General features: G+C 64.7%; 222 protein-coding genes, 2 tRNA genes and 1 pseudogene (2 of these 225 only partly in view). 81 read left to right on the forward strand and 144 right to left on the reverse strand.

Annotated elements, in window-relative coordinates; translation table 11 throughout:
* Positions 1–198: the 5' portion of an ATP-binding protein gene (locus DY467_RS00270; RefSeq protein WP_164633583.1), read on the reverse strand. Its footprint begins 792 nt before the window's first position; 198 of the gene's 990 nt are visible here — the first part of the coding sequence; the start codon lies at positions 196–198; the stop codon falls past the left edge of the window.
* A gap of 189 nt (positions 199–387) precedes the next feature.
* On the opposite strand from DY467_RS00270, the gene yajC reads away from it, so the two are divergent.
* From yajC to DY467_RS00295, 5 genes are all read left to right on the forward strand, one after another.
* Positions 388–825, forward strand: a complete 438-nt coding sequence (gene yajC / locus DY467_RS00275; protein WP_107344740.1) for a preprotein translocase subunit YajC — start codon at positions 388–390, stop codon at positions 823–825.
* A 44-nt stretch (positions 826–869) separates the two neighbouring features.
* Positions 870–2471 (forward strand): protein translocase subunit SecD, encoded by a 1602-nt coding sequence (gene secD, locus DY467_RS00280; RefSeq protein ID WP_107344739.1) that lies wholly within the window; start codon positions 870–872, stop codon positions 2469–2471.
* Between the two features lie 25 nt (positions 2472–2496).
* A complete protein-coding gene (gene secF / locus DY467_RS00285; protein WP_164633584.1) occupies positions 2497–3612 on the forward strand; it encodes a protein translocase subunit SecF in 1116 nt (371 codons plus the stop codon).
* 194 nt (positions 3613–3806) lie between these two features.
* Positions 3807–4154 (forward strand): Mth938-like domain-containing protein, encoded by a 348-nt coding sequence (locus tag DY467_RS00290; RefSeq protein WP_205501902.1) that lies wholly within the window; start codon positions 3807–3809, stop codon positions 4152–4154.
* Positions 4151–5020, forward strand: a complete 870-nt coding sequence (locus tag DY467_RS00295; RefSeq protein ID WP_164633586.1) for a phytoene/squalene synthase family protein — start codon at positions 4151–4153, stop codon at positions 5018–5020. The genes DY467_RS00290 and DY467_RS00295 overlap by 4 nt, the downstream gene beginning before the upstream one ends.
* A 166-nt stretch (positions 5021–5186) precedes the next feature.
* On the opposite strand, the gene trmFO is transcribed toward DY467_RS00295, so the two are convergent.
* The 3 genes from trmFO to DY467_RS00310 all read right to left on the reverse strand — a co-directional run bounded on the left by trmFO (position 5187) and on the right by DY467_RS00310 (position 8308).
* Positions 5187–6623: a methylenetetrahydrofolate--tRNA-(uracil(54)-C(5))-methyltransferase (FADH(2)-oxidizing) TrmFO gene (gene trmFO, locus DY467_RS00300; RefSeq protein WP_164633587.1), complete on the reverse strand. Its 1437-nt coding sequence runs from the start codon at positions 6621–6623 to the stop codon at positions 5187–5189.
* Between the two features lie 137 nt (positions 6624–6760).
* On the reverse strand, positions 6761–6913 hold the full coding sequence (locus DY467_RS00305) for a DUF1127 domain-containing protein (RefSeq protein WP_012496279.1): 153 nt from the start codon (positions 6911–6913) through the stop codon (positions 6761–6763).
* A 498-nt stretch (positions 6914–7411) separates the two neighbouring features.
* The gene (locus DY467_RS00310) at positions 7412–8308 is read right to left on the reverse strand and encodes a DUF2189 domain-containing protein (RefSeq protein WP_164633588.1); all 897 of its coding nucleotides are present in this window, start codon (positions 8306–8308) and stop codon (positions 7412–7414) included.
* A gap of 355 nt (positions 8309–8663) precedes the next feature.
* On the opposite strand from DY467_RS00310, the gene DY467_RS00315 reads away from it, so the two are divergent.
* On the forward strand, positions 8664–9074 hold the full coding sequence (locus DY467_RS00315) for a DUF3597 domain-containing protein (protein ID WP_164633589.1): 411 nt from the start codon (positions 8664–8666) through the stop codon (positions 9072–9074).
* Between the two features lie 68 nt (positions 9075–9142).
* Here the strand turns inward: DY467_RS00315 and DY467_RS00320 are convergent, their stop codons facing one another.
* From DY467_RS00320 to DY467_RS00355, 8 genes are all read right to left on the reverse strand, one after another.
* Entirely contained in the window at positions 9143–9550 is a 408-nt protein-coding gene (locus tag DY467_RS00320) for a PaaI family thioesterase (protein ID WP_164633590.1), read from the reverse strand.
* A gap of 133 nt (positions 9551–9683) precedes the next feature.
* Positions 9684–9974, reverse strand: coding sequence for a GNAT family N-acetyltransferase (locus DY467_RS00325; protein ID WP_164574137.1), 291 nt, complete (start codon positions 9972–9974; stop codon positions 9684–9686).
* Between the two features lie 266 nt (positions 9975–10240).
* Positions 10241–10795: a DUF3828 domain-containing protein gene (locus DY467_RS00330; RefSeq protein ID WP_164633591.1), complete on the reverse strand. Its 555-nt coding sequence runs from the start codon at positions 10793–10795 to the stop codon at positions 10241–10243.
* Positions 10796–10832: 37 nt separating this feature from the next.
* Positions 10833–11609, reverse strand: coding sequence for an ion transporter (locus tag DY467_RS00335; RefSeq protein WP_164633592.1), 777 nt, complete (start codon positions 11607–11609; stop codon positions 10833–10835).
* Between the two features lie 97 nt (positions 11610–11706).
* Positions 11707–12078 (reverse strand): hypothetical protein, encoded by a 372-nt coding sequence (locus tag DY467_RS00340; protein WP_164633593.1) that lies wholly within the window; start codon positions 12076–12078, stop codon positions 11707–11709.
* Positions 12079–12213: 135 nt separating this feature from the next.
* Positions 12214–14169, reverse strand: a complete 1956-nt coding sequence (locus tag DY467_RS00345; RefSeq protein ID WP_164633594.1) for an acyltransferase family protein — start codon at positions 14167–14169, stop codon at positions 12214–12216.
* Between the two features lie 373 nt (positions 14170–14542).
* Positions 14543–17560 (reverse strand): excinuclease ABC subunit UvrA, encoded by a 3018-nt coding sequence (gene uvrA, locus DY467_RS00350; RefSeq protein ID WP_164633595.1) that lies wholly within the window; start codon positions 17558–17560, stop codon positions 14543–14545.
* A 310-nt stretch (positions 17561–17870) separates the two neighbouring features.
* On the reverse strand, positions 17871–18611 hold the full coding sequence (locus DY467_RS00355) for an outer membrane protein (protein WP_164633596.1): 741 nt from the start codon (positions 18609–18611) through the stop codon (positions 17871–17873).
* A gap of 528 nt (positions 18612–19139) precedes the next feature.
* Between DY467_RS00355 and DY467_RS00360 the strand changes: the two genes are divergently transcribed.
* Positions 19140–19646, forward strand: a complete 507-nt coding sequence (locus DY467_RS00360) for a single-stranded DNA-binding protein (protein WP_107344726.1) — start codon at positions 19140–19142, stop codon at positions 19644–19646.
* 118 nt (positions 19647–19764) lie between these two features.
* Here DY467_RS00360 and DY467_RS00365 read toward each other — a convergent pair whose 3' ends face one another.
* The 3 genes from DY467_RS00365 to mazG form a co-directional block, all read right to left on the reverse strand.
* Positions 19765–20127: a hypothetical protein gene (locus DY467_RS00365; RefSeq protein ID WP_164633597.1), complete on the reverse strand. Its 363-nt coding sequence runs from the start codon at positions 20125–20127 to the stop codon at positions 19765–19767.
* Positions 20124–21419 (reverse strand): hemolysin family protein, encoded by a 1296-nt coding sequence (locus DY467_RS00370; protein ID WP_164633598.1) that lies wholly within the window; start codon positions 21417–21419, stop codon positions 20124–20126. Before DY467_RS00370 ends, DY467_RS00365 begins: the two co-directional genes overlap by 4 nt.
* A gap of 78 nt (positions 21420–21497) precedes the next feature.
* Positions 21498–22322, reverse strand: coding sequence for a nucleoside triphosphate pyrophosphohydrolase (mazG, locus tag DY467_RS00375; protein ID WP_164633599.1), 825 nt, complete (start codon positions 22320–22322; stop codon positions 21498–21500).
* Positions 22323–22438: 116 nt separating this feature from the next.
* On the opposite strand from mazG, the gene queC reads away from it, so the two are divergent.
* Positions 22439–23152, forward strand: a complete 714-nt coding sequence (gene queC / locus DY467_RS00380; RefSeq protein WP_107357511.1) for a 7-cyano-7-deazaguanine synthase QueC — start codon at positions 22439–22441, stop codon at positions 23150–23152.
* Positions 23153–23230: 78 nt separating this feature from the next.
* The gene (locus tag DY467_RS00385; protein WP_205501904.1) at positions 23231–24526 is read left to right on the forward strand and encodes a serine hydrolase domain-containing protein; all 1296 of its coding nucleotides are present in this window, start codon (positions 23231–23233) and stop codon (positions 24524–24526) included.
* Here DY467_RS00385 and DY467_RS00390 read toward each other — a convergent pair.
* The 4 genes from DY467_RS00390 to nthA form a co-directional block, all read right to left on the reverse strand.
* Positions 24499–25632: a GNAT family N-acetyltransferase gene (locus DY467_RS00390; protein WP_164633600.1), complete on the reverse strand. Its 1134-nt coding sequence runs from the start codon at positions 25630–25632 to the stop codon at positions 24499–24501. The two genes, DY467_RS00385 and DY467_RS00390, sit on opposite strands and share 28 nt — an antisense overlap.
* A gap of 123 nt (positions 25633–25755) precedes the next feature.
* A complete protein-coding gene (locus tag DY467_RS00395; protein WP_164633601.1) occupies positions 25756–26178 on the reverse strand; it encodes a nitrile hydratase accessory protein in 423 nt (140 codons plus the stop codon).
* Positions 26178–26834, reverse strand: coding sequence for a nitrile hydratase subunit beta (nthB, locus tag DY467_RS00400; protein WP_164633602.1), 657 nt, complete (start codon positions 26832–26834; stop codon positions 26178–26180). The genes DY467_RS00395 and nthB overlap by 1 nt, the downstream gene beginning before the upstream one ends.
* Positions 26831–27466, reverse strand: coding sequence for a nitrile hydratase subunit alpha (gene nthA, locus DY467_RS00405; protein WP_164633604.1), 636 nt, complete (start codon positions 27464–27466; stop codon positions 26831–26833). Before nthA ends, nthB begins: the two co-directional genes overlap by 4 nt.
* 63 nt (positions 27467–27529) lie before the next feature.
* Between nthA and DY467_RS00410 the strand changes: the two genes are divergently transcribed.
* Positions 27530–28267 carry a PA4824 family protein gene (locus tag DY467_RS00410; RefSeq protein WP_164633605.1) on the forward strand — a complete coding sequence of 246 codons (738 nt, stop codon included), beginning with the start codon at positions 27530–27532 and terminating at the stop codon, positions 28265–28267.
* Between the two features lie 72 nt (positions 28268–28339).
* Positions 28340–28663, forward strand: a complete 324-nt coding sequence (locus DY467_RS00415; RefSeq protein WP_164633606.1) for a YdhR family protein — start codon at positions 28340–28342, stop codon at positions 28661–28663.
* A gap of 6 nt (positions 28664–28669) precedes the next feature.
* On the opposite strand, the gene DY467_RS00420 is transcribed toward DY467_RS00415, so the two are convergent.
* Positions 28670–30736 carry an ATP-dependent helicase gene (locus DY467_RS00420; protein ID WP_164633608.1) on the reverse strand — a complete coding sequence of 689 codons (2067 nt, stop codon included), beginning with the start codon at positions 30734–30736 and terminating at the stop codon, positions 28670–28672.
* A gap of 245 nt (positions 30737–30981) precedes the next feature.
* Here DY467_RS00420 and DY467_RS00425 point away from each other — a divergent pair, with 245 nt between their 5' ends.
* Positions 30982–31479 (forward strand): collagen-like protein, encoded by a 498-nt coding sequence (locus DY467_RS00425; protein ID WP_164633609.1) that lies wholly within the window; start codon positions 30982–30984, stop codon positions 31477–31479.
* Positions 31480–31572: 93 nt separating this feature from the next.
* Positions 31573–32529 carry a DUF3471 domain-containing protein gene (locus tag DY467_RS00430; protein WP_349627592.1) on the forward strand — a complete coding sequence of 319 codons (957 nt, stop codon included), beginning with the start codon at positions 31573–31575 and terminating at the stop codon, positions 32527–32529.
* A 48-nt stretch (positions 32530–32577) separates the two neighbouring features.
* Here the strand turns inward: DY467_RS00430 and pdxY are convergent, their stop codons facing one another.
* On the reverse strand, positions 32578–33444 hold the full coding sequence (pdxY, locus tag DY467_RS00435; RefSeq protein ID WP_164633610.1) for a pyridoxal kinase: 867 nt from the start codon (positions 33442–33444) through the stop codon (positions 32578–32580).
* A complete protein-coding gene (locus DY467_RS00440) occupies positions 33441–34673 on the reverse strand; it encodes a benzoate/H(+) symporter BenE family transporter (RefSeq protein ID WP_164633612.1) in 1233 nt (410 codons plus the stop codon). Before DY467_RS00440 ends, pdxY begins: the two co-directional genes overlap by 4 nt.
* A 106-nt stretch (positions 34674–34779) precedes the next feature.
* Here DY467_RS00440 and pdxR point away from each other — a divergent pair, with 106 nt between their 5' ends.
* Both pdxR and DY467_RS00450 read left to right on the forward strand, forming a co-directional pair.
* Positions 34780–36270 carry a MocR-like pyridoxine biosynthesis transcription factor PdxR gene (pdxR, locus tag DY467_RS00445; protein WP_164633614.1) on the forward strand — a complete coding sequence of 497 codons (1491 nt, stop codon included), beginning with the start codon at positions 34780–34782 and terminating at the stop codon, positions 36268–36270.
* A 162-nt stretch (positions 36271–36432) separates the two neighbouring features.
* Entirely contained in the window at positions 36433–37215 is a 783-nt protein-coding gene (locus DY467_RS00450) for a YggS family pyridoxal phosphate-dependent enzyme (protein ID WP_164633615.1), read from the forward strand.
* A 16-nt stretch (positions 37216–37231) separates the two neighbouring features.
* Here the strand turns inward: DY467_RS00450 and mnhG are convergent, their stop codons facing one another.
* The 6 genes from mnhG to DY467_RS00480 are packed head-to-tail and all read right to left on the reverse strand — an operon-like array spanning position 37232 to position 43259.
* Complete coding sequence (mnhG, locus tag DY467_RS00455) at positions 37232–37609, reverse strand: monovalent cation/H(+) antiporter subunit G (protein ID WP_107344712.1); 378 nt, start codon at positions 37607–37609, stop codon at positions 37232–37234.
* Positions 37606–37887 carry a K+/H+ antiporter subunit F gene (locus DY467_RS00460; RefSeq protein WP_107344711.1) on the reverse strand — a complete coding sequence of 94 codons (282 nt, stop codon included), beginning with the start codon at positions 37885–37887 and terminating at the stop codon, positions 37606–37608. Before DY467_RS00460 ends, mnhG begins: the two co-directional genes overlap by 4 nt.
* Complete coding sequence (locus DY467_RS00465) at positions 37884–38372, reverse strand: Na+/H+ antiporter subunit E (protein ID WP_164633616.1); 489 nt, start codon at positions 38370–38372, stop codon at positions 37884–37886. Before DY467_RS00465 ends, DY467_RS00460 begins: the two co-directional genes overlap by 4 nt.
* Positions 38369–40003, reverse strand: coding sequence for a monovalent cation/H+ antiporter subunit D (locus DY467_RS00470; protein ID WP_164633617.1), 1635 nt, complete (start codon positions 40001–40003; stop codon positions 38369–38371). The genes DY467_RS00465 and DY467_RS00470 overlap by 4 nt, the downstream gene beginning before the upstream one ends.
* Entirely contained in the window at positions 40000–40341 is a 342-nt protein-coding gene (locus DY467_RS00475; RefSeq protein ID WP_107355764.1) for a Na+/H+ antiporter subunit C, read from the reverse strand. Before DY467_RS00475 ends, DY467_RS00470 begins: the two co-directional genes overlap by 4 nt.
* Positions 40332–43259: a monovalent cation/H+ antiporter subunit A gene (locus DY467_RS00480; RefSeq protein WP_164633618.1), complete on the reverse strand. Its 2928-nt coding sequence runs from the start codon at positions 43257–43259 to the stop codon at positions 40332–40334. Before DY467_RS00480 ends, DY467_RS00475 begins: the two co-directional genes overlap by 10 nt.
* A gap of 445 nt (positions 43260–43704) precedes the next feature.
* Between DY467_RS00480 and DY467_RS00485 the strand changes: the two genes are divergently transcribed.
* From DY467_RS00485 to DY467_RS00500, 4 genes are all read left to right on the forward strand, one after another.
* Complete coding sequence (locus DY467_RS00485) at positions 43705–44451, forward strand: SAM-dependent methyltransferase (RefSeq protein ID WP_164573544.1); 747 nt, start codon at positions 43705–43707, stop codon at positions 44449–44451.
* An 856-nt stretch (positions 44452–45307) separates the two neighbouring features.
* Positions 45308–46327 (forward strand): TRAP transporter substrate-binding protein, encoded by a 1020-nt coding sequence (locus tag DY467_RS00490; RefSeq protein WP_107344705.1) that lies wholly within the window; start codon positions 45308–45310, stop codon positions 46325–46327.
* A 12-nt stretch (positions 46328–46339) separates the two neighbouring features.
* The gene (locus DY467_RS00495) at positions 46340–48223 is read left to right on the forward strand and encodes a TRAP transporter large permease (protein WP_164633619.1); all 1884 of its coding nucleotides are present in this window, start codon (positions 46340–46342) and stop codon (positions 48221–48223) included.
* Positions 48224–48277: 54 nt separating this feature from the next.
* Positions 48278–49927 (forward strand): acyl-CoA synthetase, encoded by a 1650-nt coding sequence (locus tag DY467_RS00500; protein ID WP_164571313.1) that lies wholly within the window; start codon positions 48278–48280, stop codon positions 49925–49927.
* 177 nt (positions 49928–50104) lie between these two features.
* Here DY467_RS00500 and DY467_RS00505 read toward each other — a convergent pair whose 3' ends face one another.
* The 6 genes from DY467_RS00505 to DY467_RS00530 form a co-directional block, all read right to left on the reverse strand.
* The gene (locus DY467_RS00505) at positions 50105–50908 is read right to left on the reverse strand and encodes an MBL fold metallo-hydrolase (protein ID WP_164633621.1); all 804 of its coding nucleotides are present in this window, start codon (positions 50906–50908) and stop codon (positions 50105–50107) included.
* Between the two features lie 25 nt (positions 50909–50933).
* On the reverse strand, positions 50934–51722 hold the full coding sequence (locus DY467_RS00510) for a TatD family hydrolase (RefSeq protein WP_164571315.1): 789 nt from the start codon (positions 51720–51722) through the stop codon (positions 50934–50936).
* A 4-nt stretch (positions 51723–51726) separates the two neighbouring features.
* Positions 51727–53271: a methionine--tRNA ligase gene (gene metG, locus DY467_RS00515; RefSeq protein ID WP_164633622.1), complete on the reverse strand. Its 1545-nt coding sequence runs from the start codon at positions 53269–53271 to the stop codon at positions 51727–51729.
* Between the two features lie 80 nt (positions 53272–53351).
* Positions 53352–54407 (reverse strand): DNA polymerase III subunit delta', encoded by a 1056-nt coding sequence (locus tag DY467_RS00520; RefSeq protein WP_164633624.1) that lies wholly within the window; start codon positions 54405–54407, stop codon positions 53352–53354.
* The gene (gene tmk, locus DY467_RS00525; protein ID WP_164633625.1) at positions 54404–55096 is read right to left on the reverse strand and encodes a dTMP kinase; all 693 of its coding nucleotides are present in this window, start codon (positions 55094–55096) and stop codon (positions 54404–54406) included. The genes DY467_RS00520 and tmk overlap by 4 nt, the downstream gene beginning before the upstream one ends.
* A gap of 2 nt (positions 55097–55098) precedes the next feature.
* A complete protein-coding gene (locus DY467_RS00530) occupies positions 55099–56340 on the reverse strand; it encodes a D-alanyl-D-alanine carboxypeptidase family protein (RefSeq protein WP_164633626.1) in 1242 nt (413 codons plus the stop codon).
* 143 nt (positions 56341–56483) lie between these two features.
* Between DY467_RS00530 and DY467_RS00535 the strand changes: the two genes are divergently transcribed.
* Complete coding sequence (locus tag DY467_RS00535; protein ID WP_164633628.1) at positions 56484–57431, forward strand: alpha/beta fold hydrolase; 948 nt, start codon at positions 56484–56486, stop codon at positions 57429–57431.
* A gap of 28 nt (positions 57432–57459) precedes the next feature.
* On the opposite strand, the gene DY467_RS00540 is transcribed toward DY467_RS00535, so the two are convergent.
* Positions 57460–58407 carry a septal ring lytic transglycosylase RlpA family protein gene (locus tag DY467_RS00540; RefSeq protein ID WP_107344695.1) on the reverse strand — a complete coding sequence of 316 codons (948 nt, stop codon included), beginning with the start codon at positions 58405–58407 and terminating at the stop codon, positions 57460–57462.
* A gap of 255 nt (positions 58408–58662) precedes the next feature.
* Between DY467_RS00540 and DY467_RS00545 the strand changes: the two genes are divergently transcribed.
* Positions 58663–59814 carry an AI-2E family transporter gene (locus DY467_RS00545; protein ID WP_107344694.1) on the forward strand — a complete coding sequence of 384 codons (1152 nt, stop codon included), beginning with the start codon at positions 58663–58665 and terminating at the stop codon, positions 59812–59814.
* Here DY467_RS00545 and DY467_RS00550 read toward each other — a convergent pair.
* The 5 genes from DY467_RS00550 to DY467_RS00570 all read right to left on the reverse strand — a co-directional run bounded on the left by DY467_RS00550 (position 59798) and on the right by DY467_RS00570 (position 63225).
* The gene (locus DY467_RS00550; protein WP_107344693.1) at positions 59798–60100 is read right to left on the reverse strand and encodes an antibiotic biosynthesis monooxygenase family protein; all 303 of its coding nucleotides are present in this window, start codon (positions 60098–60100) and stop codon (positions 59798–59800) included. The genes DY467_RS00545 and DY467_RS00550 overlap by 17 nt on opposite strands.
* Before the next feature lie 78 nt (positions 60101–60178).
* Positions 60179–61414: a GGDEF domain-containing protein gene (locus DY467_RS00555; protein WP_164633851.1), complete on the reverse strand. Its 1236-nt coding sequence runs from the start codon at positions 61412–61414 to the stop codon at positions 60179–60181.
* A gap of 278 nt (positions 61415–61692) precedes the next feature.
* Complete coding sequence (gene rpsI / locus DY467_RS00560; protein ID WP_107344691.1) at positions 61693–62175, reverse strand: 30S ribosomal protein S9; 483 nt, start codon at positions 62173–62175, stop codon at positions 61693–61695.
* A 1-nt stretch (position 62176) separates the two neighbouring features.
* Positions 62177–62641 (reverse strand): 50S ribosomal protein L13, encoded by a 465-nt coding sequence (rplM, locus tag DY467_RS00565; RefSeq protein WP_011158318.1) that lies wholly within the window; start codon positions 62639–62641, stop codon positions 62177–62179.
* Positions 62642–62796: 155 nt separating this feature from the next.
* Complete coding sequence (locus tag DY467_RS00570) at positions 62797–63225, reverse strand: PaaI family thioesterase (protein WP_107344690.1); 429 nt, start codon at positions 63223–63225, stop codon at positions 62797–62799.
* A 90-nt stretch (positions 63226–63315) separates the two neighbouring features.
* Here DY467_RS00570 and DY467_RS00575 point away from each other — a divergent pair, with 90 nt between their 5' ends.
* The 4 genes from DY467_RS00575 to DY467_RS00590 all read left to right on the forward strand — a co-directional run bounded on the left by DY467_RS00575 (position 63316) and on the right by DY467_RS00590 (position 66829).
* Positions 63316–64143 (forward strand): enoyl-CoA hydratase, encoded by an 828-nt coding sequence (locus DY467_RS00575; protein ID WP_164571321.1) that lies wholly within the window; start codon positions 63316–63318, stop codon positions 64141–64143.
* A gap of 112 nt (positions 64144–64255) precedes the next feature.
* Positions 64256–64840 (forward strand): CoA-binding protein, encoded by a 585-nt coding sequence (locus DY467_RS00580; RefSeq protein WP_164633629.1) that lies wholly within the window; start codon positions 64256–64258, stop codon positions 64838–64840.
* Between the two features lie 93 nt (positions 64841–64933).
* Positions 64934–66214, forward strand: a complete 1281-nt coding sequence (locus DY467_RS00585; protein WP_107344687.1) for an O-acetylhomoserine aminocarboxypropyltransferase — start codon at positions 64934–64936, stop codon at positions 66212–66214.
* A gap of 39 nt (positions 66215–66253) precedes the next feature.
* Entirely contained in the window at positions 66254–66829 is a 576-nt protein-coding gene (locus DY467_RS00590; protein ID WP_164633631.1) for a TMEM175 family protein, read from the forward strand.
* A 331-nt stretch (positions 66830–67160) separates the two neighbouring features.
* Here DY467_RS00590 and DY467_RS00595 read toward each other — a convergent pair whose 3' ends face one another.
* On the reverse strand, positions 67161–68240 hold the full coding sequence (locus DY467_RS00595; protein WP_164633633.1) for a zinc-binding dehydrogenase: 1080 nt from the start codon (positions 68238–68240) through the stop codon (positions 67161–67163).
* Positions 68237–69046 (reverse strand): meso-2,3-butanediol dehydrogenase, encoded by an 810-nt coding sequence (gene budC / locus DY467_RS00600; RefSeq protein WP_164633634.1) that lies wholly within the window; start codon positions 69044–69046, stop codon positions 68237–68239. Before budC ends, DY467_RS00595 begins: the two co-directional genes overlap by 4 nt.
* 83 nt (positions 69047–69129) lie before the next feature.
* Between budC and DY467_RS00605 the strand changes: the two genes are divergently transcribed.
* Both DY467_RS00605 and DY467_RS00610 read left to right on the forward strand, forming a co-directional pair.
* The gene (locus tag DY467_RS00605) at positions 69130–70869 is read left to right on the forward strand and encodes a thiamine pyrophosphate-binding protein (protein WP_164633635.1); all 1740 of its coding nucleotides are present in this window, start codon (positions 69130–69132) and stop codon (positions 70867–70869) included.
* 1 nt (position 70870) lies between these two features.
* Positions 70871–71548 carry a TetR/AcrR family transcriptional regulator gene (locus tag DY467_RS00610; protein WP_164633636.1) on the forward strand — a complete coding sequence of 226 codons (678 nt, stop codon included), beginning with the start codon at positions 70871–70873 and terminating at the stop codon, positions 71546–71548.
* Between the two features lie 13 nt (positions 71549–71561).
* On the opposite strand, the gene DY467_RS00615 is transcribed toward DY467_RS00610, so the two are convergent.
* Positions 71562–72668, reverse strand: a complete 1107-nt coding sequence (locus tag DY467_RS00615; RefSeq protein ID WP_164633637.1) for a COX15/CtaA family protein — start codon at positions 72666–72668, stop codon at positions 71562–71564.
* Between the two features lie 96 nt (positions 72669–72764).
* On the opposite strand from DY467_RS00615, the gene DY467_RS00620 reads away from it, so the two are divergent.
* The gene (locus DY467_RS00620) at positions 72765–72977 is read left to right on the forward strand and encodes a DUF2842 domain-containing protein (protein WP_011158308.1); all 213 of its coding nucleotides are present in this window, start codon (positions 72765–72767) and stop codon (positions 72975–72977) included.
* Positions 72978–73060: 83 nt separating this feature from the next.
* Here DY467_RS00620 and DY467_RS00625 read toward each other — a convergent pair whose 3' ends face one another.
* Entirely contained in the window at positions 73061–73993 is a 933-nt protein-coding gene (locus DY467_RS00625; RefSeq protein ID WP_164633638.1) for a DUF6662 family protein, read from the reverse strand.
* A gap of 356 nt (positions 73994–74349) precedes the next feature.
* Between DY467_RS00625 and DY467_RS00630 the strand changes: the two genes are divergently transcribed.
* The 3 genes from DY467_RS00630 (at position 74350) to DY467_RS00640 (ending at position 77345) form a co-directional block, all read left to right on the forward strand.
* Positions 74350–74832 (forward strand): Dps family protein, encoded by a 483-nt coding sequence (locus tag DY467_RS00630; RefSeq protein ID WP_164633639.1) that lies wholly within the window; start codon positions 74350–74352, stop codon positions 74830–74832.
* Between the two features lie 280 nt (positions 74833–75112).
* Positions 75113–76114: a cytochrome-c peroxidase gene (locus DY467_RS00635; protein ID WP_164633640.1), complete on the forward strand. Its 1002-nt coding sequence runs from the start codon at positions 75113–75115 to the stop codon at positions 76112–76114.
* Positions 76115–76199: 85 nt separating this feature from the next.
* Positions 76200–77345 carry a NapC/NirT family cytochrome c gene (locus tag DY467_RS00640; RefSeq protein WP_164633641.1) on the forward strand — a complete coding sequence of 382 codons (1146 nt, stop codon included), beginning with the start codon at positions 76200–76202 and terminating at the stop codon, positions 77343–77345.
* Positions 77346–77354: 9 nt separating this feature from the next.
* Here DY467_RS00640 and DY467_RS00645 read toward each other — a convergent pair whose 3' ends face one another.
* Positions 77355–78398 carry a polysaccharide deacetylase family protein gene (locus tag DY467_RS00645; RefSeq protein WP_164633642.1) on the reverse strand — a complete coding sequence of 348 codons (1044 nt, stop codon included), beginning with the start codon at positions 78396–78398 and terminating at the stop codon, positions 77355–77357.
* A 130-nt stretch (positions 78399–78528) separates the two neighbouring features.
* Between DY467_RS00645 and DY467_RS00650 the strand changes: the two genes are divergently transcribed.
* Positions 78529–79722, forward strand: coding sequence for a GNAT family N-acetyltransferase (locus tag DY467_RS00650; RefSeq protein ID WP_164633643.1), 1194 nt, complete (start codon positions 78529–78531; stop codon positions 79720–79722).
* Positions 79723–79802: 80 nt separating this feature from the next.
* Here the strand turns inward: DY467_RS00650 and DY467_RS00655 are convergent, their stop codons facing one another.
* A complete protein-coding gene (locus DY467_RS00655) occupies positions 79803–82163 on the reverse strand; it encodes a GumC family protein (protein WP_164633644.1) in 2361 nt (786 codons plus the stop codon).
* Between the two features lie 269 nt (positions 82164–82432).
* Here DY467_RS00655 and DY467_RS00660 point away from each other — a divergent pair, with 269 nt between their 5' ends.
* Positions 82433–83575, forward strand: a complete 1143-nt coding sequence (locus DY467_RS00660) for a glycosyltransferase family 4 protein (RefSeq protein WP_164633645.1) — start codon at positions 82433–82435, stop codon at positions 83573–83575.
* Positions 83576–83684: 109 nt separating this feature from the next.
* Positions 83685–85241 (forward strand): undecaprenyl-phosphate glucose phosphotransferase, encoded by a 1557-nt coding sequence (locus DY467_RS00665; RefSeq protein ID WP_164633646.1) that lies wholly within the window; start codon positions 83685–83687, stop codon positions 85239–85241.
* Between the two features lie 160 nt (positions 85242–85401).
* On the opposite strand, the gene DY467_RS00670 is transcribed toward DY467_RS00665, so the two are convergent.
* Positions 85402–86187 (reverse strand): DUF169 domain-containing protein, encoded by a 786-nt coding sequence (locus tag DY467_RS00670; protein WP_164633647.1) that lies wholly within the window; start codon positions 86185–86187, stop codon positions 85402–85404.
* A gap of 39 nt (positions 86188–86226) precedes the next feature.
* Complete coding sequence (locus DY467_RS00675) at positions 86227–87195, reverse strand: SDR family NAD(P)-dependent oxidoreductase (RefSeq protein ID WP_164633648.1); 969 nt, start codon at positions 87193–87195, stop codon at positions 86227–86229.
* 223 nt (positions 87196–87418) lie between these two features.
* Between DY467_RS00675 and DY467_RS00680 the strand changes: the two genes are divergently transcribed.
* A complete protein-coding gene (locus tag DY467_RS00680) occupies positions 87419–87736 on the forward strand; it encodes a hypothetical protein (RefSeq protein ID WP_164633649.1) in 318 nt (105 codons plus the stop codon).
* Between the two features lie 115 nt (positions 87737–87851).
* Here DY467_RS00680 and DY467_RS00685 read toward each other — a convergent pair whose 3' ends face one another.
* The 10 genes from DY467_RS00685 to DY467_RS00730 all read right to left on the reverse strand — a co-directional run bounded on the left by DY467_RS00685 (position 87852) and on the right by DY467_RS00730 (position 96476).
* Complete coding sequence (locus DY467_RS00685) at positions 87852–88289, reverse strand: hypothetical protein (RefSeq protein WP_164633650.1); 438 nt, start codon at positions 88287–88289, stop codon at positions 87852–87854.
* A gap of 160 nt (positions 88290–88449) precedes the next feature.
* Complete coding sequence (locus DY467_RS00690) at positions 88450–90744, reverse strand: TonB-dependent receptor (protein WP_164633651.1); 2295 nt, start codon at positions 90742–90744, stop codon at positions 88450–88452.
* 317 nt (positions 90745–91061) lie between these two features.
* Positions 91062–91289: a hypothetical protein gene (locus DY467_RS00695; protein WP_164633652.1), complete on the reverse strand. Its 228-nt coding sequence runs from the start codon at positions 91287–91289 to the stop codon at positions 91062–91064.
* A gap of 148 nt (positions 91290–91437) precedes the next feature.
* Positions 91438–91515: transfer RNA gene (locus DY467_RS00700), tRNA-Pro, on the reverse strand.
* 333 nt (positions 91516–91848) lie between these two features.
* Positions 91849–92574 carry a MerR family transcriptional regulator gene (locus DY467_RS00705; protein ID WP_164633653.1) on the reverse strand — a complete coding sequence of 242 codons (726 nt, stop codon included), beginning with the start codon at positions 92572–92574 and terminating at the stop codon, positions 91849–91851.
* Between the two features lie 14 nt (positions 92575–92588).
* Positions 92589–92945, reverse strand: coding sequence for an integration host factor subunit alpha (locus tag DY467_RS00710; protein WP_164633654.1), 357 nt, complete (start codon positions 92943–92945; stop codon positions 92589–92591).
* A 134-nt stretch (positions 92946–93079) separates the two neighbouring features.
* Positions 93080–94057, reverse strand: a complete 978-nt coding sequence (locus DY467_RS00715) for a beta-ketoacyl-ACP synthase III (RefSeq protein ID WP_107344666.1) — start codon at positions 94055–94057, stop codon at positions 93080–93082.
* Positions 94054–95115, reverse strand: a complete 1062-nt coding sequence (plsX, locus tag DY467_RS00720; RefSeq protein ID WP_164633655.1) for a phosphate acyltransferase PlsX — start codon at positions 95113–95115, stop codon at positions 94054–94056. The genes DY467_RS00715 and plsX overlap by 4 nt, the downstream gene beginning before the upstream one ends.
* 240 nt (positions 95116–95355) lie before the next feature.
* The gene (locus tag DY467_RS00725) at positions 95356–95922 is read right to left on the reverse strand and encodes a YceD family protein (RefSeq protein ID WP_164633656.1); all 567 of its coding nucleotides are present in this window, start codon (positions 95920–95922) and stop codon (positions 95356–95358) included.
* Positions 95923–95939: 17 nt separating this feature from the next.
* Positions 95940–96476: a ubiquinol-cytochrome C chaperone family protein gene (locus DY467_RS00730; protein WP_107355803.1), complete on the reverse strand. Its 537-nt coding sequence runs from the start codon at positions 96474–96476 to the stop codon at positions 95940–95942.
* 108 nt (positions 96477–96584) lie between these two features.
* On the opposite strand from DY467_RS00730, the gene DY467_RS00735 reads away from it, so the two are divergent.
* Positions 96585–97070, forward strand: coding sequence for an outer membrane protein assembly factor BamE (locus DY467_RS00735; RefSeq protein ID WP_107344662.1), 486 nt, complete (start codon positions 96585–96587; stop codon positions 97068–97070).
* Between the two features lie 83 nt (positions 97071–97153).
* Here DY467_RS00735 and DY467_RS00740 read toward each other — a convergent pair whose 3' ends face one another.
* The 13 genes from DY467_RS00740 to glyA all read right to left on the reverse strand — a co-directional run bounded on the left by DY467_RS00740 (position 97154) and on the right by glyA (position 109381).
* Entirely contained in the window at positions 97154–98017 is an 864-nt protein-coding gene (locus DY467_RS00740) for an alpha/beta fold hydrolase (RefSeq protein ID WP_164633657.1), read from the reverse strand.
* Positions 98018–98052: 35 nt separating this feature from the next.
* Complete coding sequence (locus DY467_RS26130; RefSeq protein ID WP_165858132.1) at positions 98053–98211, reverse strand: hypothetical protein; 159 nt, start codon at positions 98209–98211, stop codon at positions 98053–98055.
* 123 nt (positions 98212–98334) lie between these two features.
* Positions 98335–98847: an REP-associated tyrosine transposase gene (locus DY467_RS00745; RefSeq protein ID WP_164633658.1), complete on the reverse strand. Its 513-nt coding sequence runs from the start codon at positions 98845–98847 to the stop codon at positions 98335–98337.
* A 226-nt stretch (positions 98848–99073) separates the two neighbouring features.
* Positions 99074–99316 carry a DUF2171 domain-containing protein gene (locus DY467_RS00750; RefSeq protein WP_199852141.1) on the reverse strand — a complete coding sequence of 81 codons (243 nt, stop codon included), beginning with the start codon at positions 99314–99316 and terminating at the stop codon, positions 99074–99076.
* Between the two features lie 905 nt (positions 99317–100221).
* The gene (locus DY467_RS00755; RefSeq protein ID WP_107344660.1) at positions 100222–102342 is read right to left on the reverse strand and encodes a sodium-translocating pyrophosphatase; all 2121 of its coding nucleotides are present in this window, start codon (positions 102340–102342) and stop codon (positions 100222–100224) included.
* Positions 102343–102572: 230 nt separating this feature from the next.
* On the reverse strand, positions 102573–103544 hold the full coding sequence (gene thiL, locus DY467_RS00760; protein WP_164633659.1) for a thiamine-phosphate kinase: 972 nt from the start codon (positions 103542–103544) through the stop codon (positions 102573–102575).
* A gap of 118 nt (positions 103545–103662) precedes the next feature.
* Positions 103663–104403 (reverse strand): hypothetical protein, encoded by a 741-nt coding sequence (locus DY467_RS00765; protein ID WP_164633660.1) that lies wholly within the window; start codon positions 104401–104403, stop codon positions 103663–103665.
* Between the two features lie 92 nt (positions 104404–104495).
* Complete coding sequence (nusB, locus tag DY467_RS00770; RefSeq protein ID WP_107346599.1) at positions 104496–105002, reverse strand: transcription antitermination factor NusB; 507 nt, start codon at positions 105000–105002, stop codon at positions 104496–104498.
* A gap of 5 nt (positions 105003–105007) precedes the next feature.
* Positions 105008–105499: a 6,7-dimethyl-8-ribityllumazine synthase gene (ribH, locus tag DY467_RS00775; RefSeq protein WP_011158279.1), complete on the reverse strand. Its 492-nt coding sequence runs from the start codon at positions 105497–105499 to the stop codon at positions 105008–105010.
* Between the two features lie 213 nt (positions 105500–105712).
* On the reverse strand, positions 105713–106321 hold the full coding sequence (locus DY467_RS00780; RefSeq protein WP_107344657.1) for a riboflavin synthase: 609 nt from the start codon (positions 106319–106321) through the stop codon (positions 105713–105715).
* A 10-nt stretch (positions 106322–106331) separates the two neighbouring features.
* Positions 106332–107501, reverse strand: a complete 1170-nt coding sequence (ribD, locus tag DY467_RS00785) for a bifunctional diaminohydroxyphosphoribosylaminopyrimidine deaminase/5-amino-6-(5-phosphoribosylamino)uracil reductase RibD (protein WP_164633661.1) — start codon at positions 107499–107501, stop codon at positions 106332–106334.
* Positions 107498–107980: a transcriptional regulator NrdR gene (gene nrdR, locus DY467_RS00790; protein ID WP_107344655.1), complete on the reverse strand. Its 483-nt coding sequence runs from the start codon at positions 107978–107980 to the stop codon at positions 107498–107500. Before nrdR ends, ribD begins: the two co-directional genes overlap by 4 nt.
* Positions 107981–108082: 102 nt before the next feature.
* A complete protein-coding gene (glyA, locus tag DY467_RS00795) occupies positions 108083–109381 on the reverse strand; it encodes a serine hydroxymethyltransferase (protein ID WP_107344654.1) in 1299 nt (432 codons plus the stop codon).
* A 347-nt stretch (positions 109382–109728) separates the two neighbouring features.
* Here glyA and DY467_RS00800 point away from each other — a divergent pair, with 347 nt between their 5' ends.
* From DY467_RS00800 to DY467_RS00815, 4 genes are all read left to right on the forward strand, one after another.
* Positions 109729–110016 (forward strand): hypothetical protein, encoded by a 288-nt coding sequence (locus DY467_RS00800; RefSeq protein ID WP_164633662.1) that lies wholly within the window; start codon positions 109729–109731, stop codon positions 110014–110016.
* Complete coding sequence (locus DY467_RS00805) at positions 110013–110294, forward strand: type II toxin-antitoxin system RelE/ParE family toxin (RefSeq protein ID WP_164633663.1); 282 nt, start codon at positions 110013–110015, stop codon at positions 110292–110294. Before DY467_RS00800 ends, DY467_RS00805 begins: the two co-directional genes overlap by 4 nt.
* Before the next feature lie 266 nt (positions 110295–110560).
* Entirely contained in the window at positions 110561–111124 is a 564-nt protein-coding gene (locus tag DY467_RS00810; protein WP_164633664.1) for a hypothetical protein, read from the forward strand.
* A 154-nt stretch (positions 111125–111278) separates the two neighbouring features.
* Positions 111279–111644 carry a cupin domain-containing protein gene (locus DY467_RS00815; RefSeq protein ID WP_164633665.1) on the forward strand — a complete coding sequence of 122 codons (366 nt, stop codon included), beginning with the start codon at positions 111279–111281 and terminating at the stop codon, positions 111642–111644.
* Between the two features lie 109 nt (positions 111645–111753).
* Here DY467_RS00815 and DY467_RS00820 read toward each other — a convergent pair whose 3' ends face one another.
* The 3 genes from DY467_RS00820 to DY467_RS00830 all read right to left on the reverse strand — a co-directional run bounded on the left by DY467_RS00820 (position 111754) and on the right by DY467_RS00830 (position 113920).
* Positions 111754–112311: a class I SAM-dependent methyltransferase gene (locus DY467_RS00820; protein WP_164633666.1), complete on the reverse strand. Its 558-nt coding sequence runs from the start codon at positions 112309–112311 to the stop codon at positions 111754–111756.
* A 164-nt stretch (positions 112312–112475) separates the two neighbouring features.
* Positions 112476–113528: a GAF domain-containing protein gene (locus DY467_RS00825; RefSeq protein WP_164633667.1), complete on the reverse strand. Its 1053-nt coding sequence runs from the start codon at positions 113526–113528 to the stop codon at positions 112476–112478.
* Between the two features lie 185 nt (positions 113529–113713).
* Positions 113714–113920, reverse strand: a complete 207-nt coding sequence (locus tag DY467_RS00830) for a hypothetical protein (RefSeq protein ID WP_164633668.1) — start codon at positions 113918–113920, stop codon at positions 113714–113716.
* 273 nt (positions 113921–114193) lie between these two features.
* On the opposite strand from DY467_RS00830, the gene yghU reads away from it, so the two are divergent.
* On the forward strand, positions 114194–115066 hold the full coding sequence (yghU, locus tag DY467_RS00835) for a glutathione-dependent disulfide-bond oxidoreductase (protein ID WP_164633669.1): 873 nt from the start codon (positions 114194–114196) through the stop codon (positions 115064–115066).
* A gap of 194 nt (positions 115067–115260) precedes the next feature.
* Here the strand turns inward: yghU and DY467_RS00840 are convergent, their stop codons facing one another.
* The 7 genes from DY467_RS00840 to DY467_RS00870 form a co-directional block, all read right to left on the reverse strand.
* The gene (locus DY467_RS00840) at positions 115261–115662 is read right to left on the reverse strand and encodes a group III truncated hemoglobin (RefSeq protein ID WP_164633670.1); all 402 of its coding nucleotides are present in this window, start codon (positions 115660–115662) and stop codon (positions 115261–115263) included.
* A 58-nt stretch (positions 115663–115720) separates the two neighbouring features.
* A complete protein-coding gene (locus DY467_RS00845) occupies positions 115721–116287 on the reverse strand; it encodes a DUF4142 domain-containing protein (RefSeq protein WP_164633671.1) in 567 nt (188 codons plus the stop codon).
* 14 nt (positions 116288–116301) lie between these two features.
* On the reverse strand, positions 116302–116517 hold the full coding sequence (locus DY467_RS00850) for a hypothetical protein (protein ID WP_107344645.1): 216 nt from the start codon (positions 116515–116517) through the stop codon (positions 116302–116304).
* A gap of 15 nt (positions 116518–116532) precedes the next feature.
* Positions 116533–116760 carry a hypothetical protein gene (locus DY467_RS00855; protein ID WP_107344644.1) on the reverse strand — a complete coding sequence of 76 codons (228 nt, stop codon included), beginning with the start codon at positions 116758–116760 and terminating at the stop codon, positions 116533–116535.
* A 214-nt stretch (positions 116761–116974) separates the two neighbouring features.
* Positions 116975–117493, reverse strand: a complete 519-nt coding sequence (gene ldtR, locus DY467_RS00860; protein WP_013502490.1) for a transcriptional regulator LdtR — start codon at positions 117491–117493, stop codon at positions 116975–116977.
* A 353-nt stretch (positions 117494–117846) separates the two neighbouring features.
* Complete coding sequence (locus DY467_RS00865) at positions 117847–119412, reverse strand: AMP-binding protein (protein WP_164633672.1); 1566 nt, start codon at positions 119410–119412, stop codon at positions 117847–117849.
* 73 nt (positions 119413–119485) lie between these two features.
* On the reverse strand, positions 119486–119950 hold the full coding sequence (locus tag DY467_RS00870) for a DUF6163 family protein (protein ID WP_107344642.1): 465 nt from the start codon (positions 119948–119950) through the stop codon (positions 119486–119488).
* Positions 119951–120143: 193 nt separating this feature from the next.
* On the opposite strand from DY467_RS00870, the gene hemB reads away from it, so the two are divergent.
* The 3 genes from hemB to DY467_RS00885 all read left to right on the forward strand — a co-directional run bounded on the left by hemB (position 120144) and on the right by DY467_RS00885 (position 122729).
* Entirely contained in the window at positions 120144–121196 is a 1053-nt protein-coding gene (gene hemB, locus DY467_RS00875) for a porphobilinogen synthase (protein ID WP_107344641.1), read from the forward strand.
* Between the two features lie 160 nt (positions 121197–121356).
* A complete protein-coding gene (locus DY467_RS00880; RefSeq protein WP_164633673.1) occupies positions 121357–121884 on the forward strand; it encodes an RDD family protein in 528 nt (175 codons plus the stop codon).
* 68 nt (positions 121885–121952) lie between these two features.
* Positions 121953–122729 carry an arginyltransferase gene (locus DY467_RS00885; protein ID WP_107355818.1) on the forward strand — a complete coding sequence of 259 codons (777 nt, stop codon included), beginning with the start codon at positions 121953–121955 and terminating at the stop codon, positions 122727–122729.
* A gap of 89 nt (positions 122730–122818) precedes the next feature.
* Here DY467_RS00885 and DY467_RS00890 read toward each other — a convergent pair whose 3' ends face one another.
* From DY467_RS00890 to DY467_RS00900, 3 genes are read right to left on the reverse strand one after another with little or no spacing between them, the layout of a single operon-like run.
* Complete coding sequence (locus DY467_RS00890; protein ID WP_164633674.1) at positions 122819–123721, reverse strand: efflux RND transporter periplasmic adaptor subunit; 903 nt, start codon at positions 123719–123721, stop codon at positions 122819–122821.
* Entirely contained in the window at positions 123718–123933 is a 216-nt protein-coding gene (locus tag DY467_RS00895; RefSeq protein ID WP_164633675.1) for a DUF1656 domain-containing protein, read from the reverse strand. Before DY467_RS00895 ends, DY467_RS00890 begins: the two co-directional genes overlap by 4 nt.
* Entirely contained in the window at positions 123923–126049 is a 2127-nt protein-coding gene (locus DY467_RS00900; protein ID WP_246701420.1) for an FUSC family protein, read from the reverse strand. The genes DY467_RS00895 and DY467_RS00900 overlap by 11 nt, the downstream gene beginning before the upstream one ends.
* A gap of 77 nt (positions 126050–126126) precedes the next feature.
* On the opposite strand from DY467_RS00900, the gene DY467_RS00905 reads away from it, so the two are divergent.
* Entirely contained in the window at positions 126127–126948 is an 822-nt protein-coding gene (locus DY467_RS00905; RefSeq protein ID WP_164633676.1) for an AraC family transcriptional regulator, read from the forward strand.
* A 60-nt stretch (positions 126949–127008) separates the two neighbouring features.
* On the opposite strand, the gene DY467_RS00910 is transcribed toward DY467_RS00905, so the two are convergent.
* Positions 127009–128382 carry an Nramp family divalent metal transporter gene (locus DY467_RS00910; protein WP_164633677.1) on the reverse strand — a complete coding sequence of 458 codons (1374 nt, stop codon included), beginning with the start codon at positions 128380–128382 and terminating at the stop codon, positions 127009–127011.
* A 277-nt stretch (positions 128383–128659) separates the two neighbouring features.
* Between DY467_RS00910 and DY467_RS00915 the strand changes: the two genes are divergently transcribed.
* Complete coding sequence (locus tag DY467_RS00915) at positions 128660–128833, forward strand: hypothetical protein (protein WP_234803384.1); 174 nt, start codon at positions 128660–128662, stop codon at positions 128831–128833.
* Positions 128834–128846: 13 nt separating this feature from the next.
* Here the strand turns inward: DY467_RS00915 and DY467_RS00920 are convergent, their stop codons facing one another.
* From DY467_RS00920 to DY467_RS00930, 3 genes are all read right to left on the reverse strand, one after another.
* A complete protein-coding gene (locus DY467_RS00920) occupies positions 128847–130277 on the reverse strand; it encodes a sodium:proton antiporter (RefSeq protein ID WP_164633678.1) in 1431 nt (476 codons plus the stop codon).
* A gap of 85 nt (positions 130278–130362) precedes the next feature.
* A complete protein-coding gene (gene parC / locus DY467_RS00925) occupies positions 130363–132624 on the reverse strand; it encodes a DNA topoisomerase IV subunit A (protein WP_164571529.1) in 2262 nt (753 codons plus the stop codon).
* Between the two features lie 9 nt (positions 132625–132633).
* Complete coding sequence (locus DY467_RS00930; RefSeq protein WP_164633679.1) at positions 132634–133146, reverse strand: winged helix-turn-helix transcriptional regulator; 513 nt, start codon at positions 133144–133146, stop codon at positions 132634–132636.
* Between the two features lie 80 nt (positions 133147–133226).
* Between DY467_RS00930 and DY467_RS00935 the strand changes: the two genes are divergently transcribed.
* Positions 133227–134096: an SDR family oxidoreductase gene (locus DY467_RS00935; RefSeq protein WP_164633680.1), complete on the forward strand. Its 870-nt coding sequence runs from the start codon at positions 133227–133229 to the stop codon at positions 134094–134096.
* A gap of 39 nt (positions 134097–134135) precedes the next feature.
* Here DY467_RS00935 and recO read toward each other — a convergent pair whose 3' ends face one another.
* The 9 genes from recO to rpoZ all read right to left on the reverse strand — a co-directional run bounded on the left by recO (position 134136) and on the right by rpoZ (position 142351).
* A complete protein-coding gene (recO, locus tag DY467_RS00940) occupies positions 134136–134888 on the reverse strand; it encodes a DNA repair protein RecO (protein WP_164633681.1) in 753 nt (250 codons plus the stop codon).
* A 42-nt stretch (positions 134889–134930) separates the two neighbouring features.
* A complete protein-coding gene (locus DY467_RS00945) occupies positions 134931–135332 on the reverse strand; it encodes a hypothetical protein (protein ID WP_164633682.1) in 402 nt (133 codons plus the stop codon).
* The gene (gene era, locus DY467_RS00950; RefSeq protein ID WP_413776069.1) at positions 135329–136252 is read right to left on the reverse strand and encodes a GTPase Era; all 924 of its coding nucleotides are present in this window, start codon (positions 136250–136252) and stop codon (positions 135329–135331) included. The genes DY467_RS00945 and era overlap by 4 nt, the downstream gene beginning before the upstream one ends.
* Complete coding sequence (gene rnc, locus DY467_RS00955) at positions 136245–137063, reverse strand: ribonuclease III (RefSeq protein ID WP_164633683.1); 819 nt, start codon at positions 137061–137063, stop codon at positions 136245–136247. Before rnc ends, era begins: the two co-directional genes overlap by 8 nt.
* Positions 137060–137818 (reverse strand): signal peptidase I, encoded by a 759-nt coding sequence (lepB, locus tag DY467_RS00960; protein ID WP_107355831.1) that lies wholly within the window; start codon positions 137816–137818, stop codon positions 137060–137062. Before lepB ends, rnc begins: the two co-directional genes overlap by 4 nt.
* Positions 137819–138058: 240 nt before the next feature.
* The gene (acpS, locus tag DY467_RS00965) at positions 138059–138499 is read right to left on the reverse strand and encodes a holo-ACP synthase (RefSeq protein WP_164633684.1); all 441 of its coding nucleotides are present in this window, start codon (positions 138497–138499) and stop codon (positions 138059–138061) included.
* On the reverse strand, positions 138496–139260 hold the full coding sequence (locus DY467_RS00970) for a pyridoxine 5'-phosphate synthase (protein ID WP_164633685.1): 765 nt from the start codon (positions 139258–139260) through the stop codon (positions 138496–138498). Before DY467_RS00970 ends, acpS begins: the two co-directional genes overlap by 4 nt.
* A 149-nt stretch (positions 139261–139409) precedes the next feature.
* Complete coding sequence (locus DY467_RS00975; RefSeq protein ID WP_107344622.1) at positions 139410–141692, reverse strand: RelA/SpoT family protein; 2283 nt, start codon at positions 141690–141692, stop codon at positions 139410–139412.
* A gap of 266 nt (positions 141693–141958) precedes the next feature.
* Positions 141959–142351 carry a DNA-directed RNA polymerase subunit omega gene (rpoZ, locus tag DY467_RS00980; RefSeq protein ID WP_011158242.1) on the reverse strand — a complete coding sequence of 131 codons (393 nt, stop codon included), beginning with the start codon at positions 142349–142351 and terminating at the stop codon, positions 141959–141961.
* A 346-nt stretch (positions 142352–142697) separates the two neighbouring features.
* Here rpoZ and DY467_RS00985 point away from each other — a divergent pair, with 346 nt between their 5' ends.
* Both DY467_RS00985 and DY467_RS00990 read left to right on the forward strand, forming a co-directional pair.
* The gene (locus DY467_RS00985) at positions 142698–143348 is read left to right on the forward strand and encodes a LabA-like NYN domain-containing protein (RefSeq protein WP_011158241.1); all 651 of its coding nucleotides are present in this window, start codon (positions 142698–142700) and stop codon (positions 143346–143348) included.
* 5 nt (positions 143349–143353) lie between these two features.
* Positions 143354–144028 (forward strand): uracil-DNA glycosylase, encoded by a 675-nt coding sequence (locus DY467_RS00990; RefSeq protein WP_164633686.1) that lies wholly within the window; start codon positions 143354–143356, stop codon positions 144026–144028.
* 128 nt (positions 144029–144156) lie between these two features.
* Here DY467_RS00990 and DY467_RS00995 read toward each other — a convergent pair whose 3' ends face one another.
* The 6 genes from DY467_RS00995 to DY467_RS01020 all read right to left on the reverse strand — a co-directional run bounded on the left by DY467_RS00995 (position 144157) and on the right by DY467_RS01020 (position 147911).
* Positions 144157–144735, reverse strand: coding sequence for a peroxiredoxin (locus tag DY467_RS00995; RefSeq protein ID WP_164633687.1), 579 nt, complete (start codon positions 144733–144735; stop codon positions 144157–144159).
* 22 nt (positions 144736–144757) lie between these two features.
* Positions 144758–145231 (reverse strand): SsrA-binding protein SmpB, encoded by a 474-nt coding sequence (smpB, locus tag DY467_RS01000; RefSeq protein WP_107355732.1) that lies wholly within the window; start codon positions 145229–145231, stop codon positions 144758–144760.
* 34 nt (positions 145232–145265) lie between these two features.
* Positions 145266–145745, reverse strand: a complete 480-nt coding sequence (gene mscL / locus DY467_RS01005; RefSeq protein ID WP_164633688.1) for a large conductance mechanosensitive channel protein MscL — start codon at positions 145743–145745, stop codon at positions 145266–145268.
* A gap of 10 nt (positions 145746–145755) precedes the next feature.
* Positions 145756–146646, reverse strand: coding sequence for a 4-hydroxy-tetrahydrodipicolinate synthase (gene dapA / locus DY467_RS01010; RefSeq protein WP_164633689.1), 891 nt, complete (start codon positions 146644–146646; stop codon positions 145756–145758).
* A gap of 131 nt (positions 146647–146777) precedes the next feature.
* On the reverse strand, positions 146778–147185 hold the full coding sequence (locus DY467_RS01015) for a (R)-mandelonitrile lyase (protein ID WP_164633690.1): 408 nt from the start codon (positions 147183–147185) through the stop codon (positions 146778–146780).
* Between the two features lie 12 nt (positions 147186–147197).
* The gene (locus tag DY467_RS01020; protein WP_107344616.1) at positions 147198–147911 is read right to left on the reverse strand and encodes a ribonuclease activity regulator RraA; all 714 of its coding nucleotides are present in this window, start codon (positions 147909–147911) and stop codon (positions 147198–147200) included.
* A gap of 220 nt (positions 147912–148131) precedes the next feature.
* Between DY467_RS01020 and pxpB the strand changes: the two genes are divergently transcribed.
* Genes pxpB through DY467_RS01035 form a run of 3 tightly spaced genes read left to right on the forward strand, consistent with a single transcriptional unit; the run spans position 148132 to position 150659 of the window.
* Positions 148132–148860: a 5-oxoprolinase subunit PxpB gene (pxpB, locus tag DY467_RS01025; RefSeq protein ID WP_164633691.1), complete on the forward strand. Its 729-nt coding sequence runs from the start codon at positions 148132–148134 to the stop codon at positions 148858–148860.
* Complete coding sequence (locus DY467_RS01030; protein WP_164633692.1) at positions 148857–149867, forward strand: 5-oxoprolinase subunit C family protein; 1011 nt, start codon at positions 148857–148859, stop codon at positions 149865–149867. Before pxpB ends, DY467_RS01030 begins: the two co-directional genes overlap by 4 nt.
* A gap of 27 nt (positions 149868–149894) precedes the next feature.
* A complete protein-coding gene (locus DY467_RS01035; protein ID WP_164633693.1) occupies positions 149895–150659 on the forward strand; it encodes a LamB/YcsF family protein in 765 nt (254 codons plus the stop codon).
* Positions 150660–150666: 7 nt separating this feature from the next.
* Here DY467_RS01035 and DY467_RS01040 read toward each other — a convergent pair whose 3' ends face one another.
* The 4 genes from DY467_RS01040 to DY467_RS01055 are packed head-to-tail and all read right to left on the reverse strand — an operon-like array spanning position 150667 to position 154182.
* On the reverse strand, positions 150667–151518 hold the full coding sequence (locus DY467_RS01040; protein WP_164633853.1) for an alpha/beta hydrolase: 852 nt from the start codon (positions 151516–151518) through the stop codon (positions 150667–150669).
* A gap of 1 nt (position 151519) precedes the next feature.
* Positions 151520–152338 (reverse strand): ABC transporter ATP-binding protein, encoded by an 819-nt coding sequence (locus DY467_RS01045; protein WP_164633694.1) that lies wholly within the window; start codon positions 152336–152338, stop codon positions 151520–151522.
* Positions 152331–153218 (reverse strand): ABC transporter permease, encoded by an 888-nt coding sequence (locus tag DY467_RS01050; RefSeq protein ID WP_164633695.1) that lies wholly within the window; start codon positions 153216–153218, stop codon positions 152331–152333. The genes DY467_RS01045 and DY467_RS01050 overlap by 8 nt, the downstream gene beginning before the upstream one ends.
* A 7-nt stretch (positions 153219–153225) precedes the next feature.
* Positions 153226–154182 (reverse strand): ABC transporter substrate-binding protein, encoded by a 957-nt coding sequence (locus tag DY467_RS01055; protein ID WP_011158227.1) that lies wholly within the window; start codon positions 154180–154182, stop codon positions 153226–153228.
* Positions 154183–154283: 101 nt separating this feature from the next.
* On the opposite strand from DY467_RS01055, the gene DY467_RS01060 reads away from it, so the two are divergent.
* A complete protein-coding gene (locus DY467_RS01060) occupies positions 154284–155198 on the forward strand; it encodes a LysR substrate-binding domain-containing protein (RefSeq protein WP_164633696.1) in 915 nt (304 codons plus the stop codon).
* A 19-nt stretch (positions 155199–155217) separates the two neighbouring features.
* Here the strand turns inward: DY467_RS01060 and DY467_RS01065 are convergent, their stop codons facing one another.
* Positions 155218–155370 carry a hypothetical protein gene (locus DY467_RS01065; protein ID WP_164633697.1) on the reverse strand — a complete coding sequence of 51 codons (153 nt, stop codon included), beginning with the start codon at positions 155368–155370 and terminating at the stop codon, positions 155218–155220.
* Between the two features lie 230 nt (positions 155371–155600).
* On the opposite strand from DY467_RS01065, the gene rimO reads away from it, so the two are divergent.
* The gene (rimO, locus tag DY467_RS01070; RefSeq protein ID WP_164633698.1) at positions 155601–156926 is read left to right on the forward strand and encodes a 30S ribosomal protein S12 methylthiotransferase RimO; all 1326 of its coding nucleotides are present in this window, start codon (positions 155601–155603) and stop codon (positions 156924–156926) included.
* A gap of 167 nt (positions 156927–157093) precedes the next feature.
* Here the strand turns inward: rimO and DY467_RS01075 are convergent, their stop codons facing one another.
* The 3 genes from DY467_RS01075 to pcsA form a co-directional block, all read right to left on the reverse strand.
* Positions 157094–158068, reverse strand: coding sequence for a quinone oxidoreductase family protein (locus DY467_RS01075; RefSeq protein ID WP_164633699.1), 975 nt, complete (start codon positions 158066–158068; stop codon positions 157094–157096).
* Positions 158069–158143: 75 nt separating this feature from the next.
* Entirely contained in the window at positions 158144–158866 is a 723-nt protein-coding gene (locus DY467_RS01080) for a TerC family protein (protein ID WP_164572467.1), read from the reverse strand.
* The gene (pcsA, locus tag DY467_RS01085; RefSeq protein ID WP_164633700.1) at positions 158863–159597 is read right to left on the reverse strand and encodes a phosphatidylcholine synthase; all 735 of its coding nucleotides are present in this window, start codon (positions 159595–159597) and stop codon (positions 158863–158865) included. Before pcsA ends, DY467_RS01080 begins: the two co-directional genes overlap by 4 nt.
* A 133-nt stretch (positions 159598–159730) precedes the next feature.
* Between pcsA and DY467_RS01090 the strand changes: the two genes are divergently transcribed.
* Positions 159731–160927, forward strand: a complete 1197-nt coding sequence (locus DY467_RS01090; protein WP_164633701.1) for a UbiH/UbiF family hydroxylase — start codon at positions 159731–159733, stop codon at positions 160925–160927.
* Between the two features lie 6 nt (positions 160928–160933).
* Here DY467_RS01090 and DY467_RS01095 read toward each other — a convergent pair.
* Positions 160934–161889, reverse strand: a pseudogene (locus DY467_RS01095) (AEC family transporter).
* A gap of 123 nt (positions 161890–162012) precedes the next feature.
* On the opposite strand from DY467_RS01095, the gene hspQ reads away from it, so the two are divergent.
* Entirely contained in the window at positions 162013–162345 is a 333-nt protein-coding gene (hspQ, locus tag DY467_RS01100; RefSeq protein ID WP_011158219.1) for a heat shock protein HspQ, read from the forward strand.
* A 135-nt stretch (positions 162346–162480) separates the two neighbouring features.
* On the forward strand, positions 162481–163050 hold the full coding sequence (locus tag DY467_RS01105) for a hypothetical protein (protein ID WP_164633702.1): 570 nt from the start codon (positions 162481–162483) through the stop codon (positions 163048–163050).
* Positions 163051–163133: 83 nt separating this feature from the next.
* Here the strand turns inward: DY467_RS01105 and DY467_RS01110 are convergent, their stop codons facing one another.
* Positions 163134–163886, reverse strand: a complete 753-nt coding sequence (locus DY467_RS01110; RefSeq protein WP_164633703.1) for an invasion associated locus B family protein — start codon at positions 163884–163886, stop codon at positions 163134–163136.
* A gap of 219 nt (positions 163887–164105) precedes the next feature.
* On the opposite strand from DY467_RS01110, the gene DY467_RS01115 reads away from it, so the two are divergent.
* From DY467_RS01115 to DY467_RS01125, 3 genes are read left to right on the forward strand one after another with little or no spacing between them, the layout of a single operon-like run.
* The gene (locus DY467_RS01115) at positions 164106–165986 is read left to right on the forward strand and encodes an extracellular solute-binding protein (protein WP_164633704.1); all 1881 of its coding nucleotides are present in this window, start codon (positions 164106–164108) and stop codon (positions 165984–165986) included.
* Between the two features lie 4 nt (positions 165987–165990).
* Complete coding sequence (locus DY467_RS01120) at positions 165991–167526, forward strand: AMP-binding protein (protein WP_164633705.1); 1536 nt, start codon at positions 165991–165993, stop codon at positions 167524–167526.
* Positions 167527–167574: 48 nt separating this feature from the next.
* Positions 167575–168807, forward strand: a complete 1233-nt coding sequence (locus tag DY467_RS01125; protein ID WP_164633706.1) for a GGDEF domain-containing protein — start codon at positions 167575–167577, stop codon at positions 168805–168807.
* 117 nt (positions 168808–168924) lie between these two features.
* Here DY467_RS01125 and mfd read toward each other — a convergent pair whose 3' ends face one another.
* On the reverse strand, positions 168925–172443 hold the full coding sequence (mfd, locus tag DY467_RS01130; protein ID WP_164633707.1) for a transcription-repair coupling factor: 3519 nt from the start codon (positions 172441–172443) through the stop codon (positions 168925–168927).
* Positions 172440–172730, reverse strand: a complete 291-nt coding sequence (locus DY467_RS01135) for an FAD assembly factor SdhE (RefSeq protein ID WP_013502545.1) — start codon at positions 172728–172730, stop codon at positions 172440–172442. Before DY467_RS01135 ends, mfd begins: the two co-directional genes overlap by 4 nt.
* A gap of 153 nt (positions 172731–172883) precedes the next feature.
* On the opposite strand from DY467_RS01135, the gene recG reads away from it, so the two are divergent.
* The gene (recG, locus tag DY467_RS01140; RefSeq protein WP_164633708.1) at positions 172884–174986 is read left to right on the forward strand and encodes an ATP-dependent DNA helicase RecG; all 2103 of its coding nucleotides are present in this window, start codon (positions 172884–172886) and stop codon (positions 174984–174986) included.
* Positions 174987–175084: 98 nt separating this feature from the next.
* Here the strand turns inward: recG and DY467_RS01145 are convergent, their stop codons facing one another.
* Complete coding sequence (locus DY467_RS01145; RefSeq protein WP_164633709.1) at positions 175085–175603, reverse strand: phenolic acid decarboxylase; 519 nt, start codon at positions 175601–175603, stop codon at positions 175085–175087.
* A gap of 106 nt (positions 175604–175709) precedes the next feature.
* On the opposite strand from DY467_RS01145, the gene DY467_RS01150 reads away from it, so the two are divergent.
* The gene (locus DY467_RS01150; RefSeq protein ID WP_164633710.1) at positions 175710–176588 is read left to right on the forward strand and encodes a LysR family transcriptional regulator; all 879 of its coding nucleotides are present in this window, start codon (positions 175710–175712) and stop codon (positions 176586–176588) included.
* Positions 176589–176678: 90 nt separating this feature from the next.
* On the opposite strand, the gene DY467_RS01155 is transcribed toward DY467_RS01150, so the two are convergent.
* The 3 genes from DY467_RS01155 to glmU form a co-directional block, all read right to left on the reverse strand.
* Positions 176679–177473, reverse strand: a complete 795-nt coding sequence (locus tag DY467_RS01155; protein WP_164633711.1) for a DUF502 domain-containing protein — start codon at positions 177471–177473, stop codon at positions 176679–176681.
* Between the two features lie 274 nt (positions 177474–177747).
* Positions 177748–179574, reverse strand: a complete 1827-nt coding sequence (gene glmS, locus DY467_RS01160; protein WP_164633712.1) for a glutamine--fructose-6-phosphate transaminase (isomerizing) — start codon at positions 179572–179574, stop codon at positions 177748–177750.
* Between the two features lie 126 nt (positions 179575–179700).
* Positions 179701–181059, reverse strand: coding sequence for a bifunctional UDP-N-acetylglucosamine diphosphorylase/glucosamine-1-phosphate N-acetyltransferase GlmU (gene glmU, locus DY467_RS01165; RefSeq protein ID WP_164633713.1), 1359 nt, complete (start codon positions 181057–181059; stop codon positions 179701–179703).
* A gap of 160 nt (positions 181060–181219) precedes the next feature.
* Between glmU and DY467_RS01170 the strand changes: the two genes are divergently transcribed.
* Together DY467_RS01170 and DY467_RS01175 are read left to right on the forward strand one after the other, a co-directional pair.
* Positions 181220–182611 (forward strand): SPOR domain-containing protein, encoded by a 1392-nt coding sequence (locus DY467_RS01170; protein WP_164633714.1) that lies wholly within the window; start codon positions 181220–181222, stop codon positions 182609–182611.
* 73 nt (positions 182612–182684) lie between these two features.
* Positions 182685–183065: a hypothetical protein gene (locus tag DY467_RS01175; protein ID WP_164633715.1), complete on the forward strand. Its 381-nt coding sequence runs from the start codon at positions 182685–182687 to the stop codon at positions 183063–183065.
* Here the strand turns inward: DY467_RS01175 and DY467_RS01180 are convergent.
* Positions 183025–184635 (reverse strand): glycoside hydrolase family 17 protein, encoded by a 1611-nt coding sequence (locus tag DY467_RS01180; RefSeq protein WP_164633716.1) that lies wholly within the window; start codon positions 184633–184635, stop codon positions 183025–183027. The genes DY467_RS01175 and DY467_RS01180 overlap by 41 nt on opposite strands.
* Before the next feature lie 287 nt (positions 184636–184922).
* On the opposite strand from DY467_RS01180, the gene DY467_RS01185 reads away from it, so the two are divergent.
* From DY467_RS01185 to DY467_RS01220, 8 genes are all read left to right on the forward strand, one after another.
* Positions 184923–185507: a beta-1-3, beta-1-6-glucan biosynthesis protein gene (locus DY467_RS01185; RefSeq protein ID WP_107346595.1), complete on the forward strand. Its 585-nt coding sequence runs from the start codon at positions 184923–184925 to the stop codon at positions 185505–185507.
* A gap of 187 nt (positions 185508–185694) precedes the next feature.
* A complete protein-coding gene (locus DY467_RS01190) occupies positions 185695–188529 on the forward strand; it encodes a glycosyltransferase (protein WP_164633717.1) in 2835 nt (944 codons plus the stop codon).
* Between the two features lie 153 nt (positions 188530–188682).
* Positions 188683–188758 (forward strand) — tRNA-Lys (locus DY467_RS01195).
* 125 nt (positions 188759–188883) lie between these two features.
* Positions 188884–189705, forward strand: a complete 822-nt coding sequence (locus DY467_RS01200) for a TIGR04255 family protein (protein WP_164633718.1) — start codon at positions 188884–188886, stop codon at positions 189703–189705.
* A 2-nt stretch (positions 189706–189707) separates the two neighbouring features.
* A complete protein-coding gene (locus DY467_RS01205) occupies positions 189708–190250 on the forward strand; it encodes a hypothetical protein (protein ID WP_164633719.1) in 543 nt (180 codons plus the stop codon).
* 131 nt (positions 190251–190381) lie between these two features.
* Positions 190382–190849 carry a hypothetical protein gene (locus tag DY467_RS01210; RefSeq protein WP_164633720.1) on the forward strand — a complete coding sequence of 156 codons (468 nt, stop codon included), beginning with the start codon at positions 190382–190384 and terminating at the stop codon, positions 190847–190849.
* A 510-nt stretch (positions 190850–191359) separates the two neighbouring features.
* Complete coding sequence (gene pufB, locus DY467_RS01215; RefSeq protein ID WP_011158204.1) at positions 191360–191503, forward strand: light-harvesting antenna LH1, beta subunit; 144 nt, start codon at positions 191360–191362, stop codon at positions 191501–191503.
* Between the two features lie 25 nt (positions 191504–191528).
* Positions 191529–191708: a light-harvesting protein gene (locus tag DY467_RS01220; protein WP_011158203.1), complete on the forward strand. Its 180-nt coding sequence runs from the start codon at positions 191529–191531 to the stop codon at positions 191706–191708.
* Between the two features lie 113 nt (positions 191709–191821).
* Here DY467_RS01220 and DY467_RS01225 read toward each other — a convergent pair whose 3' ends face one another.
* Entirely contained in the window at positions 191822–192025 is a 204-nt protein-coding gene (locus DY467_RS01225) for a hypothetical protein (protein ID WP_011158202.1), read from the reverse strand.
* A 90-nt stretch (positions 192026–192115) separates the two neighbouring features.
* Positions 192116–192517 (reverse strand): RidA family protein, encoded by a 402-nt coding sequence (locus tag DY467_RS01230; RefSeq protein ID WP_164633721.1) that lies wholly within the window; start codon positions 192515–192517, stop codon positions 192116–192118.
* Between the two features lie 188 nt (positions 192518–192705).
* Between DY467_RS01230 and DY467_RS01235 the strand changes: the two genes are divergently transcribed.
* Complete coding sequence (locus DY467_RS01235; RefSeq protein ID WP_164633722.1) at positions 192706–193596, forward strand: DMT family transporter; 891 nt, start codon at positions 192706–192708, stop codon at positions 193594–193596.
* Here the strand turns inward: DY467_RS01235 and DY467_RS01240 are convergent.
* Positions 193593–193838 (reverse strand): BrnA antitoxin family protein, encoded by a 246-nt coding sequence (locus tag DY467_RS01240; protein ID WP_107355705.1) that lies wholly within the window; start codon positions 193836–193838, stop codon positions 193593–193595. The two genes, DY467_RS01235 and DY467_RS01240, sit on opposite strands and share 4 nt — an antisense overlap.
* A gap of 424 nt (positions 193839–194262) precedes the next feature.
* Here DY467_RS01240 and DY467_RS01245 point away from each other — a divergent pair, with 424 nt between their 5' ends.
* The 4 genes from DY467_RS01245 (at position 194263) to DY467_RS01260 (ending at position 198257) form a co-directional block, all read left to right on the forward strand.
* Positions 194263–194478 (forward strand): hypothetical protein, encoded by a 216-nt coding sequence (locus DY467_RS01245; RefSeq protein WP_013502561.1) that lies wholly within the window; start codon positions 194263–194265, stop codon positions 194476–194478.
* Positions 194479–195153: 675 nt separating this feature from the next.
* Positions 195154–196647 (forward strand): diguanylate cyclase domain-containing protein, encoded by a 1494-nt coding sequence (locus tag DY467_RS01250; protein ID WP_164633723.1) that lies wholly within the window; start codon positions 195154–195156, stop codon positions 196645–196647.
* A 70-nt stretch (positions 196648–196717) separates the two neighbouring features.
* Positions 196718–197200, forward strand: coding sequence for a bacteriohemerythrin (locus tag DY467_RS01255; protein ID WP_164633724.1), 483 nt, complete (start codon positions 196718–196720; stop codon positions 197198–197200).
* Positions 197157–198257 (forward strand): HD-GYP domain-containing protein, encoded by a 1101-nt coding sequence (locus DY467_RS01260; protein WP_205501908.1) that lies wholly within the window; start codon positions 197157–197159, stop codon positions 198255–198257. Before DY467_RS01255 ends, DY467_RS01260 begins: the two co-directional genes overlap by 44 nt.
* A 182-nt stretch (positions 198258–198439) precedes the next feature.
* Here the strand turns inward: DY467_RS01260 and DY467_RS01265 are convergent, their stop codons facing one another.
* The 7 genes from DY467_RS01265 to coaD all read right to left on the reverse strand — a co-directional run bounded on the left by DY467_RS01265 (position 198440) and on the right by coaD (position 204328).
* Complete coding sequence (locus DY467_RS01265; protein WP_164633725.1) at positions 198440–199486, reverse strand: helix-turn-helix domain-containing protein; 1047 nt, start codon at positions 199484–199486, stop codon at positions 198440–198442.
* A 474-nt stretch (positions 199487–199960) separates the two neighbouring features.
* Positions 199961–201091, reverse strand: a complete 1131-nt coding sequence (tgt, locus tag DY467_RS01270) for a tRNA guanosine(34) transglycosylase Tgt (protein WP_164633726.1) — start codon at positions 201089–201091, stop codon at positions 199961–199963.
* Complete coding sequence (queA, locus tag DY467_RS01275) at positions 201088–202170, reverse strand: tRNA preQ1(34) S-adenosylmethionine ribosyltransferase-isomerase QueA (protein WP_164633727.1); 1083 nt, start codon at positions 202168–202170, stop codon at positions 201088–201090. Before queA ends, tgt begins: the two co-directional genes overlap by 4 nt.
* A gap of 172 nt (positions 202171–202342) precedes the next feature.
* Positions 202343–202810 (reverse strand): peptidylprolyl isomerase, encoded by a 468-nt coding sequence (locus DY467_RS01280; protein ID WP_107344579.1) that lies wholly within the window; start codon positions 202808–202810, stop codon positions 202343–202345.
* Entirely contained in the window at positions 202786–203229 is a 444-nt protein-coding gene (locus tag DY467_RS01285; RefSeq protein ID WP_164571444.1) for a UCP034077 family protein, read from the reverse strand. The genes DY467_RS01280 and DY467_RS01285 overlap by 25 nt, the downstream gene beginning before the upstream one ends.
* Before the next feature lie 9 nt (positions 203230–203238).
* Positions 203239–203802, reverse strand: a complete 564-nt coding sequence (locus DY467_RS01290; protein ID WP_107344577.1) for a peptidylprolyl isomerase — start codon at positions 203800–203802, stop codon at positions 203239–203241.
* Positions 203803–203818: 16 nt separating this feature from the next.
* Positions 203819–204328 carry a pantetheine-phosphate adenylyltransferase gene (coaD, locus tag DY467_RS01295; RefSeq protein WP_107344576.1) on the reverse strand — a complete coding sequence of 170 codons (510 nt, stop codon included), beginning with the start codon at positions 204326–204328 and terminating at the stop codon, positions 203819–203821.
* A 339-nt stretch (positions 204329–204667) separates the two neighbouring features.
* Between coaD and DY467_RS01300 the strand changes: the two genes are divergently transcribed.
* Entirely contained in the window at positions 204668–204925 is a 258-nt protein-coding gene (locus tag DY467_RS01300) for a hypothetical protein (protein ID WP_107344575.1), read from the forward strand.
* A 184-nt stretch (positions 204926–205109) separates the two neighbouring features.
* Here the strand turns inward: DY467_RS01300 and gyrA are convergent, their stop codons facing one another.
* From gyrA to dusB, 9 genes are all read right to left on the reverse strand, one after another.
* The gene (gene gyrA, locus DY467_RS01305; RefSeq protein ID WP_164633728.1) at positions 205110–207851 is read right to left on the reverse strand and encodes a DNA gyrase subunit A; all 2742 of its coding nucleotides are present in this window, start codon (positions 207849–207851) and stop codon (positions 205110–205112) included.
* Between the two features lie 202 nt (positions 207852–208053).
* Positions 208054–209424, reverse strand: a complete 1371-nt coding sequence (gene hflX / locus DY467_RS01310; RefSeq protein ID WP_164633729.1) for a GTPase HflX — start codon at positions 209422–209424, stop codon at positions 208054–208056.
* Between the two features lie 11 nt (positions 209425–209435).
* Positions 209436–209684, reverse strand: a complete 249-nt coding sequence (gene hfq, locus DY467_RS01315; RefSeq protein WP_011158147.1) for an RNA chaperone Hfq — start codon at positions 209682–209684, stop codon at positions 209436–209438.
* 180 nt (positions 209685–209864) lie between these two features.
* Positions 209865–210722, reverse strand: a complete 858-nt coding sequence (locus DY467_RS01320; protein WP_164633730.1) for a D-amino-acid transaminase — start codon at positions 210720–210722, stop codon at positions 209865–209867.
* Positions 210723–210761: 39 nt separating this feature from the next.
* Positions 210762–212129, reverse strand: a complete 1368-nt coding sequence (gene ntrX, locus DY467_RS01325) for a nitrogen assimilation response regulator NtrX (RefSeq protein WP_107344571.1) — start codon at positions 212127–212129, stop codon at positions 210762–210764.
* A 16-nt stretch (positions 212130–212145) separates the two neighbouring features.
* Positions 212146–214437: a sensor histidine kinase NtrY-like gene (locus DY467_RS01330; RefSeq protein WP_107344570.1), complete on the reverse strand. Its 2292-nt coding sequence runs from the start codon at positions 214435–214437 to the stop codon at positions 212146–212148.
* A 159-nt stretch (positions 214438–214596) separates the two neighbouring features.
* Positions 214597–216039, reverse strand: coding sequence for a nitrogen regulation protein NR(I) (gene ntrC, locus DY467_RS01335; RefSeq protein WP_107344569.1), 1443 nt, complete (start codon positions 216037–216039; stop codon positions 214597–214599).
* 9 nt (positions 216040–216048) lie between these two features.
* Positions 216049–217221 (reverse strand): two-component system sensor histidine kinase NtrB, encoded by a 1173-nt coding sequence (locus DY467_RS01340; RefSeq protein ID WP_011158142.1) that lies wholly within the window; start codon positions 217219–217221, stop codon positions 216049–216051.
* Positions 217218–218219, reverse strand: a complete 1002-nt coding sequence (gene dusB, locus DY467_RS01345) for a tRNA dihydrouridine synthase DusB (protein WP_164633731.1) — start codon at positions 218217–218219, stop codon at positions 217218–217220. The genes DY467_RS01340 and dusB overlap by 4 nt, the downstream gene beginning before the upstream one ends.
* Positions 218220–218492: 273 nt before the next feature.
* On the opposite strand from dusB, the gene DY467_RS01350 reads away from it, so the two are divergent.
* Both DY467_RS01350 and DY467_RS01355 read left to right on the forward strand, forming a co-directional pair.
* Positions 218493–219689: a bifunctional 2-C-methyl-D-erythritol 4-phosphate cytidylyltransferase/2-C-methyl-D-erythritol 2,4-cyclodiphosphate synthase gene (locus tag DY467_RS01350; protein WP_164633732.1), complete on the forward strand. Its 1197-nt coding sequence runs from the start codon at positions 218493–218495 to the stop codon at positions 219687–219689.
* A 2-nt stretch (positions 219690–219691) separates the two neighbouring features.
* Positions 219692–220312, forward strand: a complete 621-nt coding sequence (locus DY467_RS01355) for a CinA family protein (RefSeq protein WP_107344566.1) — start codon at positions 219692–219694, stop codon at positions 220310–220312.
* Positions 220313–220529: 217 nt separating this feature from the next.
* On the opposite strand, the gene DY467_RS01360 is transcribed toward DY467_RS01355, so the two are convergent.
* Together DY467_RS01360 and lipA are read right to left on the reverse strand one after the other, a co-directional pair.
* On the reverse strand, positions 220530–221003 hold the full coding sequence (locus DY467_RS01360; RefSeq protein ID WP_012496037.1) for a type II toxin-antitoxin system RatA family toxin: 474 nt from the start codon (positions 221001–221003) through the stop codon (positions 220530–220532).
* A gap of 26 nt (positions 221004–221029) precedes the next feature.
* Complete coding sequence (gene lipA, locus DY467_RS01365; protein ID WP_164633733.1) at positions 221030–221989, reverse strand: lipoyl synthase; 960 nt, start codon at positions 221987–221989, stop codon at positions 221030–221032.
* Between the two features lie 157 nt (positions 221990–222146).
* Here lipA and DY467_RS01370 point away from each other — a divergent pair, with 157 nt between their 5' ends.
* Positions 222147–222773 (forward strand): DNA-3-methyladenine glycosylase, encoded by a 627-nt coding sequence (locus DY467_RS01370; protein WP_164633734.1) that lies wholly within the window; start codon positions 222147–222149, stop codon positions 222771–222773.
* A 150-nt stretch (positions 222774–222923) separates the two neighbouring features.
* Here DY467_RS01370 and DY467_RS01375 read toward each other — a convergent pair whose 3' ends face one another.
* From DY467_RS01375 to DY467_RS01385, 3 genes are all read right to left on the reverse strand, one after another.
* Complete coding sequence (locus DY467_RS01375) at positions 222924–223484, reverse strand: hypothetical protein (protein ID WP_164633735.1); 561 nt, start codon at positions 223482–223484, stop codon at positions 222924–222926.
* Between the two features lie 102 nt (positions 223485–223586).
* Positions 223587–223973: a VOC family protein gene (locus DY467_RS01380; protein WP_164633736.1), complete on the reverse strand. Its 387-nt coding sequence runs from the start codon at positions 223971–223973 to the stop codon at positions 223587–223589.
* 3 nt (positions 223974–223976) lie between these two features.
* Positions 223977–225609, reverse strand: the 3' portion of a protein-coding gene (locus DY467_RS01385) for a valine--tRNA ligase (protein WP_164633737.1). The gene runs 1241 nt beyond the window's last position; 1633 of the gene's 2874 nt are visible here — the last part of the coding sequence; its start codon lies off the right edge, out of view; its stop codon occupies positions 223977–223979.

The raw sequence follows: 225609 nt of genomic DNA on the forward strand, positions 1-225609 counted from the left end.
CGGGGCGGCGGAAGTGCCCGCCAGGTGGGCGGAAATGCCCTCCAGGGCCTTGGCGATCCGCTCCAGCAATGCGCCGTCCAGGGGCGCGCCGGGGGATGTCCCCGACGGGCGGCGCTTTGTCGCCGCTGCACGGGCGGGCTTGCGGGTGGCGGACTTCGGGGCGGCTTTGGCGGGGCGGGATTTTGTCTTTTTGGCCATGCTTGCACTTCCTGATGTCGCAGCCATATCGGGCCATGTCACCCCCGGCAACCCACGGAAATGGGAGCGCTATGAGGCGGGTGGCAGCGTTGCAATTGGGACCGCGGCGGTTATAGTCCGCGCGAATTTGCGCCCCCCGGCCGACGCTTCCGCGCCGGGCCGGCTCGCTTGCTTTCACGGGGAATCCGAATGTTCGTTACGCCCGCTTACGCCCAGGCTGCTGCCGCCGGCGGCGACGCCAACAGCATGATCATGTCGCTGCTGCCGTTCGCGCTGATCTTTGTCATCATGTATTTCCTGATCCTGCGCCCGCAGCAGAAGAAGGTCAAAGAGCACGCCGAGATGGTGAAGAACATTCGCCGCGGCGACACCATCATCACCTCGGGTGGTCTGGTCGGCAAGGTCACCAAGGTGATCGACGATGATACCGTCGAGTTCGAACTCGCGGATGGGATTCGCGCACGCCAGATGCGCCAGATGATCACCGGCGTCCGCAGCAAGGGCGAACCGGTCAAGGATGCTCCCGAAGCCAACGGCAAGGCTAAGGGCAAGAAGGACAAGGACGCTCCGGCCAAGACCGAGGGCGACAAGACCGAGCCGGCGAAGGACGACACGGCGTCGAGCTGATGCTTGGACGCGCCGCCTATTTCGGTTTCTGACGGGACAACTCGATGCTTTATATCTCACGGTGGAAGGCGCTGGCGATCATCCTGACGGCGCTGGCAGTGTGCCTTTGCGCCGTTCCCAATTTCTTCCCCGAGAGCACCGTCAAGAGCTGGCCGAAATGGGCGCAGCGACATCTGGTGCTCGGCCTCGACCTGCAGGGTGGCTCGCACATCCTGCTCGAGGTCGACGCCAATTCGGTGAAGAAGGACAAGCTCGATTCGGTTCGCGACGACGCCCGCCGGGTGCTGCGCGAAGCCCGGATCGCCTACACCGGTCTTGCGACCAAGGGGGACTCGGTCGAGGTCCGGATCAGCAAGGACACGGACGTTCCGGCCGCGCTCGCCAAGCTGCGCGAGCTGTCGCAGCCGCTCGGCGGTCTGCTCGGCTCCAATGGCCAGCGCAGCCTCGAAGTCTCCGACGCCGGCGGCGGCCTGATCCGCCTGACGGTGCCGCAGGCCGCGATCGCCGACCGTGTCCGTCAGTCGGTCGACCAGTCGATTCAGATCGTCGAACGCCGCGTCAACGAACTCGGTACCGTCGAGCCATTGATCCAGCGCCAGGGCGCCGACCGCATTCTGGTGCAGGTGCCCGGTCTACAGGATCCGACCCGGCTGAAGGAGCTGCTCGGCAAGACCGCCAAGCTCGACTTCCGTATGGTCGACAGCTCGGTCTCGGGCGACCAGGCAATGGGTGGCAACGTCCCGCCGGATTCGGAGCTGCTGATGAGCGCGTCGTCGCCGAAGCAGCCTTACGTGATCAAGAAGCAGGTGCTGGTGTCGGGCGCCGATCTCACCGACGCGCAGCCCGGCTTCGACCAGCGCACCGGCGAGCCGATCGTCTCGTTCCGCTTCAACACCAACGGCGCCCGCAAATTCGCCCGCGCCACCACCGAGAACGTCGGCCTGCCGTTTGCCATCGTGCTCGATAACGAGGTGATTTCTGCTCCGGTGATCCGCGAGCCGATCACCGGCGGCTCCGGTCAGATCTCCGGCAGCTTCACGGTGCAGGGTGCCAACGACCTGGCGATCCTGCTGCGCGCCGGCGCGCTGCCGGCACCGCTGACCATCATCGAAGAACGCACCGTCGGTCCGGGCCTTGGCCAGGACTCGATCGAGAAGGGCGAACGCGCCGCCTATGTCGGCTCGATCCTCGTCATCGTGTTTATGCTACTCACCTACCGGCTGTTCGGCGTGTTCGCCAACCTCGCGGTGGCGGTCAACGTCGCGATGATCTTCGGCATTCTGTCGTTGCTCAACGCCACCCTGACGCTGCCCGGCATCGCCGGCATCGTGCTCACGGTCGGCATCGCGGTCGACAGTAACGTGCTGATCTACGAGCGCATCCGCGAGGAGATTCGCGCAGGCCGAAACGCGATCTCGGCGATCGACGCCGGCTTCAAACGCGCGCTGGCGACGATTCTCGACTCCAACATCACCACCTTCATCGCCGCCGCCGTGCTGTTCTATATCGGCACCGGTCCGGTGCGCGGTTTCGCGGTGACGCTTGGTATCGGCATCATCACCACGGTGTTCACCGCCTTCACTTTGACCCGACTGATCGTCGCGACCTGGGTGCGCTGGAAGCGGCCGCACCACGTGCCGATCTGACGCATCGAATCCGAGAGAGCCACACGTGACACACTGGATTTTGGTCGGGCTGGGCGTTCTGATTGCGGTGCTGACGGTCGTCAGCATCTTCGGCTGGCTGCCGTCGCTGCGCATCGTTCCCGACAACACCCACTTCGACTTCACCCGCTTCCGCCGCATCAGCTTCCCGATCTCGGCGGTGCTGTCGATCGCCGCGATCACGCTGTTCTTCACCCACGGGCTGAATTTCGGCATCGACTTCCGCGGCGGCACGCTGCTCGAAGTCCGCGCCCATTCCGGTGCGGCCGATATCGCGGGCATGCGCGACACGCTGAGCAAGCTCAACCTCGGCGACGTGCAGCTGCAGCAGTTCGGCGGTCCGGCCGAAGTGTTGATCCGTATCGCCGAGCAGCCCGGCGGCGACCAGGCCCAGCAGGCGGCGGTGCAGAAGGTGCGCGCCGCGCTCGGCGACTCGGTCGACTATCGCCGCGTCGAAGTGGTCGGCCCGCGTGTCTCGAGCGAGCTGCTCGCGTTCGGCATGCTCGGCCTGATGGTCGCGATCCTGGGAATCCTGGTCTATCTCTGGTTCCGGTTCGAATGGCAGTTCGCGCTCGGCGCGATGATCGCCAACGTGCACGATATCGTGCTGACGATCGGCTTCATGTCGATCAGTCAGGTCGACTTCGACCTGACCTCGATCGCGGCGCTGCTGACGATTCTCGGCTACTCGCTGAACGACACCGTCGTGATCTACGACCGTATCCGCGAGATGCTGCGGCGCTACAAGAAGATGCCGATGCCGCAACTGCTCAACGAGTCGATCAACTCGACGCTGTCGCGCTCGATCATCACCCACGTCACCGTGACGCTGGCTCTGCTCGCGCTGCTGTTGTTCGGCGGCCATGCGATCCACTCGTTCACGGCGGTGATGATGTTCGGCGTGGTGCTGGTCGGCACCTACACCTCGATCTTCATCGCGGCACCGATCCTGATCTATCTCGGCGTCGGCACCCATCGGCTCGACGAGCCGGCTGAAAAGCCGGCGAAGCCCGAGCCGGTCGCGCCGCCCGCGGCCGAAGAGGTTCCGGCGCGGTTTGTCGATCCGGAGCCGACCGCACCGGCCGCCAACCCGGCCAAGGCCGGTAAGCCGAAGAAGCGGTAAGTCAGGCGGGCAGGGCTGCTGGTAAGAGGCAGCCCCGGCCGGCTTGTTTGAACCGTTGCCGTGCCACCGCATTGACGCGCTGTCGCCGCTCGCTGCCGAGCGGCGCAAACCTGTAGGGTGCCGCCATGACGCCAACGCTCGACGTAGGACGCTAGCTCGTGGCGCAGCGCTCCGAGTCTCCGCACTTTCCCCGCATGGCTGCGGTCGACGCCTACGGCAAAGGCGGGTTCTATTTCGCCGACATGTCGCATCAGGGATCGCTGCTGTTTCTGCCCGATGCGGTGTGGGGCTGGGACGTGACCAAGCCGGAACAGATCGACCGCTACAGTCTGCAGCGGGTGTTCGACAACGCCAACGCGATCGACACGCTGATCGTCGGTACCGGCGCCGATGTCTGGATCGCGCCGCGGCAGCTGCGTGAGGCGCTGCGCAGCGTCAACGTCGTGCTCGACACCATGCAGACCGGTCCAGCGATCCGCACCTACAACATCATGATCGGCGAGCGGCGGCGGGTCGCCGCTGCGCTGATCGCGGTGCCATGAGTGAGACGGCCGACACCGGCGCTGCGGCGTTCTGCGCCAATTTGGTGCGCGAGGCCGATTTCGACCGCTATGCGGCGACGCTGTTCGTCCCATCCGAGAAACGCCGGTCGCTGCTGGCGCTCGCTGCCTTTAACGCCGAGATCGTGCGGGTTCGCAGTCAGGTCAGCCAGCCGCTGCCCGGCGAGGTCCGGCTGCAGTGGTGGACCGATCTGCTTGCCGGGTCGGCACATGGCGGCGCCGAAGGCAATCCGGTCGCGGCCGAGCTGACCCGGGCGATCGCCGAGCACAGGCTGCCGATCGAACCGCTGACGCGGCTGATCGAGGCGCACATCTTCGACCTGTATAACGACCCGATGCCGGACTGGACGGTGCTCGAGCCGCATCTGGCGGAGACCGACGGGGCGCTTCTTGCGCTCGGCGCCCGCGTTCTTGGCCACGCCGCCGCGCAAGTAGAAGCGATCGATCACATTGCACGGCACGCCGGCGTCGTGGTCGGAGTCGCGCGCATCGTGGCGCGGCTGCCTTATGATTCCGCGCGTCGCCAACTCTATCTGCCGAACGATGTGCTGCAGCGGCACGGCTGCGACTTGGAGCAGGTGTTCGGCGGCCAATCGGCCCCCGCGCTGAAAGCCGCGCTCGCCGATGTCTTTGCGGACGCCCGCAAGCATCTCGATCAGGCGATGCAGGAGCTGACCGAGCTGCCGGCTTCGGTGCGCCCCGCCTTCCTGCCGCTGGCGCTTGCGCGCGGAGATCTCGACCGGCTGGCGTCCCCGGAACGCGATCCGTTCACACCGTTCGAGCGTTCGCGCCTGGCGACGTTATGGACGCTATGGCGAGCGAGCCGGAGCAAGCTGTTTCGTATGTAACGGACCGCTCTCCGACCAAGTACAAGCTACAGACCTCTCCCCGTCATTGCGAGGAGCGAAGCGACGAAGCAATCCAGCGCTGTGCATGAAGCTCTGGATTGCTTCGCTCCGCTCGCAATGACGGAGAAGACTGGTGCGCCTTCAGACAGCGACGCGCGACGAACGACTACGCCGCCTTCGGCAACTTCAGATGCGCGGTGATCCAGCTGTCGATGTCGGCGAGGGCGCGGGCGCTGAGGGCCTGCTTCTTGGCGACCGACTTCTCCGGACCTCGCAGGCGCTTGCCATCCGGGCCTTTGGTCGGCGGGTTGGCGAGCGGCGGGAATAGGCCGAAGTTGATGTTCATCGGCTGAAACGAGCGCGGGCCGGCATCGATGGTCTCGATGTGGCCGCCGGTGATGTGGCCGAGCAGGGCGCCGAGCGCCGTGGTCGGCGGCGGCGGAGCAAGCGGCGCTCCGAGCACGTCGGCCGCTGCGGCCAGGCCGGCGAACAACCCGACGCTGGCGGATTCGACGTAGCCCTCGCAGCCGGTCATCTGACCGGCGAACCGCAGCCGGGGCGCCGCGCGCAGCCGGAGGCTTTCGTCGAGCAATTTCGGCGAGTTCAGAAACGTGTTGCGGTGAAGGCCGCCAAGCCTTGCGAACTCAGCATTTTCAAGCCCCGGGATGGTACGGAAAACACGCAGTTGCGCGCCGTGCTTCAACTTGGTTTGGAAGCCGACCATGTTGTACAGCGTGCCCAGCTTGTTGTCCTGGCGGAGCTGCACGATGGCGTAAGGCTTGACCGTCGGGTTGTGCGGGTTGGTCAGGCCGACCGGCTTCATCGGGCCGTGGCGCAGCGTCTCGCGGCCGCGCTCGGCCATCACCTCGATCGGCAGGCAGCCGTCGAAATATGGCGTGTCCTTTTCCCAATCCTTGAAGTCGACCTTCTCACCCTCGATCAATGCGTCGACGAAGGCGTCGTACTGCTCGCGGGTCATCGGGCAATTCAGATAGTCGGCGCCGGTGCCGCCGGGGCCGACCTTGTCGTAGCGGGACTGGAACCACGCCACCGACATATCGATCGAGTCGCGGTGCACGATCGGCGCGATCGCATCGAAGAACGCCAGCGCACTCTCGTCGGTGAGGCTGCGGATGGCGTCGGCGAGCGGCGCCGAGGTCAGCGGGCCGGTCGCGACCACAACGCTGGCCCATTCCTGCGGCGGCAGACCATCGATCTCTTCGCGGCAGATCTCGATCAGCGGATGCTCCGCCAGCGCCTTGGTGACCGCGGCCGAAAAGCCATCGCGGTCGACCGCCAGCGCGCCGCCGGCCGGAACCTGGTTTGCGTCGGCCGCCTGCATGATCAACGAGCCGAGCTTGCGCATCTCGGCATGCAGCAGCCCGACCGCGTTGTTGGCGGCATCGTCGGAGCGGAACGAATTCGAGCACACCAGCTCGGCAAGGCCATCGGTCTTGTGCGCCTCAGTGGTACGGACGGGCCGCATCTCATGCAGCACCACACGCACCCCTGCGCGGGCGATTTGCCAAGCGGCTTCCGAGCCGGCGAGGCCGGCGCCGATGACGTGAACGACGGGTGAGGCGGAGGGGATGCTGCTGGTCATCGGCTACAGCTAGCTTGTTTCGGTCGCGGGTCAAATCCCGTTTGCGACGCTGCGAAACTGCTCGACTCTTCTCCACAAACGACAACGCCCGCCAGGAGGCGGGCGTTGGCCGTAGAAGGCAGAAACAGGCGGTCGGGTCAGCCGTTGTAGTGACCCGAAGCGACGCGCGGGATGTCCGAACGGTCAAGTCCGATGTCGGCCAGTTCGCGATCGCTGAGCTGGGACAGCTCAGCGACGTTGCGCTGGTAGTCCCGGAACGCGCGGATCGCGCGGATGAGCGAAAGCAGCATGGGATGGTCTCCTTGTCCACGATTCAGTTCTTCGGAAGAACCGAAGCGTCGAAAGGAATATAGGCGACGAGTCGGGAATCCAGCAGCGTAAATGCTGCACCGCAGCTAATCCGTGGATGCATACCGCCGGGAAGGAATGATTAACCCTTCTGCGCTGGCCCGGCCTCCGAGATCTGCTTGCAGCTTGGGGCGAGGACCTGCCGATCTCGCGCCTCGGGGGCTTTCGAGCTGAAATATAGTGCATTTTCAGCGCAATCTTACTCTGATCTCCGCCGCTTAGGATGTCTCACCGGAAATCTAGTGCCGGTCAGCTCCGCCGTCCGGGTTAAGACCTTCGGACAATCTGGTCCGTTCCCATGCACTATACGCATAAATACGGAGGTCGTGAATGAGTATTCATGGCGAATCGAGCAATTTGATCTGCCGCAATGCACAAAACGGCCGCCGACCTCTGAGAACGATCGGCGGCCGAGGTGGGGAGCTTGCCGACGAGTCGGCTCAGGTCCCGTTGCGCTTCCATTGCAGCAGGTTGGCCGGGAAATCAGCGGCCGACCGCTTGAGCGGGCTGGGCGGCGGCAATCGCGGCGGATTGGGGTTCGGTTCGACCGCCTTGCGGTACAGATGCCAGGTGGCATGGCCGAGCAGCGGGATCACCACCGCGAGCCCGAGGAAAGCAGGCACCGAGCCCGCCACCAGCAGCAGCGCGACGATGATGCCCCAGGCGGCGATCGGCAGCGGGTTGACCGCGACCACCCGGAGGGAAGTGGCCATGGCATCGCCGATCCCCGCATGCCGGTCCAGCATCATCGGGAACGCCACCACGCTGAGGCACAGCGCCGCCAGCGCGAACAGGAATCCGACGGCGCAGCCGACCAGGATCAGGCTCCAGCCCTCCGGCGTGGTCAGCACCCGCCGGGCGAAGTCGGGGATCGCAGCCGCCGGGGCATAGCCGAACAGCGCGACGTAGATTGCCTGCGCCGCCGCCAGCCACACCAGAAACAGTGCCAGCAGGATCGCGCCGAAGCCGAGCATTGCGCCGAGCGATGGTGACCGCAGCACCGCCAGGGCATCCGATGCGAAGGCCGGTTCACCAAGTTCGCGGCGCCGGCTCAGCTCATACAGACCGAGCGCGGCGAACGGGCCGAGCAGCGCGAAGCCGGCAGCGAGCGGAAACAGCAGCGGCAGCACCGCGTAGCCTTGCACCAGCCGCGCCAGCACCAGGCCCAGCACCGGATAGATCAGTACCAGCATCACGGCGTGGCTCGGCACCGCCTTGAAGTCCTCCCAGCCTTGCCGGAGCGCGGCGCCGAGATCGGCAAAGCCGATGCGGTGGACTGCGGGGGCGGCCTCGTCCGCAGCGATGGCGGACGGAGCAGAAGAATAGGTCGTAGCCATGCGTAGCGTCCTCCCATGTTCGACAGTGGTGATCACCGGCCGTTACGCCAAAACGGCGGGCCGGGCGCTTCTTGCGCGGAGACGAACGATCAGAAGGAGCCAGACGCGAGAGCAACGAATGAACTGGTCCTGTGACCCGAGCTTGCCGCGACCTGTGAAGGTATCCTAACGCCGCTTATCAGCAGTCGTTGCTCAAGCTTTGGTGAGCTCTCGATGCTGCAGTGCGAGGAAATTTAGTCACTACACGTTCGCTCAATTCTGTTGGTACGCTCTGCAGTGATCCGCGCGCGGAACCCAGATGGTGTCAGCGCTGTTGATGTCGACGATGCGTGGCATCGCAACAGGGGGAGACAGCATGAGCATTTTCGGCAAGATCATGAGCGCGATTTTCGGCGACAGCGCCGCTGCGGCGCCAGGTGGCGCAGCCGCGCCAGCGCCGGCACCGGCGACGACCGCTGGCGCAGGCACCGCGCCGGCGCCGACTGCACCGCAGCCGACGGCCGCACCGTCGGTCGACGTTGCGCCGATCCTCGACAAGGCGGTCAAAGCCAAAGGCGAGAAGCTGGAATGGCGCACGTCGATCGTCGATCTGATGAAGGCGCTCGATATCGACTCCAGCCTGTCGGCCCGCAAGGAGCTCGCCAAGGAGCTCGGCTATAGCGGCGACATGAATGACTCGGCGTCGATGAACATCTGGCTGCACAAGCAGGTGATGAGCAAGCTGGTCGCCAACGGCGGCAAGCTGCCGCCCGAGATAAAGCACTGATCCACACGGCATCTTGGATGGTCGGCCGTGCCGCTCGCTTGCGGCACGACATGGCCGCGCCGGATGCGCTACGCCTCGAAGATCCTGAACACCGCGCTGGTGGTCACCAGCAGCTTGTCGCCGGCGAGTGCTTCGGCGTCGATGAAGGCGAGGCTGCGCGACAGCTTCTTCATGGTGGTGCGGCCGGTGATCCAGCCGCCCGGCTCGATCGTGGCGATGAAGCGGCTGTCGAGCGACACCGTTGCGCAGCGCCGCTGCCCCGCCAGCACCACCGAGAATCCCAGAATGGTATCGAGGAAGCCGAGCAGCGCGCCGCCGTGCAGCACGCCGTTGGGATTGCCGTGGCGATCGTCGCTGAGGAAGCCAAACTCCGGCTGGCTGTCGCCGCTCTGCCGCCAGTAATACGGGCCGTTGGTGCCGATATAGCCGTCCTGAACGGCGAACGGTTGAAAGCCCGGCGGCGGTGACACGGTCATTGGCGGCTCCTGCGCGGAGCGCGGCCGCAGGAGATCACAGGATTGGACCGGCGGACCGCGCGCGGTGGAACCGATGCCACAGCGCGCGGCGGCGGGCAATCGCCGGACCGTCGCAAACGGTCCGGCCAAGTCCTCACGCGGTGAGGTCGGCGTATTCCGGGTGAGCGTCGAGATAGTCTGCGACGAAGCCGCAGCCGGCGCTGACCTTGGCACCTTCTGCACGGATCAGATCGAGCGCGCCGCGCACCAGATTGGAGGCGATGCCGCGGCCGCGCAGTGGCGGCGGAGTCTCGGTGTGGGTGATGACGACGCGGCCGCCGGTGCGGCGATAATTCGCGAATGCAATCTCGCCATGGGCGTCGAGTTCGAAGCGGTTCAGCGCCTTGTTGTCGCGCACGTTGGCCGCGGCTGTGGTCCCGCTCATAGCGTCTCCTCGTGTTCAATGTCCGGCGCGCGGCAGGAGCCGTGTGCCGTTGGCTGTCAAGGTGATGCCGGCCCCGTTGAAATCAAGGGGACGGCGAGGTGGCGAGCGCGGCGTCGTTGCGACGCAGGCCACGATGGATGGTGCGCAGGGTAAGGCCACACCGCGCTGCGCCGCGCAACCCGGACAATCCCGGAGGCGGCGGTGAAGCGCGTGCGCCACCGCACCACAATTGTCATGGCGCCGAGCGGCAACGCCGGCAGCTTCGATTAGTTCTTCAACGATGCCTCGAGCATCTGTCGCACCGACCACGCCTGACCGTCGACGCTGCCGCGGATGTCGTCGATCCGCCATGACGTGCCGTCGCGCACCAGCTCGTAACGGATCACGCCGTCGGCGGCGACCTTGCGCGACTGACTGCCGATCAGCGCCACGGCCAGCGTCGCGCGGGCCTCATCCTGGCTCTCGGCCTTGATGACGAACGATTTGATGTCCGGGTCCTGCGAATTGCTCACCGGATCGAAATCGATCGGCCCCATCTCGCCTTGCGGCACCTTGGCCTCGGCCTTGGTCCACATCGCGGCCAGAGACTTCGACAGATACTTGCCGCGCTCCTTGGCGTTGTTGACGAAGGCGCCGCCGGCATTGTCCTTGGCGGCCGCCTTGTAGAGCCGCGTCAGCAGGGCCGCGGGATCGGCCGTGGCCGGTTTGGCTGCAGATGCGGCGGGCGGCTGCGCCAGGGCCTGCGCAAGCGCGGCAGCGGGCAGGGCCATAGCGGCGGCGAGGCAGGCGAGTGCAGCGAAGGCGGAGCGGCGGGTGAGCATGGCGGATCCTGTCGGCAGCGAGGATCGCGGCACCGGCTCAGTCGCGGCCCTCATCCGGAATATTCAGCACGGTGCCGCACGCCTTGCAATGCACCGCATCGGCATCGTGGCGCTGCAGCCCGCACACCGGGCAGGGGAAGCGCACCTTGTTCGGGCTGATCAGCGCCCGCGCAAGATTGAAGAACAGCGTGACGCCGAAGATCATGATCACCACGCTGATCATCCGCCCCAGGGTGCCGGGCAGGGTGATGTCGCCGAACCCGGTCGTCGTCAGCGCGGTGACGGTGAAGTACATCGCGTCCGCGTAGTTGGCGATCTGCGGATTGCTGAAACGTTGGGTCTCGAACACTATCGCCGTCATCACGAAGATGAACACCGCCAGCCGCGCCACTGCGATCACGACCTCCTCGTGGTGGCGGAAGAAGGCGCTGTCGCTGCGCAGCCGGGTTAGCATCTGATAGTCCTGGAACGCGCGCAGCGTGCGCAGGATCCGCAGGAAGCCGGCCCCCTCGCCGGGCAACGGCGCCAGGAACGAGCCGATCGCCACCAGATCGGTCCAGGTCGCGAGCCGGCCGAATTCCCGCATCGGCCTGCGGCTGGCATAGAGCCGCGCCAGGAAATCGACCAGGATCAGCACGCCGAACCCGGTATCGAGCGCCTCGACGATCGGATTGGGCGGCAGAAATGACGTGCCGACAATGAACAGGATGGTGACGACATCGAACGCCAGCAGGCCGTAGCGGAACGCCACCCCACGCGGCGTCGCGCCGTCGTACAGCCGCCGAACGGCGAGTCGGACATCGTGCAGCGTCATGGCCGATTATTGGCCTGGGAGGGGCAGCGGAGGCAATGGGGCGCGGAGGTGGCGACGGCCAGTTACATTGCGTGCAGGATGAGGACGACGGACAGCTCTACTTCCCGCAATTCCAGACCGGCCCGATCGGCGTCTGTGTCCAGCACGGCCCGAAGCTGCCGCCGTTGTAACGGCCGCGATAGAAGCCGGCGCGGCCGAGATAGCGCCACTCGCCGCTCCATGGGCCGTTCCAGCGATAATAGTCCGGTATCGGGTCGATGTACCATGGCCGCTTTGGCCGCAGCATCGCCCGCTGCGCCGGCGACAGCTTCTGCATGAACAGCGGCACCGAATTGCTCGGCGGCTGCACGTAGCCGGGCAGGCCGCTGCTCTGCGCGCGCTTGGCGTGCTTCTTGTGCGAAGCCGCCGAGGCGGCGGCGGGGAGCAGTGCGAGGGCGGCGGCGAGTGCGAGGGAGGTGAGGCGGAACATGGGGGGAGTTTAAACGCGCTGGGGCGGAAGGGCGATTGAAATTCCGGTCGGAGTGTGGCCCGCATGAGCCAGGCGATACGCGGACTGCCACCAAAGCCCCGGTGCCGTTTCGCCCACCCGGGGCTAGCTTGCTCGTTAGTGACGGTCGACAACGAGCTCATCAATGAACGTCGCCCGGCGTCGCACATAGCTATTTGTCAGGTGACTTCCGTCGGGAAGGTAAACGAAGCGATTTCCATCAATGATCTGGCATGATGAACTGCAAATCCAGTCGGCGGGGTCGATCGCGTCGATTTCAAGTCTTTTCGCGAGGGAACTGAGCTGGTTGTTGAGAGAACGAATGTCCGATATCGCATCCTGGCGCGGGATAGGTTGTGTTGCAGCATCGAATGCCGCGCGGAGTTGGTCGCTGGTCGTGAACGGGTTTCGGTCGAGCTTCGGTGTGAATCGGCGATCGAGTGGAATCTGGAGGATAAGCGTCAGGTGGGCAAGTCGCGACCGAAGCTCGGAAAGATAGCTCTCAAGCGCAGCGAGACCGCGGTCGACGTCAGCCGCCGTGGAGATCGGTTTTCCGTCCAGAACGATATTGTCACGTTGTGGAGCGAGGTAGCAATGCCAGCACGCGCCAACGACAAGACTGGTTTGGGGGGTCAACCAATGCTCCAAGATATCGAACATCGACGGACATTCCAGCTTCCCGGAATTGGTCAGTCCGCGGACCGGGGGGCAGCCGGGAATCGCAATGAATAAGACCTCAATCTCGCGCAGATCCAGTGTGGAGATTCGGGGCCAATACTGAATAAGATTACTGTCACCAAGGAATACGACCCGCCGCCCGGTGGGCGAGCCTGTGCGATAGACGTGCTGCTCTGGATTGTGCCATCCGGTTGGAGGCCACACGAACTCAGTTTCCAACGTGCCAAACTGCGCTGGGAGTGCTGTAGTCAGCCGGCTGACCAATAATCCGCGATACGCTGAAAGCGCCATGATCGCCGTGACTACCATCGTGGCCAGCAGAATCAGCGGCGAGAGTTTGTAACGGCGAACATTGAGTTCGACACACTGATAGATCAGCCACGCCGCTGCGAAGCTAGTGAACAGCGCAAAGAGGATCCATTCTGTCGGAGGCCGTCCAGGAGAGACGAGTGCGATGAATGACAGAATGGGCCAGTGAACTAGATACAACGGATAGCTGATCAAACCGACGCCGACCGCCAGCGGGTTCGAAAGTAGTCTGACCACATAGCGAGACCCCGGCGCAAACGCGATAACTATCGCGGCACCCGTGGTCGGAATCAAAGCACGCCAGCCAGGGAAAACGTCGCGGCGATCTGTCAATATCATTCCAGCGACGATCAGCATGAGCCCACCGGCAATGGCTGCTTCACATCCCAGACGTCCAATGCAATGGTTGACCGGCGCGTCACTGAACTCGCCCCATTTTGACGAATGGCTGAGATAGGCGAGCACGCCCCCTATACTCAGCTCCCATACACGCGTGACGGGCAAATAGAAGGCGGCGGTTGGATGCGTTGGCGACAACGAGATGCTGAGAGCCAGCGATCCAGCGAACGACAGAACTAGAAGAGGGACTAAGAGACGCCTGAAGCGCCAAACCAGCATCAACAGCAGCGGCCAGACGATGTAGAATTGCTCTTCAACACCCAGAGACCATAGATGCAGCAACGGTTTCTTTTCCGCCGCGGCATCGAAATAGCCTGCCTCGGAGAGATTAAGGAAATTAGAAATGAAGCTGGCACCTGCCAGAACGTGCTTGCCGACCTGCTCAAACTCATCTGGTAGAAGCATGAACCAGCCAGCAAATAAGCATAGCAGTAATATGATGAGCAGAGCCGGGAAGATACGGCGAATTCGTCGCGTGTAGAAATAACCTATGGTAAAATGTCCGGCCGAGAGTTCGCGGAATATGATCCGAGAGATTAAAAATCCGGAGATTACGAAGAATACGTCAACGCCGGTGAATCCGCCCGGTAACAATGCTGGGAAAGCATGAAATATTAGAACTCCCAGAACGGCGATTGCGCGAAGCCCATCAATGTCGGGGCGATACTCCCGGGGCAGGTAAGGCATTGATTCAAACGAATCCGCAAACGTCTACGACGGGATGCTATATCACCTCATTGTCAAATATTCGGCCGCAGCATGCAAGCTCCCCGTGAGTAGTTTGTCTTCTGTCGGCGAAGCAATCGCCTTTGTTCAGGCTCGCGTCCTAAAGCTGCGCACCGACGCATCGTTGTCAGGCCTCACGGCCCGACTCCTCTCGATTTCAGTTCAATAATACGCCCCTTATCGCTCTATCAGCTTGCAGAGACTGCCTGGCACTAGCATCTGAGAATCCAAAGACGTTGCTGAATCCGATTCCGTCGTCGCAGCCCTCGTTGCCGAGGTTGATCGGCCATTCGACGGTCTTGCCTTGGTCAGGGTGTTGTTTATTGCGCCAACCTCACTCCGCCGCCTCGTCCGTCTTCCTCTTCCGCGCCGCCGTCGGCCCCTTCTTCTCCAGCACCGGCTTCAAGAACTTCCCCGTGTAGCTCCTCGGCGCTTTGACGATGTCTTCCGGCGGGCCCCAGGCGACGATTTCGCCGCCGCCGTCGCCGCCTTCGGGGCCGAGGTCGATGACCCAGTCGGCGGTCTTGATGACTTCGAGATTGTGCTCGATCACCACTACAGTGTTGCCCTGGGCGACAAGCTCGTGCAGCACCTCTAACAACTTGGCCACATCGTGGAAGTGCAGGCCTGTCGTCGGCTCGTCGAGAATGTAGAGCGTGCGCCCCGTCGCGCGCTTGCTGAGCTCCTTGGCGAGTTTGACGCGCTGGGCTTCACCGCCGGAGAGCGTCGTCGCCTGCTGGCCGACATGGATGTAGTCGAGGCCGACGCGCTGCAGCGTCTTGAAGGTCTCGCGGACGCGCGGCACCGCCTTGAAGAACTCGGCGGCTTCCTCGACCGTCATGTCGAGCACGTCGGCGATCGACTTGCCCTTGAAGAGCACGTCGAGCGTTTCGCGATTGTAGCGCTTGCCCTTGCAGACGTCGCAAGTGACGTAGACGTCGGGCAGGAAGTGCATCTCGATCTTGATGACGCCATCGCCCTGGCAGGCCTCGCAGCGGCCGCCCTTGACGTTGAATGAGAACCGGCCGGGCTCATAGCCGCGCGCCTTGGATTCCGGCAGGCCGGCGAACCACTCGCGGATCGGCGTGAACGCGCCGGTGTAGGTCGCGGGGTTTGAGCGCGGGGTGCGGCCGATCGGCGACTGATCGATGTCGATGATCTTGTCGATGTGCTCGAGACCCTCGATGCGGTCGTGCGGCGCCGGCGGCTCGGAGGCGTTGTTCAGCTTGCGCGCGATCGCGCGATACAGCGTGTCGATCAGTAGCGTCGACTTGCCGCCGCCGGAGACGCCGGTGACGCAGGTGAACAGGCCGAGCGGAATCTCGGCGGTGACGTTCTTCAGATTGTTGCCGCGAGCATTGACCAGCTTGATGGTGCGGCGATGGTTCGGTGGCCGCCGCTCCGGCACCGGCACGTCGAGTTCTCCGGTGAGGTACTTGCCGGTCAGCGACTTCGGATTGCGCATGATCTCGGCGGGCGTGCCCTGCGCGACGATGTGGCCGCCATGGACGCCGGCGCCGGGACCGATGTCGAGCACGTAGTCGGCGAGGCGGATGGCATCCTCGTCGTGCTCGACGACGATCACGGTATTGCCGAGGTCGCGCAGCCGCTTGAGGGTGTCGAGCAGCCGGGCGTTGTCACGCTGGTGCAGGCCGATCGACGGCTCGTCGAGCACGTAGAGCACGCCGGTGAGGCCGCTGCCGATTTGCGAGGCGAGGCGGATGCGCTGGCTTTCGCCGCCCGACAGCGTGCCGGACGAGCGCGACAGCGTCAGATAATTGAGGCCGACGTCGAGCAGGAAGCTGAGGCGGTCGCGGATCTCTTTGAGGATGCGGACGGCTATCTCGCTCTGCTGCTTGTTGAGCACGTCCGGCACCTTGGCGAACCAGTCGCCGGCCGCCTTCACCGACAGCTCGGAGACTTCGCCGATGTGCTTGCCGCCGATCTTGACGCACAGCGCCTCGGGTTTGAGGCGATGGCCGTGGCAGGCGTCGCACGGCACATCGGAGAAATACTTGCCGAGCTCCTCGCGCGCCCACTCGCTCTCGGTCTCGCGGAAGCGGCGCTCGATATTGGTGACGACGCCCTCGAACGGCTTCTTGGTGTCGTAGGAGCGGACGCCGTCTTCGTAGGAGAACTTGATCTCGTCGTCGCCGGAGCCGTGCAGCAGCACGTTCTGGACCTTCTTGGACAGGTCCTTCCACTTGGTGTCGAGCGTGAACTTGTAGTGCTTGCCGAGCGCGGTCAGCGTCTGCAGGTAGTACGGCGAGGACGACTTTGCCCACGGCGCTATCGCGCCCTTGCGCAAGCTGAGCTCCTTGTCGGGCACCACGAGGTCGGCGTCGATGTGCTGTTCGATGCCGAGGCCGCCGCATTCGGGGCAGGCGCCGTACGGGTTGTTGAACGAGAACAGCCTGGGCTCGATCTCCGGAATGGTGAAGCCGGACACCGGGCAGGCGAACTTCTCCGAGAACAGGATGCGCTCGGCACCGCTCTTGTCGTGGATTTTCGCGACCTTCTTGTCGGCCTTTTTCTTTTTGCCTTCGACGTCGTCATTGCCGGGCTCAGCCGCCGGCGGCGCGGCGGGCGCGTCCGCAAACTCGATCACCGCCAGCCCCTCGGCGAGCTTCAGCGCGGTCTCGAAACTCTCGGCGAGGCGCTGGCCGATGTCGGGGCGGACGACGATGCGGTCGACCACGACGTCTATGTCGTGCGGGAATTTCTTGTCGAGCGTCGGCGCCTCGGCGAGCTCGTGGAACGCGCCGTCGATCTTGACGCGCTGGAAGCCCTTCTTCAGCCAGTCGGCCAGCTCCTTGCGGTACTCGCCCTTGCGGCCGCGAACCACCGGCGCCAGCAGATACAGCCGCGTTCCTTCCGGCAGCGCCAGCACGCGGTCGACCATCTGCGACACGGTCTGGCTTTCGATCGGCAGGCCGGTCGCGGGCGAGTAGGGCACGCCGACGCGCGCCCACAGCAGGCGCATGTAGTCGTAGATCTCGGTGACTGTGCCGACAGTCGAGCGCGGGTTCTTCGAGGTGGTCTTCTGTTCGATCGAGATCGCCGGCGACAGGCCGTCGATCTGGTCGACGTCCGGCTTCTGCATCATCTCAAGGAATTGCCGCGCATAGGCCGACAGCGACTCGACGTAGCGGCGCTGGCCCTCGGCGTAGATGGTGTCGAACGCCAGCGACGACTTGCCGGAGCCCGACAGACCGGTGAACACCACCAGCTTGTCGCGCGGGATGGTGACGTCGACGTTCTTGAGATTGTGCTCGCGGGCGCCGCGAATGGTGATGGCGGTCCGGCTCGAGGCCGCGGGGGTCTGACGCTTGGCCTTGATCACTTCGTCCATGCGGGTGTCCAGACGCGCGACAACGCGCCGGTTGGGGCGCGCGCCGGAGCGTCCGGGGCTGGCGCCGGTTAGGGCTGAGCCTGGAACATAGGAAGAACGCGACGCGATTGCCAGAGGTTGCGGGCGTCCATCAACCGGATTGTTGACGATAAGGGCGTGGGCCGCTGGTTCCGCTGGGGCCGAGCCAGGACGATCGCTTCTCCGCGGTCTGCCGCGGCCGACGGCGAGGCCGCTGCATTTGTCCGAACGCAAAAAGGCCGGCGCGAGGCCGGCCTTCCGCAAGCGCGATTGAAATCAGCCGCCGCGAAGCTCAGTAGCGCGCCACGATCGGGCCGCCCCAGCGATAGTTGATGCGGGCGGTGACGACGTCGACGTCCTGCTTGATGTGGTCAACATTGGTGGTTGGCGCGAAGGTGATGTCGCGGCCACCCATGAACAGGTGATCGTATTCGACGGCGAACGACCAGTTCGGGGTGAAGCCGTATTCGAGGCCGCCGCCGACCGCTGCGCCCCAGCGCGTCTCACTGGCATCGTCGATGGTCGTGCCCGCCAAGGTCCGATAAGTCGTGTACTTGTCGCTCGTGACCGCCGCGCCGCCCTTCACGTAAAGCAGAGCATTACTCCAGGCGTAGCCAACGCGGGCGGTGAACAGGCCGAACGCATCGACTTTGCTTTGATCAGTCGTGTTTGTGAATCGAAGGCTTGAGTTTGAGCCCTTGAAATCGGCCCAGTTGCCCTGAGCTTCAACACCGAACACCCAAGTGCCGACCTGCCAATTATAGCCGATCTGACCACCAACGGTGCCGCCGGAAGCGTCGTGACACCCTTCGCCGAACGCCGGGAACGGCGTAGCCGTGGTGCCTTGATAATCCCAGCACTTCCTGCTGGTGCCCCAACCGCCGTTGGCGCCGACGTAGAAGCCCGACCAGTCGTAAGCCGCCGCAATGATCGGCGGTGCCTTGGTGTAAGGACGAGCCGCGAGATCGGCAGCCATCGCCGGCGCAGCGCCCAACGCAATCAAACCGATAGTCCCCAACAGAAATTTCTTCATCGCAATCCCCCCGGTTCGTCTGTGCTTCACCGGCTCTCGGTCCGCGGTGTCCCCGCCGCAGAGCGAGAAGCGCGAGCGCCCCTCGAAATTCCACGTGACGACCATACACGCAATGCGAGCAACGCGCCGTCGCGGAAATGCAACACTCGCGAGTGAAATGTGATTCCTAAAACCATGGATAGATCGCCGAAAACGTTGCGCTCAACGGCGGGTTACCGCTGAGACTTCATCTCCCGGCTTCCGCCAAAGGCCGAGTGAAAGGCGGACGCTCCAGCGCTGTTGAACTTTGCACTTCACTTTGGAACAAAAATAGAACAAGCTGGCCGAGATCGTGCCGGTGGATAAATCCCGTCCGACGGGCGTTTTCGCTGGTGGACGTATGGGCGTAGCGGCGGCGACAGCGTAATCGCTGAGGCTGGGACGGCTCGCGCCAGCTTTGGCGCGACCGCAGCGGCGGAGCAGGACGGCGGGCGGTCGGCGGCCGGTTGCGGAGCCGCGCAGTCAGTATGGTTTTGAGAGGAGACGTCGATGGCGGGTAGCGTGAACAAGGTGATCCTGGTCGGGAATCTCGGTGCCGATCCGGAGATCAAGCGGACCCAGGACGGGCGTCCGATTGCCAACCTGCGGATTGCCACTTCCGAGTCCTGGCGCGATCGCGCCACTGGCGAGCGCAAGGAAAAGACCGAGTGGCACCGCGTCGTGATTTTCAACGAAGGGTTGTGTAAAGTCGCCGAGCAGTACCTGAGAAAAGGCGCGAAGGTTTACATCGAAGGCCAGCTGCAAACACGCAAATGGACCGACCAGAGCGGCGCTGAGCGCTACAGCACTGAGGTTGTGCTGCAGAATTTCAACTCGAACCTGACCATGCTCGACGGCCGCAGCGGCGGCGGTGGAGGTGGCGGCGGCTATGGCGACGACAATTCCGGCGGTGATTTCGGCTCCAGTGGCCCGTCGGGTGGTGGCGGCGGACGCCGGCCGATGCCGGTCAGCAGCGGCGGCGGCCGCAGCGACATGGACGACGACATTCCGTTCTGAGCCGATAATGCTCTGCCATTCCGTTCCGGCCGCGCCCGGCGGGGATGGGATACAAGCCGACGGCCGCCGCGCCCCGATCGCGGCGGCCGTCGTCGTTTGTGGACCGAGAGAGACCCGCTCAGCCTGTCAGCAACGCCCAGCCGAGCTGGAATTGGCTGAGGGCGAACAGCGTGCCGAACAGCCGCTGGTTATAGCGGGCGAGCCAGCGCGGCAGGCAGATATCGAAATTGTCGGCGCGGTCGTCGGTGTAGCGCGCCGCCAGCGTCGTCAGCGGACAGCGCATCCGGTTCAACACCAGCACCACCACTTCACCCCACACAAAGACGCTGAGCCACAGCGCGGCCACGAGCTGCCCAACCCAGACCGTCACCGGGATCGCCAAGATCGAGGAGGCAAAGAACGCCCAGATCGCGGTGTGCAGCAGCCGCACGGCGGCGAGGGCGCGGGCATCGCCTCGTCCGCGTGCGACCGGTGGCGTCATAGCGAGGCTTCGTCGTCGGGCAGGCGGCTTGCCAGGATCTTGTCGATCCGGCGGTGATCGAGGTCGAGGATTTCGAACCGCCACCCTTGGAAGTCGAACTTGTCGCCGACGGCCGGCAGCGCGCCGAGATGCGACAGCACGAGACCGGCAACGGTGTGATAATCGCGCGGCGTCGGCACCAGAATGCCGAGCAAATCGCCGAACTCGTCGACCGGCATCCAGCCGGCGATCAGATATGAGCCGTCCTCGCGGCGCACCGCCGCCGGCTCCGGCGGACCGTCTTCCGAGCTGAACGCACCGACGATCGATTCCAGGATATCCGCGGTGCTGACCACGCCCTCGAAGCCGCCGAATTCATCGTACACCAGCCCCATATGCACCGAGGCGTTGCGCAGCATCAGCAGGGCGTCGCGGGCGTCGGCCGAGGCGGGGATCACCGGCGCGTCGCGGACCAGCGTGCGGAAATCCGGCGTGTCGCCGCGCAGATAGATCTCCAGCACATCCTTGGCCTGGATGATGCCGATCGGGTCGTCGCGATCTCCGTCGGTCGCGGGCAGCCGCGAATGCGGGCTCTCGACAAAGGCGGCGCGGATGACCTCCGGTGGATCGGACACGTCGATCATGTCGACCTCCGGCCGTGGCGTCATCACCGCGCCGACCGGGCGGTCGCCGAGCCGCATCACACCGGCGATCATCTGCCGCTCGCCCGGTTCGAGAACGCCGGCGGTCTCGGCCTCCAGCACCAGGCTATGGATCTCCTCTTCGGAGATCTTGTCCTCGGGCTCGCCGCTCTGGCCGAGCAGCGCCAGCATGGCCTTGCCGGAGACGTCGAGCACAACCACCACCGGCAGCGAAATCTTGGCGAGCAGCGCCATGGCTGGCGCGACCTTCACCGCGACGGCTTCGGGGTCGCGCAGCGCAAGCTGCTTCGGCACCAGCTCGCCGACGATCAGCGTCGCGTAGGTGATCAGCGTCACCACCAGGCCGACGCCGATGATATCGGCGAACGGCACGCCGGTTGCCGCCAGCCAGTCGCTCAGGCGCTGGCCCAGCGTCGCGCCGGAGAACGCGCCGGACGCTACGCCGACTAAGGTGATGCCGATCTGGACGGTCGAAAGAAACCGGCCCGGATCTTCGCTCAGCTTGAGCGCCTGCCGGGCTCCGCGAACGCCGCGCTGCGCCAGGATTGAAAGCCGCGCCGGGCGAGAGGAAACGATCGCCAGTTCGGACATCGACAGCAGACCGTTGACGACGATCAGGACGACAACGATTGCCAATTCCACCGAGAGCATGATGCTCGCGCGACCCCCTGCATTGTTTTCGTGCAAGCATAGATAGGAAGTCGCGGCCGGAATCGGAACCGGGCGGCGTTATTTCGTCGCTTCGGTCGCCTTGGCCTCGTTCCACAGCGCGTCCATCTCGGCGAGCGTGGCGTCGTCGGGCGAGCGGCCCTGGGCCGCCAGCGCCTGCTCGATATAGGCGAAACGGCGCTCGAATTTGGCGTTGGCGCCGCGCAGCGCGATTTCCGGATCAGCCTTGGCGTGGCGGGCGAGGTTGACCAGCGCGAACAACAGATCGCCGGTCTCTTCGGTAATGTGCGCCTGATCGCCGCGGTCCAGCGCCGCCTCGATCTCGTCGGTCTCCTCGCGGATCTTCGCCAGCACCGCGCGCGGATCGTTCCAGTCGAACCCGACCTTGGCGGCCTTGCGCTGCAGATCCATCGCCCGCGACAGCGCCGGCTGGCCGGATTTGACGCCGGCCAACACCGAGCTCGACGGCTGCTCAGTGAGGCCGCGGCGGGCGGCGCGCTCGGCCTTTTCCTCCGCCTTGATCCGGTCCCAGACACCCTCGACATGAGACGGCGTCAGATTGCCCTCGGCATCGGCAAACACATGCGGATGGCGGCGGATCATCTTGCGGGTGATGGCCTCGACCACGTCGCCGAACGCAAAGGCGCCGCGCTCTTCGGCGATCCGTGAGTGGAACACCACCTGCAACAGCAGGTCACCGAGTTCTTCGCGGAGATCGTCGAGATCGTGGCGGGCGATCGCTTCGGCGACCTCGAACGCTTCCTCGATGGTGTAGGGCGCGATCGTCGCGAAATCCTGCTCGAGATCCCACGGACAGCCGGTCACCGGGGTCCGGAGCGCGGCCATGATCTCGATCAGGCGGGCGATATCGCGGGAAGGGGTCATGGCGCTGGTCCGGGGCAGAAGGAGGTTTTGTCTCCTATGCCGCAACCGGCGCCGCCATCCCAGCGAAAATCGCGCAGGATTTGGCGCGCCCGCCGCACGGTGCTACAGCGATCCGCATGACCGACCATTCATCCGACAAGACCGCGCTGGTGCTGTTCTCCGGCGGGCAGGACTCCGCGACCTGTCTGGCCTGGGCGCTGGCGCGCTTCGCCCGCGTCGAGACCATCGGCTTCGATTACGGCCAGCGGCATCTGATCGAACTGGAGTGCCGCGCGCGGCTGCTCGACGGCTTCCGCGCCATCAGCAACGACTGGGCCGCCAAGCTCGGCGACAATCACACCCTGACGATCCCGACGTTAGCGCAGATCTCCGACACCGCGCTGACCCGCGACGTCGCGATCGCGATGGGCGCCGATGGCCTGCCGAACACATTCGTGCCCGGTCGCAATCTGATCTTCCTGAATTTCGCCGCAGCGCTGGCGTATCGGCGCGGCATCACCGACATCGTCGGCGGGATGTGCGAGACTGATTACTCCGGCTATCCGGACTGCCGCAACGATACCATCCAGGCGTTGCAGACGGCGCTATCGCTTGGCATGGCGCGCGACATCACGCTGCATACACCGCTGATGTGGCGCGACAAGGCCGCCACGTGGCAGCTCGCGCAAGAGCTCGGCGGCGATGCGCTGGTCGATCTGATCCGCGAAGACTCGCACACCTGCTATCTCGGCGAGCGTGGGGCGCGTCACGATTGGGGCTATGGCTGCGGCGAATGTCCGGCATGCCGGCTGCGCGCCAAGGGCTGGATCGAGTACGCCTCCGGCATCTGATCCGTACTCTTTCGTATCATCGAGCCGCAACGGTGCGCGTGCTAATGCTGGCGTCTCGACGCTACGGACAGGCTCGCCATGCCGCGCTCCTTCGTTTCGATCCGCCGCCGCCAGATTCTCCAAGCGATCGGCGCGGCGCTGACCATGCCTGCTGGGACGGTGCGGCTCGCAGCCGCGCCCGGTAGCGCCGCGGCAGCTCCCAAGCCTGAGAAGCTGGCGCGGCTCAGCGCCTTCTTCGATCAGGAAGTTTCGTCCGGAAAGCTGCCGGGGGCCGTGGTGCTGATCCAGCAGCACGGCAAACCGGTGTATCTGCAGTGCTTCGGCTGGCGTACCGCCGCGCGGCGTCACCGGATGACGCCGGATACGATCTTTGCGCTGCATTCGATGACCAAGCCGATCACCAGTGTCGCGGCGATGATGCTGATCGATGAAGGGCGCCTCGGACTGCAGGATCCGCTTTCGAAGTACGTTCCATCGTTCGCGCACGTGCAGGTCGGGATCGAGACCGTCGAAGACGGCAAGCCGGCGCTGAAGCTGGTCGATCCGGATCGGCCGGTGACGATCGAAGATCTGCTGCGTCACACCTCGGGAATGACGTACGAATATATCGGCGGCGAACTGATTGTGGCGGCGTATCAGCGGGCGAACCTGTTCGCCGGCCGGTTCGACAACGCCGAGTTCGCGGAGCGGATGGCCCGGCTGCCGCTGGCGCGCCAGCCCGGCACGCTGTGGCGCTACGGCCATTCGACCGATGTGCTCGGCCGCGTCATCGAGATCGCGTCGGGCGAGCCGCTGTACGATTTCCTCAAGCATCGGCTGTTCGATCCGCTCGGCATGACCAGCACCATCTTTGTGCTGCGAACCGAGGCGGAGCAGGAGCGGATGGCCGCGGTGTTTCCCACCGATACCGTGCTGGCCGATGCCGAGCGGCAGCGCCGCGCGCATCCGGAATGGCAGTCTGGTGGCGGCGGATTGCTGTCGACGGTCACGGACTACGCGCGGTTCGCCCAAATGCTGCTGGAAGGCGGCGAGCTCGGCGGCCGCCGCTATCTGAGCCCTGCGGCGTTCAAGATGATGACCACCGATCAGATCGGTCCCGGCTCCGGCGTCGAACGCGACTACTTCTATTTTCCCGGCGACGGCTTTGGCTACGGCTACGGTCTGGCCGTGCGGGTTGAGCCGGGTGAGACCAATCCGCCTGCGCCAGGATCGATCGGCGAGCTGAAATGGGACAGCGGCAGTGGCACCTATTTCGGCATCGATCCGTCGCTCGACATGGTCTACATCCTGATGCAGCAGACCGAGACTGAACGCGGCCGGGTAGTGCCGATGTTCAAGAAGCTGGTTTACGACGCCTTCGCCGTCAGCGACTGAACCAGCGAGCGGCCACCCGTATAGGTCGACCACGCCGACAGCGCCATTCGGCCTTTCAGCGTCAGCGCCTTCTCCAGTACCAGCAGCGGCTGCGGTTCGCAGCCGAGCTGCTTCTTGTAGTCGTAGCCTCCGGCGCCGAGATCGAACTGCTCGATGCCGTTGTCGATCAGCCAACGGATGATCTCGCTCGCGAGCACAATGCCGGGCGATCCACGGCTCCATTCTGCGCCGGCGTTCGCGAGCCGCACCGTCGTGCAGCTCTGCCGATGCAGCAGGCTGTAGGCGACCGCGACGACGGAGTCGCCGGACTCCATCACCGACAGCATCGCCTGTCCGCGCGAAAACACCTCGCGATAGAACCGCGCATAAGCCGGCCGGTCGAGTACGTAGCGCTTGCCGAGCGCGGCGATGCGCGCGCGTTGAAACTGATCGAGCTTGCCGAACAGCTTTGCGGTGTCGTCGCCGGGTGAGGTGATCATCCGAACCCGCACGCCGCCAAGCGCGTCGAGAGTGCGATGATGCTGGCGTAGCGCCTTGCGGAATTTACGCGGACGCGACTCGAGATAGTCGTCCCATGAGCGCGGCAGCGTGGTGACGTTGCGCACTGTCGAAGAGGGCGTGGATGCGAGTAGCGCCAGAGGATTGACCTTGCCGCCCGCGGTCAGCGGCAGGTTGCACAGTCGCACCACGTCGACGTCGGGCATCGCCGCCAACGCGGCTGCGAAAGCCGCGGCAGCCGCTTCCGGCGTCGAGGGGGCGGCGGGGCCGAGCAGCGGCACGTTGTAGTCCGACACCGAGAGGTCGGCGAATTCGACCAGCGCCACGCCGCACACCCGGCGGATCACCAGCGGCAGCAGCATCGCTATCTCGTCGCGGAAGCTGTCGCGGACGGTGATCAGCAGCGGCTCGGCGGACGCGGAAGGCCCGAGCAGTCTCAACCAAGCGTTCAGCCAGTCGGGAGACTGAAACGGGGTGATCGCCGCGGAAGGGCCGAGCGCCGCGGCGCGCTGCAGGAACAGTTCGGAGTTGCAGGTGGCTTCGGCGAGATAGCGGCCGGCGGCATTTGCCGCCCATCGCATCGGTCGATCAAAATCGATCTGCGCCATCACCCAACTCGCTGCCGCCGCAGCCTCGCCATCCGCGATCTGTCGGCAGGCTGCAGATTAGCTCCGATCGGTTCGGTTCTCGTTGACGTCAGTGACGCACAGACCAAACTTGTCGCATCAGCGTTAACGGGGCGGTGACTCAGCCGCCGAAAACGCTTCTGACTGTGGAAAATCGCCGGGCTGCAGCTCGATCGGATGGCCGTGCGGGGTGCGATCGGCGGCGCGGTCCCAGGCGTCGCGGTATTGATGCTGGGTCGCGAGGCTGGCGACGCCCTTGGCTGCGACCATCTGTTCCAGCGTCGCGAGCCAATGGCGGTAGTAGGTGTCGCCGCAGTCGGGATCGCCTTCAGCTTGGGCTCGGCGGATCTCGGCGGACAACGCCGCCGCCCATTCCGGCCAGGTGAACAGGCCGCGGCTGTGCAGCGTCACCGCCATCGCAAAGGCGTGGGCTTCCCAGGGCTCCCGGAACACTGGGCCGTCATCGTCGCGGGGCAGACCCGGCACGCTGCGCGCCGCGATCGCCGCAGCCTCGGAATAGCCGCTCATCACGCCGGCTCCAGATACGAATCCCAGGCATCGACCGAGACCCGTGATGTCGGGTCGGCATCGTCGCCCCACAACTCCCGTGCTTCGAATGCCACCGTGTACAGCCATTGCGGCTGCTCGCCGCCGCCATGCGCGTGGCTGTCGGGAAATACATGCGCGCCGTGCACCAGTTCGATCGTGCCGACCCGGCCGCGGACGTAGCGCGGCAGCCGGATATGGGTTCGTGGATGCAGTTCCTTGGCGCGGACCCGATCGCCGACGCCGAACCGGGCAGGGACCGCGGCGTCACGTTCGGTCGGCGCACCGCGCGTCAGCATCGGGGCGACGTCCGGGGCCAACAGCACTGGGACATTCTTGGCCGGATGCAGCGAGCGGCCCGCATCGATTTCATCTGCGGTGACGAGGCCGCGTTCGGCCATCAGTGTTTCGAGGCCCGCGAGCCAGAGCTGATAGTAGCTCTTCGACAGATAATCGATCGGTGCGCGGTTCTCGCGGGCGAACCGAGACATGTCGATGTTCCAGCCGCCGGGACGTCCCATCGCCAGCGTCAGCGCGAAGGCACGGCGCTCCCACGCGGCATGAAACAGCGGCTCATCGCTCTCGGGCATCACCGGCCCGAACCCGTCCATGCCGCCCATGTCGTGCGCGCCGTTCATTGCGTGATCTCCGCAGGCGTGCGAGCAAGGCCTGTGCCGATCATGCTGTCGCGGGTGACGAGGTCGGCGAGCTGATCTTCGCCGAGATCGTCGCTGCCGACCGGACGCATGGGAATGACCAGGTAACGGATTTCCGCAGTGGAATCCCACACCCGGATCGACGTGTCCTGCGGCAGTTTCACGCCGAATTCGGCCAGTACCGCGCGGGGTTCTTTGACCACACGCGAACGATACGGCGCCGATTTGTACCAGACCGGCGGCAGGCCGAGCACCGGCCACGGGTAGCAGGAGCACAGCGTGCACACGACCATGTTGTGGGTGGCCGGCGTGTTCTCGACCGCGACGATGTGTTCGCCTTGGCGGCCTGTGTAGCCGAGCTCGGCAATCGCTGCGGTGGCGTCGTGCAGCAGCCGCTCGCGATACGCCGGGTCGCTCCAGGCCTTGGCGACCACGCGGGCGCCGTTGCGCGGGCCGACCTTGGTCTCGTAAGTTTCGATCAGCTCATCGAGTGCCGCGGGATCGACATAGCCCTTTTCGGTCAGGATGGTTTCGAGCGCGCGCACCCGCAGCTCGGTCTCCGACAATTCGGAATGGTCGTGATCGTGGTGATGATGATGCTCATGGTCGGCCATGAAGTTGAGGATAGGCGGAAGTCGCGGAAGCTGTCGAGCCGGCCGTCTGCTAAGGCTGGTTCCATGCTTCCGCTGACCCGCGCCCTGACCGTTCTGCTGCTCGCCGTGATCGGGCTTGCCCTGCTGCTGTCGGGCGAAGCCTGGGCGGCGAACGGCGCCTATGCGGTCGATGCCACCGACATTTCTGAACTCGGTTCGTGCAAGCTGGAAAGCTGGTGGTCGCGAGCCACCAACGCCGACTTTTCGGCAGTGGCGAACCCGTCCTGCGTGGTGGACCTCGGTCGTCCTTTCGAGCTGACGCTGCAGGCGAGCCGAGCGCGCGCCGACGGCGACTGGAGCACGACACTGTCCCCGAAGCTCAAGACCGTCCTGGTGCCGACCGCGATCGGCCGGTTCGGTCTCGCGATCGAGGCGGGCGGCTCCTACGATGCAGCCAGCGGCAACAACACGGTCGCGTTCGTGACGCTGCCGGCGACCTACCGGCTGTCCGAGACGATGCGGGTCAACCTCAACGCCGGCTGGCTGTGGGATCGGACGATCGACCAGCACTATCTCAGCTACGGCGTCGGCTTCGACTGGAAGTTCACCGACACGCTGCAACTGACGCTGGAGGGGTTCGGCCTCTCAGGCGCGCCCGACGACAGCGCCGGCAAGATCCGGCCCCGCGCGCAGGCGGGCGTGCGCTGGCGGCCCAATGAGATTTTCTCGATGGACCTGATCGTCGGCCACAACATCACCGGAGAAAATGCCCGCTGGATTACGCTTGGCACCACGGTGCGATTTCCAGAAGCGTTCAAATAGCCGGCCCGCGGCAGGCAGAGACAGCGTGGCGCCGATTGCGCTAAGATGCCGGAAAAATCCGAGGAGGTTCCGATGATCACCACCGTCGTGCAGTTTCACATGGCGACGCCGATCAGCCTGGAGGAGGCAAAGAAGCGGTTCGAGAGCAGCGCGCCGAAATACCAGAAGCTGCCGGGCCTGATCCGCAAATATTACATTCGCTCCGAGGACGGCGCGACCGCCGGAGGCATCTACCTGTGGGAGAGCCGCGAGGCTGCAGAAGCCGTCTATAGCGGCGAATGGCGCGCCCGCGTCGCCGCCTTGTACGGCGCCGAGCCGGTGATGAGCTGGTTCGACAGCCCGGTGATCGTCGACAACGCCGACGGCGGTACCATCACCACCAGCGCGGCGGCGTAATCGCGCTCAGGTCCACATCCGCCGCATTCGCGAATTGATATCGATACGTGGGCCGCGCTGCGATGCCGCTGCTGCGGCTTCAGGCGTGACGCGCGGCCAGCTGGTGCGTTCGAACAGTGGCAGCAGCCGCTCGGGGATGAACCGGGTGCGTGACGCATAAACGTGGCGATCGCCTTGGGCGTTCTGGCCGTGGGTGAAGAAACGCTGCGGCACCACGAGGTGCAAATCGTCCTTCGCCCGGGTCATCGCCACATAGAGCAGGCGGCGCTCTTCCTCGATTTCGGCCGAGGTGCCGGTGCCGAGGTCAGACGGCATGCAGCCATCCACGACGTTGAGCACGAACACCTGCTTCCATTCCTGGCCCTTGGCGGAATGGATTGTCGACAAGATCAGATAGTCGTCGTCGAGCGTCGGCACACCGGCCTGATCGGAGGTTGCGTCCGGCGGATCGAGCGTCAGCTCGGTGAGGAAGCGCTCGCGCGACGGATAGCCCGAGGCGATCTGCGCCAGTTGCACCAGATCGGCCCTGCGGGTTTCAGCATCCTCGTGAAGGCGATCGAGATGCGGCGCGTACCAGATCAGCGCCCGCTCGATCTCGGCCGGCCAACCCGCATCGCCGCTGCGCAGCTCCTGGACCGCCTCGACGAAGCCGCGCCAGTCGGCGCCGGCGCGCGGCGGCGCGGGCAGGGCGGTCAGCGTGCCGAGCGGATCGGCCGCGGCCGTCATTGCATCCAGCGCCTTCTGCGCCGACGCCGGGCCGACGCCCTGCATCAGCAGCATCACCCGGAAGCCGGCGACACGGTCGCGCGGGTTCTGCACGAAGCGCAGCAGCGCCAGCATGTCCTTGACGTGCGCGGCATCGAGAAACTTCAGCCCGCCGAATTTGACGAACGGGATGTTGCGCCGGGTCAGCTCGAGCTCCAGCGGCGCGGAATGCGACGAGGTGCGGAATAGCACCGCCTGCTGCTTCAGCGTCGCGCCGCCTTCGCGGGCGTCGAGCACGCGCTCGACGATGTAACGCGCCTGATCGGCTTCGTCGCGGACGCCGACCAGCAGCGGCCGTGAACCTTCGGCCCGATCGGTCCATAGGTTCTTGGTGAAACGCTCGCGCGCCAGATCGATCACGCCATTGGCGGCCGACAGGATTGCCTGGGTCGAGCGATAGTTGCGGTCGAGCGTGACCACGCGAGCAGGCGGATTGAAGGCCTTCGGGAAGTCGAGGATGTTGCGCACCGTGGCGGCGCGGAACGAGTAGATCGCCTGGGCATCGTCGCCGACCACGGTGAGGCCGGCGCCATTTGGTTTGAGTGCGAGCAGCACCCGAGCCTGCAGCGCGTTCGTGTCCTGATACTCGTCGACCAGCACGTGATCGAACCGGCCGCCGATCTCTGCGGCGAAGGCCGGCTCCTCCATCACCTGCGCCCAGTACAGCAACAAGTCGTCGTAATCGAGCACGTTGTGGCGCTGTTTGGCTTCGACATAAGCCGCGAACAGTTGCTTCAGCTCGGCGGCCCAGCCGGCGCACCATGGATAGTTGGCGCCGAGCACGACATCGAGCGGCTGGCCGGCGTTGACGCAGCGCGAGTAGATCGACAGGCACGTCGCCTTGGCCGGAAACCGGCTGTCGGTCTTTGAGAAGCCGAGGTCGTGGCGGACCAGGTTCATCAGGTCGGCGGAGTCTTCGCGGTCGTGGATGGTGAAGCCCGGATCGAGCCCGATCCGCTCGGCATAGTCGCGCAGCAGCCGGGCGCCGATGCCGTGGAAGGTGCCGGCCCAATGCAGCCCGCCGTTCAACGCCGAGGCGCGGTCGCCGAGCACCTTGCGGGCGATCCGTTCGACCCGGCGGGTCATCTCGGCGGCGGCGCGGCGCGAGAACGTCATCAGCAGGATGCGATACGGATCGGCGCCGCCGACAACGAGATGCGCGACCCGGTGAGCCAGCGTGTTGGTCTTGCCGCTGCCGGCGCCCGCGATCACCAGAAGTGGCGGGCAGGCGGCTGCCCCCGCGCCGTGCTCGACGGCGGAGCGCTGCTCGGGATTGAGGCCGTCGAGGATCGGAGCGGGCAAGGACACGAATCAGCGCCTGTCGGGTGAAGGATGGACGGTCCCAGATTCCTGCTTTGTTCGCAATCCCGGTATGGCGTAGGTGTCACACACCGGTGTCCACGGTGAACTGTGCGGTCCGTAGCAAAAATGTCGCGCTGCCCCGGCTATGCTCGGCCATCCATTCGGCTATCCTCGGTTGTGGCGACCGCGGGCGGCCGCCTTGGCGATGGACACGACGCGCAAGCGTCACTGCAACAGGTGGGGAGAAGTTGATGGCAAGACGATCCATTCTGGTCGGAGCCGCGATCCTGGCGATGACCTCCGGCGCGGCCTCGGCGCTGGAGATCGACACGCTGGCGATCGAGAGCGGCAAGCTGGTGATCACCGGCAAGACCACCAAGGCCGGCCAGGAGGTCGAGGTCGTCGGTACCGGCGACAAGGCCAAGAGCTCGTCGTCGCGCCGTTTCAAATTCTCGCTGTCGGACGCCCCCGAGACCTGCAAGCTCGACCTGAAGTCGGGCACCGAAACCCTGACCGGCCTGCTGGTCGCCAATTGCGGACCGCGCGGTCCGAAGGGCGAAGCGGGCGCCGCCGGCGCTCCAGGTCCGGCCGGCCCCGCTGGTCCTGCAGGCCCGGCGGGTCCCGCCGGGCCGAAGGGAGATGCTGGTCCTGCCGGTCCCGCGGGACCTGCAGGACCAGCTGGTCCCTCAGGCGCCGTTGGCCCTGCCGGCCCGAAGGGTGAAGCCGGCGAAGCGGCGCCGAAGAACTGATCGAGCTTGCATGCGATCCGGCTGCGCGGCATCGCTCCGCGCGGCCGCACTGTGCGGCACGCCAGCGTTTGACATCGAGTCCGGCGCGCGCCAGTGTCTCTGCGGGTGGATACGACCCGCCGCTTGCGCCCCGTCAGGGGCATGGTGAACGTATCAGAGCGACCCGTGCCCCCTTTGCCGAGGCGAACGGAGTCAGTAACGCAAGCATCTGACCTGATCAGTTCGCCCTGCAGAGGGTTTATGATGCGCGATTTCCGCGACGCAAAGGCCATGGCGCAGACACTGCGCGAGGCCATCAAGCCGAAAGCCGAACTCACCCGAAGTGAGAGTCTGGAGCTGATTGCCAAGGTTCTGGGCTGCCAGAACTGGAATGTGCTGTCGGCGGCCGTCCAGTCCGCCGGGCAGCCGACGCGAAGCCCGGAGCGCGAGGAAGTTCGGCTCGATCCGGCGATCCTGGATCGCTACGTCGGTTTCTACGAGCTCGCCAATCAGGGCGTCATGACGATCAGCCGAGAGGGCCGCCGGCTGGTGTCGCGGCTGACCGGGCAGCCAGGCGTGCCGCTGTTCGCCGAGAGCCGCACACAGTTCTTTGCCAAGGTCGTCGACGCGCAGATCAGCTTCGTGACTGACTCTTCAGGCGTGGCACAATCGCTGGTGCTGCATCAGAACGGTCTCGATATCCCGATGCCGCGCATCGACGCCGAAGAGGCTCGGCGGATCGAACAGCAGCTCGCCCAGAAACTGACGAGTAACCGCCCGAGCCCCGGCACGGAAGCTGCGCTGCGCCGACTGATCGACGGAATCTACACCGGTCAGCCCAACTACGATGAGATGACCGAGGCGCTGGCCAACGCCACCAGACAGCAACTGGCAAAGTTGCACGAGGAGATCGGCGAGGCCGGCGCGGTTCGGACCGTCGAGTTCGTCGGCGTCGGCAATGGCGGTGTTGATGTCTATCTGGTGCAGCACGAGCGGCGGCCGCTGTACTGGCGGATCGGCTTCGATGGCCGCGGCGCGATTTCGACCGCATGGGTCGCGCCGGGGCTCTAGTGCTCGAAGCGGCGGCACTCCAAGTGCTCGATGAGGGATCTTCCGGAGTTATTGAAGAGGTTCGCCGCAGGCGGGGTTCAGTGCATCGATGACGCTGGCAAGCTGCATCTCGCGTTCACCAGCGGCGATGGTGCGTTTCAGCACGTCGAGCACGATGGCGGCGGCGCGGCGGGCGGCATCGACCAGGCTGAGATTGCGGGCGAGGCCCGCAATCAGAAGGCCGGTGTAGAGGTCGCCTGTGCCCGCCGCCGCCAGCTCCAGGCGCGGCGACGGCAGTCGCGTGGAGTTTATGCCTTCGAACACGATGTTCTCCAGCGCGCCGTCGGGCGTATCCACCAGCCTGCAACTGGTCACGACGACACGGGCTCCCCGCCAGGCCTGCATCTTATCGACCGTGACCTTGAGCTCTGACCATGTCGCCAGCGGGTGGCCGGCGATCAGTCCGGCCTCGAACTGGTTGGGCGTCAGCAGATCGGCGAGCGGGACGAGTTCGTTGCAGATGCAAGCGGCAACGTCATCGGGCACGAACACCCCGACATGGGAATCTCCCATCACCGGATCGCAGATGTAGGTGATGGCGGGATTGAGTTGTCGGGCGCGTTTGACGAAGGCCGCCACCACCTCGCCGTTGGCGCGCGAGCCGAGGTAGCCGGACACGATGTAGCGGCTGGTTTCGATCAGCCCGCGTTCTTCGATCCCGCGCAGCAGTTCGCTGACCAGCTCGGCGTCCAGCACCCGGCCGCGCGTGCTTCCGAGGCCCGGATGATTGGAGAGCAGCGTCGTCGGCACCGCCGCCACGTTCAATCCATGCGCTTGCATCGGTAGGACAGCGGCGCTGTTGCCGACGTGGCCGTGCGCAACCTGGCTCTGGATCGAGATGATGGACGTCGTCATCGGCGTCGTTCCGTGGTTCATTTCACCGCCGCCTCGGTGGCGGAGCGATCGGCTGTCGCGCGATAAGGCATGCGGCCGTTGAGCACAACATAGGCGAGTCCGCCGATCAGCAAGCCCCAGAATGCGCCGCCGATGCCGAGCAGCTTGAGGTTCGCGGCCGAGGCCAGGAACGTGATCAATGCCGCCTCGCGTGAGGTCGGGTCTGCCATCGCCCCGGCAAGGCTGCCGCCGATGGTGCCGAGCAGAGCCAGACCGGCGAGGGTGGTGATGAAGGTGGCGGGAAACGCCATGAACACCGCAGCAAGCGTCACGCCGAATACGCCGACTAGCACATAGAAACAGCCCGCCGCGATGCCGGCAATCCATCTCTTGGACGGGTCTTCGTGGGCCTCCCGGCCGGTGGCGATCGCAGCCGTGATCGCCGCGATATTGAAGGCGTGCGAACCGAACGGCGCCATGATCAGCGAGCCGAGACCGGTGACGGTGACGATCGGATTGGCGCTGGTCTTGAACCCGTCGTTCCGCAGCACCAGCATCCCCGGCATGTATTGACCGGTGAGCGTGATCAGGAACAGCGGCAATGCGACCGACAGCAGCGCATTCAGCGAAAACTCCGGCATGCTGAACACCGGCGCCGCAAAGACGAGTTTGAGCCCGGACAGATCGACGCGACCTTGCGTCAGCAAGAACGTAAGGCCGAGCAGCAGAATGCCGACCACGGCGTAGCGCGCGGAGAAGCGCTTGAACGCGACGTAAGCGGCAATCAGCAAGCCGACCAGCCACGGATCGACGCTGGCGCCGCCGAAAGCTCCAATCCCGAACTGCAGCAGAATGCCGGCAAGCAGGCCCGAGGCGATCCCGGGCGGAATCAGACGGATCACCTTTTCGAAATAGCCGGACAGGCCGAGCACGACGAACGCCGCCGCTGAGATCATGTAGGCGCCGATCGCCTCGGCATAAGGCGTCGTCGCCAGCGCGGTCACCAGAAATGCCGCCGCCGGCGTCGACCACGCGGTGATGATTGGCTCACGATAGTGCAGGCTCAGCAACAATCCGGTTAGTCCAACGCCGATCGAAATCGACCAGACCCAGGATGCCGTCAGCTCGGGGCTGAGGCCAGCTATCTTGGCAGCCTGAAACACCAGGATGAACGTGCCACCGTAGTTGACGATCACCGAGATCATGCCGGCGATAACCGGGTGGGTGAGGTCGCCGAGGCGGATCGGAGAAGGCGGGGGGCGGGATGGCATGCGGTCGACAATCCTCTGCTGGAAGCGAGGCGAGCTGGATGGATTGACATCTAGCCATCAGGTGGCCTGATGTGCCCGGCCATTCTCCGTCACAAGGGCAGACCAATTGTTCAAGCACTCCCAGCTCGAATCCGTCAAAGCGTGGGTCGCGCATCCGGCTCATGCCGCGATGCCGCTGCACGCGCGAGTGCAGCGAGCCATCCGCCAGCTGATCGTCGATGGGGCGCTGGGCGCAGGCAAGCCGTTGCCGGCATCGCGCGCGCTTGCTCATTCGCTCGGAGTGTCGCGCGATACGATCGAAATCGCCTATGGCCAGCTTCACGCCGAGGGCTTCATCGAGCGGCGGGTGGGCAGCGGTAGCTTCGTTGCGGAGATGACGGAATTCACGCCGGGCCGCCGTCTCGCGCAGCGGGACGCGCTACTCGGCAACCAAGCGCCGAAGCTCAGCAAGCGCGGAGCCGCGATGTTCGGCAGCGGCGGCATTCGTGAGCAGCTGTTGCCGAGGCCGTTCGTCCATGGCGTGCCGGAAACGCGGACATTTCCACTTCAGCTCTGGGAGCGGCTAGAGCGCCAGGTCCGCAAAGAGCTGGGGGCGCAGACCCTGCTTCATTGCGATCCGCAGGGCAGCGAGCCGCTGCGCCGCGCCATCGCCGACTATGTCAACCTCGAACGCGGTGCTCGCGCCTCGGCGGATCGCGTCCTGGTGCTCACCAGTTCGCAGCAGGCGCTGTCGCTGTGCGCGAATATGCTGCTCGATCCCGGCGACCGGATCTTCATCGAAGATCCGGCCTATTACGGCGCGCGCAAAGCATTCGATGCCGCAGGCGTGGAGTGCGTTCCGATTCCGGTCGACCGTCAGGGTCTCAGCGTCGACCAGATCACGGCCCAGCCGCGCCGGGCCAAGGCGGTGTTCCTTACGCCGTCCCACCAGTTTCCGACCGGCGCGACGCTGGCGCTGGACCGCCGCATCGCACTGATCGAATGGGCGGCGCGGCACCAGGCGTGGATCATCGAAGACGACTACGACAGCGAATTCCATTACGCCGGCAAGCCGACGGCGTGCGTGCAAGGTCTCGATCCTCACGACCGGACCATTTACATCGGCACCTTCACCAAATCGCTGTTTCCGGGCCTGCGGATTGGATACGTCGTGTTGCCGCCGCAGCTCGTCAAGCCGATGACGGTTGCGCGCACGCTGCTGGATGGTCACAGTGCCACGATGGCGCAGCTGACGCTCGCGCGGTTCATGGAGGGCGGCCATTTCGGCGCGCATGTCCGCACCATGCGCGGTGTCTATGCGACGCGCCTGGACGTCCTCGTCCGCCTCGTCCGCAAACATCTGTCCGGCCTTGTCGAGCCGCGCGTTCCGGTCGGCGGCCTGCAACTCCCCTGCGTGCTGACGTCTGACTTGACGGAGCGAACTGCGGTCGCAGCCGCACACAGCGTCGGGATTGAGGTGCTCGGGCTGTCGGGGCTGCATCATGCCCGCGACGGCGAGGCCGGCTTCCTGATGGGCTTTGCTGCGTACACGCCGCTGGAAATCGAAGGCGCCGTGAAGAAGCTCGCCAAAGCGCTTCGGGCGGCGATCAAACCCTAACTGCGCGGCGCGTGGCTCTGCCAGGAATTGGTCGGCTGTCGCCACCGGAAATGGCGGGAAGAACCAGACCGCGCCCGTGCTAAATATTGATCACCGGTGTAACCGCGGACCAACATTGGAAGACTGCCGGCCAGCCTCATCGATCGGAGGCGGATGGATACGATGCCTACCAACCTCGAGCTTTCACCGGACGAGATCGCACGCTTCGGCGCGGATCCCGCCGCTGTCTTTGCCGCCAATCTGACGGTGGTCCGCGAGCGCATCGCGGCCGCTTGCGATCGCTGTGGACGCAGCCTCGCGGATGTTCGTCTTTTGCCCGTCACCAAGACGGTGCCGGCGAATGTGCTTCGCCTGGCCTATGCGGCCGGAATCTCAGAGTTTGGTGAAAACAAGCTGCAGGAGGCCCGTGACAAGCGCGCTGTGCTTGCGGATCTGCCGATCCGCTGGTCGATCATCGGCCACCTTCAGACTAACAAGGTGAAGTATCTCGTCCGGTTCGCTTCCGAATTCCACGCGCTCGATAGTCTGCGGCTGGCCGACGAACTCAATCGTCGCCTTGATGCGGAGGGGCGGGATCTCGACGTGTTCGTGCAGGTGAACACCTCCGGCGAGGCAAGCAAATACGGCCTTGCACCCGGTGAGCTCGGCCTGTTTGTCGAGCGTCTGTCCGACTATCCGCGGCTCAAGCCACGCGGCCTGATGACGCTGGCGGTCTTCAGCGCCGACGTAGAACGTGTCCGCGGCTGCTTCCGGCTGCTGCGCGATCTGCGGGATCGCATCGTGAAGATCCATCCCGACCTGACGCAACTGTCGATGGGGATGTCCGGCGATTTCGAGGTCGCGATCGAGGAGGGGGCGACCGTGGTGCGGGTCGGGCAGGCGATCTTTGGCGCGCGGCCGACTACCGACAGGTTCTATTGGCCGCAGGCAAACTTCGATCGGTAGTTCGGCAGACCGAACCTCAGCGCGGTTCTTCTTTGCGCGGCTTGCGCTTGGCGCGTTGCCGGACGTCGTCGATGCGTCCTTCGGCGGTGTCGCGGAACAGGGCGGCGCGGACCAGCAGCATCAGCGTCACCGGCGTGGTGATGGTGACGAAGCCCAGGATCAGCACCTCGTGCAGCAGCGGCCGCATCTGCAGCAGGGAGAAGCACAGCATCGACGCGGCGACGATGAAAGCGGTACCGAGCGTGGTGCCAAGGGTCGGCGCGTGGGCGCGCTGGTAGAAGCCGCGCAGCCGCAGCAGTCCGATCGATCCGATCAGCGTGATGCCGGCGCCGAACAGCAGCAGCAGCGCTACGATCCATGCCGCCCAGGCTGGAAGATCCGCCGCGTGGGTCATTCGATCACCTCGCCGCGCATCAGGAATTTCGACAGGGCCACGGTGCCGACGAAGCCGAGCAGGGCGATGATCAGCGCCGCTTCGAAATACACGTCGGTGCCGGTGCGGATGCCGACGGTCAGCATCAGCAGCATGGCGTTGACGTATAGCGTGTCCAGCCCAAGCACGCGGTCCTGCGCGCGGGGGCCAACCAGCATCCGATAGGCAGCGCAGGCCATGGCGAGGGCGAGCATCACCTGCGCAATCACGACCGACCAGGTCAGCACCAGACTGCTCATTCGAAGATCTCCAACAGCAGACGCTCGTAGCGTCCCTTAATGCGCTCGACCCACTCGCTCTCGTCGACCAGATCCAGCACGTGAAGCTGCAGCACGCCGGTCTCCCGGGTGAAGTTCACCCACAGCGTGCCGGGCGTCGAGGTGATGATGCAAGCCAGCACCGCGAGCCCCTGACGGCTGCGAAGATCGAGCGGGATATCGACGAAGCCGGAGGTGATGTTGTCGCGCTGGCCGCCGAGGATGATGCTGGCGACCGCGATATTGGACCGCACCACGTCGATCAGGACCAAACCGGTCAGCCGGATGATCGCGCCTGGATTGCGGACACGGTCGGAGTCAGATTGCAGCAGGCTGAGCAGCCAGCCGCCGATCAACGCGAACAGGCTGCCGAGCAGGATCGGTCCGAGCGCGATGCTCTGGCTCAGCCACAGCCACATCGCCAGCAGGCACAGCGAAATCAGCGGGAAGGGCAGCACCCTGTTCATGAGCCGCCTCCGGTCTTCACCCGCGTCGCAACCGGCGCCAGCACACTGTCGGTATAGGCGGCCGGCGCATGCAGCGAATTGGCCGCGCCCTGCATGTAGGTCATCGCTGCCTGCGGCTGCACGGTCATCGCCGCACAGCCGAGGAGCAGGAGTGCGATCGGGACGATCTCCGCAAGCCGCACCCGCGGATCGGCCCGCTCGCTGGGCGTCCACAGCGTGCGGATGCCGGCGCGGGTCATCGCGATCAGCATGGTGAGACCGGACGCCATCAGCAGAGCCAGCAGCGTCCAGTGCAGCGGCGAGATGCTGCTGCCGGTGTCTTCGCCGAGCAGCGCTGTCAGCATCGCGAATTTGGCGATGAAGCCCGACACAGGCGGCAGGCCGGCGATCACTGCGGCGCAACCCACGAAGCACCAGCCGAGGATCGCCATCGAGGCGGGGATCACCATCCCGACTTCCTCAGCGTCCGGATCGTCAGGCATGTCTTCGCCGTAGGCTTCGCGCGTCACCGCCAGCATGTCGGCACCGGGATCGCGGCCGCGTTCCAAAAGCTCGATCAGCATGAAGAACGCGGCGATCGCGAGTGTCGAACTCACCAGATAGAACAGCGCCGAGGCTGTGACCGCAGGCTTGCCGGATGCGGCCGCGACCGCCAGCACGGTGCCGGACGACACCAGCACCGCGTAGCCGGCGAGCCGCGAGATTTCCTGCGATGCCAGCGCGCCGATCAATCCGAACAGAATGGTAGCGATACCGGCGGCGATCAGCCACTCGCTGCCGAACAGCGCCGAAGCGCCGCTGCCGGCGCCGAAGAACAGCAGCGACAGTCGCAGCAGGATGTAGATGCCGACCTTGCTCATGATCGCGAAGATCGCCGCGACCGGCGCCGCTGCGGCCGCATAGGTGGTCGGCAGCCAGAAGCACAGCGGCCACATCCCGGCCTTCACCATGAAGGCGACGCCGAGCACGGCGGCGCCGGCTTCGAGCAGCGCCCGATCCTCCGCCGGCACCTGCGGAATCCGGATCGCCAGATCGGCCATGTTGAGCGTGCCGGTGACCGCGTAGATCAGGCTGACACCGATCAGGAACAGCACAGAAGCCGTTAGGTTGATGGCGATGTATTGCAGGCCGGCCCGCACCCGCGCTTGTCCGGAGCCGTGCAGCACCAGGCCGTAGGACGCGGCCAGCAGCAGCTCGAAGAACACGAACAGGTTGAACAGATCGCCGGTCAGGAAGGCGCCGTTCAGCCCCATCAGCAGGAACTGCATCAGCGAATGGAAATGTGCGCCGACCCGATGCCACCGCGCTGTCGCGAAGATCGTCGACGCGAAGGCGAGCACGCTGGTGAGCGCCAGCATCAGCGCTGACAGCCGGTCCGCCACCAGCACGATCGCGAACGGCGCCGGCCAGTCGCCGAGACGGTACACCGCGATCGGCGCCGCGCCGGTCGCGGTCGGAAGATCCGCGGCGCGCATCAAGAGCAGCGCGATGATGCCCATGATCACGATCGAGGCGAGATTGGCGAACGCCTTGATCTGCTGATAGCGCTCGTCGATCAGCAGCATCGCCGCGCCGACGAACAGCGGCAGTAGGATCGGCAGGATGATCAGATGGTCGGTCCAGCTTGTCATTCGTGGTCCCGGCCGTCGACGTGGTCATTTCCGGTCAGGCCGCGCGACGCCAGCAGCACCACCAGGAACAGCGCCGTGGTGGCGAAGCTGATGACGATGGCGGTGAGCACCAGCGCCTGCGGCAGCGGATCGGCGAACGCCTGAGGATCCGCGATCTGTCCCTTCTCCAGCACGGCGGCGGCGCCGACCTTGAGGCGTCCCATGCTGAAGATGAACAAATTCACCGCGTAGGACAGCAGCGCCAGGCCGATGATCACCTGGAAGGTGCGCGGCCGCAGCAGCAGCCAGACCCCGCAGCCGGTCAGCACGGCGATGGCCAATGAGACGATCAGTTCCATCGGCTGGCCTCGGGCGTTGCGGCGCGGCCGCCGGAAGGACGGCGATGGCCGCGGATCGATTGGTGGGCCAAGGCGAGCAGCATCAGCGCGGTCGCGCCGACCACCAGCGAGAATACGCCGAGGTCGAACAGCGCCGCGCTGGCGAGCGGCACCTTGCCGATCAACGGGATCTCGGCGTAGGCAAAGGCGGATGTGAGGAACGGACGTGCCAGCGGCAGCGCCGCGGCGCCGGTGAACAGCGCCAGCAGCAGACCGATGGCGATCCAACGCAGCGGATGGATGCGTAGCCGCGCTTCAATCCAGCGGGCGCCGCCCGCCATGTATTGCAGGATCAGAGCGGCCGCCATCGCGATGCCGGCAACGAAGCCTCCGCCGGGCTGATCATGACCGCGCAGCAATAGATACATCGCAGTGATGAAAATGAACGGAAACAACAGCTGCATGATCATCGCCGGCACTGCGAGATAATCGGCGATGGTGTCGCCCTTGCGGCGATCGGCGTCGGCGTCGTCGTGCTCGTCCTGCAGCCGTTGCTGCTCGGGGATGTCGATGCTGTCGGCGGCGGGGCGGAAGCGGCGGAGCAGGGCGAACACCGTCAGCGCCACCACCGCCAGCACGGTGATTTCGCCGAGCGTATCGAAGCCGCGGAAGTCGACCAGGATGACGTTGACGACGTTGGTGCCGCCGCCGTCCGCGTAGGCATGGCGCATGAAGAACTGCGCGATGCTATCCGGCGCGGCGCGGGTCATCACCGCATAGGCCAGCAGCGCGACGCCGATGCCGGCGGCCGCTGCAATCGCGAGGTCGCGGATCCGCTGCACACGCTTGAGCACGCTGCGGTTGGCGGTGATCTCGCCGGTCTCGAGCTGCTTCGGCAGCCAGCGCAGCCCGAGGAGCAACAACACCGTGGTGACGATCTCGACGCCGATCTGGGTCAGCGCCAGGTCCGGCGCAGAGAACCACACGAAGGTGAGGCAGGTGGTCAGTCCCGATCCCCCGATCAGGATCAGCGCCGCCAGCCGGTGGAATTTGGCCACGGCCGTGCCGCCGAGTGCACAGGCAATGCCGACCGTCCACACCACGGCGAGCGCCGGATCGAGATCGTTGAACGCGACCGGCGCGATGCCGAGACCGCGCATCAGCACTGGTCCTGCAGCTGCAATCAACGCGACGCAAACCAGCAGAAGCAATTGCGGCTGCAGCCGGCGGGTGCCGAACACCCGTTCAATTGCACGGGCCCAGCGCCACGACACCGTCACCAGCACGAGGTCGAACACCCGCTGGGTCTTGAAGCGGCCGGCGAACAGCGAGCTCGTCAGCCCCTGCTGCAAGGGCTCGCGCAACATCACGTACAACAGAACGCCGCCGATCAGCGCGATCACGCTCATCAGCAGCGGCCAGTTGAAGCCGTGCCAGACCGCGAGGCTGTAATACGGCGTCGCCGCGCCGAGGACCGCATGCACCGCGAGCTGCAGGAACGGTCCGATCGTCAGCGACGGCACGATGCCGACCACCAGACAAGTCAGCACCAGCAGTTCGACCGGAAACCGCATCCAGCGCGGCGGCTCGTGCGGCGTGCGGGGCAGGTCGACCGGCGGCGGGCCGAAGAACACTTCGCGGATGAAGCGCAGCGAATACGCCACCGTGAACATGCTGGCGAGAGTGACGATATAGGGCAGGGCGTCGTCGAGCAGCGAACCGTCATGGGTCTCGATCGTTTCGGCGAAGAACATCTCCTTGGACAGGAAGCCGTTCAGCAGCGGTACGCCGGCCATCGCCGAAGCGGCGACAATCGCCAGCGCGCCGGTCTTCGGCATGAACTTCCAGAGACCGCTGAGCCGGCGCAGATCGCGTGTGCCGGTCTCGTGGTCGATGATGCCCGCCGCCATGAACAGCGACGCCTTGAAGGTTGCGTGGTTGAAGACGTGGAAGATCGCGGCCACCAGCGCCAGCGGACGGTCGAGGCCGATCAGCAGCGTGATCAGGCCGAGATGGCTGATGGTCGAGTAGGCGAGCAAGCCCTTCAGGTCGCGCTGGAACACTGCGAGGTAGGCGCCGACGATGAAGGTGGCGAGGCCGGTGGTGCCAACGATCCACAGCCATTCATTGGTGCCGCCGAGCACCGGCCACAGCCGCACCAGCAGGAACACGCCGGCTTTCACCATGGTGGCGGAGTGCAGATAGGCGGAGACCGGCGTCGGCGCCGTCATCGCCCGCGGCAGCCAGAAGTGGAACGGAAACTGTGCGCTCTTGGTCAGCGCGCCGAGCAGGATCAGGATCAGCGTCGGCACGTACAGCGCGTGGGCTCGGACTTCGGTGCCGGCTGCCAGCACGGCGTCGAGGTCGTAGCTGCCGACAATATGGCCGAGCACCACGACGCCGGCGAACAGGCACAGCCCGCCGGTGCCGGTGATGGTCAGCGCGACGCGGGCGCCTTCACGCGCCGCGGCGTTGTGGTGCCAGTAGCCGATCAGCAGAAACGAGAACAGGCTGGTGAGCTCCCAGAAGAACACCAGCTGGATCAGATTGCCGGACAGCACGATGCCCAGCATCGCGCCCATGAAGCCCTGCAGGAAGGAGAAGAACCGCGGCACCGGGTCCGACGGCGACATGTAGTAGCGCGCGTACAGCACGACGAGGGCGCCGATCGCTGTGATCAGGCAGGCGAACGCCCAGGCGAAGCCGTCCAGCCGCAGCGTGAAGTTCAGGCCGAACTGCGGCAGCCAGTCGAGCTGATAGCGGATCGGCGCAGCATCGGCACCGGGATACAGCGGCACCAACAGGAACAGACAGCCAAGCGCGACGGCCGCCGCGAGCCACGCCTCGGCATTACGCGCGTTGGCAGGCAGCAGCGCCGCAAGCAGGCTGCCGGCGAACGGGAGAAGGATCACCGCGAGAAGAAAGACGTTCTGCGGCATTCCTCGGTCCTTCCAATCCTGTTCGTCGCTCCGCAGCCCTTTCGGCAACGTTCTTGGTCACGATTCATTTTATGGGGTTCGAAGGCGCCCGGAGCAAGACCAATGAGCCAGATTGGCTGGCCGCGATGACCATTCAGGCCCGCCGCTGGCGGTCCGAAACGTCGCACCAAGCCTGCGTGGACTGATACCGCGGTGCGCCCGTCCTGACGGGGCCCGTGCTCTTGAGGATTCGTAGTTTGGTGACGGCGCGGACATTCGTCGGTCCGACGTCGGTGCGACGTTTTACCCCACGTTTCGCCGGTCCAGCGGCAGGCTCGCGACGGTCGGCGCAAAGACGTCCGCAGGCGATCGCTGCACAGTGAGACCGCACCGCGAGTCGGTGTGGATTGTCGGCAGCGGCGAGGGCGCCGCAGGCGACGAACGAGTGAATGAAGGAGCTTCTCGAGTGGACATTCCGCGGATCTTTACCGTCAGCGAAAGCGCGCATCGCATCCACAATCCGTTCACGGCCGAGAAGCTCGCGGCGCTCGGCGCTTCGCTGCGGATGGAGCCGGGGACCCGCGTGCTCGATCTCGGCAGCGGGTCGGGCGAGATGCTGTGCACCTGGGCCCGCGATCACGGGATCAGCGGCACCGGGATCGACATGAGTCCATTGTTCACCGCGCAAGCCCAGCTCCGCGCCCGCGAACTCGGCGTCGCCGATCGGGTTACGTTTGTTCATGGCGATGCCGCCGGCTATGTCGCCGATGCGAAAGTCGGCGTGGCGGCCTGCGTCGGTGCCACCTGGGTCGGCGGAGGCGTCGGGGGCACGATCGAGCTGCTCGCGAAGAGCCTACAGGACGGCGGCCTCATCCTGATCGGCGAGCCCTACTGGCTGCGATTGCCGCCGACCGAGGAGGTCGCCCAGGGTTGCCGTGCCCAGGCGAGCTCGGACTTCCTGCTGCTTCCGGATCTGATCGCGTCGTTCGACGCGCTGAATTACGACGTCGTCGAAATGATGCTGGCCAGTCAGGACAGCTGGGACCGGTACGAGGCCGCCAAGTGGCTCACCATGCGCCGATGGCTCGATGCCAATCCCGACGACGAGTTCGCGCCCGAAGTTCGTGCCGAGCTGACCACGTCGCCGGAACGCTACACGCGGTACGGCCGCGACTACCTGGGCTGGGGCGTGTTTGCGCTTATGGCTCGGTGAGCCAGCCTCGATCGGCTTCCAGCCCAAAGCGGTTGCACTGCCGTGAGCCAAGCCCGGGGAAATCCGGCGAGGGGCCTCCAAGCGGTCCGCGCGTCTGGGCTACCGGCCGCCGATCGACGGAGCAGCTTCCGTCGTCGCTCTGGTCCGGCATGGTCCGGCGTGGACCTGATGGCTGGGCCGCCGCAGCTGCCGGACGTCGTTCGCGACAACCGGATCCGGCCGGCGACGCCGCATGCTGCAGGTTCGGACGTCGAGACTGGCGGAGCTTGAAGGCGCGATTTGATCGGGCAGCAGCAACACATTGCAGCGTCCGGCTGGTCGTATTCCCCAATCCGTAATTCGCATAAGGTATATTATGGAATATATCGATACATGAGATTTGCCAGATGCTTGTCTGGCATACACAAAGTTCTGCGTGCGCAACGCTTCTTGGCTCTGGGTTTCCGTTTAGTCGACGCCTCGAAGCCGCGAACATCTAGACCTTGGTCTCCGAATGATCGCTGCAGCATCGACGCCGCGGCCAAGTTACAGCGCGCGGTCATGCGTGCGGCTCGGTCATGACGCGGCCTTGGCAGGCTCAGCCGCGCCTCCGGAAGCCTGCGCGACGGTCGTCCCAAGCCGTCTGCCGGTCGTGCATCGCTCGGACCTGGTGCTTCTTGCAGGCTCCGGTGCCGACCGGTCCGTCTCGGTCCCAGCGCGCCAGGCCGTCCGGCCACAACCTTGGTCCGGTCGATGGCCCGGCCATCCACCGGCGGCTCAAAATCGCTTGACCGGACCAGCCGAAATGATGACCAAGGGCGCGTCGACATTTCGGGTGCGTTCTCACAAAAAGACCACGCGGGCAGGAGGAAGCGAGATGAGTTTTTCACGCAGGAGCTTGTTGAAGGCGTCGGCGGCGGCAGCCGCGATCGGTGGCATCGGTGCGCCTTGGGTGGCACGGGCCGCTGAGGCCGAATTCAAGTACAAATACGCCAACAACCTGCCCGACACCCATCCGCTCAATGTTCGCGCCCGCGAGATGTCGGCAGCGATCAAGGCCGAGACCGACGGCAAGGTCCAGATCGACGTTTTCCCGAACAATCAGCTCGGCTCCGACACCGACATGCTGAGCCAGATTCGCGCCGGCGGCGTCGAGTTCTTCACGCTGTCGGGCCTGATCCTGTCGACCCTGGTGCCGGCGGCATCGATCAACGGCATCGGCTTCGCGTTCCCGGACTATGAGACCGTCTGGAAGGCCATGGATGGCGAGCTCGGCGGCTACGTCCGCGGCGAGATCCAAAAGGCCGGACTGATGGTGATGGACAAGATCTGGGACAACGGCTTCCGCCAGACCACGTCCTCGACCAAGCCGATCAACGGCCCGGACGACTTCAAGGGCTTCAAGATTCGCGTGCCGGTGTCGCCGCTGTGGACCTCGATGTTCAAGGCGTTCGATGCAGCCCCCGCCTCGATCAATTTCAGCGAAGTCTATTCGGCGCTGCAGACCAAGGTGGTCGAAGGCCAGGAAAACCCGCTGGCGCTGATCTCGACCGCCAAGCTGTACGAAGTGCAGAAGTACTGCTCGCTGACCAACCACATGTGGGACGGCTTCTGGTTCCTGGCCAACCGTCGCGCCTGGGAGAAGCTGCCGCCGGACGTGCGCACGATCGTTGCCAAGCACATCAATGCCGCCGCGGTGAAAGAACGCGAAGACACCGCCAAGCTCAATGCCACGGTCAAGGAAGAGCTGACCGCCAAGGGCCTGCTGTTCAATCAGCCGCCGGTGATGCCGTTCCGCGACAAGCTGCGCAGCGCCGGCTTCTACGCCGAGTGGAAAGGCAAATACGGCGATCAGGCGTGGTCGCTGCTCGAGAAGTCCGTCGGCAAGCTGGCGTAACGGCTGGCCGATATGGCGAGCGCCGACGCTTCCCAGCTCACCGCCGGTGAACGGCTCCACGCGCCGCAGCGTAAGACGCTGATCGGCGCGCTGGAGGCTGGGCTCGGCCTGTTGGTCGAGATTCCGGCGGCGATCCTGGTCGTCGTCGAGGTCGTCGTGCTGTTCGCCGGCGTGGTATCTCGCTACGTCTTCCACAGTCCGCTGATCTGGTCCGACGAGATGGCGTCGATCCTGTTTCTGTGGCTGGCGATGTTCGGCGCGGCGGTCGCATTCCGTCGCGGCGAACACATGCGGATGACAGCGATGGTGGCGGGGGCCTCCCCGCGCCTGCGCGCTTGGCTCGATCTGGTCGGCATCTGCGCGGCACTGGCGTTCCTGCTGCTGATCGCCGCGCCGGCCTACGAATACGCCTACGAAGAAAGCTACATCACCACGCCGGCGCTATCGCTCGCCAACAGCTGGCGCGCCGCGGCGCTGCCGGTCGGCATCGCGCTGATGGCGCTGTTCGCAGCTCTGCGGCTGATCCGGTTCGGTGATCTCAAGCTGGTGTTCGGCGCGGCGCTGACCGTCGCGCTGCTGATCGGTGCGTTCTGGCTGGCGCAGCCGCTGTTCAAGCCGCTCGGCAACCTCAATCTGGTGATCTTCTTCGTCGGCGTGGTGGCCACTTGCGTGTTCGCCGGCGTGCCGATCGCGTTCGGTTTCGGCCTGGCGATCTACGGCTACCTGGCGCTGACCACCACGACGCCGCTGCTGATCCTGGTCGGGCGGATGGACGAGGGCATGAGCCACCTCATCCTGCTGTCGGTGCCGCTGTTCGTCTTCCTTGGCCTGCTGATCGAGATGACCGGCATGGCGCGGGCGATGGTGGCGTTTCTCGCCAGCCTGCTCGGCCACGTCCGCGGCGGCCTGCATTACGTGCTGGTCGGCGCGATGTATCTGGTGTCCGGCATCTCCGGCTCCAAGGCCGCCGACATGGCCGCGGTGGCGCCGGTGCTGTTTCCCGAGATGAAGGAGCGCGGCGCGAAGCCGGGCGATCTGGTCGCCCTGCTCTCCGCCACCGGCGCCCAGACCGAGACCATTCCGCCGAGCCTGGTGCTGATCACCATCGGCTCGGTCACCGGCGTTTCGATCTCCGCGCTGTTCACCGGCGGCCTGCTGCCCGGCGTTGTGCTGGCGATCATGCTGTGCGGCCTGGTGTGGTGGCGCTATCGCGGCGAAGACCTCAGCCATGTCAAACGCGCGCGCGGCAGCGAGATCGGTAAGGCCTTCATCGTCGCCCTACCCGCGCTGGCGCTGCCGTTCGTGATCCGCGCCGCCGTGGTCGAAGGCGTCGCTACCGCCACCGAAGTTTCGACCATCGGCATCGTCTATGCCGTGGTGGTCGGCATCCTGGTGTACCGCAAGTTCGATTGGCGCCGGCTGCGGCCGATGCTGGTCGAGACCGCGGCGCTGTCGGGGGCCATTCTGCTGATCATCGGCACCGCCACCGGCATGGCCTGGGGCCTTACGCAGTCCGGCTTCTCGCGGGCGCTCGCTGCGGCGATGACCGGCCTGCCCGGTGGCTCCGCCACGTTCCTGGCGGTGTCGATCGTTGCCTTCGTCATCCTGGGCAGCGTGCTGGAAGGCATCCCGGCGATCGTGCTGTTCGGGCCGCTGCTGTTTCCGATCGCCCGCGCCGTCGGCATCCACGAGGTGCACTACGCCATGGTGGTGATCCTGGCGATGGGCATCGGATTGTTCGCGCCGCCGTTCGGCGTCGGCTATTATGCCGCCTGTGCGATCGGCCGCGTCGATCCCGCCGAAGGCATGCGCCCGATCTGGGGATATATGCTGGCGCTGCTGATCGGCTTGATCGTGGTCGCGGCGATCCCGTGGATCTCGATTGGATTCTTGTAGAGGCGCTGCGGGGAGAACGCAGCGGCGCCGTCGTGAAGTGAGAGGCAGGTCGTCATGAGCACCCCGCAAGGTCATTACAGCATCGGTCTGGACAAGACCCCGGCCAACTTCGTGCCGCTGTCACCGCTGAGCTTCCTGGAGCGCACCGCCAACGTCTATCCGGAGCTGACCTCCGTGGTGTACGAAGGCCGGCACTACACCTGGAAAGAAACCCGCGCGCGCTGCCGCCGCTTCGCCTCCTGGCTGACCCGGAGCGGCATCGGCCGGGGCGACACCGTGGCGGTGATGCTGCCCAACGTGCCGGCGATGGTCGAAGTGCACTTCGCGGTGCCGATGGCTGGCGCGGTGCTGAACGCGCTGAACATCCGGCTCGATGCCGCGGCGATCGCGTTCCAACTCGATCACGGCGGCGCCAAGATCATCCTGGTCGATCCGGAGTTTTCCAGCGTCGTCGCCGAAGCGCTGAAGCTGATGACCAAGCCGAAGCCGCTGGTGATCGACGTCGACGACAAGATGTTTCCCGGCAGCCACCGTATCGGCGAACTCGAATACGAATATGCCGTCGCGTCCGGCGATCCGACCTTTGTCGGCCATCGGCCCGAGGATGAGTGGGACGCGATCTCGCTCGGCTACACCTCCGGCACCACCGGCAATCCGAAGGGCGTCGTCACGCATCATCGCGGCGCGTATCTCAACGCCGTCAGCAACATTCTCGCCGGCAATCTCGGCCAGCATCCGGTGTATCTGTGGACGCTGCCGATGTTCCACTGCAACGGCTGGTGCTTCCCGTGGACGATCGCAGCCGCGGCCGGTATCAACGTCTGCCTGCGCAAGGTCGATCCGGCCAAGATCTTTGAGCTGATCCCGAAGCACGGCGTCACCCACATGTGCGGCGCGCCGATCGTCTACAACGCCCTGATCAATGCACCGGAGGCGCCGAAGGGGCCTGCGACGAAGCCGGTCATCGGCCTAATCGCCGGCGCGGCGCCGCCGATGGCGGTGTTGGCGGGCGCCGAGACCATCGGCATCAAGCTGACGCATGTATACGGCCTCACTGAAGTATACGGCCCCGCCTCGGTCTGCGCCGAACAACCCGGCTGGGACGATCTGCCGGTCGCCGAGCGCGCCAAGCTGAAGCGCCGGCAGGGGGTGCCCTACCCGATGCAGGAAGCCGTCACCGTGCTCGATCCGGAGACGATGCAGGAGGTGCCGCGCGACGGCGAGACCATCGGCGAGGTGATGTTCCGCGGCAACATCGTGATGAAGGGCTATCTGAAAAACGAGAAGGCCACCAAGGAAGCGCTCGCCGGCGGCTGGTTCCACACCGGCGATCTCGGCGTGCTCGACGCCGACGGCTACGTCATCATCAAGGACCGCTCCAAGGACATCATCATCTCGGGCGGCGAGAACGTGTCGTCGGTCGAGGTCGAGGACGTCCTCTACAAGCACCCGGCGATCCTGTTCGCCGCCGTCGTAGCCAAACCCGATCCAAAATGGGGCGAAGTCCCCTGCGCCTTCGTCGAACTGAAGGACGGCGCCACCGCCACCGAAGCAGAGATCATCGCCTATTGCCGCGAACACCTCCCCGGCTTCAAGACGCCGAAGAGCATCGTGTTCTCGTCGATCCCCAAGACCTCGACCGGCAAGATCCAAAAATTCATGCTGCGCGATCAGGTGAAGTCGGCGAAGGCGATTTTGGAGTAGTTACTTCGCCCCAGTGTCATTGCGGGGGCGACCGCCAAGGACGCCCCACTCTCGTTCTTCATTCCGGGGCGCGCGCAGCGCGAACCCGGAATCCCGAGGTGTTGAGTAAGGCCGTGCATGTTTCAGATTCCGGGTTCGCTCGCTGTCGCGAGCGCCCCGGAATGACCGGTTGAGAGGTCAGCCGTCTATCTCCAACCGCATCCCGTCGAACCCGGGCACCACGCCCTCCGGCAGTTCTTTCCGCAGGGTCTCGTAGTCGATATCGGCGTGCATATTGGTGATCACGGCGCGCTTCGGTTTGAAGCGGGCGATCCATTTCAGCGCGGTTTCGATGTTGAAGTGGCTGGCGTGGTGCTTGTAACGCAGGCCGTCGATGATCCAGAGGTCGAGGCCTTCAAGGGCGCCGAAGCTCTGTTCGGGGATGTCGTGGACGTCGGGCGTGTAGGCCGCGCCGGCGATGCGATAGCCGAGCGCTGGGATATCGCCATGCTTCAGCAGAAACGCAGTCAGCGTCAGGTCGCCGCCGGCGCCTGCGATCGTCTTGCTGTCGCCGGCCTCGATCTCCCGCGACTCCAGGATCGCCGGATATGAGCTGCCCGGCGCCTGCTTGAAGCAGTAGGCGAAACGGTACAGCACGTGCTCTCCGGTCGATTGGTTGAGGTACACCGGGATGCGGCGCTTCATCGCCATCACCACGGAGCGCAGATCGTCGATGCCGTGGGTCTGGTCGGCGTGCTCATGGGTGAGGAACACCGCGTCGAGATGATCGACGTCGGCGCTGATCAGTTGCTCGCGCAGGTCTGGCGAGGTGTCGATCAGCACGCGGGTGATGCCCCCGTCCGGCGTGATGCGCTCCGCCAGCAGCGAGCAGCGCAGCCGCCGGTTCTTCGGGTTGGACGGGTCCGCGGCGCCCCAGCCGAGCGCGGGGCGCGGCACGCCGGCGGAGGAGCCCGAGCCGAGGATGGTGAGCGTCAGCGTCATGCGGCGACCCCGATTGTCAAAGGCGTCATGCGGCGGCGGGCGCCGGCACCTTGCCGAACAGGCGGAAGAAGTTCTCGGTCGTCTGGCGGGCGATCTCGTCGAGCGACACGCCGCGGACCTCGGCCAGCACCTTGGCGGTCTCGACCACATAGGCCGGTTCGTTACGCTTGCCGCGATATTTGCCCGGCGCCAGATACGGCGAGTCGGTCTCGACCATGACACGGTCGGCCGGCAGTTCGGCGGCGAGATCCCTCAGCGTCTGCGACTTCTTGAAGGTGAGAATGCCGGTGAAGGAGATCATCAGTCCGAGGTCGATGGCCTTCATCGCGAGATCGCGACCGCCGGTGTAGCAATGCAGCACCGCGCGAAAAGCTCCCTTCCCCATTTCGTCTTCGAGGATCTTGCCGCAATCCTCGTCCGCCTCGCGGGTGTGGATCACCAGCGGCAGTCCGGTCTCGCGCGCCGCCGCGATATGGGCGCGGAAGCCGCGCTCCTGCGCAGGCCGCGAGCCCATTTCGTAGAAGTAATCGAGCCCGGCCTCGCCGAACGCCACCACCTTCGGGTGCTGTGCCAGCTTCACCAGCTCATCGGCGGTGATGCCGTCTTCCTCGTCGGCATGATGCGGATGGGTACCGACCGAGCAGTACACGTTGGGAAATCGCTCGGCGATCGCCACCAGGTCGGGCAGCTTCTTGACGCGCGTCGAGATCGTCACCATCCGCCCCACTCCGCTCGCCTCGGCGCGGGCGACGATGCCGGCAAGATCGTCGGCAAAGTCGGGGAAGTCGAGATGGCAGTGGCTGTCGACCAGCATGGCGTCAGCTTGCCGCCGGCTCGACGTAGCGCGGGAAGATCGGCGCAGGGGCCGGCAGCGGCGTGCCCGGCACGATCCGGGTCGGCAGCGCCGCGAAGTTACGCGAACCTTCCGCAACGCCGAGGATGTCGAGCAGTTTCGCCGCCGAGGTCGGGATCGCCGGCTGCGCCAGGATCGCGATCTGCCGCAACACTTCGGCGGTGACGTACAGCACCGTCTTCTGCCGCGCCGGGTCGGTCTTGGCGAGCGCCCACGGCGCTTCACCGGCGAAGTAACGGTTGGCTTCCGCCACCACCGCCCACACCGCGTTCAGCGCTTGATGGATCTGCTGTGTCGCCATCGCGGTCCGCGCTTGCGCAATCATGGCGTCGGCCATCGCCAGGATGGCGCTGTCGGTCTCGCTGAACGCGCCATGCTCGGGCACTTTGCCGTCGCACTGCTTGGCGATCATGGTGAGCGAACGCTGCGCCAGATTGCCGAGATCGTTGGCTAGATCGGCGTTGATGCGGTTGACGATCGCCTCGTGATTGTAGCTGCCGTCAGAACCGAACGGCACCTCGCGCAGGAAGAAGTAGCGCACCTGATCGACGCCGTACTGGTCGGCCAGATTGAACGGGTCGACGATGTTGCCGACCGACTTCGACATCTTCTCGCCCTTGTTGAACAGGAAGCCGTGGGCGTAGACGCGCTTCTGGATCGGGATGCCCGCCGACATCAGGAACGCCGGCCAGTACACCGCATGGAAGCGGATGATGTCCTTGCCGATGACGTGAACGTCGGCCGGCCAGTAATGCCAGTTCTTGTCGGATTCATCCGGGAAGCCGACGCCGGTGATGTAGTTGGTCAGCGCGTCGACCCAGACATACATCACGTGCTCGGGATCGCCCGGCACCTTGACGCCCCAGTCGAAAGTGGTGCGCGACACCGACAGATCCTTCAGTCCGCCCTTGACGAAGCTGACCACCTCGTTGCGGCGCGCGTCGGGGCCGATGAAATCCGGCTGCTCCTCGTAGAGCTTCAGCAGTCTGTCCTGATAGGACGACAGTTTGAAGAAGTAGCTCTTCTCCTCGACCCACTCGACCGGCGTGCCTTGCGGGCCGCGGCGAACGCCGTCCTCGCCGACAACGGTTTCATCTTCGGCGTAATAGGCTTCGTCCCGGACCGAGTACCAGCCGGAATAGCTGTCGAGATAGATGTCGCCGCTGGCCTGCATCCGCTTCCAGATTTCCTGGACGGACGCGTGATGCTGCTCTTCGGAGGTGCGGATGAAACGGTCGTAGGAGATGCCGAAGCGATCATCCATGTCGCGGAAGCGGCCGGCATTGCGGGCGGCAAGCTCAGCCGGCGTCATCCCCTCGCGCTGCGCGGTCTGGATCATCTTCAGGCCGTGCTCGTCGGTGCCGGTCAGGAAGAACACGTCCTTGCCGTCGAGCCGCTGGAACCGGGCCAGCGCGTCGGTCGCGATCGCCTCATAGGCGTGGCCGATATGCGGCGCGCCGTTCGGATAGGAGATCGCCGTGGTGATGTAGAATGAATTTCGCTGCGCCATCTGCGCGGACGCCTTTCAAATCTGGATCGGTTGAGCGCGGCGGCGCTGACCATGCCGGGCGATCGATCGCCGGATCGGCGTCAGCGCACCGCCTCCGCGAGAAGCCCGAACACCGAAAATACCAGCGGTTTCCGCTCGAGATTGTAGGCTTCGGTGTCGCGTGCGGCGCGGCCGATCTTTTCCCATACCTCCGCCAGCCGTGCAAGGCGCGGCAGTTCCGCGTTCGGATCGGGCGTGCGCAGCCGCGCCGCGACCCAGCGGTCGACACCATCGACGAAGGCCTGCAGAGTCGCGCGATCGGTCCCGCCGATCGCATCGCCGAGCGCGTGCAACGCGCGGGGATCGACATTCGGCAGGCTGTCGAGCAGCGCGGTCGTGGTCTGCTGCAGCGACAACGCGCCGCCGCCCATCAGCATCAGCGCCCGCGCGACGCTGCCTTCGGAGGCCGCGGCCGCTTCGCCGAGCTGCGGATCATCGCGCTCGAGACCGGCCGCATCCGCCGCTGCGGCGATCACGTCAGCGGTCGCGAGCGGGCGCAGCATCAGCTTGCGGCATCGCGACTGGATGGTCGGCAGCACGCGCGCCGGCGCATTCGACAGCAGCAGGAACAGCGAGCGCTGCGGCGGCTCCTCGATCACCTTGAGCAGCGCGTTCGCCGAATTGGCATTCAGGTCGTCGACGGTGTCGACGATGCACACCCGCCAGCCGTCGATCGCCGCGGTGGCGCCAAAGAACGAGATCGTCTCGCGCGACTCATCGACGGTGATGACGTTGCGCAGCACGCCTTTGTCGTTGACCGAACGCTCCAGCGTCAGCAGCCCGCCATGGGCCTCGGCCGCGATATGGCGCGCCACCGGATGATCGGGGTCGATCGCCAGCGAGGCTGCGCTCTGCACCGCATCCGATTGCGGCTCGCGATGCGTCAGTACGAACCGCGCCATCCGGTACGCCAGCGTCGCCTTGCCGATCCCCTGCGCGCCACCGATCAACCAGGCATGCGCAATCCGGCCGCCGCGATAGGCGTCGAGCAGCGCCTGCTCTGCGGCGGCGTGACCGTACAGCTCCGTGGTCTCGCGCGGATGCCGGACTGCGTTCTCCGGCGCCGCTGCCTTCGAGGCGGCCTTGCGGGCGCTCATGCCGATTTCGCCCCGCTGCCGGCTGGCTCCAGCAGACGCAGCCGTACCGCCTGCCAAATCCGGTCGGCGACCTCCTCCGGCTCGGCGTTGGCATCGATCAGCACGCAGCGTTCCGGCTCCTGCGCGGCGATCTGGCGAAATACCTCGCGCAGGCCACGGTGGAAATCGATCGCCTCGGATTCGAACCGGTCCGGCGTCTCGCTGCCGCGGCGCACCGCGGCGCGCGCCAGCCCGATCTCGACCGGAATATCGAGGATCACGGTGAGGTCAGGCTTCATGTCGCCAATCGTCACCTGCTGCAGCGCGTTGAGCAGATCCAGGCTGACGGCGCCGAGCTTGCCCTGATACGCCCGGGTTGAATCGTAGAAGCGGTCGCACAGCACCCATTCGCCGCGCGCCAGCGCCGGCTCGATCAGGGTGCGGACATGGTCGTCGCGGGCAGCGGCGAACAGCAGCGCCTCGGCATCGGCGCCGCCGATCAGCTTGCCGATCCCGGCCAGCAGCGCGCTGCGGATCGCCTCCGCGCCGGGCGAACCGCCGGGTTCGCGGGTCACCAGCGCGCGCAGCCGCGCCTTCTCCAGCCGCTTCGCCAGCAGTCTGATTTGGGTCGACTTGCCGGCCCCCTCTCCACCTTCAAAGGTGATGAAGCGCCCGCGCAATGAACGATTTGTCGGCTTCTTTTGAACCATGGTCAGAGCTTTGCCATGCCGGCCCGCACCAGGCCGATCGCCAGCTCGCTGGCGCCGTCGAGCGCGCGCCGCATGGTCGAGCCGACCGGATCGGCCTCGGCCGCCTTCAGCGGCACCTCGACTGCCAGATTGGGGCCTCGCCACACCCGGACCATTCCGACCCGCTGCCCGGACTCGACCGGAGCCGGCACCGGCCCCTGATACACGATCCGGGCGATCAGTTTGTCGCTGCCGTTCTTGCGCACCATCACGCGGACCGGCTCGGCCGGCGTCAGCGGGACGTAGCGCTTCTCGCCGCCGAACACCCGCGCGTACCCGATCGTCGCGTCATTGGCGAACAGCGACCGCGACTCGAAATTGCGGAAGCCCCATTCCAGCAGCTTCTTCGCTTCGCTGGCACGGTCGTCGGCATCCTCGAGACCGTTCACCACCACGATCAGCCGCATCCCGTTCTGCACCGCCGAGCCGACCATGCCGTAGCCGCCCTCCTTGGTGTAGCCGGTCTTGAAGCCGTCGGCGCCAGGCATCGCATTCAGCAGCGGATTGCGATTGGTCTGGCGGATCTTGTTCCAGGTAAACTCCTTCTCACCGAACAGCGGGTAGTATTCGGGATAGGTCAGGATGATGTGGCGGGCGAGCTTCGCCAGTTCGCGCACGCTCATCTTGTTGTCGGGGTTCGGCAGCCCGGTGGAGTTGGCGAAGGTCGATTGCGTCAGCCCGATTTCGCGCGCCCGCTTGGTCATCTGCTCGACGAACGCCGCTTCGCTGCCGGCGATGCCCTCGGCCAGCACCATGCAAGAGTCGTTGCCGCTCTGGATGATCGCGCCGTGCAGCAGATTGTCGACCGAGATGATGCTGTGGATCTCGGCGAACATCGTCGAGCCGCCGGCCGGCGCGCCGCCATTGCGCCACGCATTCTCGCTCACCCGGTATTCCTGGGTGAGTTGAAGTTCGCCGGTCTTGAGCAGATGAAACACGGTTTCGACCGTCATCAGCTTCATCATGCTGGACGGCGCGCGCAATTCGTCGGCGTTCTTCTCGAACAGCACGCTGCCACTTTCGGCATCCACCAGGATGGCGCTCGGCGCCTGAGCCTCGAAACCGGAATCGTCCTTCTTGGCGCCCTGCACGCTCTGATTGGCGGCGGTCACCGGCCCTGCCCCAACCGCCACGGCGATCAGGCCCGCCAACAGGCCGCGCCAAAGGGACGAGCGCGGAGAAAGCAGCGAAGTCAGGACGGCCATCGACGGGATTTCCAGGGCAGCGTTACGACCGCCGGCCGTGCAACCGGCGCGGCCGTTTTCGATTGTGGTGACGGACGATCAATCCTACCGTGAGCGCAAGCTCGCTTCCACACAAACTCAATAACAATCAGGGCGGATACACCATGGCTTCCACACGCACTGTCACCGTCAATGGCATCGAGCTGTTCCTGCGTGAACAGGGTGAAGGTCCGCTGGTGGTCCTATGCCACGGCTGGCCGGAGCTGTCGTATTCGTGGCGGCACCAGATCGGCGCGCTCGCGGACGCGGGCTATCACGTGGTGGCGCCGGACATGCGCGGCTTCGGCCGTTCCTCGGCCCCCCAAGCGGTCGAGGCCTACAGCATCTTCGATCTGGTGGGCGACATGGTGGCGTTGGTGGCCGAGCTCGGCGAAACTCGCGCCGCGATCATCGGCCATGATTGGGGCGCACCGGTCGCCTGGCACGCGGCGCAGTTTAGGCCAGATCTGTTTGCGGCGGTCGCGGGCCTCAGCGTGCCGCCGCCGTGGCGCGGTAAAGGCCGGCCGCTGGACCTATTGCGCGCCTCCGGCATCACCAACTTCTATTGGCAGTATTTCCAGAAACCCGGCGTTGCCGAGGCCGAGTTCGAGCGCGATGTCGCCGGAACGATGCGCGGCATGCTGTGCGGCGGCTTCGCCGATCCGGCCCGCTCGCTGTTCGTGCCCGAAGGCCGCGGTTTCATCGGCCGGTCTGCCGCCACGTTGCCGCTGCCAAGCTGGCTGACCGAGGCCGAACTCGCCTTCTTCACCGAGCAATACAAAGAGAGCGGCTTCCGCGGGGGCCTCAACTGGTACCGCAATATCGATCGCAACTGGGAGCTGACCGCGCCCTGGCAAGGCGCTCAGATTCGCCAGCCCGCCGCGTTCATTGCCGGCAGCAACGACCCGGTGATTTCCGACAAGATGAGCGGGAAGCATCTCGCCGCGATCGAGCGGGTGCTGCCGAATCTGAAACACAAGCTGATCATCGACGGCGCCGGACACTGGATACAGCAGGAAAAGCCCGCCGAAGTGAATGCGGCGCTGATCGCGTTTCTGAAGGAGAATTACTGAGACGATTGGAGCGGCTGGATCGAGCCGCTCAGTACAGGCCGCGGGCCGACAGCAGGTTGCCGATCTCGTCGTTGCGGCGGACCGGCGCGCTGGCCGGTTCGGCATCGGCTTCTTCGGAGCCGACGTTGTAGGAGACAGCACGTGGGTTCGGCGCCAGCGCCTGCCGGTTCGAGCGGCTGCTGCGCGAGGCCGAGACTTCGGTGGTGGCGCCGACCGAGGCGACGTCCATCGAGGTGTTGCCGAGCGAGTATGGGCGCCCTTCCGGCAGCGGAATGTCGCCGCGGATCCGGCCGCCTCCGCTGCTGGCGCTCGCGCTGCCGAAGTCCGGCACGAACGGCTTGGCCGACGCGATGCGGACGCCGGTGGGCGCCGGGGCCGGTTCGCCCTGACGCAGCGTCGCGATCAACTGCCGATCGTCGGAGCCTTCGAGCGGCGCCCGGCCGACATATTCGACCCGCACCTTCGCGGTGCCTCTGTGTTTGAATTCAAGCAGTTCGGCGGCTTTGTTCGAAACATCGATGAGCCGATTGCCGTGATACGGGCCGCGATCGTTTATGCGCACGATCAGCGACCGGCCGTTGGCCATATTGGTCACCCGGGCGTAGCTCGGGATCGGCAGGGTCGGATGCGCCGCCGACAGCGACGCCATGTCGAACACTTCGCCGTTGGCCGTCAGCCGGCCATGGAAGTCATCGCCGTACCAGGAGGCCAAGCCTTCGGCGCGGTAATGCGGATTCTCTTCAGGAACGTAGGTGCGGCCGGCAACGACGTAAGGCTTGCCGACCCGATAGGTGCCGCCGCCCTTCGGCACGGGCTCGCCAAAGGCGACCACGCGCGGGCTCGACGACACGCCGTATTTCGGATCAAGCCGGCTGAATTGGCCGTTCTGGGCACAATTGGCAAGGACAAGGCAGGCACCCGCAGCGACCACGACACGCGCGGCACGGCCTTTGGAATCTCGCTCGCGAATCCCCATGAGTCCCCGAATACCATTCCCGCAGCCCGCGCCCAACTCGGCGCTTCCCCAGCCACGACCGATGCACGCCCATTCCGGCATCGGTTGGGACCATATCGCACAGCGAACACGGCGAAAATGGGACCGGTCAAACTTGATCGATTGATGGTTAAGGCTTTTTCGGTCCACCAGCTGCCTACTCATCGCTCTTCATCGCACGCTTGCCCCCGCACGCCGATTCGCGGAACACTGCGCCGCAGAGTGAAAGGACCGCCTGTGACCGCCCCCCTTCTCGATCGCACTCCGTCCCGTACAGATCTCGCCTGGGCGATCGCCCTCGGGGGCATTGCAACCGTGTCGTTCGCGGCGCTGCTCTATGCTTCGTGGCAGTTCGCCGGCACGCTATTCCTGATTTTTGCGGGCGTGCTGTTCGGCGTCTTCCTCAATGCGCTGACCGAGCTTACGGGCAAGCTGGTCGGCGGGCCACATGGCCTACGTCTGGCACTGATTTGCCTGGTGCTGACCAGCCTCACGATCGGCGTGGCGTTTCTCGGCGGCAACACCATCAGTCAGCAGGCCAAGGCGCTGTCCGGCACGATCAAGACTCAGATCGTCAACGTGAAGGCGTTCCTCGAGCGCAATGGCGTCGACACCGGCTTCCTCGAGCTCAACACCACGCCAAGCGCAGCGCACCCCGAAACCACGACGCCCGTTCAGCCACGCAACCTGCCGAGCGCCGGCGAGATCGCTTCCGGCGGCGGCGCGATCGTCAGCCAGACCCTGAAGCTGATCCTCGGCACCATCGGTGCCGTCGGCAACTTCTTCATCGTGATGTTTCTTGGGCTGGCCTTCGCTGCGCAGCCGTCGGTGTATCGCAACGGATTGGTGCGGATGGTGCCGCGGCGCTATCGGGCGCAAGCCGACGTCATCGTCACCGACACCGGCGAGATGTTGAAGCGCTGGCTGCTGGCGCAGCTGATCACCATGATGGCGGTATTCGCCGTGACCGCGACCGGTCTATCGCTGATCGGCATTCCTGGAGCGTTCATTCTCGGCATCCAGGCCGGCCTGCTCGCCTTCATCCCGACCGTGGGCGCGATTCTAGGCGGGCTGATCATCGTGCTCGCCGCGATCGGCTCCGGCTGGATCGCCGTAGTCAGCGCCTTCGTGCTGTTCCTCGGCGTCCACGCGCTCGAAAGCTACATCCTGACGCCGTTGATCCAGCGTCAGGCGATCGACATCCCGCCGGCCACGCTGTTCGCAATGCAGATCCTGCTCGGCATCGTGTTCGGGCTGTGGGGGCTGGCGCTGGCGTTGCCGCTGATGGCGATCGGCCGGGTCGTGCTCGACCATCTGCGCGGCGAGGAACCGGCCGAGCTGATCGCTCCGGCCGGCGCCGCACCTCTGGCGATTACCCCTGAGACGTAAGCACCGTCTCGGTGTGCTCGACATCCGGCGGCGCGGCGAAGAAGCCGCCGACGAGGCCGCGCCACTCGGTGAAGTTCTCCGAGCCGCGGAAGTCGACGGTGTGGTTCTCCAGCGTCTGCCACTTCACCATCAGGCGGTAGCGCTGCGGCTTCTCGATCGACTTGTGCAGCTCGAAGCCGCAGAATCCTTTGGAGCGGCCGAACGCCTCGCGCGCCTTGGCGACCGCGGCTTCGAAGTCGGCCTCGCTGCCGGGTTTAACGTCGATCTGTGCGATTTCGGTGATCATGCGCGTGCGCCTCGTCCGTGATGGGACGAGCGTCTTAACGCACCGGGCGGCGCAATTGAAGCGGTCGGAAGCGGCGGCTTAGGCCACCGCCTGCCCGACCTCGCCGCCTCGTGCGACAACCTGATGCTCGCGTGCCTGTGCTGCCTTGCGCCGGCTCTCCTCGAGCGACACCGGCTGCTCCACGGTCGCGACCACGCGGTTCCGGCCGCCGCGCTTGGCTTGATAGAGCGCGGTGTCGGCCGCAGCGAGCAGCACCTCGAGCTCGACACCCGCCGGCCCGCCGGCGACGCCGATCGAGACCGTGGTCGCCACCGGCGCTTCGTCGACCTCGATTCCGCAATTCTGGAACGCTTCGCGGACGCGGTCGGCGGCGGTCACCGCCTCGTCGATCGGGCACGGCAGCAGCGCGGCGAACTCCTCGCCGCCGATCCGACCCGACAGGTCCGAAATCCGTAGCGAATTGGTAACGATGGCAGCAAACAGCTTCAGCACTTCGTCGCCGGCCGGATGACCGAACCGGTCGTTGATCGACTTGAAGTGGTCGATGTCGAAGATCAGCGCCGACACCGGCCGGCCGGCTATCGCTTCGCGTTCGATCATCCGGGCGCACGCTTCGGAGAAACCGCGGCGGTTGAGCATGCCGGTCAGCGGGTCCAGCGACGCGGCGGTCTTGTGCAAGCTGACCGAGCGCTCGGACACCAGCATAAAGATCACGAACACGGTGCCGATCGCGTACAGCACCAGTTCAACAGCAAACAGCACCACCCAGACGTTGCCGGCGAAGCCGGAATGCGGCGATGGCCACAGATCGGCCAGCACGATCGGCAGCATCAGCACGGCGCCGTGCAACAGCGGCACCACCATCGTCGGCCAGCGCCGATGCATCGCTTTGCGACGCTCGGCAGCGAGCTGGCTGGCGGTCAGGCCGGCATAGGCGGCGACGATCGCGGCGCCGATCGTCATCCGCAGCGCGTCCTGCTCGGGCGGCAGGCTGGTGACGGCGGCAAGCCAGGCAATCGCGCCGAGGAACAGCCCCGGCCAGTTCGGCTTCAGACCATGGAACACTCGGGCCGCATTCCACATCATGCCGCAGGCGATAAAGCCGAGGCTGGCCATCGCCAGCGTGATCACCTCGCCGAACACCGGCGTGAGGATGGTCCACAGCGCCACCGTGATGGCTCCGAGCAGGTAGGCGTTTCCCCACCAGTTCAGGGCCGGGATTTTCTCCTGGCGGCCGAAATAGTGCAGCATCACACCGAGCAGCGCGCAGATCAGAGTCGCAACAAGGAACAGTGTCGAGATATCGAGCGACATGGTGGGGTACTCGGTGGTGGCTTCCGGTGATGGCATTTCAACACCGCGGGCGCGGCGCTGATCCCCTCATGCAGGCGATTTGACTCCGGGTGAATTGAAATCGCGTTTGTTCGACAGGTCCGATTTGTCCGATAACTCGCTGGAAATTGCCGACAATTTGCGTGCAAAGCCACGGTCGCCGGTAAGCTTGGCCCCTGCCGCTTGCACCATTCCAAACGGCAATAAAAAAGGGCGCCCCGCAGGGCGCCCTTTGGATCGACCGGTGAGACCGGGAAAGATCAGCGCTTCGAGAACTGGAAGGAGCGGCGGGCTTTGGCCTTGCCGTACTTCTTACGCTCGACGACGCGGCTGTCGCGGGTCAGGAAGCCGCCCTTCTTCAGCACGCTGCGCAGCTCCGGCTCGAAATTGGTGAGCGCCTTGGAGATGCCGTGACGAACCGCACCGGCCTGGCCGGACAGACCGCCGCCGGCGACGGTGCAGATCACGTCGTACTGGCCGGCACGGGCCGCGGCGACCAGCGGCTGCTGGATCATCATGCGCAGCACCGGACGGGCGAAGTAGGTTTCGACCTCACGGCTGTTGACGGTGATCTTGCCGGCGCCCGGCTTGATCCAGACGCGGGCAACCGCGTCTTTGCGCTTGCCGGTGGCGTAGGCGCGACCGAACTTGTCGACCTTCTTGGTGTAGGTCGGCGCGTCCGCGGCAGCGACGGTGGTCTTCAGCGCGGCGAGCTGGTCGAGAGACTGCATGGTCTCGGACATCTTATGCGGCCCTCATGTTCTTGCGGTTCATCGCACCGATGTCGAGCTTCTCGGGCTGCTGAGCTTCGTGCGGGTGTTCGGCGCCGGGATAGACGCGCAGGTTGCCCATCTGGACACGGCCGAGCGGACCGCGCGGGATCATGCGCTCGATCGCCTTCTCAACCACGCGCTCCGGGAAACGACCTTCGAGGATCGCCTTCGCAGAGCGCTCCTTGATGCCGCCGATGAAGCCGGTGTGATGGTAGTAAACCTTGTTGTCGCGCTTGCGACCGGTCAGCACCACCTTCGAGGCGTTGATGATGATGACATTGTCGCCGCAGTCGACGTGCGGGGTGTAGGTCGGGAGGTGCTTGCCGCGCAGGCGCATCGCGACCAGCGTGGCGAGCCGGCCGACCACGAGACCGGTGGCGTCAATAATGACCCACTTCTTCGTGACTTCGGCGGGCTTGGCCGAAAACGTCTTCATGAGAATAATCCATGACAGGGGGAATTCGGTGCACGAAGCACCGGACTGCGGGCGCTTGTAGAGAAGCACCGCTTTCGCGTCAATCCCTCTCAGCCTGAATTTCCCGTGTCGCACCAGAGGGTTACAAATATGGTGCAATAATACCGTCTAAAACATCAAGCGACTGGAATGGAATAGGTCGACGTCACATGGGCGATCGGATCCGGCGAGGTGCCGGACAGCAGCGTCACCTCCCCGACCGCCAGCCGCCGGCCGAGCTTCAACAGCTTGGCGACCGCGACGACATCCTGGCCGGGCTGGCCCTTCCGCAGGAAGTTGATGTTGAGATTGGTCGTGACGGCGAGCGCGACCGGGCCGATCGCCGACAGCAGCACGACGTACATGGCGAAGTCCGCCAACGCCATCAGGGTCGGCCCCGAGACGGTTCCGCCTGGGCGCAGCATCCGGTCGCTGTAGCGCTGCCGTAATAGAGATGTGCGACCATCGGCGGTCTCGATCGAAATGTCACCGTGGCTGAACGCCTGCGGGAACTCGCGCTGCAGAAATTCTTCGAGTTCGGCTACGCCCATCCTCGCATGTGTCATGTCGTTCCCGCCCCTGCTCTCGCTTCGTTCGGCTTGTTACAATAAGGTGACGCTCGTTCCCAGCGCTTCATTTTGTTCCCGGACGTCGCCATGACCGTGTTGCCCGCTTTCGCTGCGACCCAGCCTTCACCGATTCTGTTGCGTGAGACCGTCGACGGCGGTGTTGCAGTGCTGACGTTGAACCGCCCTGCGGCGCGCAACAGCCTGTCGCTGGAGATGATCGACGATCTGCACGCGGCGCTGGATCTGATCGGCCGCGATGACGGCGTGCGTGTCGTGGTGATCGCCGCCAATGGACCCGCGTTCTGCGCCGGCCACGACCTCAAGGAGCTGACCGCGCATCGCAACGACGCCGATCGCGGGCGCGCCAGCTTCACCCGGATCATGACTGCCTGCAGCGCGATGATGCAGGCGATCGTCAAGCTGCCCAAGCCGGTGATCGCGGCGGTGCAGGGCGTCGCCACCGCGGCGGGCTGTCAGCTGGTTGCGAGCTGCGATCTCGCGATTGCGTCCGAGCAGGCGACCTTCGCGACGCCCGGCGTCGATATCGGACTGTTCTGCTCCACCCCGATGGTGGCGCTGTCCCGCAACGTGCCGCGCAAAAACGCGATGCACATGCTGCTGACCGGCGAACCGGTCGGCGCGGAAGAAGCGCGCCAGATCGGCCTGATCAATCGCGTGGTGCCGCACGGCACCGAGCGCGCGGCCGCGGTCGCGCTGGCCGAGCAGATCGCCGGCAAGTCGGCCCACACCATCAAGATCGGCAAGGAAGCGTTCTACCGCCAGGCCGAGCTCAACTTGGCCGACGCCTATCACTACGCATCCCAGGTGATGGCCGAGAACATGATGGCCGCCGATGCCGAAGAAGGCATTTGCGCCTTCCTGGAAAAGCGCCAGCCGGAATGGAAGGATCGTTGATCCGCCCTTCGACCATGCCCCGTCATTGCGAGCGAAGCGAAGCAATCCAGGGCCAAGCACCGGAAGCTGGATTGCTTCGTCGCTTCGCTCCTCGCAATGACGGACTTGTAAGATGAACCACGACAGCTACTCCGACAACTACATCCGCGCGATCCTGAATGGTGTGAAGACGATTGCGATGGTCGGGGCATCGCCGCTCAACGTGCGGCCGAGCTACTTCGTGTTCAAATATCTCACCGAGCGCGGCTACGACGTCATTCCGATCAATCCCGGACAGGTCGGCAAGAGCCTGCTCGGCAAGCCGTTCGTGGCGTCGCTGAAGGAGATCGACCGGCCGATCGACATGGTCGACGTGTTTCGCGGCTCCGCCCATGTGATGCCGGTCGTCGACGAGGTGCTGTCGCTGTCGCCGCTGCCGAAAGTGATCTGGATGCAGATCGGGGTGCGCAACGACGAAGCCGCCGCAAAGGCCGAGGCTGCCGGCCTCAAGGTGGTGATGGACCGCTGCCCGAAGATCGAATACGGCCGGCTGTCGTCAGAGATTTCCTGGATGGGGGTGAATTCGCGCACCCTCAGCGCCAAGCGCGCGCCGATTCCGGTCAAGGGAATGCGGCTGTCGCTCGATCGTCAGAGCGTCGCCGGTGCCAATACCGCCGCGTCCGACCGCGCCGTGAAAAGCCGCAACGAGGCGGGCTGAACGCCGCAGCGCGGCTGCCCCGCCCGCGCTTGACCTGATCCGGGGTTCCGATCAGATAGCTCAACCATCAGCCAGAGTACGGAGGGATCGACCATGACCGAACGCAACCCGGGATTCGCGACGCTCGCGGTCCATGCCGGCGCCCAGCCCGATCCCACCACCGGTGCGCGCGCGACGCCGATCTATCAGACCACGTCTTACGTGTTCAACGATGCCGACCACGCCGCCTCGTTGTTCGGCCTGCAGGCGTTCGGCAACATCTACACCCGCATCACCAACCCGACGACCTCGGTGCTCGAAGAGCGCGTTGCCGCGCTGGAAGGCGGCACCGCCGCGCTCGCCACGGCGTCCGGCCACGCCGCGCAGCTGGTCGCGCTGCAGCAGTTGATGCAGCCCGGCGACGAATTTATCGCCGCGCGGAAACTCTATGGCGGGTCGATCAATCAGTTCACCCACGCCTTCAAGAGCTTCGGCTGGAACGTGGTGTGGGCCGACACCGACGATGTCGCCAGCTTCCAGCGCGCAGTGTCGCCGAAGACCAAGGCGATCTTCATCGAGTCGATCGCCAATCCGGGCGGCAGCATCACCGACATCGAGGCGATTGCGGAAGTCGCGCGCAATGCCGGCGTGCCGCTGATCGTCGACAATACGCTCGCGACGCCCTATTTGATCCGCCCGATCGACCATGGCGCGGACATCGTGGTGCATTCGCTCACCAAGTTCCTCGGCGGCCATGGCAACTCGCTCGGCGGCATCATCGTCGATGCCGGCACCTTCGATTGGTCGAAGGACGGCAAGTATCCGATGCTGAGCGAGCCGCGCCCCGAATATCACGGCCTGAAGATCCAGGAGACGTTCGGCAACTTCTCGTTCGCCATCGCCTGCCGCGTGCTCGGCCTGCGCGATCTCGGCCCGGCGCTGTCGCCGTTCAACGCCTTCATGCTGCTGACCGGTATCGAGACGCTGCCGCTGCGGATGCAGAAGCACTGCGAAAACGCCAAGGCGATCGCTGAATTTCTCTCGACCCATAAGGCGGTCGATGAAGTCAACTACTCCGGCCTCGCCTCCAGCAAATACGCCGCCCTCGCCCGCAAATACGCGCCGAAGGGCGCCGGCGCGGTCTTCACCTTCAGCCTCAAGGGCGGCTATCAGGCCGGCGTCGATCTCGTCGCCAATCTGAAGCTGTTCTCGCATCTGGCCAATGTCGGCGACACCCGGTCGCTGATCATCCACCCGGCGTCGACCACCCACAGCCAGCTCGACGACGCCCAGAAGACCGCGGCCGGTGCCGCGCCCAACATGGTGCGGGTGTCGATCGGCATCGAGGACAAGGATGACCTGATCGCCGATCTCGACCAGGCGCTCGGCGGCTAACCGGGAAAACACTCGAGCAGCGTCGTCGAGGAGCCGGCGATGAGTAGCGGCCATTTCGAACTGCGGCGGCTGGAAGCGCTCAGCAACACCGTGTTCGGCGTCGCGATGACGCTGCTCGCCTACCAGGCGCCGCGCGAGAAATTCGCCGGCGGCGATCCGCAGTGGCACGAGATCTGGCACGTCTACGGCGCCTTCGTCTCGACGCTGCTGCTCAGCTTCATCGTCGCCGGGATGTTCTGGTACAGCCACCAGCAGCGGCTGGCCTACACCACACACGCCGGCCGCAGCGAGGTGATCGGCAATCTGTTCTTCCTGTTGTCGATCATCCTGCTTCCAGTGACCTGCGGCCTTTACGGCAACAACTACGACTCGCCCAACGTCACCACGCTGTACGGCTTCAACCTGTGGCTGATCGCGCTGTTCAACACCGCGCTCTGGGCCATGGCGGTCGCGCCGCGCGGCGACTGGTGGAAGCTGGCGACGCCGGCATTTTCGTTTGTGCTGTTCAGCTTCGCGACATTGGTCTGTCTGGTCGAACCGCACTGGCCGAAATTCATCTGGCCACTGGCGTTCCTGTCGCCCGCAATCAGCGCGTGGAGCGAGAAGCGGCGATAGCGGCTCTGCATGACGCGTTCGTTGGGGCGACCGAAGTCGCCGCAGCCGCGGTAACTTGGCGGCCCGAGGATCGTGACGCAGATCCATTTGAGGAACGGACTGACCAAGGATCCTCAGAGCCTCACTTGAAATGCGGGCAATGAATTCAAGCACTTTCGTTTCAACCCGTCATGCCCGGCCTTGTGCCGGGCATCCACGTCTTGCAGCGAAAACAGCAAGCAAGGCGTGGATGGCCGGGACGAGCCCGGCCATGACGAAACTGATCGTCGATTGAACGGCTTAGGAAAGCTGTTGAATTTGCTGCCCGCATTTCCGGTCAGGCTCTCAGGGACTAAGCCTGGCCGGGATCGACCAGGAGCTTGATGCAGGCGTCGGCCTTCGACAGCGTCGAAAAGGCCGCAGCCACGCCCCCGCGTCCGACTGTCCCCGAGATCAGGGGAGAGACGTCGCAGTGTCCCTCCGCGATCGCGTGCAGCGTGTCGGCGAACTCCGCGGGGCTGTAGCCGAACACAAACCGCAACGACAGCTGTTTGTTGATCGCCAGCGACGGCTCGATCGTATCGCTTTCCATGCAGACGCCGACCACAATGATGGTCGCCGTCGGCGGGGATTTCTCGATCAGCTGCTGCAGCATGCCCGGCACGCCCACGCATTCGAACACGACGGCATCGCGGATCGAACGCCCCTGCAGGGTCGCGGCGCTGAAGCTCGCCAAAGTGGCGGGAACGTCGAGAGCCTCCCAGCGATCGTGTGGCGAATGCTCGCCTGGATCGATCACCACGTCGGCACCGAGCGCCACGGCGGCGGCGCGGCGATGCGGTGAGAAGTCGCTGGCGATGACCGGACCGATCCCCCGCGCCTTGAGCGCGGCAATCACCGACAGACCGACCGGTCCGCAGCCGATCACCAAGGCCACACTGCGTGGTGTCAACGGCGCGCTGGCAACGGCATGTGCGCCGACCGCCATCGGCTCGGTGAGGGCAGCGCGCACGTCGTCAAGCCCATTCGGCACCTCGAGCAGCAGCGCCTCTTGCAGCACCATTCGTTCGGCAAAGCCGCCGGGAAAGCGGTTCGAGTAGCCGACGAGTTCGTTACCCGCGGGGCCGAATGCGGCCGGCACTGAAACCACCTTGGTGCCTGGAGGCAGGGTTTTGTTGCAGCCAGGACCGTGATCGATCACTTCGGCGCAGAACTCATGGCCGAACACAACGTCCTGGGATGGATCGAGGCTGGGTCGTCCGCCGGCGCGGCGGGTGAGCGCGATCATGTGGTCGAGATGATGAAGCGCGTGAAGATCCGATCCGCAAATCCCGCAAACCAGCGTCTTCACCAACACCTGGCCCTCGCCCGGTGTGACTTCGGCGATGTCTGTGTCGACCAGCTGGCCGGCACGCCTGACGACAGCCTTCATTGCACACCTCCCGCCAGAGCGTTCATGACGCGCGGCAGATTGGGTTGCCCAGTGTGCGCGGTCAGTCCGCCATCGACCGGCATGGCAACGCCGGTGACGTATGACGCGGCATCGGAGGCGAGGAAGGCGATAACTTGCGCGATCTCCGCTGGGCTCGCGAACCGCCCGATCGGCACCCGATCTTCCCAGTCGGCGCGCAGACCCGGGATACCCTGAACGCCTGCGAGGATCGGCGTATCGACCGGACCAGGGCACACCGCATTGACCCGTATTCCATCACGCGCATGATCGATTGCTGCGGTGCGGGTGAAATTGATCACGCCGGCCTTCGCAGCGTTGTAGGCCGCGAATCCGAAGTCGCCGGCGAGGCCCGAAGCCGAGGCGGTGTTGACGATCGCCCCTGCCCGCTGCGCCACCATCACCGGCAGCGCCGCTTTGCAGCCGAAGAACACGCCATCGAGATTGATCGCGAGCACCCTCTTCCAATCTTCGATCGGCAGTGCAGCAATCGACGACAGGCTGCCAATCCCAGCGTTGTTGACCAGCACATCGATCCGCCTGAAGGCCGCTACCGCACCGTCGATCAGTGCAGTCACCGATGCGAAATCGGACACGTCGGTGGTGATGAACCGTGTGCGCTCGGCGCCGAGTTCAGCCACCAAGGCATTACCCGCCGCCGCATCGAGGTCGCCGATCACCACGCTCGCGCCTTCGGCATGAAGGAGCCGCGCGGTCGCAGCGCCGATGCCGGATGCTCCACCTGTGATCACCGCGGCTTTGCCGCCAAAGCGCGTGCGCTCATTCATCCTCTTGTCCTCCCTGTTTGATGCTTATAATTATAGTGCACTATAATAACAGCGCGGCAGACGCTGCAACAGGGAGGAATGAGATGGCAGAACAGGATCGCTTGGTCGGCGGACAATTACTGGCAAAGACGCTGAAGGCCGCTGGGGTCAGCCAGGCGTTTGCGCTGCACGGCGGGCATCTCGAAGCGTTGCTCAAGGGATGCATCGAGGAAGACATCGCCCTGATCGATTTCCGTCACGAGTCGTCGGCTGGCCACGCTGCCGATGCGTATGCGCGTGCGACCGGCAAGCTCGGGGTCTGCATCGTTACCGCCGGGCCCGGCTTCACCAACGCGCTGTCGGCGATGACCAATGCGCAGCTCGATGGTTCACCGGTGCTGTTCATCGTCGGCGCGCCGCCGCTCCGCGAGATCGAAACCAATCCGCTTCAGGGCGGGATCGATCAGGTCGCGATCGCGCGGCCGGCTGTAAAATGGGCGTTCTCGATCCCCAGCACGGAGCGGATCGCCGATCTCACCGCAATGGCGATCCGCAAGGCGATGACGCTGCCGCGCGGCGCCGTTCTGCTCGAAGTACCGATCGACGTGTTGCACATGAGCGTCGCTGCCGGGCGTGCCACTCCTCCGGCCGGCGTCGGCGTCAATCCGCGCCCCGCGCCCGCGCCGGCTGAGGTCGCGCGATGGGTTGAACTGCTGCGGGCGGCCAAGCGTCCCGTGCTGATCGCGGGCAATGGCGCAGCTAATCGCGAAACCGCGGAGGCGCTGCGGGCATTGTGTACGAGAGTCCCGTTGCCGGTCTTTACCAAGTCACTGGCGTCCGGCATCCTGCCGCCGGGCCACCCCTGCAATGGCGGTGCCGCCGGCAACCTCGCCTTGCTCCCGATGCTGGGGATCGAACGGCCGGATCTGGTGATCCTGCTGGGCGGCAAGCTCGGCCTGCTGCTCGGGGGACGTTCGGGCGTGCTGGTGCCGCACGGCGCAACCCTGGTTCAGATCCACGGCGATGCGGCCGAGATGGGCCGGATCCGCGAACTCGATCTGGCCATCCTGGCGGACTGCACCGAGGCAACGCGCGCGCTCGACGCTGCCGTGAAGGACGCCCAGTTCAAGGAAATGGAGGCTTGGCGGGCACAGGCCGTTTCGGCAACCGGGCTGTTCGCGACGATGTTTCCCGAACAGGAAACGACACGAGGCATCCATCCGTATCACGCGGCCCGCGCCGTGGCTGACGCGGCAGGGCCGGAGGCGGCCTATGTGTTCGACGGCGGGGAAGCGGCGTCATGGGGCGCAGCCGCAGCGGTCGTCGACCGCCCGGGAGCGCTGCTCAGTCACGGCTATCTCGGCTGCCTGGGGATCGGACCGGGGTTCGCGATCGGCGCCCAGCTCGCCGCTCCGGAGCGGCGTGTGATCCATCTGACCGGCGACGGCGCGCTCGGCTTCCACCTGCAGGAACTCGACACCATGGTCCGGCACCGTTTGCCGATCGTCACCATGGTTCTCAACAACGAAGTCTGGGGAATGTCGATCCACGGGCAGCAAATCATGTTCGGCAGCAACTATCATGTGATCTCGAAGCTGGGCGGGACGCACTTTGCCAACATCGCCCAGGCTTTCGGCTGTCATGCCGAGCGGGTGACCCGGTTTGCCGACATCGCGCCGGCTCTGGAGCGCGCCTTCGCCAGTGGCGGCCCGGCGTTTATCGAGGTGATGACGGATGCTGACGTGGTGCATCCTGTGACGGTGGCGATGCTCGGTCAGGTTCAGGAAGGCAGCAACGACGTGTTGATCCCCTATTACGAGAACATCCCCGCAGATACGGCCTGAGATGACGCTATCGACGAGCACTCTGGAATCCCGGCGGCGCGGGCTGGTCACAGCCGCGCACGCCTTGATCCGCGAATCCGGCGGGGCCGGGTTTTCGATGATCCAGCTCGCCAAGCGTGCGGGAGTGAGCCCGGCGACGCCCTACAATCTGGTCGGGACAAAGGCCGACTTGTTGCGGCTGGTGGTGCGCGACGAGTTCGCCGCGTTCGAAACCCGCCTCGCCACCCGGCCCCCGGGATCGCCGCTCGCCCAACTCGAAGCGGCGATCGATCTGGTGGTGAAGCACTATTGTGCAGAGCCAGCGTTCTATCGCGGTCTTTACGCCGCGATGCAGGGCGAGCACGCCGCCGAGCTCCGCGGGATGATGCTCGCCGAAGGGCAGCAATTGTGGTGCGCGATGGTGCGCGCCGCCGTGGACGCCGGCGAAATCGAGCGCGTCGTCGATGATGAAGCTTTCACCGAGGTGCTGCTGCGCGCGATGGCCTCAACCACGGAAGCCTGGCTGGCCGTGAATTGGAGCCGGAAGCGCTTCGCCCAGGAGATGCATTTGGCGACGCGCCTGCTGCTGCTGGGCGTCGTCACCAAGACGGCCCGCAGCCGGATTGCTGCTGAATTCGCATCGTCGCGTCGGACCAGCGCGCGAAAGCCTGCACGAACGAGCCGGACCGCCAAGCCGTAGTCGGTCGCCGCGACTATGCCGATAGGACTGGCTTGGATGGAAGCCGCTCAGCAGCACCGCGATCAAGCGCTGTTTGATGGTCGCTCGTCGCCGTCAGCCGTTCAGCCTGCAGCACGGCCAGCGTCAGCACCACCAGCGCCATCGCCTGATGTGCGAGGGCGAGGTCGATCGGCGCGGCGTACAGCACAGTGAAGATGCCAAGCGCGGCCTGTGCGGTCAGCGCCAGGAACAGCAGCACCGCGCCCCGTGCTGCGGACCCTGCCCGCGTGCGCAGCGCGTCGATCATGTGCAACGCCGCGAGCGTCCACAGCGCATAGGCCAGCATGCGATGATCGAACTGCACGGTGAGATGATTGTCGAACAGGTTCTTCCACCACGGGCTTTCGAACCACAGCCGCGCCGCGTCCGGGATCAGCGCACCGTCGATCGTCGGCCAGGTGTTGTACACCCGCCCGGCGCGCAGGCCCGCGACCAGCGCGCCGGCGTAGAGCTGCACGAAGGTCAGCCCGAGCAGCAGCAGTGCGGTCGCCTTCAGCCGCGTCGGGGCGGCCGCGCGCACCCGGTCCGACAGCCGGCGCAACGTCCAGACGATTGCGGCATAGATGATCAGTGCCAACGACAGATGCGTGGCGAGCCGCACCTGCGACACTTCGGTCCGCTGCGACAGGCCGGACGCCACCATCCACCAGCCGACCGCACCCTGCAGCGCGCCGAGCGCGAAGATGATCCACAGCGCCCGCTTCCACTGGGGGCCGATCGCGCCGCGCCACAGGAACCAGAGGAACGGCAGCAAATAGACGATGCCGATGAGCCGGCCGAGCAGCCGGTGGCTCCATTCCCACCAGAAGATCGTCTTGAACTGATCGAGCGTCATGCCGGCGTTCAGTTCGCGATATTGCGGGATCTGCTTGTAGCCGTCGAACGCGGCGTGCCACTGCGCATCGGTGAGCGGCGGCAGCGTGCCGGTGACCGGCTTCCATTCGACGATCGACAGCCCGGATTCCGTCAGCCGCGTCGCCCCGCCGACCAGGACCATGACGGCGATCAGGGCGGCCACCAGGGTCAGCCAAATCCGTACGGCGCGAACTCGGGACGATGGCGGCGCCGCGGCGATGGTCATAAAGCATCCCTTGAACGGATTTTTCCGCACTCTATAGTCCGGCCGTTCTTACGCGCAAGGCGTTGCGAGAACGCATCAACGGCGTGTGAGCGAGGCATGAATATTCGAACCCGCAAATTGATTGGAACCGTCGGCCTGCTGCTGCTGGCGATCGTATGGTCGCTGACCGCGATGGCGTTCGCGCAGGCGCCGGTGATCGCAGAATCGAAATGGCTGCAAGCGGTGTACTACGTGGTCGCCGGCCTCGGCTGGGTGCTGCCGGCGATGCCGCTGGTCACTTGGATGTCGCGTCCCGACCCGACCGAATAAGCGACCCGCTGCAATTCAAAACAGAAACGCCGCCACCAGTGCCACGGTGGCGGCGTTGTTGTTTCAAAGATGAGAAGCTCGGATCAGAACAGGTAGTTGAACCGCAGCATCGCCTGGTGGCGCTCGAAATCGTCGAGATCGAGGTGGCGCGGATCGTTGCAGGCCTGGCCGGCGACCTGCGTGCTCCAGGTGCCCGACAGGCCGATCTTCTCGGTCAGATGCGCCGAGAATGTCGGGCCGACATACACCGCATCGCCGGAGAACCGGTCGAGCCCGAGGCCTTCATAGGCCCGCACGTAGCGCGCCTCGACGCCGACGATCAGCGTCGGATTGAGCTTGTAGGATAGCGCACCCTGCACGGCGAATTCGGAATCGTGCGACCAGGAATTGGCGAGATCGCGCGAGGCGCCGCCGGAGTACCAGAGGTTGAACGCCGCGAACAGCGTGCCGCGGATCAGCTCCTTGTCCATCAGCGCGGCGAATTCGGTGCCGTAGATCTGCGCGTCGAAACCGGTGAGTTCGTCGACCCGGTTCCAACCCGGCGCGGCGTGCAGCGTCAGCCCGAACGGCATCTCGTCGCGATCGAGCACCTTGTAGCGGAACTCCATCGACGCGCCGGCGATCGCGTTGCGCCGGTTGTCGATCATGTCGGGCACGCCGCTGATCTGGGTCGAAGCGAAGCTGACGCCGGGAGCGACGCGGAAATTGTCGGTCAGCGTGAACTTGAACTGCGACAGCACGCCGACGCCGGTGTAGGAGCCGAACCGCCGGCCGAACCGGCCGACGTTCTCGATCTCGAGTTCGATCTCGCCCTTCTTCCCGATGTCCGAACCCATGCTGAAGCCGAAGATGTGCTCCGTATCGACATCGTCATAGTCGGCCTTGGCGGCGCCACCCTGCTCCAACGCCGATACCGCACCCCTTGCGGATGGAGCGGCCGTATAGGACAGCCAGCCCGGCAGTTCCTCCGCAGCCGCCGCCGGCGTCGCCAGCGCCGCCACAATCAACGTCGCCATCGCTGCTGCCAGCGGCCTGTCAAATTCGCAAATTCGGCCGCAACGGCCGCGCCACTCGGCAATACGCGCAATCATTAGTCGCCCCCGATGAATTCCATCGGTCAACTAATTGCAATTGCGAATGCCTCTCGGTCAAAGCCTTTTGTTTACAGGCCCTGTAAATGCGAGGCGTCTGAAAATTGATCGATGACAATGATTAGTAGTTGCGTACCGCGGCAAGATGGCAACGTTCCGCGACGGACGCCGCAGCCGGCTAACGATCAGCACCTTGAGCGACGTCGGCGATGCAATGTTGCCGAAGCGGTACTCATCTACGACCGCCGGCATCCGTGCCGGCACGCTGCAAAGGACCGGACATGACGAAGCCTGCCAAGATCAACATCGGTATCCCGGAAGACAAGCGCGAGAAGATCGCCGACGGCCTGTCCCGGCTGCTCGCCGACTCCTACACGCTGTATCTGATGACGCACAATTTCCATTGGAACGTCACCGGGCCGATGTTCAACACCCTGCATGCGATGTTCATGACGCAATACACCGAGCAGTGGACCGCGCTCGACCAGATCGCGGAGCGGATCCGCGCCCTCGGCTTCCCGGCGCCCGGCACCTACAAGGAGTTCGTCAAGCTCGCCTCGATCGCCGACGTCGAAGGCCAGCCCAAGGCGATGGAGATGGTGCGGCATCTGGTGACCGCGCAGGAAGCCACCGCGCGCACCGCGCGAGAGCTGTTCCCTCTGGTCGAAGATGCCAATGACCAGCCGACGGCCGACCTTTTGACTCAGCGTCTCGACGTCCACGAAAAGACCGCCTGGATGCTGCGCAGCCTGTTGGAAGACTGATCAGCCACTAAGGCGACTTGGGCGGTTCGCAGCGACGCTGCGGGCCGCCTTTGCTTGTGAGAACCGCTATCGACTTTCGTCTCAACGCGCGACGGCCGAACTCAAAAAGCCTTGTGTTGCAGTGGCTTTGCGTCGTCTGTGAAGGTTATCCTGCAGTCTTGCGATTGACCCGCATCAAAGATCGTTGCTGCGAATAAGAATTACTCTAGAGGCCCTTCCGCATCGTCGCGGAGCGACCGTCGGTCCCCCCTGCGATGCCATCCTGCCCCTGGGGGTTCTCATGAAAACCGCACAAGTGTTGCTCTTGGCGACGGCGCTCTCCGTCTCGTTGTCGCTCCCGGCCCGTGCCGCCACCGACGAGCCGATCTCTCCGATCAAGCCGGCCGTGGTGAAAGATCCGAACCTGGTCGAGCTCGGCAAGAAGCTGTTCTTCGATCCGCGGCTGTCGAAGTCGGGCTTCATCTCCTGCAACTCGTGCCACAACCTGTCGATGGGCGGCTCGGACAATCTGAAGACGTCGATCGGCCACAACTGGCAGAAGGGTCCGATCAACGCGCCGACCGTGCTCAACGCCAGCCTCAATGTCGCGCAATTCTGGGACGGCCGCGCGCTGACCTTAAAGGATCAAGCTGGCGGGCCGATCGCCAACCCGGGTGAGATGGCGTTCACCCACGCGCTCGCGGTCGACCTGCTGAAGTCGATCCCCGGCTACGTCACCGAGTTCAAATCGGTGTTCGGCCAGAACAGCACAGTCGACATCGACGAGGTAACACGGGCCATCGCCGCGTTCGAAGAGACGCTGGTGACGCCGAACTCCCGGTTCGACAAATGGCTGCAGGGCGACAAGAAGGCGCTGACGCCGACCGAGCGCGCCGGCTACGAGCTGTTCAAGGATTCCGGCTGCACTGGCTGCCACAATGGCGCAGCGGTCGGCGGCAACACCTTCCAGAAGATGGGCGTCGTCGAGCCGTACAAGACCGACAACCCGGCCGAGGGCCGCTTCGCTGTCACCAAGGAGGAAGCCGATCGCTTCAACTTCAAAGTGCCGACGCTGCGCAACGTCGAACTGACCTATCCCTACTTCCACGACGGCGCGGCGCAGAAGCTGTCCGACGCGGTCGAGACCATGGGACGAATCCAGCTCGGCAAAACCTTCACGCCGGACGAGAACGCCAAGATCGTCGCCTTCCTCAAGACGCTGACCGGCGACCAGCCCAACTTCAAGCTGCCGATCCTGCCGCCGTCGAGCGACAAGACCACTCCTCCGAAGCCGTTCGACTGATCTCGGCCAACCAGGCGCATTGCGGACGGCGGAGCTGACACGCCGTCCGCACGCCACCGATAGTCTGGCACGACGGGACTAACTCATGACGTCGATCTGGGGCCGACTGGCACGGCCCGGCCCGCTGGCGCTCGCCCTTGTGCTGGCCGCCATTGGCGGCGCGGTCGCCTGGGGCGGTTTCAACACCGCGATGCACGCCACCAACAGCCTGGCGTTTTGTACGTCGTGCCACGCGATGCGCGACAATGTGTATCAAGAATATAAGACCACCGCGCACTACACCAACCGTACCGGCGTTCGCGCCGTCTGTGCCGACTGTCACGTTCCGCGCGACTGGAGTCACATGCTGATCCGCAAGGTGACGGCCACCAAGGAGCTGTATCACTGGGCGATCGGCAGCATCGACACCCGCGAGAAGTTCGAGGCGAAGCGCCACGAACTCGCGCGTCACGAATGGCAGCGGATGCGCGCCAACGGCAGCCGCGAATGCCGCAACTGCCACGCCTTCGAAGCGATGGACTTCCACAAGCAGACAGCGAAGGCGGCAACCGCGATGCAGGAGGCCAGCAGGGCCGGCAAGACCTGCATCGATTGCCACAAGGGCATCGCCCACAAGATGCCGGACGTCACAGCCGGTCACCGCAAGACGTTTGCGGCGCTGCTGGCCGACGCCGGCGTGCTCGCTGCGGCACCAGGCGCGACGCTGTATGCGATCGGATCCGTGCCCCTGCTGCTCGGCGATTCCAACGAAAGCGCCGGCGAACTCGCGGCCAGCACCGCGGTCACAGTTCGCGCCGTCGATCAAGGGCGACTGAAGCTTGAGTTGACCGGCTGGCAGCGCGAGGGCTCTCCCGAACTTCTGTATCAGCGCTTCGGCAAACGCATCCTTGCCGCGACGCTGACCGAGGCAGCACGCGCGCGGCTTGAGAGCCTGGAGACCGCGACGGATGAAGACACAGGTGATCAATGGACGCAGGTGCGGCTCTTGGTCGGCGCGGCGCCGGGCCGGTTCGTCAGTTCGCGCGCTCCGCTATGGACTCTGGCGGCGCGGATCGAGGACGATAATTGCACCCTGTGTCATGCGTTGAAGCCGCCGGGCAGTGCCAAGGCGGACGCCTGGATCGGCCATCTCAACGCCATGAAGCGGCTGACCGCCCTCGACGGGGAGGAAGTCGCCCTGCTCCGCGCTTACTTGCAGAACCATGCCAAGGACGTCGCGCCAGCGCCGTGAACTCGCGCGCTAGCTGCTCCGCCCGATGCCTCGTGCCGCATCCGGCATCAGGCCGGACAGGATCACGCGCAGATCTCGCAGCGAGCTCTCCCGGCCATCCCAGGCGATCCGCGGCAGGGCCAGCGGATCGATCGGGCCTGCCCCGATCACGCCGGGGATCGACGTCATCGCCGCGGCGACCCCCGCCTCCTTGGCCATCGCGACATGCTGCGGACCGAAGCTGCTGCGCTCACCGAACGGATATGCGAAGTGCGAGGCGTCGCGGCCGAGCGCCGCCTGCAGCACCGCGCGGCCCATTGCGATTTCCTTTTGTGCCGCCGTGTCCGGCAGATTGGCCAGCACCGGATAGTTCACCGTTGCGCTGCCGATCGTCACCTTCGGATCGATGGCAAGGCGGCCAATCTCGTCCCAGTCCATCACAGCTTCGCGCGTGACTGCCGCGAGATCGACCGCATAGCGCTTGCACAGATCCTGGATCGCCGCGGTGAGTGCCGCGGGCGGCATGGTGCGCAGCCAGCTGGCGAGGAAATGGAACACCTGCGCCTTGTCGGCAACCGTCGCCGTGTCGAACCGGCGTTCGTTGTGGTCGATCAGCAGCGCGATCCGCTCGGTGCGCGCGATCACCTGCTCCAGCGCCAGCCACCAGGCTTCGCCGATCCCATCCGGAAACGCCGTCGGCAGATACACCGCGAACGGCACAGCGTGCCGCGCCAGGATCGGATAAGCGAAGGTGGTGATATCGCGGGAGCCACCGTCGAACGTCAGGCAGACGAACCGACCCGACGTGCCGCCTTGAGCGATCCGGGCGCAAACTTCGGCGGGCGAGATGACCGGACAATTCCAGCGCCTCAGCGCCCGCAACAGGCGGTCGAGAAACTGCGGTGTAATTTCGCGAGCGCGCAGCGGCTGAAACCGGTCGCGGCGCGCCGGACGCACCCGATCGAATCGTAGGATCACTCCGCAGCCGCCGCCCCTCCATTCCGAAAAGCGCGCAGCGCCGCTCGCATAAGCAAGCTGCAGCCGCGCCGCTGTCCACCAGCCGTTCGTCGACAAGGTTCAGTCCTTTGCGGCGCCGGGACCGGCAGCGGTTTCGCAGGTCATCATTACGCTTTGTTGAGATTTGTTTGTAAAGGTCCGCAGCGTTGCGCTAGTCACGCCTAGTTTATTCTCATTGGATCGCCGGATGACGATGATGGCCGAGCTGATCGAGGCCCGGACCGCCGATCGCATGGCGGCCGCGCAGAGCCGGATCGCCGACGTCGAGATCATCCCCGACATCGACTCCGCCGAGCCAATCTGGCGCGCGCTCGAGCAGACCGGTCAGCATTGTTCGCCCTATCAGCGGTTCGATTTCCTCAGTGCCTGGCAGCGCCATGTCGGTCACGCCGAGGGCCGACAGCCGTTCATCGTGATTGCGCGCGACGTCGAGCGCCGGCCGCTGCTGCTTCTGCCGCTGGGTCTCGAACGCAAATTCGGCGTCCGCGTGGCGGGATTCCTCGGCGGTAAACACTCGACCTTCAACATGCCGTTATGGCGGCGTGATTTCGCGGCGAGCGCGGGCGAAGCCGACATCGCCGAGCTGATCAGGCGGATGCGGGATATCGGCGGAGCCGATCTGCTTGCATTCGAACAGCAGCCGGCGCGCTGGAACGATCTCGCCAATCCGTTGGCCCGCCTTCCCCACCAGCCGTCAGTCAACGATTGCCCGGTGCTGGTGCTGCCGCCCGGCGCGGCCCCGAGCGACTTGATCAGCAACTCGATGCGGCGCCGGCTCAAGGGCAAGGAGCGCAAGCTGCAGGAACTGCCTGGCTATCGCTATGCCCAGGCGCGCACGCAAGCCGATGTCGACCGCCTGCTCGAGGCGTTCTTCCGGATCAAGCCGGTGCGAATGGCGGCGCAGAATCTGCCGAACGTGTTCGCCGAACCCGGCGTCGCCGATTTCATCCGCCAAGCCTGCTCCACGGAGCTGAGCGGCGGCGGCCGCGCGATCGAAATCCACGCGCTGGAATGCGACGATGAGATGATCGCGATGTATGCGGGCGTCGCCGACGGCAGCCGCTACTCGATGATGTTCAACACCTACACGCTGTCGGACGCGGCGCGCTACAGCCCCGGCCTGATCCTGATGCGCCATATCATCGATCACTACGCCGCGTGCGGCTATCGCTGGATCGACCTCGGCATCGGCTCAGATGACTACAAGAAGATGTTCTGCAAGGACCTTGAGCCGATCTTTGACAGCTTCATCCCGCTGACACCGCGCGGACAGGTCGCCGCGGCGGCGATGTCGGCGATCGGCCGCGGCAAGCGCGCGGTCAAGCACAGTCCGGCGATGATGCAGTTGGTGCAACGCGTGCGCAGCGTGTTGCCGCGCTGAGATCAGCGTTCCTTCAGATTGCCCAAAGGAAAACGCCCGGGACTAAGCCCGGGCGTTTCTCGCTGATCTGTTTGATGGCTTTAAGCCGCTGCGGATCGCTGTCCCGGCTCGATCGGATCAATTGGCTCGGCGGCGCGCAGCATCGTCACCTCAGAGAAGCCGACCGCGACGAGCTGCTCGGCCATTTTGGCGCGCGCCTCGCTGGTCATCGTGGGCGCCGGCACGACGGCGGCCTGCGCTTGCGACGTCAGCAGCTCTGCCGGCAGATCCGACGCGGTGCCGGCATCGAGCAGCACGTGGTCATACACCCGCATCAGTGCATCGATCGCCAGCGACAGCCGCGGCGAATGCAGCAGCATCCGGTCGAAGCCGGGCTTGCCGGCGCTGACCAATTGCAGCGACGAGGAGCGGTCGCGGGTGATGATCTGGCCGAACGCCGCCTCACCCAGCATCAATTCGGCAAGACCGGGGGCAGCCGGATCAATCGACGCGACCTTCAGCATCGCGGAGGATTCCGACAGGTCGATCAGCACAACCTTGGCGTCCTGGGCGAGCCGGCGGGCCAGCACCAGCGCCGTCGTGGTGACCGAGTCGGTGTCGCCAGTGCCAAGCACGGTGAGTTTCCTCCCGCCCTCACCGGCCGTGCGCAAACGTTGCACCAGTGCTTCGATTTCCCCGACCGGCGCAGCGGCAGCGGTAGGCGCAGCAACCGGAGCAGCTTCGATTGGAGCCGTCGCCACGATCGGCGCGGTCGCAGCCGGCGCAGCAAAGGTCGGCGGTGCTGCGGGTGCGGGGCGCACGACGGGAGCCGCTGCCGCAACCGGCACCAAATCCGGCTCGACAACCGCCGGCGCAGCAACCTCACGAGCCCGCGGCTGGGTCATCCGCAGCAGTTCGCCGGTCGCGATGCTGCCGGAAGTCAACAGCAGCGTCGCCAGCGTGGCGATCAGCACGATCGGCAGCTTCTTCGGATAGTCGGGCGTGTTGGAGACGATCGCACGCGAGATGATGCGGCCATCCGACGGCGATTGGTCGATCGTCTCGCGCGTCGTCGCCTCGCGATACTTCGCCAGATAGGATTCCAGCAGATCGCGCTGTGCCTTGGCTTCGCGTTCCAGCGCGCGGAGCTGCACGTCCTGGCCGTTGGTCGCCGAGGCCTGCTTCTTCAGCTGATCGAGACTGGCCGACAGATTCTCCACCCGGCTGCTGGCGATCCGTGCATCGTTCTCGAACGAACGCGACAGCTTCACCGCTTCGTCGCGGAGCTGCTGGTCGAGATCGGACAGCTGCGCCTTCAGTTCTTTGATCCGCGGATGACCGCCGAGCAACGTCGAGCTCTGTTCGGCGAGCTGCGCGCGAAGCGTGACCCGCTGCTCCGACAGCCGGCGGATCAGTTCGGAGTTCAGCACTTCGGAAGCTTCGATCGGGCCGCCACTCTTCAGCATCTCCTTGATCAGCCGGGACTTGGCTTCGGCATCGGACTTCAGCGCACGGGCGTTGGCAAGCTGGGCGTTGATGTCGCCGAGTTGCTGGTTCGACAGCGTGGTGTTGTTGGTGCCGATGAACAGGCTCGACTTGGAGCGGAAGTCCTCGACCTTGTCTTCGGCCTCCGACACCTTCTTGCGTAGTGACTCGATCTCGCCGGACAGCCACTGCCCTGCCGCCTTGGCCTGCGCCTGACGCGCGTTCTGCTGCAGCACCAGATAGCCGTCCGCGATCGAATTGGCGACGCGCGCGGCAAGCTCGGGATCTTCGGACTGGAATTCGACCACCATCACCCGCGACTTGTCGACCGCATACGCGGTCAGCCGCTCATAGTAAGCGTTCAGCACTCGTTCTTCCGGCGTCATCGCGAACGGATCGCGGCCGATGCCGATCAGCGCCAGCAACGATTTGATCGGATTGATGCCTTTCAGCACCGGATCGAATTCCGGCCGCTCGGCGAGCTTGTTCTTCTTGATGATCTCGAGCGCGAGCTGGCGCGACAGCAGCAATTGAACCTGGCTGGTCACCGCTTCGGGGTCCGGGCCGCTGCGCTGATCGTCGCGATCGCCGCTCGGACGCAGGAAGGTGTTCTCGCGGCCGTCGATCAGGATTCGCGCCTCGGATTTGTAGCGCGGCGTGATCAGGTTCACGATCGCCAGCGAGACGACCAGCGCAAGCAGCGTCGGCGCGATGATCAGATGCTTTTTGCGGGCGAGCGCCTGCCCGATCAGCCGCACGTCGATGTCGCCGTCCGGCGGCAGCGGTGACGGCTTTTCGATCTGAACGGTACGAGTTGGGGGGCGCTTGAAGATCGCCTGACGAATCGCAGGCTTCTGCGCGGGAGCCGCGGCGGTTTCGGTTGCAGCTGCTGAAGTTGCGGCGGTCGAAGATTCGCGCAATGGGGCTGATGCCTTCGCCGTCTCGTCGGTGTTCCGGCGCCAGAACGCGATCCGCATTGTCTACTCCTACGTGACGCGACCAACCGTCAGTTCGGTTCCGACTACAAACCATTAAGGTTGCTGCGCGGTTAATCTCGACGTAGACGAGTAACTAATTCATGCTGCCCGCGCTTACGCAAACACGTTTTGTTAACCACGAAAGTCGATTAATCGGAATCGACTTTTCCGGATCAATCCATGCCCCGCGCCGCCATTCTAACTGGCTTCTGTCCCGCTGCGCGCTGTTACGGCGGATGGCGCGGCGTGCTGTGCGCACCGGCGATCCGATGACCGCTGCCACTCAGGATCAGCCGCTCCGGATCGTCCATGCGGTGCGCGCTCCGGTCGGCGGTATCATCCGCCATATCCTTGATCTCGCCAACGGCCAGGCTGATCGCGGCCATCACGTCGCCCTGATCACCGACAGCCTCACCGGCGGCGACCGCGCTGTCGCCGCGCTCGACGAGATCGCGCCGAAGATGAAGCTCGGCGTCTATCGGCTACCGATCCGCCGCGAGCCAAGCATCACCGATCTGTTCGTCTGGGGCCGCTTCGTTCGCCTGATCGCGACGCTGCGACCGGACGTGTTGCACGGCCATGGCGCCAAGGCCGGCATCTTCATGCGCGTGGTACCACGGCCGGCCGGCTCGATCCGGGTCTACACCCCGCATGGCGGCTCGCTGCACTATCCGACGACCACGTTCAAAGGGCAGCTCTACAGCCGGCTCGAGCGGCTCTCGATGAACCGCACCGAACTATTCCTGTTCGAGAGCGAGTTCGCGCGCTCAACCTATGAGCGCATGATCGGCAAGCCCGAGGGGCTGGTCCGCTGCGTATTCAACGGCGTCACCGCCGGCGAATTCGATCCGGTTTCGCTGGCGGCCGATGCCACCGACGTCTGCTACGTCGGTGAATTCCGCCACATCAAGGGTGCCGATCTGCTGGTCGACGCGATTGCGCGGCTGCGGGCCGAGGGCCGCTCCGTAACGCTGACGCTTGGCGGCGACGGTGAAGAAACCGCGGCGTTGAAGGCGCAGGTGGCGCGGCTCGATCTCGGCGCCGCGGTGCGTTTCATCGGCCACGTGAAAGCTCGTCATGGTTTCGCGCAGGGCCGTCTGCTGGTGGTGCCGTCGCGCGGCGATTCCATGCCCTATGTGGTGATCGAAGCGGCCGCTGCCGGCGTCCCGATGATCGCCGCCAATGTCGGCGGCATCCCGGAGATCTTTGGTCCGGACCATCGCGACGCGTTGTTCGCCCCGAGCGATCCGGCCGCGATGGCGAAGGCAATCGCGACCGCGCTCGACGACCTGAACGCGGCCCGAGACCGGGCCAGGCAGCTCCGCGAGCGGATCTTTCTGCACTTCTCGCAAAAGGCGATGGTCGAAGGCGTGCTCGCCGGCTACCGCGAAGCCTTGGCACAGCAGCGCTGAGCGTCGGCGGTCGCGCTAACCGTTTCTTGCGACTTTTCCGTTAAGGCCCGGACCGGGGGAGTTCGCCGGACGACAAAGTCGTGCCGACGCAAGAGACGGACATGAACAGATGGAGCCGATCAGCGCACGCTCGATGATCAGCGCTGCAGCGACGGAAGCCGTGGTCGCCAACGGCGACGGTGCGCCGCGCGTGGAACGCCGCAAGCGTTTGTCGCCGGCCGCCCTCGCCGTTGCCAATCAGAAGGTTCCGCCGGCGTTTTCGCCGATCGTGATCGCCGGCTCCGTCCGCCTGGCTGATTTCCTTGTGATCGCCGCCGTCGGCATCGCGCTGTACTTCGCGCTGGTGGTCCGCCGCGATGGCTTTGCTTGGGAGTACATCGCGGCGATCCTCGGCACCACGGCGACCGCAATCGTCGCATTCCAGGCAGCCGACCTCTACGAGGTGCAGCTGTTCCGCGGCACCTTGAGACAAATGACCAGGATCATCTCGACGTGGTCGATCGTATTCCTGCTGTTCATCGGCGCATCGTTCTTCGCCAAGCTTGGCGGCGAAGTGTCGCGGCTGTGGCTGGGTTCGTTCTTTTTCGCTGGGCTCGCGTTGCTGATCATCGAGCGACTGTCAGTGCGCGCGCTGGTGCGGCACTGGGCGTCGCAAGGCCGGCTCGACCGCCGCACCGTGATCGTCGGCGCCGACGCTAATGGCGCCAAGCTGATCGAAGCGCTGAAGGCCGAGCACGCCGACGCCTCCGACATCCGCATCCTCGGTGTGTTCGACGATCGCAACGACGCCCGTTCGCAGTCCACCTGCGCCGGCGTGCCGAAGCTCGGCAAGGTTGACGACATTCCGGAATTCGCCCGCCGCACCCGCGTCGACCTCGTGCTGTTCGCGCTGCCAATCTCGGCCGAGACCCGCATCCTCGACATGCTGAAGAAGCTGTGGGTGTTGCCGGTCGACATCCGGCTGTCGGCGCACACCAACAAGCTGCGGTTCCGGCCGCGCGCTTATTCCTATGTCGGCAAGGTGCCGACGCTCGACGTGTTCGAAGCCCCGATCACCGATTGGGATCAGGTGATGAAGCAGGTGTTCGACCGCGTGGTCGGCGGCTTGATCCTGCTGCTCGCGGCGCCGGTGATGGCGTTGGTGGCGCTGGCGATCAAGCTCGACAGTCCGGGTCCGGTGCTGTTCCGCCAGAAGCGGTTCGGCTTCAACAACGAGCGGATCGACGTGCTCAAGTTCCGGTCGATGTATCACCACCAGGCCGACCCGACCGCCTCCAAGGTCGTCACCCGCAACGATCCGCGTGTCACCCGCGTCGGCCGCTTCATCCGCCGCACCAGCCTCGACGAGCTGCCGCAGCTGATCAATGTGGTGTTCAAGGGCAACCTGTCGCTGGTCGGCCCTCGCCCGCATGCGGTGCAAGGGAAGCTGCAGAGCCGGCTGTTCGACGAAGCCGTCGACGGCTACTTCGCCCGCCACCGTGTCAAGCCGGGCATCACCGGCTGGGCTCAGATCAACGGTTGGCGCGGCGAGATCGACAACGAAGAGAAGATCCAGAAGCGCGTCGAGTTCGACCTGTATTACATCGAAAACTGGTCGGTGCTGTTCGATCTCTACATCCTGCTGAGAACGCCGTGGGCGCTGCTCAAGGGCGAGAACGCGTACTGAGGCGCTCGTTTCACGTGCGCTCCCCACACCGTCATTCCGGGGCGCCGCGTAGCGGCGAACCCGGAATCCCAAGATTGTTGAAACGTCGTGCCTCACCACGTCGAGATTCCAGGTTCGCGAGCTTCCGCTCGCGCTCCGGAATGACGAGAATGAGAGCTTGCTACTTATTCCCGTATGACACACCCATCCCGGCCCGGACATCGGCCTGGATGCCGTATGGTGCGATCGGGTAACGCAGGCCGTTCTTGGCGAGCTGCTTCATGCCGTCGATCGCCTTGGCAAGATGCGCTGGGCTCAGCGCCATCAGCATCTCTTCGTCCGGCACACCGCCATAGCGGCGCTCGGCGAAACACGGCAGCGAAAGGCTCGGCTCGCCGGTCTTCAGCGCCCTGCCCCAGGAATCGGCGCAGGCGGTTTCGCCGACCACGCTCCATTCGAACTTCTTGTAGCCGGCATACTGCAGCCCGTTGATCAGGATGATCATCTGACCGGGCGTTGCATAGACGAGGCAGATGTCCGGCGGATCGAGCCGGCCGCTCGATAGCGGCGAAACTGCCATCGCCTGGTGATGGCCGAACGGCACCACGTCAAGCGCGTGCTGACGGGCGCTGGCGTCCTCCTGCGTTGCATGCCAGACGCCGACGTACGACCGTCCGGTGAGCCATTGCTCGTCCTGCGGCGCTAGGCCGATCACCGCGCGGCACTGTTCGCCGACCAGATCGGCGGCGGTGATACCGACGGTCCAGCCGAGCCGCGACGCCATCGATACGATCTGGTCGGTGGTGTGGATCGCGTTCGGCCGGCGGATCTTCGGCACCGCCTCCATCTCGGCGACGGTCCGGAACAGCTTCATTCCGATCACCGTGGTCTTCAGCCGCAAGAGCGCGTTGAGATCGGCGACCAGGCCGGCGAGATCGATGCGCTCCGGCGCGGCGGCGGCATCCATGGCGGGCTCCCTTCGGTTTGTTATTGGTCTTGGTCGCGGTCAGCCGAGCCGCCAGCCGACTTCGGCCGCGAAGCTCTGGTAGAACTCGACCTCGTAGGCGCGCTCCGGCATGGCGCGAACGCGAGCGTCGAGCGCATGAGCATCGTCGCCGACCAGGATGCGCCAATCACCGCGGCGCACGCCGTCGAGGATACTGCGCGCCGCCGCGGCGGCGCTGGTCGGCGCGTCTTCTTGGAAGCTCCGCGCCCGCTCCTTGGCGATCGCGCGAAGGTCGTCGTCGGAGGTCTGCGACAGATCAATCCCGGCCGCCGACAAGCGCTGGCGCATGCCGGCGACTTCTTCGGCGCTGAGTTCGTCGGAGCTGTCGCCAAGCTGGATCCGCCTGGAGTTGGTCATGATCGACGTGCCGATGTGGCCCGGCATCACCACCGAACAGCGGACATGCGGCGCATTCAGCCGGAGATCGCCGATCAGCGCTTCGGAGAATCCCTTCACGGCGAATTTCGCGGCGCTGTAGGCAGTGTGCGGCACCGTGGGTCCAAGCGAGGCCCAGAAGCCGTTGACACTCGAGGTGTTGACGATGTGGCCGTGGTCGGCCGCGATCAGCATCGGCAGGAAAATGCGCGTGCCGAGATACACGCCGCCCCAGCAGATGTTGAAGGTACGCTCCCATTGTTCGCGGGAATTGGCGATCATGCTGCCGCCACCGCCGATGCCGGCGTTGTTGAACAACAGATGGATGCAGCCGGTGGCATGCTGCGCGGTGACCTCGTCGCGAAACCGCTGCATCTGCGCTTCGTCGGAGACGTCGACGACGTGGGTGGTGATCCGCACGCCTTGCGGCAGGCCGTCGGCCTCGCACAGCCGCCGCGTTTCATCCATCGCAGTTTGCGCAACGTCGCAGATCGCGACGTGGCAGCCTTCGGCGACGAGTTGGCGGGCGAGCTCGCGCCCCATCCCCGCGCCGCCGCCGGTGATCACGGCAATCCTGCCAGCGAAATCCCTCATGGTCGCGTCGTCCCTTCCCGATTTTTGATGCGCGCCGGTTCGAGCCGGAGCTGCAGGGGCGAGCTTAGCTGCAGGCCATCGCTTGCGCGAGTCCGTCGCGGTGCATTGCAGCCGGCCTGCATTCGTCGTCAGGCGCGTCCCGGACAGCGCCGCGCTTTTGCGATTCGGTGAATTGCCCTAGTCTTGCAGACAGATTCAGTCGATCCTTATGGAGTCCCCGATCATGCTGGCAGCCACCCTTCAGACCGCGGCGTTTCTGTTCCTGCTGCTGGTCGCGCTTCTGGTGTTTTCGGTGTTCGTCGCCTTCACGGCGCCGGCGCTGACCAAGTCGCCGAAGCCCGGCTTCACCACGGTGCTGATATATTTCGCCGCCGAACTTGCCGCGTTGATCGTGGCGATCTGGATCGTGGTCGAGGTGTCGTCGTTCGAACTGTTGCCGGTCTTGATCGCGCTGGCGATCGCCGCGGTGGTGTTCGCCCCGCAGCTCGTCGCCAAGATCCCGCTGCCGGAGCCGGTCGCCGGATTTCTCGGGCGCAAGTAATCCCGCTGCGGAGCCTACCCGCGCCGCGCGGCGGGTCAGGCCAAGCAGAGCTCGCCACGATGCTGGAAAACCGCCCTCCGGGGCGGTTTTCGTTTGTGGGGGATAAAAGCTAGCTTTAGTGGGCGTGCGCGCGGCGTATCCGGGCGATCGCGCCGGCGGTGATCTGCATCGTCACGCCGGCGAGCCAGCCGGTCAAAATCAGCCAGCTCCAGACCGAATGCAGGTTGAGCCGCAGCACCACGGCGCTGACGGACGCAAACGCCGCGAGCGTCGCCAGAAACGTCCCGAATGCGCTGAGAAACTCCGCGGCGTCGATCTTGCCGCTGGCGCGACTGTCCTCGTCGGCGCCGTGGAACGGCAGCGGCGGAATGTCGATGCCGAGATAGAACCCGATCGCGCCGAGTGCGATCATGCCCAGCAGGAAGCCGATCGTGGTCAAGGCCGCGAAGCTGGTGCCGACATGAGCGCCGACGAAGGTGCCGCACGCCGCGCCGGCCAGCGCCAGCCCGGTTCGTTCGAGAAAATGGGCGGCCTTCCGTACACGCAGTCGCATCGTCGAATCCTCGCTTGTCGCGATGCAACGACGTTATGACATTTCAATGAACCGCGGAAGGATGTGGGTTGCCGGTAACCTGAGGCCGTCGCGGTCAGATCGTCGCGGCAAGCCGCCGCCGTCCCGCGCAGCCAAAGTATCGCGGGACGGCCCTGGTCGATCAGAAGTTGAACGTCGTCGACAACAAGTAGGTCCGTGGCGCGCCGAGCCCGATCGCGGTACCGCTATAAGACGACGCGTAGTAGGCCACGTTTTCCACGTTCTCGATCGCTGCCCGCACCACGATTGGCTTGCCATTCCACGGCGACAGGAAGGTGTACCGGGCTCCGAGATCGAACCGCGTCCACGCTGGCAGCACCTGGGTGTTGGCGGCGTTGGCGTAGGTCCAGCCTGTGTGGATCACACGGCCCGTCAACGTCAGGCCGTCGACGCCCGGCACGTCGACCTCGGCGCCGAGATTGACGTTGACCCGCGCAACGCCCGGCGCACGATTGCCGTCGTTGAGACCTCTGTCGGTCTTTTCCAGCACGCCGTCCATGAACGTGGCGCCGCCGAGCAGCCGCAGGCCCGGCGCCATTTCACCGAACACGTTGAGCTCGGCGCCACGGTTTCGCTGCTCCCCGTTGGCCGACAGCGTCAACACGCCGTTCGCACTCGACGCGATCGCGCTCGGCTGCTTGATCTCGAACAGGCTGCCGGTGACGCTGATCTTGCCGAAGTCGACCTTCACGCCGGTCTCGACCTGTTTGGTCTGGAACGGCGGAAACACTTGGCCGACATTGTCATAGCCGATCCCCACGGTCGTGCCCGGCTGCAGCCCTTCGATGTAGTTGGCATACAGCGTCACGTTCGACAGCGGCCGGATCAGCAGCGCATAGGCCGGGCTCCAGGCTGCGCCGTCCTGCCCGGTGGTGACGCCGGTGAGCAGATCGGTCGAGCCGTTGCTGACGTGCTGACGGCGGACGCCGACCACGGCCTGAACGCCGCCGTTCAGGATCGACATCGTATCGGCCGCCCCGACGCTCCACTGCTTCAGGCTGACCGAGTTGCTGCTCGGGATCGAGAACAACGGTTCGGGGATCGCCTTGTAGTTGTAGATGTTCGATCCGACGAGACTGTTTGCGCCCAGATAGGAGCTGTCGCTGGGACGATCGAATACCCCGTAGTTCACCACGAATTTGTGGTTGATCGGCCCGGTGTCGGCCTCGCCGCGTACCCCGACTTCACCGGTCTTGGCCGTGAACGTCTGCTCGCCGGCGAACGGGCGCGAGCCATAGTCGCCCGCCTGGTTGATGATGGTCGGCGACAGGAATTTGAAATCGATCTTGGCCTGATGATAGCCGGCCGCACCGTACACCGTCAGCCCGGGCGTAACGTCGACTTCGGCCTTCACCGTGGCGAAGGTGTCCTTCGGCTTCCAGTAGGCCCAGTCCGGAATCGCGTTGGAGTTGGCCGCGGGCGCGGGCGGCAGCGGCACAACGCTCGACTGGAAACTGAAGAACCGGATCGGCGGATTCAGGTTGTGGGCCTGATAACCGACATCGGCCGAGACCCGGACGTTCTCGCCGCGATAATCCAGGCCCAGCACGGCGTTACCGAATTCGCTGCTCTGCCGATCGAATGGCGTCTTGCCGTCGCTGTAGCTGCCGTTGAAGCGGACGCCCCACTCCTTGTGCTCGCCATAGCGCCGCGCGACATCGGCCTGCAGGCCGAATTGCGAGCGCGACGCGTAGGTCGCGGTGAGCTGGGTGATGTCGTAATCTGGCGCCTTCTTGGTGACCAGATTGATGCTGCCGCCGACCGCGCCGAGCGGCGAGATGCCGGTGAGCAGCGCGGTCGGGCCCTTCAGGATTTCGACCCGTTCAATGAAATTGGCGCCGACGCTCCAGAACGGCGCCATGCCGTACATGCCGTTGAGCGCCAGATCGCCGACGTCGTAGTAGAATCCGCGGATGAAATAGCCGTCCTGTCCGCCGCCGGCGGACGTCACCGCGCGCACCGAGGGGTCGTTGGCGACGACGTCGCGGATCGTGCGCGCCTGCTGATCCTGCATCAGCTTGGCAGTGTAGTTGGTTTGGCTGAATGGCGTGTCGAGCAGGCTGCGATTGCCGAGGAAACCGACCTGCCCGCCACTCGCGACCTGGCCCCCCGCGTAGCTGGCCGGTAGTGCGCCGAGCGTGCCGGTCGACGGCGTCACGTAAGGCACCGGCGCGACCGGTGCAGGTGGCCGCGCCTCCCGGCGAGCGGCAACGCGTCGCGTGGTGCCGGCGCGCGTACTGGCGACCGGACGCGCGGTGCGCGCCCGCTCGGCGCGCGGCGCATCGACGGTGACGGCCGGCAGATTGGATTGCGCTTGCGCGCCCTGCGGAATTGGAATCGTCAGCGCGACCGCACCGACGGTGCAGAGCAGAAGAGTTCGCCCTGTCGCTTTTGTTGTTGTTTGAAACATGCCCATGCCCCGATGTTGCTGGGAGGCCCAGCGCCATCGCTGCTGTAATCGAGCATGTCCGTCCGAACACGAGGTTGCAGCATAGAATACCTCAAACCGGCCGCGCGACGCGGACGAATGAGCACAATCGACAAGTGATTAGTTGATGGAAGGTTCTTCAACGCCTGTCAGCGATTAGCTGATGCACAGCGCTTGCGAGTGTGCGTATCGAAGCAAGCCCGAGATGCGACAAATTGTCATGTCAGATTGTCTTTTGATCGATTCTGAGAACCGTTACTTCGGAGCGAGTAGTAATTCCGACGTCGCCCGGCGATTGCGCCAACCTAGCTATTCGCAGTCCCTTTATCCGGCGCCGGATGACTTGGCAGATCATCGTGGGAGTGGTGATGGACGGCGGCTGTGACGTCGGTAAGACCGTCGCCAGCCGTCCCATCGATCATGGTCTGCCCGAACTCGATCGTGCGCATACCGGCGCCGTCATCGTCTCCGTCCCGCTCCAGCAGCCGCCAAGGGATGAAGGCGTTCTTCACCGATTGCCAGAACGACGACATGTCGTGCGCCCTCTAAAGCTCGTCTCGACAAGGAGTGTCGGACCTGGCGGCCGCGACCCGCCTAAATTCTATGGATGGATCTGAGGCAGAATAACGCGCGCCCGAACGCGCGCCGCACTCGATGAAAAAAATACCGAAGGCCGATGAATGGTCGGAGCGAAAGGATTTGAACCTTCGACCCCTAGTCTCCCAGACTAGTGCGCTAACCGGGCTGCGCCACGCTCCGATGCCGTTTCGGCCCTGATGCTGTAGCGGCGATCGCGCGTTCGCGCAAGCTGCGGAGGATCAATTCGGGGGCGTGTTTGGCGAAGAATGCGGGGTTGGACCTGTTCATCTGATCCGCCCCGACCTGAGGTGCAGCCCGCCGTTTCCGCTCCCAGGTCACCACACTCGATTGCCCGAGCGTGTTCCTGGGGATCAGTAAGCCGACTGCGCTGAAATCTTCGCAGGCCAACTCAATCGGAGATGGCCGGACAAGCCCGGTCAAGGCAGAAACTGAAAGCTCTGTTGAACCTTAGGCCTGATTCTTGAGATTACTGCTCAAGACCGTCGCCCGTCCTCAGCCGTCCTTGATCGCGGCGTCGAGCAGTTCGCGGCAGGCGATCAGATCGGTCAGTGCGGCGCGAAGCGGTGCGAGATCGACCGGTGGCGGAGCCGGCGGCGCCTTGGCGGCGGGGAACTCCAGCGGCGGCAGATCGAACCGCGGTGCGCGGCCGGGAGCTGCCATGACGGGAGCCGGCTCGACGGCGAAATCGTCGTCGTGGTCATCGTCCTCATGATCATCGAACCGCGGCGCATGGCGCGACTCGGCCTCAAGGGTACGTCGCGGCGAAGCTGCCGGTGCTGCGCGCCGATCCGGCTCGGCCATCGTGGCGTGCAGGTCGAGCCCTTCGTCCTCGCCATCGTAGTCGTCGTCATCGGCGTCGATGCCGCCGGGGACGGGCTCGAACTCTTCTTCCTCGGCCACGGTCCGGGTGATCGCCGCCTCGACCGCGCCGAAGCTGGCGTGGACCTCGGCGTCGGCCAGCCGCTGCACCGATTTGATGCCGTGCTCTTTCAGGATCCGCTGCACACCGCGGATGGTGTAGCCCTCGCCGTACAGCAGACGGCGGATGCCCTTGAGCAGATCGACGTCGTCGGGCCGGTAGTAGCGCCGCCCGCCCGACCGCTTCATCGGCTTGATCTGGGTGAACCGTGTTTCCCAGAACCGCAGCACGTGCTGCGGAATGTCGAGCTCGGCTGCGACCTCGCTGATGGTGCGGAATGCGTCGGGTGCCTTGTCCAAAGGCCAGCTCCCCGTCAGCTGCCGGATGCGCTTGCGGCTGCGTTTTCTTCAGACTCGTCGTCGGCTGCCGGCACGGCACCATTGGCGTTGATGCGCTGCTTCAGGATCGCCGATGGCTTGAACACCATCACCCGGCGCGGCGAGATCGGCACTTCGGTGCCGGTCTTCGGGTTGCGCCCGATGCGTTGCCCCTTCTGCCGGACCAGGAACGACCCGAACGACGACAGCTTCACCGTCTCGCCCCGCTCGAGGCAGTCGGTGATCTCTTTCAACACCAGTTCGACGAATGCCGACGACTCGGTGCGTGACAGGCCGACCTTCTGGTAGACCGCCTCGCATAGATCGACACGTGTGACTGTTCGTCCGGCCATCGCCTGCCCCACCTCACGGCGAAAGAAAAAATCCGCGCTGAAATTAAGAGGTTAACTACCGGCGGTCAACTCCACCGCGTCTCAAAGTTAGCACCGAACGCCATGGAAATGCTGCTAAAATTTTACGCGCACAACTACCAGCGGAGCAGCGCGGCGCCCCAGGTGAAGCCGCCGCCCATCGCCTCGAGCAGAACGAGGTGGCCCTTCTGGATGCGGCCATCGGCGACCGCAGTGCACAACGCCAGCGGAATCGAGGCCGCCGAGGTATTGCCGTGGCGGTCGACCGTCATCACCACCTTCTCGGGCGCGATGTGCAGCTTCTGCGCCGAGGCGTCGATGATCCGCTTGTTGGCCTGATGCGGCACAAACCAGTCGACATTGTCGGCGCTGGTGCCGGAGGCGTTGAAGGCGTCGACGATCACCCCGGTGATCATGCCGACCGCGTGCTTGAATACCTCGCGCCCTTCCATCCGCAGATGGCCGACGGTCTGGGTGCTCGACGGGCCGCCGTCGACGTACAATTTGTGTTTGTGACGGCCGTCCGAACGCAGATGTGTGGTCAGCACGCCGCGGTCGGCCGAGGTGCCCCAGCCTTCCTGCGCTTCGAGCACGATCGCGCCGGCACCGTCGCCGAACAGCACGCAGGTGCCGCGATCATTCCAGTCGAGGATGCGGGAGAAGGTCTCGGCGCCGATCACCAGCGCCCGCTTGGCCGAGCCGGCGCGCAGGTAATTGTCCGCAGTGGCGACCGCGAACACGAAGCCGGAGCACACCGCCTGCAGGTCGAAGGCGACGCCGTGGGTCATGCCGAGCGCGGCCTGAACCTGCACCGCGGTCGCCGGGAAGGTGTGGTCGGGGGTCGAGGTCGCCAGCACGATCAGGTCGATCTGATCGGCGGTCAGGCCCGCATTGTCGAGCGCCGCCTGGGCGGCCTTGGTGGCCAGATGCGAGGTGAATTCGCCATCGGCGGCGATGTGGCGTTCGCGGATTCCGGTGCGCTGGACGATCCATTCGTCCGAGGTGTCGACCGTCCGGGCCAGTTCTTCGTTGGTGAGGACCCGCTCCGGCAAGTAAGCGCCGCAGCCCAGTACGACCGAACGAATCACCGTCACGAGACAACCTCCTGAGCGCTCGGCGTCGCGACCAACGCGCCGGCATCACGATTGAGCGTTTGATTGATCTTGGTCAGGAGATCGTAGCGGACCATGTCATAGCCAACATCGACCGCGTAGGCAAAGCCCTCGGCATTGGTTCCGCCGTGGCTCTTGACCACGATTCCGTTAAGCCCGAGGAAAACGCCGCCGTTGGACTTGTTGGGGTCCATCTTGTCCTTGAGCGCCTTGAAGGCGTCGCGCGCGAACAGATAGCCGATCTTCGACCGCCAGGTCCGGGACATTGCGGCGCGCAAATATTCCGCGAGCTGGCGGGCAGTGCCCTCCGCGGCCTTCAGCGCGATATTGCCGGCGAAGCCCTCCGACACGATGACGTCGGCGGCGCCCTTGCCGATGCCGTCGCCCTCAACGAAGCCGATGAAATCAAAGCGCTGCGAATTCATCGCGCGCAGCAACTCGGCCGCCTCGCGGATCTCCTCGCCACCTTTGATCTCCTCGACGCCGATGTTGAGCAGGCCGACGGTCGGACGCTCCAGGTCGAATAGCACGCTGGCCATCGCCGCGCCCATGATGGCGAGCGCCTTCAGGTGCTGCGCGTCGCCGCCGATCGAGGCGCCGAGATCGAGCACCACCGAATCGCCCCGCATCGTCGGCCAGGTGGCGGCGATCGCCGGACGGTCGATGCCCGGCAGCGTGCGCAGGCAGAATCGCGCCATCGCCATCAGCGCGCCGGTGTTGCCGGCCGAGACCGTGACGTCGGCCTCCGTCTTCTTCACCGCATCGATCGCCTGCCACATCGACGATTTGTAGCGACCGCGGCGCAGCGCCACGCTCGGCTTGTCGTGCATCGCCACGGCGACGTCGGTGTGAATCACACGCGAGGCTTTGCGCAGCGCCGGATGCGCGGCCAGCTCTTTCTCGATCAGCTTGGCGTCGCCGTAGAGCAGGAATTCAACGTCCGGATGCCGGCCGAGTGAGATCGCCGCGCCGGGTATCACGACGGAGGGGCCGAAATCGCCCCCCATTGCGTCGAGCGCGATTCGAACTTTTAGAGGCATGGGCGTTCCGGAAGCCTGATCGCCTGCGACCTTGTGCGCTTGGCCGTGGACTCAAAAAAAGCCCCGTCGGGGCGGTGAAAAGCGTGCAGCGCTGCACACCGATTTGGCCGGACAATAGCCATTCTCCGCCCCGATACAACATCTTGATCGGGCAGATTTAAGTCGCATTTCGTAGCGTGTGCGCATGATTTTCGGCTGCGAACAGGCCGCGTCTGCGGCGGCTGGGCGGACGCTGTCCGCTCAGCCCTTTTTCGGCTTGCGCGGGCTCTCGGAGCCCACCGGCTGTTGCAGCGCTTTCAACGCCGCGAACGGGTTCATATCGGGATCGTCGCGGTCGACGACCGGCTCGAACACCGCGTCCGGTTTGCGCGGATAAGGATCGAGCCCGAGATACAGCGCATCGGTGGCGACACGGCCGATATCGATGATGCCGCGTTCGATCGCCTCCGGCGGATCGCTTGGATCGGGCTCGCCCTCCTCGTCGACCGTGTCGGACAGCTCGCGAATCTGCTCCGGCGGCAGGAAGGTGAGATCGACGCTCTCGTCGATGACGTTGTCGACCGGATCGAGCGTCACCACGCAGGTCTGCGTCACCTTGGCGCGCACCCGTCCGGTGAGTTGGACGCGGCCGTCAGTGAACGGCTTCAGATCAAATGACGCGGTGGCCTCCGCGACCCCGCGCAGATCACCGAGTGCGCTGATCGCCTCCCGCTCCGCGGCGCTCGCAACGATATCGCGGTGCAGCCCGGTCTCGGGAATCTGCAGCACCACTACCGGCACGCTCCACGGATTGTCTTCGCTCGCCATCGTCGAAAGTCCTCGTCTTAAGCGGTCGGCTGTGGGAACGGCAGCTCGCCGCTGCGCAGCTTGGCCGGCGGCACCGCGTCGAGCGCGTCGATCACCTGCCCGACATAGACCGCCAGCTTGCGCGCGTTCTCAATGTCGGCGCCGTCGAGAACGTTCCGGTTCAGCGCCAGCTCGAGGTCCTCGCGGCCTTCGGTCAACGCCAGATCGTACGCCGCCGAACGGCCGTAGAACGCCTCGCCGAACGCCTGCATCCGCTTCGGCACCGACAGGTCGCCAACGCCAAGCTCGCGCAGGTTGGCATCGAGGTCGCTGCAGAAATAGTCGAACAGCGCCTGGGCGAAGGTCGATGCGTCCTGGATGCTGCGAATCCGCCGCAGCACCAGCCACAGATGGACCACCAGCATCTCGAATCGGCCGTTGACGGTGTCGGCGACGCCGAATTGCTGGTAAAAGACCGGCAGGCGCGACTGCGCCACGATCGTGCCATAGATCGCTTCAATGGTGCCGCGCGGCGGCGTCCGGGGCGGACGGAGCAGATTGAACGGCCAAATCATTGCGGGTTCCAGGTCCGGGCCCGTACGGGCCTTTCGGGATTGCTTTCCGAGTTCCTGCCCGGTACGTCAACGCCCTGCGCGATGCAAGGGGATGAGGCCAACTCCCGGATGAGTATTTCGATCGATCGACGCGGGCGCGCCAACGCGCTGCGAAGCCGTTTTTCGCTGCCGCGCAACCTCGGCCTGGCCGTGGCGCTGACGCTGGTCGGCGCCGGTATGGGTGCCTGCACGTCAGAGCAATTCCAGAAGGGCTACATTCTGCCCAATGGCGCGCTGGAGCAGATTCCGATCGGCGCCAGCCAGGATCAAGTGCTGCTGGTGATGGGCACGCCGTCGACGGTGGCGACCCTGGACGGCGAGGTGTTCTACTACATCTCCCAGCGCACCGAGCGTGCGGTGGCGTTCATGCCGCAGAAGGTGATCGACCAGCGCGTGATCGCGATCTATTTCGACAAGAACCGCCAGGTCCGCCGTATCGCCAATTACGGCCTGCAGGACGGCAAGATCTTCGACTTCATCAGCCGCACCACGCCGACCTCCGGTCAGGAGATGAGCTATCTGGCGCCGCTGTTCCGGTTGATCAGCTTCCGCTAAGGCGGAGGCAGATCAGCGCAATGGTGTTGATGGGTAGGATGGGTTGAGCGCAAGCGAAACCCATCTCAGAAGCGCCATCCCGGCTACGCCAGCCCCTTCCCCCGCGCCCACTCCGCAATCGTCGCGTTGACTTCATCGGGTGCGTCCTGCTGCACCCAATGCGACGCGCGCGGCAGCTTGTGCAGGGTGAAGTCCTCGACGAACTGCTCGTTGCCTTCGGTCAGCGCGATATCGAGCGCGAGATCGTCCTTGCCCCAAACCATCAGCGTCGGCACGGTGATCACCGGATTGCTGCCGGCGCCGCCGGCAAGGCCGGAGAAGTTGGCGCGATAGTAGTTCAGCATCGCGGTCGCTGCGCCCGGCTGCAGGATGTTGCGGCGATAGATCTCGAGCTGTTCGGCCGAAATCTTGTGGCTGTGGCTCTTGAACATCTTGACCAGCGGCGCGCCGCCGTTGCGGGTCAGCAGCCATTCCGGCAGCCACGGCAATTGGAAGAACGCGACGTACCAGGAACGGCGGCGCTGCGCCCAGCCGCGGGCGAGTTCACGCGCGAACGCATCCGGATGCGGCGCGTTGAGGATGATCAGCCCGTCGAGATGCACCTTGCCGCGCAGCGCGGTCTGCCAGGCGATCACGCCGCCCCAATCGTGGCCGATCAGAATGCGGCGCTTGCCGCCAAGCGCGGCAAACAGCGCCGCGACGTCGTCGGTGAGGTGCTCGATCGAGTACGCCGCCTTACCCTCGGGCCGCGACGTGCCGCCATAGCCGCGCAGATCCGGCGCCACTACTCGCCAGCCGAGCTCAGCCAGGAACGGGATCTGCCGATGCCAGGATTGCCGCGCCTCGGGAAATCCATGCAGCAAGAGCGCGACGGTGTCGCCCTGCCCCGCGGTGTCGACCGCAAAGCGCAGTCCGTTGGCCTCCTGCGTCGCCGTCTCGATCGCCATCCTCAAGTCCCTGCCCTGTGATGGCCGATCCTACACTAGGATTTGTCCTTATTGATTTTCTTGATCTTGGCGTCGGTCGTCTCGATCGAACTCGCCAGCTCGAGAATCGCCTTCGACAGCAATTCGATCGCTTCCTTCTGATCCTGAGACTTGGCCGCGCGCAGCGCGTAGTTCTTGGCGGATGACAGTGACATGGGGGCTCCTATTCTTGTGTCGACGATTGCTGCTCATCGATGTACCAGACACGCGGCATTTGTAGGATGGGTTGAGCGCAGCGAAACCCATCAGCCCGACGGTTATCGCTCGCCGCAATCAATCTACATCTCTCGACCATCCCCACCCCAATCGCGCGGATAGACACCGCTGCGCACCATCGCTCTGAACGACGAATACGGCCAGTCGATTACCCGGCTAACGTAGCCGTGCTTCACGGGATTGAAATGGATGTAATCGGCATGAGCCGCAAAATCGCGCTCATCACGGAGGGTATGTTCCCAGAATCGACGTTGCCACAGTCCACGCTCCGCCCTGGCGGCGCGACTCGACGAGATCGTTTCGATCGACGGCAGTCGCCGGGAAAATGCAGACTTAAGCAAGCGCCACCGAGTTGAATAGTCGGCGTCACCTTGGGGTAACGTCCAGATTGCATGGAGATGATCGGGTAGCACGACAATCGCGTCGATTGCGAAAGGATGCCGTCGTCGCACATACCGGCATGCGGCCCGAAGCTCCGCGATGTGGTCGGTCAGCAATGCAGACCGGCGGTCGTTCAAATTCACAGTAAACAAGAAGGTGCCGCCGGGTACAAAATTGCGCCGATACGACGTCATCGAAGCCGCCCCCACACGCCAAGCCCGTAGGATGGGTTGAGCGTAAGCGAAACCCATCGAATGAGCAGCCGAAAAATCGGCCGAAATTGGGAGGCGCCGACCAGCATACTGAGAAAGCGATGGGTTTCGCTGCGCTCAACCCATCCTACGACGTTCCCGGAAACAAAAACCCAGCGGCGCTTTCGCCGCGTGGGTATCTGGAAGCTGTCCCTGCAAGCGGCGGTGATTACTTCTCTTCTTCCATCGACACCGCGACGGCGGCGTTGGCGGACAGGCGCACCTTGTTGCCTTCAACTTCGGCGACCAGGCCGCCGTCGATGAAGTGGTGGTGGCCCTTGTGATGGCCCTCGCCGCTGTCCTTCTTGGTCAGCTTGATGCGATTACCGTCAACCCGATCGACGGTGCCGACATGCACGCCGTCGGCGCCGATGACTTCCATATGTTCCTTGATACCGCTCACACCGCTCATGTCGTAATCCTTCCGCAAGATGGGAACGGGTAACGCAGCGAGTTCCGATAGGTTCAATCGGGGACAAGCAAGCGCGACTAGGAACCTGCAGGACGGGCTGACCAAAGCAAAAGCTGTCGCTTTTAGGGGAGAGTCTCAGAACTGCTGTGACCTGAGTCGTCCAAAACACTCATAGGGCCCTCAAGCTCATCAGAGGCAGGGTCGGATCTTGCTGGTGCCAGCGCCGCCAGTAATCCTCGCAAGTAGCGACGCCCTTCGGAGTTAGACCAAGCAGGTCTTCGCTCCCATCAATCGTTTCGAGGAATCCGAGCTCCCTTGAGCGCGAGATCACCTGGGCTGAAAAGGAATGTGGATCCGCCTCATCTAGACATCTAGTGTCGATCCAGCGTCTCTTCCCGCCAACATCAACGGGGACGACCGTGATCTCCGTCTCCAACTTGGACGCGCCCGCTTGCATGAAGTGGGCGCTTAGGGTCCACATTAGGTCACGCACTCGCGCTGGAATCTCGATCCAGTCAACGGCTCCGTCCGGGGAGTGTTCTCTATCCGCTTTCACGCATTTTTGGCGCAGCAAACCTTCGCGACCGAACTGATAGGCTTGAATTAGAGCACGTTCGATTTCTCCAATTGTGTTCTGAGAGCGCCCGTACTTGCGGGCAGCTCTATCCTTCGCAACCAGCCTACGAGCCCACTCTTTAAACGTTGCTCGCAATTGCGAGCTGATTTTGGTGTTAGACATACTCGCCTGCGCCTACTTGGGATTAACTGTCAACAAGCCTCTGTTTCCGTGTCAACAATTCTGTCGGTGTGTTGAGTAGCCTTCGCCATCCTACGATGCTCACGTCAAAGCAAAAGCCCCGCGGCTTTCGCCGCGGGGCTTTGTGTTGGACCAACCGGTCTGCCGCTTAGTGCGCCAGGATCGCCAGCAGCAGCAGGGCGACGATGTTGGTGATCTTGATCATCGGGTTCACGGCCGGACCCGCGGTGTCCTTGTAGGGATCGCCGACGGTGTCGCCGGTCACCGCGGCCTTATGGGCGTCGGAGCCCTTGCCGCCGAAGTGGCCGTCCTCGATGTACTTCTTGGCGTTGTCCCAGGCGCCGCCGCCCGAGGTCATCGAGATCGCGACAAACAGGCCGGTGACGATGACGCCGAGCAGCATCGCGCCGACCGCCGAGAACGCCGCCGACTTGCCGGCCGCACCGCCACCCGCGATCGCATAGATCGCGAAGTAGACGAAGATCGGCGACAGCACCGGCAGCAGCGACGGGATGATCATTTCCTTGATCGCCGCCTTGGTCAGCAGGTCCACGGCCTTGCCGTAGTCCGGCTTGTCGGTGCCCTTCATGATGCCGGGCTTTTCGCGGAACTGACGACGCACTTCCTCGACGATCGCGCCGGCGGCGCGGCCGACTGCGGTCATGCCCATCGCGCCGAACAGGTACGGCAGCAGGCCGCCGAACAGCAGGCCGACCACGACGTACGGGTTGTTCAGCGAGAAGTCCGGGGCAACGCCGACGAAGTACGGCGACTTCTGCGCAATGAAGAACTTGAGGTCTTCATTGTAGGCCGCGAACAGCACCAGCGCGCCGAGACCGGCCGAGCCGATCGCGTAGCCCTTGGTGACCGCCTTGGTGGTGTTGCCGACGGCGTCGAGCGCGTCGGTCGACTTGCGCACTTCCTTCGGCAGTCCGGCCATTTCGGCGATGCCGCCGGCGTTGTCGGTGACCGGACCGAAGGCGTCGAGCGCGACGATCATGCCGGCCAGCGCCAGCATGGTGGTGGTCGCGATCGCGATGCCGAACAAACCGGCAAGGCTGTAGGTGATCAGGATGCCGGCGATGATCACGATCGCGGGCAGCGCGGTCGCTTCCATCGAGATGGCGAGCCCCTGGATCACGTTGGTGCCGTGGCCGGTGACCGAGGCCTGGGCGATCGACTTCACCGGGCGGAAGTCGGTGCCGGTGTAGTATTCAGTGATCCAGATGATCAGGCCGGTGACCGCGAGGCCGACGATGCCGCATTCGAACAGCGCCAGACCCGTGTAGGACACGCCGGGCAGCGGGCCGAAGCCGATCAACTGGTGGATGACGACGCCGACGCCGATCAGCGACAGCACGCCGGTGGCGATCAGGCCCTTGTACAGCGCGCCCATGATCGACTGGGAAGCGCCGAGCTTGACGAAGAAGGTGCCGACGATCGAGGTCAGGATGCAGATGCCGCCGATGGCCAGCGGCAGCGTCATCACGTTCTGCAGATGCGCCGGATCGGCGCTGCCGAAGAAGATCGCGGCGAGCACCATGGTGGCGACCGCGGTCACCGCATAAGTCTCGAACAGGTCGGCCGCCATGCCGGCGCAGTCACCGACGTTGTCGCCAACGTTGTCGGCGATCGTCGCCGGGTTGCGCGGATCGTCTTCCGGAATGCCGGCTTCGACCTTGCCGACGAGATCGCCGCCGACGTCGGCACCCTTGGTGAAGATGCCGCCGCCGAGACGGGCGAAGATCGAGATCAGCGAGGCGCCGAAGCCGAGGGCGACCAGCGCGTCGACCACGGTGCGGCTGTTGGCCTGCAGACCGGCGAAGTGGATCAGGTAGATGAAGTAGAGGGTGACGCCCAGCAGCGCGAGACCGGCGACCAGCAGGCCGGTGATCGCGCCCGCTTTGAAGGCGAGCTCGAGGCCGCCGGCGAGCGAGGTGGTGGCCGCCTGTGCGGTGCGGACGTTGGCGCGCACCGACACGTTCATGCCGATGAAGCCGGCCGCGCCGGACAGGATCGCGCCGATCGCGAAGCCGATCGCCACGAGGATGCCGAGGAAGTAAGCGAGCAGCGCGAAGATCACCACGCCGACGATGGCGATGGTCATGTATTGGCGCTTCAGATAGGCCTGCGCGCCTTCACGCACCGCGCCCGCGATTTCCTGCATCCGCGCGTTGCCCTGGTCGGCAGCGAGCACCGACGAGGTCGCCCAGATGGCGTATACGATCGATAGCGCTCCGCAGAGCACGATCACCCATAGAGCTGTCATACCTGATTGCCTCAGTCCCGAGTTTCACCCCCGTGCCTGCGCCGCGGGAGCGGCGCGGGCGCGCAACAAGATGGCGTGCCCTCTTTTGCGGGGCAGCCTCAAATCGCGGCGAACCTTGCCAAAATCACAGGTGCTCCGCAATCGCTGCGAAGGGACTAAGCTGGGCTTTTCCGCTGACCTTCGGAGTATTCCAGCGAACTTCTTCGCGTCGGAATACCAGTGACTAAGCATCAGAAATGACTGAAAGACAGCATCTTCAGCGGGATTTCAGGGCCGCCCGCGCCGAGCCATTGCGGCGGCGTGGTTCCGTCTTCGGCAACGCCGATGACTGTCACCTGCACATGGCTCCGCTGCGCCGCAGCAAGGAACTGATCGAGATTGATTTGTGCAACGCCGCAAAGCAGTTCGTAGTCATCACCGCCGCTGAGTAATCGCGCCAGCTTCGACTCATCGGTTCCCGCGATCGCACGCGCAGCCTCCGACAACGGCACGGCGGTCGCGTCGAGAGTCGCGGTGACGCCGGAAGCGGCGCACATCTTGGCGAGATCACCGGCGAGCCCGTCGGAGATGTCCATCGCCGCGCCGGCATAATCGCGCACGGCCTCGGCCAGCGCCGAGCGCGGCTGCGGCACCCGGTAGCGGTCGATCAGGAAGGCGCGGTCTTCGTCGCTCGCAGCAACCGCCCGGCCCTGCAACAGGTCGAGCCCGAGCGCCGCATCACCGATCGTGCCGGTGACGACGATGGCGTCGCCGGGGCGCAACGCGTCGCGCGCCACCATCCGGCCCGGCGGCACCCGGCCAAGCACAGTCACCGAGATCATCATCGGGCCGGGAGTCGAGACCGTGTCGCCGCCAAGCAGCGGGCAGCGGAACGTCGCCGCATCCTCGCCAAGCGCGGCGGCGAACGGGGCGAGAAAGCCCTCGTCGGCCTGGCGCAGCGCCAGGGTCAGCAGGAAGCCGGCCGGCTCGGCGCCCTTGGCGGCTAGATCCGACAGGTTCACCCGCAGGGCCTTGCGGGCGATCGCGGCGGGCGGGTCGCCCGGCAGGTAATGCACGCTTTCGACGATCGCGTCCGTGGTCAGCACCAGATCGCTGCCCGTGGCAGCCAAGACAGCGGCGTCATCCACCAGCCCCCGCGCCCCCGGATCGGTCGCCAGAGGCTTGAAGTATCGCGCGATCAGATCGTCTTCACCGGAGGCCATGGTTTGCTTCCCGCGGCCGGTTTTGTACCCGGCCAAATCCCGCGCGCACTGAGAGGCCAGAAAGCCGCCGCGCGCAAGTCGGCAGAGCCGACGGTTCAGCCGCTCTCAACCTTACCGCTCACTCGGCATCTAGCAGGGTCGGATCTTCGACCTCGCCGATCGCGCGCCTGACGAACTGCACGATGGCAGGGCCCTGAGCATCCGCCATCTGCTGCGGGGTGGTGCCGGTTTGCTCGTGGGTCCACACCGTCCAAACAGCGACCACGCCTGGTTGGGCTTCGATCACAGCCGTACAAAATTTGGTCGTGCGATCACAGCCCATGCCGACTCTGTCGGGATAGACCATGTTTCTGATCTGGTCGTACTGTTGCTCTCCTCCGACCGTGCCGTAGCTTTTCAAAAGGTCGAGTTTGCTGCGGTCGAACAGATTGAACCGCTCAGGCAAACGTCGCAAAAGCCCCTTATGTTCGCCGCGGCAGAGCGCCTGCGACCAACGCCGCGTCAGCCGCGGGCAGATGCCCACCGAGGCGAGGTGCTCGCCGGTGTAGCGGTACTCGTGGATCAGGAATTCGACGTGATCCATCGGCATCGGTTTGCCCGGATTGCGGGCGGCCTGCCAGATCTGGTCCGCGAAGCTTCGGGTTTGCCGGCCGCCGAGATCGAAAACGTGGTCCGGCCCTCGCAGGGCGACGATTGGAACGACGATATGCTGCCCCGCGACGGCGAAGTGTGCATCCGAGGCAAGGAAATTGATGTCAGGCGGTCGCGGCCCTGGCGGGCTGACAACGATCCACGCGACGGCAGCGACGAATGCAAAAAGGCCGAGCAGAACAATCCAGAAGTGGCGAAAAGGTCCCATGACCAGGCCCCGGCATCATTGCGGGGTCTGATAACTCAAATTCGTTGCAACTTGCCCTGCCCGGTCCATCGAATTTAACACGTCACAACGCGTTACTTCGTAAACTCGTCTTCGCGGAACCGCCGCGCGATCTGGTCGAGCACGGCGTTGACCATGCCGGTCTCGTCCTTCTCGACGAAGGCGTGGGCGACGTCGACGTATTCGGAGACGACGACCCGCGCCGGGATGTCCTTGCGGTGTTCGAGCTCGTAGGCCCCTGCCCGCATCACCGCGCGCAGGATCGCGTCGATCCGCGCCAGCGGCCAGCCCTTGGCGAGCAGATCGTCGATCAGGGGATCGATCTGCTTCTGATCGCGCACCACGCCGGCGACGATGTCGCGGAAGAACGCGGCTTCGGCCGGCAGATACTGCTCGCCCTCGACCTCGTTGCCGATCCAGAAACTCTCGAACTCGGCGAAGGTCTCGTTGATGCCGGCGCCGCCGATGTCCATCTGGTACAGCGCCTGCACCGCCGCGAGCCGCGCCGCACCGCGGCGGTTGGCCTTGCGCTCGCCTTTCGGCACCGGTTTCTTGAACGCGGGTTTGTTGATCTCGGCCATCTGCATCAGGCCTTCGCCAGCCGGCGCTTGATCCGCAGCATCGCCAGCGCGGCGCGCGCGGCGTCGCCGCCCTTGTTGAGGTCGCCGGGCTTGGCTCGTGCCCAGGCCTGCTCGTCAGTGTTGACGGTGATGATGCCGTTGCCGAGCGGGAATTTGCGCGCGACGCTGAGATCCATCAGCGCGCGGGCCGACTCCATCGACACGATCTCGAAATGAATGGTCTCGCCGCGGACCACGCAGCCGAGTGCGATCGCCGCGTCGTACGGCTTGCCGGCGGCTTCGGCGGAGTCGATCGCGATTGCGACCGCGGCCGGGATCTCCAGCGCGCCCGGCACGGTCAGCACGTCGTGGGTGGCGCCGGCGGCCTTCAGCTCGGCGACCGCGCCTTCCAGCAGCGCGTCCTGGATGTCGTCATAAAACCGCGCCTCGACGATCAGGACGCGCGCGCCCGAAACGTCGGTCTGGTCTTTCAGGGGTGCGCGCCGCGCGTCTGCCATGTGTCGCTTCTTCTTCGGTCGGTTGTCTGCATCTCGGCCAGTGCGGACCTCATCCTGAGGAGCGGCCCATTGGCCGCGTCTCGAAGGATGAGCGCCGCGAAGCTCATGTTCGAGACGGCGCTTCGCGCCTCCTCACCATGAGGGCCTGCGGGTTGTAGGCGGAGGCCGGCGCAAAGCCAAGCCCGCGCATGACGTCCTTCGGCGGGCTGCCGCCTATTTCATCTCGCTCAGGCGCGCGGCATAGCGGGCCATCAGGTCGACCTCGATATTGACCTCGCTGCCGACCTGCCAGCCGTTCAGAATCGTCGCCGACAGCGTGTGCGGGATGATCAGCACCGAGAATTTGGTGTCCTCGACGGTGTTCACCGTCAGCGAGGTGCCGTCGAGCGTCACTGAGCCCTTCGGCGCGATGAACCGCGCCAGCTCGCGGCTGGTTTCCAGCGTGAAGCGGGCCATGTCCGGCAGCTCCTCGCGCGCCACCACCTTCGCGATGCCGTCGACATGGCCGGTGACGATGTGGCCGCCGAGCTCGTCGCCGATCTTCAGCGCGCGCTCGAGGTTGAGCCGGGTGCCCGCGGTCCAGGCTTTCGCCGTGGTCTTGGCCAGCGTCTCGGCACCGGCGTCGACCTCGTACCAGGTCTTGCCGCCCTCGGTGCCGGAGCCGACCACGGTCATGCAGATGCCGTTCGAGGCGATCGAGGCGCCGTCGGCGATGGTCGACTGGTCGTAGGCGCAGCGGATCCGCAGCCGGTGCAACTGGCCCTGCGCGACCGGCTTGACGGTCTCGATCTCGCCGATGTCGGTGACGATGCCGGTGAACATGGAGTGCCTTCTAGTTCGAATCGTAAATGGTGAGCGTATCAGCGCCGACGCGCTCGGTGCTGCGGACACGCCAGTGCGGTGAGTCGGTGATCGCTGTCAGCGGCAGGCTGTGCAGTGCGTCGATGCCGTCGGCGCCGATCGGATTGTCGCTGCGCCACAGCCAGATTTCATCGGCCAGTTCGCCGGCGACCAGCGAGGCCGCGACGCGGGCGCCGCCTTCGACCAGAAGGCGCGTCACGCCCTTGTCGGCCAGCGCGTGCAGCACGGCCGGCAGGTCGAGGCCCGGGGTGTCGGCGCAATCGACGACGTGGATCACCTCGGCACCGGCCGCACCGAGCCGCGCGGCAGTAGCAGCCTCGACGGTTTCGGAGGCCATCAGCCACAGCGGCGTGGTGCGGGCGGAATGCAGCAGCTTGCTCGCGGCGGGAATGCGCAAGCTCCGGTCGAGCACCACGCGGATCGGCGACTGCGCCGCCATGCCAGGCAGCCGGCAGGTCAGTTCCGGATCGTCGGCCAGCACGGTGCCGATCCCGACCAGCACCGCGTCGGAACGGGCGCGCAGCAGATGGGTACGGGCGTTCGCCGCCTCGCCGGTGATCGCGACGGGCTTGTGGCCGGCGGCGGCGATCTTGCCGTCTGCCGAAACCGCGAGCTTCAGCGTCACCTGCGGGCGACGGTCGCGGATGCGGCGAATGTGGCCGGCGTGGTCGCGCGCAGCCTCCTCGGCGCAGACGCCGATCTCGACTGCGATCCCAGCGGCGCGCAGCCGCGCATGGCCCTGGCCGGCAACCAGCGGATTGGGGTCTTCGATCGCCGAGACCACCCGCGTAATGCCGGCGGCGATCACCGCATCGGCGCAAGGCGGGGTGCGGCCGTGATGCGAGCAGGGCTCCAGAGTCACGTAAAGTGTGGCACCGCGGGCGGCCTCACCGGCCCGGCGCAGCGCTTCGACCTCGGCATGCGGACGGCCGCCATCCTGGGTCCAGCCCCGGCCGACGATCACGCCGTCCTTCACCAGCACCGCGCCGACCGCGGGGTTGGGCGCGGTGCGCCCCTGGCCGCGCCGGCCGAGCGCCAGCGCCAATTGCATGAACCGACGGTCGGCGGAATCGCCGGCTTTGGCCGCCTTTTCGGCGGCGAGCTTCTGGCCGATCTGCTCCTCCAGGATGCGGAAGATCATTTGCGGACCAGCGCCGCCCTCGCCTCGTCTTCGTGAGAGAGTTCGCCGAGCACGGCCTCGAAATCCTTGGCCTCGCGGAAATTGCGGTACACCGAAGCGAAGCGGACATAGGCGACGTCGTCGAGCTTGCGCAGGTGATCCATCACGCTCTCGCCGATCGTCTCCGACGAGATCTCGGCCTCGCCGCCGCTTTCCAGCTCGCGCACGATCGCCGATACCATCTGCTCCACCCGCTCCGGATCCACCGGCCGCTTGCGCAAACTGATCTGCACCGAACGCACCAGCTTGTCGCGGTCGAACGGCACCCGGCGGCCGTTGCGCTTGATCACGATCAGCTCGCGCAGCTGCACCCGCTCGAAGGTGGTGAAGCGGAAGTTGCAGGCGATGCACACCCGCCGACGCCGGATCACCGAGGAATCCTCGGTCGGCCGGCTATCCTTCACCTGGGTATCGAGGCTGTTGCAGTTCGGGCAGCGCATCGCTCGTTCCCTACGTCGTTGCCGGGCTTGACCCGGCAATCCATCATCTTGCGAAGAAGATGGATGCCCGGGTCAAGCCCGGGCATGACGGGCCGTTGATCGTTACTGATAAATCGGGAAGCGGTCGGTCAATTCCTTCACCCGCTGCTTCACCGAAGCTTCCACCAGAGGCGCGCTGCCGTCCGGCGATTGTGCAATGGCGTTCAGCACTTCGGCGATCAAGTGGCCAACCTGCTGGAACTCGGCGACGCCGAATCCGCGAGTGGTCGCCGCCGGGGTGCCGAGGCGCAGGCCCGAGGTTACGAACGGCTTCTCCGGGTCGAACGGGATACCGTTCTTGTTGCAGGTGATGCCGGCGCGGACCAGCGCCTTCTCCGACACGTTGCCCTTCAGCCCCTTCGGCCGCAGGTCCACCAGCATGAGATGGTTGTCGGTGCCGCCCGAAACCAGATCGAAGCCGGCCGAGCGCAGCGTTTCCGCAAGCGCCTTGGCGTTTTCGACGACGTTCTTCGTGTAGACCTTGAAGTCGGGCTGCAGCGCTTCCTTGAACGCCACCGCCTTGGCGGCGATCACGTGCATCAGCGGGCCGCCCTGCAGGCCGGGGAAGATCGCGGAGTTGAACTTCTTGGCCAGCGCCTCGTCGTTGGTGAGGATCAGGCCACCGCGCGGGCCGCGCAGCGATTTGTGGGTGGTGGTGGTGACGACATGGGCGTGCGGCACCGGCGAGGCATGGACGCCGCCCGCCACCAGGCCGGCGAAGTGCGCCATGTCGACCATGAAATACGCGCCGACGCTGTCGGCGATCTCGCGGAAGCGCTTGAAGTCCCAGGCGCGCGGATAGGCCGAGCCGCCGGCGATGATCAGCTTCGGCTTGGCTTCCTCGGCGAGCTTGGCGACCGCGTCCATATCGATCATCTGGTCTTCGCGGCGCACCGTGTAGTGCACCGGCTTGAACCACTTGCCGCTCATGTTGACCGGGGCGCCGTGAGTGAGATGGCCGCCGGCGGCGAGATCGAGGCCCATGAAGGTATCGCCGGGCTGCAGCAGCGCCAGGAACACCGCCTGGTTCATCTGGCTGCCGGAGTTCGGCTGGACGTTGGCGAAGTTGGCGCCGAACAGCTTCTTGGCTCGGTCGATGGCGAGGTTCTCGGCGACGTCGACGAATTCGCAGCCGCCGTAATAGCGGTTGCCCGGATAGCCTTCCGCGTACTTGTTGGTCATCACCGAGCCCTGCGCTTCCAGCACCGCGCGGCTGACGATGTTCTCGGAGGCGATCAGCTCGACCTCGTGGCGCTGGCGGCCGAGTTCGCCGCGGATCGCAGCGGCGATCTCGGGATCGGCCTGCTCCAGCGAGGCGGAGAAGAAGCTGTCGGGCGCGGACGCGGGATTGGCTGTGCTCATGGGAAAAGTCTCCACCGTCGCAGCCGGTTCATCGGGTGCGAGCGGTTACGGGATAGCGGTTCGGAAGCGGCGGCTGCCGCATAGCACATCCGGCCCCGCCGGCCAAGGATCTGAACCATGCATTGCGGCATCCGGCCTCAGCCCCGCCCAGATATGGTGGCTGCGACAGAGTTGCAGAAGGGGCAGCCAAACTGCCTGGAAACTCCTGGTTTTGTGCCGACCGGCGGTTCTGCCAGCTCCCTTTTCCCTTTGCGGAGGGAGCCGTGGCCTTCGACGAGCCTCGTCTTATGCCAGGTTAGGCCCGCCCTGCCCTCGACAGCGCCACCCATCGGACTTAGCTTTTCGCCATGAACCTGATCCGCCGCACCTTCGATCTCGACTCGGCGACCGACGAGCGCCTGAAGGCGCTTGCGGCCGAGCGAGGTCAGGACGAAGCAGCGGTGCTCGCCAAAGCACTCGCGCTGCTCGACTCAGTGGGCGAGATCGAAATCCCGGATGTTGCGGAAGATCGTCGGCGTCTCGACCGGTTTCGGGAAACCGGCGAAGCGGTGCCGATTGCCGAAGTCCGGGCCTGGGTCGAAAGCTGGGGCACCGATAGCGAGTTGCCACAGCCATCGGCGCGGCCGGTGGGATGATCCGGTTCGCACCGGAAGCCGTCGACGATTTAGCGCGGGTGCGTGACTTCCTCGATGCGAACAGCCCTGACGCTGCCAAACGCGCTATCGCCACAGTCTTTGCTGCCCTTCAGCGCCTCGAAGACTTTCCGAATCTCGGTCGTCAGACCGACGACGTCAGTATTCGCCAAATTGTCGTTCCGTTCGGATCGGCCTGTTATGTCCTGCGCTACGTTTTGGGCGACAACGGCGATCTTCTCGTCCTGCGGGTTTGGCACGGTCGCGAGGCACGGACATGAGCGGTTGGCGTTAGCATGACGCAGAGTTGATGGTGGCATCGCTGAGCTCGGCCTAGTGACAAACAAACCGGCATGTCCTGTCCAATTCCACTCCCCCTTGCCGTAGGGGGCGGGGCACGAGTCAAAAGCCTGTCACTCCGGCGGAGCTGATCGCCGAATTTTGCGTTTGACGGGACCTCGCTAGCAGCGCAAGGGGACCACGCCTCCCCTCGTCGTCCTCGCCCCCACTCGCCCATACTGACCGCGAAAAAGCCCTGAGCCATTCAATGGCGCTGATTGAAAAATTCGTTCCGGCGTTCAGCTTCAACGAGCGCCATGCCATCCAGGTCGACGCGCCGGGCGACAAGGTGCTCGACGCAATTCTCAGCTTCCGGCCGGAAGATGATCCGTTCTTCCGCCTGATGATCTCGTTGCGCGAATTACCTATGCGTACCGCGCGCCTATTCGGCAGCGTCGGGCAGACCACACCAAAAGTGTTCGGCATCGACGACTTCACGCTGCTCGAACACGACGACCAGGAGGTGGTGTTCGGATTGGTGGGCCAATTCTGGCGACCCGATTTCGGCCTCGTCCGCATTGCGGATGGCGCAGCGTTCGTCGCATTTCAGCGCAGCGGCTTCGTCAAGCTCGGACTCAACTTCGCGATTGCTCCGCAAGGCGACGGCCGCATTCGCCTGACGACCGAGACCCGCGCGTTCTGCCCCGATCGCGACGCGCGCTTGAAGCTGCTGCCCTACTGGTACGCCGTCCGTCCGTTCAGCGGCCTGATCCGCCGCCGCATCCTCGCCGGCCTGAAGCGCCGCAGTGAGGCGGCGTACGCGAGCGCCTAGCGATCCAGCATTGCAGCCTACCTCAGCGAAGGGAAGCGGGCTTGATCGCTGGCTCCTCCCGCTCTGTTATGTTGCAGCAAGCCGGCGCGCGCAGACCGCATCCTGCGCGATGCGGCCGCCCGCTATCAATGCCTCAGCAACAAGGAGCCGCCGAATGATCCAGCAAGGCACGATCGCCAACAAATTCTCGGCGTTCTCCGAGCATTGGCGCCCGAAGGTCATCGCCAGCCTCAACGGCCAGGAGCTGAAAGTCGTCAAGGTCCAGGGCGTGTTTCCATGGCACCTGCACGAGGATTGCGAGGAGATGTTCCTGGTTTGGAAGGGCCGCTTCCGCGTCGAGTTTCGTGACCATGTCGTCGAGATGGGCCCAGGCGACTACATCGTCGTCCCGCGCGGCATCGAGCACCGCACCGCCGCCGATGAAGAAGCCGAAGTGATGATCTTTGAGCCCGCCGAAGTTCGCAACACCGGCAACGTCCTCGACGACACCTTCACGGCGCCGCAGGGGGTGAAGATATGAGAGGCTTGGGCCAAGGAAATGGCGCGCTCAGATTCGTTTCTTTGATAGACCGCATGAGTGAGGGACGTTCCGAATCTGCGCTCGCTCTAACGCCTACTCATCGGTTAGCTCAAGCAGGCCGCCCCGTATTCTTGATGACGAACCCGGTCACTACAATTTTGCAGCCCAAGATTTTTGGAGAGAGAGGTGTTGGCAAAGCATCAATCCCGACGGCGTTTGTTGACACTACCGTGAGGCCGGCTCGACGGATCATCTCGACCTGCGCATCTTCAGGCCAAACCAGTGAGGGAAGATGTACCCTTTCACCGCTTCTGAGCTGAAATAGTGCCGCCCCCTGAAATTCGTCAGTAGATTCTAGTCTAAATGAGCGCGCCCATTCATATGAAGGCGATGTAAAAATACACCAACCACCGACCCTAAGAGCGCGCCGCACCTCGCTCCAGAACTCCGGCACATTGAATGGGTCCGCTAGTGACGCAACCATCACAGAGATGCTATTGTTCAGAAATGGCAGAGCTAGCGCATCACCTACCACCAAACTAGCCAAATGCCGATACTTCGCCGAGTAGGACAACATGGAATCTGACTTGTCGAGCAACACAAGCTTTCCAAAGGCCGTATGCCCAAGTTCACAAACAAGCGAATCTCCAGCCCCCACTTCGACCATCCACCCTCCTCGCGCAACGTCTGCCAGCGCTTTCCGCAGGAAAGACTTACTTGCATCCCTAAAATTGCGACAAGTTGGATGAAGTTGCGCGTCGTAATACTCTGATGCTACACGGCTATACGTGTCGAGTTTAAGTGGAGCGAGCGGAGGAGCATGACGCATTTCTAAGTCAGCTCAACATTCAGAGAGACCGTGGCAGATTCGTCGAGAACTCTCGCAACCAAGCTCCCCAACGCTTTCTGAGCAGCAGAAATTACTTCATCCTCCTTCTGTCTATTGAACGAGTTTTGCTTCTTGGCGTCCATGTATAGGAGGCCCACCTTCCGATGTTCATGAATAAGCGGGAAGCAAAAATAGGCTCGGTGCTTTAGAGCACCTTCAGCCTCTCTTCTATCCATCCCCCAATCACTCATGATTTTGTCCATCTCCTTTTCATGTGTCCTTTCACCATCTAGATGAAGCAGATCGTTCTCCAGCATCGCGTTTTCAGTTCGCCAGACTTTCCCGATGATACCAAAGCGCACTGAGAATTCTCGCCCCTTCCCCTGCCCGGAGGGGCAATAGTCAACGAGTTGGTAGAGTCGACCATCGCGAATGGGGTCGGGAATATGAATTGTGCAACGGAAGCTTGAGTCCCGTTCTGGTGTCAGCTGCCTTACAGACGCGCTATCGATGAAGTTTGAGAGTGCTTGCTCGATCTGATACCGAGCAACGATCCGTGCGATCTCCTTATCGGCGCGCGCTTTGTACTCGCGGAGCGCTAGCTCTATCTCATTGGCAGCACTTTGAATTCTTTGCTTGGTTTGCTCGTTGAGTTCGATCTCTGCCCCAAAGAGCTTGATCTTACGTAGCGTCCCAAATAGTCCGAGCAGCAGTGGAAAGGATGTTTCCGAGCGGGCAACAATCCATAGCGCCAGGAGAATTGTCAGCGGCCACGGAGCGAAAAGGAGGATAAGCTTTCGAATCCAGTCGAGCGCAGTCGGAGAAATGCTGGGTGACGGCAACGAAACAGATAGTAGCCAGACGCCGATGAGCACAATAGCTGCGGTTGTAACGCACGCAGCCAAGTACCGAACACCTTGAAATTTCGCGTTCTGAAGGCCAGACAGGACATAAGACCTTGCGAGATCCTCCGGACTCATATTGGACTTAGACGCAATCTGCTGAAGTTGTGCGTTTGAGGCGTCTCCAATGGAGATGTAATAGGTTTTCGTCACATCACCATCCTTATATTTGCGTGCTTGAATTCACTTTGTGGTGCCATCTCGTACTCGGCACGATCTTTTGAGGCCCATGGACGAGCGAATGAGCCTAGATACCCGAGTTTTGTAGCGGAAAATCACACAGCGCGACGGGCCAACGACCGACTTTCTCGACTATTCGTGCGACGCCTTGCTGGTCCTCACAGCGTCTCCTGCTTCGCCCCGCATTCCTTGCAGCTGTAGGTCACGCGGGTGACGCCCTTCGGGGCCTTCACCTTATTCGGGGCGCCGCATTTGCCGCAGGTGGCCATGATCACGGTGTCGCCCTGCTTCACCGTCACGTTGCGGTTCGCCATCGCCTCGCGCATCAGCCGTTCGGCCTCTTCGCGCATCGCCTTCTTGTCCATGTCGTCCATCGTTCGTTGTGTTGTCGCCCCGCGTTGTAGCGCAGCGCGATGACGGCGGCCGCATCAAATCCGCATTGCCCCGCGAAAATCGGTTGACAGTGGGGCTCTGCAACCTCGCCCGGCCTCACCACCCGTCCGGCGCTCCCTGCGGGCGTCGCAGCCGCTTGCCGGGCATGACCAAGCTGCCGTGATGCCCCTTGCAATGCGCGCGCGGCTCGCCAATCTCTGCTGTCCCGCTCAACCACAATCCGAACCTCAATCCGGAGCCCATTGATGACCGACGTCCCCTACACGCCGCCCAAAGTCTGGACCTGGGACAAGGAGAACGGCGGGAAATTCGCGTCGATCAACCGTCCGATCGCCGGCCCCACCCATGACAAGGAGCTGCCGGTCGGCAAGCACCCGCTGCAGCTGTATTCGCTGGCGACCCCGAACGGCCAGAAGGTGACGATCCTGCTCGAGGAGCTGCTGGCGCGCGGCCATAGCGGCGCAGAATACGACGCTTGGCTGATCAAGATCGGCGACGGCGACCAGTTCTCGTCGGGCTTCGTTGAGGTCAATCCGAACTCGAAGATCCCGGCCCTGCTCGACCGCTCGATGAACCCGCCGCAGCGCGTGTTCGAATCGGGCTCGATCCTGCTGTACCTCGCCGAGAAGTTCGGCGAATTCATTCCGAAGGATCCGGCCGGCCGCACCGAATGCCTGAACTGGCTGTTCTGGCAGATGGGCTCGGCGCCGTATCTCGGCGGCGGCTTCGGCCATTTCTATGCCTATGCGCCGGAGAAGTGGGAGTACCCGATCAACCGCTTTGCGATGGAAGTGAAGCGGCAGATGGACGTGCTCGACCGCCGGCTCGCCGAGACCGAGTATCTGTCCGGTGCCGAATACTCGATCGCCGACATCGCCGTGTGGCCGTGGTACGGTGGCCTCGCCAACGGCGTGCTGTACGGCGACAGCGCCACCTTCCTGGATGTGGCGAGCTACAAGAACGTGCAGCGCTGGACCAAGGCGATCGGCGCCCGCCCCGCGGTGAAGCGCGGCCGCATGGTCAATCGCATCAGCGGCGACCTCTCCACCCAACTCCACGAACGCCACGACGCCAGCGACTTCGAGACGAAGACGCAGGATAAGCTCGAGGCTAAATAATCGGGAGAGTTCAGACGGGATCGCGTCAGCGCCCTCTCCTCCGTCACGTCATTCCGGGGCGCAAACGCAGTTCGCGAACCCGGAATCTCGAGATTAGTCAGGCGAGCGTTTCCATAAGCTCGGGATTCCGGGTTCGCTCCCTGACGGGAGCGCCCCGGAATGACGGGGCAAACGGGTCGGCCGGCTGTGCCGAACTACACGCTGTGCCTGGGCGTCGCGACTTTGCCTTGGGTCGTGGCGATGCCCATCTCGAAGCTGTCGGCGATGCGGCGGGCGCGGATGATGAACTCGGCCGCCACCTCCGGGGTGAACAGCTCGGTTGCGGTCGCTTCGAACAGCTTCAGCCAGCGGTCGAAATGCTCCGGCGCGAGGTTGAGCATCAGATGCGGCCGCATCGGCCGGCCGCCATAGCGCCCGGTCTTCAGCAGCATCGACGACCAGAAATCGGTGATCTGGGCGATGTGGTGATCCCAGTCGTGGACAGCGCGGTCGAAGATCGGCCCGATCACCTCGTCCTCCCGGGCGCGGCCATAGAAGGTTCGCACCAGCTGGGCGATCTGGTCGTCGGTCAGAATGTCCAAATGGGCAAGGCTCATGACGACGATGTAGGCCACCCGGCGGCGGGGCTCAAGCCGGCCAGCCTTCGAGAAGCGATCAACTCGTCGCCTGCCCTTCCAGGATCGCTAGATCGCGTTCCAGCAGCGGCAGCTGCTGGATTGCGAAGCGGCGGATCAGGTCGTTGTCCGGATGCAGCAGAAACCGCCGCATCAGCGCGATCATGCGGCGGAATTCCTTGACCTGCTTGGCATGGAAATCGGCCATGAACCGCTCGCCGACGGCGCCGCGCAGGCCCGCCAGCTCGTTGCTGAGGATCACGTTGGAATGGTCGGGAAAATCGATCGACAGCAGCGTGAAGGTGTTGAGCCGGAACACCTGCTGGTCCCGCTCGCGGGCCTGCCGGGCCTGATCGGCCGCGAACTGCCGCAGCGCCTCGTCGCCGCGCGAATCCGCCAGCCCCGCTGCCTGGGTCTGAAACATGTTGAACTGGTGCAAATAGCGCAACACGTCGGCGGCGTTCGGCGGCCAGCCGAACACCTGCTTGATTCCGAGCGCTTCAACCAGGGCATGTTGTCGGGGCGTTTCCGCGCTGGCGATGACGCCGACAAAAATGACGATGGCCGGCAGGATCGCAACCAGTCCCGCGATCAGCCGCATCATCATCCGTGCACCGCCTGCTACAACCCCGTGTAGCCAGCTTTCACCGGATCATTGCTGCCGTCAAGCTCGCGTAAATAGACCAAACCGCACACCGTCAGGCGGTTGTCGTCGGTCTCGCCCGCCTCGACCAGCGTGCGGATATAGCTCTCGACTTTGGCTTTGGCATTCTCGGCCGCTTCCTGGTTGGTCAGCAGCCCATAGGTCTGGATCACGCGGTCAATGGCGCGTTGCATATCGTCCCCTTGTTGTCAGGCCGCAATCTTCGCGGACTCGAAGTTGGAGATCGCCTTGTTGGCGAGACGGATCGGATGGGTCTCGCCGCGCTGGAACATCTGCACGATCAATTCGAGCAGGCCGTCGTGGGTCGCCGTGGTGTCGGGGATCGCGCCGGTGCGACGCAGATAGTTCGCCGCGATATCGTAGGCCTTTCCGATCGTGTCGACGTTCATCACCCGAAGCCCTCGCTCGATCAGCATCGTCCTCTCCAACGGCTGGCGCAGGGATAAGTATCGAGGCGGACCAAGGTTCCAGAAGGTTCCTGCGAAAATTCGGCAGCGCAAAACAAATCGGCCTCCCTTGCGGGAGGCCGAGGACGACAGGTCTGGAGACTGACAGCGCGCGGGCCTGCTTCTTGTGAGCAGCGGCTCGGCGGTTGGCCGGCCGACGTTGGCGCGTATCTCTTAGGCGGCCTTACAGCCGATACAGGATCTGGTCCGTCCAGAACCGCTCGAGGCGGTGCAGCGACTTGTTCAGCGTGGCGAACTCCTCGCTGGAGATGCCGCCGACCTGCTCCACCGTCTTGACGTGCTTCTGATACAGCGCCTCGACGATGTGGCGGACTTCCTGGCCCTGCGGGGTCAGACGGATCCGCACCGAGCGGCGATCGACGCGCGACCGCTGATGATCGAGGAAGCCGAGTTCGACCAGCTTCTTCAGATTGTAGGAGACGTTGGAGCCGAGGTAGTAACCGCGGGTGCGCAGTTCGCCGGCGGTCAGCTCCTTGTCGCCGATATTGTAGAGCAGCAGCGCCTGCACCGAGTTGATATCAGCGCGGCCGCGACGATCGAACTCGTCCTTGATGACGTCGAGCAACCGGCGGTGCAGTCGCTCCACGAGAGTGAGCGCCTCGAGATAGAGCGGCTGGACCGGCGTGTTGGCTGCTACTGCGGGTGCGGAGGTTTCCGCCGCCGTGGCGACTGCTTTGATCATGACACTTCCCCTGTCGTCTTTTTTGATCGACTTATTCGACGAAACTTCTGTCTCGTCTGATAGGTCCACCTTAAGGGGCCGCTTTGAACATCAGCTTAAATAAGACGATAAAGAGATCATGAATTTAAGACAGTGAACCGTGCATTAAGCCTGCAAATCAAGGGCTTTTTGCAACGATTGATTCACGGATCGACGGCGATTCAAGGGTTTTCCGGAGCTCCGTGTCGCATTTGAAGACAGCTTCGTTCGAATTTGAAAGATCTGCGTAACGGATCCGGTGCCGCGTCCGCGATCCGGTTAAGGTCTTCACAACCCTATCCGGACCGCGTTTCGATAAAATGCCGCGAGCTTGTTTACGCGACGCCGCGGTTGCGGCCTTCCCAATATGGGGCACGCAGCACCTTGCGATCGATTTTGCCGAGACCGGTCACCGGAATCGCTTCGACAAAGTCGATCGACTTCGGCGACCACGGTGCGCCACGCTTCTCTTTGACGTGCGCCTGCAGTTCGGCGGCGTCGTTGTTGGCGCCGGGCTTCAGCACCACGAACGCTTTGACGGCCTCGCCCCATTTGTCGTCGGGCACGCCGATCACCGCAGCGGATGCGACCGCATGGTGCGCCATCAACGCATCCTCGACTTCGCGCGGATAGATGTTGAAGCCGCCGGAGATGATCATGTCCTTGGTGCGGTCGACGATATAGAGATAGCCGTCCGCGTCCTTTACAGCGACGTCGCCGGTGTGCAGCCAGCCGCCGCGGAATGCTTCCGCCGTCGCTTCGGGCCGCTTCCAATAGCCGTCCATCACCAGCGTGCCGCGCACGCAGATCTCGCCGGGCTCGCCGGTGCCGACTTCGCGCATCTCGGAGTCGAACAGCTTGACGTCGAGCAGCGGGCTCGGCCGTCCGCAACTACCAAGGCGCCCGGGCTTGGAGTCGTCGTGGTCGACCTTGCGCATCGTGGTGATGCATTGCGGCGCTTCGGTCTGGCCGTACAGCTGCACGAATACGTTGCCGAAAATCTTGATGCCCTCGCGTAGGCGATCCGGCGACATCGGGGCGGCGCCATACACAATCATGTCGAGCGAAGACAGGTCGTGACGCGCCCTCACCTGCGGCGCATCGATCAGCGCGTAGATCAGCGTCGGCACCAGGAACGCCGCGGTGATCTTGTCCTCGGCAATGACGCGGCAATACGACTCGACCTCGAAGCCCTGCACCAGCCGCGTAAAGCCGCCGCGCATCATCACCGGATACACCGTCACGCCGGCGGCGTGGCTGATCGGCGTGGCGGCGAGATAGCGGATGTCGGCGGGCCAGTCCCAATCCGAATACAGGATCACCGCCATCGTGGTCAGCGCGCGATGCGGGATCATCACGCCCTTGGAGCGGCCCGTGGTGCCGCCGGTGTAAGCCAGCCACGCAATGTCGGAGGTCACGCTGTCGTCGACCAGCGGCGCCGGCTGCACCGCTGCGAAGCCGTCTAGCAGATTGCGCGCGCCGTTCACCGGTCCGAACGACAAGAGATGCTTCAGTCCCGGCACGCGGGCGCGGATCGCCTCGCCGCGCGCGGCGAATTTGCCGCCTTCGACGATCAGCGCATCGATCTCGGCATCCTCGATGATGAAGGCGTGGTCGTCCTCGGCCGCCATCGGATGCAGCGGCGTGTAGCGCATTCCCATCACCGTGGCGGCGCAGATCGCGGCCCAGGATTCGGCGCGGTTCGACGATAGGATCGACAGCGCGCTGCCCTTGGCGAGGCCGCAGTCACGAAACAGCGTGATGAAGCGGCCGACCGCGTCGCCGAGTTCGCGATAGCTCCAGCGAATGCTGCCGTGGGCGATCGCCGGACGGTCACCGTAGCGCGCGATCGCATTGATGATCAGGCTGCCGCCCGTGCCGCCGGAATGAAGCTGGTCCATGGTTTCCCCCTTTGTTGTGGTTATTGTTGATACGGCGCCGCCTTGCGTGATGCGGCAGCGCTCGCCGCACGCGCTATGGCGGCCGTTCGCGTGCCGCCATCCAGGCAAGCGCCAGATAGGCGGCGAGCAGCAGCGCTTCGCCGAGCACCACCAGCAGGCTGCCGCCATAGATCGTCGGGAACATCAGTTCGATCACCGCCATCGACACCACGGTCGTCAGCCACACCACGGCGCCCCACGGCGTCGCGAGCCACAGCCCGACGGCGGCGACCAGCTCGATCACCGCGAAATAGATGGTGGCGGTCTGCCAGGCCATGGTCTGGACTTCGAACGCGTCGTCTTCGCCGCCGACGAAGCCGGTGATCTGCGCCCAGTGGTAAAGTCCCTTGGCGACCGACAGCACCGCCATCACTCGCAGGAACAGCACCAGGCGCCGCGTCCAATCGTTCTCATGATTGTCCGGCCGCTCCGGCGAGATCGCCGCGACCGAAATCGCCTGGTCTCGCGGCGGTTGTTCGCGTGGTGGAAGTTCGGACATGCGGCTCGGCTACCGGATCGGTGGTGGTGCGGTGCGGTCTGACCTGAGTCTTGGCCCGCCGGGCCAGCAAAATCAATCGGCTGTGATCGCCCCGGAACATTCTGATTGCGCCAAATCAACAGTGCGGTGACGCGGGGGTGCCAAAATGCTACTTTCCATGAACACAGCAGAGCCTGCAGGGAGAGTTGGCACCATGGCGATCAAGTTCGGCCGTCCCATCGAGATTCGTGACCCCTCGACCCGGCCCGCCGCTCCGCCGCTCGATCTCACCATCCGTCCGCGCCGCAACCGCAAGACCGAGTGGGCTCGCCGTTTGGTGCGTGAGAACGTCCTGACCACTGACGACCTGATCTGGCCGATGTTCGTGATCGACGGCACCAACCAGCGGGTTCAGGTCGCCTCGATGCCGGGCGTCGAGCGACTCAGCGTCGACCAGATCGTTCGCGACGCCGAGCGCGCCGCCAAGCTCGATATCCCGTGCATCGCACTGTTCCCGTTCACCGAGCCGTCGCTGCGGGACGAGCACGGCACCGAAGCGTCCAATCCGGAAAACCTGATCTGCAAGACGGTCCGCGCGATCAAGAAGGAATTCCCGCAGATCGGCGTGCTGTGCGACGTGGCGCTCGACCCCTACACCAGCCACGGCCATGACGGCCTGATCGAGGACGGTCGCATCCTCAACGACGAGACCGTCGCGGTGCTGGTGCAGCAGTCGCTGGTGCAGGCCCAGGCCGGCTGCGACGTGATCGCGCCGTCGGACATGATGGACGGCCGGATCGGCGCGATCCGCGAAGCGCTCGATGCCGCCGGGTATCTCGACGTTCAGATCATGGCCTATGCGGCCAAGTATGCGTCCGCCTTCTACGGCCCGTTCCGCGATGCGATCGGTTCGGCCAAGGCGCTGACCGGCGACAAGCGCACCTATCAGATGGACCCGGCCAACACCGACGAGGCGATCCGCGAGGTCGAACTCGATCTCGCCGAAGGCGCCGACATGGTGATGGTCAAGCCGGGCATGCCATATCTCGACATCGTCCGGCGCGTGAAGGACACCTTCGGCGTGCCGACCTTCGCATATCAGGTGTCGGGCGAGTACGCGATGATCGCCGCTGCCGCCAACAACGGCTGGCTCGACGGCGACCGGGCAATGATGGAAAGCCTGCTCGCCTTCAAGCGCGCCGGCGCCAATGGCGTGCTGACCTACTTCGCCCCGGCGGCGGCCGAAAAGCTGCGGCAGCAGGGCTAAGTCTCCGTCCTGGCCTCCTTCATCCCTGCATCGAGTCGTCGGCCTCCGGCGGATCAATGGAGGGTTTGTAATGTCGCGGCAGCCTTGCAAGGCGCGGCTGCCGTCGCCATGTCGAACCCGACCACCGTTCTGTCGCAACGGTGCAACGGGGAGCAGGCTGATGGCTGATTATGGCGGGAGTGGCTGGCGCGGCGGCGACGTGCGGCCGGCGGCGTTCGATCCCTGGCTCAATCCGGAACTGTTTCAAGGCGTGCTGACCAAGCGTGTCTTCGCGTTCCTGATCGATCTCGTCGTGCTCACCATCCCGGTGCTGGTGGTCACGGTCTTCATCGCGATGTTCGGCCTGGTGACGCTCGGCATCGGCTGGACGCTGTTCTGGCTGGTGTCGCCGCTGTCGGTGATCTGGGCGCTGGTGTACTACGGCGCTTCGCTCGGCGGTCCGCACTCGGCGACGATCGGTATGCGCACGATGGGTCTCGAACTCACCACTTGGACCGGCGAGCCCGGCTACTTCGTGCTCGGCGCGGCGCACGCCTTCCTGTTCTGGCTGTCGCTGTCGATGCTGACGCCACTGGTGCTGCTGGTCGGGCTATTCAATGCCCGCCGCCGCCTGCTGCACGACATCGTACTCGGAACTGTGATTATCAACAGCACCGTGCCCGCCTCCCAGCCGGCGCGCTCCTACTAAGGGCGAAAGCGATTGACCGCAGACGGACGTAAGGCGATGCTGGTCAGGTTGGAGGCCGACGACCCGACGTGACCCAGCACTCGCGCGACACACCGCAATTCTATCTGACGGCCCCCTCGCCGTGCCCGTATCTGCCGGGCCGGCATGAACGCAAGGTGTTCACCCACCTCGTCGGCAACAAGGCCGGCGAGCTCAACGACCTCCTCACCCATGGCGGCTTCCGCCGCAGCCAGTCGATCGCCTACCGCCCGGCCTGCGATCAGTGCCGGGCCTGCGTCTCGGTGCGGGTGATCGCCAACGAATTCAAGCCGTCGCGCAACCAGCGCAAGCTGCTGGCCCGCAATGCCGACCTCGTCGGCGAGCAGCGCAATCCGGTGCCGACCTCCGAGCAGTATTCGGTGTTCCGCGCCTACCTGGACCAGCGCCATCGCCACGGCGGCATGGCCGACATGACGGTGCTCGACTACGCGATGATGGTCGAGGACAGCCACGTCCAGACCCGGATGATCGAGTATCGCAAGCGCACGCCCGACACCGGCGTCACCGGCCGCGGCGGCGAGCTGATCGCCGCGGCGCTGACCGACGTGCTCGGCGACGGGCTGTCGATGGTGTATTCGTTCTACGAGCCGAACGAGCAGCACCGCTCGCTCGGCACCTTCATGATCCTCGACCACATCGCCCGCGCGCGGCGCCTCGGCCTGCCCTACGTCTACCTCGGCTACTGGATCGAAGGGTCGAAGAAGATGGACTACAAGGGCCGCTACCTGCCGCAGCAGCGGCTGGCGCCGAGCGGCTGGCTGCGCGTCGATGCCTCCGGCGAAATGCAGCCCGAGCCGCAGGATTAGCCGCGGCCTCGCGACACGCTTGTGCTCGGTCCATCACTCCCTATCCGCTCCACCAGGAGCCAATGAGACAGCAGAACCGCGAGCCCGCATCATGACCGCTGCCCCGCATTCGCTCCAACCTCAGCGGGAATGATCTCGACCGTTGCGGTCATGCCCGCGGCCAACTCGACGCCGGAAGGCACCCGATCGAGATGGATGCGGACCGGGATGCGCTGGGCAAGACGCACCCAGGAGAACGTCGCCGCCACATTCGGCAGACCGAAACGACCGGGTGTTTCGTTGCTGTTCTCGATGCCTCGACCGATGCTCTCGACATGACCAGCCGCCGGCTGCTCGAAGCCCATCAGCTTGACCCGCGCCGGAGCTCCCACACGGATCTGCTGGAGTTTCGTCTCTTCGAAATAGCCGGTGATCCAGAAGCTCGCTCCATCGAGGATCGCGACATTCGTGGTGCCGGCCGTCGCATAGTCGCCGGGCCGAAGCTTCAGATTGGTGACATAGCCATCGACAGGGGAGCGAATGACCGAGCGTGCAAGGTTGAGTTTGGCCAGCTCGCGTGTCGCTATCGCCGCCTGATGGGCCGCAGTGGCCATCGCCGCTGCGCCGCTCGATTGCTGGAGCGCTTCCTGTGAGACCACGTCATTCAGTTTGAGTTGCTGTTTCCGTTGAGCCGTGGCTTGACGCACCAGCATATCCTGGTATTTCGCCTCGACGTCAGCCTCCGCCAGCGCCACCGCCAGCCGCAGCCGCTCCGGGTCGATCTCGTAGAGAACGTCGCCACGTTTCACATACTGATTATCGGCGATCGGCACGGTGCGGATCGTGCCAGAGACTTCCGGCGCGATCTGGACCACATCGACGCTCACCCTGCCGTCGCGTGTCCAGGGCGTTCGCTCGTAATGGCCCCAAGCCTGAAGGGCGACGATTCCGGAAATAACGAAGACGCAGAGCGTCAGAGAATAGTGGCCGAGCAGTGATCCAAGCGATTTCACAATGATAGTCCGATCATTGGCAGGGACTGCATCAGCAGACCGCAAACGATGACAAAGATGGCGATTTCGGCGAGCGGCCGATAGGCGAACAGGCGCGAGACGCCGATCTCGGTGCAAACGCGCATCGTCGCGATCGTGACGATCAACCCGATGAACGCAACGACGACGAGGCCGGGGATCAAGACGCCTCCGATATTCAGATCAGCGATCATCAGCCAGGGCTCCTTTCTTGGCTGCTCCACTCGCGCCGAGCGCGAAGCGCAGGTCGATCAACAGATCGAATATCCGCGACCGGCTTTTCTGTGAGCTGTGCTCCATCATCGCCGTCAGCCGCTCAATGCGCCGATCGAAATCGATCAGGACGGCTGGCGTCGTCGGCCTCCTGCCACGAAAGTGCGCGGCAATCTCGCTAAGAAGACCTTCTATTGCAGCCCGGGCCTCGCCCTTGACCTGGGGGATGACCTTACGAAGCTGACCGGCGACGTGACCGATACGAAGAAGGCGGAGCGTATCGTCAAGCACGTCTGCATAGGCATTGCTTGCCGCTCGCAGCCTCGGCAGCAGCAGCGCCGTTCGGTCGATCATCAGACTTGTCCAACGCGCCTCGTTCGGTGCGCCGCCCAGCGCGCGGCGGCCGACGTCCCGTCGACTGAGGTGAAGCAATCGTTTGATCGCAATGTCGACCGGTACGGTTTGGAAGATCGACATGCTGACCGCTCCAAATCCAACCGCAACGAAAAGCGCGATCGTCATATTGAGGGAGGCGGCGAAATCACCGGTGTAGCTGGTGCCCAACCCGGAAAGGATCGGAATCGTCAGAGTAATGCCCATCGCCATGAAGGCCGTCGGCGCTCGCGCTTGGAGAGAGCCGGCGAACAGGAACGCCGGGGCAAGGACCGCAACGAGCACCGCGAAGTTTGTCACATGGGGAAGGATGACGAAGCTGTAGAGCAGGCTGACCAGCACGCCGAAAATCGAGCCGATGATATACTTCACGACGAATGGCACAGGTGTGTCGACGTTTCCGAACAAGGTGCAGCAGACGCCGAGAATGGAGACCGCCGTCCCGCCGTCGGGCCACGCCGACCAAATCCAGAAAGCGCAGCCGCCGAGGATGCCGACCATCGCGCCGAACGCTGCGCGGGCTGCCATCCATGGATCGCGGTGATAGACGTACCCTTTTGCAAGCTTGGGGCCGTGTAGCACCGCTGCTTTTCGAACGCGCCGGCTGGCGGTCATGCTCTGACTGAGCTTGTCACAGTCGTTCAGCAGGCCGATCATTTCCACCAGATGGCCGGCAAGGTTGGCACCTACCCGGTCGATAGGCATGGTCGCGTCCGTGCCCAAACATTTCTGAATTGATCTCGCACGCCCGATCAGACGAGCAGCTTCCGCCTGCTGATCATCATCCGGTTGATTGACTGCGATCCAGCCTCCCACATCAGCGACCAAGGCGGCCGATTCATCGACCGACGCTGCGCGCTCGATGTTGAGAGAGCGTACGCGCTCCTCGATTTCGGCCGTGAGTGGCAGAAGCCGAGCGAGCCGGTCATGGATGAGCTGCACCGTCTCCCGGCGGGGCCTTGCAGACGCGGAATCGTATGGAAGATGTGTCGCCAGCCCCTGCATCACCAGAAGGTCGACAGCAAGCTGTTCGCGCCGTTGGCGGTTCTCTTCCGACGATCCTGTCAGCGCGACACGCGCAAGCCGGCGAGCGTCCTGCAGCATCGCCGATAGCTTGCCGGTGAACTGGCCCGTCATCGGCTTCGGCCAAACATATCGATGGATCAGAACTGCGCAGAGAATGCCGATGCAGATCTCCTGGACCCGCAAGGAAGCCGTGTCGAAGACTGCGCCGGGGTCAAGTACGCTTGGGAAGCCGATCAGGCTGGTCGTGTAGCCTGCAAGGACGAAAGCATAAGCTCTTGGTGTGCGATCAAGCAGCGAGAGAAACAGGCAACGGCCGATCCAGCCGGCGAGGATCAGGCAGCACACGATCGGATCGTTGACGAAGTTCGGAACGATCGCGACAGTCGCTATTGCGCCCACAAACGTCCCGGCGAAGCGATACACGCCACGACTGACCGAGGCTCCCGCCGATGTCTGGGAGACGATATAGACCGTGACGATGGCCCAAAACGGCTTGGGCAGCCCGATCCGCAACGAAACGTAATAGGCGAGCATCGCCGCGGCGAAACTCTTTGCCGAAAACAGAATCGCATCAGCATCTTCCTTCCTGGCGGGCTGGCGGAGGAAGTTCGCTAGTGCGCGCCCCGCTGCTGGGCAGGTCTGAGTCAAAGGGGGACGTCCCGACGGCATGGTGTTCATGACGCCAGTTGTGACCAATTTGCAGAAGCGAATAAATTCGGTATTACGACATAAAATCCCTGAAAACGGCCATTCGTATGCCCGCGCAATCTGTCGTTTCCGTTTTCGACCCCGACCTGACGCGTCTGCCGGCCGTCGCCCATCGGCTGCATTTCTCCGACCATGAGTCGGAGGTGCCGTTGCATGTGCATCGGAAGGGGCAGCTGATCCTCGCCCTGCACGGAGCCGTCACCTGCACGGCCGCCAATGAAGTCTGGATCGTGCCGCCCAACTGCGGGGTATGGATTCCTGGCGGCGTGCCTCACAGCGCGCGCGCGACTGCCAATGCCCAGCTCAACTACCTGTTCGTCGAACCGGAAGCGGCGAACCTGCCCCGCTCCAGTTGCACGCTGGCGATTTCTCCGCTGATACGAGAATTAGTCGAGCGTCTAGCAGAGGAGCGTGCGGACTATCCAGCAGACAGCCATGCAGCCCGAATGGCGCGCGTGCTGCTGGACGAACTCGCGGAGATGCCGCGAGAGCGGTTCAATCTGCCAATTTCCAGCCACCCCAAAATCCGAGCGATCGCCGACACTCTGACAGCCGAGCCGTCCGACCGCAGGACCTTGAGCGATTGGGCAAAGCAGGTGGCGATGAGTGAAAGATCATTGGCGCGGCTGTTGATCCGGGAGACGGGTCTGACGTTCGGACGCTGGCGGCAGCAACTGCACCTCGTCGTCGCCCTTCGCGAACTCGCGAGCGGCGAAGCGGTGCAGAACGTTGCGGCCGAACTCGGCTACGAGTCCGTCAACGCCTTCATCACCATGTTCAAGAAGGCGCTTGGAAGCACGCCCGCTCAGTACTTCGCGCAGCGTCATGCCCCCACGAAAGCGGGATCGGATGAGCAGAAGCGTGGTTGATCAGGCATCAGTTCTGTTCAACGGGCAGATCCGAACGCTCGGATTTTCCGCGTCGGTGCGCTACCCGCCGGTCACGTAGTCGAACACCAGCTTGATATTCAGCACGACGATGATCGCTGCGATCAGCGATGCGATGGCGGTGAGCCAGCGCGGCGCAACGAATTCGCCCATCTTCGCCCGGCTGGCGGTGAACACCACCAGCGGCACCACGGCGAACGGCAGCTGCAGGCTGAGCACCACCTGACTGAGGATCAGGAGCTGTCCGGTGCCCTTCTCGCCGGCGATGATCGTCACCGCAACCGCCGGGACGATTGCGATCAGCCGCGTCACCATCCGCCGCAGCCAAGGCTTGATCCGGATCTGGATGAAGCCTTCCATCACGATCTGGCCGGCCAGCGTGGCGGTGATGGTCGAGTTCAGGCCGCAGGCGAGCAGCGCAATGCCGAACAGCGTCGGCGCCAGCGTCGAGCCGAGCAGCGGCGCCAGGAAGGCGTGGGCCTGGTCGAGTTCGGCAATATCGGTCTGACCGGCATGGTGGAAGGTTGCGGCCGCCAGGATCAGGATCGATGCATTGATGCTCAGCGCGAAGGTCAGCGCGATCGTGGAGTCGAAGGTGGCGAGTTTGATCGCTTCGTGCTTCTCGGCAGGGCTCGTCCCGAAACCGCGCGTCTGCACCAGGCCGGAGTGCAGGTAGAGATTATGCGGCATCACCGTGGCGCCGAGGATGCCGAGCGCCAGATACAGCATGCCGGGTTCGGTCAGCACCCGCGTGGTGGGGGCAAAGCCGCGGATCACCGCGCCCCAGTCCGGATCGGCCATTGCGATCTGGACTGCAAAGCACGCCGCGATCACGCCGAGCAGCGCCACCACGAACGCCTCGATCCAGCGGAAGCCGAACGCCTGCAGCGCCAGCACCAGGAACACGTCGGCCGCGGTGATCAGCACGCCGATCTCGAGCGGAATGCCGAACAACAGATTGAGCCCGATCGCAGTGCCGATCACTTCGGCAAGATCGGTGGCGGTGATGGCGATCTCGGCCGACAACCACAGCGGCCATGACACCCAACGCGGATAGGCGTCGCGGCAGGCCTGGGCAAGGTCCCTGCCCGCGCCGACGCCGAGCCGAGTGCACAGCGACTGCAGCACCACGGCCATGATGTTGGAGACCAGCGCGACGGTGAGAAGTGCGTAGCCGTATTTGGAGCCGCCCGCGAGCGAGGTCGCCCAATTGCCGGGGTCCATGTAACCGACCGCGACCAGATAGCCGGGGCCTAGGAAGGCAATCAGCTTGCGCCAGAACGGCCCCTTGGCGCGGGTCGGCACAGTGCCGAACATCCCGGCGAGCGACGGCTCGCCGCGCGCCAACCGCCACCCCGTGGTCTGCTCCGGTGCCGGCGAGGGTTCGGCTGTCATCTGCGGCGATCTTGCATCCATCGCATCACAATGCAGGCTCACACAGCTTCTTGCAAGTCATTTGCAATAGCAAGAAGGTAGCCAAGCCCTGGTCGATGACGATATTTGCGGTCAAGGAGCCTCCAGCGGCCGAGTCGCGGGCCACTTTGAACACTGCCACAAAAGACGTCAGTGGTCATTGATCAGGCTTCGACCGTACCGTTTCGGGTACCGGGCGAGATACCGCCGCGATTTTCCAGCTTGCGTTCGCCCGCAAATCGCGCACAACGCCGCCATGACAAATCAAGCGCCAGAGCGGATGTCCTTTAGCGGCTTGCTGGGCTGGGCGACCAAGCCTCCGCAAGCCTATCTCGTGTACGCGATCTGCGTCGTGCTGGTCGGCGGCGTGTCGTTCTATGTCGGGACGCTGAAGCCGAAGCACACGCCGGGCCTGCCCCCTGCTCCAGCCGCTACAGCGCCGCAGAGCAAGTGACGCCCCTTGCGGCTCAGTGCAGCCGCAGGTTCGGGACGATCGGCAGGAACGTCAGCAGCAGGAACAGCGGGATCAGCACCAGGCCAGCCCGCAGCGCGTAGCCGAAGAAGCCCGGCATCTTGATGCCGCGCTCGGTGGCGATCGCATAGACCATGAAGTTCGGCGCGTTACCGACATAGGTCAGCGCGCCCATATAGACCGAGCCCATCGAGATCGCCGCGAGCGTGCCGGCGAGCGGCCCCATCAGCTCGGCGGGGCGGCCGCCTGCCAGCTCGAAGAACACCAGATAGGTCGGCGCGTTATCGAGCACCGCCGACAACAGGCCCGTGAACCAGAAATACGGCACCTCGCGGGGCGTACCGTCGCTCGCCGTCACCGCCTCCAGCAGCGGCGCAAACAGCCCGCTCTTGCCGGCATGCAGCATCGCCAGCACCGGGATGATCGCGACGAAGATCCCGGCGAACAGCTTGGCGACCTCGCGGATCGGCTCCCATGTGAAGCCGTTGGCCGCGCGATGCTCGTCCGCCGTCCACCACAGCGACAGCAGCGCAAGCACCACCAGCATCGCATCGCGCACCAAGTTCTGCAGGGCGACCTTGGTGCCGTAAACGTCGAATTCGATGCCGGGGCGCCACTGCGCGCAGGCCAGAATGGTGGCGATGATGCCGGCGATCAGCAGGAAATTGATGCCGCCGCGAAATCCGATCGGCGCCTCGGCGGTTTTGGCCGGCGCATCGTGCCGCGCGTACCAGCGGTCGAGCAGATAGAACACCAACAGCAGCACGCCGGCGACGATCAGGGTCTGCTGCCACAGGTGTTGTACCGGCCAGAAGAAATCGACGCCGCGCAGGAAGCCGACGAACAGCGGCGGATCGCCGAGCGGCGACAGCGCGCCGCCGATATTGGCGACCAGGATGATGAAGAACACCACGACGTGGACGTTGTGCTGCCGTCCCGCATTGGCGCGGATCAGCGGCCGGATCAGGACCATCGCGGCGCCGGTGGTGCCGATCAGGCTGGCGCAGGCCGTGCCCACGGCAAGCAGGCCGGTGTTGATCAGCGGCGTCGCTCGGATGGTGCCGGTGACCAGGATGCCGCCTGACACCGTGAACAGCGCGAACAGCAGCACGATGAAGCTGAGATACTCGGCGAGCAGCGCATGGATCAGCGATGCCAGCGCGATGTCCCAGCCGTAGACGATCGCAATCGGCGCCAGTGCCAGCACGCCCCAGCCGGCGGCGATCTTGCCGTAATGCGCGTGCCAGACCTTCGGCGCCAGCAGCGGTCCGAGCGCGATCGACAGCAGGATGCCGGCAAACGGCACGCCCCAGGCCCAGCCGAGCGCCGCGCCGTCGAGCTCGGCCGCCTGGGCGGGCCCCGGAAGCGCGGCGAAGACGAGCAGCGGAAGTAACAGGCGAAATCGGCGGGAGCAGCGTTCGATCATCGCATCCACTTCAAGGCAATTCGGGAGCGAGACGCAAAGCCAAACGAACGGCCCGCCTGCGACATAGCGCGCAGGCGGGCCAGCATCACGCGATGCTGCGTCCGAACTTGTTGGATTTCGGGAAGCCCTTCGGCGGCAGCCGGCCGGCGTCGGCGCGGTTGCCGCGCCATTCGGCGAGTTCCTTCATGGTCGCGCTGAACTCGCGGCCGGCGGAGTCGCGCCAGCTCAGGCCCTGCTTCGACGAGAAGGTGGCGATATCGGACAGGCCGCCGTCCTTGTACTTCTGCAGCCGCACGCCGCGGCCACGGGTCATCTCCGGCACCTGATCGAGCGGGAAGATCACCATCTTGCGGTTGTCGCCGATTACCGCGACGCTGTCGTCGCCCTCGCTGACGACCGTGAGCGCGCGCGCTTCGTTGGGAATGTCGACGTTGAGGATCTGCTTGCCCTTGCGGGTCGAGCCGACGCACTCGTCCTCGTTCACCATGAAGCCCTGGCCATCATGGCTGGCGATCAGGAATTTGCGTCCGCCGGTGTGCACGAACACAGTGACGATCGCGGCGTCCTGCTCCATGTCGATGAACATGCGGATCGGCTCGCCATGGCCGCGGCCGCCTGGCAGCTTGGCGACATCGAGCGCATAGAACCGGCCGTTGGTGGCGAGCAGCAACAGCTTCGAAGTCGTCTCGGCGAAGAACGACTGGCCGAGCTTATCGTCCTGCTTGAAGTTCAGCCCGGACAGGTCCTCGACATGGCCCTTCAGGGTGCGGACCCAGCCCTTGTCGGAGATCACCACGGTCACCGGCTCGCGCTCGACGAAGGCTTCTTCGATCGCCGCCAGATCGTGCTCCGGCGCGTCGGCGAACTGGGTGCGGCGCTTGCCGAGCGGCGTCTTCGGCCCGAACATCTCGCGCACCTTGCGGACCTGCTCGCCGACCTTGGCCCACTGCTCGGTCTCGGACTTCAGGATCGCGTTGATGCCCTTCAGCTCCGCGCGGAGGTTCTTGTCCTCGGTACGGATCTCGAATTCCTCGAGCTTGCGCAACGAGCGCAGCCGCATGTTGAGGATCGCCTCGGCCTGAATCTCGGTGAGATTGAAGGCCTTCATTAGCACCGGCTTGGGCTCGTCCTCGGTGCGGATGATCTTGATCACCTTGTCGATGTTCAAGTACGCGATCAGATAGCCGCCAAGCACTTCGAGCCGATGCTCGATCTGGCCCTTGCGATACTCCGAGCGGCGCAGCAGCACGTCGCGCAGATGATCGAGCCATTCGCGCAGGCACTCGGCGAGGCCGAGCACCTTCGGAATCCGGCCCTTCACCAGCACGTTGAGATTGAGCGGGATCCGGCTCTCCAGCTCGGTCAGCCGGAACAGCGATTCCATCATCAGCGTCGGATCGACGCTGCGCGACTTCGGCTCGATGACGATGCGGACGTCCTCGGCGGATTCGTCGCGGATGTCGCCGACCAGCGGCAGCTTCTTCTCGTTCAGCAGCTCGGCGATCTTCTCGATCAGCCGCGACTTCTGCACCAGCCAGGGGATCTGCGTCACCACCACGGTCCAGGTGCCGCGCGCGCCCTCTTCCTGCTCCCATTTGGCACGGGTGCGGAATGCGCCGCGGCCGGTGGTGTAGGCCTCGGCGATGCTCTCCTTGGAATCAATGATGATGCCGCCGGTCGGGAAGTCCGGGCCCTTGACGAAGCGAAGCAGCGCTTTCGACTTGGCGTCGGGTTTCTCGATCAGATGCAGCGCGGCGTCGCACAGCTCGGCGGCGTTGTGCGGCGGGATCGCGGTCGCCATGCCGACGGCGATGCCCTGCGCGCCGTTGGCGAGCAGGTTCGGGAAGCCGCCGGGCAGCACGACCGGCTCTTTCGACTGGCCGTCGTAATTGGCGCGGAACGCGACGCCGTCTTCGTCGATGCCTTCCAGCAAAAGGCGCGCAACGTCGGTCATCCGCGCTTCGGTGTAGCGGTAGGCCGCCGGGTTATCGCCGTCGATGTTGCCGAAATTGCCCTGGCCGTCGACCAAGGGATAGCGCGACGAGAAGTCCTGCGCCAGGCGCACCAGCGCGTCGTAGATCGACTGGTCGCCGTGCGGATGGAACGAACCCATCACGTCGCCGACGATCTTGGCGGACTTCTTGAACGGCGTACCGGGGTCGAGCCGCAGCAGCCGCATGCCGTAGAGGATGCGGCGATGCACCGGTTTGAGGCCGTCGCGCGCGTCCGGCAGCGCCCGGTGCATGATGGTCGACAGCGCGTAGGCGAGATAGCGCTCTTCCAGCGCCTCGCGAAGCTGGACCTCGTGGATCTCGGCCGGCTCCGGCGGAATCAATCTTTTTCCCATGGCGTGGGGTTATCCCCTGACCGGAAGCGGAGCAAGCGCCAGCGGGCCTTCCGGCCTTGCGGATTCGCCTGGAACCTGGGCGCCACCCTCCTGGGCCGCCGAGTCGAACCGGGCGCGGGCGCGCTCAATCTCGGGGAAGTTCTGCTCCGCCCAGCCGACCAAGGCCGTCAACGGTCCAAGCACGGACTCGCCGGACGCCGACAAACGGTACTCCACACTGGGCGGCTTGGTCGGAAACACCTGCCGGGCGACCAGCCCGTCGCGCTCCAGATCGCGCAGCGTCTGAGTCAGCATCCGCTTCGAAATGTCTGGAACATCTCGCAGCAGCGCATTGAACCGCATCGGCTTTTCGGCCAGCGCGATCAATAGCAGCGTGCTCCATTTGCTGCCCAGATGGTCGAGCACGTTGCGCACCGGACAGCGGGTGGCGTCGAAGCCCTGCTCCCGCCAGGCGGCATAGCGGTCAGTCAGCGTGGCGCGGTGCGCAGCGACCGCGAGGTTATCTGCAGGTGACCTTGTCACGAAATACTGCCTCCTTACGCGGCCGGACGAAGGTCTCCAATATAGACCTACCCTCAATTGAAAACCACCAGGAGATCCTGATGTCCGCCTCCCGTTTCCTCGTCACCGGTGCCAGCGGCCAGCTTGGCCGCCTCGTCATCGACGGCCTGCTCAAGACCGTCCCGGCCTCCCAGATCGGCGTGCTGGTCCGCAGCGAAAAGGCTGCCGCCGAATTCGCCGCCAAGGGCCTTCACGTCCATACCGGCGAATACGGCCGTCCTGACAGCCTCACGGCCGCCTTCACCGGCGTCGACCGTGCTCTTCTGATCTCCTCCAGCGAGATCGGTCAGCGCACCGCTCAGCACCGCAACGCGATCGAGGCGGCGGGCCAAGCCGGCGTCAAACTGCTCGCCTACACCAGCCTGCTGCACGCCGACAGCTCCCCGCTGGGGCTCGCCGAGGAGCATCGGCAGACCGAGGCGGCCTTGAAGGCGTCCGGTGTGCCGCACGCCCTACTCCGGAACGGTTGGTACAGCGAGAACTACGGGGCTTCGATTCCGGCCGCGCTGGCGCACGGCGCCCTGCTCGGCAGCGCCGATGGAGGCCGCATCGCCTCAGCGGCGCGCGCCGATTATGCCGAGGCCGCGGTCCGTGTGCTCACCGCCGCGGAACCGGAGGCCGGCCGCATCTACGAACTCGCCGGCGACGGGTCCTACACGCTCGCTGAGTTCGCCGCCGAGCTGTCGAAGCAATCCGGCAAAGCAATCGCCTATCGCGATCTGCCGCAGGCCGACTACGAGGCTGCACTGGTCGGGGCCGGCCTGCCGGGACCGTTCGCCGCGCTGCTGGCGGACTCCGACGCCGGTGCCGCCAAGGGCGCGCTGTTCGACGATAGCCACACCTTGAGCCAGCTGATCGGTCGCCCGACCACGCCGACCGCCGCGACGATCTCAGCGGCTCTGAAAGCCTGATGCAGCGATCGCGGCCTCTCGCGGATATGACGCGGCCGGCTACGACTCCGCCGGCCGCTGCAGCGCGCGGGTGATCGCATTGATGAACCCCGCGCGGGCGTCCGAATGGCTCTGCCCGCGCGGCTCGAGCACATTGCGCAGCAGGAAGCGGCCGGTCAGCTCGAAGCCATCGAACAGGTCCTGCCCGGACCAGCCAACCTCGCTCGCGGCCTCGTCGTCACGCAGGAACGCCGGCAGGCGCAGCAGTCGGTCGCGCCATGGCTCGCCGGCGCTGCGCGAGACGGCACTCCCCGACTTCGGCGACACATAGATCAGTTCCGTAGTGCTGCCGGTCGCGGCGCAGACGGACAGATCGAGCCCGAAGCCGAGCTCGGCCAGGATCGCCAGTTCGAACCGGATCAGATGCGCGGCGGCGACTCCGAGGTCGTCGAAATCATCGAGCGTGAACAACAGCCGATGATAGATGTCCTCGTGCGGATCGCGCTCCGGCAACAGCCGCGCCAGCGCCGCCAGATGGGTGACGCCGTACACCGCGTAGGATGACGCCAGCAGCGTCGCGGCGCGCATCTTGGTGGCTTCCAACTGATAGTAGCCGAGATGCTCGTCTAGCCTCGCCCGCCACGAGGCCAGCACGCTGTTGCCGGGCTGCAGCAACGGCCGCATCCGTGCCGACGCCCCGCCCCGCACCATGCCGAGATGCCGGCCATGCTCGCGGGTCAGAAGCTCGACGATCGCGGCGGACTCGCCATGGCGCCGCACCCCGAGAATGATGCCCTCGTCGCTCCATTCCATCGGACGAGCCTATCGGATTCCGCGCAGTCGCGCCTGCCGGCCTTACGCGGTGAACCAGCCTCGGGCGTCGCCGGTGTAGGACAGATACAGTCCCGCCGCGGTCAGGATGCAGGACGCAATATCGATCCACAGTCCGGCTTCGATGCCGCTGTCGCCGACGATCTGGGCCAGCGACACCACTGAGAACACCAGCGAGGCGGTCAGCACCGCCCTCGCCCAGTTCTTGCGGGCGTGGGCGGCGAGCCACACCAGATAGCTCAGCAGTACGATCAGGCCGGCCGCCATGGTGTTCGCGGCGGCCACGACACCGGCCGACATGTTGGGCTCGATCACGGTGCGATCCTGAAACGCCACCGAGATGCAGTCGAGCATCAGCGAGGTGAGCAGCAGCACTTCGAACCAGTACACATTGCGCGGCAGGCTGGTGGTGGTGCTGGTGGTCATTCCTTGGGGAACTCCAGGCCCATTTCGCGGTAGCGATCCGGATCGTTACCCCAATCCTCGCGCACCTTGACGAACAGGAACAGGTGCACCGGCTGCTCAAGGATCTCGCCGATCTCCTTGCGGGCCTCGGCGCCGATCGCCTTGATGGTCGCGCCGCCTTTGCCGAGCACGATTTTGCGCTGGCTCTCGCGTTCGACGAAGATGGTCTGCTCGATCTTGACCGAGCCATCCTTGCGCTCGGTCCAGGTGTCGGTCTCGACCGTCGACTGATACGGCAGCTCCTGATGCAGTTGCCGGAAGATCTTCTCGCGGGTGATCTCGGCGGCGAGATGGCGCAGCGGCGCATCCGACATCTGGTCTTCGGGATAATGGAACGGGCCCGGCGGCACCTGCGCAGCCAAAGCCTTGCGCAGATCGTCGACACCGTCGCCGGTCAGCGCCGAGACCATGAAGGTCTGATCGAACGCCAGCCGCTGATTGGCGGCCTGCGCCAGCGCCAGCAGCTTCTCGCGGGCGATCAGATCGATCTTGTTGAGCACCAGCAGCTTCGGCCGGTCGACATTGGCGAGGTTGGCCAGAATGTCTTCGGCCTGCTCGTTAATCCCGGCACGGGCATCGAGCAGCACGCAGACGATGTCGGCATCGTGCGCACCGCTCCATGCGGTCTTGACCATCGCACGGTCGAGCCTCCGCTTCGGCGCAAAGATGCCGGGGGTATCGACCAGGATGATCTGCGAGGCATCTTCGATCACGATGCCGCGGATCAGCGCGCGCGTGGTCTGCACCTTTCGCGACACGATCGTCACCTTGGAGCCGACCAGCGCGTTGACGAGGGTGGATTTGCCGACGTTCGGCGCGCCTATCAGCGCAACGAAACCGCAGCGGGTCGCGGCGGTCGCCGCGTCTTCATGTTCAGCCATCATTGCCGCCTGTGCCGACGCCTTCACGCGCCAGCATCGCCGACGCCGCGACCTTCTCGGCCGCGCGCTTGCTGCCACCGACACCTTCGGCCGGCTCGAGGCCCGGCAGTATGACGGCAACACGGAATTGGGGATCGTGATGCGGACCGGTGCGCTCGACTTCGCGGTACACCGGCGTCGGCAGGCCGCGGGCCTGTGCCCACTCCTGCAACACAGTCTTGGGATCGCGCAGCGACCGCGCCGGTTTGCGCATCCGCTCGGTCCAGTTGCGGCGGACGAAATCGGACACTGTGTCGTAGCCGCCGTCGAGATAGATCGCGCCGATCACCGCTTCGCAGATGTCGCCGAGCACCGACTTGCGCAGCTTGGCGCCGGCGCCGGCCCCAACCGTGCCGAGCTTGATGCCTTCGACCAGGTCGAGACTGCGGGCCACGTCGGCGCAAGTTTCCTTGCGGACCAGATCGGCGAGCCGCTTCGACAACTCGCCTTCGTCGGCGTCCGGAAACGCCCGATACAGCATATCCGAGACGATCAGGCCGAGCACGTGATCGCCGAGAAATTCGAGCCGCTGATAGCTGTCGGTGCGGCGCGCGGATTTCAGCGCGGAGACGTGGGTGAGCGCGGTGGTCAGCAGCGCCGGATCGGCGAAGCTGTGGCCGAGCCGTTGCTCGATCGCTGCTGCGGTCGCCTTGGACTTCGCCTTGCTGGCGCGCCGCTTCTTTGCAGTCGAAGGCTCCGCCGCCGGAACTTCCTGCGGTTGCGGTTCACTCGCCGTCGAGGGTTGCTCGACGTTGGTCACATCATCGCTCATCGCACGATGGAGAAGATACGGCTCCAGCGCACCGCGGTCGGCCAGCGCCAGATCTGCCAGGCGTGCTCGCCCTCGGCGATCGAGAAGAAGATCATCTGGGCGCGGCCGATGATGTTCTCGTATGGCACATAGCCCACCGCGGACAGCACGCGGCTGTCGGTGGAGTTGTCGCGGTTGTCGCCCATCATGAAGAAGTGGCCGGGCGGCACGGTGTAGACGTTGGTGTTGTCGTAGAAGCCGTTATCGACGCAATCCAGCGTCTCATAGGACACGCCGTTCGGCAGCGTTTCCTTCCAGCGCTTGACGCGCGCGGTGGCTTCCGAGCCGCACGGATCTTCGCCGACGTAGTCCGACAGCCGCTCGCGGTCGACCGGCTTGTCGTTGATGTACAGCAGGCCTTCGCGCATCTGGATGCGATCGCCCGGCAGACCGATCACGCGCTTGATGTAGTCGGTGGAGTCGTCCTTCGGCAGGCGGAACACCACCACATCGCCGCGGTTCGGATCGGAGCCGAAGATCCGGCCGGAGAACAGCGGCGGCGACAGCGGAATCGAGTAGTGGCTGTAGCCGTAGGTGTATTTCGAGACGAACAGATAGTCGCCGACCAGCAGCGTCGCCTTCATCGATCCGGACGGAATGTTGAAAGGCTGGAACAGGAAAGTGCGGATGATCAGCGCGATGATGAGGGCGTGAATGACGACGCGGATGGTTTCGCCGACGCCGCTCTCAGATTTGGTTCCGGATGTCACGCTCATCGCTTTCCCGATTCCCGTCGCGGGGAGCCGCGCGGTGGACGACTGGACTGGTGCGGAACGGGTCCAGGTGATGGCGAGACGTAGGCCGCAGCGACGGACACCGCCACGACCGGCGCTCGTTCGCCGAGGACTCGACCCCGCTGGGGATTCCGCGCGGTTTTAGACTGTTGTCGCGACCGGTGCAATCAAGCGTCGCGGCTTCGCGAGCTAATGCTATGACGAATCAACCGCTTTTCCGTCTCACGAGGACGTGGCGCCGGTCGCCTCGGCGGCCGCCGGGACAGCCGAGATCACCACGAAAGCCTGGGCAAGCGGCCATTCGTCGGTGATCGACAGGTCGATCCGGGCCGTCATGCCCGGAGGCGTCAACGCGTCGAGGCGGGCTTTGGCACCGCCGGTCAGCATCATGGTCGGCCGGCCGCCGGGCAGATTGACCACCCCCATGTCGCGCCACCACACCCCTTGCCGGATACCGGTGCCAAGGGCCTTCGAGCAGGCCTCCTTGGCGGCGAACCGCTTGGCGTAGGTGGCGGCGACCAGTTCCGCCTTCTTGGCACGCCGCTCGGCCTTCGCCCGCTCCGCCTCGGTGAACACCCGATCCAGGAACCGCTCGCCGTGACGTTCGATCACCTTGGCGATCCGGGTGATGTCGATCAGATCGGAGCCGATGCCGATGATCATGCGGCGATCGCCTTGGCGCGGCCTCGGTCCATCGCCGCCCGCATCGCCCGCACGGTCTCGCCGAGGCCGACGAACAGCGCCTCTCCGATCATGTAGAAGCCGATGTTCAGTTCGACGATCTGCGGTAGCTCAGAGATCGTCTCGGCGGTGGCATAGTCGAGACCATGACCAGCGTGGACTTCGAGCCCGGCCGACCGCGCCAGCGCGGCGCCGGCAAAGATCCGCTGCCATTCGGTATTGGCCTTGGCCGCGTCGCCGTCGGTAATCGCATCGCACCAGGCGCCGGTGTGGATTTCGATCGCGGGGGCCTTCAGCTTCGCCGCCATTTCGATCTGCGCCGGATCGGCAGCGATGAACAGCGAGGTGCGGATTCCGGCATCGTTGAAGCGCGCGATCGCCGGCCCGAGCGAGGCTTGCTGGCCGACCACGTCGAGGCCGCCCTCGGTGGTCAGCTCCTCGCGCCGCTCCGGAACCAGGCAGACCGCATGCGGCTTCACGCCGAGCGCGATCCTGATCATGTCGTCGGTTGCCGCCATTTCGAAATTCAGCGGCTTGGAAATCTCCGCCTTCAGCCGCTGCATGTCGGCGTCGCGGATGTGGCGGCGATCCTCACGCAAATGCGCGGTGATCCCGTCGGCCCCCGCCTCGATCGCCGCGAACGCAGCCCGCAACGGATCGGGATGGCGACCGCCGCGCGCATTCCGCAGCGTGGCGATGTGATCAATGTTGACGCCGAGACGAAGCGGAGGAGTTTTGGACATTATCGAGAACCGAAAGACTTGGAGTGGATATCACGCGTCATTGCGAGGAGCGAAGCGACGAAGCAATCCAGTTCAGGGCTCGTTGTGCTGGATTGCTTCGCTTCGCTCGCAATGACGAACATACTAACTGCCTCGTGCGACCTCTGGCCTCAGCCGTTCACCCGCTCGACGTGAGCGACGACGTCCTTGGCGCGCAACTGGGCGATGATCGCGCTGAGATGCTTGAGGTCATAGACCTCGAGATCGATGGTGAGTTCGGTGAAGTCGGGCGAACGCCGGCTCATGTTGATGTTGTCGATGTTGCCGTCGTGCTCGGCGATGACGCCGGCGATCTGCGCGAGGCTGCCGGGCTCGTTGACGTTCTGCACGAACAACCGCGCCGGGAAGCGCTGCGGCGTGGTCTCGTCGATGTCCCACTTCACGTCGAGCCAGCGCTCCGGCTCTTCCTCAAATTCCTTCAAGTCCGGCGACTGGATCGGATAGATGGTGATCCCCTCGCCCGGCGTGACGATGCCGACGATGCGATCGCCCGGCACGGCGCCGCCGTTCGGCGCGAACTTCACCGGCAATCCGGAATGCAGACCGCCGATCGGAATCACCGAGGAAACCTTGCCGGTCTCGGGGGCCTTGCCGATCACCTTGTCCGGCACATCCTTCTTGCCGCCGAACCGCGCGATGCGCTCTTCCTTGTAGTCCGGGTACATCGCCCGGGCGACATCGGACGCCTTCATCTCGCCGCGGCCGACCGACGCCATCACGTCCTCGACCGAGGCCCGCGCAAGCCGTGGCAGCGCACCCTTCAGCTTGTCGTCGGCATATTCGATCTTGGCGCGGGCAAACAAACGCTCGACGATGCGGCGGCCGAGGCCGGCATACTGATCGCGCATCGCGACGCGGGTCGCACGGCGGATCGCCGCCCGCGCCTTGCCGGTGACGGCGAGCGATTCCCATGCCGCCGGCGGCGCCGACTGTACCGGCGAGGTCAGCACTTCGACTTCGTCGCCGTTCTGCAGCTCCGACGACAGCGGCGCGAACTTGCCGTTGATCTTGCACCCGACCGCGCTGTTGCCTACGTCGGTGTGCACCGCATAGGCGAAGTCGACCACGTTGGCCTTGCGCGGCAGCGCGATCAGCTTGCCCTTCGGGGTGAAGCAGAACACCTGGTCGTGGAACAGCTCGAGCTTGGTGTGCTCGAGGAATTCTTCTGGGTTCGAGCTCTCCGACAGCATCTCGATGGTGTGACGGAGCCAGGCGAACGCATTGGACTCGCGGTTGAGCAGCTCGGTCGGCGAGCCGACGCCGTCCTTGTAGAACGCATGCGCGGCGATGCCGTATTCCGCGATCTGATTCATCTCGCGGGTCCGGAACTGCAACTCGACGCGCTGCTGGCCAGGGCCGATCACCGTGGTGTGCAGCGAACGATAGTCGTTCTGCTTCGGTGTAGAGATGTAATCCTTGAACCGCCCCGGCACCATCGGCCAGGTCGTATGCACGACGCCGAGCGCGCGATAGCAGGCCTCGACGTTGTCGAGGACAACGCGGAAGCCGTAGATGTCGGAGAGCTGCTCGAACCCGACCGACTTGCGCTCCATCTTGGTCCAGATCGAGAACGGCCGCTTCCGCCGCCCGGTGACCTCGGCGGTGATGCCGTGGCGAGCGAGATTGGCGGAGAGCTGGCTTTCAATCTCGCCGATCAGATTGCGGTTGCGTTCTGCCAGCGCGTCGAGCCGCTGCATCACGACCGTAAAGGCTTCCGGATCGAGGCTGCGGAACGACAGGTCCTCGAGCTCCTCGCGCATCTCCTGCATGCCCATGCGGCCTGCGAGCGGCGCGTAGATGTCGAGCGTCTCCTCTGCAATGCGCTGACGGGCGGCGGGCGGCACGAACTCCAGCGTGCGCATGTTGTGCAGGCGGTCGGCGAGCTTGATCAGCAGGACGCGGACGTCGTCGGCGATCGCCAGCAGCAGCTTGCGTAGGTTTTCGGCCTGCTTGGCCTCGCGCGACACCAGCTCGAGCCGCTTCAGCTTGGTCAGGCCCTCGACCAGGGCGCCGATTTCCGGACCGAACATGGTGTCGATCTCGGTCCGAGTCGCCTCGGTGTCTTCAATGGTATCGTGCAACAGCGCGGCGACGATGGTGGCGTCGTCGAGCTTGAGGTTGGTCAGGATCGCGGCGACTTCGAGCGGGTGCGAGAAATAAGGGTCGCCGGAGGCGCGGGTTTGCTCCCCATGCGCCATCATCGCGTAGACGTACGCCCGGTTGAGCAGATCCTCGTCGGTATTCGGATTGTAAGACCGGACCCGCTCGACCAGATCGTATTGCCGCATCATTCGGGCACGGGATCGGGGCTTGGCGGCAGCAGAAGGCTCGGCAACGGCGGCTGCCCCGCCGGCCTGCTCCATCTGCTTCGAACTCTGGCGTCCTGACGCCATTCCACAACCTTTATTGCATTGCAGCGACGGCGGAACTCCGCCCTCGGAGCTTTAATTACACCCGCTAGCCCTCTGATCTTGTGCCATGAAAGGAACCAGAACGGCCAGAAAAAACCGCGATTTCGGCGGAGTTTAGGTCAGGGCAGCAATGCGCCGGACACTGTTCCGTGTGCACCCGAATCTCCTTCGAAAACGAAAAACGGCCCGGAAGCGATCCGAGCCGTTTTTGCAGAGCATCACGGAAACGTGCAAAGCCGCCGTAGGGCTTATTCGTCTTCCTCGGGCTGCTCTTCCGGGGGCGCCAGGCCCTCCAGACCCTTGAGCAGCTCTTCCTCGGTCATCCGCTCCATCGCCACTTCGGTGTCGTCGGCATCGACGCTGGCGCCGGCCGAGCCAATCAGCGGAACGGTATCGGGTTCCGGCTCATCGACCTCGACGAACTTCTGCAGCGAGTGCACCAGCTCTTCCTTGAGGTCTTCCGGCGAGATCGTCTGATCGGCAATTTCGCGAAGCGAAACAACGGGGTTCTTGTCGTTGTCGCGATCGATCGTGAGCGGCGAGCCGGACGAGATCATGCGGGCGCGATGAGCGGCCAACAGGACGAGGTCGAACCGGTTGTCGACCTTGTCAATGCAGTCTTCCACGGTGACGCGCGCCATGGCCAGTCGCTCCGTTCAATAGGACCAAAATCGGGGTTAGACCGCTACCTATAGCGCGAAGGCGGCTTTCGCAAGCAGCAATTTGTCATTTGGCCGATCAGCCCCACTCTGATAATGCACCCGACATTCCGGGACGGCCGGCCACTGGCCAACTCGGACGAACACGAGTCCGACAACAAAAGGCTTCTTTTCAGAAAGAAAAGTATAGAATACCGGCTGATGCTTCGTGCGGTTGAAGTTTGTGCCGGTTGCCCAGCGCGACGGCTATTCGTGCAAAAATTGACTTGAGCTGCGCAGCTATTTCCGTTGCGCCAAGAAGCTGACAACAGACACATGAGAGATCTTGATGTCCACTTCCTCCAGTAACAAAATTGCGCTGTTCATCGACGGTGCCAACCTTTACGCAACCGCAAAGACTCTCGGCTTCGACATCGACTACAAGCGGCTGCTGAAGGAATTTCAAAGCCGCGGCAATTTGGTCCGCGCCTTCTACTACACCGCGATCATCGAAGATCAGGAATACTCGTCGATCCGCCCGCTGATCGACTGGCTGGACTACAACGGCTACACCGTCGTCACCAAGGCGACCAAGGAATTCATCGACGCCTCCGGCCGCCGCAAGGTCAAAGGCAACATGGACATCGAGCTTGCTGTCGATGCCATGGAGCTGGCCGAACACATCGATCAGATGGTGTTGTTCTCGGGCGACGGCGACTTCCGCTCGCTGGTGGAAGCCGTGCAGCGCCGTGGCGTCCGCGTCACCGTGATTTCGACGATTTCCAGCCAGCCGCCGATGATCGCCGACGAGCTCCGCCGCCAGGCCGACATCTTTACCGATCTGGTCGAGCTGCAATCGAAGATCGGCCGGGATCCGGCCGACCGCCCGCCGCCGCGGGAACCGCGAGAGCCCCGCGAACCGCGTCACCACGCGCCGCAGTTCCTGCAGCGGCCCACTGCCTTGGCGTCGCGCGCCGGCGCTGACGACTTCGAAGACTAAGGTCTATGCCGACGTTGACGCGGGGCTCCGGGCCCCGCGTCCCGACCTCCCTCACCGACCCTGACCGCGACTGCCCGTTCTGCCCGCGTCTCGCTGAATTCCGCAGCGAAGCCCGCGCACGCGAACCGGGCTGGTTCAACGCGCCCGTCCCGTCCTTCGGCGACGTCGACGCCTCGCTTCTGATTGTCGGCCTTGCGCCGGGCCTGCAAGGCGCCAACCGCACCGGCAGACCGTTCACCGGCGACTATGCCGGCGACCTGCTCTACGCCACGCTGATCGACTACGGCTTCGCCAAAGGCCACTATCAGGCCAGACCCGACGACGGGCTGCAATTGATCGGTTGCCGGATCAGCAACGCGGTGCGTTGCGTGCCGCCGCAGAACAAGCCGTTGCCGATCGAAATCAACACCTGCCGGCGCTTTCTGATCGCCACGATCGAGGCAATGCCGAAGCTGCGCGCGATCGTCCTGCTCGGACGCATCGCCCATGATTCAACGCTGAAGGCGCTTGGCCTCCGCGCCGCCCAGGCCCCGTTCGGCCACGGCGCCGTGCACGACGCCGGCCGGCTGCGCCTCTACGACAGCTACCACTGCTCGCGCTACAACACGAACACCGGCGTCCTGACGACTCAGATGTTTCGCGATGTGTTCGCGCGGGTGCGGGCTGATCTCGACGCGTAGTTGGATCAGAACGAATTGTCATTGCGAGGAGCGAAGCGACGAAGCAATCCAGAGGCCACACGTTCTGAGGCCTCTGGATTGCTTCGCTTCGCTCGCAATGACGGGGGATGGGCATCCGCGACTGCTAACTAGCGCCGATTGCCCTTGAGCCATTCCAGGACGTCGCTGGCGTTTCGATCCGGCGGGAAGACCGGATAGAACACATGGCTGATCCGGCCGTCGTCGATGATCAGCGCCATGCGCTTGAGCAGCGTCATGCCGGCGACCTGCATCGTCGGCAGGTTCAATGCACGGGTCAGCGCGAGGCTGTCGTCGGACAGCACCGCAAACGGCAGATGCAGCCGGGTCGCCATCTCGGTTTGATAAGCGGTCGATTGCGTCGACAGTCCGAACACCGCATTGGCGCCGGCGGCCTTCAACTCGGCGAACAGATCGCGGAACGAACAGGTCTGCGGCGTACAGCCACGCGCACCGGGGATCATGTCCCAGTCCTCAACCAGGCTGATTTGACCGGGCACGCCCGTCCGCGGATAGATGAACAGCACGATCCGCCCCGGCAGCGACGACAGCGTCACGGAGCCACCATCAGTCGCCGGCAGAACGACAGACGGGATCACGGCGCCCGGCAGATGCGCGGCGGCGCCATCATCGTCCGGTGCAGGGATTGCGCTCCAATCGACCTTGAGAAGATCTGGCTGCTTGGTCATGGCCGCCTCCCTCAGAACCCGCTCAGCCGCGCGACCGCAGCAGACGGCCCTTCTCGCGGCTCCAATCGCGCTTCTTTTCGGTCTCGCGCTTGTCGTGCAGCTTCTTGCCCTTGGCGAGGGCGAGCTGCAGCTTGGCACGGCCGCGTTCGTTGAAATACAGCTTGAGCGGAATCAGCGTCATGCCTTCGCGCTCGACCGCACCGATCAGCTTGTTGATCTGCTTGCGATGCAGCAGCAGCTTGCGCGGCCGCTTCGGCTCGTGATTGAAGCGGTTGGCCTGCAGATATTCCGGAATATTGGCGTTGATCAGCCAGATTTCGCTGCCGCGGGCGTCCGCATAGGACTCCGCGATCGTGGTCTTGCCGTTGCGGATCGACTTCACCTCGGTGCCGGTCAGCGCAATGCCGGCCTCGACGGTGTCGTCGATCGCGTAGTTGAACCGCGCCTTGCGGTTCTCCGCGACCACCTTGATCGGGCGTTCGTTCTTCTCGGCCATTTTGGGCGATTCCTGTCGGCGCGGTCGTCGTCACCTATGGCGACGGACCGGCGCCCTTCTTCAACAAATCCCTGATCTCGGTCAGCAGTTCTTCCTGCCGGGTCGGGGTCGGCGGCGGCGACTTGGCCTCTTCCGCCTGTTGCTTCAATTTGTTCAGCGACCGGATCACCGCAAACAGCACCGCCGCGACGATCAGGAAGTTCAGCGTCACCGTGAGGAAATTGCCCCAGGCGAGCACCGCACCCTGCTTCTTCGCATCGGCCAGCGTGCCCGCCGTGACCGACTTCGACAGCGGCGTGAAGTAATTGGAGAAATCCAACCCGCCGGTAACCGCTCCGATGATCGGCATGATCACGTCGCCGACCAGAGAGGTCACGATCGCGCCGAACGCTGCACCGATGATGACGCCGACCGCGAGGTCGACGACATTGCCCTTCATCGCGAAATCGCGAAATTCCTTGAGAAGCCTCGAGCCCTTCTGCTCGAAGTGACGGACGGAATCGGTGCTGTTCATGCGCTCCCTGTCAGTTGATGACTCCTGCGTGCACCATCGCCGCACGGATCGTCTTGCCGGTCGGTTCGGTCACCGGCATCAGCGGCAGCCGGACCTCTTCCTGAATACGGCCGAGCAGCGTCAGGCCATGCTTGGCACCGGCGACGCCCGGCTCCTTGAACACGGCGTCGTGCAGCGGCACCAGACGGTCCTGGATCTTCAGCGCGCCGGGATAGTCGCCCGCGAACACCGCGCCCATCAAATCCGAACACAGCTTCGGCGCGACGTTCGACACCACCGAGATGCAGCCGTGGCCGCCGGCCGCCATATAGGCCAGCGCGGTCATATCCTCGCCCGAGAGCTGGATGAAATCGGGACCCATTGCGTGGCGCTGCTGCGACACACGGCCAAGATTGGCGGTCGCATCCTTGACGCCGACGATGTTGTCGAGCTCGTACAGCCGGCTCATGGTGTCGACCGACATGTCGACGACCGACCGCGGCGGAATGTTGTAGATGATGATCGGAATCCCGATCGCATCGTTCACGGCCTTGAAGTGCTGATACATGCCTTCCTGGGTCGGCTTGTTGTAGTACGGCGTCACCACAAGCACGGCATCGGCGCCGGCCTTCTCGGCGTGGCGCGCGAGCTCGACCGCTTCGCGAGTCGAGTTGGAGCCAGCGCCGGCGATCACCGGAACGCGGCCGTTGGCCTCCGCGATGCACCACTCCACCACCTTGTGGTGCTCCTCGTGGCTCAGCGTCGGGCTCTCGCCGGTGGTTCCGACCGGCACCAGGCCGTGGGTACCCTGCTCGATCTGCCAGTTCACCAAGCTGCGAAACGCCTGTTCGTCGAGCGCGCCATTTTTGAACGGCGTGACCAAGGCGGTAAACGACCCCCGAAATTTCGTCTTGGCTGCCATTCTATTCTCCTCAACGCCCGCCACCTTGCAACGAAGCGCCCTTCATACCGAGTCCCCACCCGACGGGAAAGGGTCCCATCGGCGGAGAAACCGGCGGTTTTGAGGATTCTGATCGGCGGTGGCCGCGGATCTCAGGCGGACGGCGCGACGGCGTAATCGTCGTCGGAGACATGCTCCATCCAAGTGGCGAAACTGCCGTCCAGCGCCTCCTGCATCGCAATATGGGTCATGCCGTTGGTCGGCGAGGCTCCGTGCCAGTGTTTCTCGCCCGGCGGAATCCACACAACGTCGCCGGCGCGGATCTCCCGCACCGGGCCGCCTTCGGTCTGAATCCGGCCGACACCGGTCACGACATACAGCGTCTGGCCGAGCGGATGGGTGTGCCACGCGGTGCGCGCGCCCGGTTCGAACGCCACGCGCGTGGCAGCCAGCCGCGCCGGCGCCGGCGCGGCAACGATCGGGTCCTGCCACACCGTGCCGGTGAAATAGTCCTTGGGCGCCCGCTGGGTCGAGCGTGAGCCCGCCGCGAAGATGTCCATCGACCAGGCTCCTTAGGTTTTGTCGGCCTTCTCCTTGAACGCGGCGTAGCGCGCCTTGGTTTCGGCGTTCATCGGATACAGGCCGGGCAGCACCGCGCCCTTGTTGACCTCCTCGACGATCCAGCCTTCCATCCGCTCCTGCTCCGGGCCCTCGGCGAGCACGTGGTCGAGCAGCGCCTGCGGGATCAGCACCGCACCATCCTGGTCCGCCACGATGACGTCCTTCGGGAACACCGCGACGCCGCCGCAACCGATCGGCTGGTCCCAGCCGACGAAAGTCAGGCCGGCCACCGAGGGCGGCGCAGCCGCGCCGTCGCACCACACCGGCAGACCGGTGCCCAGCACGCCCTCGAGGTCGCGCACCACGCCGTCGGTGATCAGCGCCTTGATGCCGCGCTTGACCATGCGGGCGCAGAGAATGTCGCCGAAGATGCCGGCGTCCTTGATGCCCATGGCGTCGACCACGGCGATGCAGCCTTCCGGCATCGCCTCGATCGCCGCGCGGGTCGAGATCGGCGAGGCCCAGGACTCGGGCGTCGCCAGATCCTCGCGCGCCGGCACGAAGCGCAGCGTGAACGCCTCACCGACCAACCGCGTCGCACCCGGCCGCAGCGGCCGCGCGCCGCGCATCCAGACGTTGCGGAGCCCCTTCTTCAGCAGCACCGTGGTGATGGTCGCGGTCGAAACGCGCGACAGGATGTCGATGGCTTCCGGGGTCAGTGACATGAAGAGAGAGCTCCAGTGATTGTCGGCGCATCTTGCGGGCCGCGACTGCCGCGTCAAGACGCAACCCTGCGATCAGCAGCTCTCTCCAGCGCATGGCGATCATCGCAATTTATCACCTTCAAAGTCGCCGACTTATCGACCTCGCATGAGTTGCGAAGTGCTTTTCAGGCGCTCGGAAAAGGCGCTATCGCTGCCGGTAGCTTTGTGAGATCGTTGAAGCATGACCACCCCACCTCCCAGGATGCTGCCGAGCGGTGACACCGCGATCACCGTCGAGTTCGGCCGCGATATCAGTGATGAAGCTAATCGTCGCGTGCTGGCGCTCGATCGCAAGCTGAAGCAAGCTCCGATCTCCGGCATCGTCGAAACCGTGCCGACCTATCGGTCGCTTCTGGTGCATTACGATCCGGAGACGATCGGCTTCGGCGCACTATCCGATCAACTCGTAACGCTCGCGCAGACGCCCGACGCAAGCGAGACCGCAGCCAAGCGGCGCTGGCGGATTCCGGTGTGTTACGGCGGCGAGCACGGCATCGATCTGGAGGATGCGGCGCAGGCTTTGAACACCACACCGGATGCACTGGTCGCGCGCCACGCCGCCGGCGATTATCGCGTCGCCATGATCGGCTTCACACCGGGCTGGTCGTATCTTTCTGGCCTCGATCCGGCTCTGGCGATGCCCCGGCGGCAAGCGCCGCGACTGCACACTCCGGCCGGCACGATTTCGGTCGGCGGCATCCAGACCGGTATCCAATGTCTGGCCGGACCGAGCGGATGGCACCTGCTCGGCCGCACGCCGGTGCGGACTTATCAGTTGCATCGCGAGCCGATCTTTCTGCTCGAACCTGGCGACGCCATCAGCTTCGCGCAGATCGACGCCAAGGAGTTCGCCGAGCGCGACGATGCAGCGTCCCATGGTGAAGTCGTCGCGGAACTGCTGAGCGCATGACGAAGCTTGTGATCGATAGCGTCGGCCCGGCCACCTCGGTGCAGGATGCCGGGCGCCACGGCGCGCAGCGTTACGGTCTGCCGCCGAGCGGTGCGATGGACCGGCTGTCGCTGGCCGCCGCCAACGTATTGGTCGGCAACAGCGCGTTCGCGGCGGCGATCGAACTCGGCCCGCTCGGCGCGAAACTGAGCGTCCGCGACGGCGCGGTGCGGCTGGCGCTGACAGGCGCCGAGCGGCCAGCCGCGCTGGACGGCAAGCCGCTGGCATTCAACGAGTCGTTCACCCTCACAGAAGGCCAGATCCTCACCGTCGGCGTCGCGCGTGGCGGCGTATTCAGCTATCTGGGAATTGAAGGCGGCGTCTGCGGCGAGCCGATGTTCGGCAGTCTTGCTCTCAACGCGCGCGCCGGTCTGGGCAGCCCCTACCCGCGGCCGCTGCAGGCCGGCGATACCATTGAGGTCAAGTCCGCGGCGCCGGCGCTCGAACGCCGCCTCGACCTGCCCGAGCAACAAGACGCGCCGATCCGCGTCGTCCTCGGTCCGCAGAACGATGAGTTCGGCGACGCGGTCGAGACGTTCCTGGCCGGCGAATGGACGATCTCGGCGACCAGCGACCGCATGGGCTATCGGCTCGACGGTCCGCAGATCTCTCATCTCCACGGCCACAACATCGTCTCGGACGGCACCGTCGACGGCAGCATCCAGGTGCCCGGCTCGGGCCAGCCGATCGTGCTGATGCCCGATCGGGGCACCAGCGGCGGCTATCCGAAGATTGCCACGGTGATCTCGGCCGATCTCGGGCGGCTGGCGCAGCGCCAGCCCGGCCGGCCGTTCCGCTTTCAGGCGGTCAGCGTCGACGAAGCTCAGGAGGCTTACCGCGCGATCGCCAAGCTGATCCGCTCGCTGCCTGACCGGCTGCGCGACGCGCAGCACGCCACCATCGACCTCGATGCGCTGCTCTCCGCCAACGTCGCCGGTGCGGCGATCGACGCACTGGCGGCGGAGTAATCGAATCTGACGACGGGACCAATCGGGATGAAGATCGATCTGAACTGCGACCTCGGCGAAGGCTTTGGCGTCTGGCAGATGGGTGACGATGCGGCGATGATGCAGATCGCCACCAGCGTCAACATCGCCTGCGGATTCCACGCCGGCGATCCGGACATCATGCATGCAACCGTCAAGCTCGCGAAGCAAAACGGCGTCGCGATCGGCGCGCATCCGGGCTTCCGCGACCTGCACGGTTTCGGCCGCCGGCCAGTGCCGGGAATCACAGCCGCAGAGATCGAAAACCTCGTCGCCTATCAGATCGGCGCGCTGCAGGCGGTCGCGGCTCTCGTCGGCCACAAGGTCACCCACGTTAAGGCGCACGGCGCGCTGTCCAACGTCGCCTGCGAAGACGACATGACCGCACGCGCGATTGCCTCAGCGATCAAGGCGGTCGATCCGTCGCTGGTGTTCGTCGTGCTGGCGAACTCGAAACTGATGGTTGCCGGCGAAGCTGCCGGTCTGCCGCTGGCGCACGAGGTGTTTGCCGATCGGGCCTATGAGGACGACGGCAATCTGGTGTCGCGCAAGAAGCCCGGCGCGGTGCTGCACGACCCCGATGAGATCGCCGAACGCGTGCTGCGGATGGCGCAGGACGGCGCTGTCGTCTCCGTCACCGGTAAGGTGATCAAGATGCGCACCGACACAGTGTGCATCCATGGCGATACCAAAGGCGCGGTCGAGATCGCGCGCGGCGTCCGCCGCAAGCTGGAAGCCAGCGGCATCACCGTCGCGCCCTTTGCCGGCACCTGACGCGTAGCTACGCCCCGATCAGGGCCAGCAGCTCGGCGGTGAGCGCGCCGTCCGCGTTCCATTCATCCAGAATGGAGAAGTGGTGATGCCGCGGCAGGATGCTCAGAGTGATGGGCAGTCCTGCCCGCGCAGCGACGTTGGAATAGTCCAGCGACTGACGCTGCAGTTCGGGCAACTCGTCGCCGCCGACCACCAGCGACTGTGGCGCCGTGCCAAGGCGGGTGCGCCGGATCGGGCTCAGGATCTCGATCTCCTGCCGGTCGAGGCGCAGTGCTTCGTCGAGATAGCACAGGGCAATCGGCTCGAGATCGAAGATGCCGCTGATGCACACCACGCCTCGGACCGCGGAATGCGCGCTCGCGACCGATGCGAGATGCCCGCCCGCGGACCACCCGCTGACCACCAGCCTGCGCCGGTCGAAGCCGAAGCGCTCGGTGTCGGCGGCGAGCACGTCGAGCACTAGATCGACCTCGGCGACGATGTCCGACAGCCGCGCCGTCGGTGCCAGCGTGTAGCCGACCACGGCGACATCAATGCCGTGCGCATTCGGCCCATCGGCGACGAAGGAGAACATCTCCTTCGAATTGCGCTGCCAATAGCCGCCGTGCAGAAACACCAGCAGCGGCGCGCCGGTTTCGCCGGAGCCAAAATAGTCGAGCGAAGTCCGCTCGCGATCCGCATACGGGATATCGAGCCGCGCTCCGGGACCGGCGCGGCGGACAGCGCTACGCTCGCGCCAGCGTTCCAGCCATTGCGGGCTGTCGACTACTGCCGCGCTGTTGTTGTAGGCGGCATCGAGAGCCGCACGATCCATCCCGCGATAGACCGATCGCGACGTGTGGGGGGCTGCAACGTCCACGTCAGGAATCCGCCGTCGCTGCAACCTTGCGGCCTGCGCCGACATGGCTGGTCAGTTGCTGCGTGATGCTGCGCCGAAGCCTGTTGAATTCCACCGACGCCACATCGCGCGGCCGAGGCAACTCGATTTCGACGTCTTGGTCGATCCGGCCCGGCGACGAGCTCATCACCACGACCCGATCGGCGAGCAGAACCGCCTCCTCGACCGAATGGGTGACGAAGATCACGGTCAGCTGGGTGCTGCGCCAGATCTCGATCAGCTCTTCCTGCAGCGCTGCGCGGGTCAGCGCGTCGAGCGCACCGAACGGCTCGTCCATCAACAGGATGTCGGCATCGTTGGCGAGCACACGGGCAATCGCCACGCGCTGCTTCATGCCGCCGGAAAGCTGGTGCGGATAGCGGTCTGCGAATGCCGTGAGCCCGACCATCGCCATGAACCGATCGGTCAGTTTGTCGACTTCCTGCGCCGCGACGCGGCGATGGCTGGGGCCGAAGCCGATGTTCTGCCGCACCGTCAGCCACGGAAACAGCGCGTAGTCTTGAAACACCATGCCGCGATCGGGGCCAGGTCCCCTCACCTCGCAGCCGTACACCCCGACTGAACCCTGGGTCGCCTGCTCGAAGCCGGCGATGATCCGCAGCAGGGTCGACTTGCCGCAGCCGGAGGCGCCGAGCAGGCAGATGAACTCGCCCTTGCGCACCGTCAGATCGACGCTGCGCAGCGCTTCGACCGGGCCGTTCGAGGCTTGATAGGTCTTGTTGAGCCCGCTGACCTCCAGGATCACCGGCGGCGCGTCGCGATGGGTGGTTTGATCAAGCATGATGCTGCGGACTCCAGCGCAGGAAGTAATTGCTGAGGGACACCAGGATGCGGTCCGACAGGAATCCGGTGATGCCGATGATGATCATCCCGGTGATGACCAGGTCGGTGCGCGACAGGGTGCGGCCATCCATGATTACGGCGCCGAGACCTTCGGGCACGCCGGTCATCTCGCCGACCACGATCAGGATCCAGGCGAATGACGCGCCAAGCCGGAGGCCGTTGAAGATGCTCGGCAGCGCCGCCGGCAGCACCACGGATCTGAACAGTTGCGGACCGCTGCAGCCCAGCATCCCGGCCGCCTCGAACAGCCGCACATCGACCGATTTCACGCCGAACACGGTGTTGAGCAGGATCGGATAGAACGCGCCGAGGAACACCAGGAACACCGCCGACTTCGGCCCAAGGCCGAAGAAAATCATCGACAGCGGCAGCCAGGCGGTGACCGGGATCGGCCGCAGCAGGGCGAGCGTCGGATCGAGCAGCGCACGCAGCAGCGGAATCCGGCCGATCATCAGCCCGAGCGGAATCCCGAGCAGCGCCGCCAGGAAGAAGCCGCCATACACGCGCTGCACCGACTTCCAGAAATGGATCGGCAGGCTGCCGCTATAGGCATCGTCGTAGATTCCGCCGAAGGCGAAATCCCACATCATCGTCGCGACGCCGGAGGGCGGCGGAACCAGCCGCGTCCCTGTCCAACGCACCATCAGGTCCCATACCAGCAGCAGACCGAGCGGCACGATCAGCGCAAGGGCGGCGGTGCGGAGCCTGGCTGTGAGTTTGGCGACCTGTCTGGTGCTGCTGCCGCGTACAGTCGCGGCAGCCTTGGTGATTGCGGGGCCACTCATGGCGGATGGGGAGACCGTACTTTCCAAGCTCATCTGTCGCTCACGACGCCGAGATGGCCTTGATGAAGCTTGGATCGATGAAGGTCTTGTAATCGGGGAGCTGCCGGATCTGCTTCTTGTCGAGCATCTGGGCGCCGTAATACTGCGCCTGCTTTAGAAACTGATCATCGATGTTCCAGGTCAGCTCGACGTTCGGCGCCGCCTGCTCGATCGACGCCTTCTGCTGGCCGAGCTTCTGCATCGCCATCTCGACGAAGGCGTCTCGGTTGCTCATCGCAAATTCGCTGGCCTTGCGATGTACCTTCAGCAGCGTGCGGATCAGTTCGGGGTCTTTCTCGATCAGCTCGCGCCGGGTGCTGAGCACCATGTTCAGCGAACCGGTCGGCGTCGAATACGGATACTCGACGATCTTGCCGACGCCGCTGGCGAGGCTGATACCTGCTGCCGGCTCGGCGCCCACGTAGGCGTCGATGTCACCGCGTGCCAACGCCGGAGCCATATCGCTGAACGAGACGCGGACCGCCTGAATGTCCTTGATCGACATGCCCTCAGCGGCCAGCCGGTCGAGGATGACGACCTCTTGGGTCGAGCCCGGCCAGATTGCGACCTTCTTCCCCTTCAGATCCTTGATGCTGGCGATGCCGGAGTCCTTGCCGGCCACCACGGCCATGCCACGATTGCAGGCCGCGCCGACCACCACCACGGGTTCGCCGTTGGCGCCGCCGAGGGTAGCCGCGGCGAGACCGAAGATGCCGAAATCGACCGAGCCGGTGACCACGGCGTTCTTGCCATCGGTCGGGCTTTCAAATGGCACCACCACCACCTTGACGCCCGCCGGCACGAATTTCTCGTAGAAGTACGGCGTGATGCCGTGGATCAGCTTCAAGGTCCCGACCTTGATGACGCGATCCTCCGCAAGCGCTGTCAGGCTGGTGGCGGCAAGCGCTGTCGCGGTCACCGCAAGGCGGATGAAGTGGCGTCTGGTGCTGTTGTGCATGGCTTCCTCGCTGCTGATCCCGGCAAGCCACTGTAGGTGCGACGCAACAACATCAGAAATTTATTGTTTATATCGGTTTTATAAGCTGGCTTAATAGAACCATGCTCGCCCCACTCGACCTACGCCTGCTTCAGACCTTCATCGTGCTGGTTCAAACCGGCAGCTTTTCGGAAACGTCGCGGCGGCTGGGCCGGACCCAGCCGGCCGTCAGCCTGCAGCTCAACCGGCTGGAGGAAGCGACCGGAGCACCGCTGTTCACCAAGGTCGGCCGAAAGCTGGTGCTGACTAATCATGGTGAGCTGGTGCTCGGCTATGCGCGCACCATCATGGGCTTGCAGGACGAACTACGCGCCCGCCTCGCCGCACCGAAACTCGACGGCGTGGTCGTGCTCGGGATGCCTGATCTCTACGCCGCTTATCTGCTGCCGGGGATCCTGGCGGACTTCCGCAGCGCCTACCCGAACGTCGATGTCGAGCTGAAATGCGCGCTGTCGAGCAAGCTGATGGCGTCGGTCGAACGCGCGGAGATTGATCTGGCGATCGTCACGGGGATGCCCGCGTTCAAGGTCGGCGAGTTGGTGGCGCAGGAAGAACTGGTCTGGGTAGTGTCTGAGCGAAGCTCAGTACACCTCGAAAACCCAGTGCCGCTGGCGATGTTGCCGCCTGGGAACATCTTCCGCGATTTCGGTCTCGCGGCGCTCGAGAGCATTGGCCGGATCTGGCGCCTGAGCTGCATCAGCGAGAGCATCAGCGGCATTCAGGCGGCGGTGTTCTCAGGGATCGCGGTCAGCGTTGTTGGCAAGAGCTCGGTGCTGCCGGGGATGCGTATGCTCGGCCGCGGTGATACGTTCCCAGCCCTGCCGAAAGTCGATTTGGTGCTCTACCGCTCGGCGCGAAGCTCCAATCCTGCGGCACAGGCGCTCGCCAGCGTGATCGTCCGGCATTTCGCAAATTCAGCGCTCGCTCCCGCGGCGCGTTTCGTGCGAACCCAGGCGGGCAGCGGTTCACACGAGTAGTAGCCGTTGAACGAAACGATCAGGGCAGCCGCAGATGCGGGGCGGCGATCACAATCGCGCCGATCAGGCCGAATGCTGCGCCGAGCATCAGGACGTGAATATCGACGGCGAACGCCGACCACGACCGAAGCCGTTGGGCTGTCGCGGACTGCAAATGAGGCTGGTGTCGCACCGGTCCGTCTCCTGGTTCCGCCGAACAAGAAAGGCCTGACCGTCGTCCTCCGCAAGACGGCCGCCGAAATAACAACGGGCCCGCTGCGCGGGTCCCGGAACCGGAAAAATTCGCCTCTTCCGGAACCTCGCCAAAGAGCATTCTTCTCGCCCAACCGAGTTCCGGCCCGCCTTGCCAGCGCCGCCGATCCGGTTTAGCTCCTCTCACACCCCAATCCAGGCAGTTCGACCATGCAGCAGGCCACCGCGCCCAAGATCAGTTTTGTTTCGCTGGGATGCCCCAAGGCTCTGGTCGATTCCGAGCGCATCATCACGCGGTTGCGCGCAGAGGGTTACGAACTGGCGCGCAAGCACGACGGCGCTGACCTCGTGATCGTCAACACCTGCGGCTTTCTTGACAGCGCCAAGCAGGAATCGCTGGCGGCGATCGGCGAAGCGATGGCGGCCAACGGCAAGGTGATCGTCACCGGCTGCATGGGCGCCGAGCCGGAGCAGATCGAAGCCGCCTACCCCGGCGTGCTGTCGATCACCGGACCGCAGCAATATGAAAGCGTGCTCGAGGCGGTGCACCGGGCGCGGCCGGCGCTTCACAACCCGCATCTGGACCTGGTGCCGCCGCAGGGCGTGCGGCTGACGCCGCGGCACTACGCGTATTTGAAGATCTCCGAGGGCTGCAACAATCGCTGCAGCTTCTGCATCATCCCGAAGCTGCGCGGCGATCTCGCATCGCGCCCCGCCGGCGACGTGCTGCGAGAAGCCGAGAAGCTGGTCGCTGCCGGCGTCAAGGAGCTGCTGGTGATCTCGCAGGACACCTCGGCCTACGGCGTCGATGTGAAGTACGCCGAGAGCCCCTGGAAGGATCGCAGCGTCCGCGCCAAATTCCTCGATCTGGCAAGCGAGCTCGGCGAGCTCGGCGCCTGGGTGCGGCTGCACTACGTCTATCCGTATCCGCATGTCGACGAGGTGATCGGCTTGATGGCGGACGGCAAGGTACTGCCCTATCTCGACATCCCGTTCCAGCACGCCAGCCCCGACGTGCTGAAGCTGATGAAGCGCCCGGCCGCGCAGGACAAGACGCTGGACCGGATCAAGCGCTGGCGCGAGCAGTGCCCAGATCTGGCGCTGCGCTCGACCTTCATCGTGGGCTTCCCTGGGGAGACCGAGCGCGATTTCGAGTTCCTGCTCGAATGGCTGGACGAAGCAGAAATCGATCGTCTCGGCGCATTCAAATACGAACCGGTCGCCGGCGCACCGTCCAACGCCCTGCCCGATCAGATCTCGGACGAGGTCAAGCAGGAGCGCTGGAACAGGCTGATGGCGCGGCAGCAGGCGATCTCCGCCCGCCGTCTGAAGCGCAAGGTCGGCACCCGTCAGCAGGTGATCATCGATGAGATCGGCCCGACCGTCGCCAAAGGCCGCTCCAAAGCCGACGCACCGGACATCGACGGCGCCGTCTACCTGTCGAGCCGCCGCCCCTTGCGCGTCGGCGAAATCGTCACCGCCAAGATCGACCGCGCCGACGCGTACGACCTGCACGGCACCGTGGCGGGGTTCTGAGAACCTGTTAGCCGCCGAGCTACATCACCAGCGTAACGTCATCGCCCGGCTTGACCGGGCGATCCAGTATTGCAGAGAGCTGATTGCTCTACACCAGCGCTCTGCAATACTGGGCCCTCCGCCTTCGCGGAGGGTGACGGATCGTTGTGGGGTGACGTCGTGCGACCTTACGGCTTCAAAATCGAAGCACCGGTCGTCACACGCCCTTCCAAATCGACATGCGCCTTGGCGGCGTCTTTCAGCGCATAGGCGTGGTTGATCGGGACGTGCAGCTTGCCTTCGATCACGGCCGAGAACAGCGTGTCGGCCCCCTCGATCAGCTCCTTCCGCGTGCCGATATAGTCGTTCAGCTTCGGACGGGTCGCGAACAGCGAGCCGTGATTGTTGAGCTCGGTGAGCGGGAACGGCGGCACTGGGCCTGAGGCGTTGCCGAACGACACGAACAGCCCGCGCGGCTTGATGCATTTCAGCGAGCCGGGGAACGTCGCCTTGCCGACGCCGTCATAGACCACGTCGCACAGCTCATTGCGGCTGATCTGCTTGACCCGCGCGACCCAGTCTTCTTCGTTGTACAGGATGACGTGATCGCAGCCATTGGCCAGCGCCAGATCGGCTTTGGCCTTGGAGCCGACGGTGCCGATGACATGCGCGCCGAGCGCACGCGCCCATTGGCACGCGAGCAGGCCGATGCCGCCGGCGGCAGCGTGGATCAATACGCGGTGGCCGGGCTCGACCTTGAAGGTCTTGTGCAGCAGGTACCACACCGTCAGGCCCTTGAGCATCAGCACGGCGCCCTGCTCGTAGGTGATGTGGTCGGGCAGCTTCACCAGCTTGGCGGCTTCGATGTTGCGCTCGGTGGCATAGCCGTCGAGATTCGCGTAGTACGCGACGCGGTCGCCGGGATGGAAATTGGTGACGTGCGGTCCGACCGAGACGACCTCACCGGCCGCCTCGTTCCCAATCACGAATGGCAGCGACGGCGCTTTGTAGAGTCCGGTGCGGAAATACACGTCGATGAAGTTGAGGCCGACCGCGTGCTGGCGGATGCGGACCTCGCCCTCGCCCGGCGGCGGCAGCTCGACGTCCTCGTAGACCAGAACCTCCGGTCCACCCACCTGATGCACCCGCACCGCCTTCGCCATTATCGTCCCCTCAGGTCTATTGTCAGCGTCACGGAATGCCATCGCCCCGGCCTTGTCAACCGGCGGCGCACGGCGTCACCGCGGCTTGGCGCGGTTACGCTTGGCCAGCACGTTGAAGAACTCCACCGCGGCCGAGAACAGGATGGCGAAGTAGATGTAGCCGCGTGGGATGTGAAACGCGAAACCATCGGCCACCAGCGCCACGCCGATCAGCACCAGGAACGCCAGAGCCAGCATCTTGGTGGTCGGGTGTTCAGAGACGAATCGTGCCACCGGGCCGGACGAGACATACATCACCGCCATCGCGATCAGCACCGCCGCGACCATGATCTCGATGTCCTGCGCCATGCCGATCGCGGTGATGATCGAGTCGATCGAAAACACCAGGTCGACCACCACGATCTGCACGATCACCCAGAAGAACGCCCGATCGGCGGTCGAGGCTTGCGCCTCGCCGTCCTTGGCCTCGACCTCGGCATGAATCTCGTGGGTCGCCTTGGCGATCAGAAACAGGCCGCCGAGGATCAGGATGATATCGCGCCAGGAGAACGCCCTATCGGCGATGCTGAACACCGGCGCCGTCAGCCCGATCAGCCACACCAGCACGCTGAGCAGCATGAGCCGGAACAGCAGCGCCAGGCCGAGGCCGATCTGGCGCGCGCGGGTCGCCCGCGGCTCGGGGATACGGGACACCAGCACGGACAGGAAGATGACGTTGTCGATGCCGAGGACAATTTCGAGCGCCGTCAGAGTGAGCAGCGCGGCCCAGGCTTCGGGACTGGACAACAATTCGATCATCGGGGGGCTCGTCGGAATAAGCGGATGACACTATCGGCAAGGCAGACATAGAGGGCGACCGCGCACAGCGCGATGGTAACCGGTAGCGGGACTTCGAAGTCGCGGACAATTGCATAGGCAGCGAGCACCGCCCACAGCGCCAGCAGCGCAAGCGTCAAGGCGCGCAACCGCGCAACACGCACGGGATGCACCACACGAAGTGGCACAAAGGTCAGAACGATCAAGGCTGCTATTCCCAGGCTACCGACGATCGCCGGCGGGTGCAGCAAGAACAGATAGAACGCTGCTGCGTTCCACAGCGCCGGAAAGCCGCGGAAGTGATTATCGTCGGTCTTCATCCGTCGGTCGGCGAAGTACATCGCCGAACTGATCACGATGCCGATGCCGAGCAGCGGCGCTGCGATCGGCAATAGCAGACCACTCGCGGTGATCGCATAGGCCGGCACGAACACGTAGGTGACGAAATCGACCACCAGATCGAGCACGTCGCCCGACCAGTCCGGCTGCAACCTTGCGACGTCCAGGCGCCGCGCTAGCGGGCCGTCGATCGCGTCGATCAGCAGCGCCAGCCCGAGCCAGGCGAACATCCCGGCCCAATGCTGGCGGACGGCTTCCAGCATCGCGAGCAATGCGATCGCAGCCCCTGCGGCCGTAAACAGGTGCACGCCGAGCGCGGCGGCGCGGCGTGTGCCCGATCCGGGCGGCAATGGCGAAGGGTCCAGCTGGGTCATCGGGCCTCGTGCATATCAGGTTGGGTACCGGTCTGCACAATCAGTTGCGGCGTTCCGTCGCGCAAACCGCCGGAAACGTTAATGTTTCGCGGCGGACTTGAAATCGTCGCTGACGAGAGCAATTGTCCGTGCCATGACCCAGAGCCTGATCGAGCCTAACAGCTACGACGCCATCATTGTCGGCGGCGGTCCCGCCGGCCTCACCGCCGCCATCGCGCTTGCCGAGACCGGCGCTGCCACCGCACTGATCGCGCGGTTGGTGCCCTACGGCGATAATCGCACCACGGCTCTGCTGGGCGATTCGATCGACATTCTCGACCGACTTGACGTCTGGCGCCGCTGCTCGAGCAAGGCCGCCGCGCTGCGGTCGATGCGGCTGGTGGACGATACCGGCCGGCTGATCCGGGCTCCCGAAGTGAAGTTCGCGTCCGATGAAATCGGCATGGACGCGTTCGGCTACAACATCGAGAACCGTGCCCTGCTGGTCGGCCTCGAAGAACGCGCGGCCGAGCTGTCGAACCTGCAGCGTTTCGACGATGAAGCTGAATCGGTCGTGCCGGGCGACGACGAAGTGATCGTTCGGATCCGCGGCGGTCGGACCATCTCGGCCAAGCTGGTGGTCGGCGCCGATGGCCGCCAGTCGCAGTGCCGCGAGGCCGCCGGCATCAAGGTGAGCAGCCGCGCCCTGCATCAGTCGGCGCTGACGTTCAACGTCAAGACCACCCGCTCCCACGACAACGTCTCGACCGAGTTTCACACCAAGGAAGGCCCGTGCGTATTCGTGCCGCTGCCGGGCCGTCGGATGAGCATCGTCTGGGTCGCCTCACCGAAGGAAGCGCAGCGGCTGATGGCGCTGTCCGACGACGAATTGTCGGCTGCGGCGGAGAAGCAGTCACAGTCGATCTACGGCAAAATGACCGTCGAGCCCGGCCGCAATCTGTTTCCGCTGGCGATCGAGAAACCGGCCGCTTATGCGCAGCGACGCATCGCCTTGGTTGGTGAAGCCGCTCACGTCGTGCCCCCGATCGGGGCGCAGGGGTTGAATATGGGGCTGCGGGATGCCGGCGACCTTGCCGAGATCGTGCGCGACGCGCTGGCGAACGGCACGGATATCGGCTCGGACGCCGTGATGGCGCGCTATGGCCGCAGCCGCGGGCCCGACATCGCCAGCCGCACCGCCGCGATCGACATCGCCAACCGCACCCTGCTCAGCGATCTCTTACCCGCGCAGATGCTGCGGGCGGCGGGGATGCATCTGATCAGTTCGGTTGCCCCGATCCGCCGGTTCGCGATGCGCGAGGGGCTGTCGCCGTTCTGGCGCTCGATCTGAGCACGGCTAGCCCGGGAACGGGATCTGCCCGGTGCGGATCAGCCACATCACGGTGGTGAGCGTCACCACCGACATGAAGGTTCCGATCAACACCGCGACCGACGCGGGCTCGACCCACGTATTGTATTGCCGGGCGATCACGAACACGTTCAGCGCCGGCGGCAGTGACGCCATCAGCACCGCAGTTGCCGCCCATTCGGGCGAAAACGGCCCGAACGCCAATATCAGACAAAACACGATCACCGGGTGCAGCAGCAGCTTGACCGCCACCAGGCTGGGGATCTCCCACGGCACCCGGCCGAATGGCCGCAGCGCCACAGTAACGCCGAGCGTAACAGCGCCACCGGCGCCGCCGCGTTCTGCAGGAACAGCAACATCTTGTCGATTGCCACCGGCAGCTCGACATGGAACGCGGCCGCCGCCGCTCCGCAATAGGCGGCGACGATCAGCGGGTGGAACAGGATCTCCCGCAGCACCGCGATGATGGTCGGGATCAGCGGCCGTTTGTCGGCAGCGGTGAGCGCCATGCCAAGCGGCACGATCGAAAACAGAAAGATCGTGTCGAAGCAGAAGATCAGGGCGGTCGGCGCCGCCGCCTGTGTGCCAAGCACCGACAACGCCAACCCCGGCCCCATATAGCCGATATTGCCGTAGCCGCCGGACAGCGCCGCCATCGTCGCTTCCCGCATCGACAGCTTGCCGATCAGCCGGCCGAGCACCCCTGACAGGAAGAAGGCAATCGCGGTCGCCAGCGTGGTCGCCAGCACGAACGGTAGGTTGTTCAGTTCTTCGAACGGCGTCTTCGACATGATCCGGAAAAACAGCGCCGGCAGCGAGACGAAGACGAGGAAGAAATTCATCCAAACCAGGCCCTGTTCGGGCAATTTCTTCAAGCGTCCGCAGGCGAAGCCGACGAAGATCAGGCCGAAATACGGCAGAGCGAGGTTGAGAATATCGATCATGCAAAATGCGGCAGCGGGGCGTTGGAACCTACCGGTATCAGGGAAACCCCGGGTGAACCACCGCGGAGCAGAGTCGCCGGTTTACCACTAGCGTCCGCCGCCAAGCTGGTCTATCCGACTCCCATGATCAAAACGCGAACCGCTAAATTTCAGATCGGTCAGATCGTCCGCCACCGGATCTTCTCGTTCCGCGGGGTGGTGTTCGACATCGATCCGGAATTCGCCAACACCGAGGAATGGTGGCTGGCAATTCCCGAAGAGGTGCGGCCGAGCAAGGACCAGCCGTTCTACCACCTGCTGGCGGAGAACGCGGAGTCGGAATACGTCGCCTACGTGTCGGAGCAGAATCTGCTGCCCGACGATTCCGGCGAGCCTATCCGGCATTCCCAGGTCGCCGAGATCTTCATCAAGGACAAGTCCGGCGGCTACCGGCCGCGTAATCCGTCGCTGAACTAATCGGGAACGGCGCGGTTTCGATCGACGCATCGACCCGCCCAGCCGGGACGGATTCCCGGAAAGCGCCGTCTCACGCGAAAGCACAAAAGCGCAGAGAGCCACATCCCTGCTAGGCTGTCGTGGGAAGGAGCTCTCATGACGCTGACGCCGGAGCTTTTGCGCCAGACCCTTACGACTGTGCTGAGCTTGGCGAAACGGGAGGGCGGCTTCGACTACCGCCTAATCGGCACCGCCGCGGACCTGCTGCGCGGAGTGCCGATCGAGCCCCGCGACGTCGACTTCCTCATGCCCACACGCAGCGATGTCGACACCTTCGCGCGGGCGCTTGCCGCCTACCGATGCCTGAGCCCGCCGACCTGTATGCCCTGTTGCGTGCAGTATTACGCGGCGTTCGAGGTGGGCGGCGTTCAGGTCGATGCCAGCACCGTCGAGTCTCCGTCGCAGTCCACTTTCATCGAGGCTTTCGGCAGCGGCCCCTGGACGCACTGTTCCGAGATCGCCGTGGGCAACACGCGCGTTGCGGTGGTGGCGCCCGAACTGCGGCTGGCGACCGAACTCTGCCGTGATCGAAAGGATCGCGCCGAAATAATCGCCCGCTGGATGCGCGATCACGGCTGTGACGCGCCGCTGCTGAAGAATGCCATGGAGGCCCGCGGCATCGACGCGGCAACCCAGTTGTCCGTGATGGCAACCGTCACCGGCTGACCGCAGCAGCGCAGGCGAGTACGCAGAAAACAGAAAGGGCGCCACCGGGGCGCCCTTTGCATTTTGCGATTGCAGTCGCGTGTTTACTTGGCAGCCGGGTTGGCGCCGGCCGGAGCCTGAGCTTCCAGCTTCTTGCGCTGCTCTTCGGCGCGCTTCTGCAGCTCTTCCTGCAGCTTCTTCTGGGTCTCTTCGAACTGCTTCGGATCGGTCGGCGGGCCGTCATAGGCCTTGGCGAACTCGGCCAGCGGCAGCGGCAGCGTCAGCGGCGCGCCGTTGGAATTGATCGCCTGGACGATCAGGTTCTGGCCCTTCTTGAGCTGATTGATCAGATCCGGCGTCGCTTCGTAGTCCGACATACAGCCGTTGGCGAAGCAGATCACATACGGGCTCTGCTGCGGCGCGTTGCTGTCGACGATGATGCGGGTGCCGTGCACGAGCTGCATGCCGAGCGGCAGCGTCACGCGCAGGATCTTCTTCGGCTCGCCTTCCGGCTCGATGATCACAGCGGCGATCACCGGCTGACCGGATTCGATACGGCCGTCCTTACCGGTGAAGCACACCTGCTTGGCGTTGGCGTCCTGCCCCTTGAGGCAGAACTTGGTCCAGGGCGCGTAGATCAGCTGAACCTGTTGCTGCTCAGGCTGTCCCTGCGCGGGAGCCTGCTGCGCAGGCGCCGGGGCTGCCTTTGGCGCCGCCTTGGGGGCTGCCTTCGGAGGCGCCGGCTGCTGGGCCTGCGCGGCGGGAGCGATGGTCAACGCCGCGAACGCGGTCGCTGCCAGCAGGGCGAAGGCCCGCCCGCGCGGCCCGGCCGACGCGACCAAGTTGCAAGACTTCATTCGGAAAACCCTTTCTGAAACGGTCGCGCACCCCAACCTGCGACGCTGGAGCTGACAGCGGTCCGTTTGGCCGCTGTCTCGGTGCCAATTGAGGCGGTTACGTGACGAGCCGGTGGGCATCATCGACTGCCCGCCTTCAATACATTGGCGAACGCAAAGATCAATGGCAACAATCCCCCGGCACCGGTTTCCAGCCGCTAATGTGGTAAAAATCCCGGCGTGGGACGCGACGAATCAAAGCACCGCTTCATCCGCCGAATCAAGGCCCTCGCCGCCGCGCTCGCGATCGGCACGGGCTGCCTGACCGGCGTCACGACGGCAGGCGCCGAGCCGGCCGGCACTCCCGCACCTGCGATCGTCAGCCATGCGATCGCCATGCACGGCAAGCCCGCGCAGCCGGCCGACTTTACCGCGATGCCCTACGTCAACCCGGACGCCCCCAAGGGCGGCCGGATGATCGCCAGCGTCGTCGGCGCGTTCGACAGTCTCAACCCGCTGATCGTCAAAGGCATCGCCGTCCAGCAGATGCGCGGTTATGTGATCGAGAGTCTGCTGGCGCGTGGCCACGACGAGCCGTTCACCTTGTACGGCCTGCTCGCGCGCTCGGTCGAATCCGACGACATTCGCAGCTACGTCACATTCCGGATCGATCCGCGCGCCCGGTTTTCCGACGGCAAGCCGGTCACCGCCGAGGACGTGCTGTTCTCCTGGAAGCTACTCCGCGACAAGGGCCGGCCGAACCTCCGCCTGTATTACGGCAAGGTCGCCAGCGCCGAGGCGCTCGATCCCCTCACCGTCCGGTTCGATTTCGGCGGCGCGCCGGACCGCGAGCTGCCGCTGATCCTCGGCCTGATGCCGGTGCTTCCGCGCCACGCGGTCGATCCCGACAGCTTCGAAGAGACCTCCCTGAAACCGCCGCTCGGCTCGGGCCCCTACCGTGTCACCAATGTTCAGGCCGGTACCAGCGTCACCCTGACGCGCGACCCGAACTATTGGGGCCGCGACCTACCGATCAACCGCGGCCTATGGAACTTCGACGAGGTGCGGATCGATTACTTCCGCGAGTCCAATGCACAGTTCGAGGCGTTCAAGCGCGGGCTCTACGACTTCCGCGTCGAGACCGATCCGCTGCGTTGGAGCGAAGGCTATGACTTCCCCGCCGCACGGCATGGCGACGTGATCCGCGACGCGATCAAGCCGGGCACGCCGGAGCCGACCGACACCCTGGTGTTCAACACCCGCCGTCCGGTGTTCGCCGATGTTCGGGTGCGCGAGGCGCTGCTCAACCTGTTCGACTTCGAGTGGATCAATCGCAACTACTTCTTCGGCCTCTACACCCGCACCGCGGGGTTCTTCGGCGGCTCGGAGCTGTCGGCCTATGGCCGCGCGGCTGATGACGGCGAGCGCAAGCTGCTCCAGCCATATCTGCCACGGCTCCGCGCCGACATCCTGGACGGCAGTTTCAGGCTGCCGGCGAGCGACGGTTCGGGCCGCGACCGCGCCGGCCTGCGCCGGGCGCTCGATCTGCTGGAGCAGGCCGGCTACCAGCTCGACGGCACCGTGCTGCGCAAGCGCGACACCCGCCAGCCCCTCACCTTCGAGCTTCTCGTGACGACGCGGGAGCAGGAGCGGATCGCACTGGCGTTCGCCCGCGACCTCAAGCGCGCCGGCATTACCGTGTCGGTCCGCACCGTGGATGCCGTGCAGTTCGATCAGCGCCGCCTCGCCTACGACTTCGACATGATCCCGAACCGCTGGGACCAGTCACTGTCGCCCGGCAACGAGCAGTCGTTCTATTGGGGGAGCGACGCCGCCGACACGCCGGGCACCCGCAACTACATGGGCGCCAAGGATCCGGCGATCGACGCGATGATTGCCGCGTTGCTACGTGCCCGCGGCCGCACCGATTTCGTCGACGCCGTGCGCGCGCTCGACCGCGTCCTGATCTCGGGGTTCTACGTGGTCCCTGTGTACAGCGTGCGTGAGCAATGGATCGCGCGCTGGAATCGTTTAGAACGTCCGAAGGCCACCGCCCTGACGGGTTATCTTCCCGAAACATGGTGGTATCGGCCGCCGCCGCAGCAACCGCCGCAGAGGTGATCCCGTGAGCCCGCCCAACACCTCGCCGACGCTCGACGGACTGTTTCGCCGCACCCTCGCCCGTCAGCCGGATGCGATCGCGCTGATCGATCCGCCGGACAAGCAGCGCATCACCGGGCAGCCGCCGCGGCGCATGACCTATGCCGAGGCCGACCGCGCGATCTCGGCGCTGGCCGCGCATTTCGTCACCGCCGGGCTGCCGAGCAATTCGGTGATCGCGGTGCAACTGCCGAACACCATCGAATTCGCGCTAACGGTGCTGGCGGCGCATCGCGCCGGTCTCGTCGTCGCGTTGCTGCCGCAGCTCTGGCGCCACGCCGATCTCACCGCCGCGCTGAACCGCACCGGTGCACGGGCGATCGTGTCGACGCGCTGGATCGACGGCGTCAGCCACTCCGATCTGGCCATGAACGCCGCGGCCGAAGCGTTCTCAATCCGCCATGTCTGCGGCTTCGGCGATGACCTGCCCGAGGGCATGGCCTCGCTCGATGCCGCGATGGAAGACCCCACCGCATTGCCGCCGGCGCCGGGACCGCAGGAAGCCCGCCGTGCCGCGGTGATCTCGTTCGATACCACCGGCGACGGCGTCCGGGCGATCCCGCGCAGCCATTTGCATCTGATCGCAGGCGGCCTGGTTGTCTTCCTCGAAAGCGCGATCCCGCAGGGCGCGGTGCTGCTGTCGGCGCAGACGCCGGCGACGTTCGCCGGGCTGGCCTCGTCGATGGTGACGTGGCTGCTCAGCGGCGGCACGCTGGCCCTGCACCACCCGTTCGATGACGCGGTGCTGGAGCGGCAGATCGTCGACCTCGGCTGTCAGGCCCTGGTCGCACCGGCGCCGCTTGCTCTCCGCCTCGGCGAAGCCGGACTGACAGCGCAGGCTCCGTCGCTACGCAGCGTGGTGGGGCTCTGGCGCGCACCCGAGCAGGTCGCCTCCAGCCCGAACTGGATCGGCGCTCCGGCCCACTTCACCGACATCTATCTGTTCGGCGAAGCCGGATTGTTCGGCGCCCAACGCACGGCGGAAGGTACTCCGGCTGCGATCATGCCGGGGCCGCACACTGCACCTCGCGATCATGCCGGCGGTTCGACCGCTGGCGAAATCCTGATCACGCCGAAAGGCACGCTCGGGCTGCGCGGTCCGATGGTGACACTCGCCGCCTATGCGCCGCTGCCGCCGCTCAACAGTTCGATCCCGATGGCGCCGCCGCCGGACTACGTCGACACCGGCTACGCGGCCCGACTCGACCGTGCCACCGGCTCGATCTGCATCACCGCTCCACCTGCCGGGGTGATGGCGGTCGGCGGCTATCGCTTCCTCGCCCAGGACCTGCAGGAATGGGCGAAGCGGCTCGGCCAGGGCGCGCTGCTCACCGCGCTGCCGGACCGGCTCAGCGGCTATCGACTCGCAGGCCGCGCACAGGACAATTCCAGAGCTCGTGAAGCACTTGCAGAACTCGGCCTAAACCCTTTGATGGTCGAGGCCTTCCGCGACGCTCCGAAGGTCGATGAAAACCGCGCATCGACGTTGACGCCGCATTAACAGCGACGGCTTACGGTTTCCGCCTCGACCGGGGGAGCCGTTCTTGGAATGTCGTACCACGCGCCTATCCTCGTCGTAACCGACGATGAAAGCTCGCCGACCCTCGCAGCACTGACGGACGCCAAACTGTTTCCAGTGCTCGCCTCATCGTGGCCGGAGGCTGGCGAAGCGGTCGGCCGGCTGCGCCCGTCGGCCGTGGTCGCAGATGGCGGTGCGCCCGCCGGCTCCCTCGAGACACTCGCCCGCCAGATCGGCTTGCTGCAGCCCTACGTGCCGCTGATCGCGATCGGCGCCGATGGCGGCCTGCCCGACAACGTCATGCCGTTCAGCGCCGATCCGCGCGAACTGATCCATCTGGCGCCCCGGCTGCGGGCCGCGCTGCGGGTGCGGACGCTGCACGCCACGGCGATGCGGCGCCTGACCGATCCGAGTGGCCTCACAGAACTCGCCGACCACGATCCGCTGCAGGACGCGACCGTGCTGCTGATCGGCCGCGGCGCCGCCTATCCGGCGCTGTCGGTCGCGCTCGGAGAACGCGTCGGGGTGGTCGGCGCGCTGTCGATCGAAGCCGCCGCCAAGCATCTCAACGCCCGCGATCTCGACGGCATCGTGCTGGCCGAAGGCTTCAGCTCGCGCGTGGTCGATGCCTTCTTGACCGTGCTGTCGGAAGATACCCGGTTCCGGCATCTGCCGATCGTGGTCGGTGTGCCGGCGCCGCACAGCAGCTTCGAGCTGCCCAATCTCGAATTCGTCGATGGCGATCCGGCACGGATCGTCGGCGCCGCGCTGCCGCTGGTACGCCAGCACGCCTTCGAGGCCCGGCTCACCCGCACGCTGGCTTCGCTCGATGCCGGCGGGCTGCTCGATCCCCGCACCGGCCTCCTCACCGAGGCGGCGTTCGAGCGCGATTTTGCGACCGCCGTGTATCAGGCGCAGACTCGCGGCGAAGGCCTGTCGGTCGCGCGCTTCGTCCTGCACCGCGCCGATCGCCGAGCGGTGAACGACGCCGCACGGATCGTCAGCCGGCTGATGCGCAAGATGGATTTCGGCACGCTGCAAACAGATGGCACGCTGCTGGTGGTGTTTGCGGCGACCGACCTGCGCAACGCCCAGGCGATCGCGCGGCGCCTCAGCAGCGTGATCAAGCAGACCGCCCACAGCGCAAGGCGCGAGGCCCGGATCGATCCCGACGTCAGCGTCGCGACCCTGATGCCGGACGAATCCGCCCGCGCCATCCTGACCCGCGTCGTGCAGCAGGACCGCCGCCGCGCGGCGTCGTAGGCGTCCAGCCAAGACGATCCCAGTCATTGCGAGCGCAGCGAAGCAATCCACAGTCCGGTGTACGGAGCTTCTGGATTGCTTCGGCGCTGCGCGCCTCGCAATGACGCGGAGGCGAAATCACGCCGCCTTGCGGTTCTCGGCGAGGTCGGCGAGCTGCTTGAGGATATCGGTTGTCCCCATCAGCCGCTCTTCCGGCGTCTCCCAGACCTGGAAGAACACCACCTTCATGTCGGGCCGCACCTTGGCGGCTTCGCCGTGACGCTTGATGAAGAATACCAGCTTGTCCGGTTGCGCGAAGGCGTTGTCGCGGAAGCTGATGACGACGCCCTTCGGACCGGCGTCGACCTTCTCGACATTGGCGCGGCGGCAATACGCCTTGATGGCCGCGATCTTGAACAGATAGCGGACCTCGTCGGGCAGTGGACCGAAGCGGTCGCGCAGCTCGGCGGCGAAGTTCTCGATCTCCTCGTCGGTGTCGAGATCGGCGAGCCGGCGATACAGCGACAGCCGCACCGCAAGATCGGCGACGAAGTCCTCCGGGATCAGCACCGGCATGCCGATGGTGATCTGCGGCGACCAGCGGTCGGCGACCGGCTCGTCGACGATGCCGGCCTTGAGGTTGGTGATCGCCTCCTCCAGCATCTGCTGATACAGCTCGAAGCCGACTTCCTTGATGTGGCCGGACTGCTCCTCGCCGAGCAGATTGCCGGCGCCGCGGATGTCGAGGTCGTGCGAGGCGAGCTGGAAGCCGGCCCCGAGCGTTTCCAGCGATTGCAGCACCTTGAGCCGGCGCTCCGCCTGCGCGGTGATGTTGTGCTGCGGCAGCGTGAACAGCGCATAGGCGCGCAGCTTGGACCGGCCGACGCGACCACGGAGCTGATACAATTGCGCCAGACCGAACATGTCGGCGCGGTGCACGATCAGCGTGTTCGCGTTCGGGATGTCCAGGCCGGATTCGACGATCGTGGTCGACAGCAGGATGTCGAACTTGCCGTCGTAGAACGCCGACATGATGTCCTCGATCACCGCCGGCGGCATCTGGCCGTGGGCGACCGCGACCTTCATCTCCGGCACGTGCTTGTCGAGGAAGTCCTTCACCTCGGCGAGATCGTCGATCCGCGGCACAACGTAGAACGCCTGACCGCCGCGATAGCGCTCGCGCAGCAGCGCTTCGCGGATCATCAACGGATCATGCGGTGCCACGAAGGTTCGCACCGCGAGGCGATCGACCGGCGGCGAGGCAATGATCGACAGGTCGCGCACGCCGGTCATGGCGAGCTGCAGCGTGCGCGGGATCGGCGTCGCGCTCAGCGTCAGCACGTGGACCTCGGAGCGCAGCTGCTTCAGCTTCTCCTTGTGGGTCACGCCGAAGTGCTGCTCCTCGTCTACGATGACGAGGCCGAGATCCTTGAACTTGATCGACTTGCCGAGCAGCGCGTGGGTGCCGACGACGATGTCGAGCGTGCCGTCCGCGATGCCCTTCTTGACCTGCGACAGCTCCTTGGTCGAGACCAGCCGCGAGGCTTGGCCGACATTCACCGGGAAGCCACGGAACCGCTCGGTGAAGGTCTTGGCGTGCTGCCGCGCCAGTAGCGTGGTCGGGACCACGACCGCGACCTGCTTGCCGTCGAGCGCCACCGCGAAAGCCGCGCGCAGCGCCACCTCGGTCTTGCCGAAACCGACGTCGCCGCAGACCAGACGGTCCATCGGCGTGCCCTTCTCCAGATCGCCGAGTGCCGCGTTGATCGCGGCGAGCTGGTCCTCGGTTTCGTCGTAGGGGAAGCGCGCGCAGAACTCGTCATAGAGCTGCGGCTGCACCGGCAGCTTCGGCGCCTCCCGCAGATGTCGTTCGGCGGCGACCTTGATCAGTTCGCCGGCGATCTGCCGGATACGGTTCTTCAGCTTGGCCTTGCGCGCCTGCCAGCCCGAGCCGCCGAGCTTGTCGAGTTCGACCGTGGTGCCGTCGGAGCCGTAGCGCGACAGCAGTTCGATGTTCTCGACCGGCAGGAACAGCTTGGTGTCATTGGCGTAGTGCAGTTCGACGCAGTCGTGCGGCGCGCCGCCGACTTCGAGCGTCTGCAGCCCGACAAAACGGCCGATGCCGTGCTCGACATGCACCACGATGTCGCCGGTCGACAGGCTGGTGACTTCGGAGATGAAGTTGTCGAGCTTCTTGCTGGCCTTGCGTTGCCGCACCAGGCGGTCGCCGAGAACATCCTGCTCGGTGATTACCGCAAACGCGTCGGTCTCGAAGCCGGACTCCAGGCCGACCACCGCCAGCATGGTTTCGTTGCGCGGCGTCGCCTGCACGGTGCGCCAGGAATTGACGCTGGTGAGCGCGACCAGCTTGTGGTCCTTCAGCATGCTCGCCATGCGGTCGCGCGAGCCTTCGCTCCACAGCGCGATTACCACCTTCTTGCGCGCAGCCTGCAGGGCATAGACGTGCGCCACCAGCGTCTCGAACACGTTGACGTTGGCGTCCGCGCGCTCCGGCGCGAAGTTGCGGCCGGCACGGGCACCGGCATCGATCACGTCGCTGGTGTCGTCCGGTAGCGCGAACGGCGTCAGCCGCGCCAGGGCAACACCTTCGAGTCGCGCGGTCCATTCACTGTCGGTGAGATACAGCCGATCCGGCGGCAGCGGCTTGTAGATCGCGCCGGAGCCGGGCTGCTCCATCGCTTCGCGCCGGGCGTCGTAGTAGTCGGCAATCTGCTTGAAGCGCTCGCGCGCGGCGTCTTCGCTCTGCGGCTCGATCGCGACCGGCGTTCCCTTCAGGTAATCGAACAGCGTGTCCATCCGCTCCTGGAACAGCGGCAGCCAGTGCTCCATGCCGGGATGGCGGCGGCCTTCGCTGACCGCGGCGTACAGCTGGTCGTCCGGATGCGGTGCGCCGAACGCGGCGACGTAGCCCATGCGGAAGCGGCGGATGGTCTCGGTGACGAGCTGGAATTCCGACACCGGCACCAGGTCCAGGCCGCGCATGGTGTGCAGCGTGCGCTGGGTCTCGGCGTCGAAGGTGCGGATCGATTCGAGCTGGTCGCCGAAGAAGTCGAATCGTACCGGCTGGTCGAGGCCGGCCGGAAACAGATCGAGAATGCCGCCGCGCACCGCGTATTCGCCGGCTTCGCGCACCGTGGAGGCGCGGCTGTAGCCGTTGTGTTCGAGCCAGGCGACGATCGAGTCCATCGGCACGACGTTGCCGGGAGCCACCGACAGCGCCTGCGCGGCGATGATCTCGCGCACCGGCACCCGCTGCACGGCGGCGTTGACCGTGGTCAGCACGATCAGCGGCTTGTCGCTGCCGGTCAGGCGCGACAGCTTCGCCAGCGTGGTGACGCGCTGCGCCAGGATGCCGGCGTGCGGCGAAACGCGGTCATAGGGTTGGCAGTCCCAGGCCGGAAACTGCAGCACCTCGAGGTCGGGCGCGAAGAACTCCAGGCTGCGCGCGAGCTGCTGCATCCGCGGACCATCGCGGCAGATCACCGTCAGGCTGACAGCGGGCGCCTTGGGCTTGGCCGCGACCGCGCGGGCCAGATCGGCGATGATCAGCCCCTCGGCGCCTTCGGCGACGTTGGCGAAGGTCAGCGCCTTGCCGGGCGTAAGCTGTTCCGCTGGTGACCTGCTCGGAGTCTTCATACGGCGCCGTCCTGATGGCCGTAGGTCTTGATCCGTTCGAACAGACCGCCCTTGAACTCGGCTGGCAGCGTGTCGCCGCCGGCGACCGCGGCATAGAGATCGTGGTCGTTGACCTCGATCAGCCGCTCCAGCTCGTCGAGCTCCGCCTCCGACAGCGTGCCGATCTCGGCGTCGGCGAACTGGCCGAGAATCAGATCCATCTCGCGTGTGCCGCGATGCCAGCAGCGGAACAGAAGCCGCTTGCGGCGGTCGTCGAGCCCGCCGCTCGACCGTGTGGTGCCCGTCATGTCGAAATCCACCTCAACGCCAAAAGCCCGGACGTGCCGGGCGGCCCTGATATAGCGACCGGGATCGCCGCTGTCAGCCCGCACTGGCGCATTGCAATCGGCCGCAAATGCAGCCAACCCTGCGGGCAACCGCCCATCCACCCGCTTGGTTCGATGCGCCCTGCTCTGCTCAATCCGCTGTTCGCCCCGGTCACCAGCCTGACCGGCGTCGGACCGAAACAGGACAAGCTGTTCCGCTATCTGCTGGATCGCGACGATACCCCGCGACTGGCCGATCTGCTGCTGCATCTGCCGAGCAGCGTGATCGACCGGCGCGCCCGGCCGAAGATTCGTGACGCCGTGCCGGGAACGGTGGTGACGCTGGAGGTGACGGTCGATCGCCACCGCGCGCCCCCGCCGGGCCGCTCGCGCGCGCCGTATCTGGTCTATGCCAGCGACGACACCGGCGACGTGGTGCTGACGTTTTTCCGCGCCAAGCCGGACTATGTGCAGAAGCTGCTGCCGGTCGGCGCCAAGCGCTACGTCTCCGGCACCGGCCAGCTCTACGACGGCACGCTCCAGATCGTGCATCCCGACCGCGTCGTCGACGAAGAAGCCTTCGCCAAGTTGCCGCAGATCGATCCGGTCTATCCGCTGACCGAGGGGCTGGCGATCGGCTCGCTGCGCCGGGCGGTGGCGCAGGCGCTGACCAAGCTGCCGGCGCTGCCGGAATGGATCAGCCCCGAGGTGCTGCGGCGCTGCCGGTTTCCCTCTTTCGCCGAAGCGCTGAAGCACGTCCACATCCCGGATCAGCCGACCGACATTCTGCCCGATGGACCGTATTGGTCGCGGCTCGCCTATGACGAACTGCTCGCCGGGCAGCTAGCGCTCGCGCTGGTGCGGGCGCAGCTCCGCCGCCCGGCCGGCAGCCGCAACGCCGGCGACGGTCGGCTGCGCCACAAGATCATCGACGCGTTGCCTTATGCACTCACCGCCTCACAGCAGCAGGCCGCGGCGGCGATCGCCGAAGATCTGCGCCAGCCGGTGCGGATGCTGCGGCTGCTGCAGGGCGACGTCGGAAGCGGCAAGACCGTGGTGGCGCTGCTGGCCGCTGCGGCGGTCGCCGAGGCCGGCAAGCAGGCGGCGCTGATGGCGCCGACGGAAATCCTCGCCCGCCAGCACATCAAGACCATCGCGCCGCTGGCCGAACGCGCCGGGATGCAGGTCGCGATCCTCACCGGCCGCGAGAAAGGCAAAGAGCGCCGCGAGATCTTGGCGCGGCTCGAAAGCGGCGAGATCGATTTTTTGGTCGGCACCCACGCGCTGATCCAGGACGACGTGATCTACAAATCTCTGGCGCTGGCGGTCGTCGACGAACAGCACCGTTTCGGCGTGCGCGAGCGCCTGGCGCTGACCAGCAAGGGCGCCGATGTCGACGTGCTGGTGCTCAGCGCAACGCCGATTCCGCGCACGCTGGTGCTGACTTACTTCGGCGACATGGACGTTTCGGAACTCCGCGAGAAGCCCGCCGGCCGCCAGCCGATCGACACCCGCACGCTGTCCGATACGCGGCTGCCGGAAGTGATCGACGGCATCGGCCGCGCGATCGCCGCCGGCAAGCGCGTGTACTGGATCTGCCCGCTGGTCGAAGAATCCGAGAACGTCAAACTCACCGACGCCGAGCAACGCTTCGAGTCGCTGCGGCAACGGTTCGGCGATCATCAGGTCGGCTTGGTGCATGGACGGATGCGCGGCAGCGACAAGGACCTCGTGATGGGCCAGTTCGCGCGCGGCGAGATCAGCGTGCTGGTCGCGACCACGGTGGTCGAGGTCGGTGTCGACGTGCCCGAAGCCACCATCATGGTGATCGAAAACGCCGAACGGTTCGGCCTGGCACAGCTGCATCAGCTGCGCGGCCGGGTCGGCCGTGGCAGCGAGGCCTCGACGTGCTTGCTACTGTATCGCGAGCCGCTGGGCGAGCTGTCGGCGGCGCGCCTGCGCGTAATCCGCGACACCACCGACGGTTTCCGGATCGCCGAAGAGGACCTCAAGCTGCGCGGCGAAGGCGACGTGCTCGGCACACGGCAGAGCGGACTGCCCGGCTACCGGATCGCCCGCTCCGAAGTCCACGCCCAGCTCATCACCCAGGCACGCGACGAAGCGCTGCGGATCCTGAAAGACAATCCCAAGCTCGAAGGCCCGTCCGGCGAGGCGCTACGCTGCCTGCTGTATCTCTACGAACGCGACGAAGCGATCCCGCTGCTGGGAGCCGGTTAGAGGGCCATCTCGGGAGTTGGGTGAGCAACCCCGCGTGCACGATGCTCGACCCGATTACGAAAATCAGAATCGAGCGCCGGCGTCATAGGTTCAGTTGTTCAGTTGCGGCGATCGGCATAGCCGGACGGCAATTTCTCCGGCGGGCAGTCGATAACGCTTTGATCGTCGCGGTCACGCCGCTCCATGAAGGTAATCGTGGCGAATTCGTCGATCACCAGCTTGGGATAGGTCGGTCCGGCATCTCGATAGGCGCGCATCGCATCGAGATGATCGTTCTGAAAACAAACCGTCTTCTTGGGATCTCGCGCGATCCAGTCCGGGAAGAAGATCACGCCGTGCAGTTTGCGCTCGGGCAGATTGACGGCAACGCTGACGCAAGTTCCCGTCGGTTCGTCCCAGGAAATCTTGTAGATGCCCTCGCCCAGCCGGACGATGTGGGCGAACTGGTCGCGCACCCAACGTCCGCCGACCATACCGCTGTGAATCCGGTAATCGATCGTGTTCTCGTTCTTCACGTAGAGCTCGTACTGCCAGCCATTGTCATACGTGTAAATCAAATGGCTCCCGACGAAATCGACCAGTTCGGCGGGATGAAGGGATTCACTGACCTGAGACATAACGTACTCCTGTTTGCATCTGCCGGATCATTGCATCTGAAAAATCGAATGAAAAATCTTCATTTCGGTGCATTATGATCGAATATTTCGAATTATGGAGACGGCCATGGCCCAGGTTCCGAAAACGACGGTCGAGCAATGGGCCATATTGAGAGCGGTCGTCGAACTCGGCTCCTACGGGCAAGCGGCCGAGACGCTGCATCGGAGTCAATCGTCGATCAGCTACGCCATCACCAACCTGCAGCACGCGGCGGGCGTTCAGCTTCTTCAAATCGAAGGCCGCCGAGCTGTCCTCACGGAGGCGGGCCGAGCGCTTCTGGCCGAAGTCGAACCCCTCATCGACGATTTTCTGCGCATCGAACAAAGGGCGTCGGCTGTGGGGCATGGCGAGCGCGTAGCGCTCCGGCTTTTGGTCGACAGCGTCTTCCCCAAACCAAGGCTGCTGGCCGCCTTACGCCGTCTGGCCGGGGTCCATCAGCATGTCGATGTTCGTCTCCGTGAAGCGGTCCGCCTGCCGATGCCGGAGCCGACCGACAGAACTTACGACATCGCGATCGCCCAGCCAGTGATTGGCGCGCGGTATGGCAAACGCGTAGCGGATGTCGACCTCATTGCCGTCGCCGCGAAAGGCCATCCCCTCGCGCATCGCACCCGCCCGATCAGCCGGGCGACCTTGGCAAGACACTTACGGATCGAGATTCGGGATCTCGAATTGTCAGCTCCCACGAAGGGGCAAACCGGCGGCAAAGCCTGGCACATGAGCACGATCGACTCCGTGCTCGGCGTCGTCCGCGAGGGGCTCGGCTACAGCTGGCTGCCTCGTCATTCGATCCAAGACGACCTGGAACGCGGCGATCTGGTCGAGCTGTTATTGAGCGAAGGCGGAGAAAGGCGCATCCCGCTGGACCTCTGCCTTGCCGATCACGACTCCGCCGACGGCGCGGTCTTGTTTCTCGCCGAGGCGTTGATCATGCACGCGGAGTGACCGCAGTCCTGCGACCGAGGTATCATTAAGGCGATCTGCTCACCTTGACGCGCCCCGAACGCGCAGTCACCCCATCCATCGGACGCCAGCTTAATCGACCTTGTCGGGCGCCTTGGTGACGCGGCGGCGCGAGAAGGCCGATTCCGGCTCGCCGGGTTCGCGAACCTTCTTGGCGGCCAGCGCAGTTGCCGCCAGTGCGGCGATCTTCTTCTGCGGATCGGACCCCGGCTGCACCACGCCCGCCGACATGATCAGCGTCGCGGCTTCCTCGGCGCTCATGTCGACCGGGATCACCTTGCTCTTCGGCACGTAGAAGAAGAAGCCGGTGGTCGGGTTCGGCGCGCACGGCAGGAACACCGAGATGTGCTCGTCCTTGTTCGGAATCTTGGTCGCGACTTCCTGGTTCGGCGGCAGCGAGATCAGCACGATCGACCACATCCCCGGCTGTGGGAACTCGACCAGGCCCACTTTTCGAAGGCTGTTGCCGTTGCCCGAGAACAGCGTCTCGAACACCTGCTTCAGGCCGCGGTAGATCGCCCGCACCACCGGCATCCGGCCGAGCAGCCGCTCGCCGAGATCGACCAGGCTGCGGCCGATCAGGTTGGCGGTGAGGAAACCGAGCAAAGTCAGAGCGACGAAGGCCACGACCAGGCCGGAGCCCGGCACAGCGAACGGCAGATAGGTCTCCGGGCGGTAATCCGGCGGAACCAACGGGCGCACGAAGCCGTCGACCCAATTCACGAACCACCAGGTCAGGTAGAACGTGATCGCCACCGGGCCTGCCACGATCAGGCCGGTCAGGAAGTAATTGCGGAGACGCCCCATCACGCCGCGCGGCGGGTCCGGCGGAAGATCACCGGTCGGGGTCGGAAGCTGGTCGGTCATCGGCAGTCCAGGTCGGTGCTACGGATGTCGCGGCCGAAGCCCCGACGCGAGGTTCACTGTAGCAGAGCGCCCTGGGGATAAGCGATCGATCCGACCCGGCCAGGCTCAATCGCGCCACTTCGGCGTTCTGCCAACGCCGCCAGATATAAGGGCTTCGGCAGCCGCCAACAACCGGCCGGGTGTGGACAGCCGGCCGGCCGCGACAACTTGCCGGATGCCTCGGCAGATCGCTGCGAACGTTTCGCGCCGAGGGGCCGCTGGGCGTGTGAACGCCCTATTCCACCGTGACCGACTTCGCCAGATTTCGAGGCTGGTCGACGTCGGTGCCCATCACCACGGCGGTGTGATAGGCGAGCAGTTGCACCGGGATGGCATAGACCATCGGGGTGAACGCCGAAGGCATGTCGGGCATCACGATCGTCACCATCGACTCGACCGTCGCCTCCTCGGCGCCCTTGGCGTCGGTCATCAGGATGATCCGGCCGCCGCGGGCCGCGACCTCCTGCATGTTGGAGACGGTCTTCTCAAACACCCGGTCGTAAGGCGCGATCACCACCACCGGCATCTTCTCGTCGATCAGCGCGATCGGGCCGTGCTTCAGCTCGCCGGCGGCATAGCCCTCGGCGTGGATGTAGGAGATTTCCTTCAGCTTCAGCGCGCCTTCCAGCGCCAGTGGATACGACGTGCCGCGGCCGAGATAGAGCACGTCCTGGGCTTTGGAGATGTCGCGCGCCAGCCGCTCGATCTGCGGCTCGTGGGTCAGCGCCGCAGCCATCAGGCGGGGCAATTCGATCAGGCCGTGCACCAGCTTGGCTTCGTCGTCATCGGTCAAGGTACCGCACGCCCGTCCCGCCGCGATCGCCAGCGCCGCCAGCGCAGTGAGCTGGCAGGTGAACGCCTTGGTCGAGGCGACGCCGATCTCGGGGCCAGCCAGGGTCGGCATCACCACTTCGCTCTCGCGGGCAATGGTCGAGGTCGGCACGTTGACCACCGACAGCGTGTGCAGCCCCTGCTCCTTGGCGTAGCGCAGCGCCGCCAGCGTGTCGGCGGTTTCGCCCGACTGCGAGATGAAGACCGCCAGATCGCCGCTGCGCAGCGGCGCCTCGCGGTAGCGGAATTCCGACGCGATATCGATCTCGACCGGCAGCCGCGCAAAACGTTCGAACCAGTACTTGGCGACATAGCCGGCGTAGTTCGCCGTGCCGCAAGCGGTGATCGACAGATGCTGCACATCCTTGAAGTCGAACGGCAGCTTCATCGGCAGCGCGATCCGCTCGCTCGCCATGTCGAGATAGCGCGCCAGCGTGTGGCCGACGACTTCCGGCTGCTCGTGGATCTCCTTGGCCATGAAGTGGCGATAGTTGGCCTTGTCGACCACAAACGACGAGGCGCCCGACTTCATCACGTCGCGCTTGACGACGTCGCCCTTGGCATCGCGGACTTCGGCGCTGTTGTGGGTCAGCACCACCCAATCGCCGTCGTCGAGATAGCTGATGTCATCGGTGAGCGGCGCCAGCGCGATCGCGTCCGAGCCGAGATACATCTCGCCATCGCCATAGCCGATCGCCAGCGGCGAGCCCTTGCGGGCGCCGATCATCAGATCGTCATAGCCCTTGAACACGAAGGCCAGTGCAAACGCGCCGCGCAGCCGCGGCAACGCCGCCTTCACCGCGTCCTGCGGCGACAGCCCCTTGGACAGGAACGAGTTGACCAGATGCGCCACCACTTCGGTGTCGGTCTCGCTGGCGAAGGTCGCACCGCCACCTTCGAGCTCGTCACGCAGCTCGCGGAAGTTCTCGATGATGCCGTTATGCACGACCGCAACGCCAGACGCCGCATGCGGGTGCGCATTGGCCTCGTTGGGCTTGCCGTGTGTCGCCCACCGGGTGTGGCCGATCCCGACATGGCCGGCCAATGGCTGCCGCTTCAACACCGCTTCGAGATTCTTCAACTTGCCTTCGGCCCGGCGGCGCACGAGCTCGCCGTCTTCGAGCGTTGCGACCCCGGCCGAGTCATAACCTCGGTACTCGAGCCGCTTCAGCGAATCGACCAGCTGCTCCGCAACCGGTCCACGTCCCAGAATTCCGATGATGCCGCACATGCGGTTGAATAATCCCCAGTTCGCCGGGCGACCTGCCGACGCTCCTGACTTCTAGCGGCTTCTGTGAAAGCCTTGGTAGTCAACAATTATTGCGATTTGACACAAGGTTAAGCCAAACCGGCGGCTTCAATGCGCCTTCGGCTTGCGATGCCGCGACTTGGCGTCCCGGAAGCGCTTGGCCCAGCCGTCCTTGGCGGTCTGCGCGTTGCGCTCGACTGCCAGCGCGTCGTCCGGCACGTCCTTGGTGATCACCGAACCCGAGCCAACATAGGCGCCGGTACCGATCTTGACGGGCGCGACCAGCGAGGAATTCGAGCCGATGAAAGCCCCCGCCCCGATCTCGGTCTTGTGCTTGTCGAAGCCATCGTAGTTGCAGGTGATGGTGCCGGCACCGATGTTGGCCGACGCACCGATGTGGGCATCACCAATATAGGTCAGGTGATTGACCTTGGCGCCGGCGTCGATCTGTGCGGCTTTGGTCTCGACGAAATTGCCGATCTTGGCACCGTCGCCGAGCGACGTTCCCGGCCGCAACCGCGCATAGGGACCGACCTGCGCCTTGCTGCCGATCTTTGCTTCGGAAAGGTGCGAGAACGAGTGGATCACCGCGCCGTCGGCAATCGACACGCCAGGGCCGATCACCACGAACGGCTCGATTACCACATCCTTGCCGAACGTCGTGTCGGCGGCGAGATACACGGTCTCCGGCGCGATCAGCGTCACCCCGGCCGCCATCGCGGCCTGGCGGAGACGGGTCTGCATTACGGTCTCGGCCTCGGCGAGCTGCGCCTTGGTGTTGATGCCGCGAACCTCGTCCTCGCTGGTTTCGATCACGCTGGCGGTCAGGCCGAGGTCGCGAACGATCCCAACCGCATCGGTCAGGTAGTATTCGCCCTTGGCATTGGCGTTGCCGATCTTGTCGAGCACGTCGAGCGCGATCTTGCCGTCGATCGCCATCACACCAGCGTTGCACAGCGTGATCTTCAGTTCATCGGCGCTGGCGTCCGCCTGCTCACGGATCGCTGTCAGCTTGCCGTCCTCGACCACCAGACGGCCATAGCCGGTCGGATCGGCCGCGCGGAAACCGAGCACCACCAGAGACGAGCCATTGTGCAGCGGCTGGCGCAGACGGGCGAATGTCTCGGCCGAGATCAGCGGGGTGTCGCCGAACGCGATCAGCAGATCGTCGGCGCCCTGGGCGATTGCCTCGCGAGCCGCCAGCACCGCATGCGCGGTCCCGAGCCGCTGCGCCTGGATATGGATGGCCGCGTCAGAGCGGACTCGTTTGGCCTCCTCGCCGACCGCCTGATGATCCGGACCGATCACCACCGCGAGCCGGTCGTGTTCGCCATGCGGCGCCGCGCTCAGCACGTGGGAAAGCAGCGAGCGGCCGGCGACCGGGTTCAGTACCTTCGGCAGTGAAGATCGCATCCGCGTACCCTCGCCCGCGGCAAGCACGATCGTCAGGCTGTTTCTGGCAGTCATTTCAACATCCATGGTCTGGTGATGCGGCCCTCATAAAGGGTTTTGCCACGAAGGGGAAACGGGTTTGCGGCTCAAGCGCGACCCACCTGAAAACGGCAATTCCCTGATACTGTTGGGCATCTGATTCGCGTTGCGCGCTTCAAGGCTTTGAGACCATCCGATGGCCAGAAAAACCGACGATCTGGCAGACAGCTTCGCGACCGAGGAAACGGGCGGCTGGCTGACCCGGCTGCTGGCAGATGAAGAAGAGCTCAACACCCAGGACAAATGGCGCCTGGGATCGTGGGCGGTTGCCTCGCTCGGTGCCGTCGTGCTCGCCGTTATGGCGGTCCAGAACGCCACCGACCGGCGCCGCGAGCAGACGGCGGCGGCGGACGTCGCTCAGCAGTCGCAGATGATCCAGCGCCTCGCCAAGGACACCCAGACGGCCACCAGCCGGCTCACTGCGGCGATCGAGTCGCTGAATACTGACCGCGACCGGCTGTATGCGCGCGTCGGCACGCTCGAACAGGGCCTGGACTCGGTCACAGGCTCGATCGCGCGGGTGCAGGCGAGCGGCAGCAAGCCGCACTCGCCCTCGGCTGACAATCCGATGGACCGTTGGGGACCGGCCGCAACCCTGCCGGAGATCCCCACCAAGGAGACGCCCCCACCTGCGCCGCCGGTCGCTCCGGTCGAAACCAAGCCGAATACGCCCGCCGCGCCTGCCAAGAAGCTGGGTGCGATCGAACCTGCGTCCAACGCGGCCGCTCCGGCGTCATCTCCTGCGGTCGCTGCGGCGGCTGCAATGACACCCGCTCCAGCCAAGCCGGAAGAGCCGGCCGCGGCCCAAGCTCCTGCTGCTGTGGAGGCGAAAAAGCCGTCGGATGACAAGGCGGTGGCGGAGAAACCTCAGGAGAGATCTCGACTCGACAAGCCGCGGCTGGAGCCGGCCCCGCCGGAGCGGCCCGCGGCGCAGACGACGGCGGCGATGATTTCGACCACGCCGTTGATGCCGTCGCGGTCGATCCTGGCGCCGCCTGATCCCGGCGCCGCCAAGCTGCTCGAACCTAAGGCGGCGACGTCGCCGGAAGAGACCAGCGAAGACGCCGAGGCTGCCGCGGAGACGCCGGCGCCGCGCACTGACTTCGGCGTCGACCTCGGTGCCGCCAACACCGTCGAGGGGCTGCGCGGGTTGTGGCGCAAGCTGTCGAAAACGCAGAAGGCGCTCAAGGGCCTGCAGCCAATCATCATGATCAAGGAAAACGGCAACGCCACCCAGTTGCGGCTGGTCGCCGGTCCGATCGCTGACGCCGCCGCCGCGGCCAAGGTCTGCGCGGCGCTCGGCAGCGCGGATCGCGCCTGCGAAGCTTCGGTCTATGACGGCCAGCGTCTGCCGATGGCGGCGCCAGTGAGCGCGCCCCAACCGGCGCCGCAGCGCCCGGTCCGCCGGCATCGCGAGCGCGTGACATTGCAGCAGCCAGAACCGCCGCCGCCGCCGCCGGCACCAGCGCAGGATGCACCTCCGCCGCCGCGGCCGGCCACCCTGTCATCGATCCTCGGCATCCGCTAAAAGCCCGGAGCGGCCTCGGTCACGAACGCCGCGTCAGCTTGTTAGCCCCCTCGAAGCGCAGCATAATCACGCTATGAAGAAAAAGCCGTTCCGCCTTACTCCGTATCAGGTGCAATTCCTGCTGATGGTCGGTTTCCTGACCGTCGGCTATGCGCTGTACCTGCGCTACCTCGCGATCGAGCTGTCGACCGTGGCCTTGGCCTGCGACGCCGGATTGCGCTCGATGCTGTGCAAAGCCCGATTGCTGATGACGTATCTGTTTCAGAATTCGGTATTCGGCATTGCCGCGTTGGTGATCGCGGCGCTGCACTTCATCCGGCCGTCGATCGTGCTGCTCACCGGCGGCGTGATCTGCGCCGGCCTCGGCATCGTGCTCTACAATATTGGCCTGTCCGGGATCGCGATCGGGCTGCTTATTTTGGGGTTTGCGCGACCCGCGCCCGCCACAGCGTGAGCGCGAGCATCGCGTAAACTGCGCAGGTCCACAGCGACTGCCAGTTCTTCGGCCCTTCGTTGAACACCGTGTACAGCGCACAGACGGCGAACAGGCCGGCGAACGAGGCTTCGGCGATCGGCCGGAGCCCCTGCTGCGGCCGGTTCAGCAGCATCAGCAGGAACAGCGGCACCACCGCCATCGTCAGCGACGCGAACGGGAAGTCGCGGTAGCGCGGATCGAAGGTGAAGCCGAGCGCGGTCTGGGCGCCGATCAGCACGGTGACCGCCACAGCCAGACCAAGCGCCCACGTCGCAAACGAGTGCGACCGGTCTTCGCGCGGCCCGAACAGATCCAGGAAGGTCGGAAGCGGCCGGCCGGACATCAGCGCATGCGCGCCAAGGATCGGCGTCAAAATGCCGCTGGCGAGCAGCAGGCTCCACTGCGCCCAGCGCCCGACGCCGTAGCTTTCGACCAGCAGCTTGTCGACCGCGATACCGAGCAGGACGCCAGCGACCGTCGCAGACGTGCCGACCGCCAGCCAGGAGATCAGCCGCGGCGCCCACGGGCGCCGACGCAGCGTCAGGATCGCGGTCAGGAACACCAAAACGCTCAGCGTCATGCCGGCGGCAGCGTCGAGCTTCCAATACGGGAAGTTGCTGATCGGCACGCCGGCCGGATACTTCTCGGCGCGGTTGTCGGCGTCGATCAGGCCCCAATAACCGCCGACGGTGCCTTCGAGGTCGCGCTTCCAAGGCTGGTCGTAGGCTTCGATCAGATTGACGCGGAAGTTCTCCGCCTTGGCGAGAGCGAGGATCTCCGACACCACCCGCGCCTGGTTGGCACGCGACGGCAAAGCGCCTTCCCGCATCCGGCCGGCGCTCGGCCAACCGGTTTCGCCGATCAGGATTTCCTTGCCCGGGAACGCGACCGCAACCTGCTTGCGGATCGCGTCGACGTGGTTCGCGGCGTAGCGGGCGCGGACCGGCATGTCCTCCCAGTACGGCAGGATATGGATCGTGACGAAATCGACCGCGTCGTAGATCTCGCGGTTACGCAGCCAGTATTCCCAAACGTCCGCATAGGTCACCGGCACCTTCGCTTGCGCCTTCACCAGCCGGATAGTCGCAGCCAGATCCGCCGTCGTCATCTCGCCGCGAAGCAAGACTTCGTTGCCGACCACCAGACCTGTGATCACGTCCGGATAGGCTTTGGTGAGTCCGACCGCGGTTGCGATCTGCGCAAGGTTCTTCGAGCGGTCGTTCGACAGCCAGATGCCCTGCAGCACCTTCAGCCCGACCTTGGCGGCGAGCGGCGGCAGCTGGTCGAGGCCGTTATCGATCGAATAGGTACGAACGCACTTCGAGATCTTGGCGAGCTGCGCCATATCCTGCGCGATCTGCTCGGCGTCGATATGCGTCGTCGGATCGAGCGGCGTCTGCGCGCCGCGGAACGGCGCGTACGAGACGCATTCCAGTTTGGAGTTGGCTTCGATCGGCGCTCGTTCGAGCGTGATCGGCGTGGCGATCCACCACCACACACCGAAGATCATGGCCAACGAGATCGGGATCAACAACAGCGGCGTGCGCAAGGATTTGGATTCCGTCCGTTGCAAAAAGGGTCCCGTCGATTAGCCGCTCGCGACCGATCTGCCAAGGCCGCCTTGTGCACTGCGCCGTTCAGCCGCCACGACGACAGACGTTCTTCCGCCATCAATTCGTCGCCATGCACCGAAGGACGAACTGCCATTGCTGGACAAAATCAAAAATGTCCTTCATGGGATTCTGCCGAGGGCCACGCCCTATCGGCGACGAATTCAAGCGGCATCAGGTGGATGGACCGGCGCCGCGATGGCCCGGCAACGAGATCGGGGACACGATGCGACGAGTATTCCTTGAGTTCCAGAACGCGATGCTGCGTTGCCTGGCCGTGAGCGGTCTTGCTCTGTCGGTCGGCGTCGGCGGCGCGATCGCCCAGAGCGGCGATCTGCGCGCCCAGGACCAGACGCAGAAGCCGCCGGCGGCCGCCAATAATCAGCCGGCTCAGTCGACTGCCGACGCGCTCAAGGAAAGCCAGAAGAAGACCGACGAATTCGCCGAAGCTGCGCAGGCAATCAACGGCCCCGCCGGCAATCCCGAATGCGTCTGGCTCGGCCGCCGCGTCGTGGTGCTGATGTGGCGCGACGACCTCGACACCGCATTCCGTCACCTCGACATGTACGATCGCTTCGGCTGCCCGACGGGTCACATTCAGGCGGCATTCAGGTGTGTCGTGCGATCTGGTCCTATCGATCCGAAAGCTCCCGACAGCCTCAGCGGACGCGTGCACGCATGCTGGATCAATCCGACCGCCCAGCAGCAGCCTGCCGCAGCGGCCGCAACGCCTCCCGGTCCGGCCGCCAAGCCGGCGCAAGCGCCTGCCCCGCAGCAACCGGCGGCTCCGGCCCCCGCACCTGCGAAATAACTCCGCGGCGCGCTGGAACGTTCGGGATTTTCTCGGGTTTGGTCGCCGGACGCCCTCAATTCGCCATGGGGTCGGCCGAGTTGCTTGGACACGGGGCGCATCCGTGCAGTGATGCGCCCACGATGTGGACAGACCTCGGGGACGGGTTAGTCCACCTGCCAAACTGGCCCCTTATGGTTTAGTCGCGATGCGCGCTGTCGTCGCCGTTCTGCTTTTCGTCACCGCCGCTCACGCCGGGCTCTGGGGCCTCCTTCGGGAGAAACAACAAGCCGCCGACTTCACCGGCATGCTACCGAGCGTGTCCTACGCGCCGTTCGACGGCTCCGGCCATCCGGACGTCGACAACTTCCCGACCGCTGAGCGGATCCGCTCCGACCTGAAGAAGCTGTCGGCGCAGACCCGCGCCATCCGTCTGTATTCGTCGACCGGCGGTCCCGAGATGGTGCCGCCGATCGCCAATGAATTTGGCCTGAAGGTCAATGTCGGCGCCTGGATCGACAAAGACGTCACCCGCAACGAGCGCGAGATCCAGGCCGCGATCGACCTCGCCAAGCACAATGCCAATGTCAGCGGCATCGTGGTCGGCAACGAAACGGTGTATCGCGGCGATCAGATCCCGCTGGAAAATCTCGGGCTGAGCGAGGAAGAGCGCTATCGGCTGGTCGCCGAAGAGAACCAGCGGGTCCGCGACGCCGAAGCGCAACCGGCCGACAAACGTGACGAAGCGGTGCGCTGGGCCACGGCCGAAAACAACGTCCGCCGTCTGACCCGGCTGATCCAGCGCGTGAAGTCTCAGGTCAAAGCGCCGGTCACCTCTGGCGAAATCTGGAACATCTGGCTCGAGCACCCCGAGCTCGCCTCCTCGGTCGACTTCATCGCCGCACACGTCCTGCCTTACTGGGAAGGCTTCTCCGCCAAGCAGGCGGTCGATCAGGCGATGATCATCTATCAGAAGCTGCGCGAGGCCTTCCCCGGCAAGCGCATTGTGATCGCCGAATTCGGCTGGCCGAGCGCGGGCTATAACCGCAAGGCCGCGGTGCCCGGTCAATTCGAACAGGCGGTGACGCTGCGCAACTTCGTCAGCCGCGCCGACTCGATCGGCATGGAATACAACATCGTTGAAGCGATCGATCAGCCCTGGAAGTTCTTCGAAGGCGGCGTCGGTCCGTATTGGGGCTTCCTCGACGCCTCGCGCCAGCCGAAGTTCGCCTGGACCGGCCCGGTGGTCGATCCGAACTACTGGAAGCTCGCCGTCATCGCGCTGCTGGTCGGCATCCTGCTGTCGCTGCCGATCCTGCAGCTCGCCGCGCCGACGGCGATGCAGACGCTGTTGCTCTCCGCCGCCGCACACGGTGCCGGCGCCTGGGCCGCGACGGTGTTCGCCTATTGGAACGGCCACTATTTCCTGTTCGGCTCGGCCTTCGCGCTGACACTCGGCATGATCCTGCTGGTGCCGCTGGTGGCCATCGCCCTCGCCCGGATCGAGGAAATCTCGGCGGTCGCCTTCGGCCGCAAGCCGCGCCGCCTGATCACCCGCGCCCTCACCGACGCTCAGGAAGCCCGGCGCAACGCCGCGCTCGCCAAGGGCGAACCGGTGACCTTCCCCAAGGTCTCGATCCACGTCCCGGCGTATTTCGAACCGCCGGAGATGCTGAAGCAGACGCTGGATGCGCTGGCGCGGCTCGATTACCCGAACTTCGAAGTCGTGGTGATCATCAACAACACGCCCGACCCGGCCTTCACCCAGCCGATCCAGGATCACTGCCGCGAGCTCGGCGAGCGCTTCAAGTTCATCAACGCCGAGAAGGTCAAAGGCTTCAAGGCCGGCGCGCTGCGGATCGCGATGGAGCGCACCGCGGTCGATGCCGAGATCATCGGCATCATCGACGCCGACTATGTGGTGACGCCGGACTGGCTGAAGGACCTCGTCCCCGCGTTCGACGATCCGCGAGTCGGCCTGGTGCAGGCGCCGCAGGAGCATCGCGACGGCGACCGCTCGCTGATGCACTACATCATGAACGGCGAATATGCCGGGTTCTTCGACATCGGCATGGTCCAGCGCAACGAGTACAACGGCATCATCGTGCACGGCACGATGTGCCTGATCCGCCGCGCCGCGATGGACATGGCCGGCGGCTGGTCGAGCGACACCATCTGCGAGGACTCCGATCTCGGCCTCGAGATCATGGAGCACGGCTGGCTCACCCACTACACCAACACCCGCTACGGCTACGGCCTGCTGCCGGACACCTATGAGGCGTTCAAGAAGCAGCGGCATCGCTGGGCCTATGGCGGCTTCCAGATCATCAAGAAGCACTGGCGCCGATTCCTGCCAGGCAACAGCCGCCTTTCCCGCGACCAGCGCCGCGAATTCGGCCTCGGCTGGCTGAACTGGCTCGGCGCCGAAAGCCTCGGCGTGGTGGTAGCGATCCTCAACCTGATCTGGGTGCCGATTGTCGCGTTCGCCGACATCGCGATTCCCGACAAGATCCTCACCCTGCCGATCATCGCCTCCTTCATCGTCACGCTGGCGCACTTCCTGGTGCTGTACCGGCTGCGGGTGAAGATCGGCGTGCCGCAGATGCTGGGGGCGATGATCGCGGCGATGTCGGTGCAGTGGACGGTGTCACGCGCCGTCGCCCAGGGCCTGATCACCGAGCACCTCGCCTTCGCCCGCACCTCCAAGGGCGGCCTGACGATGATGTCGGTGGAATTCCAGGCGTTCTGGGAAGCCGTGATCGGCGTGCTGCTACTGATCGGCGCCGCGATCCTGGTGGTCTCCAACAGCAACATCCAGATCACCGAGATCTACATCTTCGCCGGCGTCTTGGTACTGCAGAGCCTGCCGTTCCTGGCGGCGGTGGCGATCGCAATTCTGGAGAACTCGCGAATCAACCAGTTCGGCTGGTGGACCGCGACCGCGGTGCGGACCGCCGAATTGATCGGCCTGCGCCCCGTCGCCCTGCCGACCCCGATCCCGGCGCCGCAGAAGGTCGCCTCCGAACTTCACCGCGACGCGTAAGCGCGTCGCGGTCGTGCGCGCCAGCTGATTGGTTGCACGAGGAAGATTGGATAAATATCTGTGGGCTTGAGCCAATTCGGCTTTGGCTGCGGCTGGCGCGGTTACCGCGGGTATTGACCCCGCCGGCCCTGCCCCCTACACAGCGCCTCACGTGAGCGCGTAGCTCAGCCGGTAGAGCACGTGACTTTTAATCATGGGGTCGAGGGTTCGAGTCCCTCCGCGCTCACCATGCTATTTAATTGGGTTAGAGGGATAGAGTGTAGGTTCCGGGCGACGGAAGCAACTCCGGGCCACATAAGGGGCCGTATGTTGTCCGCTTAACCACTTTACAGAGGGTTGTAAGGCAGACTCGCCTTGCAGCAGGACCAGCGTCAAGGACGTGAAATGAATTGGGAACCGGCCCACGCCGATCATTCCATCGACAACGTTCAGGTTTTGTTTAGCTTTTCGGAGCCGATCGACCCTGACTCCTTCGATGAGGTAATAATCCCACTTCGTCAGGCGACATCCAAGCACAATCTAACGAACAGAATTGAGGCCCAAGAGCCCACGCCGCCTGCCATCCCGGAGAAAGGGATAGCAATCAAAATCGGGGGCCCAACAACTCGTCGAGTTATTTTTCGGCGCATGGCTGAGAACGATGTCGTTTCAGAATTCAGCTTAGGAGTTCGATCGCTCAAACTTATGACATCCAGATATCAGAGGTGGGCACCTTTCTTCACTGTGCTGTCTGACGTCTGCCATGCGATTGATCAGGCTTGGTCGATAAGCAGTAACGTAAAGTCGATTCGAGTCCAGTATATCGATCGTTTTGTATCTCAGCCTGGCGGCGCCGATCATTTTGAAGTGCTTTCAAAAGCCTGCCCATCCATTGCTCTACCCACAACTGACGCGATGGCGGCCTTTCATGTCCATACAGGCTGGTTTGACTACGATAGTCTTCCAAAAGGTCGCATCTTGACGAACATCAACATAGACGCAAATGACATACGCTTCTCAACACAACCCGCGGTACGCCGCGAGCTATTGATCCTAACCCTGCGGCAAATCGAGTCTGCAACCAACGCCCTCAACGATCCGTTGAATCTTACGGATCACCTCCATAAGGAGTTGAAAACACTGTTTCGACAGCTTATTTCTGATGAAGCAGCGACTCGCATTGGTTTGACGGTATAGCAATGATTTCTGCAACAGAAGCAGCTACTGTTGCCTATTTGAGCATGACAAATGCAGCGCTATCTTCAGGTGCTAGCAGGCCGGCTGTTCCAAATATCCGAAACATCGAAGATTGGGAGGCCTATCGGCCTCCTACTCAGATCATTGTCGATTGCTCCGGAATCGCCGAGACGGCAAAGGCCATTGACATCCCAGTGAGCGTGACAACTCCAGCGGACGCGTCAGTTGCCCAGCTTCTTCGATTTGAAAAGCTAGACGCTAATTGGGACGGATTTGGCGCCGCAAAGCCCGATGCTGAATCCGCCAAGGCTGCTCGTGCGTTCATCCGCAAGCTCGCCCCTGAGAGCTTGGTGCCGACACCAGCATTGCATGCTAATGGCAGCACTATTCTCTATTTTAAAGGCCACGAATCCTACGTTGAACTTGAGTTCACCGGAAGTCACATTGAGTATTTTGCGCGCCAGGGCAACCAAGAATGGGAAAGCGAGTTTTTGCTCGATGGAGAACTGCCTGCAGCGCTGCAAGGAATTGGTTTCTCGATCTAGTCGATCGTTCCGGCTGTCGTAATGCCGAAAAAAGCGCGGCCAGAGAAGATCGTTGCCTAGCGATCAACCGGCATTGCGAAGATCAACGATGCGAAACCAAGACTATGGGACGCCATGGAAGTCCGGGGCCCGTGAAAGATTCGGAAGATTTGTATCGTATTCTAATAGCGCCTACTGATATCGTCCTAACAGCCGAGCAGATTGCGGTCACAGCTATTACTCACTCCGAAACCATCGGAATGAGCGTCCTGCGGCAGAGCGCAGAAAATGCTGAATTTCAGAAGATAATCTCCGAGCGTACGGCACGCGAAGGACGGGAGTTCTTTGGAATCATACGACTAAAATGCGGCGAAGTTAGATCACTGGCCTCCGTGGCTGACGCTCCCGGTCGGAAAGCCGGCGATCGACACTATATTGTGCTCGACACCGACATGGCTGGCCTTCCCAATCACGCAGATATCTTCAATACGGTGCCGCGATCCGATTCCGAAAAACCAACTTCAAACAAAAAGGTTTGGCGCCGCGAAAGAGATAAGCTCCTCTCCTTAGCGAATGAGAATATTTTAAGACGAGACAGTTTTCGAGGAGGTCAGCTCTGAACCCTGAGTTCCGCCGCGCTGGCAGTATGCTGATGCACGGCGCAGTAAGCGACACCCGAACCACGTCGGCTACGCCATTATGCCCGGCTGGGTGGGTCGATCGTGTCTTTGCCGCCTCGTGAGGTCTTCCGCTCCAGCGAGGCTGAGCTGACTACTCAGGCGTGGGTTGTCCACTAGCCCAATCATACGTGAATTCATCTTCGGCATCTCGCGGGTCCTTCCAAATGGGGACCGGCCAAGCGATTCCAAATAGCAATTCGCCCCGCCGCTCCGTGAGCTCGATTCGACCGGGAGTGCGCGCACCTCGGGCCTTTTGGCAATCCGCTGGTCCACAATAAAGCGGCCTAACCCGGCACCTGGATACCGCCTTACGACCAACGGATCACGCGGTACTCACGAAAATTTGAGCCGGCTCAATGTTCGGTCGGGGGGGAGCGGGTCATTATGCGCGCCATCGAGGGCCGCAACGCGGCTCGGCGATGCGCAGAAACCCCATTATGAGGTCTCAAAATGGCTGACAAGACGCTGACCGGCCTGACGGTCGAGGAGTCCGAAGAGCTCCACAAGCACGTGATCGATGGCACCCGCATTTTCGGTGCGATCGCGATCGTCGCGCACTTCCTCGCCTACGTTTACTCGCCCTGGCTGCACTAATTAGCTGCCCAAAGGAGTATAGAATATGAATCAAGCTCGTATCTGGACTGTGGTGAAGCCGACCGTCGGTCTCCCGCTCCTGCTCGGCAGCGTCACCGTGATCGCGATCCTGGTGCACTTCGCTGTGCTGTCGCACACCACCTGGTTCTCGAAGTACTGGAACGGTAAGGCCGCGGCGATCGAGTCGTCGGTCAACGTCGGCTAATCAATACTGCTCTTCTGAGCTGTGTTGCCAAACCGGGCTCCGAAAGGGGCCCGGTTTTCGTTTGGGGGTACGCTGCCGCGGCGAGCCTTTGAACGCCCTCCCGCGGCGAGCGGTCAGGCCCTCGCCTTCGGCGCAGCCAGCGCTGTCGCGGTGCGCTTGATGGTCTTGGCGACCAACAGCGCCTGCTCCTTGGTCAGGGCGAAGTCCTGCACGCCCTTTTGGGTGGTCAGCGACAGGATCATCACCTCCGGCTGAGCCTCCGGCCAGCCGGTGGCGAAGGCGGTGACGAAATCGGCCGAGGTCGAGCGCTGGGTCATCGAACGAAACTCCTTGGAAAAGCTCGCGGCTCATTGGCCGAAACCGGCCGCGCTGGCAAGCATCCGCAAGGCTAAGTCGCCCAGGCTGCGTCACCGCGCCGGCACGAACGCCGTCACCTCGAGCTCGACCTTGGCCCGGGGATCGACCAGCCCGCCGATATAGAGCAGCGTCGACGGCGGAAAGTGCCGGCCCAGCGTCTCCTTCCAGGCCGCACCGATTCCGGCCCCAGCGGCCTCGTATTCGGCGCGGCTGGTGAGATACCAGGTCAGCCGTACGATGTGCTCTGGGCCGGCGCCAGCCTCCGCCAGCAGCCGGGTCACGCGGCGCAGCGCGGCGCCGACTTGCGCGGCGAGATCGTCCGATTCGTACTCGCCCTGATCATTGGTGCCGGTCTGGCCCGCCAGCACCAGCCACTGGCCGGGACCGTTGAAGGCGACGCCGTGCGCGAAGCCCCGCGGCTTGGCCCATCCATCCGGTTGCAGCACCCGCATCGTCGATCCTCCCTTGGTCACCGGCTTGTTCGCCGCTTTGACGCCAATTGCGCGCACAAGCGGCGGCGGAAATCAACCGCAGCGGCCGCAGACAGGCCTCTGCGGCGCGGCGGTTGCCAAGCCTGCCGTTGTCGAAGATAGAGCGACTTCAGGAAACGCCGACGCCATCAACGAGCCAAACCGCCGCGATGACCCGCTCTCCCTCGATGTTGAAGGCCGCGCTATGGATGGCCGGCTGGCTCGCGCTGATGGTGATCGTCGCCGTCGCAGGCCGCGAGACGCTGCGCGAATTGAGCGTGTTTCAAGTGATGGAACTGCGCTCGCTGATCGGCTTCGCGATGCTGTACCCGCTGATCCACAAGGCCGGCGGGCTGACCGCGATGGCGACGGCACGGCCGCTCGCACATCTGAGCCGCAACCTGGTGCACTACGCCGCGCAGATCGGCTGGTTCTACGCGCTGACGCTGATCTCGATCGGCCAGGTCGTGTCGATCGAGTTCACCATGCCGATCTGGATCGCAATCCTGGCCGCGACCTTCCTCGGCGAACACATGAACGTCTGGAAGATCACCGCGGTCGTGCTCGGGCTGATCGGCGTCGTGGTGATCGTCCGTCCCGCCACCTCGTCGGTCGACCCGGGACAATTGATCGCACTCGGCGCCGCCGTCGGCTTCGGCATTTCGGTCACACTGATGAAGTCGCTGACCCGCACCGAGAGCACGCTCGCAATCATCTTCTGGATGCTGATCATCCAGAGCGCCGCCGGCCTGGTGCCGGCGCTGTGGCTGTGGCAATGGCCGTCGGCCTATGTCTGGGCCTGGATCGTGATCATCGCATTCTGCGGCACGTTCTCGCACTACTGCATGGCGCGGGCGCTGACTTACGCGGACGCCACCATCGTGGTGCCGATGGATTTCCTGCGGGTGCCGCTGTCGGCAACCGCGGGCTGGCTGCTGTATGGCGAGCGGCTCGATGCCTACACGGTGATCGGCGCCGCGCTGATCCTGACCGGCAACCTGCTCAATCTGCGCGGCGGACCGCGGCCGCCCGCCGCAGCCCCGACGCGGAATGCGCGCTAGTCGTCGAGGCCGGCGGCCTTGCGCAGCGCGGCGTTGATGCGGTCCTGCCAGCCCGGGCCGCCCTCCTGGAAGTGTTCCAGCACGGCCTGATCGATCCGCAGCGACACCATTTCCTTCACGCCCGGCACTGCCTGCCGCTTCGGCGGTGCTTCCACCGGCTTGGCCGTAACCTTCTTGAAGGCGGCCTCCGCCTCGGTGCGGGCATCGTTCAGCGTGCGGGGTCGGCGGGGCGGCTGCGACATGGCGGTTTTCTCGGCAGGTTGAGCAGACTTAAGGCGTTGACGAGACTCGCCGAATGACCGGCGAGCCCACTCCGCGACAGCTGAACAAATGCCGCGCATCGCGGCGCACAAGACTCAGCTGTGACGGAATTTCTTACGGTTGATCACGCCCTCTTGCGGGCCGCAATAGTAATTGAATCGCTAACGAGCACGTTCGCAATCGAGATGTCGGCAGCCAAGCTCGCGCGAGGCGTGCAGTGCAGAATCGAATTTCTCAAAACGAACGCATTTGTGTTGCGACATCGTCAGAGTTCCTAGTGTATAGTTCGTGCAACTGAGGTGATGATCACTTCAGTCGAACACGGGCCTGACGTTTCAGTTCATTCGAACTCTCAGGCCATTCAATCAATCAGGTCCAACGCTTTTGGAAGATGAGGAGGTCACGATGCCGGCGATTGCTGAAGTCCTGTCGACCAACGTTCCTCGTCCCGCACCACGCGGCAGCGATCTCCCGACCTGCCCAGTCTGCGCCGACTCGATGGTCGCAGCCGAAGCATCGGCCTATCTCACCGAAAGCGTGGTGAGCTATCTGTGGACCTGCGACACCTGCGGCTATGGTTTCGTCACCAAGCACTCGGTAAAACGTTTTTCCTGCAACTAATCGGGCGACCGACGAGGCGCTCATGTCTGGGATCGCTCCCGACCGCATCGGACCACCTCCGATGACGACGGGAACGGTCACGTAAAGATCGACGCCTCAACATCGGCAACACTGCGGGATCGCCATCAGCTTCATGAGGCTGCTCCGCCGCTCCTCGCGCCCTGCTGCTCAACGCGCATTGACCCCGCACGCTGAGTGGCGATATCGCCTTGTGCGAGGAAACTCGGTCGAGCACTCTGTTAGGACAAACAAGCTACGATCGCCCTCACGCTCCCAAATTTCTCGACGTGGTGCCATCGGCGCTTCTCTTTGTCCCGCGCTTGCGCCGGTAAGCCAATCCTCTCTGGCTTTCGCGACCGAACGCCTGCACCGCCGATTGCGTGCGATACAGGCCGAATGATCCGGGCGGAATCCCGATCAAACGCGACGCCATCCGCGATTGGGCACCCAAAGATTGGGACGGATTGCCACTTCTAAAAGACGCATTGCAAAGCGGGCCCGCTTCCACCCGTCTTCCATTAAGTTCCCGACAGCAATCCCCTTCTTAGCATCTGATCCTGACGCTCCCGATTTCCGGGGATGAGGACCGACCCTCCGCGCAATTACACCATGCGCGCCGGCTCGCAGACCACTCATCGCGTCGGTTGGCACTTGGCATAATAGCGAACGGCTAAAATGTACTCTGCACTCGACCGATCTTGGACAGATCAGCTTTCACAGAAAGCTATTCAGAAAGCAACCGAGCTCAATCTGCCTCTCAATCCGGAGATTTACGAAGTTCTCTTTGTGTACTTCCTCGGCTCACACAAATCATTGAATACCGCGTTCGATGCGTTGACCGCACAGACCAGCAGCCCCGCAGCTCGCGATCTCGCACGGCTCCACCAAACCCACCTCTCCGCTCGTTCGACCGCCGGACGCATCGACTCGATCGGCGAGTCCGTTCGCGACCAAACCACCAGCATCGCCACTGCGATCACGACCGCGTCGACGGCGACGGCGCATTACCAACACGTGCTCGCAACGGCCGGTCACGTGCTGCAGCTCAAGTCAACGAGCGGCAGCGCGCGGTTCGCGATCGACAAGATCATCGCGTGGACTGAACACATCAGTTCAACGAATGCGCTGCTGGTCCAGCAACTGCAATTTGCCGCCGAAAGAGTCGCGGCTCTCCAACAACAACTCGACGATGTCCGCAAGGATGCAATGACCGACCCTCTGACCGGCGTCGGCAACCGGAAGCTATTCGACCTCACTTTGTCACGCACATTACCGCGAGCGACCGAGGACGAACCGCTGTCGCTGCTTCTGATCGACGTGAACCATTTCAAGGATTTCAACGACACGTACGGCCACGCCGTCGGAGACGACATCCTTCGGCTGATCGCCAGAACCTTGCAGGACAGCGTTCGCGAGGGTGAGCTTGTATGCCGTGTCGGCGGCGATGAATTCGCGACGATTTTGCCTGAACAATCGCTTCACGATGCACTCGCCATGGGCGAACGGATTAGCACTCAAATCACGCAACGGAAGCTCTACCGGCGCTCCACAAAGCAGACGATCGGACGGTTGAGCGTCTCCATCGGAGCATCCGAGTGGAACACGGGCGATACCGCAGAGACGCTATTCGAGAAAGCCGACCACTGGATGTACGCGGCGAAACGTGCGTCTCAGACTCAAGCGCCTCCTATCGATGAGAGCGCTCCAAGTCGGCAGATTCGGTCGCCCACCGCCCTCGTTTGGCACGACTCCTATAGCTGCGGGCACCTGACCATCGATACACAACACCGCGCGCTTTTCGATCTGGCCAACAAGTACCTCGCCTGCGGTGCTGACGGTGGAGACTGTGATCGCATCGCACGATCTATCGTCGCGGCGGTTACCAAGCATTTTGCCAGCGAAGAGGCTGTCCTGCGAGCACATGGCTACGAAGAGCTCGGCGCTCACATCGCCGAACACACACGCCTTCTTGCCGAGCTGAAGGACCGGGTATGCGCCGTTCTGGCCGGGCAACAGCCACGCGACCACCTGAGCGACTTCATCATCCAGTCGGTCGTTCTCGGCCATCTCATGCACGATGACCGACGCTTCTTCGCAATCGTCACTCAAACTTCAAGCCACGCAAACGGAGGACCACGGCCTAAGCACGAGAAGTGCGCTTCCCCCTGATGAAGTACGCACCTACTGCAAAGAACTCCATCCGCCAGACTCCAAGCTCTGCACAAGTGGAACCGCTCCCATGACGATCACTTGGAAACCATCTCACGCGATAGACAATGGCATTATTGATGAGGACCACAGGGCCATCATTCAAGCCATCAGGTCCATCTACAGCCTGCTGGGCGACAACGAAGACGCAGTCCAGATCCTCGCAGCAACCCGAGAACTCCGAACGCTAGCCGAAGCGCACTTCGCTCGCGAAGAGCATCTGCAGGAGCTTCTCGACTTTCCCAATCGGGACGCCCATCGCGATGAACATATCGATCTGCTGAATGAAATTGACCTGCTTCTACGCGAGCTCGAAACGGCTGCCGAGAAGGTGTCGAGTGCCATGCGATTTCAGCTGAAAGGCTTCTTTCATCGATGGATTCTTGACCACGCCCTGGCGTCAGACCTCGAGATGCAACCGTACTTGGCCCCCACCATCAGTTCCGATAACCGCATTTGGCAAGCCGACAATGAGCTCGAAGACCGTTACTGCGACAGCTTTACGATTCACTGATCGCACACCAGCGAGTTCTCCCGCCCGGATCACGGTCATCACCGACTCGTCGGTCCGCACGAAGAGGCTCAAGCAAGCGTTGCAGCGGCATATCAACGTTCAATACGTGACACTGCCGAAGACCTGCGCCCGACTGTCCTCGGACGATCAGCTCATCGTCTGGGCTGACCTCAAATCGGTCGAGACCATCTTTGCAATTCGTAAGTTTCTGGATCAGAACCGGGGCGTCACGCAGCGCATCTTCCTGATCGAGGATCGTATCCATCCCGCATCAGCCCAAGCATACGCGTTGGGGGCGACACACGTCCTGATCGTCGATCAGTCGATGACGTCGCTTCACCGGTTCTTGCGTGATTCCGCTGCCCACAACCCGGATGCCGAGACCGAGGCCGCGGCACAGCGTAGCGCCCAAATGTTGGAAGCTTCGTTCACGGCCATGAGCAATGGCGAACTCGTGGACATCGATGGACTTCAAGATTGCGCCGATTCGACCATCAGCCGCCTCAATCGCCACGGCCTCTCTGGCTGGCTCGGCGTCGTTCGCCGCCATCATAAGGCCACCTATCAGCACGTCCTCCTGGTGAGCGGCGTGTTGGTGGACTTTGGCATCAGCCTTGGGCTTCGGCACGCTGATCTGCGAACGCTTCATCTGGCGGCCATGCTGCACGATATTGGAAAAGCAAAGATCCCGCTCAGCATTCTGGACAAACCAGGCCGACTCGAGCCCCAGGAACGACTGATCATCGAACGGCACCCCTCGATTGGCTTCGACGCATTGCAGGACAATCCCCGCGTGACGCGTGAAATTCTTGACGGTGTGAGACACCACCACGAGTATCTCGACGGCAGCGGGTACCCCGATCGGCTGTCCGGCAGTGAGATCAGCGACATCGTTCGAATGCTGACCATCGCCGACATCTTCGGTGCGCTGATCGAGGAACGGTCGTACAAGCCTCCGATGCCTCGTCAGCAGGCCTACAACATCCTGCTCCAGATGACGACGAGGCTCGAAACCCCACTCGTGTCAGCGTTCGAGACGGTCGCCCTCGAACGTTGAACTCACAATCTGGGACGAGGCTGCTGGTAGCAATTGGCCTCAAGGCAGCCCAATGCCGGCTCCAACGTTGCATGCGCTCTGGGAAGAAAGAAATGACGGCATGCCAAATGCCGCCCAATCCCAGCCTATGGAATGGCTAAACCTTCCACCGGGCCGCCAAGACGGTGATCATCCTTCGTCGGTCAGGTCATGCGAAGGAAGATATCGAGGGACCTTCCGCCCTCGCCGCCCGCACGACCTGCCGCCATCAGGGGAATCCGATCGGCTCGCGCGTCGGATGGGCTACAGCCATATTGCGCTCGGAACGCACGGCTGAACTCCTGCGGACTAACAAACCCGACGCTAAGGGCAATCTGGGCAATCCGTCTCGTCTCGTTTGGATCGCTGAGAGCTCGACAAGCCTGCGCCAGCCGATAATTCCTGATGTACGCGGCTACGCCTCCGTGCGGCTCAAACAGCCGATACAGCAGGCTCCGCGACACGCCGAGCCCGCTCGCAAGAGTTGCAGGAGACAACCTGGGATTGGCAAGCTGCGCTCTGACGATGCGCCGGGCCCGCTCGCCGAGGCCCATCACCACTCCATCGCGCACCTCACCAAGGCTCCGTGAGCCTGGCACAAGACACGCAGACAGCATCGCCTCTGTCGCCTTGGCGATACCTGGAGCGTCATCCTGCTTCACATGCGCCAATTGCCGCTCGAGCGCCAAAAGGTAGTCCGAAAGCAAGGAGGCAAGCGGAGACTGAAGGATGCTGTTGTTGAGCTTGTCTAATGCCGCCGCGTCCTTTGCAAACAAATCGCGCGGAATGAACACCATCAACGTCTCGATATCATTCATCTCACCGTGGCAGGCCTGCCCCAGCGAGTAGAATCCGATTTGACCAAATCGTTCGCTCGCGTTTCCGGCCGCCTTACGATCGCCAGCGATCGTGCAATTCGATCCAGACTTCAGAAGATAGAGATACCAATGGTCGGCGAGCGCCCGGCGAACGGCTTGCGTATCCCGCTTGAACTTGGCCCCGGGGTTCTTCTCCTGGCAAACCGCGATGGCGCCCAGATCCCAAGTCGCCAATTCGACAGGCCGTGTCAGCGATTTGGCAGAGTTTGGCTCGAGATCTGCAACATCGCGCAGCTTCTCTCGCCAGGCGTCAAACCGATCTTGGCTGGAAAGGTCTGCCGTCGAGAAACGCGCAGGCTTGAGCAAGCGATCTGAATTGGCCGTCTTCGGCATCTCATACTCTCCGAACGATCGCCCGTTTGCTTCTCCCTGCTGTCAACGATCAAATGATACATCAACATAGTGAGGCCCACCCCCAAGGGACATGATACTCCACGAGTAGATCCCGTGAAGTACCACAACCGCATGGTTGGTTTCACCCTGCCCGACTAACTACGCTCCACGCCCGCGCCATCCCCCTATGGATTCGCCGGGTATCAGTCAGAACTTCGAGCTTGATTTGTCAGGAAAACGGTTAGTTCGAATCCTCGAATACGGGTTTTCCTGACAAGGCGAGAGCCCCCTTAGTTTGAAGGGCGTCTAGCCATGACCTCTGAGCATCGACCAGAGGACGTCGCCCAACGGCGTCAAACTAATGCCTGAATTCAGGCGCCAGGGGCTGGTCGCTCGATCAAGCTATTGAAACGGCCCGGCATGGGCCAGCACAGGCGCGCAGGCGAGCGCCGCGTAGTGCGCGGCGCGGGCGATTCAGCGCGGCAGATCACCCCGTTCCCAGCCCGCGCGGGTGCGGAGCCTGAACTCTTCGAACTGACCGGCGGCGATCGCGGCGCGGATGTCGCGCATCAGCCTTTGGTAGTAGGCAATGTTGATCTCGGACAGCAGCATCGCGCCGAGCGTCTCGCTCGACTTCACCAGGTGATGCAGATACGCCCGCGAACAGTTGCGGGTCGAGGGCCAGTCGCTCTCCTCGTCGAGCGGCCGCGGATCGTCGGCGTGCTTGGCGTTGCGCAGGTTGATCGGGCCATACTGCGTGAACGCCAGACCGTGGCGGCCATTACGGGTCGGCATCACGCAGTCGAACATATCGATGCCGCGTGCCACCGCCTCCAGCATGTCCTCCGGCGTTCCGACGCCCATCAGATAGCGGGGCCGCTCCGCGGGCAGGATCGGCGCCGCCTCCTCGATCATCGACAGCATCACGTCCTGCGGCTCGCCGACCGCGAGGCCGCCGATCGCATAGCCGTGGAAGCCGATGTCGATCAGCCCCTGCGCCGAGGCGTGGCGCAGCTCCGGCACGTCGCCGCCCTGCACGATGCCGAACAGCATGTAGCCGTCCGGCGCGGTTTCGAACGCGCGCTTGCAGCGCTCCGCCCAGCGCAGCGACAACTGCATCGCCCGCTCGATATCGGCGCGATCGGCCGGCAGCCGCACGCATTCGTCGAGCTGCATTGCGATGTCCGAGCCGAGCAGACGCTGCACCTCAATCGCACGCTCCGGCGACAATTCGATCGCCGCGCCATCGATATGCGAGCGGAACGTCACCGCCTGTTCGTTGACTTTGCGAAGCTGTGCCAGCGACATCACCTGGAAGCCACCGGAGTCGGTCAGCATCGGACCGTTCCAGGTGGTGAATCGCTGCAAGCCGCCGAGCGCCGCGATCCGCTCTGCGCCGGGCCGCAGCATCAGGTGATAGGTGTTGCCGAGCACGATATCGGCGCCGGCGTCGCGGACTTCGCGCCAGTGCAGCCCCTTCATGGCGCCCGCGGTGCCGACCGGCATGAAGGCCGGGGTACGAACGATGCCATGCGGCGTGGTGAGCCGGCCGGTGCGCGCGGCGCCGTCGGTCCCGAGCAGTTCGAAGTGATTGGGCACGGTCATGGGGTGATGTCGTTCCGGAACAGCAGGCTGGCGTCGCCGTAAGAGTAGAACCGATAGCCGGTTCGAATGGCGTGGGCGTAGGCCGCCTGCATGGTGTCGAGACCGCAGAATGCCGACACCAGCATGAACAGCGTCGACCGCGGCAGGTGGAAATTGGTCATCAGCACGTCGACGGCGCGGAAGCGATAGCCCGGCGTGATGAAGATCGAGGTCTCGTCGGCGAATGGCGCGATGCGGCCGTCATCGCGCGCCGCACTTTCCAGTAGGCGCAGCGACGTGGTCCCGACTGCGACGATCCGGCCGCCGGCTGCGCGCGCTGCGTTCAGCGCATCTGCAGTGCCGGAGCTGATCGTGCCCCATTCGGCGTGCATGCGATGCTCGCTGGTGTCCTCTGCCTTCACCGGCAGGAATGTCCCTGCCCCGACATGCAGCGTGAGCCGGTGCAGCCCGACGCCCCGCGCGGCCAGCGCGGCTTCGAGTTCGGTGGTGAAATGCAGCCCCGCGGTCGGCGCCGCGACCGCGCCCTCATTGGCGGCGAACATGGTCTGATAATCGGTGGTGTCCTGCGCGTCGGGCGGGCGCTTGGACGCGATATAGGGCGGCAGCGGCGTCGCGCCGACCTCCGCAATCGCCTGGTCGAGCACCGGGCCGTGGAACGAGAACGCCAGCGTCACCTCGCCGGCTTCGCCCTTGGCTTCGACGGTCGCGTCGAGATGACCGAGCAGGCAGACCCGGCCGTCATGGCCGAAGCGCACCACATCGCCCGGCAGCAGCTTCTTGGCCGGCTTGACCAACGCCTGCCAATGGGCGCCGTCGAGCCGCTTGATCAGCGTCGCTTCAATCTTTGGCTCGAGGCCGCGGCCGATCCGGCGACCGGTCAGCTGCGCCGCGATCACCCTTGTATCGTTGACCACCAGCTGATCGCCGGGCGCCAGCAGCGACGGCAAATCGCGCACGATCCGATCCTCGAGCGGCGCGCCGGGGCGCACCACCAGCATCCGCGCGGCATCGCGCGGGCTCACCGGCCGCAGCGCGATGTTCTCGGCAGGCAGATCGAAATCGAACAGATCGGTGCGCATGATTCCAGTACGTCATTGCCGGGCTCGACCCGGCAATCCATCCTCTTCAAAAAGATGGATGCCCGGGCCTCCGCCGCGCCGAAGAGGGCTACGGCCCCGCAGGCGGGTCAAGCCCGGGCATGACACCTTCTTGATGGCGACGCCGGCCTGAACGCGGCCGACGTATCACTGATCAAGCCGCAGCGTCGGCCGCGATGCTGGCCTTGACGATCTTGTCCGGATCCTTGACCGGCTCGCCGCGCTTAATCTTGTCGACGTTCTCCATGCCTTCGATCACCTTGCCCCAGACGGTGTACTGCTTGTCCAGGAAGCGGGCGTCGTCGAAGCAGATGAAGAACTGGCTATCGCCGGAGTCCGGATTGGCGGCGCGGGCCATCGACGCGGTGCCGCGGACGTGCGGCTCGGCGTTGAACTCCGCCTTCAGCTTCTTGCCGGAGCCGCCCATGCCGGTGCCCTGCGGGCAGCCGGTCTGCGCCATGAAGCCTTCGATCACGCGGTGGAACACGATGCCGTCGTAGAAGCCCTCGCGCACCAGCTCCTTGATCCGGGCGACGTGGTTCGGCGCCAGATCAGGGCGCATCTCGATCTTCACGGTGCCCTGGGTGGTTTCGAGGATCAGGATGTTGTCGTTATCAGCCATGCTCTCTTCTCTGTTGGTTTGGGACTCTGTCTGCGGTCATCGAACCGCAGCGTGAACGGACGTCCGGCGACGGCGCCCCCCATCGAGGGCGTGAACGGCAGTGGCGTGCATCGCTGCAACGCCTCCATCACCGCAACGCGATAGGCCAGGCTGTCGTCCCGGCCGGCCTCCGGGCTTTCAAAGGTGATCCGCGGCTTGCCGAGGATCTCGCCGCTGCGCGTGAAGCTCACCAGCACGGTGATCTGCATGCCGGGATTCCCGGTAGGCAGACGCGGCGGACGCCAGCATTGCTTCATCGCGGAAAACAATGCGTTGAGATTATCGATCGGCGCGTTCTGCGCAGACGCGGGGCGAACGGTGAGACCGATCGCCCCTGCGATCAAGGCTACCGCGACTGTCGTCAGTCGGCGCGGCAGCATTGGGATCGCCTATTTCACGTCGGAAGCGACCTGGACCTTCACCATCTTGTCCGGATCGGTCACGGCGCCGCCGGGCGAGGTCGGCGAAGCCTTCTTCAGCTTGTCGACGACATCCATGCCGGACACGACATTGCCGATCACGGTGTACTGGCCGTTCAGGCTCGGGCCGTCGGCGAACATGATGAAGAACTGCGAGTTGGCGCTGTCGACGCTGTCGCCACGCCGGGCCATGCCGACCACGCCGCGGGTGAACGGCACGTTGGAGAATTCCTGCTTCAAGTTCGGATACTTCGAACCGCCGGTGCCGTTGAAATTCTGACCGTCGCCGGTCTGCGCCATGAAGCCACCCATCACGCGGTGGAACGGCACGTTGTTGTAGAAGCCTTCGCGGGCAAGCTGCTTCAGCCGCTCGGCGTGCTTGGGCGCGATGTCGGCGCGGAGCGCGATCACGATGCGGCCCTTGGTGGTGTCGATGACGAGCGCGTTTTGCTTGTCGAGATTGGCGGGCAGCGGCTGCGCCAGCGCCGGCAGCGCGAACAGCAGCGCTGCGAAGAGGCCGATCAGACGGATCATGAAAACTCCGGGTCGGTTAGGCCGGCGAGCCGGCGGCAAACTTGGATTTCAGAGCGGACGCCACCTCGGCCGGAACAAAAGCCGAGACGTCGCCGCCCATCGCAGCGATCTGCCGCACCAGTGTGGCGGTGATCGGGCGCACACCGACCGAAGCCGGCAGGAAAACGGTATGGATTGCCGGCGCCATGGTCTCGTTCATGCCGGCGATCTGCATCTCGTAGTCGAGATCGGTGCCGTCGCGCAGGCCGCGGATCATGATGGTCGCCCCCACCTTCTCGGCCGCGGTCACGGTGAGATTGTCGTAGGTGGTGCAGCCGAACGCGCAGCCGGCCGCCTTGGCGACCGGGCCGAACACCTGTTCGACCATCGCGAGGCGCTCCTCGGTGGTGAACAGCGGCTTCTTGCCGGGATGAATGCCGATCGCCACCACGAGCTTGTCGCACAGCGCCACGGCGTGGCGGACGACGTCGAGATGGCCGTTGGTAACGGGATCGAAAGACCCCGGATAAAGCGCGATGCGTGACATCCGGCCCGTCTAGCGCGGCGCGCGGGATCGAGCAAGCGGCGCCAGTTCCTTCAAAACTGCAGCTCGCAGGCGGATTTATTTCGCGCTGCGGCTCGAACCGGATCGCGGCTTCGCGCGTCTTCTGCATGGTAACGCGAGGCGCCTGAAAACACTCACGTTTTTACGGGTTTGTTTCATGCGCCCGAAAGCCAAGAAACAAATCACCGCGGTCATGAAACCTGAATGGCCAGGCGAAGAAGACGTTCTGAAACCAGCGCTGGGTAAACCAGCCGCATCGGGAAGCGACAAAGCACTCCAGGCCGAAACGGCCGGACCATCGAGACGACAGGGGACACCGTCATGATCAAGGCTCTTTCCGTGATCGCGATCGCCGCCTTTGCTGCCGCGGCAGTCACCATTCTTCCGGGCTTTGCCCCGCAGGTCGAAGCCAGCGTTCCGCAGGCTCTGGCCAAGGGCGACCGGCTCGACATCCGTCCCCTCGGCACCGCCTGCTCGGAGCAGGCCTGGCCGAATTTCGAGCCGTCCTGCCTCCGCAACGCCAATGCCAGCCACGCGCCGATCGGTCAGGCGCGGCTGGTGACGGCGGAACGACATTAAGGTTTTGGCGTTATCCGACCGCTAGTTTCCGCAAAGCGCTTCCCTCCAAGGGCGCTCTGTACCGAAGACCCCCGAGTTGCCCCCTCGGGGGTCTTTCGATTCCGGCGATCGTGCAGCCTGCTGACTACGCGCCATAGCGTGGCGCTGAGGCGGCGAACGGACGCCGCCTCTACTCGAGCAGCGGCTAGCCGCCGTTGCCGTTTTCGCCGTCGTCGGTCTCCGGAATGCGCTCGACCGAGACGACCTTCTCGTCATCCGCGGTGTCGAACACGATCACGCCCTGCGTCGAGCGGCCGGCGACGCGGATGCCTTCGACTGGGCAGCGGATCAGCTGGCCGTTGTCGGTGACCAGCATGATCTGGTCGGAGTCCTCGACCGGGAACGACGCTATCAGCTTGCCGTTGCGGCTGTTCACCGACATCGCCACGATGCCTTTGCCGCCGCGCCCGGTGGTGCGGTACTCGAACGACGAGGTCCGCTTGCCGTAGCCGTTCTCCGAGATCGTCAGCACGAACTGCTCGGACGCCGACATCTCGGCATAGCGCTCCTGCGACAGCGCCGCGGACGTATCGCCCTCCTCGGCTTCAACTTCCGGCGTCTCGATCGGCTCGTTCTCCTCACCGGTCGCGGCACGGCGGATCGCGCCGGACTGCTTCAGATAGGTCGAGCGTTCGGCCGGCGTCGCCTCGAAGTGACGCAGGATGCTGAGCGAGATCACCTTGTCGCCGGACGACAGCGCGATGCCGCGCACGCCCATCGAGGTGCGGCCGCTGAACACGCGCACATCCGGCACCGGGAAGCGGATGCACTGGCCGCCGGCGGCGGTCAGCAGCACGTCGTCGCGCTCGGTGCAGATCTGGACGTCGACGATCGCCTCGCCCTCGTCGAGCTTCATCGCGATGATGCCGGAGCGGCGGACGTCGACGAAGTCGGACAGCTTGTTGCGGCGGACGTTGCCACCGGTGGTGGCGAACATCACGTCGAGCTCGCTCCACGACGCTTCGTCCTCCGGCAGCGGCATGATCGTGGTGATGCGCTCGCCCTGCTCCAGCGGCAGGATGTTGATCAGCGCCTTGCCGCGGCCGTTCGGCGGCGCCAGCGGCAACCGCCAGACCTTTTCCTTGTAGACTTGGCCGCGCGACGAGAAGAACAGCACCGGCGTGTGCGTCGAGGCAACGAACAGCCGCGAGACGAAATCCTCCTCGCGGGTCGCCATGCCGGAGCGGCCCTTGCCGCCGCGGCGCTGCGCCCGATAGGTCGACAGCGGCACCCGCTTGACGTAGCCGGCGTGCGACACGGTCACCACCATGTCCTCGCGCTGGATCAGGTCTTCGTCTTCGACCTCGCCTTCCTGCTCGACGATTTCGGTCCGGCGCGGCGTTGCGAACTCGGCCTTGACCTCGCCGAGCTCGGTCTTGACGATGGTCTGCACCCGCGCCCGCGAGCGCAGGATTTCCAGATAGTCGGCGATTTCGACCGCGAGCTTGTCGAGCTCTTCGGAAATCTCTTCGCGTCCCAGCGCGGTGAGGCGCTGCAGCCGCAGATCGAGGATCGCTTTGGCCTGTTCGAACGACAGCCTGGCGGTGCCGTCCTCGTTGAGCTTGTGGCGCGGATCGTCGATCAGCGTAATCATCGCCGCGACATCCGCCGCCGGCCAGTCGCGCGACATCAGGGTCTCGCGCGCCGTGTTCGGATCAGGCGAATTACGGATCACGCGGATGATCTCGTCGATATTCGCAACCGCAATCGCGAGGCCGACCAAGATGTGGGCGCGATCGCGCGCCTTGTTCAGCAGGAATTTGGTGCGGCGGGTGACGACCTGTTCGCGGAACGCGACGAAGACCGTCAGCAGATCCTTCAGGTTCATCAGCTGCGGACGGCCGCCTTCCAGCGCGACCATGTTGGCGCCGAAATTGGTCTGCAGCGGCGTGAATTTGTAGAGCTGATTGAGCACGACTTCCGGCACCGCGTCGCGGCGCAGCTCGATCACCACGCGGAAACCGTCGCGGTCGGATTCGTCGCGCAGATCGCCGATGCCTTCGATCTTCTTCTCGCGCACCAGCTCGGCGATGCGCTCGACCATCGTGGCCTTGTTCACCTGATACGGAATCTCGGTGACGATGATCGCTTCACGGTCCTTGCGGACGGTCTCGATCTCGACCTTGCCACGCATCACGATCGAGCCACGGCCGGTCTGATAGGCAGCGCGGATGCCGGCGCGACCGAGAATGATGCCGCCGGTCGGGAAGTCCGGGCCCGGCACGATCTTGTTGAGATCGTCGATCGACAGCGCCGGATCATCGATCAGCGCGATACAGGCGTCGATCACCTCGCCGAGATTGTGCGGCGGGATGTTGGTCGCCATGCCGACCGCGATGCCGCCGGCGCCGTTCACCAACAGGTTCGGGAACTTGGCAGGAAGAACCTGCGGCTCCCGTTCCGAATTGTCGTAGTTCGGCTGGAAGTCGACGGTGTCCTTGTCGATATCGTCGAGCAGCGTCTGCGCGATCTTGGTCAGGCGGGATTCGGTGTACCGCATCGCCGCCGGCATATCGCCGTCGACCGAACCGAAATTGCCCTGACCGTCGATCAGCGGAACGCGCATCGAGAAGTTTTGCGCCATACGGACCAGCGCGTCGTACACCGACTGGTCGCCGTGCGGGTGATACTTACCGATGACGTCGCCGACGGTGCGCGCCGACTTGCGATACGGCTTGTTCCACTCGAAGCCGTTCTCGTACATGCCGTAGAGGATACGGCGATGCACCGGCTTCAACCCGTCGCGCGCATCCGGCAGCGCTCGCGCCACGATCACGCTCATCGCGTAATCGAGATAGCTGCGCTTCATCTCGTCGAGAATGGATACGGGGCGAATATCCGAGGGCGCCAGCGGCTCCCCGGGCTTCTCGTCGTCTTTGTCGGACAAGGGTGAATTCCGGTCAGAATCTGATCGGATTCGTATAGCGTATCGGGGTGTTGTGAACCACCCTTTCAGGCGCCGTTTTTGAAGGTTTTTCCGCTCGTTTTTCCAAAGACTTACGGGGCGTTTTCGACGACCGCGAAAAGCCTTCGCGAAAGGTGCCGAAATTGCCGCGATCGGCGCTTCCGCAAAGCGCCGATTCGCGCCCTCAATCCGGCCGCGGCACCGCGCCGAAACGGTCGACCACGACGTCGCGCTTGTTGTCCTCGACCCGCACCGTCATGGCGTAGCGCCCGTCGACCAGATCCTTCGCCAGCACCTCGGTATTGCGATGGAGCCAGCTCACGCCGGCCCCGTCCGCCGCATCGATCGACAGATCGAGCACGGTGCGGGTGGCGGCCAGACGCTGCTCGATCGCCAGCAGAAGGTCATCGACACCCTCGCCGCTCACCGCAGACACCAGAAGGCACGGATGATCCTCGGGCCGGCGCGCCGCGATGTTCTTCAGCTCGTCGCGCTGCTCGGGCTCGAAGCGGTCGATCTTATTCCAGACTTCGACAATCCGGCCGCTGGCTGCATCGACGCCGAGCTGGCGCAGCACGTTGTCGACGTCGTGCTGCTGCGCTTCGGCATCCTCGTGGCTGATGTCGCGGACGTGCAGGATCAGATCGGCTTCCAGCACCTCTTCCAGCGTCGCGCGGAATGCGGCGACGAGCTGGGTCGGCAGATTGGAGATGAAGCCGACGGTGTCGGACAGCATCGCCTTGCCGCCGTGCGGCAGCTGGATCGCGCGCAGCGTCGGGTCGAGCGTTGCGAACAGCATGTCGGCCGCCTGCACGTCGGCACGCGTCAGACGGTTGAACAGCGTCGACTTGCCGGCGTTGGTGTAGCCGACCAGCGCGACCACGCGATACGGCACGCGCTGCCGGCCGGCGCGATGCAGCCGCCGCGTCGCCTGCACCTTCTTCAGCTCGGATTCGAGCTTCGTGATCCGCTCGCCGATCAGCCGGCGGTCGGCCTCGATCTGGGTCTCGCCAGGCCCCCCCATGAAGCCGAAGCCGCCGCGCTGGCGCTCGAGGTGGGTCCACGAGCGCACCAGGCGCGAGCGTTGATAGTTGAGATGCGCCAGCTCAACCTGGAGCGTGCCTTCGCGGGTCTTGGCGCGGCGCCCAAAGATTTCCAGGATCAGGCCGGTGCGATCGAGCACCTTGGCGTTCCAGGCCTTCTCCAGGTTGCGCTGCTGGATCGGCGACAGCGCGCAATCCATCACCACGAGGTCGGCCTCGTGCGCGGCAATCAGCCCGACGATCTCTTCGACCTTGCCCTTGCCGAGATAGGTCGCGGGACGAATCTGGCTGATCGGCGTGAGCACCGCCTCGACGACGTCGAGGTCGATGGCGCGCGCAAGACCCGCAGCTTCATCGAGCCGCGCGTCGTTGTCGCGGACGGCCGTATCGGCCGCGTCAGGATCGCCCCGGCGCGCGCGCAAATACGGACCGACAACGATGACTCGTCCGGTCTCTCCGCCTTGCCCCGATCGCGGACGATCGGCGCCCCCGTCAATGCTGCGAGGTTCCAATCAGGCCCGCCTCAAGCTGGCGAGTCCTCGCCGCTTTCGAACAGCTGGATCGGCGCCCCCGGCATGATCGTCGAGATCGCGTGTTTGTAGACGAGCTGCGAATGACCGTCGCGCCGCAACAAAAGGCAAAAATTATCGAACCAGGTGACAATACCCTGCAACTTCACCCCGTTGACCAGAAAGATCGTCAGGGGAGTCTTTGTCTTGCGTACGTGGTTGAGGAAAGTGTCTTGAAGGTTTTGTGCGCGGTCTGCCGCCATTTTTTATCCCGCAATTGGTTTTGTCTTTTCTTGCCGGTGCGCGTCTCTCTATCGGAGCTCCACCCCGGTTGCCGACTCCTCCGAGATCCCCCTCCGGAAGCCGACATCCGATTAGAGGGTAGGCATGGCTTTTAAGCAAGCAACTAAAACCCCGAGTGGATGCTCCCCGCGCCGCAAAGCTTAAGAAAACACCGCAAATCGGTGAAACTGCTCTCTTAGACGTTTGGCCAATGCGCCCGGCTTGCCGTCGCCAATCGGCTGCCCGTCGATCGCCACCACTGGCATCACGATCTGGCTGGACGCGGTGACGAACGCCTCGGCGGCACCAGCCGCCTCGGCCGGCGTGAACGGCCGCTCCTCGAACCGAACCTGCAACGCTTCGAACGCATCCATCAGAACCGCACGAGTGACGCCGGGGAGAATGCCGGCCTCGGCCGAGCGGGTCACCACCCGGCCCTCTTTGGTGACGATCCAGGCGTTGCTGGAGGAGCCTTCGGTGACATAGCCGTCGCGGTCAACGTACCACGCCTCATAGGCACCGGCCTCGCGCGCCGCCTGCTTGGCCAGCACATTTGGTAGCAGCGCCGTCGACTTGATATCGACCCGCGGCCAGCGGTTCTCCGGCAGCGTGATCACCTTGATGCCGTGGGCGGCATTGGCCTGCCCCTTGGCCGGATCGAGGCTGCGCGCCGTCACCACCACGGCGGGCTTCACCGACGCGGCAGGAAAGCCGTGATCGCGCCGCGCCACGCCGCGCGTAACTTGCAGGTAGACGATGCCGTAATTCACCCGGTTGCGCCGCACCACTTCGTGCATCACGACCGACAAGGCCGAAAGAGGCATCGGCTCCTTGATCCGCAATTCGCCGAGCGAGCGCTGCAGCCGCGCCAGGTGCCGCGGCATGTCGACCAGCTTGCCGCTGCGCACTTCGCAGACCTCATAGACGCCGTCGGCGAACTGATAGCCGCGATCTTCGATGTTCACGCTCGCATCGCGCATGTCGAGATAACGGCCGTTGACATAGGCGATGCGCGACATCGATTGAATCCAGGTCTGAGATATGAATGGAAGGACGACTTAGCCGACGCCGAGCGCCTTGAGCTTGCGGTGCAACGCCGAGCGCTCCATGCCGACGAATTCGGCGGTGCGCGAGATGTTGCCGGAGAACCGGCTGATCTGCGCGATCAGATAGTCGCGCTCGAACGCCTCGCGGGCCTCGCGCAGCGGCAGGCCCATGATGTGCTCGCCGTTATTGCCGGTCGGCATCGTCGGCACCATCGAGCCGACATCCTGCGGCAGCATGTCAGCGGTGATCACCGCATCCGGTCCGCCGCCGGCCAGGATCATCAATCGCTCGACGTTGTTGCGAAGCTGGCGGACATTGCCGGGCCAGACATGCGATTGCAGCACTGCCATCGCGTCCTGGCCGATCTGCCGGCGCGGCAGGCCGGTCGCCGCCGAGATCTGCTCCATGAAGTACTCGATCAGTTCCGGAATGTCGTCGCGGCGCTCGGACAGCGGCGGGACGCGGATCGGCACCACAGACAGCCGGTGATACAGATCTTCGCGGAAACGGCCGGCAGCGATTTCCTCTTCGAGGTTACGCGCCGTCGACGAGATGATGCGGACGTCGACATTGACCTTGGTGGTGCCGCCGCAGCGCTGGAAGGTCTGCTCGACCAAGACACGCAGAATCTTGTTCTGGGTCTCGCGCGGCATGTCGGCGATTTCGTCGATGAACAGCGTGCCGCCGTGCGCTTCTTCGAGCGCGCCGGCCTTGCGCGAATGCTCGCCGTTGGCTTCGACGCCGAACAGCTCGATTTCCATCTTCTCCGGGGTGATCGCCGCAGCATTGATCACCACGAACGGCCCCTCGGCGCGCGACGACGAATTGTGCAGCGTCCGCGCCGCCAGCTCCTTGCCGGCGCCGGACGGGCCGACGATCAGAATCCGGCTGTTGGCCTTGGCAGCGCGCTCGATGGTCTGGCGCAGCTGATTGATGCAGGCAGAGCGGCCCACCAGCGTCGAGGCCGACGGCGCGAGCTGCTTTAGCTCCCGCACCTCGCGCTTCAGCCGCGAAGTTTCGAGCGCCCGGGTCGCCACCAGAATCAGCCGGTCGGATTTGAACGGCTTTTCGATAAAGTCGTAAGCGCCGCGCTTGATCGCCGCGACCGCGGTTTCGATGTTGCCATGGCCGGAGATCATCACCACCGGAACGTCGGTGTGATCTTTCTTGATCTGCTCCAGCAATTGCAGACCGTCGAGCTTGCTGCCCTGCAGCCAGATATCGAGGAAGATTAGGTTGGGCCGCCGATTGGCGATTTCGGCCAGCGCCGAATCGCTGTCGCGCGCGGTGCGCGTGGAGAAACCTTCGTCCTCGAGAATACCGGCAACGAGATCGCGGATGTCCGCTTCATCGTCGACGATCAGAATATCATTCGCCATGGTCGCGCCTGTCGCTTTAGCTGCCGCTGGCAGCCGCTATCCTTGGTTCGTTCTCGGCCTGCTGTTTTGGTTCACCCGATCCGGGAGGTGATGCCGGCTGACCGGACATCGCGAATCGGAGGCGCATCCATGCACCGCGCTGGCCTGGACGAACGTGGGATGCGTCGTTGAGTTCAATGCCGCCGCCGTGGTCGACCAGCACGCGTCCGACGATCGCAAGACCGAGGCCGGTGCCCTTCTCACGGGTGGTGACGTAGGGTTCGAGCAGCCGCGAACGGCTTTCTTTGGGCAGACCGATGCCGTTGTCGATCACGTCGATCACGACGAAGTCGCCGTCGCGTGCCGCCACCACTTCGATCTTGCCCTTGCCGAGTTCTTCCTCGGGCACGGCCTCGATCGCCTCGGTGGCGTTTTTGATGATGTTGGTGAGCGCCTGCGAGATCAGGCGGCGGTCGAACCGCGCGTGCAGCGGCTCGTCCTTGATCTCCGTTTCGATATCGACGTCGGGATGCCCGACGCGCATCAGGAACACCACCTGACGCACGGTGTCGCCGACATCCTCGCCTTCGATCACCGGCTTCGGCATCCGGGCAAACCGCGAAAATTCGTCGACCATGCGCCGGATGTCGTCGACCTGACGGACGATAGTGTCGGTGCACTGCTCGAAGATGCTCTTGTCCTCGACGATCACCTTGCCGAACTTGCGCTTGATCCGCTCCGCAGAGAGCTGGATCGGCGTCAGCGGATTCTTGATCTCGTGCGCGATGCGGCGCGCGACATCGCCCCAGGCCGAGGTGCGCTGCGCCGACACCAGCTCGGTGATGTCGTCGAGCGTGATGATATAGCTGTCGCTGGTATGGCCGGTCTGTTCGGCGGTGACGCGGACGTTGAGGATGCGTTCGCGACCGTCGCGGATGATGGTGATCTGGCCCTGCACCAGGCGCTGCGATCCCTCGCGCGCATTGGCCATGATCTCGTCGAGCTCGGGGATGATCTCGGACAGCGGATGGCCGAGCGCTTCGGCCTCGGCGTGACCGATCAGCTTCTCCGCCGAGCGGTTGAGGATGCCGATCGACAGCGAGCCGTCGACGCCGATGATGCCGGCGCTGGCTGACGACAGCACCGCCTCGATGAAGCGGCGCCGACTGTCGATCAGTTCGCTGGCGCTGACCAGCTCGTCGCGCTGGGTGCGCAGCTCCTGGGTCATCTTGTTGAAGGTCATGCCGAGCTGCGACAGGTCGCCCTCGGATTTTGACACCGGCACCTGGACGTGCAGGTCGCCGGTCGAAACCAGATGCGCTGCGCCCATCAGGCGGCGGATCGGCGCCACCAGCCAGTTGGCGAAGTTCAGGCCGATCAGCACTGCCGACATCAGCACGGTGAGCGCGATCACCGTGAACATCAGCGCGAACGCGACCTGGACGCCAAGCCGCCGCGCTTCGAGCTCGGAATATTCGGCGACGCTCGCCTGGGTCTGGCGCAACTGCGCCACGACGTGCGGATCGAGGAAGCGCGCGACGTACAGGAAGGTGTCTTCGAAGCCCTTCAGCCTGATTACCGCGGCGACGTAATTGGCCTCGATGAACACCGCGATCTGCGGTTCGGTGTCGTCGACGTTCTTCAGAAACTCCGGCGCCGGCACGTCGAAGTCGCGGCGGATGCCGTTCTGCGCCGCCTCCAGGATGTTGCGATCCTTGTCGATCAGCATCGCGCCCGGCAGGTTGCGGGTCGCGGCGTCGTTGGTCAGGAATTCGCGGAAGGATTTGCGGTCGAGGTCGAACAGCGCCCGGGCGTGCGAGATGTCGTTGGCCATGCCGAGGATGTCGCCGCGGATCAACTGGCCGTGCTCGTGCAGATAGGCATTGGCGACGATCAGCGAGTTCTGGATCACGGCCCGGGTCGGGCCGGAGAACAGCCGGTCGAGGCCGCGGTCGAGCGTGACGTTGGCGACGATCGAGACCAGCACCGCCGGCAGCACCGCGATCACCGAAAACAGGCTGACGATCTGGATATGCAGCCGCGACGCCGCTCGCCCCCGCCGGCGGGCCTGGACCACCTTCCAGACCTCGCGGGCGATGATGCCAAGCAGCAGCAGGATGGTGACGGCGTTGATCAGCAGGAAGCTGACGACGACTTCCCGGGTCGGCGCGATCGGCGTCAGGCCGGTCAGGACGATGAAGGTTAAGAACGCCGAGAACAGCGCGATGCCGACCGCCATCGGGGCCAGCAGCTTGCGCCAGGTGCGCAGCCGCGGCTCGGCAATCGAGGGGTCGTCAACGGGTTGGGCCGACGTCTCTGCGCTGGTCATTCCGGCAATAATCATTGAATGCGTTCGGCCGCCGAATTGGGCAGACCATGTGATGCATTCCTACAACAATGTTGCTCAATTGCGACAATATCGCGGCGCCTCGCCCGAGCCACCTCGGGCGAGTACGCGGTCCACAGCCGAAAAGCTTGCCCCGGCGTCTCAGCCGCCGGTGCGGTAGACCTGAATGTCGAGGTCGCGGATCTTCTTCCGCAGGGTGTTGCGGTTGAGCCCCAGCAGGTCGGCGGCCCGAATCTGGTTGCCGCGAGTCGCCGCCAGCGCGGCGGTGAGCAGCGGCACTTCGATCTCGCGCAGCACCCGGTGGTAGAGGCCGGGCGGCGGCACACCATTCGGGAAGCCCGAGAAGTGTGACGACAGATACATCTCGACCGCGCCGCCGAGGTTGTCGACGGTGTGCGGAGCGTTGCCGCCCGCGACGACCGGCGGCGGCGCCAATTCGCCGTCGATCACCGAGGCGGTGATCACCTCCTGCGGGTACAGCGCCGCCAGTCGGCGCGCGAGATTTTCCAGCTCGCGGACGTTGCCCGGCCAGCGATGCTGCTTCATCCGCTCAAGCGCCGCGGCGTCGAGCTTCTTGGCCGGCAGGCCATCCTTCTCGGCCAGCGCGAAGAAGTGCCGGACGAGATCCGGCAGGTCCTCGATGTGCTCGCGCAGCGGCGGCAGCCGCAGCGGCACGACGTTGAGGCGGAAGAACAGGTCTTCGCGGAACAGGCCCTGCTGGATCAAGACGCGGAGGTCCTTGTTGGACGCAGCGACGATCCGGACGTCGGTCTTGATCGGAGTGCGGCCGCCGACCGTGGTGTACTCACCCTGCTGCAGCACGCGCAGCAACCGGGTCTGCGCCTCCATCGGCATGTCGCCGATTTCGTCGAGAAACAGCGTGCCGCCTTCGGCCTGCTCGAACCGGCCCGAGGCTCGGGTGTTGGCGCCGGTGAAGGCGCCGCGTTCGTGGCCGAACAATTCCGATTCGATCAGGTCGCGCGGGATCGCCGCCATGTTGACGGCCACGAACGGACCGTTGCGGCGCTTGCCGTAGTCGTGCAGCGCCCGCGACACCAGCTCCTTGCCGGTGCCGGACTCGCCGGTGATCATCACCGTGAGGTCGGTCTGCATCAGCCGCGCCAGCACGCGATAGATTTCCTGCATCGCCGGCGAACGGCCGACCAGCGGGATCGAGTCGAATTCGCCTTCATCGTTGGCGCTGCTGATCCGCTCCTTCGGCTCGGCGAGCGCGCGGCCGACGATCGCGATCAGCTCCTTCAGATCGAACGGCTTCGGCAGATATTCGTAGGCGCCCTTCTCCGATGCGCGGATCGCCGTCATGAAGGTGTTCTGCGCGCTCATCACGATGACCGGCAGGTTCGGGCGCAGCTTCTTGATCCGCGGCAGCAGATCGAATGCGTTCTCGTCCGGCATCACCACGTCGGTGATCACCAGATCACCCTCGCCCTGGCTCACCCAACGCCACAGCGTCGCCGCGTTGCCGGTCAGCCGCACTTCGTAGCCGGCGCGCGATAGCGCTTGGTTGAGTACCGTGCGGATGGCGGTGTCGTCGTCCGCGACGAGAATACTACCTGCGGGCATTGGGAGTCCTCATCTTGCAGTCTGTGAGGCATCGGACGACGCCGGCGCGTCCTCGCCGTTCGGGGATTGAAGGGCCTTAGCGGTGTTGAACATCGGCATCAGCACCCGGAAGGTGGTTTTGCGCGGCTGCGATTCACACTCGATGATGCCGCCGTGATCGCCGACGATCTTCGCTACCAATGCAAGACCGAGGCCGGAGCCGGACGGCTTGGTGGTGACGAACGGATCGAACAGGTTCGGCAGCAGATCTTCGGGAACGCCGGGACCGTTGTCCCGCACGCAGAATTCCAGCGGCAGCGACACCCGCGTCTTCTTGCCCGGCACCGACAGCCGGACGCCGGGGCGGAACGCGGTGGTGAGTTGGATCTCACCATCGGAGCCGAGATCGACCACGGCTTCGGCAGCGTTCTTCACCAGATTGAGGAACACCTGGATCAGTTGATCCTGATTGGCGAGCACCGGCGGCAGCGACGGGTCGTAGTCCTCGATGAACTTGATGTTGCGGGCAAAGCCCGACTGCGCCAGCCGCTTCACGTGATCGAGCACCGAGTGGATGTTCACCGGGCCGCGCGCGACCGGACGGTCGTCGCCGAACACTTCCATGCGGTCGACCAGCGTGACGATGCGGTCGGCTTCGTCGCAGATCAGCCGGGTCAGCATCCGGTCTTCGGCAGACGCCTGCTGCTCCAGCAGTTGCGCCGCGCCGCGGATGCCGGACAGCGGATTCTTGATCTCATGCGCCAGCATGGCGGCGAGCGCGATTACCGAGCGCGCCGCACTGCGATGCGTCAGCTGGCGGTCCATCTTGTCGGCGATGGTGCGCTCCTGCAGCATCACCACAATGTGGCCAGGCCGTTCGTTGAGCGGCGCGACGTGCAGATCGACCTGGCGGTCGGCGCCGATCCGCGGCGTGCCGAGATCGACCTTGTATTCGTTGACCGGCGAATGCCCGACGCGAACCTGTTCGATCAGCGCCAGCAGCGGGCTGCCGAACGGCACCAGGTCGGTCAGCGACTGCCGCCGCAGCAACTGCGTTGAAATCTCAAAGAACGATTCGGCCGCCATGTTGGCGTCGACGATCTTGCCGTCCGGGCCGACCAGCAGCACGGGATTCGGCAGCGCGTTGAGGATCGCATCGCTGTCGGTCGGCTGCGCCCGGCGCGGTTCGACGATGGCGTTCATGCGGCGGCCCTCCAGGCGAAATCATCGTAGGCATCGGCGAGCGCGCTATGCACGCGGGCCGGATTCTCTTCGGTCAGGATCGTGGTGCGCCAGCTCTTCAGAACCGACGGCGGAGCGCCGGCGCTGGCAGCGGCCACCTCGAGCGACCAGCCGAGATGTTTGCGAGCGTGACGCAGCCCGATTTTGACGCCGTACAGCGCCAGAATGTCGTCGTAGAGCGTGCGCAAGTAATCGCGCTGCGCGGCGAGCGGAGGCTCGGCCTCGACCTGACCGGTGCTGAGCTGGCGCCCCACCTGCCCCGGCAACCACGGCCGCCCCTGGGCGCCGCGCCCAATCATCACCGCGTCGGCTCCGGAGCGCTTCAACGCTTCGACCGCGCTGGCGTGGCAGGTAATGTCGCCGTTGACCACCAGCGGAATCGAGATCGCGTCCCGGACGGCGCGGACCGCGTTCCAATCGGCTTCGCCCTTGTAGAACTGCTGCCGGGTACGACCATGAACCGTGACGAGCTGCACCCCGGCGTCCTGCGCACGCCGCGCCAGCTCGGGCGCGTTGCGGGAACGATCGTCCCAGCCGAGCCGCATCTTTAGCGTCACCGGCACCCGAACCGCACCGATCGTGGCTTCGATCAGTGTCAGCGCGTGATCGAGATCGCGCATCAGCGCCGAACCGGACAGGCCGCCGGTGACGTGCCGCGCCGGGCAGCCCATGTTGATGTCGATGATGTCGGCGCCGCCGGCTTCCGCGATCCGGGCGCCCTCGGCCATCCAGCGCGCCTCGCAGCCGGCAAGCTGAACGACATGCGGCCCCTGCCCGACCTTGTCGCAACGCCGGACTGACATCCGGCGGCCGGCGACCAGGTCCTCGCTGGCGGTCATCTCCGACACCACGAGACCCGCGCCCAGCTCGGCGACTTGCCGGCGGAACGGCGCATCGGTAATGCCTGTCATCGGCGCCAAGAACACCGGATCAGGCACCGCAATATTGCCAATCCTCAAAGGCGGCGAACCTGTTACAGTCGGGCGCGTCACTCGTTGCTCATTTGGTAGCCAGCGCAGTTGCAGGCTCGGCTTCGCTCAATGTTTGAGCATTGTAGATCATTGCCTACAGTTTAGCCAATCATATCTGACATGCAAGTGCGTTGCAGCAATTGTCCCCGGCCGGCGGCGGCTGCGGCGATGGAATCATGCTGCTTTCCTGCTCCGGCATGGTAAGGGCTGTGCACCGGCGCGACCAGCGCAGGCCATCCCAATTCCGTATCAATTGATCCGATGCCGAACTCGCCCCGTACTGCTGCCATTATCGTCGCCGCCGGTCGCGGCCTGCGCGCCGGCGCGGGCGGTCCCAAGCAATACCGCACCCTCGCCGGACGGCCGGTGATCGCCCGGGCGATGGAGCCGTTCTGCACCCATCCGGACGTGATGGCGGTGCAGCCGGTGACGAATCCCGACGACACCGAGATGTTCAACGCGGCGGTGGCCGGTCTGAATTTCCGCCCTGCGGTCGGCGGCGGCGCCACCCGGCAAGCCTCGGTGCGCGCCGGCCTGGAGGCTTTGGCCGAGCTGAAGCCCGATATCGTGCTGATCCATGACGCCGCGCGCTGCTTCGTCACCCCGGAACTGATCTCCCGCGCCATCACCGCGGCCGGCACGACTGGCGCGGCGCTGCCGGTGGTCCCGGTGACTGACACCATCAAGCAGGTCGACGCCAAGGGCGCGGTCGATGCGACGCCGGACCGTGCGGTGTTGCGGATCGCCCAGACCCCGCAGGCGTTCCGCTTCGACGTGATCCTCGACGCCCACCGGCGCGCGGCCTCTGGCGGCCGGGACGATTTCACCGACGACGCCGCGATCGCCGAATGGGCGGGATTGACGGTGTCGACCTTCGAGGGCGATGCTAACAACATGAAGATGACCACACCGGAAGATTTCGCGCGCGAGGAAAGCCGGCTGATGGCCGCGCTCGGCGATATCCGCACCGGCACCGGCTACGACGTGCATGCGTTCGGCGAAGGCGATCACGTCTGGCTGTGCGGCCTGAAGGTGCCGCACACCCGCGGTTTCCTGGCGCATTCGGACGGCGACGTCGGCCTGCATGCGCTGGTCGACGCGATCCTCGGCGCGCTGGCGGATGGCGACATCGGCTCCCACTTCCCGCCGACCGATCCGCAGTGGAAGGGCGCGGCTTCCGACAAGTTCCTCAAATACGCGATCGACCGCGTCACCGCGCGCGGCGGCCGCGTCGCCAATCTCGAAGTGACGATGATCTGCGAGCGGCCGAAGATCGGCCCGCTGCGCGACGCGATGCGTCAGCGCATCGCCGAGATCACCGGCGTGCCGGTGTCGCGCGTCGCGGTGAAGGCCACCACCAGCGAGAAGCTCGGCTTCACCGGCCGTGAGGAAGGCATCGCGGCGACCGCGTCCGCCACCATCCGGCTGCCCTGGGGCGCCGACGGATTGGCCGGCTGACGATGAGTAGCAACGACGCCCGCGCCCTCGCCCGCTCGTTGCTCGACCTCTGCCGTTCGCGGAAGCTGATGATCGCGACCGCCGAGTCCTGCACCGGCGGTCTGGTCGCCGGCGCGTTGACCGACATCCCCGGCTCGTCCGACGTGATCGACCGCGGTTTCGTCACCTATTCCAACGCCGCCAAGCATGACCTGCTCGGCGTCGAGAACGCCACGCTCACCACCTTCGGCGCCGTCAGCAAGGAAACCGCGATCGCGATGGCGGTCGGCGCGTTGGAGAATGCCGACGTCGATCTCGCGGTCTCGATCACCGGGATCGCCGGCCCCGGCGGCGCAACGCCCGGCAAGCCGGTCGGCCTAGTGCATTTCGCGGTGGCGTCGCGCGACGGCCGGATCTCGCATCGCGAGCAGCGCTTCGGTGCCATCGGCCGCAGCAACGTTCGCCAGCGTTCGGTGGTGGAAGCCTTGCGGATGCTGCTGGAACTCGCCCGGGGCCCGAAGCCGCCGACCAAGGCCAAGCGCGAAGTCGCCACCGGCGTGCACAAACGCGTCGCCCGCTCCCCCCGCCGCGTCGCCGCCAAGCGCCCGCAGCCGAAGCGGCCGGTGAAGCCGAAGAAGACTTAACGGCGGTGCTATTCGTCAGGCCGGCATGAAGTGCACGGCGCGGCCCGATCATCGTCGTCACCCTCCCAGTATTCCAGAGCGCTCGTGATCTTCGGAAGCGCTTTGGGATACTTGGTCGCCCTGACAAGCCGGGCGATGACGCCGGAGTGTTTTGATATTCAAGTATTCAACGTCATTGCGAGCGAAGCGAAGCAAGGCTGATGACGGTGCGAACTAACTACACCCGCGACAGCTTCGGGCCGGTGCCGTAGATCTGGTCGGCACGGGTTTCGAACGCTTCGGCGAAGCGGTGGAACGCGGTGTCGAACATCGCGCCCATCAGGGTGGCGAGCATCCGGCTCTTGAATTCGTAGGCGATGAAGAAGCCGACCTCGCAGGCGCGCTCGGTCTTGGCCGCGAAGGTCCAGCGGTTCTCCAGATTGGAGAACGGGCCTTTCAGATACTCGACCAGTATCTTGAGATTGGCGCGATCGAGGGTGACGCGGCTGGTGAAGGTCTCCTGCACCAGCTTGAACGACACCGTCATGTCGGCGATCACCACCTCGTTGCCGTCCGGCTGCTGGATGCGTTCGCGGATCTTCAGCGCCTTGCACAACGGCACAAATTGCGGATAGCGCTCGACATCGGCGACGAGGTCGAACATCTGCTGGGCACTGTGCGGCACTCTGCGCCTGTTGGAAAACTGCGGCATCGTCTCGGACTTCAGGTCTTGGACTGTTAGCGGGCTCGCGCCGCGCGCGCCGCCTTGAGCTTGGCGAAGTCGTCGCCGGCGTGATGCGACGAGCGCGTCATCGGGCTCGCCGACACCATCAGGAAGCCCTTGGCGTAGGCGGTGGTCTGATAGCCGGCGAACTCGTCCGGCGTGACGTAGCGCATCACCGCGTGGTGCTTGCGGGTCGGCTGCAGATACTGGCCGATGGTGAGGAAATCGACCTCCGCCGAGCGGAGATCGTCCATCACCTGCAGCACCTCGTGGCGCTCCTCGCCGAGGCCGACCATGATGCCGGACTTGGTAAAGATGGTCGGATCGAGTTCCTTCACCCGCTGCAGCAGCCGGATCGAATGGAAGTAACGCGCGCCCGGCCGCACCGACAGATAGCGCGACGGCACGGTTTCGAGGTTGTGGTTGAACACGTCCGGCTTGGCGGCGACCACGACTTCCAACGCGTCATCCTTGCGCAGGAAATCCGGCGTCAGGATCTCGATCGTCGTGGTCGGGCAAGCTTCGCGCACCGCGCGGATCGTCGCGGCAAAGTGCGCCGCGCCGCCATCGGCCAGATCGTCACGGTCGACCGAGGTGATGACCAGGTGCTGCAGCCCGAGCTTCCGCGTCGCCTCGGCGACATAGGCCGGCTCGTTGGCGTCAAGCGCGCCCGGCATCCCGGTCTTGACGTTGCAGAACGCGCACGCCCGGGTGCAGGTGTCCCCCATGATCATGAAGGTGGCGTGCTTCTTGTCCCAGCACTCGCCGATGTTCGGGCAGCCGGCCTCCTCGCACACGGTGTGCAGGCCGTTTTCCTTGACGATGCCGCGGGTCTCGCCATAGCCGCGCGTGGTCGGCGCGCGCACCCGGATCCAATCCGGCTTCTTAGGCGACAGCGCGTCGGGCCGCGACGCCTTCTCCGGATGCCGGGGGCGGACGGGATTGGCGGACACCGTATCGACGAGAACGACCATGAGCTGCCTGGGTTTGCGCGAGAACCCTACCTAATCCGGCCGCCCCCGTCCCGCAACCCGGGCTGCTTGCGGGCCGTTATCCCTTGGAATAATGCTCGAATTGTAAGCATAACGCGCATCGCCGGCCGCGCCTTCTGGCGCACAATCCCTGTCCCAGATGACCAAGCCCCGCGTTCCGAAGGCCTCGCCGGACGGAACACATCCCGCCCTCGGCCCGCTGCTGACGCGCCGGTTCTTTGCCCGCAGCGTCCACGAGGTCGCGCCCGAGCTGATCGGAGCAACGCTGCTGTTCGGCCGCGCCGGCGGCGTGATCGTCGAGGTCGAAGCCTATCACCACACCGACCCGGCGGCGCATTCCTACGGCGGGCCGACACCGCGCAACCAGGTGATGTTCGGCCCGCCGGGCGTCGCCTACGTGTATCGCTCCTACGGCATCCATTGGTGCGTGAATGTCGTCTGCGAGCCCGAAGGCTCCGCCAGCGCGGTGCTGATCCGCGCGCTGGAGCCGACCCACGGCCTTGCGGCGATGCGCAAGCGCCGCGGCCTCGACGAGCCGCGCAGCCTGTGCTCCGGCCCCGGCAAGCTGGCGCAGGCCCTCGACATCACCATCGCGCACAACGGCCTACCGCTCGATGCCGCCCCGTTCGCGATCCATCGCCGGATCACCATGCCGGAGATCGTCACGGGACCGCGCATCGGCATCACCAAAGCTGCGGACTATCCGTGGCGCTATGGGCTGAAGGGTTCGCGATTTTTGAGCAAGCCATTCCCGCGATCAATTTGATCGAAGCTGGCCTCATCAAAACCGGTCATCGCCCGGCTTGTCCGGGCGACCCAGTATTGCAGAGCGCTGCGGCTAAGTAACGGGCGCTCTGGGATACTGGGCCCTCCGCTTTCGCGGAGGGACGTTTGTTTGCGGCGCAGCGCTGCGGCCTCAGCTTGCCGCCGCCCTCGCCTTCCGCAGATGGTCCGGGTACCACACCGTGAAGATCGCGGTGCCGATCAGCACCGCGTAGGAGATCAGCTCGTAGGCGAGTTCGGGCAGCGCGACCTGCTCCATCTTGCCGAATGCCAGCGCCGCGTTGATGGTGAAAGCCGTCGCCCAGATCCCGGTCATCAGCACGTTGATGCGGATGAATTTCGGATCATTCCAGACCGCCGGATCGACATGCTCCTTGGCGTAGTCGAGCGTGAACGGCTTGCCGAGCAGAATGGTCAGCCAGGCCCCGGCCGCCAACGCGCCGTTGGCGAGCACGCCGAGATGGCGCAGCGTCCAGGTGTCGTTGAACCCCATCACCGCGACGGTCGCGGCGCCGAAAAACACCACGCCGACCCACAGAATGATACCGCGATGGAGCTTCAGCACGCCCATCACGACCGTCAGCGCCAGTGCGACGCAGAGGCCGATCTCGACCCGGAGCAGCGTGTCACGGGCGATGATCAGAAACGACAGCCACGGCGCAAACGAGATCAGCAGCTTGAGAAAAGCGAGCATCGGCACAGCCCCGTTGATGCCCGATCCTACGCGATCGCCGCGGTGTCATACTTTGGCGCCGATCAACGCCGCAGCGACGGACAGCCGGTGCAAGGAAAGCGCTCAGCCGAGCGTGTGGCACACCGCTTCGAGCCGGTTGCCGTCCGGGTCGGCGATGAAGGCCGCGTAGTAACCAGGATGATAATCGCGCAGTCCCGGCGCGCCCTGATCGGCGCCGCCGTGCGCGAGCCCGGCTTTCCAGAATGCGTCGACCACGGCGCGGCTTTTCGCCTTGAAGCACCAGTGCCGGCCATAGGCCGGCTCCGGCCTGTCGCCCTTACGGATCGACAGATAGACGCGGTCCGGATGGTCAGGCCGCGCCCGCTCGCCATAGCCCAGCCAATCGCCGCGGGCGCCGACCTTGACGATGCCGAGCGCCGCCATGATCGCGTCGTAGAACGGCTCGGCCACCGCCATGTCGGACACGGTGATCGAGACGTGGTCGAGCAAAGGTCAGCTCGCGTTCTTCAGCCGAAGCAGCGCTTCGAGGATCTTGACCTTGCGCGCGACCGCGGCCTCGCGCTTTTCGCGTTCTTCCTCGACGACTTCTTCAGCAGCATTGGCGACGAACTTCTCGTTCGCCAGTTTGGCCTCGGCGCGCTTGATGTCGGCTTCGGCCTTGCCGAGTTCCTTCTCGAGCCGGACCTGCTCGGCGGCGAAATCGACCACGCCCTTGAGCGGCAGCGCCGCCACTTCGCCGCGCACCAGGAGCTGCACCGCCCCCTGCGGGGCGGCGTCCGCAAACGAGATGTCGCCGACGCGCGCCAGCCGCTTGATCACGTCGCTCCAGCGGCTCGCCCGCGCATTGGTGTCGGCGGAAGCGCCTGCCAGCACCAGCGGCGTCAGGGTCGACGGCACGATGTTCATCTCGGCGCGCACCGAGCGGATCGCGGTGACGAGATCGACCACCCAGCCGATCTCGGCTTCGGCCGCATCGTCGGTGAAGTCCGGCTCCTGCGGCTCCGGAATTGCCAGCATCGCCGGCCCGGCCATCGGATCGGTCGCGGCAGAGGCCGCCAGCACCGACACTTCCTCGTCCGAGATCCCCGCCTTGCGCGACCACGGCGCCAGCACCAGCAGTCCGTCGCGCGGCGCGGTCACCGCCCACAGCTCTTCGGTGATGAACGGCATGAACGGATGCAGGATCTTGAGGATCTCGTCGCGCGCCCACGCCACCATCGCCCGGGTCTCGGTCTTGGCAGTGCCCTCCTCGCCCATCAGCACCGGCTTGGCGAGTTCGAGATACCAGTCGCAATATACGTTCCAGACGAAGCGATACGCGGCTTCGGCGGCGTCGTTGAAGCGATAGGATTCGATCGCCTCGGTGACCTCGCGCACCGCGCGGACGGTCTCGTGCGCGATCCAGCGGTTCAGCGTTTCCTTGGCCGCCGTGTAGTCGAAGCCGGCGGGCGCGACGCAGCCGTTCATCTCGGCGAAGCGGCAGGCGTTCCAAAGCTTGGTGGCGAAGTTGCGATAGCCTTCGACGCGTGAGGTCGCGAGCTTGATGTCGCGGCCCTGCGCCGCCATCGCCGCCAGCGTGAAGCGCAGCGCATCGGCGCCGTATTCGTCGATCAGGTTGAGCGGATCGATGACGTTGCCCTTCGACTTCGACATCTTGGCGCCCTTCTCGTCGCGGACGAGGGCGTGGATGTAGACGGTCGGGAACGGCACATCGTCCATGAAGTGCAGGCCCATCATCATCATCCGGGCGACCCAGAAGAAGATGATGTCGAAGCCGGTGACCAGCACGTTGGTCGGATAGTAGCGGTCGAGTTCGGGCGTCTCGTCCGGCCAGCCGAGCGTCGAGAACGGCCACAGTGCCGACGAGAACCAGGTATCGAGCACGTCCTCGTCGCGGGTGATGAAGCCCTCGCGCTTGGCGGGATCTTCCGCCATGTCGTGGGCCTGCGCGGGCGTGATCACTTCCTGCTCGACGTAGTAGCCGAGCGCATTGCCGACCGCCTCTTCCTCGGTTTCGGCGACGAACACCTTGCCGTCCGGCCCATACCACGCCGGGATCTGGTGGCCCCACCACAGCTGGCGCGAGATGCACCACGGCTGGATGTTCTCCATCCACTCGAAGTAG

Origin of the sequence: Rhodopseudomonas sp. BR0G17 (assembly GCF_010907025.1) — a bacterium.
In the GTDB taxonomy this organism is placed as follows: domain Bacteria; phylum Pseudomonadota; class Alphaproteobacteria; order Rhizobiales; family Xanthobacteraceae; genus Rhodopseudomonas; species Rhodopseudomonas palustris_H.

What these genes read in the sequence shown, in the direction of transcription:
- tmk (WP_164633625.1), bottom strand. Translation starts at nt 55,096, where the DNA reads ATGGTTCAAAAGAAGCCGACAAATCGTTCATTGCGCGGGCGCTTCATC.
- DY467_RS01245 (WP_013502561.1), top strand. Translation starts at nt 194,263, where the DNA reads ATGCCGGCGATTGCTGAAGTCCTGTCGACCAACGTTCCTCGTCCCGCA.
- DY467_RS00650 (WP_164633643.1), top strand. Translation starts at nt 78,529, where the DNA reads ATGACGATGATGGCCGAGCTGATCGAGGCCCGGACCGCCGATCGCATG.
- DY467_RS00845 (WP_164633671.1), bottom strand. Translation starts at nt 116,287, where the DNA reads ATGATGATGCGGCTGATCGCGGGACTGGTTGCGATCCTGCCGGCCATC.
- DY467_RS00360 (WP_107344726.1), top strand. Translation starts at nt 19,140, where the DNA reads ATGGCGGGTAGCGTGAACAAGGTGATCCTGGTCGGGAATCTCGGTGCC.
- DY467_RS01015 (WP_164633690.1), bottom strand. Translation starts at nt 147,185, where the DNA reads ATGGACATCTTCGCGGCGGGCTCACGCTCGACCCAGCGGGCGCCCAAG.
- DY467_RS01055 (WP_011158227.1), bottom strand. Translation starts at nt 154,182, where the DNA reads ATGCACAACAGCACCAGACGCCACTTCATCCGCCTTGCGGTGACCGCG.
- parC (WP_164571529.1), bottom strand. Translation starts at nt 132,624, where the DNA reads ATGGGAAAAAGATTGATTCCGCCGGAGCCGGCCGAGATCCACGAGGTC.
- DY467_RS00690 (WP_164633651.1), bottom strand. Translation starts at nt 90,744, where the DNA reads ATGGGCATGTTTCAAACAACAACAAAAGCGACAGGGCGAACTCTTCTG.
- ribD (WP_164633661.1), bottom strand. Translation starts at nt 107,501, where the DNA reads ATGATCTTCCGCATCCTGGAGGAGCAGATCGGCCAGAAGCTCGCCGCC.
- DY467_RS00680 (WP_164633649.1), top strand. Translation starts at nt 87,419, where the DNA reads ATGCTGGCAGCCACCCTTCAGACCGCGGCGTTTCTGTTCCTGCTGCTG.
- DY467_RS01230 (WP_164633721.1), bottom strand. Translation starts at nt 192,517, where the DNA reads ATGCGGGTGCTGCAACCGGATGGATGGGCCAAGCCGCGGGGCTTCGCG.
- queA (WP_164633727.1), bottom strand. Translation starts at nt 202,170, where the DNA reads ATGCGCACCGATCTGTTCGATTTCGATCTGCCTGCCGAGAACATCGCG.
- hspQ (WP_011158219.1), top strand. Translation starts at nt 162,013, where the DNA reads ATGATCAAAACGCGAACCGCTAAATTTCAGATCGGTCAGATCGTCCGC.
- DY467_RS01110 (WP_164633703.1), bottom strand. Translation starts at nt 163,886, where the DNA reads ATGAAGTCTTGCAACTTGGTCGCGTCGGCCGGGCCGCGCGGGCGGGCC.
- DY467_RS00335 (WP_164633592.1), bottom strand. Translation starts at nt 11,609, where the DNA reads ATGACGCTGCACGATGTCCGACTCGCCGTTCGGCGGCTGTACGACGGC.
- DY467_RS00725 (WP_164633656.1), bottom strand. Translation starts at nt 95,922, where the DNA reads ATGGCGAGCGAAGACAATCCGTGGAGCGTGCCGGTAGTGGTGCTGCAG.
- DY467_RS00530 (WP_164633626.1), bottom strand. Translation starts at nt 56,340, where the DNA reads ATGGCCGTCCTGACTTCGCTGCTTTCTCCGCGCTCGTCCCTTTGGCGC.
- DY467_RS00865 (WP_164633672.1), bottom strand. Translation starts at nt 119,412, where the DNA reads ATGGACCAGCTTCATTCCGGCGGCACGGGCGGCAGCCTGATCATCAAT.
- DY467_RS00505 (WP_164633621.1), bottom strand. Translation starts at nt 50,908, where the DNA reads ATGACGCTGACGCTCACCATCCTCGGCTCGGGCTCCTCCGCCGGCGTG.
- DY467_RS00535 (WP_164633628.1), top strand. Translation starts at nt 56,484, where the DNA reads ATGGCTTCCACACGCACTGTCACCGTCAATGGCATCGAGCTGTTCCTG.
- mazG (WP_164633599.1), bottom strand. Translation starts at nt 22,322, where the DNA reads ATGACCCCTTCCCGCGATATCGCCCGCCTGATCGAGATCATGGCCGCG.
- DY467_RS01035 (WP_164633693.1), top strand. Translation starts at nt 149,895, where the DNA reads ATGAAGATCGATCTGAACTGCGACCTCGGCGAAGGCTTTGGCGTCTGG.
- DY467_RS00730 (WP_107355803.1), bottom strand. Translation starts at nt 96,476, where the DNA reads ATGATTTGGCCGTTCAATCTGCTCCGTCCGCCCCGGACGCCGCCGCGC.
- DY467_RS00735 (WP_107344662.1), top strand. Translation starts at nt 96,585, where the DNA reads ATGAGTATTTCGATCGATCGACGCGGGCGCGCCAACGCGCTGCGAAGC.
- DY467_RS00670 (WP_164633647.1), bottom strand. Translation starts at nt 86,187, where the DNA reads ATGGATGCCGCCGCCGCGCCGGAGCGCATCGATCTCGCCGGCCTGGTC.
- DY467_RS01050 (WP_164633695.1), bottom strand. Translation starts at nt 153,218, where the DNA reads ATGAGCTTGGAAAGTACGGTCTCCCCATCCGCCATGAGTGGCCCCGCA.
- pdxY (WP_164633610.1), bottom strand. Translation starts at nt 33,444, where the DNA reads ATGAACCACGGAACGACGCCGATGACGACGTCCATCATCTCGATCCAG.
- DY467_RS00330 (WP_164633591.1), bottom strand. Translation starts at nt 10,795, where the DNA reads ATGCTCACCCGCCGCTCCGCCTTCGCTGCACTCGCCTGCCTCGCCGCC.
- DY467_RS00635 (WP_164633640.1), top strand. Translation starts at nt 75,113, where the DNA reads ATGAAAACCGCACAAGTGTTGCTCTTGGCGACGGCGCTCTCCGTCTCG.
- DY467_RS01255 (WP_164633724.1), top strand. Translation starts at nt 196,718, where the DNA reads ATGACGATCACTTGGAAACCATCTCACGCGATAGACAATGGCATTATT.
- DY467_RS00910 (WP_164633677.1), bottom strand. Translation starts at nt 128,382, where the DNA reads ATGGATGCAAGATCGCCGCAGATGACAGCCGAACCCTCGCCGGCACCG.
- nthA (WP_164633604.1), bottom strand. Translation starts at nt 27,466, where the DNA reads ATGGCCGACCATGAGCATCATCATCACCACGATCACGACCATTCCGAA.
- ntrC (WP_107344569.1), bottom strand. Translation starts at nt 216,039, where the DNA reads ATGCCCGCAGGTAGTATTCTCGTCGCGGACGACGACACCGCCATCCGC.
- DY467_RS00345 (WP_164633594.1), bottom strand. Translation starts at nt 14,169, where the DNA reads ATGCCTTACCTGCCCCGGGAGTATCGCCCCGACATTGATGGGCTTCGC.
- hemB (WP_107344641.1), top strand. Translation starts at nt 120,144, where the DNA reads ATGGCGATCAAGTTCGGCCGTCCCATCGAGATTCGTGACCCCTCGACC.
- pcsA (WP_164633700.1), bottom strand. Translation starts at nt 159,597, where the DNA reads ATGACCCAGCTGGACCCTTCGCCATTGCCGCCCGGATCGGGCACACGC.
- budC (WP_164633634.1), bottom strand. Translation starts at nt 69,046, where the DNA reads ATGAATGAGCGCACGCGCTTTGGCGGCAAAGCCGCGGTGATCACAGGT.
- lipA (WP_164633733.1), bottom strand. Translation starts at nt 221,989, where the DNA reads ATGGTCGTTCTCGTCGATACGGTGTCCGCCAATCCCGTCCGCCCCCGG.
- DY467_RS01220 (WP_011158203.1), top strand. Translation starts at nt 191,529, where the DNA reads ATGAATCAAGCTCGTATCTGGACTGTGGTGAAGCCGACCGTCGGTCTC.
- DY467_RS00580 (WP_164633629.1), top strand. Translation starts at nt 64,256, where the DNA reads ATGAACCACGACAGCTACTCCGACAACTACATCCGCGCGATCCTGAAT.
- DY467_RS00475 (WP_107355764.1), bottom strand. Translation starts at nt 40,341, where the DNA reads ATGGAACTGATCGTCTCATTGGCCATCGCCGTGCTGACCGGCTGCGGG.
- DY467_RS00880 (WP_164633673.1), top strand. Translation starts at nt 121,357, where the DNA reads ATGGCTGATTATGGCGGGAGTGGCTGGCGCGGCGGCGACGTGCGGCCG.
- DY467_RS00870 (WP_107344642.1), bottom strand. Translation starts at nt 119,950, where the DNA reads ATGTCCGAACTTCCACCACGCGAACAACCGCCGCGAGACCAGGCGATT.
- DY467_RS00570 (WP_107344690.1), bottom strand. Translation starts at nt 63,225, where the DNA reads ATGACACATGCGAGGATGGGCGTAGCCGAACTCGAAGAATTTCTGCAG.
- DY467_RS01190 (WP_164633717.1), top strand. Translation starts at nt 185,695, where the DNA reads ATGCGCGCTGTCGTCGCCGTTCTGCTTTTCGTCACCGCCGCTCACGCC.
- queC (WP_107357511.1), top strand. Translation starts at nt 22,439, where the DNA reads ATGACCGACCATTCATCCGACAAGACCGCGCTGGTGCTGTTCTCCGGC.
- DY467_RS01045 (WP_164633694.1), bottom strand. Translation starts at nt 152,338, where the DNA reads ATGCTTGATCAAACCACCCATCGCGACGCGCCGCCGGTGATCCTGGAG.
- DY467_RS00975 (WP_107344622.1), bottom strand. Translation starts at nt 141,692, where the DNA reads ATGGCGTCAGGACGCCAGAGTTCGAAGCAGATGGAGCAGGCCGGCGGG.
- DY467_RS00575 (WP_164571321.1), top strand. Translation starts at nt 63,316, where the DNA reads ATGACCGTGTTGCCCGCTTTCGCTGCGACCCAGCCTTCACCGATTCTG.
- era (WP_413776069.1), bottom strand. Translation starts at nt 136,252, where the DNA reads ATGGCTGAACATGAAGACGCGGCGACCGCCGCGACCCGCTGCGGTTTC.
- dapA (WP_164633689.1), bottom strand. Translation starts at nt 146,646, where the DNA reads ATGGCAGCCAAGACGAAATTTCGGGGGTCGTTTACCGCCTTGGTCACG.
- acpS (WP_164633684.1), bottom strand. Translation starts at nt 138,499, where the DNA reads ATGATCATCGGCATCGGCTCCGATCTGATCGACATCACCCGGATCGCC.
- DY467_RS00745 (WP_164633658.1), bottom strand. Translation starts at nt 98,847, where the DNA reads ATGACGTCGTATCGGCGCAATTTTGTACCCGGCGGCACCTTCTTGTTT.
- DY467_RS00415 (WP_164633606.1), top strand. Translation starts at nt 28,340, where the DNA reads ATGATCACCACCGTCGTGCAGTTTCACATGGCGACGCCGATCAGCCTG.
- DY467_RS00510 (WP_164571315.1), bottom strand. Translation starts at nt 51,722, where the DNA reads ATGCTGGTCGACAGCCACTGCCATCTCGACTTCCCCGACTTTGCCGAC.
- DY467_RS00540 (WP_107344695.1), bottom strand. Translation starts at nt 58,407, where the DNA reads ATGGGGATTCGCGAGCGAGATTCCAAAGGCCGTGCCGCGCGTGTCGTG.
- DY467_RS00315 (WP_164633589.1), top strand. Translation starts at nt 8,664, where the DNA reads ATGAGCATTTTCGGCAAGATCATGAGCGCGATTTTCGGCGACAGCGCC.
- DY467_RS00325 (WP_164574137.1), bottom strand. Translation starts at nt 9,974, where the DNA reads ATGAGCGGGACCACAGCCGCGGCCAACGTGCGCGACAACAAGGCGCTG.
- DY467_RS01235 (WP_164633722.1), top strand. Translation starts at nt 192,706, where the DNA reads ATGACCCGCTCTCCCTCGATGTTGAAGGCCGCGCTATGGATGGCCGGC.
- mfd (WP_164633707.1), bottom strand. Translation starts at nt 172,443, where the DNA reads ATGAAGACTCCGAGCAGGTCACCAGCGGAACAGCTTACGCCCGGCAAG.
- DY467_RS00490 (WP_107344705.1), top strand. Translation starts at nt 45,308, where the DNA reads ATGAGTTTTTCACGCAGGAGCTTGTTGAAGGCGTCGGCGGCGGCAGCC.
- DY467_RS01075 (WP_164633699.1), bottom strand. Translation starts at nt 158,068, where the DNA reads ATGGCGAAGGCGGTGCGGGTGCATCAGGTGGGTGGACCGGAGGTTCTG.
- DY467_RS01250 (WP_164633723.1), top strand. Translation starts at nt 195,154, where the DNA reads ATGTACTCTGCACTCGACCGATCTTGGACAGATCAGCTTTCACAGAAA.
- smpB (WP_107355732.1), bottom strand. Translation starts at nt 145,231, where the DNA reads ATGGCCGAGAAGAACGAACGCCCGATCAAGGTGGTCGCGGAGAACCGC.
- DY467_RS00365 (WP_164633597.1), bottom strand. Translation starts at nt 20,127, where the DNA reads ATGACGCCACCGGTCGCACGCGGACGAGGCGATGCCCGCGCCCTCGCC.
- DY467_RS00815 (WP_164633665.1), top strand. Translation starts at nt 111,279, where the DNA reads ATGATCCAGCAAGGCACGATCGCCAACAAATTCTCGGCGTTCTCCGAG.
- DY467_RS00440 (WP_164633612.1), bottom strand. Translation starts at nt 34,673, where the DNA reads ATGCCATCCCGCCCCCCGCCTTCTCCGATCCGCCTCGGCGACCTCACC.
- DY467_RS00450 (WP_164633615.1), top strand. Translation starts at nt 36,433, where the DNA reads ATGCCTACCAACCTCGAGCTTTCACCGGACGAGATCGCACGCTTCGGC.
- DY467_RS01240 (WP_107355705.1), bottom strand. Translation starts at nt 193,838, where the DNA reads ATGTCGCAGCCGCCCCGCCGACCCCGCACGCTGAACGATGCCCGCACC.
- DY467_RS00595 (WP_164633633.1), bottom strand. Translation starts at nt 68,240, where the DNA reads ATGAAGGCTGTCGTCAGGCGTGCCGGCCAGCTGGTCGACACAGACATC.
- DY467_RS00665 (WP_164633646.1), top strand. Translation starts at nt 83,685, where the DNA reads ATGGAGCCGATCAGCGCACGCTCGATGATCAGCGCTGCAGCGACGGAA.
- DY467_RS01145 (WP_164633709.1), bottom strand. Translation starts at nt 175,603, where the DNA reads ATGTCTCAGGTCAGTGAATCCCTTCATCCCGCCGAACTGGTCGATTTC.
- hfq (WP_011158147.1), bottom strand. Translation starts at nt 209,684, where the DNA reads ATGGCGGCAGACCGCGCACAAAACCTTCAAGACACTTTCCTCAACCAC.
- DY467_RS00850 (WP_107344645.1), bottom strand. Translation starts at nt 116,517, where the DNA reads ATGCAACGCGCCATTGACCGCGTGATCCAGACCTATGGGCTGCTGACC.
- DY467_RS00495 (WP_164633619.1), top strand. Translation starts at nt 46,340, where the DNA reads ATGGCGAGCGCCGACGCTTCCCAGCTCACCGCCGGTGAACGGCTCCAC.
- DY467_RS01185 (WP_107346595.1), top strand. Translation starts at nt 184,923, where the DNA reads ATGCGACGAGTATTCCTTGAGTTCCAGAACGCGATGCTGCGTTGCCTG.
- DY467_RS01135 (WP_013502545.1), bottom strand. Translation starts at nt 172,730, where the DNA reads ATGACGGGCACCACACGGTCGAGCGGCGGGCTCGACGACCGCCGCAAG.
- DY467_RS00605 (WP_164633635.1), top strand. Translation starts at nt 69,130, where the DNA reads ATGGCAGAACAGGATCGCTTGGTCGGCGGACAATTACTGGCAAAGACG.
- DY467_RS00985 (WP_011158241.1), top strand. Translation starts at nt 142,698, where the DNA reads ATGTCCACTTCCTCCAGTAACAAAATTGCGCTGTTCATCGACGGTGCC.
- ntrX (WP_107344571.1), bottom strand. Translation starts at nt 212,129, where the DNA reads ATGGCGAATGATATTCTGATCGTCGACGATGAAGCGGACATCCGCGAT.
- DY467_RS00935 (WP_164633680.1), top strand. Translation starts at nt 133,227, where the DNA reads ATGTCCGCCTCCCGTTTCCTCGTCACCGGTGCCAGCGGCCAGCTTGGC.
- DY467_RS00840 (WP_164633670.1), bottom strand. Translation starts at nt 115,662, where the DNA reads ATGAGCCTTGCCCATTTGGACATTCTGACCGACGACCAGATCGCCCAG.
- rpsI (WP_107344691.1), bottom strand. Translation starts at nt 62,175, where the DNA reads ATGTCCGAGACCATGCAGTCTCTCGACCAGCTCGCCGCGCTGAAGACC.
- nthB (WP_164633602.1), bottom strand. Translation starts at nt 26,834, where the DNA reads ATGAACGGCGCGCACGACATGGGCGGCATGGACGGGTTCGGGCCGGTG.
- rnc (WP_164633683.1), bottom strand. Translation starts at nt 137,063, where the DNA reads ATGAGCGATGATGTGACCAACGTCGAGCAACCCTCGACGGCGAGTGAA.
- DY467_RS00470 (WP_164633617.1), bottom strand. Translation starts at nt 40,003, where the DNA reads ATGACAAGCTGGACCGACCATCTGATCATCCTGCCGATCCTACTGCCG.
- rimO (WP_164633698.1), top strand. Translation starts at nt 155,601, where the DNA reads ATGCAGCAGGCCACCGCGCCCAAGATCAGTTTTGTTTCGCTGGGATGC.
- DY467_RS00945 (WP_164633682.1), bottom strand. Translation starts at nt 135,332, where the DNA reads ATGACCACCAGCACCACCACCAGCCTGCCGCGCAATGTGTACTGGTTC.
- DY467_RS00340 (WP_164633593.1), bottom strand. Translation starts at nt 12,078, where the DNA reads ATGTTCCGCCTCACCTCCCTCGCACTCGCCGCCGCCCTCGCACTGCTC.
- DY467_RS00990 (WP_164633686.1), top strand. Translation starts at nt 143,354, where the DNA reads ATGCCGACGTTGACGCGGGGCTCCGGGCCCCGCGTCCCGACCTCCCTC.
- tgt (WP_164633726.1), bottom strand. Translation starts at nt 201,091, where the DNA reads ATGACCGTGCCCAATCACTTCGAACTGCTCGGGACCGACGGCGCCGCG.
- pxpB (WP_164633691.1), top strand. Translation starts at nt 148,132, where the DNA reads ATGACCACCCCACCTCCCAGGATGCTGCCGAGCGGTGACACCGCGATC.
- DY467_RS00920 (WP_164633678.1), bottom strand. Translation starts at nt 130,277, where the DNA reads ATGATCGAACGCTGCTCCCGCCGATTTCGCCTGTTACTTCCGCTGCTC.
- DY467_RS00615 (WP_164633637.1), bottom strand. Translation starts at nt 72,668, where the DNA reads ATGACCATCGCCGCGGCGCCGCCATCGTCCCGAGTTCGCGCCGTACGG.
- recG (WP_164633708.1), top strand. Translation starts at nt 172,884, where the DNA reads ATGCGCCCTGCTCTGCTCAATCCGCTGTTCGCCCCGGTCACCAGCCTG.
- DY467_RS01205 (WP_164633719.1), top strand. Translation starts at nt 189,708, where the DNA reads ATGATTTCTGCAACAGAAGCAGCTACTGTTGCCTATTTGAGCATGACA.
- DY467_RS00410 (WP_164633605.1), top strand. Translation starts at nt 27,530, where the DNA reads ATGCTTCCGCTGACCCGCGCCCTGACCGTTCTGCTGCTCGCCGTGATC.
- DY467_RS00425 (WP_164633609.1), top strand. Translation starts at nt 30,982, where the DNA reads ATGGCAAGACGATCCATTCTGGTCGGAGCCGCGATCCTGGCGATGACC.
- DY467_RS00460 (WP_107344711.1), bottom strand. Translation starts at nt 37,887, where the DNA reads ATGAGCAGTCTGGTGCTGACCTGGTCGGTCGTGATTGCGCAGGTGATG.
- DY467_RS00555 (WP_164633851.1), bottom strand. Translation starts at nt 61,414, where the DNA reads ATGTCGCTCGATATCTCGACACTGTTCCTTGTTGCGACTCTGATCTGC.
- mscL (WP_164633688.1), bottom strand. Translation starts at nt 145,745, where the DNA reads ATGAACAGCACCGATTCCGTCCGTCACTTCGAGCAGAAGGGCTCGAGG.
- DY467_RS01175 (WP_164633715.1), top strand. Translation starts at nt 182,685, where the DNA reads ATGAAGAAAAAGCCGTTCCGCCTTACTCCGTATCAGGTGCAATTCCTG.
- DY467_RS00915 (WP_234803384.1), top strand. Translation starts at nt 128,660, where the DNA reads ATGTCCTTTAGCGGCTTGCTGGGCTGGGCGACCAAGCCTCCGCAAGCC.
- DY467_RS00655 (WP_164633644.1), bottom strand. Translation starts at nt 82,163, where the DNA reads ATGCGGATCGCGTTCTGGCGCCGGAACACCGACGAGACGGCGAAGGCA.
- DY467_RS00465 (WP_164633616.1), bottom strand. Translation starts at nt 38,372, where the DNA reads ATGAACAGGGTGCTGCCCTTCCCGCTGATTTCGCTGTGCCTGCTGGCG.
- DY467_RS00550 (WP_107344693.1), bottom strand. Translation starts at nt 60,100, where the DNA reads ATGATCACCGAAATCGCACAGATCGACGTTAAACCCGGCAGCGAGGCC.
- DY467_RS00390 (WP_164633600.1), bottom strand. Translation starts at nt 25,632, where the DNA reads ATGGCGCAGATCGATTTTGATCGACCGATGCGATGGGCGGCAAATGCC.
- DY467_RS00780 (WP_107344657.1), bottom strand. Translation starts at nt 106,321, where the DNA reads ATGTTCACCGGCATCGTCACCGACATCGGCGAGATCGAGACCGTCAAG.
- DY467_RS00765 (WP_164633660.1), bottom strand. Translation starts at nt 104,403, where the DNA reads ATGGGACCTTTTCGCCACTTCTGGATTGTTCTGCTCGGCCTTTTTGCA.
- DY467_RS01030 (WP_164633692.1), top strand. Translation starts at nt 148,857, where the DNA reads ATGACGAAGCTTGTGATCGATAGCGTCGGCCCGGCCACCTCGGTGCAG.
- metG (WP_164633622.1), bottom strand. Translation starts at nt 53,271, where the DNA reads ATGGCGCAGCGAAATTCATTCTACATCACCACGGCGATCTCCTATCCG.
- DY467_RS00625 (WP_164633638.1), bottom strand. Translation starts at nt 73,993, where the DNA reads ATGGCGACGTTGATTGTGGCGGCGCTGGCGACGCCGGCGGCGGCTGCG.
- DY467_RS00895 (WP_164633675.1), bottom strand. Translation starts at nt 123,933, where the DNA reads ATGATCGCTGATCTGAATATCGGAGGCGTCTTGATCCCCGGCCTCGTC.
- DY467_RS00970 (WP_164633685.1), bottom strand. Translation starts at nt 139,260, where the DNA reads ATGTCCAAAACTCCTCCGCTTCGTCTCGGCGTCAACATTGATCACATC.
- DY467_RS01340 (WP_011158142.1), bottom strand. Translation starts at nt 217,221, where the DNA reads ATGAACGCCATCGTCGAACCGCGCCGGGCGCAGCCGACCGACAGCGAT.
- DY467_RS00755 (WP_107344660.1), bottom strand. Translation starts at nt 102,342, where the DNA reads ATGACAGCTCTATGGGTGATCGTGCTCTGCGGAGCGCTATCGATCGTA.
- glyA (WP_107344654.1), bottom strand. Translation starts at nt 109,381, where the DNA reads ATGAGCACAGCCAATCCCGCGTCCGCGCCCGACAGCTTCTTCTCCGCC.
- DY467_RS01355 (WP_107344566.1), top strand. Translation starts at nt 219,692, where the DNA reads ATGAGTAGCAACGACGCCCGCGCCCTCGCCCGCTCGTTGCTCGACCTC.
- DY467_RS00640 (WP_164633641.1), top strand. Translation starts at nt 76,200, where the DNA reads ATGACGTCGATCTGGGGCCGACTGGCACGGCCCGGCCCGCTGGCGCTC.
- trmFO (WP_164633587.1), bottom strand. Translation starts at nt 6,623, where the DNA reads ATGACCAGCAGCATCCCCTCCGCCTCACCCGTCGTTCACGTCATCGGC.
- DY467_RS00660 (WP_164633645.1), top strand. Translation starts at nt 82,433, where the DNA reads ATGACCGCTGCCACTCAGGATCAGCCGCTCCGGATCGTCCATGCGGTG.
- lepB (WP_107355831.1), bottom strand. Translation starts at nt 137,818, where the DNA reads ATGAGCGTGACATCCGGAACCAAATCTGAGAGCGGCGTCGGCGAAACC.
- DY467_RS00800 (WP_164633662.1), top strand. Translation starts at nt 109,729, where the DNA reads ATGAACCTGATCCGCCGCACCTTCGATCTCGACTCGGCGACCGACGAG.
- DY467_RS00370 (WP_164633598.1), bottom strand. Translation starts at nt 21,419, where the DNA reads ATGCTCTCGGTGGAATTGGCAATCGTTGTCGTCCTGATCGTCGTCAAC.
- DY467_RS00820 (WP_164633666.1), bottom strand. Translation starts at nt 112,311, where the DNA reads ATGGTCGAAGTGGGGGCTGGAGATTCGCTTGTTTGTGAACTTGGGCAT.
- DY467_RS00590 (WP_164633631.1), top strand. Translation starts at nt 66,254, where the DNA reads ATGAGTAGCGGCCATTTCGAACTGCGGCGGCTGGAAGCGCTCAGCAAC.
- DY467_RS00995 (WP_164633687.1), bottom strand. Translation starts at nt 144,735, where the DNA reads ATGACCAAGCAGCCAGATCTTCTCAAGGTCGATTGGAGCGCAATCCCT.
- DY467_RS00805 (WP_164633663.1), top strand. Translation starts at nt 110,013, where the DNA reads ATGATCCGGTTCGCACCGGAAGCCGTCGACGATTTAGCGCGGGTGCGT.
- DY467_RS00305 (WP_012496279.1), bottom strand. Translation starts at nt 6,913, where the DNA reads ATGCTGCTTTCGCTCATCCGCGCGATCCGCGCGTTCCGGGACTACCAG.
- DY467_RS00520 (WP_164633624.1), bottom strand. Translation starts at nt 54,407, where the DNA reads ATGAGCGCCCGCAAGGCCGCCTCGAAGGCAGCGGCGCCGGAGAACGCA.
- nrdR (WP_107344655.1), bottom strand. Translation starts at nt 107,980, where the DNA reads ATGCGCTGCCCGAACTGCAACAGCCTCGATACCCAGGTGAAGGATAGC.
- DY467_RS00620 (WP_011158308.1), top strand. Translation starts at nt 72,765, where the DNA reads ATGAATATTCGAACCCGCAAATTGATTGGAACCGTCGGCCTGCTGCTG.
- DY467_RS01370 (WP_164633734.1), top strand. Translation starts at nt 222,147, where the DNA reads ATGACCAAGCCCCGCGTTCCGAAGGCCTCGCCGGACGGAACACATCCC.
- DY467_RS00710 (WP_164633654.1), bottom strand. Translation starts at nt 92,945, where the DNA reads ATGGCCGGACGAACAGTCACACGTGTCGATCTATGCGAGGCGGTCTAC.
- DY467_RS01330 (WP_107344570.1), bottom strand. Translation starts at nt 214,437, where the DNA reads ATGACCAGCGCAGAGACGTCGGCCCAACCCGTTGACGACCCCTCGATT.
- ldtR (WP_013502490.1), bottom strand. Translation starts at nt 117,493, where the DNA reads ATGATCAAAGCAGTCGCCACGGCGGCGGAAACCTCCGCACCCGCAGTA.
- DY467_RS01125 (WP_164633706.1), top strand. Translation starts at nt 167,575, where the DNA reads ATGTCGTACCACGCGCCTATCCTCGTCGTAACCGACGATGAAAGCTCG.
- pufB (WP_011158204.1), top strand. Translation starts at nt 191,360, where the DNA reads ATGGCTGACAAGACGCTGACCGGCCTGACGGTCGAGGAGTCCGAAGAG.
- DY467_RS00290 (WP_205501902.1), top strand. Translation starts at nt 3,807, where the DNA reads ATGGCTGCGGTCGACGCCTACGGCAAAGGCGGGTTCTATTTCGCCGAC.
- DY467_RS00740 (WP_164633657.1), bottom strand. Translation starts at nt 98,017, where the DNA reads ATGGCGATCGAGACGGCGACGCAGGAGGCCAACGGACTGCGCTTTGCG.
- recO (WP_164633681.1), bottom strand. Translation starts at nt 134,888, where the DNA reads ATGGAATGGAGCGACGAGGGCATCATTCTCGGGGTGCGGCGCCATGGC.
- DY467_RS00830 (WP_164633668.1), bottom strand. Translation starts at nt 113,920, where the DNA reads ATGGACAAGAAGGCGATGCGCGAAGAGGCCGAACGGCTGATGCGCGAG.
- DY467_RS01105 (WP_164633702.1), top strand. Translation starts at nt 162,481, where the DNA reads ATGACGCTGACGCCGGAGCTTTTGCGCCAGACCCTTACGACTGTGCTG.
- uvrA (WP_164633595.1), bottom strand. Translation starts at nt 17,560, where the DNA reads ATGGACGAAGTGATCAAGGCCAAGCGTCAGACCCCCGCGGCCTCGAGC.
- rpoZ (WP_011158242.1), bottom strand. Translation starts at nt 142,351, where the DNA reads ATGGCGCGCGTCACCGTGGAAGACTGCATTGACAAGGTCGACAACCGG.
- yajC (WP_107344740.1), top strand. Translation starts at nt 388, where the DNA reads ATGTTCGTTACGCCCGCTTACGCCCAGGCTGCTGCCGCCGGCGGCGAC.
- DY467_RS01290 (WP_107344577.1), bottom strand. Translation starts at nt 203,802, where the DNA reads ATGATCCGTCTGATCGGCCTCTTCGCAGCGCTGCTGTTCGCGCTGCCG.
- DY467_RS01280 (WP_107344579.1), bottom strand. Translation starts at nt 202,810, where the DNA reads ATGGCTGATAACGACAACATCCTGATCCTCGAAACCACCCAGGGCACC.
- DY467_RS01020 (WP_107344616.1), bottom strand. Translation starts at nt 147,911, where the DNA reads ATGTCACTGACCCCGGAAGCCATCGACATCCTGTCGCGCGTTTCGACC.
- mnhG (WP_107344712.1), bottom strand. Translation starts at nt 37,609, where the DNA reads ATGACCCACGCGGCGGATCTTCCAGCCTGGGCGGCATGGATCGTAGCG.
- DY467_RS01265 (WP_164633725.1), bottom strand. Translation starts at nt 199,486, where the DNA reads ATGCCGAAGACGGCCAATTCAGATCGCTTGCTCAAGCCTGCGCGTTTC.
- DY467_RS00500 (WP_164571313.1), top strand. Translation starts at nt 48,278, where the DNA reads ATGAGCACCCCGCAAGGTCATTACAGCATCGGTCTGGACAAGACCCCG.
- DY467_RS01225 (WP_011158202.1), bottom strand. Translation starts at nt 192,025, where the DNA reads ATGACCCAGCGCTCGACCTCGGCCGATTTCGTCACCGCCTTCGCCACC.
- DY467_RS00610 (WP_164633636.1), top strand. Translation starts at nt 70,871, where the DNA reads ATGACGCTATCGACGAGCACTCTGGAATCCCGGCGGCGCGGGCTGGTC.
- nusB (WP_107346599.1), bottom strand. Translation starts at nt 105,002, where the DNA reads ATGGCCGAGATCAACAAACCCGCGTTCAAGAAACCGGTGCCGAAAGGC.
- DY467_RS01060 (WP_164633696.1), top strand. Translation starts at nt 154,284, where the DNA reads ATGCTCGCCCCACTCGACCTACGCCTGCTTCAGACCTTCATCGTGCTG.
- DY467_RS01260 (WP_205501908.1), top strand. Translation starts at nt 197,157, where the DNA reads ATGAGCTCGAAGACCGTTACTGCGACAGCTTTACGATTCACTGATCGC.
- DY467_RS00675 (WP_164633648.1), bottom strand. Translation starts at nt 87,195, where the DNA reads ATGAGGGATTTCGCTGGCAGGATTGCCGTGATCACCGGCGGCGGCGCG.
- DY467_RS00385 (WP_205501904.1), top strand. Translation starts at nt 23,231, where the DNA reads ATGCCGCGCTCCTTCGTTTCGATCCGCCGCCGCCAGATTCTCCAAGCG.
- coaD (WP_107344576.1), bottom strand. Translation starts at nt 204,328, where the DNA reads ATGTCACGCATCGCGCTTTATCCGGGGTCTTTCGATCCCGTTACCAAC.
- DY467_RS01170 (WP_164633714.1), top strand. Translation starts at nt 181,220, where the DNA reads ATGGCCAGAAAAACCGACGATCTGGCAGACAGCTTCGCGACCGAGGAA.
- glmU (WP_164633713.1), bottom strand. Translation starts at nt 181,059, where the DNA reads ATGACTGCCAGAAACAGCCTGACGATCGTGCTTGCCGCGGGCGAGGGT.
- DY467_RS01155 (WP_164633711.1), bottom strand. Translation starts at nt 177,473, where the DNA reads ATGACCGACCAGCTTCCGACCCCGACCGGTGATCTTCCGCCGGACCCG.
- DY467_RS00585 (WP_107344687.1), top strand. Translation starts at nt 64,934, where the DNA reads ATGACCGAACGCAACCCGGGATTCGCGACGCTCGCGGTCCATGCCGGC.
- DY467_RS00295 (WP_164633586.1), top strand. Translation starts at nt 4,151, where the DNA reads ATGAGTGAGACGGCCGACACCGGCGCTGCGGCGTTCTGCGCCAATTTG.
- DY467_RS00750 (WP_199852141.1), bottom strand. Translation starts at nt 99,316, where the DNA reads ATGAGCGGTGTGAGCGGTATCAAGGAACATATGGAAGTCATCGGCGCC.
- rplM (WP_011158318.1), bottom strand. Translation starts at nt 62,641, where the DNA reads ATGAAGACGTTTTCGGCCAAGCCCGCCGAAGTCACGAAGAAGTGGGTC.
- DY467_RS26130 (WP_165858132.1), bottom strand. Translation starts at nt 98,211, where the DNA reads ATGTCACTGTCATCCGCCAAGAACTACGCGCTGCGCGCGGCCAAGTCT.
- glmS (WP_164633712.1), bottom strand. Translation starts at nt 179,574, where the DNA reads ATGTGCGGCATCATCGGAATTCTGGGACGTGGACCGGTTGCGGAGCAG.
- DY467_RS00355 (WP_164633596.1), bottom strand. Translation starts at nt 18,611, where the DNA reads ATGAAGAAATTTCTGTTGGGGACTATCGGTTTGATTGCGTTGGGCGCT.
- DY467_RS00630 (WP_164633639.1), top strand. Translation starts at nt 74,350, where the DNA reads ATGACGAAGCCTGCCAAGATCAACATCGGTATCCCGGAAGACAAGCGC.
- DY467_RS00320 (WP_164633590.1), bottom strand. Translation starts at nt 9,550, where the DNA reads ATGACCGTGTCACCGCCGCCGGGCTTTCAACCGTTCGCCGTTCAGGAC.
- DY467_RS00310 (WP_164633588.1), bottom strand. Translation starts at nt 8,308, where the DNA reads ATGGCTACGACCTATTCTTCTGCTCCGTCCGCCATCGCTGCGGACGAG.
- DY467_RS00395 (WP_164633601.1), bottom strand. Translation starts at nt 26,178, where the DNA reads ATGAGCGGCTATTCCGAGGCTGCGGCGATCGCGGCGCGCAGCGTGCCG.
- DY467_RS00855 (WP_107344644.1), bottom strand. Translation starts at nt 116,760, where the DNA reads ATGCTGATCGAGCGAGGGCTTCGGGTGATGAACGTCGACACGATCGGA.
- DY467_RS00480 (WP_164633618.1), bottom strand. Translation starts at nt 43,259, where the DNA reads ATGCCGCAGAACGTCTTTCTTCTCGCGGTGATCCTTCTCCCGTTCGCC.
- DY467_RS01080 (WP_164572467.1), bottom strand. Translation starts at nt 158,866, where the DNA reads ATGATCGAATTGTTGTCCAGTCCCGAAGCCTGGGCCGCGCTGCTCACT.
- DY467_RS00900 (WP_246701420.1), bottom strand. Translation starts at nt 126,049, where the DNA reads ATGAACACCATGCCGTCGGGACGTCCCCCTTTGACTCAGACCTGCCCA.
- DY467_RS00685 (WP_164633650.1), bottom strand. Translation starts at nt 88,289, where the DNA reads ATGCGACTGCGTGTACGGAAGGCCGCCCATTTTCTCGAACGAACCGGG.
- DY467_RS01375 (WP_164633735.1), bottom strand. Translation starts at nt 223,484, where the DNA reads ATGCTCGCTTTTCTCAAGCTGCTGATCTCGTTTGCGCCGTGGCTGTCG.
- DY467_RS01320 (WP_164633730.1), bottom strand. Translation starts at nt 210,722, where the DNA reads ATGTCGCGCATCGCCTATGTCAACGGCCGTTATCTCGACATGCGCGAT.
- plsX (WP_164633655.1), bottom strand. Translation starts at nt 95,115, where the DNA reads ATGCCTCTAAAAGTTCGAATCGCGCTCGACGCAATGGGGGGCGATTTC.
- secD (WP_107344739.1), top strand. Translation starts at nt 870, where the DNA reads ATGCTTTATATCTCACGGTGGAAGGCGCTGGCGATCATCCTGACGGCG.
- DY467_RS01300 (WP_107344575.1), top strand. Translation starts at nt 204,668, where the DNA reads ATGATCAAGGCTCTTTCCGTGATCGCGATCGCCGCCTTTGCTGCCGCG.
- DY467_RS00810 (WP_164633664.1), top strand. Translation starts at nt 110,561, where the DNA reads ATGGCGCTGATTGAAAAATTCGTTCCGGCGTTCAGCTTCAACGAGCGC.
- DY467_RS01360 (WP_012496037.1), bottom strand. Translation starts at nt 221,003, where the DNA reads ATGCCGCAGTTTTCCAACAGGCGCAGAGTGCCGCACAGTGCCCAGCAG.
- DY467_RS01350 (WP_164633732.1), top strand. Translation starts at nt 218,493, where the DNA reads ATGCCGAACTCGCCCCGTACTGCTGCCATTATCGTCGCCGCCGGTCGC.
- DY467_RS00905 (WP_164633676.1), top strand. Translation starts at nt 126,127, where the DNA reads ATGCCCGCGCAATCTGTCGTTTCCGTTTTCGACCCCGACCTGACGCGT.
- DY467_RS01285 (WP_164571444.1), bottom strand. Translation starts at nt 203,229, where the DNA reads ATGCTGCCGCGCCGACTGACGACAGTCGCGGTAGCCTTGATCGCAGGG.
- yghU (WP_164633669.1), top strand. Translation starts at nt 114,194, where the DNA reads ATGACCGACGTCCCCTACACGCCGCCCAAAGTCTGGACCTGGGACAAG.
- thiL (WP_164633659.1), bottom strand. Translation starts at nt 103,544, where the DNA reads ATGGCCTCCGGTGAAGACGATCTGATCGCGCGATACTTCAAGCCTCTG.
- DY467_RS01090 (WP_164633701.1), top strand. Translation starts at nt 159,731, where the DNA reads ATGACCCAGAGCCTGATCGAGCCTAACAGCTACGACGCCATCATTGTC.
- ribH (WP_011158279.1), bottom strand. Translation starts at nt 105,499, where the DNA reads ATGGCAGACGCGCGGCGCGCACCCCTGAAAGACCAGACCGACGTTTCG.
- DY467_RS00695 (WP_164633652.1), bottom strand. Translation starts at nt 91,289, where the DNA reads ATGTCGTCGTTCTGGCAATCGGTGAAGAACGCCTTCATCCCTTGGCGG.
- DY467_RS01150 (WP_164633710.1), top strand. Translation starts at nt 175,710, where the DNA reads ATGGCCCAGGTTCCGAAAACGACGGTCGAGCAATGGGCCATATTGAGA.